Here is a 230686-nt window from a genome sequence, read left to right on the forward strand (position 1 = left end):
CCCTTTCCAATATTTTTAACAAAATCCAACTTACCCACGTAGATGTTTATATTAACGGGCATAGCGGTACGCCAATATTCCGGATCGCGTACCAATACGCCATTCGGAAAAAAAGTCTGATAATCATAAGCTATATCCGATCGGTTACGGAATGCTGTCCAGTCGAGATCCAAGGTTAATTTACCACCGAGGGTATCGACCTTCAGTTCGTTGTTAAAGTTTATCGAATAGCGATTAAATGGCGTCTTACTATCGGTAATTGTATTCAACACCGAATCTACCGATCCTACTTGTGGCCCTATTTGGGTATGGCTTCGATTGACAGACTGCTCATCATCATTATCCCCAGAAAACTGCAATAACATCGTATTTCTCTCCGAGGTACGTTGTTCAATCCCGACTTTATAATTATGTGTTTTATTGGTTTCTACCAAGCTCGCCTCTTGATCAAATACCCTTGTCAACTCCTCGGAAGAGATGGTACGCATCAGATCCAAATCAAACTGACGTTTATTACGGGTAAAGCCATAGTTCGCGAAAAGGGTGGTGTTATTCTTCTTGTAGTTTAACGTCAAGGAAGAGTTCCCGCGAAAATGTTGGCCTTGTGCCGCACTGGCTAGCACTGTTCCGTTAAAACCTTCTAACCGGTTCTTTTTTAACGTGATGTTGATTGTCCCGACAGAACCTTCAGCATCATCCTTTGCGCTTCGACCCGTCGTTACCTCAATACTTTTTATTTGATCACCGTTCATGGATTTCAAAAAGGTAGCAAGCTGTTCGCCGCTCATAAAGGTCTGCCGCCCATCGATGGTCACGTTCACCCCTTGCTGCCCCATGAGCTGCAGGTTTTCATCTTTATCCACGCTAACACCTGGCGCGCGTTGCAACACTTCCAAAGCATTGTTGCCCGCCGCTAACGTCGAGTTCTCCACGTTTAGAATAAGTTTTCCATCCCGTTGTTGCACCAAAGGTACCCGTCCTTCGACGGCGACGGCATCTATGGTGTGCGCTTGAGCGATCAATTGTATATCATCCATGACGCGTGTATTGTCATCTGTTTGGAACACGGCTGACTTGAATTCCTGAAAACCCACGGATGTAGCTTGCAGCACAAACTCGCCTTTCGGCACGTTGTTAATTTGGTAGCTCCCTTGCTCGTCCGTAATGCCTGTTTTTATGACGGCGCCCGCCTTTGCCGTGAGCAGATAAATCGAGACATTCGCCAACGGTAGTTTTTCGGGCGAAACAACCTTTCCTTTTAAGGTTCCTTTCGGCAGTTGCTGTGCCTGAAGGGAGAGCGCGGCGCACAAGAAAAGGTTAATCAGTAACATTAAGTAAGTATAGTTTTTTTTCATAAGTCGATCAATACCTTGCTTAGCTGCCTGTTGCACGTACAGCTAAGCAAGGTGGTAAGTAATGGAATAGTTCGTTTGAAGCCAGCTCTATTTGTCCGCTTTCTTCTCTTTTATTTTCACGCTTTTGTCTTTCACTTCAATCGTAACATTAGAACCATCGATGGTGATAATGGAATCTTTCTTACTGTCGGTCACATCTGAAGACGATTCCATTTGCACATCTGCAATTTCCTCATCGCTATCGTCGTCATCATCATCGTCATCTTTGGGTGCTTCCTGTGCACAAACCAACCCTGTTGGGGACATAGTCCATTCGGTATATTTCTGATGATCCTGATCAGCATAGTTATTTAGACACTCCCAATAGGATACGCCACGAAGCTTATTGCCCATCTCGCGATCCAGTATCACTTTTGCTCCACGGGGCAAGTACACCGTTACCCCGACATATTGGTCTCTATCCAATGCATTCTTCCGCAATAGGAAATGGCTCGGGAACAAGGTGGTTTCTCCGTCTTGCACCGCTTCATATACAATATTTTTGGCCCGTTCAGCCGCCAACTGGTAAGTTTTTCCTTTGGCCGAATAGTTATATTGTATATAGGGCTGTGCCAATGAATCAATACTTTCAAAAGTAATACCGATATCATCGTGCAAGTAGTTTCGTAAATCTTGCCCATCGATCTGAATATTAAATTTCGATCGTAAAGAGTCTTTTTCGCTAGCATCCAAAATCCGTATGTCCTTTTCGGTAAAATGATACACTTTTCGCGCTGTTATATTGCGTTGCACATTGATCGTACTTTGCTCGCGAAAGTCTTGTGCAGCATACACACAATAGTAAATGACGCCAACGATAGATACGATCCATGCGGCGAACATTGTCAGTGACAAATAATTATTAATTTTATCTGTTTTAAAGAGTACTCTTACCAACCAGAGAAAAAGCGCTAAAAACGGGATGGTCATGGCCATAAAACCGAAAGACAAGGCTATTACCGCATCGTCGGTCGATAAGACGGCGAGTGGCGGAAACAAGATCGGGTTTTCAAGACCAAAGAGGTTCATCATGTTGAAGACATAGAAGATAAAAAGACCTAAAATATTCAATCCCGTAAAGATCAACATCAGCCATGCAATCATCTTCCCGATAATGCCCAAACATCCGCCCAAGGCGTTTCCTGCCGTGCGCGCACCACGACTAATATGCTCTCCAGCTCCGGCAAATTCGGAAGAGAACGTTTTTACTTCTTCATCAAAGGATTTTTTAAAGTTCTGCAAATTGGGCACTTCGCCGCGCATAGACATCTTATCGGCACGCGTTTCTGCTACGGGCATCACCATCCAAAGAATGATGTACACCAAGAATCCAGATCCGCCAATCAACACAAAAAGCACCAACAGCACACGTAGCCAACGTGGTTCCATACCAAAGTAATGAGCCAAACCGCTACACACACCACCCAATACCTTGTCGTCCGGATCGCGCATAAGCTTACGCCCCGTTTGACGAGGATCTTTATGAAGCGGTGGTTGCTCGTCATTTTGCCCTTCACCAGCCTCTTCGCTCTGCTCAAAGTCACTTACACGTCCCATACGCGTAATAACCTGCTGCACATCTTCCAAGTTGATGACCTCCTTACGTCCCGTTTGGATACGTTCGTTGAACATTTCGGCAATTCGGTTTTCGATATCTTCTAAAATTTCCTTGCTCTCAGCACTATTACCAAAATGCTTCTTGATATCGATCATATAGGATCGGAGCATCTCGTACGCATCTTCCTCGATGTGAAAAACGATGCTGTTTATGTTTATGATGATTGTCTTATTCATGACCTTGTTTAATAGTTAAGATTAGTATTGTGGTTAATTTCTGCCTTGCAATGACGTTTCCACGGCAAACAAAAGCTCTTTCCAAGTAACATCCAGTTTGGTCAGCACAGCGCGACCTTCGCTCGTGATTTCGTAATATTTCCGCGGAGGACCTGATGTGGACTCTTGCCAATTATAACTCAACAGCCCATTATTTTTCAACCTCGTCAAGAGCGGGTACAATGTTCCTTCGACGACCAGCAACTGTGCCCTTTTAAGTTCCCCGATAATATCTGATGCATAGATCTCCCCTCGGGAAATTATAGAAAGGATACAGTATTCCAGTATCCCCTTCCGCATTTGGGTTTGTGTATTTTCCGCTATCATAACAATACAAAGATATATGCTTTATATTGTACTATGCAATACATAGTACTATAAAAAACAGAAATTTACCATAACATGCTAAAAATCAACTATTAAATTTTATAATCTTTTAAAGAAAAAATGTAAAACGATGGTTTTCAATGAATTTTCATCGTGAATATTTGAAAGTTGCATAATAAACACGACTTTTATAGGTAATGCTGAGATTCTTATACAACTACTCCTTATCCATCATTTGGGGAATATTAATGTTGCTCTTGATGGGGCTTCCTTCAGATGACCTGCCCAACACCAACTATTTTGAGGGTTTTGACAAGCTGGCGCATTGCGGCTTTTTTTTCGTTTTTACCGTACTACTGCTGCGAGGGTTTATCTTGCAGTGGAAAGGTAGAGGCTCGAAAATAAAAACATTCATCGTCGTCCTGTTTGTTACCAGTTTCTTGGCCTTCGGAACGGAAGCTATTCAGCTGTATTTTTCTTTTGGGCGCATGGCGGATTGGTGGGATATTTTTGCAGATTACATGGGCATTGGCATGGCCTTGATGGCATATCTGCTGCTGCACCAAAGAAAGCAAGGTTATTAAGCCTATGAAGAAAAGATTTATTTTTTTTATCGCACTTTTCGTACTCTTAGGCTTAACAAGCTTACAATCCTGTGCTGTTTTCAAGAAAGACTGCGGTTGTCCTTCTGCTTTGGGCGGCAAGCAGCGCTAGCCAATGCTATGCTATGGCGAGCACCGCGATGCAGACGCGACAGCCTTGTTCAGCGAGGGCACGCGCGGCTGAAGCAATGGTTGCAGCGGTGGTGAGCACATCATCTACCAAAAGAATGTTTTTACCGGCCAACGCTTGCGCATCTAAGCACGCGAACACATGTTCTACATTTTCATAACGATCCATTCTGCTCATGGTGGTCTGACTGGGGCTATTTACCAATCGAACCAAACGCGTCGTATCTATATCCAGCTTCAGTACTTCTGCAAGCCCCTGCGCGATATACTCGCTTTGGTTGTACCCACGAGCTTTCTTTTTTTTATGATGGAGAGGTACCGGCACAATAAGATCCAATTGACGAAAAAAAGGAGATATCAGCAGTTGTTGCCCAAACTGTCGGCCTAGATAGATCCCTATGTCAAAAGCTTTTCCATACTTTAACTTGTGGATCATGGTCTGTACTAGGGAGGATTTTGAGAAGGACAAAAAGGCTGCTCCCATTTCGATAGGCGCTTTAAACTGTAAACGTCGCATTACTTCATTGTCCAAGAAAAGATAGTGGTCGTTGATAGGCAAGTGATACTGGCAGTAGCTGCACAACAGTTCTTCCTGATTTAGCAGTACATTCTCGCAGGATGCGCATAGCGGAGGAAACAAGATAGCGATGAAGCTATCCCAGTAGCGTTTGACTTGCATAGGCCCAACATTGGTATATGCAAATGTACTTTATTTTTTAATTCGCTACCAAATCGCTATCTTTTTCTTTGATAGCCAATTGTCCACAGGCCGCATCAATATCTTTGCCTCGGCTACGACGAACATTCGTAATCACCCCTTGACCACGCAGGTAGTCTGCAAATTGATCGATCTTATCTGCTTCTGCATTGACGAAGTCGGCAAGTGCAATAGGATTGTATTCGATGATATTGACCTTGCAGGGAACATGCTTACAGAATTTGGCCAATTCTTTAGCATCCTGCAACTCGTCGTTAAAGTTATGAAAAACAATATATTCGAAGGTTACCGGATTCTTGGTCTTAGCATAATAATATTTAAGCGCTTCGGCCAATGCCTGCAATGAGTTTTGTTCATTGATCGGCATAATCTCATTCCGCTTTTGGTCATTTGCAGCATGTAGCGAAAGTGCCAAATTGAATCGCACTTCATCGTCGCCCAGCTTCTTGATCATCTTCGCAATTCCTGCCGTAGACACCGTTATTCGCTTAGCCGCCATATTTAATCCATCGGGCGCGGTGATCCGCTCCACAGATTTCATCATGCCGCTATAGTTCAAGAGCGGCTCGCCCATGCCCATGTAAACGATATTGGTTAAAGGCTGTTGATACTTTTCTTCGGCTTGCTTAGCAATCAATACCACTTGATCGTAGATCTCGTCGGCCTGAAGATTCCGCTTTCGATCCATATAGCCTGTGGCACAGAACTTACAGGTTAGGCTACATCCAACCTGCGAACTCACACATGCTGTCATACGATCCGGTGTAGGGATCAACACGCCCTCGATCACGTTGCCGTCATAGAGGGTGAAGCTACTCTTTATGGTTTTGTCGGCACTGATTTGTGATTGCCTAACGTTTACCGCGCGAATCACGAAGTTGGCTTTCAAAGTCTCCCGTAAAGGTTTGCTGAGGTTACTCATTTGATCAAAGTCGGTACATGATTTCACCCACAACCACTCATAAATTTGTTTGGCACGAAACCCTTGCTCACCCATTGCGGTGAGCTTGTCTTTCAAATCCGACAAACTTAAACTTCTGATATCGATCAATTTACTCTGCTTTTCCACGATGCAAAGATAGGCAAAAAATAATGAAGGCCATATGTGCTTTAGGTAGTCCTTTTGTAATAAAGTGACAAATTGAGATTGAATTACGGCTTCCCCAAACTGGCGGAAGCCGTAATACGTTATTTTTTTCTTCTTTTATAGCTTCGCCAAGCGAACAGAACCACCGTTGCCAACAGGATAAAGGGCCATAAACGTAGCACAAAAAGAAATACCTCTCCGATGAACAACCAACCGTCTGCGAAAGCCTCTTTCAACTGTATCCAAAAATTTTGACTACCAATCGGCAGATTCGCTTGGTATTCAAACAGCTGAATACTCAAACTGCTGTAAGCAATCTGATCTTTCAGGCTACGCATAACAGACTCCTGGCTATCGATTTCTTCTTGCAATTGGCGAATTTGTTCTTGGATTTCCAGCAGATCCTTGACGCTTTTTGCTTGGCTCACCATCTGCTGGTAACGTTCTAGATAGGCTCTTTTGCTTTTCAATCTAGATTCCGAGTCAAAATATTGCAGCGAGACATCCTCACTCCGCAATGATCGCTCGGTAAGCTTATCGCCACCCTTTTCGATATCCTTTAGGAATTGGTCAAGATGTGTTGCTGGAATACGCGCAATCAAGGAATAATTGCTGTAGCTGCCAGAGCTTGACAAGGTCTCTTGTTCGTAGTAACCGCCATAACGCTTTAACAAGGCATCCATGGCCTGCTTACTTTTGCCGATCGCTTTCGATTCCACCGCGATATTGCCACTGCGTATAATCTTCTTGTTTTGGGAAGTTGTTGTGGTTAAAGGCGACTTGGGGTCGACAGCAGCTTGCACATTGGCTAACGCATGCATTTCTGCCTGCGGAGCGGGTTCTTCCATCACGTCCAACGAGATAGCTTGCTCTTCTACCGCCTTAGCGGTAGTCGCAACCTCTGCTTTGTTACAGCCTGCGAAGAGGCTAAAAGCAAGAAATAGAGAAAAACAATATCCTTTCATAACATCTGTTTTTTGTTAGGTAGGATGCATTGTTTTCCTCTATTCCATAAATGGTCTCAAATTTTATTCTGCCTTTTTCAACGCTTCTTTGACTTTCGGAATGATTTGCGTGCCATACAGCTCAATGGACTTCATCATATCTGTATGGTCTGGGCTACCCACATCCATGTGTGCAGAAAACCGCGTCAGGCCGAACATTTCGATGGTATGTAGGATCTGTTCAACAGCCTGATTAACATCTCCAACGATAAGATGTCCGTGAATAGAACGTCCGAAATCGTATTGCGAACGCTGATAGGGGGGCCAACCACGGGAAGCGCCGATGCGATTCATCTGCCCTGCATAGATGGGATAATATTTATCAGCTACAGTCTTTGCGTTTTCGCCGAAAAATGCGTGCATATGTACCCCGACCTGAAAATCTTTCATATCATGGCCATTGTCTACCCAAGCTTGCTGGTACATTTCAAAGAGCGGCTTAAAGTTCTCTGGTGCACCACCAATGATGGCAAACATCACGGGCAATCCGAGACGAGCGGCACGAATAACCGAGGAGGTTGTTCCACCAACAGCCACCCAAATCGGCAACGAGTTGTTGACTGGACGTGGAAAAATCTGTTGGTTAATTAACGGTTTTCTAAACTTTCCTGACCATGTAATGGTATCTTGCTTATTCAAGCGCGTCAAAAGCTCCAATTTTTCGTCGAACAGATCGGCATAGTCCTTCAAGTCGTAGCCGAACAGTGGGAACGATTCAATGAAAGAACCACGGCCGGCCATCAATTCCGCCCGACCATTTGACAAGAGGTCAACGGTTGCGAAATCCTGAAAAAGCTTTACCGGATCTGCAGAGCTTAATACGGACACCGCGCTGCCCAACTTGATATTTTTGGTGATTGTTGCCGCTGCCGCGAGAATTATTTCTGGTGAAGCTACCGCGTAGTCTTCCCGGTGGTGTTCACCGATTCCGAAGAAATCGACGCCGACTTCATCCATCAATTTTACTTCTGCGACGATCTGCTGCATCCGTTCTGCAGCGGGTTGTATCTTTCCTGTTGTGGGATCGATTTGTACGTCCCCGAACATGCCTATTCCTAATTCAATCATGTTTTTCTTCCTTTCTTATACAAAAGTAAGTTCATTTTATGTGGGGCACATTGACCTACATCAAGAAATACCTATCCGTGGATATACTCTTTGGTGCCGTAACTCTGAATCAATTCCCCTTCGAAGGTCAACCATTCCTGCCATCGCTTGTCGACGTCTACATCCACCGAATATTTACGGGCGAAGTTGAGGAAAGTTGTATAATGGTTGGCTTCAGAGACCATCAAGTCGTGGTAAAAAGTCGCTAGGGCTTCATCTTTAATATTTTTGGAGAGCACCCGAAAACGTTCGCAGCTACGTGCCTCGATCATGGCAGCAAACAGCAGTCTGTCGATAAAAGCTTGGTTGCGGGAACCATCCTTCTTCGCGAATTTAAGTAAGCGTCCCACATAGTCGTCTTTACGTTCTCGGCCTAGGCTGTACCCCCTTTCCTTGATGATGTCAATCACCATCTGGAAATGTTGCATCTCCTCAATGGCGATAGCAGTGAGCTCGTGCACCAAGTCTTCATATTCTGGATTCTGCGTAATCAGCATGATGGCGTTGGAAGCCGCCTTTTGCTCACACCAAGCGTGGTCGGTCAATATTTCGTGGAGATTTGACTCTGCAATGTTTGCCCAGCGGGGATCTGTCAATAATTTTAAACCTAGCATATCAGTCGCGTATCATTTGGATCAAAGATACGAAAAATAAGCCTGTGCCATTTATTCATCGGCACAGGCTGTTTAGATTTTCTAGCCAAAAAAAGCTTCCGTATCAAAGCCATAGCTTTTGAGTACGTCGGCAGGCACACCATTCCACACACCCGGTCGATTTCCGGCGTAGCCAATGTCTTTGACGCCTATTTCGCTGGTAAAAAAGCCCGATGACGTCAGATTGCGCATCAATGAAAAGAAAGCCACACCTTGTTGCATTTCAGGCTTTGCCGTTTCCGGATACGCGATTTCGTCGATCAACGTGATCTGTTGTTCATTTTTGCATTTGATAAAGGCATTGCCAAAGCGCTTTTGGCATTGTACGTCGAGCCATTTCAGTCCGCCACGCATCGGAATTTTATTATCCGGCAGGTCTTTCACCATAAATTCGATAAAATCGGGCACGCCCGCTTCCGAAGCACTCCCCGAAGTTTCATCCTTCGGAATGATAATATCGGCAAGCACGGCTATCGTCGCCATCTCGTGATCGGTAAAAAATTTCTCTGCTTGGAGTTGCTTATTCCGTTCGTGCTCGAAATCCTGCACGCCCGGCAGCTTGTCCGCATCAGCTCCCGCTGCAACTTCCGTAGTTTTTTCTTGCTGGCAAGAACTGGCAGCCAATACGCCAGAACCCGCTGCTATAAGGCCCAGTGCCTTTAATGATTCTCTTCTGTTCATGATGTAGGGTTAGCCGTTTAACTTTTTCTTTTCTTCCAAGATATATTCTGCCGTACGCATGGATAGCGCTAAGATTGTCCATGTAAGGTTTTTATCACCTTGTTGCACAAATGGCCCTGCATCGACGACATATAGGTTTTTACAGTCGTGCGCTTGCCCCCATTTGTTGAGCACGGAAGATTTCGGATCGTTGCCCATACGTGTAGTACCGCCTTCGTGGATAATTTTACCAGGGGCTTCCAACCCGTACAAGGTATCGGCACCGGGAATATCGGAGGTGATGATCGCGCCCATTTCGTGCATGATCGATTGGAAGGTTTCTTGCATGTGTTTGGCTTGTGCCACTTCTTCATTCGCCCATTTATAATTGAATCGCAGTACAGGGATACCAAATTTATCTACACGCGAAGGGTCGATCTCGCAGTAATTATCTTTTCTTGCCAAAGCCGTTCCACGGCCGGCCATGCCGACGTTCGCGCCATAAAAGCGGCGATAGTCCTCTTTCAGGTCCTTACCATATCCGCCAGAGGCTTTCTTCTCGCCATTTTTTCCAGCAATCTTTCCATTGACACTCGGTACCCAATTGGTGAAACCGTAAGAAGGCATCCGCAGACCGCCACCATATTCAATATGGTATCCGCGTGGGAATGTAAGTTTGGAGTTGTCTTCCCACCATGGCGAGTAAATATGCACGCTACCAACACCGTCTTCGTTATAGCGTTTACGATCGAGCAACTGCGGAAGAAATCCAGAGAGACTTGCGCCGGTAGAATCGTGCAAATATCGACCTACAAGTCCACTGCTATTGCCCACACCTCCCGGATGTGCTTTGGATTTAGAATTGAGCATGATACGTGCACTTTCACACGCGCTAGCACCTAAAATTACCGTTTTGCCCTTTACAGCATATTCTTGCATATCTGTTGTGCTCACGTAGGAAACACCGATAGCAACTCCTTCATCGTTGGTCAATACTTCGCGCACCATAGCATTATCGATCACCTTAAGATTTCCGGTTTTCATAGCAGGCATCACCAAGCAGGAAGATGAAGAAAAATCGCCATACACCTTACAAGAACGACCACATTGACCACAATAAAAGCAGGTGCCACGACCTTTGATTTCTGGAGAAGCCTCCGTCAACACCGATCCACGGCCCGGTATGACCGGCACGCCCGCCTTTTTAGCGCCCTTAGCAATAAAAAGTTCATTTAAGCGCGGTTTTGGTGGTTTCATAAAAATCCCATCGGGTTCATTCCTAATCCCCTCCACTGTTCCATAGATTCCAATCATGCGATCCACGCGATCGTAAAAAGGTTTCACTTCGTCATAGGTTATTGGCCAAGCTTCGGTTTCGCCATCTGTAGGCTGGAAATCGTCGGGTCCCATGCGCAAGGATATGCGGCCCCAGTGGTTTGTTCGACCACCAAGCATGCGCGCGCGGAACCATTCAAATTCTGTTCCGGCAACAGTCGTATATGGCTCTCCCTCCAACTGCCAACCACCAAAGGCAGCATCAAAGTCACCAAATGGACGTGTGGTCGAGGCTCCTCTACGCGGCGATTCCCAAGGCCAGCGCAATTGCAACGCATCCTTTGCGGGATCAAAGAACGGTCCTGCTTCCAACATCAATACCTTAAGCCCCGCGTGGGCCAAGATATAGCCTGCCATGCCGCCGCCCGCACCCGAGCCTACCACAATGGCATCATACACTTCTGCATTTTCTTTTATTTGATAATCGGTCATAATCTCTTCTCAATGATTAAACGATAACGGTTTAAATGGCGCGTAATAGTTGACACTAATACCATTTAGCTGGCTAAATATAGAAAAAACATTTTAAGCATCAGGTATTTGAACGCGTATCTTTTTTGATACCCTTAGGAAATATGCGCTGTTTTTCATCTAACTAATCAGGTTTAAAAAAACGAGATCAGGGAACAACTACATGAAGAAACTACGGGATTGAAGTCCGAAACGCACAGCTTATTTCTGTTTTTCGAGTTTATTTTTGGTCTCGATCCACAAGGACATATATTTACTGCTGTTCAGCTGTTGGCTATGCAAAATTTCGCCTATAAAATTAGCTTGCCTGTGGCTAAACAAGTTTTCCTTCGTTGTTGCTAGGCATTCGAAAAAGCGAGGTAAGAACTTCGATCGATCATAATTGACGCGAAGTAATTCGCCACCCATCATTTGTGCCTGTTGCCAAAGCGCTTCATCGCGATATAGCAGTGCAGCCTTTTCGACAAAATCGTCCCTATCATCGGTGATAAATCCATTCCAGCGATTGTCCTGCGTCATCGACTCGGCCGCCACTGTGCTACTTACCGTTGGCGTCCCCGTTTGCATGGCATCCACAATTTTACCTTTGGCGCCTGCCCCAAAAGCAATGGGCGCTAGCAGCACGCGGTACCTTTCCATTGTCTGCCTTGCATCTGCCGCACGATCTTTAACCAAAAAACGATCTTTAGGTTGATGCAACTGATACACCTTTTCACTGGCGTAAGCGCCGTAGATATGCATTTCTGCCTCCGGAACCTTTTGCTTCAGCAGAGGCCAAACCTCCTTTTTCAATATTTGCACGGTATGCCAATTCGGCTCGTGCAGGAAATTGCCGATGAAAATAAAGTCTTTACGCGTTGTAAAAGAGGGCCAACCTTCGTTCTTCAGCCCAGCAAATACGTGTTCTAGAAATGGCAAATAAAAGAGCAATGCCTTCGGGATATTGAATTTTTCCTGTAAAAGGATCATTTCCTCTTTGGAGATAATCAAGGAAAGGTCGCTACGGAGGATGGATGCTATTTCTCGCTTGGCCGTATTATTATAAAGGTCTACAGCAAGTTTTCTTTTCGTTGCCTCCTGTCGTGCCGCACGCAAGAAATGCAAATCTTCGGTGTCAAGAACGGTCAATGCCTGTGGTGCAAATTGGCGCACACGCCATCCATATTGCTCTTCAATCATAAACCGATCAAAAACCACCACATCGGGCTTAAGGTCGGCAATAAAGACATCGAAGTTACTGTCATTCAGCCTAATTTCCACCTCCTCGATATCCATCTCGTGCAAAGGATGGCTATACGTGGTCTTGCCCGCTGCCGACGCAAACAGCAACCTATGCCCCGCTTCGGAAAAAAGCTCCAGCAGCTGCACGATACGTGTGCCCGCCGCCGATGATTTCGGTTCGGGCCACACCAAGCCAATAAACAATATCGTTTGCATGAAGCGAATATACGTATTTGACGTGGCTGGGACAACGGGGGCGATGTTCCCATTCTTTTTGCAAAAAATAGGGTGCACTAGCGTACACCCTATCCCATTATTTAAGTTGTATATAAAATTATCTTCTTCTGAAAACGATAGTTGTACGTATACTCCCTTCCGTATTGACGAGAGTCAAGCGAGTCACCGTTTGTATAATGCTTTCTTGAACTTCGTAGGTTCTGCCATCAAAAACCATTCTTTTGTTCGTTTCCAAGTTGTAGGGAAAAGATCGGGTTTGTCCTGCTCCGGCAAATACATAAGCAAAATTATCCGACTTAAACTCTAGATTCTCGCCTTCGCCTACCAGTGTTTCGCTCACATCGGCCTGCCCAGATACGCTAACGGTTCGCACCACATCAAACCATTTGTTTGCGCGAATAATATTTAGCGCTGTATCGCGCTCGATATTGTCTACCGTTTCCTCGCTACAAGAAAGTAACGCGAAAGAAACTAGTCCAAAAATCAAAAACATCCAACTTCTGGATAACGACATAAATCCTCTCATAAATCTATATTTAATTGTCTATGTATCGCTAACCAAGTATAGTGCCAAAATTTATTTTACCCTAACAATAGCCTTCCCGACTATTTTTAAAAAAAATGCCAAAAATTTTTGAATTACGATATTTTCGTATATCTTTGATTCGTTCAGACTTAACGATATGAAAGCTAAAACAAGTATTAAACTAACCCTGATAGGCCTCCTACTAACAGCCAGCGCGAGCGCGCAAGAGTCACAAAAAGCCATTGCCAAGGTGCATTACATCTTCACCCATGTGAACGACAGCACCCAACGCGAGAAGTTTCTACGAGACGAGGTCGTCACCTACCTCGGCTCAGCAGGCAGCTATTACACGAGCTATTCCAAAACAAGAGCAAGCGAAGATGTAGAGAAACAAATGAAAGATCCTGCATTTGACGGAAACCTCACCATCACGCGAAACACATCAGCAATACCAGAGTCATATTTGTTCGAGGGAGAGAAACTCTCGGAAATTGTTACCGTTGCTGGAGACAACTTTGTGCTAGAGGAAGAGTCTCCCGCGCTCGATTGGAGCATCGGTGAGGAAACCAAAACAATTGGTGGCTATAATTGTCAACAAGCAACAGCAACTTTCAAGGGTCGAGCGTACAACGCGTGGTTTACGAGCGAGCTCCCATTTTCTGCAGGCCCTTGGAAACTTCGTGGCTTGCCGGGGCTAATATTGGAAGTCAGCGATGCAAAAAAAGAAGTCCAATGGACGTATTCCGGTTTTGACAAACTAGAGAACAGCGCGATAGCCATTGCAGCCCCAGAAAATGCAAAGCAAACAAACCGAAAGGAAATTAATAAATTACAAGAAGCCTTTAAAGCAAACCCACAGGCCTACATGGAGGCGAAAGGTAGGATCATCACTTCGGGTGTTCCTGCTTCTTCTGCGGGGGGCAGCGCTAGGGCTACCATTTCGGTGCAAGGAACGAATGCTGCTGGAGGCGGAGGCTCGGCGCCAGCCATGGATGCCAGCCGCATCAAGTCCGTCAATATCAAGAACGCAGACAACTACTCGCCATCACGAACTACAAATAATCCAATCGAATTAATTCCATAGACTGTTGCGCTTCTATCTAATCTTTATCTGGACGTTCTGCTGTGCAATCTGTTTTGCACAACAGGGCACCATTTCTGGACGGCTCATCGACGGAAAAACAGGTCGTGCTATCCCCTCGGCAAGCATCAGCATCAAATCTGCAGACAAGAAGATTGTCGCTTTTAAGAGCACGGATGCCCAAGGCGCTTTTCATATTCCTTTTTCGAGAGATCGTGCTATCCATACCTTGGAGGTGAACCATTTAGGTTATAAAAAATACAGTATTCCATTACAAGATATTGCAGCGAACTTTGTGATAAGCTTAGAAGAGCAAGCGATCATATTGGAAGATGTGGAGGTAAAGAGCAAGCCAATGATTCGCCGATTGGGCGATACGTTGGCCTATGATGTGGGGCAGTTTGCGCAAGAAGAGGATCGAAGTATAGGCGATGTTATCAAAAGGCTCCCGGGTATGGAAGTATCCGAATCAGGTCGTATAAAATATCAGGGAAAGGAGATTTCAAATTTCTACATCGATGGCGATGACCTTTTAGATGATCGCTATGCCTTGGGTACACGCACCATTCCGCATAGAATGGTGAAGGACATACAGGTACTCAATAATCACGAGCACCTCAAGGTGCTCAAAAACAAACGATTTACCGATCAGGTAGCCCTCAACTTGGTGATCAAAGACGACGCGAAGCTGAAGCTTACCGCAGAAGCGAAAATTGGCGTAGGGCTTCCCAAACAATACGACAGCGAGCTGAACAGCATATTGTTCAACAAGAAATATAAAATGCTGAACGTATTAAATGGCAACAACAGTGGCATTGACCTGAGTAACGAGCTGATCGGTTACAGTCGGGACAACACGCTGGCACGTCTGGGAACGATGCCAATCAACAATTTGCTATCTTTAGGCACAGTGGGCGCGCCTCCTTTGGCCAAGCAACACTATTTCTTTAACAATAGTGGCGCCATCAATACCAATAACCTCTTAAATCTCAAGCGGAATTGGCAGTTGAAATCCAATATACAAGCACTCTATAACCGGAGTCACCAAAACTTTAGCGGACAAAGCGATTTTATAACAGCAACAGAAACCGTTTCCTTTTACGAAACACAGCAAAGCGAATTGGAGGAGTTTCTTGCAGCCATCCGCCTGTCGGCTAATAAAAATGTAGATAAGAAATATATCAGCAACGCCTTGTCCTTGGAGTATGAAAAAGAAAACGACTGGGCCTCCATACGCAGCAATGAGCAGGGAATCGGCGTCAACCGCCAGCACAAGATCCGCGGATTATCCAACCAACTGGAATATGTGCCAGCATTAGCAAATGGAAAAGTCATACAACTAAACTGGTTTCTCAATTACGGATCAAAACCACAATCCATGTATTTGCAGCCCGGAATATTCCCTCATATACTGCATAACGGCCAAGCTTATCAGGAAACGATTCAGCGCTTGGATGTCCCCAACTTCTTCACGCGGATTTCCTCTGGATACCGCTTACCTAAAGGGAAGATCAGCCAATATTATGGGTTCAACGTCAGCCTAGAAAACCAACAGCTGAGTTCAAGCATCGAGATCGACCAAGCGGGCCTTATCAGTCTGGCGGCGCTCGACTCCAGCATCAACAACATGAACTGGCAACGGGGGCAATATATGGGCAACGCCGAATATGGATGGAAAAACAAACGCCTAGAGACCTCGCTTTTGCTTCCTTTCGGATTCCAGCGCACCTCCTACGAGGACGCCAATTATGAGCTCGATGAAGCGCAAAACCGCTGGCTTTTTATGCCACACTTTCGCTTGAAATACCGTGCTTGGCGTGAGGACGAGCTGGACTTTAGCTACAATTTCTCGAACAATTTCGGAAATATCCAAGATGTGTATCGCGGTGTCATTATCCGCAACTACCGTTCGCTATCGCAAAACACCGCAGAAATCAATGAAAGCAACACACATACCCTCGCCTTCAACTATCGACTAAACCGAACATTCGACATGTTATTTTCCAACATCGGTTTAAATTATAGCAGACAACAACGGGAAGCCATGTTGTCTCAGGTCATCAGTAATGACATCTCCCAAACTATTTTACTTCCCATGCCCAACAATGTGCATACGATTAGCGCACAGTTGGGGGCCGACAAGTATGTAATGCCCTTGAAGGGAACCGTCAAACTGAAGACGAACTGGGCCTACACAGAGTTTCAGCAACTTTTTAATGGCTCGTTGCTTCCCTTCCAGAATGTAAGCTATGGCTTGGATCCGCAAATGACCATCAAGCTATGGAAACGCATTGACTTTGCTTATCAGGGGAGTTTGCAATGGTCGGTATCGAAGCAGCGTGATTTCCCAGGTTTTGAAAACAGCATCTTTTCTGCTACGCAGCACATCAGCATTCCTTTTTATCCATTTAAGGGAGCTCATGTCCGTATCAGTGGAAGGCACCTCTACACGCGTCAATCTGTCCAACGCGACCTCAATTACTTCTTTGTGGATGCCTTTGCACGCTACCGTATCTTGAAGTGGAAGACGGATGTCGAGCTACAACTGAGCAATTTGGGCAATATCAAGACTTTCCAAACCTACAGTATATCATCGAACCAACAGTCGCAAAACAACTATGAGTTGCGCGGACGAATGGCTATTCTAAAGGTTATTTTTGCGCTATAACGCTTGGTTTATTCTTCGGTTGCTGCTACAGCTATCTTATAGCAAGAAGGAATGCGGCGATTATGAATAGGCCGCATTCCTTCTTGATCTGCTTTAATCCCACCCAGGATTTTGTTCCAAAACGGTCGGATTTTTTGCTATCTCATCGGTTGGCAAAGGCCATAAATAATCCTTCCTAGGATCGAACCTACGCAACGTTGAAGGTTGTAGTATGATGTAATTCCTTTCATTTACATTGGTGGAAGCAGACCAGCGCAACGTCGGACTGCTGGTATATTCATTAAAGAAATAACTTCCAAGTATGGTCTTTGGCAGTTCTATTTCCGCCGTTTTCCAGCGGATAAGATCCCAATAGCGGAATCCTTCAAAGGCCAATTCAACGTGCCGCTCACGTCGGATCTCGGTCAGCATATCCAATCCGTTTTCATTAACAAAGGTATTTGTCAAAGCCGGCATGTTCGCAAAATTAGGGTTGGTTGTTGTGCCGATATTAACTTGAGGAAGACGAGCTCGCAGCAGATTAATGGAGCGGTTTAGTTCTATATCCGTGATGGAACCATTTAGTTCAAATATAGCCTCGGCATAGTTCAGCAGGACCTCCGCATAGCGCAAAACGGGGCGGTCAATAAAAGATGCTTGGATATTCCAAAATTCCTTGTTCGCATATTTCCTTAGCCCAAAGCCGGTGCCTTGTGTAGAGGGATTGGGGATGGTATAGTTTCCACTTGTGATAAATTCATCGCCGCGTTTGAAAATGGTAAAGGCCATACGAGGATCCTTTTTATTAAAGTAGGAAGCGTGTGTTGTAGTTGCATCGGGCTCTTGATATAAAGGAGACTGTGTTATCGGCAACCCATCGGCCATTAGATAACTTTCCACGAAATTTTGCGTTGGCAAAACGGTATTCCCCTCCAAATAACGTTGTACCGGAGTACTGGAAATACTATTCTCACGGTTAACACCATACACACGAACAATGATATTTTCCCGGTTACTTCTACCCTCACCCGCCTGTTGAAAAAGGTTAAAATAAGCATCGTTAAGCCTTTCGCCCTGTACGCCTGTACGTTCTTGGCTAAAAAGACTGTGTGCGCCCGAAGATATCACCGCTTCCGCGGCTTCCTTGGCTAAGGTCAAATGTCTGCTGTAGTCTCCATAACCGTGGTATTTTGCCCTCGTCCCTTCGAAGAGTGCCACACGTGATTTAAAAGCCATTGCAGCGGTATTCGAAATACGTCCATACTCGCCTGAGGAGACCAACTGATCCGGAGTACGAAGCGATTGAATAGCAAAATCCAAGTCTTCATAGATCAACTGCAACACCTCATCTCTACTGGCTCTTCCCGCATATATTTCCGGATCGTTTACTTCCAGCGGCCTCGTAATCAAGGGAACACCGCCATATGCGCGTAATTTCTCGAAATAATACATCGCTCGGAAAAACCGAGCCTCGCCAACGTACCAATTTACTTGTTGCTCGTTTGCACCGTTTGCCAAAACGAGCGGAGCATTGGCAATAAGATTGTTCGCTTGGTATATCCGGTAATAGTTGTATACCGTGTCTGTTGTGGGCGCAACACGAGAGCCATCGCTGATGGTATTTCCGTTCAACCCTGGGTAAGCGTCTGTTGACCAAGTATCTTCGGCAACCTCGTTAGCGGTTAGTCCTGGAAGCGTCGTGTAAAAGTAATTAGCCGCTAGTCGAAGATCCGCAGTTGTATTCCAGAAGTTATCGTCACTAATGGTCGTTTCTGGTGTAAGATCAACATCACAAGAAACAAACAGGCCAAAAAAAAGTAGGCTAAATAAGGTATAATTTAATAATATCTTCATAACAGGTAGGAATTAAAAATCTAGGTTTAAGCCGAAAGAGATCGTCGTAGAAAAAGGATAAGGGGATATCGAATTTGCCTCTGGACGCATTTCGGGATCGATAATACCCTTGAATACGCCGAGACTAGACACGGTCAACAGGTCCTCACCAGACGCGTAAAACCGAACTCTGGAGAATGGCAGGGCTGGGATACGTTCTTTCCGAAGGGTGTAACCAAGCTGAATATTCTTCAGCCGCGCATAGGCTCCATTTAGAAACCATTTGTCGGAGTTTTGGAAATTCTGGTTTCCCGACAGGAATGGTCGTGGGAAAGCGGCATTGGTATTCTCTGGTGTCCAATAGTCCATTTGGAAACTCATCGGCAAATAGTAGGAAAACAAAGCCGGTTGGATCAATTCGTTGCTAGGCTTAAATTTTCTTTTTGCAATACCTTGCACAAAAACACTAAAGTCAAAATCTTTATAGTTTAGATTCAGATTGAAGCCGTATTGATATCTCGGGTTAATATCGCCTAAGTATACTAGATCACCGGTATCTCCTAGTCGGTTTCCACCAGGACTAATCTCGCCGTCGCCGTCCAAATCCACATAACGCACATCACCCAAGCCGGGTACACCTGCGACATTAAGTATACGCTGGTAACTCGGAGCTTGTTGCAGATCCGCTTCTGTCTGAAAATATCCGTCTGTTTTATATCCCCAGATTGAATTCAACGCGTAGCCTTCCACCAATCCATTGACTCCAGAATTAATGACATCGTTAGCACCGCCATATCGGATCAATCGGTTTTGGTTATCTGCAATATTAGCGGATACACGGTAATTGAAGTCTTCGCCAATTTTGTCACTATACGTCAACGCCGCCTCCCATCCCCAAGTTTTCAATCGGCCTTCGTTGGATTTTGGAATGTTTACGCCTACGGTCTCCGGTAGACTTACCGTGACCAACATATTATTGTTGTATTTATTGTAGTACTCGAAAGCTCCAGTTAATTTCCTGTTGAACATGCCGAAATCAAGACCTATGTTTCGCGTTTCCACGGTTTCCCAAGTAAGACTTGGCGCCGTCAACCGAGCACGATACACATAGGCTTGGCGTGTATCGTTTAAAACCACGTTTGTATTGGACGCGAGCTGATCGATAAAATCGTAGTAGCCTATGCCTATCTGCGACCCGACTTTCCCCCAAGATAATCTAGGTTTAAGCTCCGTGATAATTGATGAAAGTCCGGAGAACCAATTTTCGGAAGCTATGTTCCAGCCAGCAGAAAATGAAGGAAACACCTTCATCCGATTTCCACGCGTCAATTGGGAGCTTTCATCGCCACGGATAGTAGCTTCAAAGAGATATTTGCCGTCAAAATTATAGTTAAAGCGTCCGAAGTAGGATTGCATTTTAGACTCTTCAGCAAACTGCAAATTGGATTTATTCGCTGGATTTGCCGTGAAATTTAAACTTGGACTATCGTTCACATATAGATTGCTGGTCGTCGCATTGACTCTATTGTAGTAGTAATGTATGAACTGGTATCCACCCATTAAATGAAAAGTATGCTTGTCAGCCAACGTGTAGTCATAATCTGCAATAGCCTGAAAATTCTGCCGCAAAGTGTTATGGTTTGTAACACTGTAGTTGTTAGGGTTATTGAGTTGACTTGCCGAAGAGGCTTCTGGCCCAGAATAGAAAGTTACTGTACGCCTGAAGTTTCTATTTTCATAAATCAAGTTCTCTCTCCCGTAGATCGCCTTCAATTCAAAGCCCTTGATTACGTTATTCAAGGTTGCAGTAACCGTATTCATGTAGTTGCTCTTTCGATCACGATTGAAACCTCCATCTTCCAAAAGCGCATAGCCGTATGCTGACGACGAACCGCTCCTATAGTATGTACCGTCTTCGTTAAAAATCGGAAAACGCATGCGCGAGGAGAAGAATTGCCTCAACAAAGAGTTCCCACCTCCTTCGATACCCCATCCTCCGTCTTGAGGGTTGTCGGTTGCTTCATTAATGTAGGAGCTCGCCAAATCGACTTTAAAATACTTATTTACCTGGGCGGAGATATTCGCTCGCGCGTTCCACCTAGAGAAACGATCGTCGCCTACTTTAAACATCCCGGCTTGACTCATGTTTCCGACGGACGTCAAATAACTGATGTTATCGCTGCCGCCAGAAATCTGTAGGTTGTTGTTATAAAGCCCGTAAGCATCTCTCACGACCTGATCGATAAGATTTTCTTGGTTATAGGTGCGCCAAAGACCGTTATCACCCAGCACAAAAGTTGGCCCATTCACGGCATAAAGTAAATCTTCCTCATTGTATTCTGGCGCTAAACCAGCATTGGCACGGGCCAGATTCATGTAGTTCATCTCATCAATGAGCGAGAGCCTCTCGGGAATATTCCCCGGCCGCTGTGAAGCTACATTGCTTAAAACGGCAATTCTTGCCGGTCCTTTTTGTCCCTTTTTAGTTGTTACCAACAGTACGCCCCCGGCAGACTGGGCACCATAAATTGCTGTCGCACCGCCATCCTTTAACACCGAGATATTCTCAATATCATTCGGGTTTAAAGCTGTAAAGGTAGACGTGGCACTTACCACGCCGTCGATGACAATGAGCGGATCCACATTACCGTTGGCCGAAGTTGCCCCACGTACCTGTATGCCGAGACCTTGTGCGCCTGGACGTCCTGAACTCCGGGTGACGACCAATCCTGGAGAAGCACCCTGCAACATATTAGCAACGGTGGGTGAGGGTCTGTTTTGCAGGACTTCTTTGTCAATCTGTGAAACCGCGCTTGTCAAATTAGACTTTTTCTGTGTTCCAAAGCCTACCACGACAACTTCTTCCAAAGTCCCGTCTGCATTTTCTAAGATGATATGTGTTGCCTGAGAACTACTCACATCTTGCGTGAGGTAGCCCACACTTGTAACAGTCAGCGAGGCCGCTTGACCGGAGACGAGGAGCGAAAAGCTCCCTCCACGATCCGTGGTCGTCGCATTTTTAGTCCCTTTTTCTGTAATGGTCGCCCCAACTATTGGAGAACCATCCTTTCCAACAACCTTTCCTGTAACGGTATGCTGATTACTTGGAACGTGTTTCTCAGTCGGCGCAGGTATCAGGTTCGCCGCCAAACTGCCCTTCAAGTAAAAAAATAAAATCGGAAATAGCAGCGCCATTTTAAAACGCGGCCAACATGATTTTGATGTTGCGTAAATTCGGTTCATTCTTGTCTGATTAGTATTATAGCTTTAAGGCAATGCTAGAAACTACAGCAGAACAAAAAAAAAAATAACCGAAATCAATCGTTTGCATCAGTCACGAAAACGTTGTATAAACCTAGAATCTATTTATCATTGAAATCTGGCTTTGTGGAAGGAAGGTCGAGCGGGAAGATTGGCTAATGAACGGTCACAAATGTTCGGGGGTTACACACAGCATTGGCATTTCCATATTGCTCTGGAGAGACTCTATATTTATTAAAAGTGTAAGAACAACGAGATTGGAAAGAGCAATTTTCTAGGAGGATTCCCTCCCAGAAAATATGATGCCTCCAAAAATGATTGAAACGACTAAGGTGAAGTCAAATTGATGTCAATCTCATAACTTCCTGCCTTATAAAAAGCAAAGAGATAGCCGAAGTAAGATGAAGTCCCTCCTATTGGGGACGTTCCTCCCACCCCACCTGCATAATGCAAGATATGTCTTGATCCTGTTAAAGGAAAAGGGAAGCTATTCACATCTATAGTAGCGGAGGTTCCATCCGCCGAAAAAGCAAAATTTTCTGCCATATATTGCGGAATATCTAAAAACGAATTGGACACATATCCCAAGTTATTTATCGGGTAAAAAATCATATCAGATACACGAAGCGGAGTTTCATTATTAAAGTACCTAAAGGTTATTCGATTTCCATCCCCAGTGCGACGTACCACATATGCAGCTGACGTAAATCCCAATCGATAGGGCGACTGCTGCAAAGAGACTCCCGAACTCGCTTGCAAAGTAAGTACCAAGGCCGAATCGATTCGGATTTCTCGGCTTGAATTTTTAACAAGGATATCGACCGTATACCTACCTAAAGGAGTTCTTGCTGTATCCGCTTCGGTGTAGAAAATCAATTGTCCATTGAGCGGATTAATATCGAGGACAGGACGAGCAACAATACGCCGTTTGCGGTTTATCTCATCCAAAGATTGCTCTCCACCAGTGAATACACTATCCCAAAGCGAAACCTCAACTTCATAATTAAATTTGGACATCGCGTCGTTACCGTTTTCATCGCGTATTGCCGCGATTGAAGCGTGAATTGGTAAAGATGAGCCATCTGTGTTGAGCACTGGACCTCGCCACCTTGCTCCACCAACGGGAATTACAGCCTGCCGAGTGTCGTATTGTGCACCGTCGCTTAAAAAACCTGAGGTGTCCATTTTTGAACAAGCAACACAAAGAAAAAATGCGTATAAGATCCCTAAATATTTCAGTTTTAAAATCATAATTTCTATGCTTAATTAGGGTTAAAATTATAGGAGCCTGCAAAGTTCACGTTCGATCGTAAAACATGTAGCCTGGCGTTCCTTGTTATTAAGTTATGGGTTTGCATCTCTGCTCTAAGGTCAGCTGTAAGGTTTGGATAATTTGCTCGTAGCTTTACATACTGTATATAAAGCGCTCCTATCCCCCTTACAAATCCATCTTCTCCTTGACTTTCGAGCCCTCGCAGAAAATCTCCTCGAAGCCCATCTATAAAAATAGCTTCACCATTAGCATTTTGAACGGTCTGTCTGCTCCTTTGGTACGAATCCTGCAACTCGATATCCGTCTGTGGAAAAACCCACATGTTTAAAAAAAGTTGAAGGGTATCAAGAGGGATGTTAGCCAATGTCCTTGGTGGGTCTAAGGCCTCCGTAAATCCAGGGAATGATTTTTGAAAGTGCCTAATACTCAGATTTTTTGCCGCAAAAAAAGTTATGCCCGACTGATTGATTAATGCTTGGCTGTTTGTCAGATCGATAATCCTTAACAAGGAATCAAAATCACCCCGATCTTGATTTTTTAAAGATAAAAAGTCGTACAACAAAAGGTTTTTTTCAGCTTCTGATTGAGCGGCCAAGCCGCCATCCAGGTAATATTCGTCCTGTTTTGAGCAGCTTACGATAGTAACCCATGCCACAACCAGCCCGATCGTGAAGCACGTAATTCTATAAATTGTTTTCATAAGATTTCTTTCATTTTTTATTACTAAAACCATATGGGATAATTCTCGATTAGATTATTGCTCCTCGCGAGGACATTTGGATGTATGGGAAGAGACCAACTGAAATTTTCGTACCAATCCGTCGTGGTAATGCTTGGATGATAGCGAGGCATCTGCCTTGTGCGAACTAAATCGAAAAAGAAATGCCCTTCGCCGATGAGTTCGACCCTTCGCTCCAGTAAGATCGTATCCCGGATATTGCCATCGCCCGCATATATTGGCCTCATGGCCCGCATGCGTACTTTATTCAGTTCCATTGCCGCTTCGGAATTTCGGTTTAACTCTGCCAATGATTCCGCTCGCAACAAGATAATATCAGGTAGTCGTGTAATGATAATATTTGACTCGTTTATGTTTTGGGATAAGGTATCTGCGGAGCCTCCCTGCAGTGTACGGTACTTTCCTAAAAATGGGATATCGCTGTTCCAGGTGCTTTCAATGTACCATACCCCACGGCGAATATCCCGCTGTCCAGTCGGGAAAAGTTGCGTTTTGATAGCCGGCCGCGGTATCAACAGATAGTTTTCAGAGCCTCCGCCTCCATCACTTACATCCCTATACCAAGGCCGTCCCAAAAAGTGTTGATAGAACTGGTTGATTCTCAATTCCGCTTGATCGGAGCTAAAATTTAGTTCAAAAATCCCTTCCCTTGATTTCCCAACAAAGACGCTAATCAAAGAAGCAGAATCCGTTACCATTTGATATTGACCGTTGTCAATCACCTCACTGCACAACTGCTCTGCTTCCTCATAGCGATGTAGCCAAGCCAAGACATGTGCTTTGATCGCCTGCGCAGATCCACGGGTTGCACGGACGGCGCGGTCACCTGTAGCATATTCAACGGCCAAATTAGAGATAGCATAATCTAAATCGTCTATAATCTGTTCAAATATTTGCTGTTGACTCGTTCTGGCTATGGCATCTTGCTGAATACCTTGCAATTGCAAAGGCACATCCCCAAACATCCTCGCCAAAGTAAAATAGGTTAAGGCCCTGATAAATGCGGCCTCGCCGGTATAACGTTCAAATTCTCCGGTACCATATCCCGATATCGTACCCGCCATTTCCAGTATCAAATTGGCCTGAGCAATCACCCGGTAAAAGTCCGTCCAGTCCGTGCCCCCTCCCAATAGTTCGGTACGTGAGTTATTTTGTACCAACGAATATGGGCGGACATTATTTGAGGTTGCGAGCTGATAAATTCCGGAACGGGCTTCGCCGAACATAAACAATTTGTTCGGCAATGCGGTACGCAGCAAATCGTATGCTCCCGCAACGCCTTGGTTGACGTCCATTGGCGTCTGCCAGGCGTTCCCCGCTACGGGTGTCTGTATGATGGGCTGGTCAAGAATACTCGTGCAATTAGCCATAAACAGTGCGGCTAAAGAAATCGCTACGTAACGACATAATTTTAATACTTTCATACCTCTTTTTTCTAAAGTTCAAAACTCAAACCGAAATTAAATCTACGCGGTAAAGGATAGCCGTTTCCTTGATCTATCCCAAAAAAATCAACATTCTCAGGATCCATCCCACTGTATTTGCTTAGGTGGAATAAGTTGTCTACAGCGATGTAAGCCGTTAATCTTCTACCGCCAAACTTATCCAAAAAAGGCTGAGGAAATTCATATCCGAAGCGAAGTGTACGTAAGCGTATAAAGCTTCCATCTTCCAAGAACAGCGAACTTGGCACAGCATAGTTACCTACAAAATCGTAACTTGTAAGTTTCGATCTCCAAGCATTTAGTGTGGGATAACGAGCATTGGTATTATCCGGCGTCCAAATATCCAAGCCGGCAAGATCAGGGAAGTTATCTTGGAAGAATGGATAGTTCACATTCCCCCCTCCGGCCCAACTGGCATCTTGCATTCGGTTGGCCAAAGCACGGTTGTATACTTTTCCTCCAAAAGAATAGACAAACAACGCATCCAACTGAATGGCCGAGTTTCCCGCCATCTGCCACCGAAATGTTTGATTTAGGCTACCGGTTAGTTTAGGATTAGGGTCTCCCATATAAACCAAATCAGCACTATTTTCTCGAAGATCGATCTGATAGTCTCCATTCTGATCCTTCAACCAAATATCACCGCCACGGTACCTACCGCCAAAAAACAATGGGTTTACGTTAGTTCCGGTATAAGGATTAACCGGCACATCAGCATCTGTCGGATAGACGCCTAAATACTCAAAGAGATAAAATCCATTCAATGGTCGGCCAACCATCAAGTAAGGAGCCGGGGATCCTCCACCGGATCGCTGCATACTTCTCCCTAAATCCGGCAACCTTAAGACTTTGTTATTATTTCTTGAGGCCATGAAGGTGATATTGTATTGAAATTTTTTGTCCATAGGAAAGACATAAGCCGTAGCTGAAAATTCGACCCCGGTATTTTCAATAGCACCGCCGTTGATATAAATTCCGCGATAACCTGATGTGCTTGACAAGGGCTGCTCAAACAGATAATCTTCATTAGACCGATAGTAGTAATCTACCGTGCTGGTAACGCGTCCGTTGAAAAGATCCAGGTCCAGTCCTACTCCGTAAGAGGTCGAAGATTCCCAACCCAAATTGGGTAAGGGTATACCGTTTCCCCCTCCATAATTAGGAGCAACAATGGGTAAGCCGTTATATGTCCCTGTTGTATTGTAGCGGCCAAATGCAAGATAATTGTCCTCATACTGCTGACCTACGCGCCCCCAACTTCCTCTTAGCTTACCGAGATATAGCCAGTCCCCCATAGTCTTTTTAACAAAAGATTCCTCTGAGAATAGCCAAGCTGCAGATAAAGAGGGGAAATACCCCCAACGATTATCCCTACCAAACTTGGACGAACCATCTGCACGCCATGTTGCATTCAGCACATATTTACTTTTAAAATCATAGACAAGTCTTCCATAATAGCTCAACAGACCATACGTGAAATTATCCGTTCCCAAACGGATATTGGCTTGAGGGTAGCCTCGAATTACCTGCTGGTTATCCGACGGGCCACCTGTACCACTCCCTAAGATGCTGTTGGTCTCATTGGTATTAATGGTGTTCCCTACGACGACATTAAATGTATGTACTCCTCCAAACGTTTGATTATACCGAATCATGCTTTCGCTCATCAGGGTCAATGCTTCTGATGAAAAATAGCTTGCAGAAGGGCGCATATCATTGTTGATACTGGATGGATTGAAGATGTTCTGTCTTCCAAAAGAGTAGATTGCCGATCCACGAGTACTTAAATTAAGAAAGGGCAATACGTCATAAGCCATCTCTATGCGGGAGATGATCTGTCTATTGAGATTGGTATTTACCGATCTTCCAAAAGCATCGACATACTCCTGAAACAAACCATCGCTTGGAGCTGGATTAAGCGATGAGGTAAATTGATTGCCAATGGTAGCCTGATTGAATTCGCCGCCCCGTCGCCGACTTGCGTCTGTTTGATTTATATTTGCACTGGCCACAATGTTAAACTTCTTTACAGGAATAAACTGCCCATAATAGCTCAATCCATATCGCTTGAACCCTGAGCCTAAAATGATTCCGCCTTCATCATAATAGGTTGCGCCTACCCGATAATTTGCATTTTCGGTTCCTCCCCGAATGCCCAAATTGACATCTTTAAATGTCGCATTACGAATGAATTGACGCTGCCAATCTGTGGAATTGTTGTAAAATGGGTTCAAGCTATCTGTTAATTCAATTGGCATATCAGGAAGCTGCTCACCTCCAAAGTCACGCACATTGATATACTCTTGCCACAGTGCTATTTTCGCATTTCTCTCTGCATTTCCACCTAGCGTTGGCCGTAAAGCAGGAAAATAGGAGGTTCCATACATGGTATTTAGCGATACGATCGGTTTCCCGATATTTCCGCGCTTTGTCTTGATCAAAATGACACCGTTTGCACCGCGAGAACCATAAATGGCCGTAGAAGCGGCATCCTTCAGGATGTCAATCGACTCCACGTCATACGGATTTATACCCGCCAATATGCTCGTCAACTGTTGTGTGGGATCCGATGGATTAAAATTGTCCTGCTCCATAGGCACACCGTCAATCACAAATAAGGGCATGCTTATCACATTGGAATTAGCCTCTCGAGACATTGCTGCAAGACCGCGTACCTGAATATTGCTAGCACCGCCCGGCATACCACTGTTGTTCTGTACCAATACTCCCGGAGCCAGACCTTGAAGCAAACTTTCTATTGTCGCTCCGGGTCTATTTTGAATCTGAGTCCCTTTTACGCTTGAAATCGAACTGGTTACCAAGCGCCTGGACTGCTCTCCATATCCCACAGAAACCACCTCGACCTCCTCTATCAATCCCATTTCCGCAATCAATGTAATGTTGACTGTCGCTTCTGTTTTCAAAATACGCTCCTGTCGTACATATCCAATATTTGTAAAAACGAGTGTATCTCCGGGGCTCGCCATGATACGATAAGCTCCGTCTCTTCCCGAAGCAACTTGTATTCCCCTTTGTTTTACTTGAACAGAAACACCTTGTAGGCTCTTCCCGTCATTATCCGTAATCTTCCCAGAAACAAAACTTTGCTGGGTTTGTTGTACAGCTTTTGTACGGCGAACAATTATCGCCTTATTTTGGATCAAACATTCCAAATCCGTTTCACGAAAAAGGAGCTCTAACACTGCATCCAGTGGTCGATTACTTACATGTAGAGTCATGGGTTTGATATCCATAATATCCCGATCCTCATAAACGAAAGAAAAACCTGTTTGCTGTGTTATCGCCAACATTATCTGCTTCAAAGAGGTATTGGAAATACTTAGACTTATACGTTGCGCATTGGCAATAGCAACAGACCCCATTATGAAGAGTAGATAGAACAAGCCAATCAGCCTCACTGAGCCCCTGACCCTTCTATTGGTAAAACTACGTATGCCAACATATCGTTTTCGTGTAATTTTCATTAATAGTTGATAGTTTTTACAATACAGATTGCTACAGGACCTGTTCCTCGAAGGATACATAATTAGGTCGCCCTGTGCTCGGTATTGTTTTGGTTATAAACTCGGTTAGTTAATTTTCTGTAGATCGAAACTTCTCTAGTAGTTAGCAACATAACGAGAGTTATTCCTCGATCAACAGTATACATAATTTCATTTTAGTATTAATCTATAGTACTTACCCTCCTTTCTTCAATTTTGAATTTAATCCCTGTTTTCCATTCGATAGCCTGCAGGACAGATGATAGTTTTGCATCGCGTCGAACCATGGCTGAGAGGCGCACATCTTTAAAAGCGCCCATGTCGACTTCGACATCATACCAGCGTGATATCTGTCTCCCAAACTCCAACAGCGTTTGGTTATCCACAAAATAGACCCCCGATTTCCACGAAGAGACCTCCACGCTATTGACCTGCTTAACCATTACATGTGAATCAGCGGTAATTATCGCCTGTTGCCCAGGCGATAGTTTCGTCTGTTTACATGATGGACATGGGCTTATATTAATCTGCCCACTATTGAGTGTAATGTAATATCGTCCGTCATCCGCGTAACTATTCACGTTGAAGCTCGTTCCCAAAACTTCGACACGTTGCCGTCCTACTTGCACTACGAAAGGTTTTGTCGGGTCTTTAGAAACATCAAGAAACAGTTCTCCTTGCACCGTTACTAAGCGTTCATTATCCTCGAATTTCGACGGATAAGATATCGATGAGGAGGCATTGAGCCACACACGTGTGCCATCCGGAAGCTGCGCCTGATAATGAGCCGCTTTTGCTGTCTCAAGTGTTAGTTGTTGTATATCTTTTAGGGTCAGTAGCTCCTCTCCGTCCTCATAGTGAATAGCCTCGTCTCCTGAGGCAATTCCATTTTCATGAGCCGACAAAACAATGGTTTTACCTTCCGATGTGCGGAGGACAGCTTTATTGGATGGGGGCATGACATCATCCCCGTAGGGAGATGAAACAGGTATGGACACGAGCTCTTTAGGACGATCATTGGTATAGCGATACACTGCGAGCCCTAAAAAAGCAAATAGGCAGACGGTTGCTGCAACTGCAAGCAACCGTTTAGGGCTATACGTTTTCTTCATCTGTTGATGTAGCGTATCGTTCACCTGCATCAAACGTGTAAGCTGCAGAGCAGACAAGTGATCACACTCATTTTCAACCCGTTCCAATTCTACAGCGATAAGCGTCCTTAACTCCGATTCATCTGCGGAATCGAAGGCACAGAATAGCTCTTGCAGCTCGCATGCGCTACAATTCTTATCGAGAAATTTGCAAAAAAGCACATGTAGTCGTTGTTCGCTTTCCATATCGGCCATTTATTCCAATATGCTTCAGCGACAATAACACACTACTCTGAAAGAAAATATTTTTAAATTTTAGTCAAGCATCAGCAAGGCGATCAACTTCACGAGTGTCCGTCCTTGGGATTTGGATACATATTCCTTGACGAAGGCCGTCGCTTTCACCAAATGGTTACTAACGGTGGAACTAGAGATTTCCAACATTTTAGCCGCTTCCTCGTAGCGAAGCCCTTTTATTCGACACAGCTCAAAGACCTTGCGTCGTTTTTCGGGCAAGAGCGCTACCGCCTCTTTTAAGAGCGCCAAACTTTCTTTTAGTATCATGTTTTCTTCAGTATGCAGGTAGCCTTCTTCGAAAATTTGTGCAATATGTTGCTGTAGCTTGGCTGTACGAGCCAACTTACGGTAATATTGGTAAACACAGTTTTCTGCAACTTTGTAAATCCAACCTCTAAAACATTGATCCGGATTTATACGATGACGGTTATCCCAAAGAATGATGAATGTTTCCTGCAGCAACTCTATTGACAAATCCTCCGATCCGGTGAGTCGAAGTAGACGACCATAGATACGCGGGCTATAGTGATTATAGAGGCTGTCGAAGGCACGTCTATTATCGTCCTTCAGCTTTCGTAGCAGTTGCTCTTCTTGTTCTATGGGATGTATTTGTTTCATGATCCGACGGAATCAAATTTATAAAACAAAAATTAAAAAAAACAAAAACAGAAAAACGAAAATGTAGAGAAAAGCACAACGCACCGGATAGTTTTAACTGAAACCAGCAATTGCGCCCCAAAGGGTATTCAAATTAGGAGGTACCCCCTTAAGTTATTATACAGATTAAAGCCCAAGTTAAAGGGGCTTTAATCTGTGTTTTCTCAAACTGTCAAAGTCAGTGCGATCAAATCTTAACAGAACCACGAAACCCTCGGGCTCCGTAATAGGAATCGGCACCGTTATGGTAGGTGAATACCTGATCATAACGGCGATCACAGAAAATAGCGCCGCCATGTTTCCTAATTTCTGGGGGCGTCGCAACCCAACTGGAGGTCTTCAGATCAAAATTTCCAAGTTGTTGAAGCTGTCTATATTCCTCCTCCGTCAAGATGTCTATACCAATCTCCTGCGCCATGTCTAGTGCACAGTTTTCCGGCTTATTGGCTTTTCTAGCGTCTAGCGCTTTTCGGTCGTAGCAAATACTACGGCGTCCTTTGGGGCTTTCGGGCGAGCAGTCGTAGAAAATAAATGCGCCGCTCACCGAGTCGAACGCAACAACATCGGGCTCACCTTCGGTACGCTCCATTTCGGACAAGATGGCGAGTTTTTCTGGGTGCTGCTCCAGTCGCTGCTTAACATCTTCCCACTGAAGATCTGGGTGCCGCAACATATTTTTATGGAAGCGATCGGCCAAAACGGTTAAAAGCTCAGCTGTTTCTTTTGGATCAAGCTCTACATTACTATTTTTCATATTGCCCTGTTTTACATACTGTAATGGAAGTTATTCTATTTATAATGGCGCTGTTGATCAGCATAACAAAAGTAATTATTATCCTCTTATTTTCGAACAGCCAAAACTTCCTAATTGTTTACCAATTCTTGCCTTTCATTTGTAGTGTCAACAAAACAGCTCATGATTATACAAAAATTAAATTTTACCCTACTCATCATCACTTTTATGACCGTTTACGCCAACGCGCAGATCAGCCCTCCAGGACTTGGCGACGGCCGTACGACATCCTGGTTTGCCATAGGGGCAAGGCAAGATTTAAACCGTGAAAAAACTTGGCAATCCATGAGCTATTTAGGATTCGGCAGGAAGAGCAACCCTGATAACACGAATCTACTTTTCAAACCTGCGATCTCGGTGCTCAACCAAGAGTTTTACCATCCTTTCCGAAAACATTGGCAAACGTCCTTCGCGCTGAGCTATCGACGGCAGCAGGAATACGAGGAAACCTATTCCTTTGCTACGAAGGAACCTTCCTTACAGCAGGAGTTCCGTATGTACGCAAGGCTCTCCCGATCCATCAAGATAAAGCGATTTACGTTGACGCCCACCATACGGCAGGAAATTAGACGTTTTTTTCAGCCTAATTTCGGCAACACGACGGAACCCCTACAACTCCGTTCTCGTTTGCGCATGCAGTTGTCGACAACTATTGATGCGGAAAAGGAGCACAAGCTCATACTGAGTTCTGAGCAGCTATTTTCGATTAAACAAGCTAACGATAGCAAGGAATGGTCGAGCTTCAGCTACAACGAAAGCCGATTTATGTTATACTACAGCTATTCCCCAAAAGATGCAAACCTGATTTTTGATGTAGGATATATGCACAATCTTATCGGTCAACATGCGCCATCTAGCGTACATTATCTCGCCTTCGATGTGGTCTTGAAAAACCCCTTTCATACTTTTAAGGAGCATGGTGCACCATAAAGAATAAGAAAAAAAACAGGCGCTAGTTTGACCATAAATCGTTAATTTCACAGTTGATAATTCATCAAATTTAGTAAAAATTGCATGCATATCCGTGTTAAGTTATTTACAAAAACGAAGAATCTAGCATTTCTGTGGGCTATGCTTTTATTAATCACATCTTGTGGCGCCCCGGTGCGACGTCACGAAGGCCTTCTATTGGATTCTCCACATGTGGAACCAAATCGACCGGACAGTGTCCTTTTCAGCAATAACCGGATACGCATTTCCAAAATAGATTCCGCGAGCTATTTCCAAGGTAGGGAGACACGCACGCAACCTCAAGATAGCCTTCCTTACCTAGAAAATTTGGACGAGGTGAAGCGACGTTTAATGGGGCGTGTCATCTTCGGCGCATCGAGCTACCTCAACGGACTAAGTAGCGTCGATACCGCAGTCGATGGGGCAAGCCTTTATCTCGTACGTTTTGCTAATGGCGACTCGCTGACGTTCCGCGAAAAACCTGAGTTTACGGAGATTGGCTTCGTTCGTTATTATCCAACCGAGGATGTTCTTGTTTTTGAAGGAGGCCACTCTTCCGACTATGCCGTGGATCTCCGAAATGGCTTGGTTGGCCCAGAACTTGTCGGCAACCCTAGTTACATCGTCCAATCGCCAAGTGCGAAATTTCGGCTGAACGGATGGTTTCCGGGGCAGGAATGCTCGAGCTACTTCATTCAGCGAAAGACCAAAACCGGCTATCAAAAATACGAGGACATCCCCCTTCACCTTACGGAGGAAAATTTTGACCTATGTACGATTGTCGATAGCAGATGGGCTTCCGACAGCACGCTGTTCTTTCGAAATACCTATTTCGATGGGTTTAAGGATCAGCGATCCGGCTTTTTCAAATTACTCATTCTTGACAACGAAGAGCATTCACAGTAGCTCTCCTTCTCAGCTAAGGCCGAGCTCGCAGCCCAACCAAACGCAAGTCTCCAAGGTTTTGGCGAGCCGACCTATCCCTTTGGCCGGAACTCGATAAAACTACACTAAGCGGGAGCGATGAAGTTTGCATACCACTGTCCGGATGACTTCACGATACGTTTTTGCGTTTCGAAATCGACGTGTACCAATCCAAATCTGGGGTAGTAACCCTCCGCCCATTCGAAGTTATCCAAGAATGTCCAAACAAAGTACCCACGGACATCCACCCCCTCTTGCTTTGCGCGAAGCACCTGCCTCAAGGCATCCTGTAGATACTGGCGCCTTTGCACATCGTCCACCTTGCCGTCCACAACCTGATCGGTAAAAGCCGCGCCATTTTCCGTGATGATCAACGGCGGAATATTAGAATAGGCACTATATTTCTGCAAAATATGGTAAATGGACTCCGGATACACCTCCCAGTTCATTGCCGTCATGGCTACTTTCCGCTCTTTGGCGCTTACAATTTTCGCCTGCAAGAAAGGAACGAACAAGGCATAGCGTATAATCTCCCGGGTATAATTTTGTAATCCTATGAAATCCATATCAAACTTGAGATCGGCCTCATCATGTTGTTTGATATGTTTTTCGATCCGTCGCAGCACCTTGATCTCACTTGTCGGATAGCCCATTCCCAAGAGTGGCTCAATAAAAAGCCTATTCAGTAAGACATCCGCTTTTCTAGCGGCAATGATATCGCGTTCACGATTGCTGAAAGGTTCGACATGTGAACAGGAGAAGGTTGTTCCCACCATACTATCCTGCTGTAGGGATTTAATAATACGTGCTCCATGCGCCTGCGACAGAGCCGCATGATGCGCCACGGCCAAAAAGTTATCCAAGCCCTTTTTACCAGGTGCATGAACACCGAAGAAGTAGCCCGCTGCGCTAAATACCGTAGGCTCATTAAGCACCATCCAATGCTTGACACGATCGCCAAAATATTTGACGCAAAGACCTACATAGTCTCCAAACCAGTCTTTGACCGCTCTATTCACCCAGCCTCCGCGCAACTCGAGAGCATGTGGTAAATCCCAATGGTAGAGCGTGAGCCAAGGTTGAATACCGAGCTCCAATGCAAGATCAATAAGACGATTATAGAAATCGACACCTTCCTGATTGATGGTTCCTGTACCTAATGGCATGATTCGGCTCCAGGATATGGAAAAGCGGTAATGCCGAATATGCATCCGATGCATTAATCGAAGGTCTTCAATATAACGGTTGTAGAAATCACAGGCGATATCTCCCGTATGATTTTGGAATATTTTATTCTTTTTCTGCACGAACACATCCCATATAGAAAGCCCTTTACCATCGTGCTCATGAGCTCCTTCTATTTGATAGGCAGCCGTAGAAACGCCCCAGACAAATGTATTGCCAAAGGCTTCCTTAGTTAAATGCATGAATCGTTTTGGATTTATTGATTCGTATCTTTAACAAGAATCCGTATTTCACATTCCCCATCTATCTATTACGCAGGCTTGATTTTTTGAGACCTAAGCGGAGAATAAAAAGAGGAAAACTGGTTTAAAAACAAACGGAAAACAATGCGCTGGAAGAAGTACGTTATCTTTTTCATCATCTATATTGTTTTACTGAACCATACTTAATTTACACTTACCAAGTTACGCATAAAAAACATAAACACCACATAAACAAAACATTAAGTTTGTATTAACAAGAGTCTTACTTAAAACTGTCCTAATCAAGTTCAACCGCCACCTACTGGGCGCTATTCTTATCGAGCCGATAATAGCGCCGATTTTTGCTTTACATGTAAGTCTTCTTCATCCAATACATACACCTGATAGCTATCTCCATGTGGATAAACCCGAATGACTACATGTCCTTGCATGGACTGATAACCTTTTTGAAACCATGGTCCATAAGTAGCAACGGTCTCTGGATGCATATTCGTCGCATAGATCAATCGTTCTCCGATATTTCCCAACGTCTTTAGGCGATAATAAACCTCCTGTCCTGGTTGGTCAGAACTGTAGACCTGCTGCACGACGACCCGAGGGTTTAGTGTACCCAGTAACGTGGCATTGTTAGCATCACGATTTCCATGATGATCAAGCACCATGGCATCCACCTCACCCACTACAGCGGCAATCGGCGATTCCACATCAAACCAATTCGGCAACAGCCCGTCTTGGAGCCCCGTATTGTCAGCTCCATTGTAATAATCAAAGCGCCCATACGAGATTTTAAATGCCATACTCAGGGGATTCTCATTATATTTCCCTTTGTAATAAGCAAGCATATCTTCGGCGGAGAAGAGCGTATCGACCTTTTGTGTTTTTGGATTCCAAATCGATGCATTGTTCTTGACATTTAGCATATGGAAGGAAGGATACTGCTCAGGTGCTATCTTTAAACGAATTTGATCGTGCTGTCCTACTACCAGCTGCTCTACCCGAAGTTCTTTTGAAGCACGCATATAATCTGCAAAATATTCATCGCCGGATAGAATCTTCGAGAGATCCGCGGGAAAATCATATTTGGGATAATCTCTATCAATCAGCGTGCCGACAGGGAGCTTCGCCAACAGTTCCGGCACCGCCCCATAATGGTCGCTGTGGAAATGACTGACAATCAAATAATCGAGCGTGTCGGATGAACGAATACCGACGTTCATTTTTTCGATATACCAAGTAATCCGTTCTGCCACCGACATCGTTTGGTCCGGAAGGGAAGAGGTAGCTTTCAATGGAAAATTAGTCCGCTCAAATTGTTCCTTATCTACCGTCCCTGCATCCAGCAGCACGGTAGTTCCATCAGGTAACTTTAACCATGTACTGTTGCCCTCTCCCGTATTGATATGATGAATATCCAAAAATCCTGGGGACCACATGGGTAAGGTATCTTGTACATCGACAGCCGAAAGACTTGTTTGCTGCAGAGGTTCTGCAGTATGCAGTTCAAGTCCAATCCATAGACACAGTGTCAATAAAAGTGATTTCATACGGCTAGTTTATATTATCTCGCTTGCTTTTTAAGTAATCGATCAGGAGTTCAGGTCGATCCGTCTGAATGATATTGACCCCATTATTGAGGTACCAATCGTATATCCGACTGTTTTCCAATGCTAAATCATCTTGGTGACCAGCGTTATGCTTTGGCCACAAGGAATTTACCCAAACTTGATAGCCCGCGCTGCGCAACATCTTAAAGTCGATCATGTTGGACTCATCGTCCCCTACCGTAAATTCAAAACCAAACGGCTTAGCTGCTGCGGTGAAGTTGGCAATCTCCTGTACACCTTCTCCCCTTTCAAGATGAATAATCGGCATATAATGAATAGAATCTAACATGGCTCCAAGATCGTCACGCACCTTTTCATAAGGCGCCGCTCCTTTAAACAGTACCTCGTCCAACATGTTTCGGCTCTTTAACATCGGATACACCAGCTGTATATAGTCATACCCTTTATCAAGGTTGAGCAAGGTCTTCCCTTTTGTCAGTTCTAGAATGTCCTCTAGCCGAGGGATAGACATTTGTGTTGCAATCCCCAAACCATCTCGTAATCGAAAATGCTGAAGCTCCTCCCAAGTGTAGTCGGCGGCTCTTCCTTTCCCCGTTGTCGTTCGGTCAATCAATTTATCGTGCATCAACACCAATACACTGTCTTTTGTCATTGCTAAATCGATCTCCACCATATCTATCCCTTTTACTATGGCCAATTTAACCGCCCAAACAGAATTCTCTGGCGCATTACGCCAATCGCCGCGATGGGCCACCACCATAACCTGATTCGATTTTTTGAAGGCGGTCAAGGAGGAGATTGGCCTTCCATAATTTGCAGAAATTTGTCCTTTACAGGCGATGGCAATTAATAATCCAGTAAGTAGAGAAAATAGTCGATAGTTCATTTAAAAAAGGTTTAGATATAAAAAATGAGGGGCACAAGCGATATGGCCTGTGCCCACTTTATTTGTGTTAATTATAGCCTGTATTTTGCAAGGTAGCCGGATCTGCATTGATCTGACTTTGCGGAATGGGTTGCACCAAATGGTTTGCATTGATCCGAATATTCTGGAAGCCTGGTGTTCGTGAAAAATAAGCATTCATCACTTCAATAGCTCGATCTGTACGAATAAGGTCAAACCAACGGTGTCCCTCACCAACAAACTCTAGTCTTCGCTCCAAAGATATCGCCTCACGCAAGGTCGATTGGTCTGTAGTATTCGTTGGACTGGTCAACCCAGCTCGAAAGCGCACCTGATCCAATAATTCCGCAACGCGTGCAGGATTTCTATTTGGCGCTTCGTTATAGCACTCAGCCAACATAAGCAACACGTCAGGATAACGCAATACAGCCACATTACTGCCACCGTCCACTGGATCATTTGACGTCTGCCTGAATTTACGGGTGAAAACCACGCCATTGTTCCTCAGCCCAACATAGGCTTGTCGGCGTAGATCTTGCTGGCTATACAGTTCGTACATTTCGCGGGTAGGTAGGTTGTGTCCTTTGGCACCGCCAACCGACCCCGAGGGACTGAAGAGCTGAAATGCGAGACTGCCCTCGGTGTTTCCGTTTACACCGGAAGCAAACTGCACGCTAAAGATCATCTCTTGGTTATTCTTATTGCTTGGGTCAAACACGTCCTCCGGATCGGGAAGCAAGCGGTATCCCAACGACAGCACTTGATTCAGCACAACGATGGCTTCATCATACTGCCGGAGTGTGAGCAACACCTTCCCCTGCAGGGCTAACGCGGCACCAAGAGTCGCGCGTGCTTGTCGATCTGCATTTGGAGGGAGCAGGGCAACACTCTCCGCCAAATCGGAAAGAATTTGCCTATACACCTCTGCACGAGGTGTACGCCCTTGGCCGAAATATTCATTGACATTGGTCGTTTCATTGATGACCAGCGGCACATCGCCAAACACCCGAACCAAATTAAAATAGGAAAGTGCCCGAAGAAAAAGCATCTCCCCTCGGCGATGATTTTTTATCGTCTCATCCATCATAACGGGCTCGATGCGGTTAAGAATGACATTACACTGCTGGATACCTCGATAGGTATGTGTCCAAGCGCTATTTACCACGGTATTGAGCGCAATAGTGCTGAAAAGATCCAGTTGTCCGTAGTTCCCTCCATCGTTTGCAGGCACCTCACTATACGTATTGTCCGACGGTATTTCACCGAGAACAATAAGACCACTCCCATATTGACCTTGCCGCTGCAAAAGACCATAAGCGCCATTTACACCCGCATTTATCTGCGACTCATTGTTATAAAAATTTGTCACCGTTCGCTGTGTAACGGGCACTAGGTCAAGAACATTTTCCGAGCAGGCAGCAAGTAGGCAGGGCAATATCAACATCATTACCCATCTGCCAACATATTTATTTTTCATCGTCTTATGCATTAAGTATTTCATTTATAAATCCGAATTAGAGGGTCAAGTTCAACCCAACCAAAAATGTACGTGCAACGGGATAATTTGAGTTATCATACCCTTGTGTAAGGGGATTATCGGTAGACGCATCGACACTAAATCCTTTGTAAGGTGTTATCGTAAACAGGTTATTTGCCGAAGCATACAATTGTAGACGCGATAGACCAATCATCCGTGCCGCTTTTTCAGCTAGAGAATAAGACAGTCGAACATCCCTCAAGCGCAGATAGTTTGCGTTATCGAAGAAGACATTCGAAGCTCTTGTTTCACGACGGTTGTTGGAGAAATTACCAAGATTCGGAGTGGCATACGTTCCGTTGGGATTGTTGACCGGATGATAGCGATTATCAAAATAATCCTGTGATGGCACGGCAAAACCTTCGCCTACGGAGATAACGGTGGAAAGTACACGACTATAAATCTTCTTTCCGGCTTCCCCTTGCAAGGTAAAGCTCAGATCAAATTGCTTGTACTTAAAGTTATGGGTAGTTCCGTATAGCAAGGTAGGCGCTCCAGTTCCAAAAGTGGTCTTATCCTGCGCATCAATAACACCATCACCATTGAGATCTGCGATAATGTAGTCGCCCACTAGGGTTCCGGCCATGGCAGGCCCTTCGTTAATCTCCGCTTGCGATTTGTAAATGCCGGTTACTTGGTAGCCATACATCTGCGCGATAGGTCCACCTACACGCGTTAATGCAAAATTATTGGTCCCCGTAATGATTTGGGTTTGTCCGTCACCCAAAGCCAGCACCTTGTTTCGGTTTGTGGAAAGATTCGCTGCTGGCTTCCAGCTAACGGCTCCGAGTAATATAGGTTTGTTTGTTCCCAGTTGCAACTCAAATCCCCAGTTTCGCACACGTCCTATATTTTGCAAGGAGCTGGTGTATCCCGACTGCCTTGGTACCGGAACCGAAAGGAGTAGATCATTCGTATTGGTTACATAGTAGTCTGCTGAAATATTTAGGAGGTTATTCACGACATACATGTCAACCCCGACATTGGTCGACTCGGCCACTTCCCACGAAAGGTTAGGATTTGGCGCCGTCCCCAAGCCTACACCTCCTGCAAGCGCGTCGTTTCCGTCTAGATAATTCTCAATGGACAAGAGTGGATGAGCGCCATATTGCGGAATCTGGTTATTTCCCGTCTTTCCCCAGCTGGCGCGAAACTTCGCATATTGAATGATCTTGTTATCGGTATTAAAAAAAGATTCCTCGCTCAGCGTCCAACCGGCGGATACCGCGGGGAAAACACTCCATTTTGTATTAGCTCCAAAACGGGAGGACCCATCCCGCCTGATGGATCCAGAAATCAAGTAACGGTTGTCGTAGTTGTAGTTGATACGACCGAAATAAGACAGCATGGTCCATTCCGTCTGCGGTTGCAAAACCTGAAAGCTCGTTCCGCCCATCACATTTCGTAATTGGTCGTCTTGAAAGTTAAACGCATTAATTGCCGTTGTGCTCAAGTACTCATATTGGTAGGAATGTCCTGCTATAGCCTCCAAATTATTCACGCCAAATGTTTGCACGTACGAAAGGATATTCTCCGTCAAAAAATTCTTTCTCAAGATCGTTCCACTCGACGCTCGAGTGGCATCAGGAGCAGCTTGTCGATAGGTTCCAACAGTCGATGGATCGAACATGCGGCTACTGATCGCCGAATAGTCTCCGCCCAACGAAGTTTTAAACGTCAATCCCTTTAAAAGATCAACCGACAAATAGGTGTTTCCAAACAACTTGAACTCATCTCTCGTATTATCGATCATCTGTATCATCGCTAAGGGGTTTTCTCCCAAGGCTCCATCTGTGGGCGTATTCTCACGAATCTGCTGCGAGATATTTAAATCACCTGCGGCATCATAAGGCGCAAAGAAAGGATAGCTGATCATGGCGATTGCCAGCGGATCGGTTTCCCATGACCCGTTGTTGTTGAACAAGTTTCGCTTATTGTAGGAAGGATTGGCCGTTAAGCCAAATTTAAACCGCTTCGAGAAATTACTACGGAGGTTGAAGTTCGTCGAATAGCGTTCATAGTCTGATCCGATAATTATTCCGTCCTGTTTAAAGTAATTACCAATGACAGCATAGTTTGTTTTTTGATCTCCTCCCATGACCGTTAAAGTATGGCTTGTCATGGGAGCTGTGCGGAAGATTTCATTCAACCAATTTGTATTGGTCAATCCGGGCTCTCCTGCGAGATATGGAGCGAGGTAGCCTGGGATCAATTCCCGTAACGAAGCTCCTCTGCTACGGCGCGTCTCTGTATCGTCCGATTCGCTACGATTCACGGGATCTCTAGAGACATAGCCTGTATTCCGAGACTCATACATAAACTGCGCCATATCATACGCATCTACAAATTTTACCGCATCAGCACGTTGTTGATATCCCAAAAAAGAGTTTAAACTTACGGTCAGTTTATCGCTACTGCCTTGCTTTGTCTCCACCATGATAACACCGTTCGCACCGCGAGAACCATAAATAGCTGTCGAGGCTGCATCTTTCAAAAATTCGATAGATTTTATAGTATTAGGATCGATCGCGTTTAGCCCCGTTCCTTCGGTCATCGGAAACCCATCAATAACGACCAAGGGGTCCGTTCCAGCAGTCAATGTTCCGGTGCCGCGCAACTTTATTTTACTGTTCACACCTGGCATAGCTGAGCTTTGCACGACCTGAACGCCCGCAGCCCGCCCCGAAATAGCCTCCGCCATTGTGCCTCCAGCATAGGCGGTAACATCCTCCGAGCGTAAAGACGAAATCGCCCCGGTGACGCTAGATTTTCGCTGCGTTCCGTATCCCACAACGACGACATCATTCAATAGATTCATCTCCTCCTGCAGGGTGATCTCCATAAGGGAAGTACTAGAGGCAAAGGCTCTCTCTTGGCTTACAAAGCCTAAAAAACGGATATCTATCAGGCCGCTTGGCTTGGAAGTCTTCAATGTAAACTCTCCGGCGTTTCCGGTTCGAGTTGCCGAATTTCCCTGCTGTTCAACGATCGTAACGCCTGCTAATGGTTTTCCATTAGCATCGCTTACCGTACCAGAAATCGTTTGCTGTCTCGTATTGCTTGCGGCCAATACTTGCACGGACACGCTCCGATTGCCCGTTTTAAAGCGGAGCGGCAACTGTTCGCTGAGGTAATCTAGCACCTGTTGAAGCGTTTGATTTCTTAGGTTAATGCGCTCTATATATAGTGAGGCGATTTGTTGTTCCGAAACGATAAACGAGTACGCTGATTGCTTCGTTATATCGTTAAGTATCACCGACAATTTCGTTTTGTTCTGATATGTCAGTGTAATCGGTTTTTGGTTTAATTCTTGAACAAAAGAAATTTTAGATAAGTGTTTTGCCTGTACACTATTATTGGCCAAGTACAGGCAAAGAAGACCTATCATACAATAATTTTTCATACATTTGAAAAGTTAAATTATTAATAGTAAGAGTCGCTAACATTTCGCAGATGTTGCACTCTAAAATTTTTCAGAGAGCGTCACACTATGTGATGCTTTCTTTTTGCGCCTATTTCCGATGTTCTATTTCATATCGCTGTTCTTTTACTTTGTTAATAGTCAGTCCAAACGGAAACGCCAATTCTTCGAGTGACTGTTGCGCCGTGCTGTAATAAAAAGTTCCGCTTATTTTAGGTATCTCCGAAAGAGGAGAGAGCTTGTTCACGACCTCTATCTGGTAAAGGGTTTGTATCTGTTCTATGGCCTCGGTCAACGGCGTATTATCAAAGGTGAGATGTAGATCCATCCGAGAAGCTTTATTCTCACGAACTTCATTTCTATCCGTCCGACTGTCGAATACCCAAAGATCTCCCGGCTTTAGTAGGCTCCCCTCCGCTCCTGTCTTCCCCACGCGCACTTTCCCTTCGTAAAGAGCAACTTGCTGGGTCAATAATTCCTTTCGTGCCGTCACTTTAAAGATTGTTCCCAAAACCTTAGTTTCTACTTTTCCGGACTCCACAATAAAACCACGGCCAGTATGTTTGATATTAAAAACAGCTTCGCCAGAGAGCATGACTCGACGACTATCTCGATTGCTGAACGATTTCGGGTACTGTAGTGAACTATGGTCACTCAAGATCACGGTACTACTATCCGGTAACAAGATCGTCTTTGATGCGTTGCCTGCGGTCACGATCAATAGATCCGAGCTGGATATGTTGTTTTTTGACTGGTACAGCCACATAGCAAGTCCAAGGGCAATGAACAATGTAATGCTGGCAGCAACAAGCCTACTCCAACGTAGTCCTCGTGTTTTCGTCGCTCGATTTATCCCTCTCCACATGTTCTTTTTTTGAGCCTCTGTCGGGTTCCTATTCGTCGATTGATCTGCATCCCACAAATGATGTAGATTGTCATCATCGTATTGATCAATGTTTTTGTTCGCCATCTGCTATTTACAAATTATGTCACGACAATGCCTTAAAAACGACTGTCTACTGTAAATACGTTTGCCGAATTCAAACTACCACTTGTAGGGCAATTTAATTTGGTTATTTAACAATTTATTAATATTGGAAAAGGAAAAAGTGATTTGAGCCAACTAGCCTTTATAAGACCTGGCCTGTTCACGGAGAAATTCTGTTGCACGGTTGAGATGGTTCCCAACGGCACTGATCGATATGTTGAGGTATTGCGCGATTTCCTGGTAGGATAGTCCTTCGTGATGGTACAATGTAAAAACTTCTCGGCGTCGTGCAGGCAGCCGTTCTACGCACTGGCTCAATAATTTTCTGCGTTCAGCTAAGAGGTAAGAGGAGTCTTGGTCTTCATCTTCTTCTGCCAGCGGCAGATTCTCCTCGTCTAACCGTTCTTCACGTTGTTTTCGGTGCCAGTTGGAAATCTGTTGCTTACTTGTGTTAAACAACAGCGCATCCATTTTGGTCTCATCGTCGATTTTACCTCTTGTTTTCCAGATATGAATAAAAATATTCTGTACAATATCGTCGGCTTGATCATCATCTGCAAATCGCGCAACAAATCGATATACTTTTTTATGGTACGATTCAAATAACTGCTTAAATGCCTGATGGTCGCCCCGCTTAATGCGAGCCAATAACAACTCCATAAACGACAATATTTTTCCACCAAAGTTAATTAGCCCTTTGGAACATTTGGTTAACTGGTACACAAATTAATAAAAATTTAACAGTGAACATAGATATTGTTTCTCCATTATCGTAAAGCTTATAGAAATCAGGTTGAGATCTGCGTTTACTTTTGCCAGCGCGAGCGAGATTTTGCTTCATCAGTTCGATATCAAAAAAATTAAACAATCGATTGCTTTCATGTTGCGTCGCGAAATAACAGAAAAGTGTCTTAATTTGGATGCTTAAAGCTTGAATTTTAGTCTTACCAAAAGAAAAATGAACCTATCCGCTTTTAACTACAGAAGGACGATTGGATTAATATTCCAAAACCGAAATGCACTACAGCAGCAAAATACCGCTAAGAAAAATAACTTAGCCCCCCAAGTACATCTATCTCCTCTTACGGTGCCTGATGAATCCAGTAATTTTGATTTATTATGCACCAAAAACAATCGACTCTCTGTAACGATCATATTAAAATCCCTATCCAAACTATTTTTTTTCAGCGCTATATTTTGCTTTACCCAAGCTTGGGCGCAGTCTACGAAACCCCAACAGATCTATGTTGCTTCAACCGGAAAGGATAGCCAATCCGGCACCTCTTCCCGTCCTTTTGCTAGCCCACAAGCGGCACTGAAGCAGGTCACTAAGTTGAAAAAAGACGGCTACAAAGGCGCCGTTGAACTCATCCTTCGTGAAGGAACCTACTATTTAGACGAGGCGCTGTTGATTACGCCCGCCGAATCCGGTAGCGAAAATGCACCACTGACAATTAAGGCCGCAAAGGGTCACCGTGTGACGCTCAGCGGCGCTGTGCCGTTGCACTTGAAATGGGTACATCAGCAATCAGGTATCTGGAAAGCGTCAACTCCCAAGGGCCTTGTTTTTCAGGAACTGTACACGAATGGAAAACGGCTACACAGGGCGAGGTATCCTAATTATGACGCCACAGTACTTCCCTTTCAGGGCTATGCTGCCGATGCCTTAAGTACAGCGCGCGTACAACGCTGGAAAGATCCGACGACCGCTTATGTCCATGCGTTACATATCGGTCGTTGGGGAGGTTTCCACTACCGCATCAGCGGTAGGGATCAAGATGGTCAGCTCACCTTTTCGGGAGGCGAACAAAACAATAGGCCGAGTAAGATGCACGAGACCTACCGCTATGTGGAAAATATAGTTGAAGAGCTCGATGTGGCCAACGAATGGTTCTTGGACGAAAAGACCAACACGCTCTATTACTACCCCGAGAAAGGTATCGACCCGAACAACGAACAGTTCGAAGCGCCACTGCTAGAAAATATCATCACGATACAAGGGAGCTTAACACAACCTGCGCACAACATTCGCCTTGAGGGAATACGCTTTACCCATACCGCCCCAACATTTATGAAGACGGCCGAGCCGCTGTTGCGAAGTGATTGGACAATCTATCGGCAGGGAGCGGTAAAAATCGAAGGCGCAGAACGCTGCGAAGTAACAGGTTCCGACTTTGTGGATCTAGGTGGAAACGCAATCTTCATCAGCAATTACAACCGTGATATTCTGATTGCCAACAATCTCATCGAACGATTGGGCGCTGGAGCCATCAACTTTGTCGGTAGCCCCGAGGCTGTACGTTCTCCCGCTTTTCGTTATGAAAAATCTGTCCCAATTACAGCGATGGATACCCTCATCGGCCCTAAATCGGATAATTTTCCAAAAGACTGTGAAGCCAGCAACAACCTCATTCGCGACATCGGCTTGATCGAAAAACAGGTTGCGGGTGTCCAGATCTCCATGGCCTCCGCTATCCGTGTGCTACACAACAGCATCTACCGTGTGCCACGTGCTGGTATCAACATTGGCGATGGCACTTGGGGCGGTCACGATATTGCCTACAACGATGTCTTCCAAACCGTCCTCGAGACGAGTGACCATGGCGCTTTTAACTCCTGGGGGAGAGATCGATTTTGGCAGGCCAACCGCGGGGAAATGAACAAGGTCACGGCGCAACATCCAACCTGGGTTTTGCTGGATGCCGTACAGCCCACACAGATCCGCAATAACAGGTTTCAGTGTGATCATGGCTGGGACATTGACCTAGATGACGGATCAACGAACTACCAAATTTACAACAATCTTTGTCTCAGTGGCGGACTAAAACTTCGAGAAGGGTTCTATCGTACGGTGTACAACAATATCATGATCAATAACGGTTTCCATCCGCACGTATGGTTCAAAGACAGCCACGATGTATTTAGAAACAATGTGGTGATGCGTAGCCATGCTGATATTCAAGTAAAATTTTGGGGCGACACCGTGGATTATAACTACTACGCATCGACGGATGACTTGGCAAAAGATCAGAAAAAAGGAATAGATGCACATAGCGAGGTCATTGATATGCAGTTTAAAGATGCCGCAAAAGGCGATTTTCAGCTAGTAGGAAATCTTCCCAAAGGATTTAAAAATTTCGATATGAATTCTTTTGGCGTAGAGCATCCTCGCCTTAAGAAATTAGCAGAAACGGCACCTATCCCCACGCTTTCCACACAAAATGCCTCCACTCAAACCTCGGTCTTATCTTGGAAAGGGGCACAATTTAAATCGATAGCATCCTTGGGCGAGCAATCTGCGGCAGGTCTCCCAAGCATGGCGGGCGCACTAGTGGCACAGCTGGAAGAAAACAGTCCGCTCTATCTTAGTGGCCTACGTGCGAGCGACGTTATAGTGGAATGTCAGCATGAGACAATCGACAACAGCGCAGATCTCGAACGTATCGTTAAGCGAGATAAATTCAGAGATCAATTAACCGTAGTTATTTACAGAAATCAAAGTAAGCAAACCTTACTTTTGAAACTATAAGCATGTTATGGCGACTTGTCCTGCGATTTAAATTGCAGCGGCGGCTATTCGAAGAATAGCTTGCACAACATGCCTAAAAAAGCAAATGGCCAACAGTAGACATGCTACCGTTGGCCATTTCTTTAACAAAAATCGCTATTTGTATCTGCACTTCATTACTGCACCCACCAAGGTTTACTGCGGATGTTGTCGTTTCCGCTAAACTGGGTTTGTATAGCCGCGGAAACATTTGCACCATTAATATTGTATTCCTCCTGTGGATACATCCAGCGATAGGCCGTTTGTACGTTGGCAGATTTGCGCAAGGCAGGATATCCGGTCCGTAGATGATCGAAATAAGCAGAATAGCCTCCCTGATGGAAGGAACGCAAATATTTCTGCATCATGATTCGCGCAATCTTTTCTTCGTTGCTAGGCACAGCGTCCAAGCGTACGCTCGTCTGTTGCAGATAAGCATCAACCTTAGCCGCTCCCACGAAACTGGACAGCCCTTTTGCATAGGTCTCGTAGAATTTAAAAGCCGAACGAACACCTTCATTGTACACCGCATTAGCATCACCACTTATCCAACCACGCACGATCGCTTCTGCCAAGATAAACTGCTGCTCGGCATGGCTGATCAATTGTAACGGCTCTGTGGTAGCATCTTGTGTATACCTTTCAAGCACTTTTGAGAGCTTGCCGCGTACCGCTTTAGCATTTACCTGTGCATACGGGGCAATAGGATCTCCTCCTTCGTAAGCCGCAAAATTGTCTAAAGCCAGCCCCTGTTCTTCTGCCTCGCGCGTGCGCGTTGCCAGCATGAACAAGCGTGGATCTTGATGGTCCTGTAATCTTTTGATAAACGTAGAGTCCATATACATCCCCGAGCCGTAGCCGCTGGAGTTAAACTCCGGGTATCGGTTTCCATCTTGGTTCAAAAACTGCAGTTGTGCATCATCGTTTTCACCTATAAGTGGTTCGTTTTGGTAGATCGACGCGAATTGGCTTTTGATATTGAGGCTCGCATCGTTTTCTTTCATCGACAATGTCATCAACACCTTCAAGCGAAAGGCGTTCACCGCTTTGACCCATTGCGCAGCTTGCTCTCCATAGATGATATCCCCTTTGATAATTCCTCCTTCTTGCTCCTGCAGGATATCGTTAGCCTCTTCGAGTTCCTTCAAAATTCCCACAAAAACATCTTTCTGGCTGTCATACTTTGGTGTGTAAACCTGCGACGTTTCCCCTTGCAAGGCTTCCGAATACGGGATATCTCCGAAAGTTAGGGTCAGGTTGTAAAAGTAATAGGCCCGGAAGAACTTTGCCAACGCCAAATAGGTAGGATCTGCCACACGGACAGCTTCCTCCTCCATTTTGATCACATTGCGCAACTGGCTGTAGGGATCAAAACTTCCCCTTTGCCAATTATAGATTTGGTTAGCGTTCTCGCCATCAGTCTGCACAATCATCTTTAAAGTATACAGGGGCGAGGTACCACGCCAAGCACGAAAAGCGTCCCACTCCACCTTAGGAAGCAGAGCCTGCGGATGCGCGCTGGCAGCAGAATTTGGGTTTTCGTTGATATCGGTTAGCTTTTGGCAAGAGAATAGCGCCGAAACGGCCGCAGTAGCCAAAAAAAACTTTGTTATTTTTTGTGTCATTTTCATCTTCATTCTTTTCTAAAATAGCTGGTTGGCCTTGTTAAAACTTAAAATTCAAGGATACACCAAGGTATCGCGTCGACGGGTCCTGTAAGTTCGCGTCGTTACCAATACCAAAATCAGGATCAACATAAGGGACGTTTTTCCACATCAATAAATTATATCCAAACACCGAAGCATCAAGACCACTAAGGGCTTTGGACTTAATAATTTTGTTGACGTCGTAGCTTACTGCCAAACGTCTTAGCTTAACGAAAGAGCGATCGAACACATTAGCAAACAGTTCGCTTTCCTCTTCGGTGACCCGCGCTTGGTAAGGGTAATTTTGGCTCCACGACTGCCAGCTTACCGTGCCGGTAAATGGCGAGTAGGTACGCGTATCGGAAGTAACATTCCCATTGGTGTCACGGATCAACTCACCACCGGTCACGATAACCCCCGTAGGCTGATAGGCATTCTGTCCCGTTTCATATTCCTGATCCCTGTAAAGCGTTGACGACGGATGTTTACCGCCCCACCACATCTTCTCGATGGTCTGCGAGTTCATCACACCGCCGATCGATCCATCGATATCCAAATTGATGGTAAAGTCCTTAACCTTGAAGGTATTCATAAAACCAAATTGCCAATCGGGATTGAAATGCCCCAACATGGTGGGATAAGGATCGCGGATAGGCATGCCCGTATTTTGGTTAAGAATTAAATCGCCATTGGCAGACTTCTGCCAAGTCGTTGCATAGTAGGCATCAGCACGATCACCAACCTTCCGATTTTCCAGTACATTCACGCCCGGATAAATGCTTTCGATCTTACGTACCGAAGTGCTCCAGTTCACGGTTGTATTCCAAGCAAAATTATCCTGCTTAATGATTCCTGCCGTTAGCATCACTTCGAAACCTTGTGTGCGGTTTTTAAATCCGTTTACCTTGCGCGAGTTGAATCCCGATGCCTGCGAGGCTGGCACGTTCAAGATGGTGTTGTCATCAATAATGTTATAATAGGTCAAATCAAGCGACAAACGATTTTTGAAGAAACCGAAAGCTGTACCGAGCTCGTAAGATTGTGTGTTTTGCGGCATGATGCTCGCATTGGCCAATACGCTAGGGTATACTACAGAAGGTGTGGTTCCGTAATTGAAATCCTTTTCGTAGAATGCCTGTAGGCTATAAGGCGTCAAATCATCGGAAGCAGAAGCCCATGAACCATAAACCTTCCAGTAATCCACCTGTGATGCAATCTTGAAATAATCCGAAAGGATAGAGCTCACCGATACCGAAGGGTAACTATATGAACGATTGCTTTCCGGAAGCGTAGACGACCAGTCGTTACGTAACGAAAAGTTCATATAAGTAGACCGGAATACGTCTAAGTTTAAGGAAGCGTAGGCACTACGGATTACCTTCTCCCGAATGTAGCTATTCGATTTATCATCTCCAGAGATCAATGTTTTGATAGGCCCTTGGCTATTTCCGATGTTATAGATGAAAGGGGCAACTAAACCATCGGTGGAAATAAATGCGTTACGGATATCTCGTTTAAAAGTCGAACCACCGGCATTTAATGTCAAGCCAAAATTTTCGGAAAACTGCTCTGTATAGGTCGCCAACACATCGGCATCAAAGTTCACCTGCTTGTTGTCCCAAGTCTTGTAATCCCCGTTTCGGGAGTCGCCATAGTTCATATAAGATTTAGGCACCTGCATATCTTCAAACAAGGTCTTTTGTCTGGCTGAGACGCGTCCCTGCACCATGAATTTGGAAGAAACCTTCCAGTTGAGGGTACTCTGTCCGTGTAACACATCAAGGTCGTGCATTTGGTTCAGCTCGTTTGCTGCAAAGTAAGGGTTATTGTACCAAGCGTAATTGTAGTTTGCTTGACGGAACCCCTCTTGCCCCGGTATGTAGTAATGCTCAGACAATTCTTTTCCGTTCACATCATTTCCCATCCACAGTAAAATGGTGTACATGTGGTTTTTTGGCCCGTAGCCATAGCGCGGATAGTTAGGCGATTTCACCTTGTTGTACGACAAATTGAGATCAAACTGCAAGTTGGGGGTGAAGCGATAGGAGGAGTTGATATTTGCGCCACCCGTTGTCAGCTGTGAATTGGGCACCTGACCTTTCTGAAAAGCATATTTCCCAGAAGCGAAGATGCTTAGCTTATCGTTCTTGTAAGCTATTGTCGCGTTGTTTTCCGTCACGAATCCTGTACCTAGGAAGTCTCGCAAGTTGTCATGTGCTACCCAATCGATCGGCACCCGCTCATAGCGCGACTTATCATCATACATTGTTCCACTGACATCTCCCCACCAAGGAATGACTTCACCTGTCTGCTTATCGCGGATGGGGCTATTCCATTGCGGCACTTGAATACCGCTGTTCAATTTCGGTCCCCAAGCCATATCACCATCGGAGATACCACCATCGGCTCCGTCCCAAAACTCATACTTGCCATTGGATCCACTACCATATTCCATTTGGGATTCCGGAAAAACCGTAAAACCAGCTGAAAACATGTTGGTGCTCCCGACGGTAAATTGCAACTTATCGGCTTTTGCCTGCTTTGTAGTGATTAAGATCGCTCCTTCTTTACCACGCGCTCCATATAGAGAGGAAGCGGTTACCCCCTTCAGGACGTTAATATTTTCAATATTTTGACTCGGTATATCGTAGAAGTTTGTTTCTACAGGAATACCATCCACTACGATCAAAAGGTTGGTTTTTCCGCGCAGGTTAAACGATGGTGCTTGAAAGATCCCTGTGGGGTTGTTGACGATCAAACCGGCCACTTGTCCCGTCAACGCGTTACCGATGTTCATGGTCTTCGACTGTTGCAATACTTCCGTATTGACCTCCTGCGTAGCATAGCCGACTTTCTTCTTCTGCTTTTTGATACCTATCGCGGTAACAACCACTTCTTCAATAGCCGATTCCTCCTTGGTCAATTCAATCGTCAAGCTGTTGCCATTGTAGCTTTGCTGCTGCACCTTATAGCCCATCGCCTTGATTTCCAAAACATCCCCTCGCTGCGCTTCGATAACAAATTTACCGTTGAAGTCGCTAGAGGTCATCTGCTGGGTACGCAGGTTTGTGATCGTCGCACCAAGCAAAGCTTCTCCGCTCTCGCTGGTAATCTGTCCACTTGCTGCTCCCTGCGCGCCAACGGAAATTGCGGCAGAGGCCTCATCAGTGTTTGGCTTTGGAGTTGACCAGGCCCCATGTATGGACAACGCCATAGAGAGGCCTAAAGCAATCGCCAATTTTGTCATTGGCTTTGCTGACCGGAAGTTTAATTCATTCATTTCTTTTTCGTGGAATTAATAATCGATCTATGTTTTAGATCGATGCAAAGCAAGAAAAATGCTGTTAAGCCACTGTTATCGAAAAAAGAAATATCAAAGAAAAAAGAAGGGGTTGTTTTAAATGATTATTAAGGCAATTATCCGCTTGACAATGAACTTAAGCTGTTCATGTGCCTCTGTTCGCCTATCCGTTACTGTTCTCGGGGAACGACCCCACTATATTCTTCAACGCTAAAAATCGAAATATTAGACAGGAAATCATCATATACCAGCATTTTCAACTTTTCGGACACAAGTGCATAGGTCTTATACGATTTGCCTTGATATGCCCATTTCAGCCGAACTACTTTTAAGGTCCTATCTGCGGCATAGGCTTTTACAATTTCCCGCTTTCTATCGTTGTAGCGCTTGCACAGATTCTCATATCCCGTCAAGCGATCGATCATGAAGTTGTGATCAACCGTTCGATCGTCCAGTGTGATAATACCGACATCGTCCGCTGCTATGTATTTATCCATAAATTTTCTAACAGATTTTCGCGTGGCTTTGAAGTTCAGCAAAACCAATCCATTCTTATGCAGTATCTGATCGTAACCTCCTTGCTCTTTAGCATAGCGCAAAACCTCTTGCCAAGAAGAAAACTGGGGCACTTCAGCCGTATCTCGCCTTTGCGTTTCCACGAAGGCATGTGCTTTCCCGTTCGCATGAACGGCATCGCTTACGTTTGTAAAAAAAGCGCCCAGCAGACAGACATAAAGGATAACGTGTTTTCTCATCATTAATAGATTAAATATCAGATGCAATATACCTATAACATCGTTATTCTTAGAGGGGGGAAACCGCCAATATAGAGGGGTAAACTCAAACAGCTGAATATTTTTCCACTTGGCGAAGATTTCATAGATTCGATTCTGCTAGTCTTTCAAGATCGCTATTTCAAACATCGTATCCCAATTTTTTCCAGTTACAAAGAAGGTTCCGGATTCTTTATTATAGGCAATTCCATTAAGCACGTCAAGGTCTATATGCTGCCCTACTTGCTCACTCAATGCAGAAAGATCAATTAAGGCCTCCACAGTTCCCGTTTTCGGGTCGATAACCGCGATGACATCTTCCTCAAAAAAATTAGCATAAATCTTCCCGTCAACCCATTCCATCTCGTTGGCTTTTGGAATAGTTCGCTCATTGGTGGCCACATTGATATATCCTTTTTTCGTAAAATCCTTTGGATCCACCTGATAAATCGTCTCTGATCCATCAGACATATATAGTGTTTTGCCATCATTGGTTAGCCCCCAGCCTTCCATTGCTTGAAAATAAGGCAAACTATCGATTTTCTTCAAGCTTTGTGCATCGTAAACGTAGGCGAGATTGTTTGTATAGGTCAGCTGATAAATCTTACCCTGCAACACGGTGGCTCCTTCCCCAAAAATAGCGTCTGGCAGTTCTACTTTTATGATTGGCAGCCCTGTGTTAGGATTCACTAGCCGAATACTCGATTTTCCCTGCTTACCACTTCTGCCCATTCCATTTCCAGTACTCTCCATGAGGTTACCTCGATAGAACTCTAAGCCCTGTGTGTATGCACTTTTATCATGGGGATACTTCTTGACTATGCGGTAACGCCACAATGCCGGTTTCAACGCAGGTAAAAAATCAAAAGCCAAAGATTGTTCCTCTCTGTCTGCGCCGTTGTACAAGATCGCACGAACCACCTGCTTTCCAAAACGTTCATTCGTAAGGGTATGCTTAACGGCTGTATTGGCCTTTACCACACTCAGTTTATTGTCTCCCAAGAAATAGGCAATGGAATCGACCGTCCCGGAAAGGCTATCCAATAACAGTACCAGCTCTTCGCCGGGCACATACCTGCTTTTGATTCCTTGAAATTTTATACCCTGCGTCAAAGCCGGCGATCGATCATTTTCTTTATTTCGATCTTTCTCTTCGTTGCCACAGGCCATAAAAACGATTAATACCGTCAAAACAGCAGCGATTAGCTGCAGATATTTTGTTTTTTCGAATGATTTCACACTATAAATGTATCCATATTATTTGAATTTTCACCCATTAGGAAACAATCTATGGCAAAGGAGCTTCTTCCTTAACTTCGCGGATCAATACAACACCAAACCGACCAGCATTTCCATAAATTGCTGTGGCACCTGGATCGTCCAGCTTGGTCAGTTCATAGCGTTTACCGTCTACTCCCAACTGCTCAAATTCATCAACTGAAATTACTTTACCATCGCGTATATACAACGGAAGCTCTACTTCTGCAAACTGTCCGTTCTTCTTACGATATGTTTTCCCGGTAACCATATGGCCAACGGCCACATAGTTTCCATCAGGCAGTTCATCGTGGAATTTCTTTTCCCAAGACGACACATTGATAAGCTTTTCCGTTAGCTTTTCATAGCGAGCAAGGGTCTCCCTATCTTCCGCAGTCATGTTATGCAAAAAAGCGACAATCTCGTGCTGCGTTTCCCTTAGCGTATACCGTATCCTAAATGGTTTACAATCGATGCAATTGGGTTTGTGAGATGAAATGCGTAATATCCCCACCTCGTTAATCATAGCGCGGTAAGCCTTTGCAACCTCTGCTGATAAGGAATAACTACGACGGAGTACGTCTACTTTTTCGTTTCCTGTACCTGCTACGAATTTCCCCAGTTGAAAATGAATATGCAACTGACCATCGGCAAAGGAAAGATTACCTATTTCAATTTTGGTAATCGAATCTTTGGTTTCCGCCAGTAAGGAGCTGCTTACTGGAAGAAATAAGAGCAGCAGAAAAATTTGTCGTATGTTCATATCGTAGCGCTTCAGATACCGCTAAGATAATCTTATCCGTTCTTTTTGATAACTTTTATTTCTTCGTTTGCATATTTAAATCATTTCCCGCTTTGATCACTGCTTCATTCACGGCCTTTATTTTTTCCAGCCGCATCTTTTCCACCTTTCTGTCGTAGGTCAATAGGCCATTGACCTCGTGCTCCACGTCAGTGGTCTGCGTGTAGATCGCAACGCTAAGCCCCTTGTATCGCACAAGCTGTTCCACAAAGTCCATCAGGAAAACGTAGCGATCGGTTAATGCGTCGATGGTTGGTTCGTAAGCGTAAGCATTGTTTTCCACCGGCCACATATGCCCGCGAACGAATAGCCCCACACCACCAAATTCCCCCAAGGATGCTGCGCGCTTATCATCCGGCTCGGAAGCTCCTTTTGGGCCTACATAGATATGTGTATCCACAAAGTCACCATTTCCGGGGTCTCCATAGGCTTTCTGATACGAAGGATTATTGTTGAATCCTGAGTTTCCGTTAACCAATCTCGAGGGATCATACTTCTTCGTCCATGCGGTAATATTCTTCACATCGAAGGCACCCCAATTTTCGTTAAATGGCACCCATGCAATAATCGACGGTGCATTGTAATGCTGGTCAATAAGCTCTTTATACTCTTCACGAAATGCCGTTCTGTATCGCGTTGTATCTTCATCTGGATACCATAGGCAGGGCATATCCTGCCAAACCAACAGCCCCATTTTATCTGCCCAATAGTAGAACCTTTGCGGCTCGGTCTTCATATGCTTTCGGATAAGGTTGTATCCCGCTCTTTTCGTGTATTCGATATCAGACTTCAAAGCTTCTTCCGTTGGCGCCGTTAGGATGCCATCCGGCCAATATCCCTGATCCAAAAGGCCTACTTGCATCACAAATTCCCCGTTCAACAATGGGCGCACCACATCATTCACTTTACCAAGTCGTACATCTCGCATCCCAAAGTAGCTCTTCACTTCATCAACAGCATTTCCTGCACGGTCGAGTAGTGTTAACGTTAAGTCGTACAAAAAGGGGTCGTTCGGCGACCAAAGGCGTGGATTTTCGATGGGTATGAAAAATGTTTCTCCCGATTTCGCTTTTATGGTTGGCAGCGCTTTCGATCCGCTGTAGGCCACCGCCGAGACTGTCGCCTTGTCCGATGTTTCAACAGTCACTTGCAGGCGCTTGCCATCAACATCGGGCAATAGCTTAATCCGTTGAACGTATGTTTTGCTGACCGGCTCGAGCCACACCGTTTGCCATATCCCAGAAGAGAAGGTATAATCACCCCGGGGGCCATTCTTTCCGGAAGGATAACGACCATCATTACTGTCGTGGGCTGCAACAACCAAGTTATTCTTACCCGGTTTTAGAAATTTGGTGATATTCAACGCAAAGGCATCATAGCCGCCAGCGTGCGTTCCCGCTTTCTGCCCATTGACGAATATCGTCGCATCGTGATCTACCGCTTCAAAATGCAGGATAATATCCTTGTCCTTCCAATCTTTTGCAATTTCAAATGTCCTCCGATACCACATATTGATTTCTTGCTTACGCTGAATGCCCGAGAGGAAAGATTCGGGACAGTAGGGCACTAAAATAGGCTCGAATTTTCCTTCAAAAGCAGCTTCTTTTTCGGGATTCAGCGCGTTCGGCGCATCTTTTCCGCCTATGTAATCCCATTTTCCGTTTAAGCATTGCCAATTCTCGCGCGACAGCTGTGGTCTCGGGTACTCGGCCAAGGGAACTTCCGCTTGGGAGGCGGCTTCGGTCCATGGCGTCGACAATAGTGGCTCCTGCGCCCAAACTTGGCTAACGAATAGGAAAAATACGGCAACGATCAGTAGTTGTTCTCTTGTTCTCATGGTTTACTGGTTGATGTAACTATGGTGAATATACGCAACTAAATTGTTTTATCACAATCATCAGTATTCAAAAACGAGAACTTAACCTTAGACCTTTTATAGCATTCCCCTGAGCCGTTAAGCGAATAGTCCAACCACAACCATTCGCCTTCCCAATGGAAGCCAGGTAGTCTTTCCCTTATAAACCACAATCTTAACAGGCCCGTGTTCACCGAATCACTTCGCATGCAGAACGGTGAATAGGACTTGCTTAAAATACAACGAATAGGGAACTTGTTAATTCTTTGTTAAATCGTTATAGCAAGTATTGCAAACTGTAAAAATAGCCTTACCTTTGTGTATTCATAATTAGGTTTATAATTGGTTAGTTAGTTAAAAATCCTAGAGCTCCCCGCTTTAGGATTTTTTTATTTGGTAACTACACGAAGTCCACAGTCCTGTTACCTGTTCGGACATCTGTTATTCAATTCAAAATAAGATCTTTATGTAATGGAGCATCCAGCACTATGCATGGCAGTCTCGCTATTTAGCCACATACCGACCAATAGTTTTATGTTTTAGCGATTCAATATGTAATACGCGATCCCCGGCAAACCATCGATTTTCTATCTTCCGCACCTTCGCCAACGCGCTGTCGGCTACAAAAATAGTATCTCCTTGGAGTCTCAAGCTGGGCTGCTCAAAATCAAGCATATCTCCTATGGAGAAGCCTTCGCTATATTTCCAAAATCGCGTGTCAGCAACCTTGTCGTCACTGCTTGAGCACGCACAGCAAAGAAAAATTAGCAGGGCTTTTTGTAAGCATAAACGCATAATGTTGATCCACATTTGTTTACTTATTTACAGATTTTATCAAAAATTACGGTAGAGGAATTGATTGCTACATTTCCATTGATGAATCGTCCACACCACATCATAGGCTCCCGCACCGTCCCCATTACTCATGTATAGGAACAAGTGATCATCCGTGCCTACGGCCAATCCAAAGGTGGAAAGATCCGTATTGGGCATCAGAAGATTCACGATGCTCTGCGCAGGAAAGCGATAACTTTCCGAGCCATCTCTTAAAGTTATGGATTTTATTTCATTCATATTGCTATAAACGTAGCCATCAATACCCCAAGGTTCCTGCTTGTCGATCTTCTCGATAGCACCCGCTGCATTTCGCGTGTATAGATGAGCAGCAACCAAAAATTCACCATAAACAATTTCAATTTCTCTATCGCTGGAAGGATCGCTGCATATCAACAGGCCACGAGCAGGATCATGCCGCCGGGCCCATTGCGGTAGATCAACGAGTAATTTAATCCGGCTGCCATGCATCATTCCTTCTTTCGTTTTATGGATAAATTTTTCAAAGCCGGATCGCCGCAGGCTGTAGTCTGGATAATCAATCCAAGACCATTCCTGCCAACCATCATCATCAACCGGCCCCCGCAGGGCAAATACTTGGTTGCTATGAACCCGGTCAACCACCGTTCTATTTTTACCCAACCTCACATTACTGAAACCGTCCTGATCCGCTATAATTGCGAATGGACTGTATTGTGCTTCTGCACAGTAAGCGCCGAGAAGAACAATACAGAAAATTAGCCCTACCTTTTGTATCATAGCGATCATATGGAATTCACCACAAAGTCTTAACACGGAAACCACCAGTGTATGTAATAAAGATATCCGCCTTTTAGGTACAAGCGTACTTGCCCATCCGATTCCCCATTTGGCGCCTCCGCTAAGTGGATCACCAACAGCTCTCCTTCGCCGTCCACGTTCAACAGCTGTGCTTGGCTTGCCGCAAAGGGGAACATCTCTCGAAGATCCGCTAATGTGGTTTCGCCAGAAAGCTGCCGATCGCCATATTGTATAAAGTCAGCCTTCGTCAACCGAAATTCATCAACGGCCACCTTATCTTGACTTCGTTCAAACCGAGAACCATTTTTATAGAGGTAAGCGTCATCAGCATGTTTGCTGCCATCTTCCTCTTCGAAAATATAACTGCAAGGCTGCAAATCCATCAAAAGATTTACACTATCTGCTTTTCCAAAAACTGCTTGAAATGCATCATAGGTAAAAAACCGTTTGAGTTTTCCATTGAACAACGCAGCATCGGTATTAAAAATTTCGGTCTCCGCATCCTCCTGCGCATGAACTACCGCGGTAAAGCAAAGAAGCAACAACGCAATAAGGAGTATATATTTTTTTGTCATATGGATAAGTGTTGGCGTAATTCATGCATACTTTTCTTGGACACATCTAAGTCAAGTGACTGTACTATCCCTCCGCTATTCCTGCTGATCGTTAATCTGCTGTACACTCTTCGGTGCAGGGAAAACAATGGTCGCTCTTTGAAAGGTAGGGTATATTCTTCTATCGCAAATTTATAGGCATCCCGTGGATAAACTTCCTTCCCAATACGCACCTGTAGCGCATTGATCTTACAGAGGTTGTTTCGGTAGCCAGCAATGATCAGAATAGGCAATACAATAAAGCCAAAAAGGCTGAAAACACCAAATCCGGTCACCTGATTGGTATTATTTATTATTCCAATGAGATTGGAGAGCGATGCAAAAGCTACAATGGGAAGCAAAATACTGTAAAATAGTAGCGTCTTATACGAAAGGCAGATTTTATATTCCATAATCATTTAAGGCTTGATGATTGCATTATTTCAAAAATTTGCAGGATCTCCTTGATCATCCTAATCGAATAGCTCTGTTGCGCAAGATCGTTTGCAACCTGTTCTGTCAGCAGCATTTGTGAATGAGATATGCGAGGTTGTCGACCAGTATTTTACAGGATAGGGACTCCGGAATTTTCCCCCGGATGTCCCTCACCCGAAACGTGAACACTATTAACATAAACCTTACTATTGCTTAATCGGAAGTGATTGTGCTTTTGCCGTCTTGCGGCTTCCGCATGCTTAGCAACATCACTTCCCAAGCCTACTCTTCTGTTGCCTGCAGCCCTACCCGTTTAAAATACTCTTGCTGCACCTGTAGCGACTTGTCTGCCTGCGCAGTAAGCATGATGTTTTTGAGGTTGATTTCTTCCCTGATTTTACTCTTTTCCAAGCTATCGGTCGCCTCCACATAGCGCACAAACAGCGGTCCATATTGGTCTTTTACGATCAGCATATATTCGCCAACCTGTTCGTGAAAGTTCTGTGCCTCTTCACTGGGCTGCAGCTCTTCCAACAGCGCTTTCATCTCCGCACCATAACTGGCTATGCGTTGTGCCTTCTTGAAACGCGCTTCGTAATCGAATTTATCCGAGTTACTTCCATCAAAAGCTCCGCCTTGAAGCTCCTGATAACGTTCATCAACAACATTCATCGTCTTCAGGAAAAGATCGGCCGTTTTCTCATTATAGGCATATTCCTTTCCTCCACTACAGGCTTGCAACAGCAGGACACAAATGGAGAGTACAACTAGTTTTTTCATCAGTTTCTACTTTTAACTAGGTGAAGGAACACAATTTTAGGCAAAGGGACATCATTCCTTTACAATGTGCTGGACATACATTTATGATTCGCCAAAGGCAGGCATTCTTTTTTTAAGTTAACGGTTCTTCCCAGTATATGAAATGCTTAGGCATAAGTAAGCGGAATATGCAACACCACCTGCTTGCCTCCGTCAGGACGATCGGTGCTGCTGATCATGGCTTTTTTTCCGAGTAGGTTGATGCGTTCTTGGCTTATCGCGCCAGACAAGGATTTATGCGGATGTGTGCTCGAAACGGGCTCTGTTTTTCCACTATCGCTAATGCGTACAACGAGGAGATCCTGCTCCTGAAAACTAAAATCGATCTCGATTTTCCCATTGCCACTATCCAAGTCAATACCATGGAGAATGGCATTCTCCACGTAGGGCTGTATCAGCATAGGCGGTAACAGCACCGCCGTTAAATCTTGGCCATAGGGCTTTTCTATGGTATACAGAAAAGCATCCTCACAGCGCATCTGTTGTAAGGATAAATAGTTTTCCAAGGTGTCGATTTCCTCGCTCAGCGGCACCAGATGTTCGCGACTAAGCTCTAAGCTACTGCGCAGCAACCTACTAAATCTGTTGAGATATTTTATGGCCTGTTCTTTTTTGTCCAAGCGCACAAAACTCTGCACAGCAGCGAGGGTATTGAAGATAAAGTGAGGCTCCATTTGCGTGCGCAACAGCTGTTGTTGCAACATCATCTGTTGTTTCTCTTGGCGTAAACGTCGCTGTCGGAAGCCATAGTACAAGAAGAAAATAGATAATGCCAAGATCACGGCAAACAACAGAACGATAGCCAGCCAGAGACGGTTTTGCTGCAGCTGCAGCTTATTGATCTTGATGCTCTCATTAAGCGTTTGGATAGAGCGATCTTTGGTTTGCAGCTGGTAGAGTGCGTTCATCTCCGCGATGGCCTGCGTGTTTTCCGTTTGGTATATTCCTTTTTGGAGCTCGGCCACCAGCCGCAGCAGCCTGATTGCTTCGTTCGGCCTGCCCGTCAGCTGCTCGTATGCAGCCACATTATGGTAGTAAATTAGCATATTGTCTGCATGGATAACGTCCGCGTTGTCTTTGAGCAGCGCCTGCGCCCTAGCGATACAGGCTCGGGCCTTATCGGCCTGCCTACGTTCCACATAAACTGCCGCGATATTGCAGTAGTCTACAAACAAATTATTGAGCTGCACATTCGTCGGGTCACCTAATTCGGCCAGCGCTTCATCCAGCTTGGCCTTTTCGACTTGGTAATGCAAAACGGAATCCGCTTGGTCCTTCAACTCGAAGTATTGTATTTTGGCATCATACAGATAGCTTGTATTATAGCGTCCGGGGTAGGTGCTATGCAAAGCCTCCAACTTAGTTAAATAGTTTGCGATACTATCTACGGGTCGTTGTCGGACATAGAGCACCTGAATCATCTGCACCAACACACGCTGTTTATTGATATGTCCTTCCGGCAGCGAATCCGACAACAACAGTGCAGCACGATTCATCTTTTCACAAAGATCGTATTGAAACATATTGTGGTTGCTCTGTGCTGCCGACAGCAGGAACACCGATCGTGCCTCGGGCGAAAGCCCTGTCGAAGAGTCAGACAACACGATGGCAGCGGCCTTGTTGTAATAGTATCCTGCTTCGTTAGCTTTGGCCGCTTGGTTTCGGATATTCCCCATACCATTGTAAACAAGCGCTTTCAGCCGCATATTCCCGGTAGTCGGCTCAATCAAATCGACAGCCTGTTCAATAATAATACGGGCCGAGTCATTACCTTCCATGGCATATAGGCGTGCCATACGATATTTGGCATCCACAAGTAATACGGTGTCGTTCTTTACCGCGGGTAGGTCATGGTAGTACTTCCATTGAGCAAGCAAGCTGTCGCGGTTTTCTGGCGACACATCGACCTTGTCTAGCACTTTCATTTCTTGAGCAAGCTTATCGCGTTCGCTCGTATTAATTACCGCCTTTTTGCAGGCCTGCAGGCCCATTATACCGCAGAAAACAGCGATGAAGAGACTTCTTTTCATTTGTTGGGAAAGAGCAGATTGAGGATCGAGTTTTTTCTTCGCGTGGAAATCGGAATTTCTTCATTATTTTTTAGGATGATGTATTCCGATCGGCTGACACCCGATACATATTTCTTATTCACCAAATACGATTGATGGGTACGCAGGAAATGCGGTGCAGGCAACAATTCTTCGTAATATTTAAGTGGTTTTGAGATCAGCTGTTGGGATCCGTCGTTCAGGAAAAAGAAGGTGTAGGGCCCATCCCCTTTGCAATACACAATATCATCAACAGCGACGATCCTCGAATTATTGAGGGTATTCAACACGATATGCTCAGGCAATGTACCCTGATCCATGGACTGCTGCGTTAGTGCCAACTGCTGCATCCATTGCGGATTGTTTTCACTTTTACGACGGTAACGGCCGAGCGCCTCATTCAGCTCACTTTGGTCTATGGGTTTCAGTAGGTAGTCCAAAGCACCAAACTTGATGGCCTTGATCGCAAAATGATTATAGGCTGTGATAAAGATAATATGCTGTGGAATAGGCTCCAGTTTGGCGAGCAGATCGAATGCCGTACCATCCCGCAGCTGTATATCCATCAAGATCACATCGGGTACCTTCTCCGTTATCAGCTTGCGTGCAGTGCGCACGGTATCGGCCCAACCAATTAGCTCCACATCGCTCTCCTGTTCCACCAAATAGGTGATTTCCCGCCGCACGGCCGGCTCGTCTTCTATGATTGCCAAGGTCATCATTGTTGCTTTTTGCGTTTATTGTAAAGATAACATAATACACGCTTTTTAGATATGCTTTATTTACAATCCGCGACCAGCATTTATGAATTGTCGACTGTACCCCTATCCGAGTCTATAGCCTTGTTAAACGCTAAGTCAATGAAGCTCCTCTATTTTATTCACCAAACTGTCCGACAGTGAACAGCGACACGTCCGATAATGAACAAACAGCAAAAGGGACATAAGACACAAACAACTATAATACAATCTATTAACTTTTTTGGCAAAAGCCTTGCCTATTTCTTGGCATGTAGAACAAGAAGCTTTTCATGAAGTCCAGAAATCATCAAACTGTTTACCGAAAAGATACTGGTATTCACCGAGAAAGAAAGACCGCTGGTCTAATTGATCTGTCAGCGAACATCGAAGGTTCCTACTTTTGAGACATCAAACAAGCAATTAAAAAATTAAAAACATACAACACCCACAACCATGAAAAAGACATTAACAAGCATCGCCACAGCACTGATCATGATCAGTTCATTTTGCTCCTTTGCCGCAGACAAGAACAACCCGCTTCGAAATTTGGAATCTGCCAAGATCATTACCACCTACCTCGAAGCTACCACACTCGGCAGCATAGACCTGAACAAATACCTTTTTGCTGACGATTTCCAATATCGCAACAGCGTAAACAAGGATAGCTACAACAAAAAGCAATACCTCGAATTCTTAAAAGCACATAAAGGCGTGACATTCAACTGCAAAACCAGCTATGAAATTCTGGACCAAAGTGGTAAAGCATGCGTCGCCAAAGCAACCATGGTATTTAAACACTTTACACGCGTAGATTACATCACGCTTAACCAAGATAAAGACGGTTGGAAGGTTAGTAAGGTCGTCACCACCTATCCGTAGACAATTTGCACCCTATACTTCAGCCTAAAATAAAAAACATGCAACCTAAATGATTGCATGTTTTTTTACACTGTAGCTAAAAGCAACTATGTCAAGGCCGAGAGGCAATAGTCCATTCGGTTTTTAGTACCCGATTCCCTTCCTTCCTGAAGGTCTTCCCAGCATCTTGACTGATAGATGCGCTCTCCGGACCAGCGTTTTGCCGATCCCCAAATGCAAAGCCATAGCAGCCTTGCTGGGTAGCCGAGTGCAGCACGACAACATATTGCTTGCCCGCCTTAACGTTTATATGCGGAGACAGCGTAAAAGGCTTTGCAGACCAACCGATATCAGCGGCGGCAATGCTAAGAGTTTGCAGCGCCTTATCACCTGCAGGTTGCCCTTCTTCGCTCTCATAGAAACTGAGCAGTAAATCTTCCGTCGGATATCCACTTTTCAGTGTGGTGATAACGAAACTATGCAGCTCACCGCTGGCGTTCGCTGTAAAGGACTGCGCCCGTTGTATGCTATTGCCAATATCACAAAATGCTCGAAACTCGCTTTCTTCGGATTCTACCGGTTCTTCCGTAGGCTGATGTCTTTCACGCGTCATACTAAAAGAAGTGATACAGTGCAAAGGTTCGATCGCGCCGTCCGCATCAAACGTTAGCGGAGCCCAAAAAAAGTTAGCCAAGGCCTCGTTCTTTGCCGCGTTATTCCAAAGGTCGCTTCCATATAAAAACACAGTTTCGTTATCGACTTGGAGGGCCGTCACAAAAGAAGGTTGTCCACCGCAAGAATTGTCGCTGATCTGTATACCCTCGGACCAAGGGCCGAGAGGCGATTTTGCCGTTTTATAGGAAGTTCCTGTGCCAGCACAATAGCCACAGTTAGGATCGGAGTAAGTGAGGTAATAGATCCCTTTTCGCTTAAACAAGGCGGGCGCTTCGGTGCGGCCGCTCGTCACTAAGTCCGAAACGCGCCCGGTGCCCGAGAGGTAGTCTTCGGTTAATTCCTCAATAACGATAGCTCCATCTCTGCGCCAATCGGTAATAGCCAAGTAGCAGCGTCCATCTTCATCCACGAAAAGGTCATGGTCGCCATTGTTCAAGCCGGCAGCGGGCTGGGATGCATTGACAGCGATTTTAGGCTCCGCCACTTCCACAAAGGGACCTGTCGGGCTCTCCGATGTAAAGACACGATATCCGGATACATTGTCATATACATTGATCCACAACACATATCGGCTTGTATTTGTATTGAACACCACATGAGGGCGAAAGCATCCATAGGTTTTCCCGTCGCAACGGTTCTGCCATAATTCGTTCTGCGCATCAAACAAGAAGCCCTCATCGGTCCAATTCACCATATCTGTCGACGAGTACGACTTAAATCCACAAAATGGAGCTGTTTTGTTATTCCACTCAAAACCACAATCATAGCTCGTGCCATAGAGGTAGTATTTACCTTCAAAATAGGTCACTTCACCATCATGAGCATCCACCGCCCTACCGAGCTCATCAAATTTCGTCAGTTGATCACCAGATCGACTAAAGTTCTTGATCGTCTGTGCATAGACGATCCCATGCATCAGCAATAGCAAAATTATCCAGGCTTTTTTCATCTTTCCGTACATCATTCAGCTAGCATGTCGTTGCCAGCAGTAGAACGCTCTAAAAATACGTCATACCCCGCTACGCAAGATGGTACCTTTTGACAAAAAGCTTATACAATATGATACGCCATTTTCTTGCCGATCAGCCCCTCTTGTAGGTCCAGCTATATCCGAATCGCAAAAATAGCAAGCCAACGAACCCAAAGGTCAACTGCAGATAGTTGGTTTCTCGGAGCATAATCATCTGCACGGCAATCCATCCAACAAGAACAATTCCCTGCAGCAGAAGCGCAGGATTAGCCAACGGCTTTTTACAAACAAGAAGTAATACTGTGGCAAGGCTTAAAAGGCCATTGCCGCAGAACAGGATTATTCCCGGGATCAAAAAATTGTCGAACGGACTGAACCGCAACATTGTCGTGTCCATTCCCAAGGAGCTTCCATCCGGATACCGCATAAAGCCATACCCCGCCAGCAACGCACCTGTAGCATTCACCGTCAGCAAAATAATGATCAAGACTCGTTGCCAGTTGACGTTCCTATATTTATTCATCCATTAAAAACTGATTACTTAACAGATTGGTCTTCCGGGCTTGCTACGGCGTCCCATTTCTTAAAAATAAGGGCAGCCATATCCAAATCTAGCGCATCCATCTCGACCAGTTTAAGCGTTTTCACCATCTGCAGTGTACCGTTTTTATATTTTAAAAAATGGGCTGTCTTTAGATGCGATTGATAAGCAGCTTCGTCTTTGTAAATCTCCAATATTCGAAGCTGTGTGGAATCTGTTTGCTGGAACATGGGAAAGATCGCTATCACTCCTTTTTCCAATCGCAGGGAGGCTTCCGCTTCTTCCTGAAGGAGAGCCTTGTATTCCACTAGGTGCTCTGGAAAAAGGGTAATCTCGGCTATACGCACTTTAACACCTGTTTCTTGAGCGCTACTGTTGTGGGTCAAGCACAGCACACACAGCAGGGCAAACAAAAGGCGAAGCAACCATGTCGAGGTTAATAAATCCTGCGTAGTTTCTTTTAGCATATGATCTTGGTATTTCGCTGTATGGCCTAGTCTCTTATCCGAGGAGCTATGCCATTCAGCATGAAGAAGCAATTTAACAATTTATTCTCTAATGGAAAAATATTTTCCTCATCGACTCATCGAGAGCCATTGCCTTAAAAACGGATAGCGTTAAACAAGCCAGCCATAAAGGTGTCGTAATACGTTTTGGAAAAAAATGACACCGACGCGCTATTTGTCTTATGGCAAATACTTTCCTTACAGGTTGTTCCATATTTGTGCCATACATAAGAAAAAGAATATGAAAACAGTATTGATAACAGGGGCTTCTTCGGGAATCGGAAAAGCCACGGCTCCTCCATCGCATCCCACTGTCCTACTTAGCGTCCTATCTCGGCATCACCCAGTCCTCGTTAAGTCGTATACGAAAGAACATCCGTTAAGTGAATGGCAGCTTAGCATGTCAAAATTAAGGGCTATGGATATTTTGGCACTAGTGCGTACCGAAGAAATGCAACATATTTGTTAACAAACCGTTAATTAGCGATCCGTAGATTAGTTTGGCACAGCATTTGAAAGTATGCTAGTATTCATAATTTAGGTTAATAATTGGTTAGTTAGTAAAAATCCTGAAGCTCCCCGCTTCAGGATTTTTTTATTTATGAACACTATACGACGCTGAGCTGCCTTAGTTGGCAGGATTGGCCACGATCATTTGCACCTGTACCCAACCACCTGCATCGATCTTCAATCCTTTTTTGAAAGAATCCGCATTTCCTTTCGGGTCAAATTCATAGAGGTTAGCTTCTCCGCCATCGATACACAAAGCTGTGTAGTATTTACCTTGGTATACCAGTGGAGCACGCACCATGGCGACAGGGCTCAATGGCGTATTCATCAACGTAACTTTCTTATTAGCAAGATCAAGCTTCACCACCTGTCCTACATTTTTTAGTCTGTCCCTGACCGAGGTCATCATAGACTCATATTGTACCGTAGCAAAGGCAATGTTATCGCCCACATGGGTGATCCCCATAAGGCAAGCCTCTTTGTCTAACTGGCTAGACACATCGAAAAAGTAGCTTTCGTCAAATTTTGATTCGCCTTTTTTTATGCGTACGATTCCAGATTTGCCTCCAAGGCCTGTCCAAAACTTCCCTGCACTAGCCACAAAATAGTGGTTACCATCTTTGTCGGTATCTACAGATGAAAGGTAATCATACCCGATACCCGCTTTGGTAGCATTGCTTTGAATCACCTGCATATTATTCATCGCCGGATAATCATACACTAGTGCGGTTACACCTGTTGGGGCATACGCTTTTGTCTGGCTGTTGTAGAAATAACCGCCTAGGATAAACTTGCCGTTGTCCACATAACCTCGCCCTACGTAAAAACCTTGTCCGGGATCTGCCGCGTCGTAAGGAACTTTAAGTTCGCCTTTTGCTACCACTTTAAATGAAGGAATTTCGATACGCGCCCAACCTGCGGTTCCTTTGTTATCGTCTACGGAGCCCAACACAAGCAAGGTATTGTCATCCACAATATTCAATGATTGAAAATAATTGGGCACAACGCCGTCGGTCAAGATAGAGCCATTTAACGTAATCTGTCCGTCCTTACTCAATGCATACTGGTTGAATTTTTTTTCGGTGAGGTTCATCATATAGATATATCCACCGTGCTGTATGTAACGTGACCCCTCTGCTTCAAATCCTTTCCCCAAGAAGGATAAGGTTCCTTCGGTAAGTGATTTTGTACTCCCAAGATACTGTGGCCCTTCCAACCAAGTCGCTACGGTAAAGTGCTGTCCCTCTTCGATGGGTCTTTCTTCGTTTTTGTTGCTATTGCAGGCGGTATTTAAGATCAACGCTGCGCCAACAAGGCCTAAAACGACTGCCGCTCGGCGCATTTTGGTTTGCATGTTTTTAAAAGTATTCATTCTAGTTCTTATTTTGGATTTATATGATATTGTAATTTGACACTTAAAAATCGACCCGGCTTTTGCAACATGAAGTTGTCATAGACTTGCCTATCCAAGATGTTTTGACAGTCCAACGCTACGGTCAACGGGTTGCTCACCCGATAGGAAATCCCCATGTCCTGCACAAATTGCGTAGGGATCATATTTTTTTGGTCGGGGCTTCCCAAGGCAGGCCAAAACAACGCATACTCGTGTACATAATGCGTGCTCAGGTAAAAGCTAGCCCGTTCGGCAGGCAGCCAACCTCCAGTAGACTTCAGGCGCAGGTAGGCATTAGCCAAATGTACAGGCATGTTTTTCATTCGCGCGTTGTAGGGCGCCAGCGAGTTTTCACGTTGTCTGTTACGCACATCCTGCAAGGTATAGTTGACAGCGAGCTGCAGGAGGCTTCCCCAATTATAATTCGCGTTAATTTCGAATCCCTTGGCTTGAATGCGGCTCAGGTTTTCGTATCGTGCCGTCCCGAGGTGGTCGGCTTCGCCGAGCCAAATCAGATCCCTTGTATCTCGGAAAAAGAGCGCCGTAACGAGCTGCAACTTTTGTGTCGCGCCCAATGGCCAGTCCCAGTGGCTGGATAGATTGGCGTTGTAACTTTTTTCAGGCTTCAGTCCGGGCGCGTTGAGCAAGGTTGTGCCATCACCAAATAACTCCGTTCCTTCGGGGATACGGATGCTGCGCTCGGCAGACGCCTTGAGCATCCAAGATTCGTTTACGGTATATTTCCCCGCATAACCCATGCCCCAGTCCAGACCATTTTCACGCAACGGTATCAGCTGCTTTTGCGCGTTACCTTGATAGCTGTATGCAAAGCTTTCCGCATCATAATAAAATCCTTTGGCGCTAACGATATGCGTAAACGAACCGTGGTCCCGTTCATAGGATAGTCCGATATAATTTTTGTTCAATTGTTGCGGCTCCCGGAGTGGTATGGTCCACTCTGCCTCATTCAAATCGTCCTTTCCACGCCGGCCGAGCCATTGTCCGTTCCAAGCCAAACGTAGCCGACTCTGTTCGTTAAGACGTAAGGTGGAATAAGCGCGCCACAAGTGAATACGATCATAGAAGTGGTAAATAGATTTACGCGAATAAATACTACTGAGTTCACCCTGCACCGCACTGGGTAGCGCTTCACCCGCCCAGTTGAATCGGTTGGAGCTGGTATCGGTTGTGGTAGCATCCACATTGCTATACATTCCGAACACATCCACATCCAATTTTCCATGCCACATATTGGCCTTGCTGTACTGCAGCGTAGGCATGATGCCCCGCTCTTCGTAACGTGCCCTACCATACACATAGGCCATGGTACGGCCATGCTGTATGCCGCGCTCCAATCCAGATACATTCACTCCAAACAGTAATTTGTCTGCCCAGTTGCGCTGCGTCCATCCCAGCTCCACTTTGCCAAGATAAGACGTATAGTCATCGTTGAAGCGCTTTGCGCGGAATCCTTCGATAGGACGGCCAAATTCATCGGGGATCTCCACGCCTGGCCCCCATACTTCATAATTATTCTTCGATTGGTTGTAGAAAAAATTCCCTTGCAGCACGAATCCGTTCTTTGTCTGTGCCCGGCCGGAAACACTTGCGCGATGTGTCCCGAAGGATCCCAATGCGTAACTGAGGTTGAGGTAGGGCTCCACCTCTGTCCGGCTAACGATATTGATGGCGCCTCCTAATGCATCGCCTCCCAGCGCAATAGGCACCACCCCTTTGTAAATGTCCACCCTATCAATCACATTGACAGGAAAGTTATTAATGAAAAAAGCGCCTCCCATATAATCCATCGGGATGCCATCAAGAAAAAATTTGATACCGCGGCCAGAAATACCATGGATGGATACCGCCGTTTCAGAACCAAAACCTCCACTTTCGCGCACCCGCAGACCGGGAGCTTGATCCAGCAGCCTGTTGAAGTTGACATTCTGCGCTGCATATTCGCCCGCATCAATCGCATCTACAGCGAAAGGCTGCTTTAAGAGCATCGCTCGATTAAGCTTACGTTGAACCTCCACTTCTTGGAGATGATGACGCCTAACCGATGTCGTGTCGATCGCCTCTTTTTGCGTATCCTGCGCCTTCAAAGTCGCCGGTATCAACATAACAAGAGCCCATGCACTCATCATGAGAGGCTTTAACATATACTTGAAAATCGGAATATCAATTGCTTTCGTGAGGAGCATTACAGCGTAAAATATTTTTGTATTTCTGTTTTAACACCAATAGGCAACCCATCCTGCAGCTCGCGACTAGTCGCAGCTATCAAACCACAATTTTCATCGATGAGTGCCTTGTAGCTTTCTCCGGGAGGCAGGGAAACAAGATCGTTCCAGTTTTTGTCTTTACAGCTGAGGTCAGGCGACGCTATATGTACCGTTGCGGCCATAGCGGGATCATTATTTGTAATAGAAACAGCACCGTCGAAATCTATCTTCTCCAGCTGGCCCCACATATTGCTGTACACACGGCACTGGCTCTGTGCGCCCAGCTCAATCTTTAGGTCGCCATGGTAAAACGTTTCCGTATGTATCCCCTGTGTATTATCCAATGTTGCCACGCGCTGAAAAAGCGGAGCATCATTGGCCAAAGGCCAGAGCAAAATGGGTAAGAGAACTGCTGCTGCATACTTCACCCAAGCTTTATTATAAGACAGTAAACGCATACTTTGCTTTGCCTTCGTATGCGCTTGTATGTTTTGCCATATCTCTGCTTCCAACATATCTTCGCGATTCGGCGTAAGCTTAATCGTATCAGGAATCCCCAATTCCTCCTCGCCACGCAACCATGCTTCTACTGCAGCACGTTCCTGCGCCGAGCAGGCATTTTGATGATATCGCGTCAACAGCTGTGCATCTATCTTATCCATGTCTTTTGACCTCTTTAGCTAGATAGTTGTCAAATACATCGAATACCCTAGATGGAACTAGGATTTTTTACATAAAATTTTTTGCTTTCTCTCGTAAGTAGGTTAGCGCACGTGTTATGTTGGCTTCCACAGCCTTAACAGAAATGCCGAGCTGCGCAGCAATGACTTTATTGGGAAGGCCATCCTGTCGGCTCAATACGAATACCTCCCGGCAACGCGGATGCAGCTCTGCTATGGCGCGGCTCATGATAGCATCCGCTTCCTTTCCATCGAGGTACTCATTTAAACAGAAAAGTTCTTCTTCCGACTCATCGATGGGATCGACCTGCTTTCGAGCAAGTCGACGATAATGCTCAAAGATCTTCAGGCGAAGGGCGCCGCTGAGGTAAGCGCCCCATGATGTCTCGATGTGGATATGCGCGCGGCGCTCCCAAAGCTGGCGAAAAAGCTCTTGGATCAGTTCTTTAGCCAACTCCTCATCATTGCTCAATTTCAATGCTTGATAAAACAAAGCTTTCCAATGTGCTTGGTAGGCCTCCGTAAATTCTTTTTCGTTAATGGGCACCGCTGTCTCCTATTTTGGTCAACATGACGGTGACAAATATAATATTTAATTAGATTGATTTTAAATAATATGTTTGAAGAAGACATTCCAACACTCAACCAATAACTATATTATCGCTGATCGAGCTCTCGTTCATTTAGGGTTTTCGCTTTCTCTTGCCCCGGTTGATGTAGATCAATAGTCCCGTTATCGGCAAGGAGGCTGCAATAAGGCTTGCGAAGAAAGCTGCCAATTTGCCTGTTAGACCAGCGATACTACCCATGTGGATATAGTAATTTAGCCGTCTAAGTTTCTCCCCATTGCTCATGTCAGCAAAAAGTTCTTGCCCCAATAGCTTGCCCGTATAGCTGTCGTAACTATAGTAATCGGTTCGTGCATAGTTGGCTCCCCGCATGGTTTGCACGGCGATATAAAGTGGCGCAGCGGCTGACATCGGACGATGCACTTCCAAGGCATTGATTCGATGAGCAGCTTGAAGATGTGTTGCAAATAGACTATCCATCACAAGTTGACGACGTTGCTCCTGCAATAGCACGGTCTCATAACCCGTCGTATCCGATCGATATTCCCGCTCTGTATACGCAATCGTCTTCCCTCCGTTTGCCAACCATTGCAGCGACTGATCTACCCATGCAAAAGACCATACCAAGCCTGTAATAGCGATGAAAATTGCTACCCATGACATGTAAAAGCCAAGCACATTATGCAGGTCGTAGGTTAACCTTTTTCCAGAGGCGTTCCATTTGATGCGAAAACGTTGCTTGTACCCTTTTCGGTTTGCTGGTTTCCACAACAGCAAGCCCGTGATCATTAACAGCACAAAGATAGCCGTTGCATAACCCACGATGGAAGCTCCTACCTCGCCCATGGCTAAGTGCATATGTAGATCAAGCACGATAGCAAAAAAAGAATGTGGGTAGTCGAATGCCCCGATAGACTGCCCCGTTTGGGGATGAAGTGGCGTGGCGTGATATTGACCCGCTCTATCCAGCGACCAAACGGTGCTCAGCAGTTCATCCTGCAAATAGGTGATGGAATAAGCCCGTTTGATTTCTCTGCCTGCAAGTAGCGAATCCGTATTTGAGAACAGCTTTGACGGAGGCGCAATCGATGCTCCATCCCTCGCAACGGACCTATAGGTACCATAATTACAGAACCGTGAAATCTCCTCCTCAAATACCAGCAAGCAGCCGGTTACAGCCACCACAAACACCACCACACCCGATATCAGTCCTAACAGGAGATGTAGCACGCGGATGGTTTTTCTTTTCATAGCAGCTCGGTTTTACACTTTTAACGCGTAAAAATGCAAAAAAGTAAGGAAAAAACAAGCTTACCGAAAGTGAACTAGTGGTCAGCCCATTCCTGTTTGTCATGCGCTGACAGGCATTTTAATTTCCACTGACAATAAAGAACAATCGGCTCCGTTTCGACAGAATTTTGCAACATACTTGTTAACAAAAGGCAAAATAACCGTTTCGAAAACTTTTGGCACAGGATTTGAATACATGTTAGTATTCATAATTTAGGTTAATAATTGGTTAGTTAGTAAAAATCCTGAAGCTCCCCGCTTCAGGATTTTTTTATTCATATCCCACTGACACACTTAACCGCACACGCACAAAGCCAAACAGTAATAATGGTAGCATAAGTGGTAAAACGGGCACCGATTCCCAACTTTTTATGCCGGAACTTTGTTGTGAAAGAAAGGATTCCGTCGACCGCTAGCGCTATTGCCCTCCCTTCATTGAGGCTACCGCATCGTCAAGAGCCTTTCCCTGTAAAAACAATGGATAAGAAATTGATCATGGAAAAGAGAACACTAGGAAAAAACGGACTGCAAGTATCTGCTTTAGGCTTGGGCTGTATGGGGCTCAGTTTCGGATACGGTCCTGCCACAGATAAAAACGATGCGATCGATTTGATTCAAAAAGCAGTCGACTCGGGTATCACATTTTTCGACACAGCAGAATGCTATGGTCCATTTACCAACGAAGCGTTGCTGGGCGAAGCGCTACTGCCCGTTCGCAACGAAGTTGTTATCGCAAGCAAGTTTGGCTTTGAAGATGGCGACTCCAAGAAGGGTTTGGACAGCCGCCCAGAAAGAATAAAAATTGTGGTGGAGCAATCGCTGCAGCGGTTGCGGACAGATCGTATTGATCTTTTCTACCAACATCGCACCGACCCGAACGTGCCGATTGAAGAAGTAGCGGGAACCATAGGCGAGTTGATTCGCGAAGGGAAGATCTTGCACTGGGGACTTTCTGAAGCGGGGACGGAAACCATTCGTCGTGCACATGCCGAGCAGCCGCTAGCCGCACTGCAGAGCGAGTACTCCCTATTTTATCGCGAGCCCGAAACGTCTATCATCCCTCTTTTGGAGGAGCTAGGCATCGGATTTGTGCCCTTTAGCCCTTTGGGCAAAGGCTTCCTGACCGGCGCAATCAATGACAAAACTAACTTCGATGCTACAGATTTCAGAAACATCGTACCGCGATTTTCCGAAGAAAACCGTAAAGCAAACCAAGCCTTAGTGACCTATCTACAGCAAATCGCCGCTGAGAAAGAGGCTTCGCCCGCGCAGGTTGCTTTAGCTTGGCTCTTGGCCCAAAAGCCTTGGATAGTGCCCATTCCCGGAACGACAAAACAGCATCGCCTAGCGGAGAACATCGGCGCCCTTGACCTCAGCCTATCGCCGCAAGAGCTGCAGCAGATTGAAAAGGCCGCCGCCGCTATCCCCATTCATGGGGCTCGCTATCCCGAAGCATTACAAAACAGAGTAGGAAAGTAAATCATCGAACATGAGGAAGATCCGCAATGTATCCCTTATCAGCATCGGCTGCATGCTGGTAGCAGCGCTGTCACTACAGGCGCAGCACAAGAACAAGCCTTTGCACATTGCCCAGCAGGGCAGCTTTGCCGTGGGCGGCACTATGCTACGCGAAGCTGGCGACTTTGACTTGGCACAGCCTCTAGAAGCAAGCGGACAAACGTACCACGGCGACCATGCTTACGTTTTCTATCAAGTGCCTGCCAAAGCACGCAGCTACCCCTTGGTATTTCTACACGGCGCTGGTCAATCCAAAAAAACCTGGGAGAGCACACCCGATGGACGAGAAGGTTTTCAAAACATCTTTCTCCGTCGCCGCTTTCCCATCTATCTGCTCGACCAGCCACGGCGCGGCGAAGCGGGGAAAGGCATGGTGGAGAGTAGCATAAAGCCTACTGCCGACGAACAGTTTTGGTTCACCCAATTCCGCATCGGCAACTATCCAGACTATTTCCCCCATGTACAGTTCCCTAGAGATAGTGCCTCGCTTGTGCAGTTCTACAGACAAATGACACCCAACACCGGCAGCTTCGATGCGCAAGTCGTCACCGCTTCCGTTTCCAGCCTGTTCGATAAAATCGGTACCGGCATCTTGGTTACACATTCCCAAGGAGGAGGTCCGGGTTGGCTTACAGCGATTGCGAACAGCAAAGTGCGGGCCGTGGTCGCTTACGAGCCCTATAGCGGATTTGTGTTTCCCGAAGGCGAAGTACCGGCAGCTATTGCCTCGTCAGGCCTTTTCGGCGCGCTGCGTGGCACAGCTATCCCCTTGGCCGACTTTATGAAGCTGACAAAAATTCCTATCGTGATCTACTATGGCGATAATATCGCCAAAGAACCAACCACCGTATGGAATAAAGACCATTGGCGTTCCGGTCTAGAAATGGCCCAACAATGGGCCGCCCTGCTCAACAAGTATGGCGGTGATGCACAGGTCATCCACCTGCCCGAGGCGGGCATTTTAGGGAATACACACTTTCCTTTTTCCGACCTCAACAACGTGCAGGTTGCCGACGAATTGTCCCGTTGGCTTAAGCAAAAAGGCTTGGATAAGTAATCGTGGTAGCCATACCCGTAATCCATATACCCTTGAAAAGAAAATGTTTAGGGACATTTGTATAGTATGATGACAAGGATAAAAAAGACAACAATGGAACAACTAAAATACATTATAGTAGCCCTTTTTATGGCGAGTGGCATGATCGCCTCGGCGCAGGACAAATCCAAAAATACATGGGGACTGGTATATGGTGACGCTATTACAAAAAATAGCAAGGGCCAAGTGCAGATACACCCTGTGCATTATGAATTAAATGGCATCCGCATTGCGGCCAATGTGTACACCCCCGCTAATTACGATCCGACCAAACATTACCCCGCTATAGTAGTTGCACATCCCAACGGGGGCGTGAAGGAACAGACTGCCGGCCTGTATGCCCAACGGTTGGCAGCGGCCGGATATATTACCATCGCTGCCGATGCAGCCTATCAGGGCGCTAGTGCTGGCACACCTCGCCATACCGACAAACCACAATTCCGTACGGAAGACATCCATGGAATGGCTGACTACATTACGCAATATGCCGGAGTTGATGTGCATCGTGTAGCTGCACTGGGTATTTGCGGTGGAGGCGGCTACACCCTAAAGGCCGCCCAATCGGATAAACGCTTTGCTGCCGTGGCAACGTTAAGCATGTTCAATTCGGGCGAAGTGAGACGCAATGGTTTTCAAAATTCCCAATTAAATACCATCCAAGAGCGCTTGCAGCAGGCCACTGAAGCCCGTGCACAGGAGGCCGCCGCCGGGGAGATTAAATATGCAGGCGTAGCAAGCATCAGCGACGAAGAAATTGCCAACACATCGACCGATCTGTATCGCGAGGGCTTCACCTACTATTACCGATCTCATGCTCACCCCAACTCGACCTTCCTCTATACCACAAGCAGCCTCTTGGATTTGATGACTTGGGATGCAACCAGCGGAATCGAGCTACTTAACCAACCGCTTTTGATGATCGCAGGCGATCGAGCCGACACCAAATATATGAGCGACGAGGCTTTCGAAAAGGCGATCAACAGCAAAACAAAAGAGCTATTTCTATTAAAGGGTGCTACCCATATCGACACCTATTGGAAGCCCGTTTATGTCGATCAGGCTGTGCAGAAGCTCGTGGATTTCTTTGGCAGTAATTTGAAGGGACAAGATTCTAATCATCAATAGATCACTGTATGAACAACAAAAAGCTATCCCTTTTATGGATTATCCTCTTTAGTACCTTCACTTCCGCGCTTCAAGCTCAGCATGCTGCGAATGGGCACAATTTACTCAGCGCCAAACAGAAAAGCCTGATTGCCATTGCTGCTGTTGCGGCCAAAGGCGATCTTCCGAAACTAGCGGCGGCGTTACATTCCGCATTGGATGCTGGGCTCAGCATCAACGAAGGCAAGGAAGCGCTTGTACATCTCTACGCCTATGCGGGCTTTCCACGCAGCATCCGGGGTCTACAGACGTTTATGCATGTCTTGGACGAACGAAAGGAGAAGGGTATCCGCGATAGCGTCGGTGCAACAGCTTCGCCCATCGACCAAAAGGAAGACAAGTATCACCGCGGTAAGCGGGTGCTCGAAGAGCTAACTGGCGCAGCGGAGAACGGCCGTTCGGTAGGCTACGGTGCATTCGCTCCGGCTATCGATGTGTTTCTCAAGGAACACCTCTTTGCCGATATCTTCGAGCGGGATGTCTTGAGCTACGCCGAGCGGGAGTTGGTCACCGTATCTGTACTAAGCAGCCTCGGCGGACTAGAACCCATGTTAGCATCGCATTTAAAGATCTGTTTCAATGTGGGGCTTAACGCGGAACAGCTACAGCAATTTGTTGAAGAGATCCGTAACAACATCGGCGAACAAGAAGCGGATGCAGCTCGACAGGTACTGGATGTTATTCTCGCAGAGCAGATGCCATCCCAATAGATACATTTAATATATTACAGATGAAAACTTATCCCAACAGCATAAGCCTTTTCGGACTCAGCCTCTTTATAGTTACGGCTTGTCAGCTAGACAGCCCGTCGCAAGCAGATGTCGAACACAAGAGTGCGCAGCATAGCTTTCCTCGAGGAGAAAAGGTTACCAACAACAATTTCACAGGCGAAGTATGGCTCAACTACCTCGTCGAAACAGATAGCGTCCACAACGTCAATATCGGCGCAGTGACATTCGCTCCCGGAGCACGAACCAATTGGCATTACCATCAGGGCGGACAGATACTGTTGGTCACCGAAGGTCGGGGGCTCTACCAAGAAAAGGGCAAACCCATTACGGTTATTGAAAAAGGCGCTGTCGTTAAATGTCCTCCAGATATTGAGCATTGGCATGGCGCTACGGCAAGCGACTCCATGACCCACGTTGCCATCGGCACCAATACCAACGTTGGCGGCGCCATATGGCTGGCACCCGTCACGGATGAAGAATATCGCCAACACGAATTGTAAACTCGCCCTGACGGATTGTAAACGAAAGACCTGGATCATCTTTATATTCTTGATATTTAACCCAGTAATACAGCGATATGCGGTGTATTCCCGGGGAGATATATGTACGAAGTACGATCTTGCGGCAAGCGGAAATTGCTGCAGGTCGTACTCCGTCAACAACACAAAAAAAAGCAAGATTATGATACAGCTACTAAAACAATCACGCTTGGCGGCCTTCGGAACGGCTGTTGCGCTATGCTTTTCCTGCAATAGCGAGTCGATGGATCTCGCAAAGTCCTTGGCCTCTAGCTACGACTACCACGACAAGGAAGTGACGTTAACTGGAGAATTTGATTCGCCTTTCTTTATGTTCCGTTCGCAAAATTCGACCACCATACCCATGGCCTTTGCCGTGAAGTCACATGCATTCAGTTCAGAGAAAATCAGCGTTTCCAATGTAATTCTTCCTATGGGAGCCGATAAAAATAGCGTCGTCTTGGAAATGGCTCCGGATCAGAAGCAATACGCCCTCAAAGATTTCAACATCTATGATGAAAATGGCGAAAAATACAATTTAGATACCCACCCATCCTTCAAGATCAGCGGAAAAGTGCATTACAGTGAAATGGATAAACCTGAGGCAGAGCGCAGTGCCGATAACTTTGCCTACGAAATCAAGGATGTACATATTGTAAAAGATTAAGTAACAAGCATACAAAATTAAAGAAAACGCTTATGACCATTCAACTAGGTGATGCTTCGGCATTTGGATACGTTATTTTGGCTATTGCCGTTATCATGGCCGTAGGAATTTATTTCTCCTACCGCAAATCGGGATTCCTGAAGTGGAAATATGTGCTGGCGGTGATTATTATGCTCGTCGTCGGGGTAAAGTGGCTGATCGAAAATTAAGTCTTCCTGATTGCTCATATTAAGCTTTTGGTAATACTTCATGCTATCTCCACTTATTTAGAGATCGGTTTCCATTTTCCTTTTTTGAAGTACATGTTATTAAATTTCGTGGAATAAAACACTAAATAATAACCCCATGCACTTCGATATGTTGTTGGGTTGCCAGCCATAATGTGTGAGGTGGGCTGATCCATCTGAACGATAAGCCGCTCAGAATCGTATGGCTTTGTCGTTGTAATTGTTCCTTTGAAAATTTTGCTAATCTTTTTTTCCTCCGTCACATACAGATAAATGGAGTCGTTTTTCCTGATTTCAAACCTAAAATGATTGTATTGCCAGTCGGCCTGTAGACCAGGAAAATAGTCTCGGTCAATGATGTACTCCCCGTAATAGTCCTCTTTCTTCAGTTGCGTTTTAGCCGTCAGCCACTGTACGCTCAACGATAGTAGCACGATACCGAGTACGCCAAGCCACATAAACCCAATCAATCGGCCAACTATTTCCTTTCTCACCAATAGCCAGATCACCGCGAGGATTGCGGTCAAGGGCAAGAGGATAAAAGCGAAAAATAAATTAAACCCGAATCCCATTTTATTGTTTCTTATTAACGTTGAGCTTTTCTCGTATACACCTGTTTATAAATGATTTTCACAATCTATAAGCCCGCCAAAACCTCGGTCTGTTCGATTAATCGTTTAATAATACTCGTTGTAGAATCGCCACTAAATTCACTGATAGACTGCCCCATCCAAATATTTACGAATTCCGACAGTTTGTTCGAGCGGGCTACTTTCCTCAATTCGGCTGTTAGTTTGTTTTGATAGGGGTAGGGCAAAATAAGCCCGCTGGCTTCGCTCTCGTCGACAAATATATTTTTTATGCCCCGCGCAAAGCGTCCAGAAAAGCTTTTCGTTAGCACAATATCGGACTCCTTGGCTCTTCTCGATCTATCTTTTTCAAAATCATGCAGCGCACTTTCTGCCGAGCCCAATAATAAGCTCCCTATTTGAAATCCGTTTGCCCCCAGCGCACGAGCGGCCAATAGGGTCTTTGCATTATAAATACCTCCGGCATAGAGAAGAGGTACTTGTACAGCTTCGCTTACCTGTGCCAATAAGGACAGTCCGCCAATCGCTGGAATATCCTCCGTCGCAAACGTTCCACGATGCCCACCGGCTTCAATCCCTTGCACACAGATTATATCAATATCTGCTTGCGCTAATAGTTCCGCCTCTTTTACCGAGGTGCAGGTACCAATTAAAACGGTGCCCTTACTTTTTAAGCGCGCGATACTTTGCGGATCAAGGTTTCCAAATGTGAAGCTCACAATTTTACAGTTCTCGTCCATAATCGCTTCGATTTGCTCCGCATAATTATGCATGGCCAAGTCATCGATCGCGGGAAGCTTCACAGCCAAATTGTATCGTTGGGCAAGCTGCTCCATCCATGCCGTCGCTTCGGCGTAGTCTGTTCGCAAACGGTCATCTATTGCTGGAATATGATGTACAAAAAGATTCACCGCAAATGGCCGCTGTGTAAGCATTCGCGTCTTGTGGATTGCGTCTCTGCATTGATCCGCATGGAGGTCCGCCAGCGCCAACGAGCCTAAGCACCCAGCAGTGCCGGCCGCAGCAACCATTTCGGGCGTAGTAACACCAAACATTGGTGCCTGTACAATCGGGAAGTCGATACCCAATAGGCGGGTGATATCATTTGTCCATTTCATCGTTGATGCTTGGTTTTCAATGTGTCTGTCCAATGTTCTAATTTTGCCTTTTTACCGTACGTTGTTGTCGATATGTGTGTTAGCAAAGCCAATAGTGTCAAGGCGGCCGAAACACCCGAAACTACAAATATTTTCCTCCGCATGGCCGATCGTTTCTTTGTGAGCCACAGCAGTAAAAATGCTACTACAGGATAAGCCCACAGCCCTAGGATTACAATTTGAAATGCCATATTTAATACTTTCTAGAAATTCGTCGAAGCCCTAGTTCTTTGATGGTACGATGTTGTAAAAGCACTATCACTGCTTTGAAAATCCCAGGGTTTCGGATTCTTTTGCATAGTTTACTCGTCGAAATTAAGCTGTTCTCTCATTTCCTTATTAAATCGAAACTGTTCCTCCGCTGAGATAGGCTTCTTTGAAATTTTGTTTATTTCCTTACCTTCCTTACTCCACAAATAAGGATAAAAGGTAAAAACAGTATCACTATCCAACCGCGAAATATCGGCTCGCCATGTTTTCCACCTGTAGCCGCTGTAAAACTCGTCTAAATTGCTGTTAAAGCAGAACTGCAAAAATCCGGTGTAAGTAAGATCTAACGGCTCAAACTCCAAATTATCGGGTGAAAAATAATAAATCTTACCTAAATCATCGCCAAGTGCACCGCCATTTAAGAGGAAGAAGCCGCCAATGACGTCATCAGCAATCAATAAAAATGAGGGCGTCTCTCCAAATTCGCGAAATGATTTCCCCTTATTCCATTCAGGCAGCGTTCGATTGAGCCTGTCGCTTCCTGAGCCAAGTATCCTAATCCAACCATCATCTACGACAACGCCACCAGTCTTATATACAATAGCCCCCATCGGAGACTTCGTTGTAACCTGTGTTCTATACAGCGATTCTTTTGCTCGGTCTACATTGGCATCCAAAATTTCGACTTTATTTTTTGCAGATTTAAGAAGATCTTCAACAACAGTCCACCCCTCCTCTCCTCCGTTAAGTAGTTCTTCGACAGGTTGAATTTTACGCTGTGCGAACAATGCTAGGCTTGAAAAAACAAACATAGCTGTCATAAATAATCGCGATATTCTTGTTCTCATATTGGTTTTGGGTGAATTGCCAATTACGTCAGAATAGCTCCCTGCTAAAGCCGGCGACATATCTAACGGAAACGGGTTAAATAAACGGAACGATATTGTTTCCATCGTTGGCAATCAGGTATAATAATCTATATCATCAAATATATACATAATCCGACGAAGCCCAATACGCTTCCCGAAAGAATACTTTGTTTTCTTTCTTTTATTGCGCCGATACAGAGAAGCTCCCTTCCCAACCTACATATCGCTTTAAACTGTTCAAGAGCGAACAGCCAACTGTCCGTTATCGTACAAGGAGCCATTTAGACAAAATATTCAACAAGCTAACAAACAGCTGATTATCATTTTTGGCAAAGGCGTTGCATATTGTTTATCAGCAACAGTCTCGACGGATAGCGGCAAAAAAGACAAGGTCATTACAGTAAAATGTTCACCGAGTAAAATGCCACGTTCACCGAGAAACAAAGGGGTTCGGTCTAATTGTTATTCGATAAACAGCTGCACCGTTCTACCTTTGAAGTATCAAATAAGAAAAAACAATTAAAAAATAAAATAGTAAAAAAACACAGCCATGAAAAAGACATTAGCAACCATCGCCACCGCCGTCATCATGATCAGTTCATTCGCTTCATTCGCCGCGGAAAAAACCAATCCATTAAAAGATGCTGCATCAGCAAAGATCATCAGCACCTATTTGGAGAGCAGCACCATCGGTAGCGTCGAGCTGAATAAGTACCTTTTCGCCGAGGATTTCCAGTACAGCAACAGCGCCAACAATGATACATTCAATAAGAAAGAATATACTGCATTTTTGAAAGCCCACAAAGGCGTCAACTACGACTGCAAAACCAGCTACGAAATTTTGGACGAGAGCGGACAAGCCTGTATCGCTAAAGCAACCATGGTCTTCGAAAACTTTACCCGTGTAGACTATATCACCCTTAACCAAGAGCAAGATGGCTGGAAGGTTAGCAAGGTAGTAACTACATACAAATAATAGCCTTATAGATTTTTGTTTCAATATCGCCATGTCGCGAGACATTGCATTGTTTAGTTTAGTTAATAAAGTCTGCAGCCATGCAGACTTTGTTTTTTTATGTCGACAACATCTTGATCGGCTGTCTCCATGCCTTTTGAAACTTACGCTTTTAAAATTAATCCTGATTTTTGCATTTACAGATCTAAACACGGATATTGACAAGCATGATGCAGCCTGAAAATCGGAGACGCCCACCCTACACCCACTATCCCCTCCTAGCCGATGAGCGTGTCAGCCTTCGGGAAATTGTAAATGAAGATTTGCATGCCCTTATGGAAATCAGCTATTACGACGGGCAGCAGGCACAAAACGTTCTCGAAGCAGAGCAGATGCTCGATCGCATCCGTTTAGATTATCAACGGGGCGACTCCCTACATTGGGCAATCGTCGACACGAATAGCGGAAAGATTGTAGGCACCTGTGGTTACTACCGCGGCTTTGCCAACAACGCCGGGGAATTGGGCTGTATCTTGTTGGCGCCATACCGAGGACAAGGCTATATGTCGGCCGCGCTGTCTTTAGCGATAGCCTTTGGCCAGCAAAATATGGCGTTGGAACGTATATGGGCCGCTACCGACCGCAGCAATGCTGCTGCCCAGGCACTACTCGCGCGCCTTCACTTCGTGCAAGGAAAATCGATGGGCAGCGAGGATGAACTCCTGTACGAATATTGGGGCTGAGCACCCAAACCTTAATCCATACTTAATATAGAGTTAATATGTGAACCTATACATTTGTAGCGTTTTAAACGTTTTAGCAAGCACCTAAGCCTAACAAAACGTCTGTCACAAGCGCATACAAATGACTATTATCCAGCGATTAAAAAGCGATGATCAAACGGCATTGAAAGAAATCTTTGAGCAATTTGGCGAAGAGGTTTACGCTGTCGCATTTCGCTTTCTCAGAGATCGTTATGATGCAGAAGATGTTGTGCAATCTGTATTCTTGAAACTTTGGAATGCAAGAGCTTCCATGGATGAGTTGGGAGCCGTATGGTCCTTACTCTATGTCATTACCAAACGTTTGGCGTTAAACAAGCTCCGTGATCGCATGGCCAAGCCCATGAATGAGCAGCTCGCAGAAACCTTAGAAATAGTCCATGATATAGCGGCGGATTCCCGCGTACTATCCCGTGAAATTGCCGATATTGAGGCCGTAGTGATCGATCGGCTACCCAAGCAACAGCGCATGATTTACTTGCTCCGCAGAGACGAAGGTCTATCTTACAAAGAGATTTCCGAGAAACTCAACATTTCGCCCAACACGGTACGCAACCATGTGGTGGAATGCCTAAAAGCCTTTCGCAAAGGCTTCCGTAAATACGGTTACCACTTCCTTTTATTTTTTTCGTTTTTTAACTAGTCCTACCACCGAAAGCTCGTGTTCTGCATATAGATGAGCACGAGAAAAAAGGATACACAGCGCTTTACAGATTTGTTACAAAAGCAAATCGATAATCGGATTACTGAAGATGAGTTGCTGGAGCTGCATTACCTCTTGGAGCTTTTGGACGAGCACGCACAGCAGCAGGGGCTAGATCAGGTAAACATTAGCCGAATCGGCGAAGAAAATTGGCCCCAAGAACGCCAACAACATGTTTACGGACAGATCGCGGAAGCTATCCAAGTTGATCAAAAATCTGCAGATCAAGATGCGATAGCAATTCCGGTAAAGAGCAAAACACCATGGCTTCGTCGAGCATCCCTTGCGGCCAGCATAGTGATCATGTTCGCTCTTTCTTTTTTTGCTTGGAATTCTTGGATACGCCCGAATGGCACAACGCTCAACGACCAAATTGCTACAGAAGCAGAACAAGACATCTATTTACAAGAAAACAATACCTCTTCCCTGCGCTTACCAAATGGACGGCAGATTGCGCTGGACAGCAATGACCATAGTGCTTTAGCCGCATCCGGATTGGCGACACTTCGCGATGAGCAGGGCAATCTCTATTATCGGGCACAGCACGCTAAAGAAAACGAATCGGGAGCGGCTGATTATTTTACCTTCACCAGCGCCAAAGGTCGCACCACACGGCTGGTGCTCAGTGATGGCACAGAAGTGACGCTCAACAGCGCATCATCTATTCGCTATCCTCGCGCTTTCAGCGGCACAGCGCGCGAAGTGCAATTGCTAGATGGCGAAGCTTTCTTTGACGTTACCCATGATGCCTCACACCCATTTTTGGTAAAAGCGAAAGAAAACATCATCAAGGTGCTCGGCACGTCCTTCAATGTTTCCGCCTATGCGGATGACGAAGAAGTCACCACCACCCTGCTGGATGGCGCAGTGCATTTTTCCAACGGTTTCCACAGCCTGCTGTTACAACCCGGCGAACAGGTTACCGCCTGGAAAAACCAAAAGAAACTGTTCAAAAAACAAGTCGATGTTCTGGAATACACTTTGTGGCGCGATGGCTTCTTTATGTTTGATGACCAGTCCGTCTCGTCTATACTAACCACCGTTAAGCGCTGGTATGATATCGATGAAGTGTCTTTTTTAGACACCCCATCCGACAAATTTTCCGGCACATTCAAACGTACAAAGTCGCTGAAGCAACTTCTAAAGAACATGCAAAAGATTGGACATTTTAATTATGAAATCACAGGAAGGAGGATTATCATCATGAATTAACCGTAGGACCTAAGCGCATCCATACGGGATCAAAAAAATAGACCAAGAACGCTGGAACCGTTCTTGGCCAAAAGATATTGGTCCTATCAAATAACAGCCGCGAAAGCTAATTATTAACAGAACAACATGTTATCAAATGTATAAAAAAATAAGCAAATCCTATTGCCTTTTGGGGCAGTACCCTAAACTGTTTTGGCGAACGATGAAATTAACAGCCATTCTTGTTGCCCTTTTTTCCCTACAAGGCCTCGCTGCCGTGCATGGGCAACGCCTATCCCTACATGTAAACGGCAAGTCGGTAAAGACCGTCCTCTACGAAATTCAACGTAAAACTGGTTACGACTTTCTATACAGCAGCAAAACACTTGATCATACCAAGCCGGTAACCTTGCACATGGACAATGCAGCGCTGCAGCAGGTACTGGATGCCTGCATGGCTGGCCAGCCTTTAGCCTACGAGATTAATGATGGCACCGTTTTTATCAAGCGAAAATCGCCAAGTGAGCGCAGCGCCGTATCGCAGCAGCGAACCGTACTTGGGGAAGTAAAAAGTGCCACGGGCGAACTGCTTCCAGGAGTAACCATTGTGGCCGACGGATCAACAAAGCGCAGTACAACAACGGATATGCAGGGAAAATTTTCCCTCGTACTAGATGCGAACAGCAAATTTCTAACGGTAAGCAACATTGGCTACCACAGCCAACGCATTAGCCTAGGCAACGATGGTGTGCTGAGCATTATCCTCGAAGAAGAAGTGGGCGAGCTGGATGAGGTCGTCGTTGTGGGATACGGCGAGCTAAAGAAAAAAGAGATTACCTCCGCCATCTCCTCGGTAAAAGCAAAAGATTTTAACCCCGGATCGGCACGCTCTCCGATGGAGCTGATCCAAGGTAAGGTTGCCGGATTGAATATTACTCGTGAACAGGGCAACAACCCCAACTCTGGGGCATCTATACAGTTGCGTGGCGTAACCTCCATCAGTGGCGACAAATCACCCTTGATCGTTATCGACGGTATTCCGGGCGGAAACCTTGATCTGCTGCAGCAGGATGATATCGAATCTTTCGACGTTCTGAAAGACGGTTCGGCAGCAGCGATTTATGGAACGCGCGCCAATGCAGGTGTCATCTTGATCACCACCAAGAAAGGACGTGCCGGAGAACCAACCTTCAACTACAGCACCTATGTGCAAAAAGACTTTGTCAATAAAAGACCCGACCTGCTTTCCGCTTCGGAGTACCGCAATATCATCGCGACCACGCCCAACACAAAAGCGCAGGATTTAGGTGCTGATACGGATATGTACAACGCCCTGATCAACACCGGCAATGCCAGCCATTACCACAACCTTTCTGCCTCTGGCGGTACCGACAAGGCAAACTACCGCGCCGCACTATTCTACAACGACCTACAAGGAATAGCAAAAGAAAATAGTCGCGAGCAAGTTGGCGGACGCCTCAACATCAACCAGAAAGGCCTTCAGGGAAAGCTGGAGTTGCAAGTAAACATGGTCGCCAATTTCAACAAGGCAAACCTATTGGGCGGCAGTGCCGGCGACTTTGAGCAAGCCGTGAAGTGGAACCCTACCGCGCCGATCTATAAAGAGGATGGCACTTTCTACGAAATGCAGGAAAACTACAATCCTATCGGCAAATATGCCAATCAACTGAACCAGCGCGATCAGCAAACCTTCTCGGGAGATGCGCGCTTGACGGCACATCTGACGGATTACCTCTCTGCAGCGATGTTTGGATCCTACCTGCGTGACAACTGGAACAACCGCGCTTATCGCTCGATGAACGACTGGGGACAGCGCGTAGGGACGAGCTGGAATGGCTTAGGCTTTGCCTCAAAAGGCAACGAATTAAACTGGAGCAAGACTTTCGAGCCTACCTTAAACTTCAAGAAAACCTTCGCCGAGCAGCACAGCGTAAGTGCCGTTGCAGGTTACAGCTACCAGTACAACACCCGCGAAACCTTCGGCGCCGAAAACAACGGCTTTACAACCGATGGTTTTCTAGACTGGAACTTGGGTGCCGGTTCGGCAATCAACGATACCCGCTTGCCTCGTCCGGGCGTCCGGAGTTTTAAAGACGATAATACGCTGATAGCCGTTTTCGGTCGTGTAAACTATTCCTTCGCTGATAAGTATTTTGTGCAGGCTATCCTACGCCGTGAAGGATCTTCCCGCTTTGGTATCAATAACAAATGGGGTAATTTCCCTGCGGCATCCATCGGATGGAACATCGCACAGGAAGATTTTATGCAAGATGTGGGTCTTATCAACGACCTGAAATTCCGCATGGGCTTTGGCGTAACAGGTAACCAAGGTGTGGGTAATTACCAATCGCTTACAACGCTGTCCACGGGTGGTGTGTACCCACAAGAAGGCGTTTATTACCAAACGTATGGTCCTTCCAGAAACGTCAATCCTGACCTTCGCTGGGAGCGCAAGGAAGAATGGAACATGGGTCTTGATTTCAGTGTGCTGGACAGCCGGATCTCGGGAAGCTTGGATGTCTATCGCCGCGATACCAAAGATCTACTTTACCAGTATGCTGTGCAGCAACCTTCTTTCGTGCACACCAACCTGTGGTACAATGTGGGCACCATTCGCAACAGCGGCGTAGAACTGACACTCAACGCTTTCCCGGTGCGCAATGATCACTTCCAATGGGAAGTCAATCTAACGGCCAATTCGCAGTTCAACAAGCTGACGCAACTGTCGAGCGAAACGTTCAAAGTATCATTCATCTCCCTTGCAGATATTCCTAACCCCGGCGCTATGGGACCGGCCATTCGTTTGGAAGAAGGCGGCACGGTAGGTAATTTTTACGGAAAACGTTTTGCACAATTTAGCGAAGATGGCCAATGGATGTTTTACAAGGCCGACGGATCGATCGTTCCTTCGGGAGAGGTTACGGAGCAGGACTGGACCATTCTCGGAAACGGTATGCCCAAATACGTACTTGGTCTTAACCAACGCTTTTCTTACAAAGGTTTTGACCTCAGCATGTTGATCCGTGGAAAATTTGGCTTTGATATCCTGAATCTTCCAGAAGTATTCTACGGAAATACACAATATCTGCCTAACAACATCTACAACAGCGCCCTTTCGCGCCACAACGCCCTGAATGCAGCACCGATGTATTCGGATTATTACATCGAGCGCGGCGACTTCGTTCGTCTGGACAATATGACCTTGGCCTATACCTTCAATCTGAAGAGTGCCTACCTCAAAAATCTGCGCACCTATGTTTCTGGACGTAACCTGTTTACCATTACAGGCTACAGCGGGCTGGATCCAGAAATTCGGGACACCGGACTAGATCCAGGGGTTGATGCCCGCGGCTTCTACCCACGCACGCAGTCATGGACCGTCGGTCTTAATATTGGATTTTAACGGAGAAATAACATCATGAAAAATATAGTTTTTAAAGGAATAACATGTTTGATGCTCGGCTTAACGGCATCATGTACCGATCTGAATGAGACCGTTTACTCAGATCTATATAAGGATAATTTCTACAGCAACAAGCGGGAGGTTTTACAAGCAGCACAACGCCCTTTTACGCATATGCAATCGTGGATCGCGCCGATTCGCGGGGATGGCTACTACTACCACGCCGAAATGTCATCGGATCAAGTTGCTTGGCCACAAAAAGGTAGACACGCCTATGATAATGGCGACCATATGCGTCAGCACTACCATACGTGGGTAGATACCGAAGGCCGCCTGCGCAACGCTTGGCAAGGCATGTGGACTGGCGTTGGCTATTGCAACGCTGCTATAGGTGATATCGAGGTACTCGATCCGGCAAAGCTTGGCATGCCCAAAGAAGAGCTTGATGCGATTCTGGCCGAGCTCCATGTTTTGCGCGCCTTCCATTACATGAAACTGATGGATCTTTGGGGAAATATACCCATTGTGACCCAAGTAGGCGTTCCTATGAATCCTCCTACCCGTCCGCGTGCAGAGGTCTTCCAGTTCATTCGCCAAGAACTGGAAACCTATGTTCCCCAATTACTTCCTTACACGCAAAACCTCGTTGGCCGCGTGGCGCAAACGGGAGGTTACGCCATGCTTGCGGATCTGTACCTCAACGCAGAGAAGTGGACAGGAACCCAGATGTGGGACGAGTGTATTGCCGCTTGTAATAAAATTATGAACGGAGAAGCCGGTGGCCTTGGTGGCACACCAAAGCTTGCGGGAGATTTGCTAGAAACATTCGCCAACACCAACCGCAGTGCACCAGAAGCCTTGTTTCAATATGCATACAGCCAAAAGGGAGGCTTCGTTTGGGATTGGATCCCTTTGATGGGTTTTAGCAATGTAAGCGAGGCCTTAGGTGTAAACTATGCGGGCAACAATGGCTATGTTGTCATCCCGACCATGTTTGACTCCTATGCCGATAATGATCTCCGCAAGAGCACTTGGTTTCTCTTTGGCCCACAATATAAATTGGGTACCACGCAGCCTATCTTGGGTACGGAGGAGTATAACGGCAAACCGTTGATCTACGTAAATAGCATCCGCAGAGAAAGTCAAGGAGACATAACGAGCGCCGGTAAAATGGCCGAAGGCGAAGAAAATAGTGGGGCACGTTTTCACAAATATAAAACGGGCCTGACGGCCGATGCCAACTATCGCGAAAACCATTTCATGATCTACCGACTAACCGAGATCTATTTCTACAAAGCGGAAGCGCTTATGCGCAAAAACGGAGGAGCAGCAACAAGCGAAGCTGTAGAGCTCATCAATGCGTCGCGTGTACGCGCATTTCGGCCTGAAGACTGGAACGCTGCACGGTACACGACTGCCAGCCTGACTTTGGACGAGCTGTTGGCGGAGAAGGGGCGTGAGTTTATCTTTGAAGGCAAACGCCGCACGGATATTATCCGTTTTGGTCGATTTATCAATGGTTCCTGGTGGGATCATACCCCGACCAACGATGCCCAAAAGGAAATATATCCTATTCCATACACGCAATTGGCCAACAACCCTAACCTTATTCAAAACCCAGGTTACTAAGTGCTGCCAAAATAAGTTCCTTGGCAAACAACAACTTGCCAAAGACATATAAAAAAGAAGGCTGCCTCCATTTGTTTGGAGACAGCCTTTTTTCTTTGCGAACTCAACAAATCATTCCCGCTCATAGACAGCCAGCTTCACCGGCCCCAATAAGCCGGCACTATGCAGCTTGCTATTCGCATTATAGGGGTTGACGATGGTCCATCGCTTTTGCGCCGATGGCGCTAGCTGCTGATCACCAATGAGGCTGTTTACCCATGTGTTGGTCACCTTAATGCTTAGCTCGTTCTTTCCTTCGCGACAATAGTCGCTAATATCAATTTCATAAGGGTTGGTCCACACATTACCCACCAATTTATCGTTCACGGAAACGCTGGCTACCACGCCAACTTGCCCGAGCTGCAACACGATTCGCTTGTTCAACTGCGCAGATAAATCGGGCAGCGCTATACGATAAACGGCACTCCCCGAAAAGTACTTCACTTCGGCATCCGAGCTCGTAGACCAGTCCGAAAGGTCGTTAAATGTCTTCTTAAAGGAAACCGAATCTGGGCTGGTAAAGGTCAAGTCCCAACTTCCCTCAATCGGAATCGTGAGCGCTGCGGCGGGAAAATTTGCTTTAGCAAGCGTGGCCGCTGGCGCTGCTGTCTCCTGGTCGCGGAACACAACAAAGGCACTTCCTTGGGCGCTGAGCTCCATCGGCACTGTAGTCGTTTCCCCATTATCACTGTAGTCGGGCAAGGCGCGGATCTCACCAGAAACCGCATCCCATAGTGCCGGCCCTTTTCCACTGATACGGAAAGAAGGGCTAAAAGTGATTGGCTGTCCGCTCTGGTTAGTCAAGAAATAAATATCACCGTCCGATAAGGTCCTATGCAGGTAGTGCACAGCAGCATCGTCTTGTAGCTGCACATCGGGACGCAGCTTAAGCAGGGCAAAGGCCTCTTCCAGCGACATGCCTTCCAGCAACAATCCTTTTCCGTAAGCATGGCTTTTCACCGACTTTCCATCTATATTTCCCCACATCTTATCGGCCAGCTCTTGCACCACTTGATCAGCCCTCCCAAAATCCTGCAAACTGGGCGACCTTTTAGGTCTTGGCCCCAACACAACGCCGCCAGCCTCTACCAGTGCGGCAATTTTTTGCAGCAATGCAGGGCGCATGGTCTCCAGCGGAGGGAGCACCAATATCTTATACGAAACCCCATCGGGAAGCGTAAAACGACCATCTTTTAGGGTCATGCGCGACAGGATCACTTCGGCATTCATGTAATCAAAGTCGTAGCCTTTGGGTAGGGATGGTTGTTGCACGCCTGTCATTTTCGGTGCATCTTCGCCGATAAAATAAGCTACATCAGCCACATACTTGCCTTGTTGCAGCATATAATTGCTACGTTTTAGGTAGGCCAAAAAACCATCCATCTCATAAAACCAAGTGTTTAAGCGGTTAAAGTCGTTTCCAAACCAAGCATTTACGCCCGGCAGCTTGTCGGCATAGGGCTGATGGATGTACACGTGTAGCAGGCTGTTGTTGATTCCTTCCGCAAAGAAGCGATCGCCACGCTCCTTGAACATGGCGGGATAGCGTCCAAAAATATTGCCCGCCGCGGTAAAAGATTCCGCAGAAACCTTATTTTTCCCATAGATATGGGCTGCGGAGGATGCCGCGCGATTCTCGATATCACCCAACTCCCCTTCGCTCCAAAACTCACCGCCCACTTCATCCGACTGTCCTCCATATTGCAGGAACTCGCCCGGGAAGCCCCAATGTCCATAGTTCTCCAGCCAAGTCGTTAGCCCATGTTTATGACTGATCTTACGAAAACCACCAACAAATTCATACGCCACTTGATCGGCCACAAAACGCCGCATATCCCATAAAAAACGATCGGATTCATCTTGACTGCCCACGACAAAACCATAGTAGGCTGGCAGGTAAGGTTTGGGATCGTAGCCGAAGGCCTCTTGAAATTTTTGCTCAAAATCATCCGTCCAGTTCTGTCCGCCGGTTTCATAGCTATCCTGCACCACCACCTTAAAAGACTTTCTATCTTGTTCCGGCACGCGGCGAAATATCTCGCCCACAAAAGCATCAAAATGCGCTTGCACATGCTCTTCGCTCATCTTATCGATCTCCAAGCCTTGGCCTCCGCCCACGGCTGGCGCATTGAATGCGCCCGTAGGCAGCATGCCAGTTTGCATAATAATCCATTCACCAGCCGGCACCTCCCAATCCAAAATACCTTCGTTGGATACCATATCCGTTAGGTTTTTTACCGAGGCGGGATCGACGGCATGTGCGGGGTCATCGCTTTCCGCTTGACGCTCCCACATGTAGTGATGCCAAAAAGGAAGCGGCGTAGGGTGCATCTTGGCAAATACCTTCTCTTCGGTATGCTCCACTTTAGGTGTGGTCGTCAGTTCTACTTCGGCAATTCCAGCCTCGCCCTGCACCTGGTCGACGAGCAAACGAAATTTCCTTCCTTCGGCAGCGGCAAACGAAACAGTGGCGGGCGCAAAAGGATCGAAGCCTACGTTCACGGCTGGATTTGTTCGATCGACGCGGAACGTCTTGATTTCGACAAACTGCCCATCACGTTCCACCTCTAGTCGCACCTGAAAGGCCGCAGCCTGATGAGCGGGGTGAATGGTAAGGCTGCGCGCAGTAAAAGGCCTATCCATTGTAAACAGTAGCTCCGACGGCTTATCTTTTAACAGACGAATACCCTGCCTATGCTGCTTATCCAGCAAGCTCGTCAAATCACCTTCTAGGTTTCCACTTATGCTGGGTTTGCTGTTGGCGAGGGAAAGATGATAGTCTTTTGGTACTTGAAAGGCCAAGACATTCGTCCGCTGCAGATTCGCGGGATAATGCCCCACTTTGCCGGTGAAGCGCACGCCGCCTTTCACCAAGGTATCTGCAGCATACAGGTAGCGCATTGCTTGGTTTTCCTTTACCCAAGGTCCTCCAGACTGGCTCCAACCGGGCCCATTGAACATGCCAATGTCGATCCCCAGCTCGGTCGCAGTTTTCAAGGCCGTATGCACCGCATCCCACCACGCATCGCTAAAAATATTGACTTTGCCCCATTTTTCTTTTGGGATATCATCGAGACCTATATTCCCGATAAATGCACGGTTGATTCCTACTTTCTTCATCGCATGGAGATCCTTCACCAGCCCCTCCTTGGAAATATTGTCGGAGATCCAATACCAGTAAACACTCGTTTGGATGCTATCGGGCGCATTCGAAAAGGTGGATGCCCTCGTGGCCCAATCGTTCGTCAGTTTATGGGACGAGCCGCAGGAAAAAAACAAAAAGCAAAACAAGAACGCTATCGGTCTCATGTATATCAGGTTTAAATACATTATTTTAGCAATCATCAAGGTATATCGCCTCGTTACGTGCCGCAAAACAGGTCGTTGACTAGGCACAGGTCATCCAAAACATCAAATCTAACAAAAACCTGCACGGAATTACTTGTCTGAATTGATATTAAAATTGTATTTTTTGATCTTATTGCATTGAGGTATTGGGTTGCAGACAGCAGCTCCCTTCGAAAGATAGGCTTATATATTGCGCTTCAGGTTGGCCTTTAATTTTTCTAAAAATTAAACCGCAAATTCGATTAGGCTCACTGGTATTTTTGGTAGGCAGCGGCCGAAGTCGATACGGCGAACATCTAAGTAGCAGCGCGGAGACTACTGGCAATAGAGGAGATCGCCGGTATGAAATTTTCCGATGAGCTCCTTGCTGTATTTAGCATCGATGATGTAGAGCAAGCCTTTGTAGTGCGGTCGCTTTTCGCCTCCTTCCAATGTCTTGTTTTCCTTGTCGATAATGATATTCATCGTACTTTTTTCATCATCAAATAGCGGCACATATTTAATCAGTTTATCGTCTAAGGTCCAGGTGTACACGTCGAAAGGTTGCATAAACTCGCCCTCCGTCTTTACGGCCGGCCCATACTGTTTGTTTAATGCCTGGATAAATTGTTCGCTTTCTTGCTCCTCAACCTCCCCTGCAAGACCGTTCACCAACATAATTTCGCCGTTCAGCGTTGTCGCGATGTTCAGGCTATTGCATATCAACTTTCCGAAGCTGGCCAATTCGTCGGTACTGCGGTAGTGAAACTGCCGATACTCTATCCAAATGGGCTTCCGATCTTCCGAAAATTCATCGTCATAGACTGTAAATTTCTGCAAGGACATGTTCTTGACGTTGAACACATCGGGATAGGTTTCATCCTTGGTATTTTCGGGCAGCAGTGTCGCGATTTTGGTATCAAAATCGAAGTTATCCAGCTTCAACACTTCCTTTGTTAAGGGCTTAGTCTGTCCGCGACAGGCACTGATAATCGCCAACAAAGCCAGTAAGGGCAGTAAATTTCTACGTTTAAATATGATCATGGTTACTATTACATCTACTATCAAGCATTCGCTTCGGGGAACTGCCCATCAAGAGGCCTCTCGCTTGTATAAACAATTTTTCGGTAGCTAGGTTTTTCTGCGGATCAAATACAGGTGTTTCCCGTCGGGCGCATAGAGTGCAAAGCCCAAGGGCGATTGGTAAAAGTGCATGTTGAGGTGCTGCACCCCCGATCGCGGTTCCAGCACTTGGTACACACGAGTTTGGTAGCTGTCGTGGCGCTCCTTCTCCACTACCAAGTGAGGCATACGAAAGCGGAAGCTGCTATCCGCAATTGTAGTTTTAAAAAAGCCTGTTCCGCGCCAGCCAACCACTGCTGTACCTCCTGCACCACCACCGATAATGTGGAAGTATTTTATTTTCTCCTGCGGATGAACATGCTCCAACGTGACATCCGCAGGCAGATAGGGCTCGGGTTCGCCACTGCGATACAACTCCTGCTCATAGCGCACGGCACTTTCTGCATCAGTCTCAGATTGGTACTCTCGATGTCTCTTCCACAACACATGCCAGCGATCATCGATACAGTAGTAGCAGGCCGAGCTGAAGGTTCCTTCTTGCACGTAGGTGCGCACAACGTAGTATTGGCTATTTTCTTTCGCCTCCTGTAGCGCCGCCTCCAGTTCTGCTGCCGGCATCGCAAAATCTGCGTTGTGCACCTGCACCGGCTGTCGCGTGGTATCGCCGTTCAATGGCCAGGTGCGAAAGTGGGCATCCTCCTCCTTTGTGGACAACAAAAAACCATCGACTAACACCGTCCAATAGCCATTATAGCTTACATAGAGCGAGTCGACAAGCTGTCCTTCCTTATCGATCTTATAGTAGCGAGTATCACCTTTGGTATCTTCATCTCGTTGGGCGTCGCAGTCGATAATTAACTGCTCGTTGACCGACTGATACACACGGATAGGATTAGGAGATGCCGATGGGTTCACTTCGGCAACACAGACCTGAGTCACCGAAAAGCCATCCAGTTGGTAAGCGGTATCAATTGGCGGATACATGGCATAAGCCGCGGGCTCGGCCTCTTCGTTGCGTTCATAAATTCCCGTATCCTTGCTTTTGACATACCAAAAGGCAGCTAAGGCAACACATCCAATCAATAAAAGATAAAGTATTTTTTTCATTTGCAGTTTTAGCTGTTAAGCATCCCTCGGGATGCCTTTTCGAACCGCGATGCTGTCATGCGGCCTATTGCAAACATAAGTAAAATATGCTTCCACATATAAGAATACAAGTCTATTACGTATATTCGCGGAAGCCGACGAAAGCCACCTTGAGCCGCTAGTCGAAGATCCATTAACGTAGATATGAATTGTACACACTGCACCAACGAGGTTAACCAAAACTACTGCCCGAGCTGTGGACGGGCTTTAAAACTGAAACGCATTAATGGTCATTACATTGTTCATGAAATTGAGCATATCCTGCATTTCGAGAAAGGTATCTTATACACCATCCGCGAATTGCTGACACGCCCTGGAAAAAACATCCGGCAGTTTATTACCGATGACCGCAGTAGGCTGGTGAAGCCGGTAATCTTCATTATCATCTCTTCGCTGATCTATTCGCTGATCAATGGTTTCTTTCATATCGAGGATACCTACATGAAGTATGACGGTGCGGCAGACAGCAGCATGGTGTCTATCTTCGCATGGATACAAAGCCATTATGGGTATGCTAATATCATTATGGGCACCTTTATCGCGCTATGTTTAAAGATGTTCTTCCGGAAATATCCTTACAATTTTTTCGAAATCCTTATCCTGCTTTGTTTTGTGATGGGTGTCGGGATGTTGATATTCGCTCTTTTCGCACTTATTCAGGGTATTCTACATTACGAGCTTATGGGACCTGCCGGCGTGTTGGGCATCATCTACTGTACTTGGTCTATCGGCCAGTTTTTTGATGCGCGGAAGCCGTCAAGCTATATCAAGGCATTGGCCGCTTATCTCTTGGGCGCCCTTTTGTTTATGTTCGCGGCCATTATCCTAGGTATCACAATTGATGCTTTCATCAAGCATTAGTAAAGGGGTATTTTAGCCAAAAGCATTCCTTATACAGCACATGGACATTGTCAACGCATTATACCAGCACATCGAGCGTGAGCATCTTTGGGAGAAAAGTATCTCATTACGACGAGATGCTTTTCTCAGCGTGGCAGGAGTTGTAGAGACCAACCTATTTTATATTTGTTCGGGCAGTTTGAAGATCTCTGTTATTGATGAGCGCGACGAACATATCATACGGTTTGGCTACCGAGACAATTTCATCATGGCTCTAGACAGCTTTATCTCCGAAAAACCATCAGAATTCTATATCCAAGCCATCAAAAAAACGGAGCTGAAAATAATATCAAAACAAAATTACCTCCGTTTTATTCATGCAGACGACGAACGAAAAACACTTTGGGACATCGCCTTACAACAGCTTCTTTTACAACAGCTAGACCGAGAGATCGATCTTTTAACCATATCCCCCAAAGAAAGATATCTCCGCGTTTTGAGACGGAGCCCGCAATTGTTTCAGGAAATTCCCAACAAATATATTGCATCCTATTTAAGAATGTCTCCAGAAACACTTTCTAGATTGAAAAAGTATTGATCTCCGTCAATGTTTACGGATGCTAAAGAACAGATATTTGTAAGCAAATAGATGTTATGGATACACAAGAGTTAATCAATGAACTTTCCGAACTGACGCTGAGCAACATGAAAGAAGCTCAAGAATTTCTAGCACTATCTAAGGAGAAGCTAAATCGCCAACCTAGTAGCGGCAGCTGGAGTGTGCTAGCTTGTATTGAACATTTGAATCGATATGGTGATTTTTATATCCCCGAAATCAAAAGTAGATTGGAAAAGTCGCGTACAAAACCCTCCGAAACGTTTCAACCGGGATTGTTGGGCAATTATTTTGCGAAAAGTATGCTGCCGAAAGAAAAATTGAACACAATGAGAACTTTTCAAGCAATGAATCCGTTGGATAGCTTACTCGACAAGCAAGTTTTAGATCGATTTATAGTACAGCAGAGGGAGATCTTGATGCTACTTGACAAAGCAAGAGCGGTAGATCTCGCGAAGATAAAAACATCGATTTCCATATCGAAATGGATAAAACTTCGGCTGGGAGATACTTTTCGGGTTGTTGTATACCACAATCTGCGGCATATTGTACAAGCAAAAAAAGCACTAACCTTGATCTCGCCTAGTTAGGCAATAGGCCACGATCACTGCATCTTATCGTTTTTCGCTACATCATGCACGAAGAGGTATTTCTTCCTATGAAGATGCGACACCTACATCCATCACGTTCATTCCTGCACGTGAAGATGCAACACTTTCATCCATCAAGTCCATTTCTTCACGTGAAGATGCGACACTTTCATCCATCAAGTTCATTTCTTCACGTGAAGATGCAACACTTTCATCCATCAAGTTCATTTCTTCATGTGAAGATGTGACACATTCATCCGTCAAGTTCATTTTTTCACGTGAAGATGCAACACATTCATCCATCAAGTTCATTTCTTCACGTGAAGATGTGACACATTCATCCGTCAAGTTCATTTTTTCACGTGAAGATGCAACACATTCATCCATCAAGTTCATTTCTTCATGTGAAGATGCGATACTTTCACCCGCCGATGTCACGTTGATATCCCTCAAAATGGAAGTTTCCTTTGCCGGAGAGCCGACAATCTTTGTGACATGGGTGCTAGACTAGAGATCTCGAGCATACCCTCAATTTAAGGAGCTTCTAAATTCCAGGGGAGTCATGTCGGTTTTTTTACGGAAAAGCTTGTTGAAGGACTGCGGATATTCGAAGCCCAGTTTGTAGGCAATCTCGGCGACGGAAAAGTCGCCAGCAAGGAGATATTCCTTGGCCTTGTCGATCACCTTTTCATGGATGTGCTGCTGGGCATTAAGACCTGTGTATGCGCGCAGCATATCACTGAGGTAATGGGTAGATAGGTTGAGTTGCTGCGCGATATATTCCACCGATGGCAGTCCCTTCTGCAGCGCTTCTTCTTCATCAAAATACTGGTTAAGCAAGGTCTCTAGATCGCTCAGCAAATCGTTGTTCTTTGTTTTACGGGTGATAAACTGCCGCTCGTAAAAGCGGTTGCTATAATGCAACAGCTCCGCAATTTTCGAGAGCATAATAGGCTGTGTGTGTCGGTCTATATGTTCGTATTCCGCTTCGATTTTCTTGAGAATATCAAGGATACCCGCCTCCTCTTTTTCCGAAAGGTGCAAAGCCTCGTTCACCGCATAGGAGAAAAAGCCATAATTCCGAATGTCCTGCGCCAGCGTATCGCCCGCCAGAAAATCGGGATGCAGCAGCAGCATCCATCCCTCACCGCATTCCTGCACAAATTGGCGGGTCGTCTCAATATCGAACGATTGGATCTGCTTGGGCGAAAAGTAGTTCATCACCCCCTTATCAAAATCATAGCTCTGTCGCCCGTAGCGCACCTTGGCCTGTATATTTTTCTTGATAGGGATGCTGTAAAAATCTACCGTAAACTGCTCCCATATGCTATTCTCCTGCAGCTGCATATGGGTCACATCGATGATGCTCATCAGCGGATGTAATGGCTCGCGGAGCCCCAGCAGGCGATGAAATTCGGATATAGAGCGGATGATGTGCATAACCTTATTAAAATATAAATGTACAAAAAATGGCAACTACAGCCCTCCTGCAGTTGCCTTTACTTTTTTTACTGACCGACAAAAAGCTTACCAACCTCGTTGTGGTTGGCCTCGCGGCCGATTTCCTGCAAACGATTAAAAAACGCCTGCGCATCCTGCCCTGCAACGTAGCGCAGTTGGCTCTTATCATCTGTTGCAGCTTCGTAAACAACTTCCGCAATTTGCTCTGCTGTGGAAGCCGTCTTCATCATCTCTTCAAAGCTAGCCCACAGCTTCCCCTCGATTGATGCATAGTCCGGATGACTGTTCATATCGATGGATCTGCCGGCAAAGTCGGTAAAGATACCACCTGGTGCCACCGTTTTTATACCGATGTTGAAGGTTGACAACTCAAAGGCCATGCTCTCTGTCCATCCTTCGAGCGCCCATTTGGTAGCGTGGTAGGACGAGCCTAAGGGAAAGCCGATCAAGCCGCCAATGGAAGTCGTCGTGATAAATAGGCCGCCCTGCCGCTCGCGGAAATGTGGAATAAAAGCCTTCGTCACGCGGATCACGCCCAACAAGTTGGTATCGATCTGCCGCTGCAACCGCTCATCGCTAACAGACTCTAGGCTGCCCATCAGGCCATAGCCGGCATTGTTAAACACGACGTCGACAGGCTGCGATTCCGTTACCTGCTGCACCACATCGTTAATCTGCTGCGGATTGGTGACATCCAACGCCCATAGCGTGACGTTCTCTAACAGGTTCAGCTCCGTTTCTTTTTCGGGGTTGCGCATGGTAGCAATTACGTTCCAGCCGCGACTTTGAAATAGCTTCGCGGTGCTCTTGCCTAATCCGGTAGAAGCACCGGTAATAAAAATTGTCTTTTGCATATTGTCTCCTTTTAACATTTGGATACCACAAAGTTCCGTTAGCAGCAGTTGGATGATGTTTCCAAAATGGATCATGTTGTGTTCAAAATGCGGAAGTAGCGTCATCCATCATTTTACCAAACCGCAAGAGGCAACAAACAGCTTCGGCATTGATTCAGTTGTCGCCTATTTTTACTAACTTGGAATCTATGCGCCAGCTTTTATTTTTCCTATTACTTTCGCTTGCTGCCCCTAGCTTTTCGCAGCAGGCATCTATCATGAACCAAGGCGGTAGCCAAGAGAAAAACTACTATACCGAACTGCAATACAAAAACGTGCGCGACAAGATTATTGTCGAGGCGCGCATAGGCCAACGCAATTGTCGTTTTATTGTGGATACCGGAGCGCCAACAACCATTACTGCTTCGCTGCATCAAGAGCTAGGCCTAGCCATTATGGACCGTATTCCTATACAGGATGCCAACGGCGGTATCGATAGTTTGATGGTTAGCAAAATTCCTGCGATAGCCTTGGGCGGTGTCTCTTTTTTGGATATCCCCACGCTGGTGGCTCATGATTCCTTTCTTTTCGATTGTCTGCAGGTAGACGGTTTTATCGGCAGCAACCTCCTGCGCCAATCTATTGTGCGCTTACTGCCCAAGACATCGCAACTTATCTTAACAGACCAGCTGCAGCGTCTTTCGTTGGATAAAAAGCAGGCCATCCCCATGCAACTTAATAAAGTACAAAGCTCCCCTTACATCAGCGTTCGAGCGAAAGGAAAGAAGTCTGCAAGTATCACGTTGCTGTTCGACCTCGGCATGGAAGGCTTGTTTGACCTTGCCTTAAGACATTATACCATGCTTGAGCAGGAAAAGATCTTTACCGATATCACGCAAACACTGGGCAGTGGCAGCTTGGGCCTACACGGTCGTGGCAAGGATACCCTACAGTACAGGTTGACCCTTCCACAACTACTAATCAGCAAGGCGACATTAAGCAATGTCTCGGTGCAGACCACCCCTGCCGACAATTCTAGAATCGGCGCCGGACTGCTCGCCTACGGATCGGTCACGCTTGACTACAGGCATCAGCAATTTTACTTTGAGCCCTTTAAGCCCATCCATGTCCTCGCCAACGAGCACTTCCCCATAGCTGTCACCTTGCAGGATAGTAAGTTGGTGATTGCGTCCGTTTGGCAAGAAGGTTTACGCGACAAACTTCAGGTCGATGATCAAGTGCTGTCCATCGACGATATAGATTACAGCAACGTAGATCCCTGTAGCTTCTTTGTTAATAAGAAGGTGTTTGCCGATAAGCAGCAGGCGTTAGTCACCGTCAAGAAAGCAGATGGAAGTATACAGGCGGTTGCTGTGTGCAAGGAGTAGCTCGCGGCTATTTTTGGGATTCGGGAATTCTTCCTACGTTTAACCTGCGATCTATTTTATTTTATCCGCTATTTTGCTGCGCTCGTAAAAATCCGTTCCCGATTTAATGTTCAATATCTCGTCGATGGCTTTCCTTTTGTCAGCAGCTTCTTCGTAGCAAGATTTGCATATCAAATATCCGGCCCAGTATAATGCATTTCTAGGTCGCAGGGGTTCATTCTCCCGATGCCAGCTCGCATACACATCCTTATGCATTTCCTTCTCGAAATCTTTCCATATGCTGGCGGCCCGTCCTTGGAAAGCTGCGTAGTCCCCGTCCGTGCTGCCCGTGAAAAGTTCGGCTAAAAATTCTGCAGCGCCCTCCCTTAAGGCATAGCTCAGCAGGTTATTTTCGCGGCGCATTCCTTTTTGATTAAAGTGAATCATTTCGTGAAAAACCGTCACCGGAATATGGTCAAAATCGAGCACCCATTTTTGCAAATCTTTGTTCCAGTTCGTCGAGTTTTCCGGAGTCTTACTGAGCAGCTCTACCCCAATGATTAACCCATTTTTGGAAATTGTTCCATTGGAATTCAACCTTCCTACCACGAAATATATATCGCCAAACTGGGCCTTCGGGTAGACTTGCTTAAATTTTTTAAAATTGTTCACAATAGTATCCCGAAAAAGGTGGACCTGCTTTAAGTCTTCTTCTATAGAAGCGTAAAATCCCTTTCCTTGCTCGACTGTAGCCACAAACTGCTTCCTGTCCTTAATCTTGTATCTGTAGAAATCCCGCAGACCTTTCGTCCCGCGAGCGAAGTAATTCTTTGAAAATAACGCCTCAATATCTTGACTGTTTTCATCCATTTGATGAAAAGCAGTGTAGAAATTTTCAATATCCGTGCTAATGATCTTGAAATCCTGCCTTTGCTGTCCAAAAGCATATAAACAAAACAGGAACAGAAAGGATAAAAGGGTTAAACGCATCGTTAGGTATATGTTTACCAAGTGTACGCAATAATTTCGTTTATTAGGGCAATGTAACTCCACTTTTTCCGGTCGGGATGTACTAGAAATCTGCACAAAGTAGGTATATGCAAAATTAGATACATCGCATTCCTAACGTACAATTGCTAGCTACCCTGGCAGCAGTTTGCCACTATTTTGATGCTGAATAGCTATTTTTTGAACAGATCCGGCTATCTTCCCGCAGGTATTAAGCGTATCTTTCTCCCGTTTAATTCGTATCCCATGCAAGATAATTCCCTTGGTGCTGTTTCGACCTCTAAAAAGCATTTTGTCACATTAGATGGCCTACGCGGTGTTGCGGCCCTAGGCGTGGTTCTTTTCCACTTTATGGAAATTGCTGCGCCCGACTATCGCGACAGCTTTATTCCGCACAGCTACCTCGCGGTCGATTTCTTTTTTTGCCTGTCGGGCTTTGTCATTGCCTATGCCTACGATGGCCGCCTGCCGCAGATGGGGAGGTGGACCTTCCTAAAGCGTCGCCTCATTAGGCTGCATCCGCTGGTGCTTATAGGGGCTATCATCGGCTTACTGGCCTTTATCTTCGATCCATTCAACGATCTGATCAAATCCTTTAGTCCTCTGCAGGTGCTGCTTTTGTTTTTGAGCGCTTGCTTTCTCATTCCCTACCCCATTGTTCCGCAACGCTATAACAACCTTTTTCATTTGAATCCCCCTACTTGGTCACTTTTTTGGGAGTATATCGCCAATATTATTTATGCTTTATATCTCGTACGAGCGCCTAAAAAGGTATTGTGGCTATTGCTCGGCATCTCGGCCCTGCTGCTCTGCTGGGAATCCTACCGATCGGGCTACTTGGCCGTGGGCTTTGGCGGCGACAATTTTTGGGCAGGTGGTATACGGCTGTCTTTTTCCTTTACCGCAGGTCTTCTGCTCTTCCGTTATGCCCCTTTCTTTCGAGTGCCGCTGGTTCCATTTTGGCTGTTAGCCATTGCCTTGGCTCTGGTATTTTTTATTCCCTATTCCGAAATCATCAGCCCTATAGTTGATCCTATCCTTGTTATTTTCTACTTTCCATTGCTGATTGCGCTCAGTGCTGCGCAAGGACAAGCTGGCCACGCCAGCCAAAAGTTCTGCCGCTGGCTGGGCGACATCTCTTATCCGCTCTATGTACTGCACTATCCTTTTATTTGGATTTTTATGAGTTACGTGGAACATGAAAAACCGACTCCCAATGAAATGGGCATGCTCATCGGCTTGGGCATGCTGCTGCTTCCCCTCCTTTCGCATGTCGTTTTACGCTGGCTGGATGAACCGATTAGGCACTGGCTAAGTCGGCAGGGGTCTGCTCGTAAGGTGAGGTAAGTTGTTGAGCTTTCAAGCAGGATGTTTGTGATTTTGGTCGTCGCTTCTATCAAATTAAATCCCTTCCAACACCTTTCGTATCCAAGCTACGGCCTTGTTTATTGGTTCACGATTGCTGGTGAAGGCCGTATTATGCCCGAGTTCCGGAAACAAATAGTAGGTATAAGGCTTTTTCAATGCGATGTGTTTCTCGAGCTGTTCGATGGACAAGCCTACAGGAGCCTGCACATCCTTCCCTCCGAAGATCCATAGGCCGGGAGTGGAAAGCTGCTGCAGGATAGCATTGGGATCTGTATCCACGAATGCATACCTATCTGGGTCGTTCGCAATATGCATGCGGACTTCAGCTTCAGTATGATTGGCCCAAAAATTAGGCTTACCTTCCGTAAAGAACTGAAACCGCAACTGCTCCAATGCCGTAACCAGCGCACCGCTAAAGATCACCATAAAATTAACCTTCGGGTTCTCCTTGGCGGCTATTGGAATAATCCAGCCCGCTTGGCTTCCGCCGATGAGCCCCAATTTTAGATGCTGCTGACCCAAATAAGCAGACAGATGGTTGATGGCCGCGCTGGCATCATCTGCCAATAGCTGTAAATTTGCCGAATCCACATTGTTGGTTCCCACTTCTGGCCCTGCATATATGCCCTCAGACTCCCCCACGCCGCGCTTGTCATAGGTGAGTACACAAAAGCCTTCGCTGGCCAAGGTCTTTGCAAAATCGACCATTCTTTTTTCCTTTCCCGATCCATGCACAATAACCAAGGCCGCCTGTGGCTTCGGCGGCGAATAGATGCTCCCCGACAGCTTGACGTTGTGGCTCAAAAAATGCGTATGCTCCGAGGTATAGGACACTTCCTGTGCGAAAAGCTTACAAGACAGTAAGGCACAAACGAAAATAGGGACTAGCTTATGTAGTGAAAACATACTGTACGTGTTTTTAATTGAACCGCTGGCGGCATAGCCAAAGGGCGTGCATGCGGTTAAACATCAGGGGCGAATTTAGCACGAAATTACGATCCCTAAAGGAAAACTAGGTGAAGACAGGGATACGCTCGGCAGATGTAGGAATTGGCTAGGTAAATAGCTTTGGATAGCTATCTGTCATTGCTTTTTTGATGAACAGCAGTCAGCCGAGCCGAACGAATATATTTTTTATCTATTTATAGAATTATTCTTTTGTAACCTGCATGATTGATAACTTTGTGCTATGCATAAATTTTTCCTACTGTTGTGCGCCACCTTGTTGGCGCAGGTACCGCATGCCCAAGAGGCTCAACTCGGCCAGCAGCGCGAGATCGCCCTGTACAAAGCCGTGGTGAAGTGCGCGCGCGAAACTGTAACCGGCATATTGCAACAGGTAACGCCCGAGGCAGTGACCATTCAGACCTACGACGGTTCAAGAACGATTCCATCTACATCCATAAAATCGGTCAAAGTGAAGTTTGACAAGAAGAAAAACGTACCGATCTTTCGGAATCTTGCGCAGGGAGGATTAGACGCCATCGTGGATCCCGCCTATACTTCGAGTAGGCAAAATTTAAACCTGAACCCCTACGGCCAGCCAATGATCGATGAAGATGGCGAAGAAGATACGCCCTTGGCAGACCGCATACTGCTCGGCGGCGCTATGATTGCTGGAGCCGTTTTGGGAAATGAGGTTGCCAAAATAATTCCAGCCGCAACTATTGAGACCTTCCGCATTCGCTATTCCAAAGAGCGCTACCAAGGCTTATATAAAGAGCTTTCCATGTATTCTGTTTTTCTACAATCCTCCGCCGATTATGAACAGATTCTGAAAGAGAAGCTCAAACGCGCCATGGAGGCCAATAAGCTGCAGATTTGATCGGCAGTATGCTTGCCTGTCCTTAAAGAGTTTTATGATGAACTCTAAATAGCGCTAATTCGTCTTAAATCTCTCGAAGGATTGCCAATATTTGTCCTTATACAAATCGTACTCGACCCGCAGCTGATCTGAATAGGCCTTCGTTTGCTCGTGCAACACTTTCGATGGCTTTCTAAAATCTTTGCAAGCGAAGTAAATTTCCCTCATGTTGTCGGCCGTTTGCCTACCGATATTTAAATAACCATCCACGTCTTTCAACTTTAGCATTAGCTCATCCTCAAATTTGTTGAGTAGTTCATACGCCTCATTGTCGGGCAAGCCGTTGCTCTGACTACCATCATACGGAATTCTTACCTCCAAAATCCAGGGATGTGATGCTTTACCATCCCATTCCAGTAGTGTAGCATCAACAATTGCAAAGAGTGGTAAACCATTATTTAACTCTGCTGTTAAACTGGAGTAGTTATCATTTGTCGTATCATAACGCAGTTCTTCATACTTCTCCACAAACTCCTTCTGGCGCCAGATCAGAAAGTCTTTAAGTTTTGCTATCGGGACAAGTTCTTTCTCCGCATCAGCTCTGCTAATAACTTTTATACTATCTATGTTTTCGAGACAGCCTAGTTCGCCCAAATAATTATCTATGAAAATGTAGGCCCCTTTTATGATCTGTTCTTCATTTTCCTCGGTCAACTCGTCGTGGATAATCGAAATATCAATTTCGTCAGGATAATCAGGATAGTCATTTGAATAAAAGAAAAGATTAGCATCATGAAATTGGTATCCTCCCATATTTATGCCCACATCTTTAATGTCCTCCGCAGGTTTAAGTGCGGTGAACCTCCAACCTTCGATCTTTGGTGCTTGCGCCACAATCTCCTCGATGAAAACAATGTTTTTCGTGCAACCATCAGCGGTCAATATGAGTTCGGCGGTAGCTTGGTCATACATCCCGGTCACGAAAAATAAATCCTCGTGTAACTCTTCAAGTTTTGGCGAAAGCTTGTCAAAAAAGTCACTTTCAATGTTATCGCCATTTTGCACAACATGAAAAAATGTCTTTTCATTGTTTTGAAACCAATCCCAAAAATCGGCGTAACTTATTTCTGATCCTTCATTTTCACTTGACATTCCTTTCGATATATTCATGCTGTAATTCAAAAAAATTGATTCACAGCAATAATACTTATTTCCGTTAAGATAATGAAATAGGAATAATGGCCCCGTTTGCTTTTGCGTGTGGCATGTCTATTACGACATTTACGTTCCACAATTGTTCGCTCCTGAACATCCGTCTGTCCGTTATCGTACAGCTTAAATTTGAACATAAAACCCTAAACATCTACATATCTTATACTTACAGTTTTTGGCAGCGCTGTTGCATCTCTTATTACAGATGGACATGCCAACAAAAGGAAAGCATCTTTGCCGGGTAAAGGTTTCACCGAACAAAGTCCTGCATTTACCGAGAAACAGCCGTGATCCATCTAATAGATATACAGGAGCGAGCTTTATCGCCGTACTTTTGGGATATCAAATAGGAAATAATAACATAAAAATATTAAAAGACATTAAAAACACAGCACCATGAAAAAGACATTAACAACCATCGCAACAGCCATCATTATGATCAGCACATGCTCTTCATTCGCCGCAGAGAAAACAAATCCTTTGAAAGATGTAGCATCCGCTAAAATCATTACCACCTACTTGGAAGCAACCACTTTGGGCAGCGTAGAATTGAACAACTTCCTTTTTGCAGCCGATTTCCAGTATAGCAACAGCGCCAACAAGGATACATTCAACAAACGCGAATACACCGATTTCTTGAAAGCACACAAAGGGGTAAACTTTGATTGCAAAACGAGCTACGAGATCTTAGATCAGACAGGAAAGGCCTGCATGGCTAAAGCAACAATGGTATTCGACAACTTTACGCGCGTAGACTACATCACGTTGAGCCAAGAGCAGGACGGCTGGAAAGTGAGCAAAGTGGTTACGACCTACAAATAATAGCCTTATAGATTTTTGCTTCCATATCGCCTTGTCGCGAGACATCGCATTGTTTAGTTTAGTGTAGTTAATGAAGTCTGCAACCTTGCAGACTTTATTTTTTGGGTATTTCCCATTTTTCTACAATTCCGCGATTCTTTGCTCTACATATAAACTGGGCGCTTGCTACATCTATTGACCTCTCAGTCTTTACAATTCTTTGATCCAGACCCGAAGAATTGCTCATAACATAAGCTCATCACTCAAACCTATACGAGCTTACGCGGAATAAATTCATATGTAGTAGAAAATTCCTTATATTAATGGCAGTGCAGGCTTCATATGAAAAGATTATACCGCTTCATAAACATACTATTTCTATTGTCGATAATCCTCTATCTCTGGGACGTTTTCTATATAGATCATCCTGTTAATAACATTTCCTTTTCGAATAAATTAGGAGATAACGAGCACATCGACTTTGGCAGCTATGGACTGATTTATCAACATTATCAGCTGGATACTTTCGAAAATCGCTATAATCTAAAAAAAGAATTGATGGGATGCTTATTGGATACGACGATTATATTTAAACAGGAAGGCTTGTTAACCATCCGATTTTTAGTCAATAAAGCTGGTGAGGCAGATCGCTTTCGCCCTACATTTATCGATGCAAAATACCGAGAGCTGAATCGTACAGAAGACGAGCAGGCGATACACAGGGTTATTGCCTGTTTAAAATCAAAAAAGCATTGGCAAAAAGGAACAGTACAGGGGAAACCAAGAAAATACCATACCTATATGAACATACGCATTGAAAACGGCAGAATTAATGATTTCTTTTAGAACAGTAGTAAAAATCTTTCTTGTTGGGCTGCAAATTGTTGTGATCAGCTCGTCGTTAGCGTATTTTATATACCATTATTTTGCTGGATCTTATTCCCATAGATTTCATTATGCAGAGTTAAGGCAAGGATCCCTAAAATCAGATTTCATTTTCTCCATATTGGGCATGCAATATCCCAACAATGCGGATGTGTTGCATGAACGATCCGTAGCTTTTAATAAACGGGGTATGTATGCGCGGGGATTCCAATTACTTGATTCAGCTGTACATATTGATCCAGCGTCACACCTTGGCTACAGAGGCTGGATAAAGCTTCATATGCTACGCGACTACAAGGGGGCTTTACGCGACTTCCTTCGACAAGACGCTTTAACAGCAGACCATGTCGATTATCCAATGAGCGAAAATATTCATTTCTTGAAAGCAATATGTTACGACAAATTGGGCGATCATGAGACTGCTTTAACTTGTTTTGATACCGCGCGAACTTCTTCTATGGACGGATTTGTTGACTATAAAATCGATCTATATAAAGCCATTGTACTTTTTCAGAACAACCGCGAAACGAACGCTGCAGCAATCTTTCGGCAAGTACTAGAGCAATACCCGAAATGTAGCGAAGCTTATTATTACTTAGCAAGAATTTACAAGCACAGTAATCGAAAAGACGAGGCCGCCACATGCGCTAGTCTAGCTCGAGCCTACTACCTGCAGGGCTATAAACTTAAAAATGCGTACAACGAAATGCCTTATGAAATTTATCTTGAAGACATCAACTTACTTAATTGCCAGATAACGTCAACGCAGGTTTCTACAAACGGAAACGCAGACCGAAATTGATATAACCTGGATCAAAGGCCTCGGCTTGGAAATAGAACTTACTTTTGAATCCGATATAAGGTTCAAATCTTCTTACCGTAAACTGAACACCAGCTTGTCCATTGAAAGCAATTTCGTTGCCGGCACCATTCGTCAGGTATTCGTAAGCAGTTCCAGCACCAACATAAATCAATGGATTTCTTTTAAAGAGGAATAGATTGTAGATATAATCTGCACCGACAAAACCAATATTTGCATTGCTAAATCCCGCCTGCAATTGAAGTGCCTGACGGTTGGTAAGGTCGTATTTTCCCTGTACTCCATAATATAGATCGTAGCTGGGCGACTCTAACTGAAAATCTGATACGACACCTAAAGATATCTTCCGCTCCTGTGCTTTTACAGACCAGCAAAAGAAGAATAAGAAAAACAACACAAAATGCTTAAAAAAATGCATGGTACTTGATTAATTGATGGTCACTTTGTCACCAGTCGCAAATTTATAAACTAATCCAAATGACAGAAACTTTAACACAATATTTTTCAATACAAACCGAAATAACAATGTCGATTCGGTTTTTTATTTTATAAAGGAACATTCGTAGCTTTGCAGAACAGCCTATGCTAAGTTTAAGAAATTTTATCGACGTCTATTTTTTTCGGCCACTCAAAAACTTTTTTAGTAGGCTACTTAGGAAAGGTTCTTCCTCAACGAAATCTTGCACTGTATATAGGAAAGATGGCAATCTATACGTCGTCACGACATTTAAGACAGACACGGGACTTCTACTCGAAAACCTCCCAATATATAGGCTTCAGGAAGATGATGCTGTACTTTTTGATAAGCTTATTAGAGAATCGTTGGAAATAAGCAATAGGATTGTACGCGTCCCCAACCGAGAGGAGACAGCCGCTACGCAGAAATTACTTTTGAAAAATTTGCAAGAACGATCTTTTAAGAGTCTTTACACAAAAGCCAAGGCTTGTGGTATTTTTATTGCGAAGACCGAAATCACGGTTTACCCTTACATTACGGATAATCCTAAACGTGGGATGAGGGAGATTGCGGATCGAAGGGCTCGCTTTGAGGAAGATGAGAATGGACTAAACCTCGCTATTGCATATTTAAGGGAATGTCTTTTTGATCATCGCGATTAACAAGATCGCACAAACATGCGATACGGGTTGGTTCGCCAACACCTCAAGCAGCATATTCTCTTTTTTGTTACCTTATTGTTTTATACAGGCGACAATTCAAAATCGACAACGACTGTTATTATGAGCTATTGCATGTGGTTCGTGCAGCATAAATGAGCCATTTACTCAAAAACCATATCAAGACTGCGGAACTTCACCCATTCATCTCGCTTTTCACTGCTATCGCTGATAGCGATAACCGTCAGCTTATTTTCTTTGCTGGTTAGGTTTTCTTTATAAATCAGGTAATATGTGCTGTGCTTGTCCCGGTCTACGACCTTTGTCAGTTCTTGGATAATATGATCTGTTTCCTGTTCTCCATTTTCATCTAAAAAGATCGGACGATCCTTCGTACTTTCTATTTTTTTATCGAATGTCTTCTCCCCTAGCGTAGTACTGTAGGCGCTGTATAGTGCTTTGCATTGTGGATTATTTTGCACCTCCAGTTCGTAACAGAAAGCTTCACCCGTAGTTTTCATGTAATAAACAACAAGGCTTTCTATTTCGCCTATTTCCAACGACTTAAAGGTAAACGTATTGCTGTTGTCAAAGGCGAACTCTTCGTAATCCATGTTTATGTTGTATGTAGCATTGCTGTTATCATCTTTTGTCATGCGGAAGCTTTTCAGCAGCGTATCCAGCTGTTGATTTAATGCGATTTTATCAACCTGAATAGATTCTTTCTGTTGAATTTCTGATGTGGTATGCACCGCTTCTTGGCTAGTCGTGGAAGACTGTGAATTACGCTCTTGACAGGAAAAGAAAAGCACATAGATCGGCAGGAAAAGCATATGGATTAGGGTTGTATTTTTTGTGTTCATGAATGTATCTGGATTATATGGATGTGCTCGATTAGTGACGGTTTTATGCTCCCCTTTTCCAAGGATTGACCGCTTAAAAAGCTTACTGTGCTTAACAAGAGGCTGAACAATATGCCGATTTTTTTTCTCATGTTTATGCTTTATCAAATGTACGGCCTAATCTTTTAAACCTCGCTGCTGTTTATGATTTGGTATAACCGATTTACGATTCGCAGTTGACTCGACCGCTCCCGGCGTCAACAACAAAGATAAGATCAAGCAAGGTATAAATAAATCCAAGTCATCAGACATTGTTTTTAAAGTATCTGATCTTACGGATGGTTTGGACTGCGTGTAAGCTAAAGCATCTTATACCTCGTCCATTGCTTCGCTTGGTATGTACAAGGCATTTGACCTTATGGACAAATTCGCTTGCATACCCGATGAGTTGGCCTATAGATCGGCCAATATGGCGTTACTCCACGCCAAGTCTTCGTCCCCCCTCCACACATCGTCTTTAAAGTCGGATGGTGTATCCGAGCCTAGCGTTGATGTATCCGACTAGTAATGGAAGTTCATCCGACAGTAAGATACTCTTTATTTTACGTCAGATACTCTTCATTTTCCGTCAGACAAAGACATTTTACGGTAGGATACTTACACTTTCCCGTCAGATGCTCTATGTTTTACATCAGATAAGGAGACTTTTCCGTCAGATACTGTATATGTTGCGTCAGCTATACCATATTTACCGTCAGACGGACATCCGCATCCATAGGTTGCTATACATTTTAGGTAGGATAAAGCATCTATTACGTCAGATTGTTTAAAAGACTTGTCGGAAATGGCGACTATCTTTTGTTCCAGCATTCTATTATCCATTCCCGCCAGAGGGATTTTTGCTGATTGTGCTGCTGAAATCCATGTAAAGTAATCGGCTCTTGACGTATCGCTACAAATTTAAACCACCCGAAACGGATTGTAATCGAATTCTTATTTTACAAAAAAGCGCGCTAATATTGTAGGGAACAATCTGTAAGGATGAGAAAGATAGTCGTTTACACCCTGTTGGTATTTATATTGGTCAGCATTATATTCACGCTGTGGTTCATCTGGGTATTTGGCCCAAGCAGACATATCGGTATCGCGACGCTGCGCAATATTGTTATTGATCGGGCGATCCTGATCAGTATCCCCGTGTCCCTTGCTTATTTTGCTATCCACACGTTGATCATTAAAGTCAAGAACAAATGGCTTTTGACGCTGCTGACGATCATGATTTTAGCACTTCTATATGCTGTTGTCGCCTATTTCTATCTGTTCCATATTATTATCGTCAGCCTCTTGCAAGATCCGTTTGTCGACTGACAAACAACCGATTTCTATACAGTAGCAGTACCACAATCTAGATAAAATCATCCACTCAACAACGTAAAGCTAGGCATATGCGCATTATATATCTAATCGTGTTAAGCACAGCACTGCTCGCCCTCTCTTGCCAACAGGCGACAAACAGCAATCCTGCTAAAATAAGTACGACAGCGCAACAAGCTGTTTTGGATACGCTAAGCAAAAATATGAAAGCCACTATCACTGATCTCAGCGAAGCCAAACGGCTACCAACCAATAAATTTCTCCTCAAAAGCTATTACCCGCTGTCAGCTCAAGAGCTTGAGGCCCTGCAAATAGCGGAACAGCAAGAGGGTAGCTTCGCCTCCGATGTTGCCGATCAGATCCGTTGCCGCTTGCTTAGCGCCGACCTTAAAAATGAAAAAAATGACGAGGTGAAATTGGAGAACGTGGAACTAAACCCACTGTACCTACAGCGCTTTGGCTTGTGGGACTACGATAATATGTTGTGCCAAAATGTGGGTATCTCGATGGCTACGACATCTGCCTTTTCAACACTCAAGGGGTCTATAGGACTCGAGCTGCACTGGGGCGAACAGGCGAAGAAACAGATCGACATTTCGGTAGCTATAAGCATTGAAGATAACTTGGTTGATTAAGGTTTTCGATATGGCCCATCAATTGCGTTTTACGGCTGCAGTTGAAAAGTGCTCATCATCTTACGATAGTCAAAACCATCCATCCAAGAGATCTTCCATTTATCGCCTTCCTTCACCGCCTTGGTTGCGACGTTGAGGTCGTTGCCCATGTTCCATTGATAGGCATAGGAAGCCCCATCCGGCTTTACATCCCCAATGCGGAGCTGATCTTGGTAATCGTCGGGTCGATCTTGGCAGTTGCACCAGGGACTAACTCCCGTTCCAAATGGAGGCAGTTCACCTTCGTTCCAAACCAGCTTGTTCTCCAGCATCTTTTGGTTGATCTGCTTAGCTATTTGATTATAATTATCGATGAAGCTTGCCGAAAATAATTGTGTCGCTCGAAGTTCGTCCAATCTTTCTTTATGCTTTTCCATATCAAGCTGCCTGTAGCTGCTGTCGCCGTTTTTCGGATCAACAGGAACGAAATCACTCCCTATTTGCTCCTCTTCGGCCCATTGTACCATGCGCTTTGTAAGCTGCAACAACGCCATACTATCTGCAGAAGCGGTATCAACATTCTTGGAGCTGTCGGCCAGCTGAGATTCCGTGCTTGTTTTTTTATTTGAGCCAACAGAGGTGCAGGATGCTGCAATAAAGAGCAACATTGTAAATAGCATGATGCCCCTACGCAAAGCGCATATGTTACGGTATGTTTTCATATAGTGTTCTTCTGAAATCCCCTTGCTTCTTAGTTTCCTATGTAGATCCGCTAATGTCATGTTAATCAAGTGTTACCTGAGCAACTAGTAGGAGAACAATCTCTTCTCCATCTTTTCCTATCAATGTACCTTGAACATTCACAGCGTAATATTGCTGAAGTGGTTTAAACGTGTCTTTCTCATATATTGGTCTAAGTGCTATTAGGTCACTTTTCAATCTGTTCCATTTTATCGGTTTTGTCAATTCGACTAATAGTCTTTTTCCACCACGGTCAGACAAAATTTTCCCAAATAGGTTTTCATCCCAACCCCGAGGTTCGCTTACCATTATTCTAACTGTTTGTCCTTGTAAACCCATTATTATGGTGATGCCTTCCCGCTATCTGTAGTAATAAAACCAATTGCCTTCGTAATTATGGTCGAAATTCTCCTTGCTGTCGAGATTAATGTTGAATTCCTCACGTTTGAAATAACCGAACTCATTATATGCTCCCAAAAGGTCAAAATACTTGTCAGCCCATAATTTTCTTACATCACTATGCTCAAATTGTTTGACCTGAAGATCGGTATAGAGAAAAAACGTTACTTGCGAAAAACACTTCGATATTTCCCAAAGATCTTTTTCGTTAAGTTCTTTTTTTAGTTGCATGATCTTGTCTTTGGAAACTTTCTCATTCGCTTCGATTTTCGCTACTGGCTCGAATGCACTATAACAAACCCAAATATTGTCTACTTTGTACTTTTTTTTCTCCCTCAGTGCTTCCCTAAACCTGTCTGCTATAGCTTTCTGCTTTTCCTTGTCGAAATTGCCAAGTCTGTCTTTTTTTTTGAAAATTTGTTCCTCGTGTTCGAATTCAAAGCAGATATTCAATCGTGGCCGCTTTCCATCATCCATCATATCGTAAATGATATTGATGGGCTTAACACCAAATGTTTGATCTATAAAGTTCGCAAGATTGATGAAGTCCGGATTCATCGTTGCCTCGCCAAGCATTATCCGCTTGGTCGCTTTATATTCTTTGTCGGATTGCATAATCATCTTTTCAGAATCATCTTATAATGGCACATCAAATCTAAGGTTCGGGAAGCGACAATTTTCATCGCCTATCAGCCCAAGTCGAACAGTCCAAATTTACAAAAATTTATAGATCGAAACCATCTATTTCGCTTGCGACAGGCCGATACATATCGCGTTTTCGCCGTAGCCTTTTAATGTAAGGTTACACAGGGTGTCACGCTGTATTATTTTTCTATATAATTTTTGTTTGCTAATTTTTTTAGTATATTTACATCGTATTTGTTGCTGTTCGCTTCAGCACCTAGTATTTACAACTTGGGCTATCTCATCATGGGATAGCCTTTTTGGTTTCCCGTTGTAGGCTTCCCCTTTCCACGGACAAAGTTCGGCAGATCGACTTACCGTATGAAAGTAATATTTTCGCAACGGCTGTAGTCTTTTTTTGATAAAACGGTATATTTGCTTGCTTTTCATGGTAAAATCATCAAATTCCTACAAATTGATGACCTGCGCATGCAGCAAGATGGAAAATAGATGTGATGCAAAATAACGATTACGGTATATTGTCGGACGAGGTGTTAATGGACTTGATACGCCACGATGACCAACAGGCATTTGCAATGCTTTACCAGCGTTACAGTGGTGCCTTGTATGCGCATGCTTACAATTTTATCCATGATCGGGAAGAGTCCAAAGACGTATTGCAAAAGGTCTTCGCTAAAATTTGGGACATCAGAAACCAACTGCCACTGCATATTAATATTTCCGCCTATCTATACCAAACCGTTAAACATGCACTTATAAACCATATTGCGCGCAGTAAAGTTGCTGATCGTTATGTGGAGAGCCTCAGCAGTTTTGCTAGTAGTTATGTTGCCGACACCGACCACAGCATTCGCGAAAAGCAGCTGCAGCAAATCATTGCGCAGGAGATCGCGCAGTTGCCACCCAAAATGCGAACAATTTTTGAGTTGAGCCGGATAGATTACTTGACGCATCGACAGATTGCAGAGAAGCTCGGCATTAGTGAAAAGACGGTCAAGAACCAGATCAGCAATGCGCTGAAATTATTACGAGCGAAACTCCCTGAACTGCTTTTTCTCTTAGCCTTCTTCCCTCCAAAAAATTAAGCCTAGTTTGCGAAAAGCCCCATTGTTAACAACATATTAAAAAATAATTATTTTTTTTCTAGGACCACTGTCCCACTTAACTGTCTACCTATATAACGAACAATATGAAGAGCCACTTTAACATAGATTCCGAGATCCTGCAGCGCTATGCAAATGGAGACTGCTCGCCCGAGGAGGAAGCCCTTATTGACGCTTGGTTCGTTGATTACAAATCCAAATTGCCTAAACTCGAACTGGACGAAGCGACTGTGGAAGCAGATTTGGCAGACGTATGGGGACGGTTCGAGCTGCAAGATGATCGTAAAATACAGAGACTGCCGTCTTGGAAAAAATGGCTCCCGATAGCAGCTTCGTTGTTAATCGTTGGAACTGCAGCCTACTATTTTTCATTCGATCGGGTTGAACAACGTACAAACAAGGTAGTTTCAGAAGCCCACGTGAGCACTACCATGCCCGAACCGATCCGCATAAAAGATTCAAAGGTTGATGTTCCTGCAGCAGAAAACGGTGCGGTACTGATTTTATCTTCCGGAGAGAAAGTATATCTGAACAATTTGGGGCAAGCAGAAAGCCGCAGCGATCATCAGGTTGATATCGATCTGAGCAGCGGCGAGCAGATCAGTTATAAAGCCGGCGAAACAGCTAATCAGCAGGGGAGCTCAGCGACCAATACCATCATTGTTCCGCCCGGGAGCGTATACAAGATATTATTGGCAGACGGCACGAAAGTCTCCCTCAACGCGGATAGCAAGCTTACCTTTCCGATTGCTTTTCAGGGATCAAAAAGGGAGGTCTTCTTAGAAGGCGAAGCCTATTTTGAAGTCACTAAAAGAACGTCGCCAAGCTCCATCGGTGGGGAACATCAAGCATTTGTGGTACACGCCGGTTCGGCAGCAGTGAACGTACTAGGCACAAAATTCAATGTAAAAGCCTACCGCAACGATAAGAAACATAGCTTCACGCTAGAAGAAGGCTCGATTGCGCTATCTGTTCCGACAAGCCCTGCTCCTCTACTGCTTAAACCGGGACAGCAGGCCTTGCAAGTGGATAAGCAGCTTGATATTAAAGAGGTGGATATTGATAAGGAACTTGCTTGGAAATCTGGAGACTTTTATTTCGACGGAGAAACGATTCAGGAAATAATGAGTCAGATCAGCCGCTGGTATGCCATCGATATACACTACATGGGCCCTATGGGCGATCAACGGTACATCAGTAACATTTCGCGCCGCAAAAGCTTAAAAGAAGTTTTGGAAATCTTGGAAACAACAACCAATCTAAAATTCAGCATACAACAAAATGATAGGGAAAGGAGGCTGATGGTTATACCGTAAACACATTTTTACCTTATTAACGTGTTTTCGGAAAGAAACTAGGAGCGCAGCCACGCCCCTAGTTAAGGATTTTCGAACACAGCATCTTGGATCAAGATAATTATGAATTACATGAGCCCTACGGAAATCAGCAGGAAAGCTCATGTTCAAAAATCAGCAAAACAAATGTACCATTATTTTTTAGCTAAAGAAAAGCTGAAGGATCGTTCAGTACCTCCGAACACCCGCTTCTTTTCGAACTTACTAATCAGATTAATCATGCGATTTCAACTACTATGCATCGTATGGCTCGGGTTCTTCCTGCAGTCTGCTTCTGCTCTTCACGGACAGAACAGGATTGACCTCCACGTAGAAAATGCAAACCTTGAACAAATCTTGCAACAAGTGCGCAAGCAAAGCGGATACGATTATGTCATCCGTCCGGAACAACTAAAAAAATTCAGTCCACGTAGCCTAAACCTATCGGCAATAGAGCTGGAGACCATTTTACAACTCTGCTTTCAAGGGCAACCATTAGGTTTCATCTTGAAAAATAACACCATCATTGTGACCGATGACCAGCAGGAGCGAACCCTGAGCGGAATCGTCACGGACAGCAAGCAACGTCCCCTTGCTGGTGCCACTGTGCGCATAAAAGGCACTAGCCTGCAAACAAAATCAGATAGCAAAGGTGTATTCTCTCTAGAAGGTGTACCTCAAAAAGCTGTTTTGGAAATCCGTTATCTGGGCTATGAGGTACGTCAGATCGACCTGAGCGGCACGCCAGCAAGCGAGCTGGGCCCGATCTTTATCCTGAAGGAGCAAACTGCCGCCCTCGAAGAGGTTACGGTAATGGCCAATACCGGTTATCAAAAACTTGATCCTAGTAAAGCAACGGGATCCTTGGTAGTGATCGATGAGAAGAAAATTCAGGAAAGTCCTGCATTGAGCTTGATGCAACGATTGGAAGGGCAAGTACCGGGATTGCAGGTTAACATGAAAGACAACAGACTGTCTGTACGCTCGCCTAACAACTTCTCGGCAGGAAGCTATGACAGGCAGCAATTCAGTTCACCATTGATCGTTATCGACGGGTTTCCTGCTATGCAACAACAATTGACGAACAATCCAACCGGTAACAACCGCCTTTCCGCAACAAGCCAGAGCCCGAGCATCTTAAACAACTTTAACCCAGATGACATCGCGAGCATTACGGTGTTGAAAGATGCAGCAGCAGCCTCTATCTGGGGCTCCCGTGCAGCCAACGGGGTAATCGTGATCGAAACAAAATCAGGACGTGGTGGACGCAACAGCATAAACTTCTCTTCTACATTCGGTATCACGGCTCCGGCCAACCTGAACAGACTACAACGGATGAATGCCCGTGAGTACATCGAATTTGAGCAAGAACTATTCGACAACAATTTCTATGCAGATCCTTCATCGGCTTGGCGCTATGCAAATGTGAGTGAAGCCTTGACCACGATGTTCCGCGCAAAACGCAACGAGATTAGCTTGGCCGAACGCGACGCCATACTCGCCGAGATGGGCACGCGCAACAACAGCGATCAAATACGCGATAACCTCTTGCAAACCGCGCAAACGCAACAGTACAATCTTTCGTTTAACGGCGCCGTAAATGGTGCGCAGTACTACGCGTCTGCTGTCTATAACAAAGACCGTCCAATCTATAGAAATAACGAGGCTAATAATCTGGCCTTAACGTTCAATATCAACAACAGCTATTTTAATAACAAAGTTAAAGTAGGTTTGGGCCTTAATCATACTATCCAAAAAAGTACGGTAAACGATGGCGCTAAAACAGGACTAGGAACCAGCAACCTTGGCCTTACACCTTACGATATGCTGCGTGACGAAAATGGCAACTCCATAGATCGCTATTACTTTTTCACGCCACAGGTAGCGCGTGAGCGCTTTGAGAGTCAAGGTTATCTCCCGTGGAGCTACAACCATATGGACGAGCTGCAATACAACGATGATCGTTACGATAACAACATGACACGTATTATCGGTAACATCCGCTACTCTCCGCTGAGCTGGCTAAATGCGACACTTTCGGGAACGTACCAACGGGGAACCTTAAACATGGAAAGTCTACGCGACAAAGAGGGGTATTTCATGCGCTCCCTGATCAACGAGGGTACGACGATACAAAATGGCAGATTAACATATGGGATCCCGATGGGCGGACGGTTTATTACCTCAAACTCTAAGACAGACGAGTACGCTGTTCGCTTTCAGTTGGATGCCAACAAAACATGGAACGAGATACATAAATTAGATGTTTTTGCGGGAAGCGAAATCCGGCAAACCTATAATATGGGCTACCTGCAGACTCGGCTAGGGTTTGACAAAGATACCTACCAGTCCACAGCAGTCAACCCCATAGGTTCCTACACGACCATTTATGGCTCAAACAAAAATTATGCGATACAAGATAATCCGATCAACATCACTCGCCAGCGTTACCTCAGCTACTATGCGAACGCAGGATATACCCTAATGAACAAGTACTACCTGACAGGAAGTATGCGCTTTGACGACGCAACGATTATTGGTATTGAGCGCGCCAAGCGAGCGAAGCCTTTTTGGTCGACAGGTCTACGTTGGGACCTACACAAGGAGGCATTCCTCGAAAATTTGAACCTGATCAACACCTTATCCCTTCGCTCAAGTATTGGAACAGGAGGTTCGGTTCCGGTTGGAGGTACATCTTTTACATTATACAGTCCTTCCATAAACGACTCCTACACACAACTACCGAACGGCTCTATTACCCTTCCGGCAAATCAAATGTTGGGCTGGGAAACAACACGTACATTCAACATCGGCATGGACCTCGACCTGTTCAGCAACCGGCTTTCGGCAAATGTAGATTACTACAGCAAACGCTCTTATGGCATTGTCGCACCTGTTCCGTACAATGCAACGTATGGCTGGACGACCTTGCAGTTTAATACGAGCAATATGAAAAGTAGCGGTGTGGATATACAGCTTGCTGGCGATATCGTTCGAAAAGGTGACTGGAACTGGAACAGTAGCATTAACCTATCTTACAGCACGAATGAGGTTACAGATAGCCGCTTCGAAAACCTATCCAACACACCAGGTAGAACATCCGTACCTCTTGAGGGATACCCTATCGATCAGCTATTTGCCTACCGATGGGCCGGGCTGGATGGAAAAGGTCGCTCGCAGGTGCAAGATCTTCAGGGAAATATTGTAGATGCTGACGGATCGACGTTCACCTTTACTCCCGACGACCTAGTGTACATGGGCCGCGCGACAGCACCATACTTCGGTGGTTGGACAAATGCGCTGCGCTACAAAAATCTGACCTTGACCGCGCGGGTAACGATGAACTTCGGACATAAAGTCCGCGGCACTGATGTAAACTCTACACAATACCCAAACAACACGGCTGGATTTAGTGGGTTTCTATCGAACAGCAAAACCTTGACAAACCGCTGGCGCCAACCGGGTGACGAGACCTTTACTGATATCCCCGGTGTTGTCAACACCAATTTCAACAGTATAGATCGCTATGTATTTTCAGACATCAATGTGTTTGATGCAAGCCACATCCGTTTACAACAACTTTCCCTTGATTACAGGTTCCCGGCATCGATGCTTCATGACTACCGGACGTTCAAGTCTCTGTCAATAGGTTTCGCAGCGACGAACTTAGGTCTTCTATGGAAGAAAACAGACCGCGATATTGATCCAGAATATATGTTCAATGGCGACTACAACAGCATGCCGCCTGTACCTACCTATATGTTCCGTTTGAGTGTTGGATTTTAATGTATTCGTATCATGAAAAAAACTTTTAAAACAATAAGTTTACTTGCCCTAGTCCTCCTTACCGGTAGCTGCAGGGAATATGTGGAAATCGATCTGGTTGGCCTAAGTGAGCTAAAATACACTGACGATTACCAAAACATGCTCAACAATAGCCTACAGGTCGAGCAATCCTTTTACTATCCCGTCTTGGCCAGCGATGACATCGGCTCTACGGATGATGTATACCTAAACCGTCTGTACACCGCCGATGCGAACGCATACACGTGGAAAGCAGATATCGCAGGAGACAATGCCGAAGATCAGGACTGGGCGAGATTGTACAACCAAAACTACAAGTTCAACTTGATCGCTTCGGAAGTGTTGCAGAGTGAGAATGGCACAGCCGACAAGAAGAGAAATATACTTGCTCAGGCCAAAGTACATCGCGCACTTAACTACTTCTATCTGGTGAACATCTATGCCAAGCAATACGATGCCGCTACTGCAACGACAGATATGGGTGTTCCCTTGTTGACAAGCCCAGATCTTTTTGCCTCATTAGAGCGCGCTTCCGTACAGGCCGTATACGATCAGATCATATCCGATTTGACGAGTGCCATCGCTGATCTACCTGTGAAAGCAAACTACAACATTCTGGCCTCACAAACTGCAGCGAAGGGCATTCTAGCAAGGGTTTACTTGCAGATGGGCAATTACCAAGAGGCTGCACGCTATGCGGAGGAGACACTCGCCAATCAAAGCGGGCTCGTGAACCTCAATAATTACATTGCGGCTCCAAATACTTATCCCTATGTGCTGAACGATCCGGAGGAGATTTTTATAAAGACCTTAGGTATAGCCGCTCCAACACTCTCCCTTAATCCCGAGTTGCTGGCCCTCTTCGAGCCGGGCGATCTTCGCAAAGAACTCTTCACGGCCGATGGATCAGCCTTTGGCTCGTGGCAGGCTTTCGCAGGTACGGGTTACTGGAAACACCGCATCATGTTATTGAATCAGAAAGTCACCAACGGCCCTAACGTGCCGGAGATGATGCTGATCAAAGCAGAAGCTTTGGTGCGCGGCGGCAGCTATGCCCAAGCCCTGCCCATCCTAGATCAATTGCGGGAACAGCGCTTTCGTCCACAGGATTTTAACAGTTTAACCGCGACAAGCCAGCAGGCCGCTTTACAGCTGGTCATCAATGAACGCCGGAAAGAGCTTATGGCAAAAGGTTTACGTTGGTTTGATCAAAAGCGTCTGGCCAAGGAAGGATTGGTGGCTACACAGACAAGGGTATTAAAAGGAGAGACCTTTACACTTGAGCCCGGCAGTAATCGCTATGTTTTGCCTATTGCTAGCAAATACATCGTACTCAATCCAGAGATCGTGCAAAATCCAAGATAATATAGCAAATAGTAGCTTTTGGAAGGGCAACCCGAATGATACGGGTTGTTCTTCTGAAGGCTCATTGAACAGCATCTTTTGGTGCTGTATAGGATATTCTTTACGTAAAATTTAAGACCTATGTCCATAAACGACAATACGCCTATCGTACAGGTAGTAGACCTCTCGCACAAATACAACCTACAATGGGCTGTACGCGAGATCAACTTTGAGGTACAGAAAAATGGGATCTATGGCCTCCTGGGTGCCAATGGTGCCGGAAAATCGACCACCATGAACATCATGTGCGGCGTGCTTAACCAATCGCACGGCAAAGTACTGATCCGCGGGATTGATATGGCACAAAACCCCGTTGCTGCAAAAAAGCACATTGGTTTTCTGCCCCAGCACCCGCCCTTATTGCCTGAGCTAACCGTGGAAGAATACCTTATCCATACGGCTAACCTACGCCTTATGCCGGCAGAAAGCATTCCGGCGGCACTAGACAAGGTGCTCGCTAAATGCAATATTACCCATTTTCGCAAGCGTCTACTCAAAAACCTGTCCGGCGGATACCAACAACGTGTAGGTATTGCACAGGCCATCATCCACGAGCCTGATTTCGTTGTACTGGATGAACCGACCAATGGCTTAGATCCCAACCAGATCTTGGATGTACGTCATCTCATCCGCGAAATCGCCAAAGAAAGAACTGTTGTGCTCTCTACCCACATCCTACAGGAAGTACAGGCATTATGCGACCATATTTGGATGATCCATGAAGGACGTATGGTTTTCTCGGGCTCTATGGAGGAGTTTGACAGCCAAGTAGCGCCCAATAGCGTAATGGTGAGCATGATTTCGCCTCCCTCGATCGAGCTGTTGCAAAGCCTTCCCGGTGTGCTCGACGTCGAGCCTATTGGCCATATCAAATTCCGCATACGCTCGGCCAACGTACAAGAGCTTACCCAGCTTCTTGTGGAAAGCAGCGTACAAGAGAAATGGAACCTGATCGAAATTTTTTCGGAGAAGAGCTCGCTCGAAACTGTATTCTCCGAAATGACCAAAAGAAAGCGTAAAGCGTAACGATTATTTAAGCACATGAAAACAACACTCAAAATAGCCAAAACAGAGCTGCAAGTACTTTTTTACTCGCCTGTCGCTTGGCTCATCCTGATGATATTCACCTTTCAGATAGGTTTTTTGTTCACACAAAACTTTGAAGGCATGATCCGCGTGCAATCGATGAAAATAGATCTGGTCAATGCCACACAGAGTTTATTTTCATCGGCCTGGGGCGGTATCTATCCCAAAGTACAGAGCTACCTGTACCTTTACATGCCCTTGCTGACCATGAGTATCATGAGTCGCGAATACAGCAGTGGATCCATCAAGCTGCTCTACTCCTCGCCCATCACTAATAGCCAGATCATATTGGGCAAGTATATCGCCTTGTTGCTCTTTGGTTTGACGCTGACGCTTACGGTAGCCATATTTGCGCTGTTCACCATGTCGACACTGATCAATACAGACATCGCACCGTTATTGACTGGTGTCTTGGGGCTCTTTCTCTTGCTCTCTGCTTACAGCGCGGTGGGGTTATTTATGTCTTCACTAACCAGCTATAACATTGTGGCAGCCATTGGTACACTCTGTGTATTTGCCTTGATGAATTTTGGCCGTGGCCTTTGGCAGGACATTCCTTTTGTGCGCGAGATTACCTATTGGCTGGCTATAAATGGCCGCGTAGACACCTTTATCGCTGGGCTGATAACCTCGGAAGATTTCTTCTATTTTATTCTGGTCGATGTGCTGTTTATTGCCTTCACCATCTTCCGCTTGCAGGCGGTGCGCAAGAAGCAATCTGGGTTGCAGCACCTTATGCGTTTTGGTGGTGTGACGCTGCTTGTTTTTTTGGCTGGCTATATCAGTACGCTCCCTGCCCTTAAGGGATATTATGATAGCACCTATCAGAAAAGGAATACATTAACGGCCAGTAGTCAGGCCATTATGGCTAAATTGGATGGCGATTTTACGATAACCACCTATGTCAACATGCTGGAGGGCAATAACTTTATTGGCCTGCCCGCAGCCTACAAAGGTGACGTTGCTTCCTTTGAAAAATACATCCGTTTTAAACCGGAAACCAAAATGCGCTACGTGTATTACTACCACGATGCGGAAAACCCCATCCTTGATCGGCAGTTTCCAAACCTGAATACCGAGCAACGTCTGGATACGCTGAAAAAATTCAACAAATGGGATTTTGATATTGTGCCTTACAGTGCCATTCAGGATGAGGTTGACCTTTCAGACGAGGATTTCCGTTTTGTTCGCGTGCTGGAACGCGAGAACGGGCGCAAGACTTTCCTTCGGGTGTTCAACGATATGGTGCGTGTACCGACAGAGTCGGAAATCAGCGCGGCCATCAAACGATTGGTCATTGACCAGCTACCCGTCGTTGGTTTTGTGAGCGGACACGGCGAACGCGACAGCAAATCATCACAGGATCGCGACTATAAGACTATCACGCAGGAAAAAACCTTCCGCTACTCCATGGTCAACCAGGGTTTTGACTTCAAAGAGATTGACCTCACGAAGGATATTCCAGCAGATATTAATATTTTGGTTGTTGCCAACCCGCGTAAAAACTACAGCGAAAGTGAGCTGCAGATCCTGCACCGTTATGTAGAAAAAGGGGGGAACATGCTGCTTACCGGCGAGCCGGAACAAGCCGCCATCTTTAATGAAATAGCACGTCCGCTCGGCGTAACGCTGGAAGAAGGGGTGTTGGTAAAACAGCAGGAAGCCCTGCAGCCCGATTTGTTGACCTTGCAGCCTACTGCCGCAGGAGCCGACTTTTCGTTTTACCTCAAGCCCTTGATCTCCCGCCAAGAGGTGATCACCATGCCAGGCGCTGGTGGGTTAGTAGTCACTAAAGATAGCCCTTTTAAGGCAACGGCATTATTTGCGAGCGACAGCAGCGGCACGTGGAACGAACTGCAACAGGGCAATTTCATTGATGCCAAGCCGGCATTTGATCCGGAGCTGGGCGAAAAACAAGGGGCAAGACCTACCGTGCTGGCGCTCTCGCGAACATTGGGCAAAAAAGAGCAGAAAATTTTGGTGACTGGTGACGCCGACTGGATCAGCAACAGCGAACTGTTTATTCAGCGCAACCAGGTTAATGCCGTCAACTTTTCGCTGGTGAGCGCAGCCTTTTCTTGGCTTAGCGACGGGGAAGTGCCGGTGGATATGCGCCTGAAAGACCCTATCGATAAAACGCTGCGCATTGGCGAATCCAGCTGGACTTATTTTTCCATCTTATTTAAGATCATCATCCCGCTGGGCATGCTGGCCATTGGCTTGATTATCTGGATCAGAAGAAGGGGGCGTTAACCATGAGCTTGATAATCGATAAACAGACTGCCGACGATCTGGCCATTTTTGGCCAGCGTGGCAAGGAATCCGTCTTCGGCCTATTCAACAAAACAGCTACTGCAGGCGGTGCCACATTATTAGAAGAATGGTTTACTTATCCGCTTTCCAAGGGCAGCCAGATCGAAGAACGGGCGCAGACCATTGGGCATTTTATTGCGCACCCCGCCGTATTTCCTTTTGAGACCAGCCTCTTCGACCAAGCGTTATTTTATCTGGACATGGCCGATGAAAGAAGCCGTCTGCACCAAGGCAAACAGACCTTAAAGGAAAAAATGCAGGCCCTGCTTGGTGCAGATGATGCATACAATAAGGTGATTGCGGGCCTTGTGGCCTGCAGTGCTATCCTGCACGGTTGGAGAAATTTTCTCGAGCAATCCCAGACACAAGCAGCAGGTACGCTGGGTAGACAATTAAAAGATTTCGCCCGTCGATTGGAAGGCAGCGCGCTGGAAAGCATACCGCTATTGGATGAAAAAAAGAAGATAGACCGGCAGCAGGTTATCCTGTTGGACAATATTCTTCGTTTTGAAGAGAAGGATTTGTTTCAGGGCATGCTACGTGATATTTATACGCTTGATGTCTATATGGCGGCCGCAAGCGTTGCGCGTGAGCGCAATTTTGCCCTACCCAAGATCATCGTCGATGGCAGCGATACGCTACGCTACGAAGCTGTCTTTCACCCCTTGGTACCGCAGGCAAAGGGCAATAGCCTTTCTATGGATCGTCAACATAATATTACTTTTTTGACTGGCGCCAACATGGCCGGAAAATCGACTTTTATGAAGTCTTTGGGCATTGCGCTGTTCTTGGCTCACCTCGGGTTTCCTGTCCCGGCCAAAAGCCTAGAATTTTCGCCACGCGAAGCTATCTATACGTCCATCAACCTGCCCGACAACATCCAAATGGGCTACAGCCATTTTTATGCGGAGGTGCTTCGGGTCAAAAAGGTGGCGCAGCAGCTGGCTGAGGGGAAAAAGCTCTTTGTGATCTTCGATGAGATGTTTCGCGGAACAAATGTGAAAGATGCCTATGAGGGTACGGTGGCCGTTGTTGCCAAACTATACCAGCATCCGGGCTGCCAATTCGTGATTTCCACACACATTCTAGAAGCTGGTGAAGCGCTGCAGCACAGCCATCCCGACATCCGTTACGTTTTCTTGCCTACGATCCTGAAAAATGGTATCCCCCACTACACCTACCTCTTGCAGGAAGGCATCACGGCAGACCGACACGGCATGGTCATCATCCAAAACGAAGGTATTCTCGACCTATTAATCTCTAAAGAATCAAAACGCGTATGAGCTTCTTAACGGACAAACAGACACTGAAAGATCTCCATATACTGGGAAAATACCGACGTGATTCTATTTTCTCGGTTTTTAACTGTACCCAGACCTTCGGAGGCGAGCACCTATTGGAGAGAATGTTTCAACAGCCGTTGACCGGCCTAGCGGATATCAACAAGCGTAGCGATCTGGTTGCTTTCTTCAGGCGACAGGAGCAACAGCTCATCATCGATCTGGAGGATCTAGACCTCGCGCAAAACTTCATCAGCGGCGATGCTGGCGGCAGCATGCTACAGAGCGGTCTTTACATTTCCCGCAATTGGCTGTGGCAAAAACTTGGGCTTCCTGAAAACCAGACTCACTTTCAACGTGCCATCCGCGCGGTGGTCCGTTTGCTTGCTCAGCTCCGCGCTTACATCCAGAGCCTCGGAATCGAGCAGCATCAGCCATTGCTTGGCGACACCCCTTTAGCAAACCTTTGGATACTGGAAAGCAAAGAGCTGCACGCACTCGAAGAACAGCTCGCGCAGCACGCAGAAAATCTACCCTTTGCACTGGCCGTTCGCGGTGACTACCTGCTGCGCTACAGGTGGTCCGACGCTTTGCGTGATGCATTTTCGATGATCTACTTCATCGACACGTTTCAGTCCATCGCCCAAGTGGCCAATGCGCGGGGTTTCATCCGCGCCGAAGCTCGGCCTGCTGAAGAGCAGACCTTGCTTTTCAGTAATCTATACCACCCCACGGTGCCCAATGCCGTCGGCAATGATATTGCCTACAGCAAAGACAGCAACCTGATCTTTCTAACCGGCGCCAATATGGCCGGAAAGTCTACCTATATGAAGAGCCTGGGCATTGCCATCTATTTGGCACATATGGGCTTTCCTGTTCCCGCCGCACAGATGCAGTTTTCCATCAAGGAAGGTCTCTTTACGTCGATCAATGTTGAGGATGATATCAGCCTGGGTCATAGCCACTACTATGCCGAGGTGCTACGCGTGAAGACCGTAGCAGAGGCCGTTGCACAGGGAAAACAGTTGCTGGTGATCTTTGACGAGCTCTTTAAGGGTACCAACGTGAAGGATGCTTTTGAAGCCACCTTTGCCGTTACCGCAGCTTTCCAAAAGCATACTTCCTGCCAATACCTGATCTCTACACATATCGTGGAGGTGGGCGAGCAGTTGAAAACGGTAGCTCCGCAGGTGCAGTTCCTGAAAATGCCAACCATTATGCGTGGGCAGATACCGACCTACACCTACCGTGCCGAGCCGGGCATCAGTGCGGACAAGCACGGTATGGTGCTTATCCATAAAGAAAACGTACTCGAATTACTAGAAAAAAGCAGATCAAAATTTTAAAGCATGTACTTTAGACCCTTATTTTTAACAACACTGGCGCTATGGACCATGACCGCACAACCGGCGCTGTCCAACAACGTAGCGGAAACGTTTCAATCGCAGCCGCAGAACGGTGATGAAATTCCTTTAAACCCCCATGTAAAGGTGGGCAAGCTACCGAACGGATTCCAATATTTTATCCTGCGCAATGCCGAACCAAAAGAGCGCGTATTGCTTTACCTGGCCAACAAAGTTGGTTCCATACAGGAAACCGATAAGCAGCAGGGACTAGCCCATTTCTTGGAACACATGAATTTTAACGGCACAACACATTTCCCAAAAAATGCACTGGTCGATTACCTCCAAAAGTCGGGCATACGCTTTGGTGCCGACCTGAATGCCTACACGGGCTTTGAGGAAACGGTGTATCAGCTTCCCCTCCCGACCCAAGATCCCGAGCTGCTCAAACAGGGCATGCTTATTATGCGCGATTGGGCAGATGGTGCGCTACTGGAAGACGAGGAGATCGATCAGGAGCGTGGTGTCATACTCGAAGAGAAAAGACAGCGCGGCGGACTATCCCACCGCATGCAAGAAAAAACGTTCCCCTTGCTGACCAACCAGTCGCGCTACGCTTATCGTATGCCAATCGGTACTGAAGAGGTATTGAAAAACTTCAAGTACGCCGAAATCCGGAAGTTTCACAAAGACTGGTACCGCCCGGAGCTTCAGGCATTAATCGTTGTCGGCGACATCGATCCTGCGAAAATCGAGCAGGAAATCATCGCGCAGTTTTCGACCTTGAAGAATCCGAAAAACGCACCGAAATCGAAAAAATATAACATCCCTTTAAGCGGCAAAAACCAGTTTTTGGCATTTACCGATGAAGAGGTGACGCAGACCTCGCTCCAGATCCTGTACAAGCAGCAGGCAAAAAAGACCGAACGTTTAGCGGATTACAAAACTTCACTGGCCAAGAGCCTTTTTATCCAGCTGACCAATACACGTTTGGGCGAGCAAACACGTGAGGCGAAAACACCTTTCCTTGCTTCCTCGTTGAGCAATGGTGCGCTGCTCGCTAACCTCGAAACCAACGGCATACAGATCATGCCGAAGCCAGACAGCCTACAGTCCAGCATCCGTGCCGTTTACGCTACGTTAAAACAAATAACGGAATATGGCTTTACGAATACGGAGTTGGAACGCATCAAGGCAGACTATCGAACCATGCTGCAGCAGGGCCTTAAAGAATACGACAAGACACCGTCTAAAGCTTTTATGGACGAGATCTTGGCGCATTATATCAAAAATGAACCCGCTCCATCCTTTGAATTTCTACAACCTGTATTATTGAAGGCGGTCAATGAAATCACGTTGCAGGATCTGATGGCTTACCAAGCAGATTTTCAGGCGACCAGCAACCGCGACATGATACTGGTATACCCTCAGGCCAGCAAGGAGGTGCCACAGGAAGAAACGATCAACGCTTGGCTGAGCGAAGCCCTGCAACAGCCGGTTGCTCCCTACAAAGAGGAGATTGCAGAAACCGCGCTGCTTTCTTCTTTACCACAACCGGGCACGATTGTGAGCGAGAGCAAGGACGAAAAGGTCGGTACAGAGACGCTTGTGCTCAGCAATGGCGCAAAGGTTATCTTGAAGCCCACGACACTAAAAAACAATGAAATTCAGATCACCTCCTTCAGCCCCGGAGGTTATTCGCTTTACCCGTCGGCAGACTACCAATCGGCCGTCAATGCAACAAGCATCGTGGTCAACAGCGGTTTAGGGCCATTTAGCTCGTTACAGTTGTCGCGCTACCTCAACGGCAAAAATGCATCGGCAAGCCCGTTTATTAATGAAATCGGCGAGGGCATCAAAGCATATGGTAGCAAAGAGGACTTAAAAACCACCTTCGAGCTTATCTATGGTTATTTCACCGCAACACGACTGGATAAATCATTTAACGAAGCAAACTTGGAGAAATCCAAGATAGCACTTAAAAACAGGCATCTGCAAGCGAATGCTGTATTTACCGATAGCATCGCAACCCTGCTTTACGGCAACGATCCACGAAAAACTGGGCCTACAGCCGCGAAGATCGATCAGATAGACCTGGCACGTTCACTAGAAATTTTTCAGGATCGCTTTGCTGACGCATCCGATTTCACCTTTGTCATTGTGGGAAATATCGATCGTGAGCAACTAGATCCGCTACTTACCCAATACTTGGCTACACTTCCAAGCATTGGAAGGAAAGAGAAATTTGCAGATAACGGCGTTTACCCATCAGAAAAAGCAATAATTGCGTCGATCCACAAAGGGCATGAAGACAAGTCTACTGTCGCGATGGCCTATTTAAGCGCCTACCCAGACTACAGCGAGTACAATAACCTCTTGATGGATGCGCTGTCGAGCTGCCTTACTATCAAGCTAACGGAACGCCTTCGCGAAAAAGAAGGAGGTATCTACTCCATCAGCGTATCGCCATCGCTGGCCAAGAATCCACGCAAACGCTTCGGCATGAATATTTCATTCACGACCTCGCCCGAGCTGGTCGAGAAGTTGACGAACGCCACGCTGGAAGAAATTGACTTGATCGTTAAAAATGGCCCGAGCCAAGAGGATCTGGACAAGTATATCGCCGAGAAAGTGCTCAGCAGCGATCAACAGCTGGAGCATAACGAGTTCTGGTTATCCTACCTGCTTAGCAGTTCGGTCGACGGTTTAGAACCTGCGCGAATCTTTAAGGAGAAAGAGTTGATCAAAGCTATCAAAAAAGAAGAGATACAGTCTCTTGCCAAGAAATACCTAAGTAAAGAGCATTTCTTTCAATTTGTGCTTTACCCTGAAAAATAAAAATTAGGTTTTTGTTTCAATATCCGACATGTCGTGAGACATTTCATTGTTTAGTTTAGTTGCAGCCTGCCTCGTGCAGGCTGCTTTTTTGTATGTTTCTTTATGAAATATACCATCGTGTTTCCATCAATCCATGATTTCTGTTAAAAAATGCTAAATCCATCGTTGACGATCTCTTTGGCATATGATTTGAATGTTTACAAGTATTCATAATTTAGGTTAATAATTGGTTAGTTAGTAAAAATCCTGAAGCTCCCCGCTTCAGGATTTTTTTATGTTATAAAGGTTTGTGTACTGAAACATGCAAAACGTATCTACAAACACTAACCTTTAAAAACTTGCTTTGCTAAAACCTTGTCCGCCACATTAATCCCTTGATAAAAGGCTTCTTCGAAAATCGAGATACCGCTTAAATCACTGTGTGCAAAAAATATTTTTTCTTCTATGGGTTCAGCTAGGTGTTGTTTACTCGACGAGTTCAGAAATCCGGGAACCGGACAGATCATGCCGTGACCATGCCTGTAAATTTCCATAGATTGCACCTCTTCAGCAATTCCATAATGCGCAATAGAGAGATCATTCAATATAAATTGTTTCCACTGCTCATCTGTCCATTCAAAAAGTTGCGCACGACTTTTCTTGACATCTCCATCGTCCATACTATGATAGTAGGAAATTACAAATGGACTACTAAATTGCGCTAAGCTTTGCTGTTGTGCATAAACATAACCCAATCCCTTAGCGCCGTGAATCACATTATCCCATGCCAATGGTACACCATCTGCAAAAGGAAATTTATTTAAAACCAGGGTAGCAACAACCCACGGTACGTACGTAAAATCTTTAGTCAGTTTAGAACGTTCCGGTATCAAATATTGGTTAACAAATTGTGGACAACAGCTGATTACGAAATCGGCTGTTATTAACGAAGAACTATTTGATATTTCGTCGTAAACTAACACCTCAACACGATCGTCTTCAATGGATATTTTATAGGCCAGTTGTTCCGTCAAGACCTTCCCTTTAGATTTAGCTGTCAAATGACTTGTTAACCTTGCATTCCCTTCTTGCCAAGTCAATACATTATCGTAGTCGTCTATTAAATCGTGTTTACGTGCGGCAAAATAGTGTATTCCCGCGAATGCAGAAATATGTTTTGCACCTAGACCGTAATCGTCACGACAACAGTAATTCACGTAATTAAATAAGTATTCGCCACGATAACCTTCTTTCAGCATCCAGTCATGCATCGTGTACTGATCTAAGCTTGTCAATTCGTGTTGTTGAGAAGCGTGTGCAAGTGGTATATCAAAAACAAATTTATTGTCTTTACCTTTCTGACTTTGAAAATTGGTCATCTGCTTTAAGAACCTGGAAAACTCCTCGGTTTCGGCCTCTTCTAAGCCATAGCGAGGAATAAGCCCTTCTTGCCAAGTATTACGCAGAAATAGCCGTACTTGCGGTGCGAAAGAAAGTTGCTCCGGATCGAAAATTGGGTTGTCCTTCGCATCCCGTCCAATAATAATTTCACATTCTTCCAAAAAACGAATCAATGCCGTATTGGATCTGTTTGGAACAGGAAGATAATGCGCACCTAGGGGATATTTAGAAAATTCATTTTGATCACTTTTTGCATTTCCTCCGACCTTTTTTTCCATATCAATTAATAGAAAATCATGTAGACCTCCATTAGTCAATTGATAGGCCGCCGACAATCCGGACACTCCACCACCGAGAATAAGGATTGGTGTTTTTAACGTCTTCGAAGGTTTAGGGAAATCCGGAAATCTTAGACGATGACCAAGAACATGATGCGTTCCTGTAAGCTTTAAAAAGAGCTTGTTACCAGCCGATTTGCATGAAGATAAGAATCTAGAACCAACCGCAATGAAAATTGATAAGCTTAAGAATTTTCGTCGTGAAATATTAAATTTTGCTCCACTCTTCATCAAAATAACGAACTAAAATTTGGTTGTCTAACCGATTAATTTCAACCTCACGGTTAATCATATCTTTCGGGAAATCGATCAGCTTGGAAAAATTGTAATCATAAAACCTTAGATCGGCTACACGTTGGTTTGTACGATTAAAATTCACTTTCATATCAGGCGAAAAAATACAGAATCCCCATTCTCCGAAAGATGGTACATAGGCATGATAAGCACTAATATTGGGATAAACGGAAGCGATGGTTTCATGAATACACCAATACGATTTTGGCGCAAAATAAGGAGACGTCGTTTGTACAGATATGATACATTGAGGCTTCATAAGAGGCCGTAAACTTCTGTAAAAACTATTCGTATACAGTTTCCCAAGACTATAATTAGATGGATCAGGAAAGTCTATAATCATAACGTCAAATTGTTCCTGAGCTTCTTTTGCCCAAATAAAAGCATCTTGATTAACGACCGTAACGCGCGGGTCGTTTAAGGCATTTTTGTTATAGCTTCGCAGAATTTCATTCGTTTGAAAAAGTTTAGTCATACCTTCGTCGAGATCGACAAGAACGACTGATTCAACGGATTCATATTTCAGTATTTCCCGAACGGCTAAACCATCACCACCTCCTAGCACGAGTATTTTTTTTGGAGATTTGGACACAGACATCGCTGGATGTACCAGTACTTCATGGTACCGATATTCATCTTTGGTACTAAACTGTAAATTATTGTTTAGGAACAACTGATAATCGCCCATCGCTTCCGTTAAAACTATCCGTTGGTAGGGTGTAGAATGCTTGTAAATCACATTACTGCTATACAATTTACTTTCCGAGAATTTCAATAATTCATCAGAAAAATAAAAGGTCGTAGCAATAATAGCCAAGCAGGTCAACGATTTAATTTGCAGCTGTAATGGCTTTTTAAGCTGTTTTGAGAAATAGAATGACAACAGTACTCCTACAATGATATTGATTATCCCGAACAATAAAGAAGTTCCCATTACGCCTAACTTAGGAATAAGCACTATTGGGAAAAGAACCGAAGCAATCAAAGCACCGATATAGTCAAAAGCAAAGACATTAGACACAAGGTCTCGAAAATTCACGCGATCGCGAAGGATATTCATGAGCAATGGAATCTCCATTCCGCACAAACATCCGGTCAGAAACACGAATAAATAAAGTACAAATTGAAAATGTTCTACCTCTTGAAATAACAAAAATAGGACAACCGAACTTGTACCGCCGATCAACCCAATGAGCAACTCAATATCAATAAAACGATCGAACAGGTTCTTCGTGATAAACTTCGCCAGATAAGAACCTACGCCCATTGAGAAAAGATAGGTGCCGATTACAAAGGAAAACTGCTTTACAGAATCCCCTAAAAGATAACTCGCTAAGGCTCCGGCAACCAATTCATAGATTAATCCGCAAGTAGCAATAATAAACACCGCGATAAGCAGAAAAATTGCCAGATTTTTCTTTCTAACCATGAATAGCGGCAGCAATTATAATGGATATCCCAATAATAAAAGCAGCAAAAACAACTGCTAATGCGACATTCTTATTTTTTACAATCTCTTGCCAAGAATTTTCTGGTGTGAGTCTTTCCAAAATCCAATAAGCGAGTAAAAGTACGGCTATGCCAATCAGTGAATAAATAACTGAGGCCGCGATTCCTTTATAAAAAAAATCATAATTCATAGATGTTCTCCTTTCTTATTATTTATGACCTGTTCCGTAATCATTATAAGTTCTTCTATAATAATGCATACGAGATCCGGTGTATGTATGATCTTCTAATGCGCTGACTTTCGTACTTGTACTACATGTACCAGCATATCTGACAAAAAAATGTATCGTGTATTGGATAGCGAAAAGTAAAATAAGCACCGCCAAAAGCTTTTTAAACTTCAATACATCCATGTAAGTCGGCACTTGTTCTGTTAGTAAAGCGGAAGAAGAATTCATAGCGAAGAATTTTCTTCGATACAAAAGAATCGTCCCTATTAGTGCGATATAGATAAAAAGCAACGGAAAATAACTTATGCCTCCATAGATAACTTTATAATCTTCTTCTAACGCTATTGTAGTATTTACCTGTCTTGCCGAAGAGGTAGAAAAAATAAAGTGATAATTTCCTGGTGGGACTTTGCAAAAATCAGCCGTTATGCCTGCGGCATAATTGATATCGTTAGGTAGATGTCTGATTTCTTTCGTCTGGTAAACTTCATTTGTTTTTTCGTCGACTAATTTGACAGCTAACAGAAGCCCCTCTCGATTGGATTCGGAGATTCCGATAAAATCCAGTTGTTGTAATTCTTGGGACTCCAAAGCAAATGATTCGCCGATAAATTCGTTATTCGGCGTAGTACCTATGAATTTTTGATCAAAAGTAAATTCGTAGGATTTTAAAAATGGCTGATTGAGTATGTAGAACGAAGCTCCTAAGGCTAGCACCATACATAATGAAATCACAAACAATCGTTTTGAGACGATGGATTTCCGTTCTACATAACGATGATATTGATTAAAAAAACTGTAATAACGTTTTTCATCCCAATAAGTCCCCTGATAACACTCTTCACGATCTTCTATATATTCTCTGGAAATCAGCTTATTTTCGTCGTTGTTTTTAATGTACGTTAACGTAGTGGATTCTTTTTCTAAATCCTCAAAAACAAAGCCTTCAGCATAAGAAACATGTTGACTGTCAGAATAAGTCATTTCATAAGTTCCTTTTTTGTAACGACAGTTATTGTCGGAAGTGAACGTCAATTCGTGGCGCGGAACTTCTTTCAGCACACAAGCGTAATCACTACCATCGCTAAAGTAAACCGTTCTTTTTGTATGTGTCAACCCTACGTATTCATTGGAATACTCTTGAAACTTATTAAAGCGCTGTATTTTCGTGATAATTGTAAATTGACTACGGTCATAGGAAATATGTTCACCAATTGTAGCCCAAAGAACATGCTCTGGTTTGTTGAAAGTTTTAACAAAAACCCAATTTTCAGGATTGTCTCCTTTAAAATAACTGTGACAGTTGACACAGATAAAACCAAGGTAATCCGTTATTGTAAAATTGAAGACATGTTTGTGCTGACATTTTGGACAAATGATATTCATATCCTATCGATTTACAGTGATTTCCTTAACAACTTTCGATTGAAAATATGCTTTAAACACTTGGCTCAGGCCTTCAACCTTCTCCGTATTATCTCTTAAGTAATTGCAGAGATAAATATCCAAAGTTAACTGTTTAAATTCAGGCCAGGTATGAATACAGATATGGGATTCCATCAAACAAATGGCGACTGTAAATCCGCCACCATCGAAAGTATGCGTTGATAGCCCAACGATATTTAACTTGTTCTTTTCAATTTCTACGGTGGCCGTTGCAAGAAAGTCGTCTATATTTTTTAAAAGACTTTCTTCATCAACTTGTAATGTGAGCAATTTATGTGTGCCGGGATTGTACTGCGCAGTCATTGAGTTAATCAATTGGATTTCCTTCAAATATAGTAAATCATTTAGTTTCAAAAAACCGATTTAATTCCGGCGGGATTTTCTTCTCACAGTCTGACAAAATGTTTGACAAGATGATTATGCAACAAATGAAATAACGATGATAGCGACATTGATCAACTATGTACTGCAATTTGGACAGCTTAATGCGCAGCAAATTGACTATATCAGTGACAAGGCGAAGATAGTGCACCTCCAGAAAGAAGACTATTTTTCCAAAGCTGGAAAGACTGCACGAAAAGTAGGCTTTATTGTCGACGGAGTCATGCGTGTTTGTTATTATGACAATCAAGGTGCAGAAATCACGATGTATTATGGAAGAACATAATTTTGTAGTCGATTTAGACAGCTTCGATAACAACATCCCTTCCTCGGCTTATGTACAGGCGATCACGGATTGCACACTCATCATATTTACAAGAAAAGATTGGGAAGACCTCACGAATACCATTATCGGATGGGAAAGTATCGTGCACAAGATCGTCAAAAAATCCGTGATCCAAAAATTAGACGGAAGGAGTCCACTGGTTTCCGAAGACGCTACTACGCGCTATTTTGCCTTTATGGAAAAATATCCGCAGCTCCTCCATCGCATCCCACGGTCCTACTTAGCGTCCTATCTCGGCATTACCCAATCCTCGTTAAGCCGTATACGAAAGAACATCAGTTAAGTGAATGGCAGCTTAGCTTATCCAAATCAAGGGCTATGAATATTTTGAAACTAGTGAGTGTCGAAGAAATCCAACATATTTGTTAACGAACCGTTAATTAGCGACCCAAAAATTACTTTGCAACGGAATTTGAAAACATAGTAGTATTCATAATTTAGGTTAGTAAAGATCCTGAAGCCTCCCGCTTCAGGATTTTTTGTTCATACGCCATTAAGGCAGTACAGTACATGGCAAAGATCGTCCATAGTTCCTAGCGCGTTGTGATTTCCGCCATCGACAAAGCAAAGCGGAACCCGTCATTTATGCCTCCATATCTTCTACTTGTCCAATGGCGAACATCTTATTGTTCGTTATCGAACAGCTAAATGAATACGCAAAAACATAATAAACTCATAATCTATTACTTACCATTTTTGGCAAAGCGGTTGCATCCGTCTTTACAGATAGCAAGCGGCGAATAGTGTGGTTAAGCCCATCGGTAAAGATTTCACCGATCAAAGCTCCACATTTACCGAGAAACAGCCGCAATCCATCTAATAGATATTCAATAGAAAGTATTAGCGCTGTACTTTTGAGGTATCAAATAGGAAATAACAACATTAAAATATTAAAAGACATTAAAAAAACACTACCATGAAAAAGACATTAACAACCATCGCAGCAGCCATCATCATGATCAGCTCATTCTCTTCTTTCGCAGCAGAGAAAAACAATCCGTTAAAGAACGTAGAATCGACAAAGATTATCAATACCTACTTGGAAGCAACCACGCTTGGCAGTATCGAATTAAATAAATTCCTTTTTGCTGATGATTTCCAGTACAGCAACAGTGCAAACAATGACACATTCAACAAGCGCGAATACACCGCTTTCTTAAAAGCACACAAAGGCGTAAACTTTGACTGTAAGACAAGCTATGAAATCTTGGATCAAAGTGGAAAGGCTTGCATGGCAAAAGCAACGATGGTTTTTGAGAAATTTACGCGTGTAGATTACATCACCTTGAGTCAGGATCAGGATGGTTGGAAAGTAAGCAAGGTTGTGACTACTTACCCTTAATAGCATAAAGATTTTTGTTTCAATACCGCCATGTCGCGAGACATTGCATTGTTTAGTTTAGTTATAAAGTCTGCAGCCTTGCAGACTTTGTTGTTTTTTAAAGACATGTACTTTTTATCGGAGTTCAGGTAGCTCGGCTGGCTACTTTTCATATAACGAATCCTATTGCTATTACCTAAAACATCAAAGCGATTACACATCGCGTACTACCAATTTTTATACAATTACCCGAGAATTGTACGCGCGAATCCAATCGAGAGTTCTTACTTGGCATTTGCAGGAAATTCACCGCATTAGCGGCCTTAGGATACAACATCTAGCAGTTATGCCATAATACCTATTGAGGTGGAGGCCAAACAGAAACACGAAAGGCTATCGAAATAGCCGCGAACACAAACATGTTAAAACACTTAAAATCAATGGGTAACGGCTATTTTCAAAAAAAGTTTTGTTAAAATTCAATTGTTACAGAAACTTCATAGACTATGAAAAATTTAACAATTTGTATTTTTATCGGATCGCCACATAATCTTTGTTTTTGACATCGTTATCCCATAAAATAAAAAAACGACACACTTAGTAGGCTTTTTTATAAAAAATAATTATTCTTTTTTTTATATATAGCTTTATTGTGGCGGAACCGAAAAGCCAATCTTAATCTCTCCAGATTAAGAATAAACAACAGAGTAGGACCATTGTAAATTTTTTTAATATGAAAAGGACACTAAGTTTGACCATCCAAGAGGTAGAGAACCGAAACATGCCGACCTTTTTAAGTGAAACAGCACTTTCAGTCGCAAGATGTACCTCGACTTGTACGACATGTACCTGTTCTTGCTGTTGCAACAATGGAGACCAACAAGAGATGGTATCTGCCCTCTAACTGGATTTAATAGCTTTGGGGCTATTGATCCCCAAAGCTATTTCAAATCCGATGCATTTTACTAACCTTTTTTATTTTGCACATATGAGCACGAAGAGCATCTCGTTAAAAAACCTGAGTATCTATAAAAATGCGGAACGCACTTACATCGGCCGAGGCGATGGCTACCTTTCCGTACTGGAAGGGGAAGACGTATTCTTGGTGAATGACATCTTTTCGGCATTGTTGGACAACGACAAAAAGCTGACCTATCAAGAACTACAGCAGTCTATCGTGGAGAAACATACCGTTGACGACAGCTTTTTTGATGACATCATCAACTGGCTGACCTCAAATGGAATACTGATACTAGAAGATGACAACGCGAGCTCGCCAGAGGCACAACAGCTCAACTTAGCCATCATAGGCCTGCCCGACGATGAAACGGAGATCCTATTGCAGAAGCTGCAAGAGGCAATGGGCGAGGAGGTGAAAATAGCCGCACAGCACCTAGATGGATTAGCCAACGCTGAAAACAGTGCCGCTTTGCTATTTACACCAATCCTGGACAAGTCCATCAGCAACTGGGCACAACAACTTTACGAAAGCAACATTCCGCATATCTATTTAGATTTTTCACCCTATACAGTCACCCTAGGACCAGCGGTCATTCCCTCCATCAAAACGCCTTGCCTGAAATGCTTTGCCCGCCGCAGGATTGCAAATACGGCAGATCCCAAAAACTACATGAAACTGATCCGGCTGGATAACGAGGTGTTGACCAAGACCTCGTTTTTGGATAGCAATTTCCATCGCACCTTGCTGGAATGGCTTGCCGGTGAATTGCTACGCTTGATAGCTTCCAAATGGACCTCTGCCGGCATTGTTGCCAAATCTAAATCCATCAACTTTGCCACAGACGAGTTTGAAACGGCCAAGATCATTAAAACCGTAAATTGTGAGGTGTGCAACCCTCACTTGGTTTTCAGGGCATTAAACGGGTAGCACATGAGGACACATAACGCCAACCGCGAGGTTACGAAATACCTATCAGGCTCATTTGCCGGGTTTCTATCGGGAAACATCTACTTTATTCCGAACAGGCTTTTCATGCCCAAAGAGCTACACCATACAGCCTGCGAAGGCCGCAACTTGCAGTATGTGGGCGCACAGCTGGACAGCTTGTCTGGCGGCTCCATTTCTTTTGATAAGAAATCGGCTATCCTATCCACCTTCGGCGAGTTTATCGAGCGCTATAGTGCCTCGTTCCAGAGTGAGCATAGCCACAAACTGCACCGAGGCATCAGCTACCGCGAGCTCGAGAAAACGGAAAATGTGGTCGATGTCAAGTACCTGAGGCATTACCAAGAAACACAGTTCGGGCAGGCTAATTTTCCATTTGCACGGTTAGAACCCGATGATCCGATCGACTGGGTAAAGGGGCATTGCCTTTTGCACAACGAAAGCTTCTATTATCCAGCAGAGCTCGTATTTCTACCTTACAAGCTCAGCGGGAGCAAGCATTATTGGGCACAAACTTCGACAGGTCTATCGGCACATATCACGGCCGACTTGGCTATGGCCGGCGGCTACCTGGAGTGCGAGGAGCGCAATGCCTTCAGCCAGTGGTGGTATCGCCAAGATAAGATCGACTTCATCAAATACGACGCGCAAACGGTACTCAGCGAGTGCCCCTCGGAACAGATCCGCATCCTGTTTGCCAATGATCGTGTCAAGCTTGATGTGTATGACCTTGGCGAGTTTTCCAATGTGGAAACGGTAGTCTGTTTTTTGCAGTTCGAGTACAAGAACCATCCCTATATATCCATCGGCTGCTCCTCACGGTTTTCCAAAGAAGAGGCCATCACAAAGGCTTGCTTGGAGGCCTATCAGGGGATTGATTTTGCGATACTCTTGTGCAACAAAGAGGGCTGGATAGATGACGCCAAGGATGATTTCTCCAAATTAGATGAGTTTGATAAGCATTTTGCCTACTATAATAAGTTTTTGGACATCCGACAGCACGTACCGATCTATTTGGATCTGCTGCACAACAGCTCTGGATACCGCAACAGGCTTGTCCATTTCCCGGGCAAGGTCAGCCACTTCGACCGAGCAGAAATACAGCAGAAGGCCACAAACATCAACTATTTACTGACCTTTGATGTGGCGACATCCGATGCTCGGCATTGCGGCTACCATGTGTATAGGGTCGTGGTTCCAGGGTTTCACCTGCTGACAGGGAATTACAACACCCCATTTTTAGGTTTCTTCGAGGAAAACGAAGAGCTATTCACCCATTTTCCTCACCCTTTTCCATAATCTGCCATGATCTTTACGAACAACCTATTTAACGACTACATCTCGAGCTGCACGCGCGACTTTATCGAGACATCCAAACTGCAGGTCTACGACGTGCAAGATTATGCGATGCATATCTCGGGCATTATGTCCAGCGACTACTACATGAAGGAGATCTTCAACTCCACCTTGGAGCTGGGCAATGTAAAAACAGTGGCACTGCCAGCATATGAATCATCAGAAGCGCTACGCATTTGGCACAAGATAAACAAAGCAAGGAGGTGCATACGGCATTTCTCGGCCACCGAGCAACTGAACTTGCACGAGCTGTCATCGCTATTGCAGAACACTTTATTCATCAGCCGCGTCGATGCACATGGTAACGATGTCAAACACCGAAACATCCCCTCGCCGGGAGGCCTCTATCCCATCGACCTCTACTACCTGAACCTAAAGGCTATCGACGGGCTGGAGGTGGGCGCCTATTACTATGATCTACACCAAGGCAGCCTCAAAAAGGTATCGGATGAGACCATTGATGCGGCATTCCGCGAAAAAGTGTTTGATGCATTCTCCGTGACGGAGGGTGTGCCCACAGATATCGATTTCTTCAACGCCAGCGGCGTGGTCATTCTGGGTGGCACATTGAACCGCACGGCTTTCAAATATTTGGACCGAGGCATCAAATGGGTGTTCACCGAGGCGGGCTCCCTGATGAACAATATACAGCTTGTCGCCACGGCACAGGGAGGTGTGGGCACCTGCCCCTGCGCGGGCTTTATCGATGATGCCATCGCCGAGATCATCAATTTCAGGTCTATTGATCAAGTACCCATTATCAGCATAGTCGTGGGCAAACCCGTTAAGTAGTCATGTTATGAATCTGAGCTTAAACACCGAATATCTGTTGATTGGCGATATCGATCGTCAGGAAGTCGTGGTGCTGAAACACAAGCGTACGCATCGGGTCTTCCGCATGAGCAGCATGGAATACCGCATCATCGAACTTTATGCCAAGGGATATTCCAAGCAAAAGATCATCGCAACATTTGAGGCCGACTATGAGATCAGTATGGAGGTGCTGGATGCCATTATCAACTCGGCAACGACCCATTCCTTTGTTGTTGCGCGCGGCGGTTACGAACAGTTTCCCAAGTATAAGATACAACGTAACTTTATCTCGCTGTTGAACTACGGTATCTTTCTGGCCTTAAAACGCCTAAAGTTAAATCCAAACCGGATCAAGCTGGACACTGGCGGGAGTTTCAATTTGGCAAAGATCATCAAGTGGACACCGCGGCCCGTTCCCGCGCCCCTGTATCGCGCAGGTTCTCTAGCGCTTTTGGGGCTGCTGCTTTTTACGCTGCTATTCTTCGTCCTTTTTCGCGCGCAGTCCCTAGACTTCGCTCTTGTTTTTTACAACCTCAGCCACATCGGTTTTTTAACGATGCTGCTGATCGCCTTCCCTATTTCGCTGGTCATTTCGTTTTTTCACGAGCTCGCGCACTACATCGTCTACAAACGAAACGGCGGCACGCAGCACGAGCTGGGCCTAGGGCTGCTCTACGGATTTATACCAATCTTCTATACGGCGACGGAGGATATGGTTATTTGGCATAATAAATGGACGAAGATCAAGGTAGCCTTAGCGGGCCTAGCATCTGACCTATTTTTTCTGTGCCTGGGCCTGAGCCTATATGCATTGATAAGCTCGCCTTGGATCGCTGGCATTTGTTCATTTATTTTCCTGAATTTGGTGGTCAAGATTATTTACAACTGTAATCCGTTTTCACCCGGATCTGACATGTACTTTGTGTTTCTCGACTTGTTCAACCTAGATATCTCCTTTACCAATGCGCACGAGCAGGTAAAAGCGTTACGCAAGAACAAGCACACGAAGATACATTGGGGAAGCCTGGCCTATGCATTGGCCTGCTACCTTAGTATTACGGTATACCTGTTGTCTTTTTTATTGATTTTGTCTTTCCCGATTTGGATTAATTTTTTCATTTAATATGGATACACAAAACCTAATCTTTCAGTTGAAAAATGTTGACCTTAAGATCGAGGGCACCTTCATTCTAAACGACATCAACTTGGATGTCCAGAAAAATGAGCGTGTGTTTATCCTGGGCAATAACGGATCGGGAAAGTCCTCCTTGATCGAAGTTTTTTTGGATAATATCAAAGCCAGCGGCCAGATCCTGCGTCGCATGCCGGCAAAGCGCCACATAGGTTTGCTTTTCGATCAGGTTCCTTTCTCGCCACTCTATAAGGTCAAGGAAGTCGTACACCTATATGGACTGCTTTTCCATCTGGAACAAAATGCCTATCAACCGATCTTGGAACGATTGAACCTTCCGGCTATTATGCACAAAAAGATCGGCAAGCTCTCTACGGGCGAGCGCAAGCGGCTTGGCCTCTTTGCGGCCCTTTTCCACCATCCACAATTGCTGGTGCTGGACGAGCCGCTGAGCGGCATAGATCCCAATAGCGTGCAGCAGATCAATGAATTGATCTTTGCGCATCCACGCACGGTGATCATCGCCTCGCACGATTGGGAGAGTGCCGTCAAGTATGCCGATAAAATTGTTTTCCTGCATCAAGGAACGATCCTTGGCGGCGGCGCACGAAGCCCCACAGAATGGCTGTCTGAGGACTTCATCCCCTTTAACGAGAAGGTGGTGATTCAGGCCGACAGCGGCTTGTCGCTGGATGAGCTCAGGCGCCTTGCTCCGCTGACATTCGGCTACGAAAACCAATATGTGCTTTTCGGCTTTAATGCATCGCTGCTCGACTTTCTCTCTACGGCAAAGATCACCTACTCGAGGGCGCAGAAATCATTACATGATATTTACTACTACTTAATGACTAAACATGAATTGGAAGGCATTACTCTATAACACCTACTTGGATAGCTTGGCTTTTTTCCGCGTAAAAATAGCCCTGTTTTTTTCGTTTCTTTTTCCGTTGATGCTGTTTGTGATATTCTGCACCATCTGGGGCCGTGCAAACAGTGCATACATCGAGTTTCTTCTTCCGGGGATGATCGTGCTGATGTCCATCAGTGAAGGGCTATTTTCCGTCGGCCCCGTGATCAAAGATTACTATGCCTCGGGCATGATCAAACTGATCAAATTTCTCCCGGTCGATATCGCCCTATTTTTTATCTCGTTCATCTGCAGCCGCTTGGTATTCTTCTTGCTGTCGGTGTTGCTGCTGCTCATCACGGCCAAGGTATTTTTTGACTACAGCGCCGTAGCGATATACCCACGGCTGTTGGCCGGCAGTATTTTGAGCTTGGTTACCTTTTCGTTATTGGGGCTGTGCATATCCTTTTTAAGCAAGAAAGACAACAGCCGTACCCTGTCGAATATCGTGTATTTCATCCTCATTTTTATCGGCAACCTCTTCTACGCAACGGGCATACAAAGTGGTGTGTTCCGCTTCTTTCAGGATTTCTTGCCAACCAACCATCTGGTCGCTTTCATGCGCTCGGAAAACTTCAACCTGCTTGTCGTCTTCGCGTGGATCGTCGTACTGGCCATTGCTTTCCGCTTGCTGTTCCATAAAATAAGATACAGTCGGTCATGAGAAAAGTATTAGCATGCACAGCTCTTTTTTTGGCTTTAATGGCCGGTTGCCACGACTCGACATTGACGAACAGCACCTTTGTGGGGCAAGACACGGACAGCCTATTCTTCCATACTGAAGATGAAATCGAGCAGGCCTTTTCCAGCAGTTTTGCCTTGGGCAATATGGACACCCTTGTGCGCCTCGAGAAGAGGCTGCAAGCCTTTGACGGCCCGCTCGCGGCCTACTGGCGGGGCTATATCGCGTATTTGCAGGGAATATACCTGTTTACCGAAAACAAGCGCGACTCCTCTTCGCTGTATATCGAGCAAGGCATTGAAGTGCTCAAAAGCCAAGAGCTATCCTCCGAAAGCAGCGCCCTGTTGGGCATGCTATACAACTTCTCGGTGCAGTTTAGCAGCAACGTCATGATCCCCGTAATCAGCCACAAGGCCGACAGCTATTTCCAGCAATCACTAGCGCTGGATTCCAACAACCTGCGGTGCTACTTGGGCATGGCCAACAAGGACTACTACACGCCCGAGAAATTCGGGGGAAAGAAAAATGTGAACGACCTGTTGCAGAAGGCCCTAACAAAGCCGGACCGGCTAGACGAGGATGCGCGGCTGCCCAGCTGGGGGCGCGAGCAGGCGTACGAGCTGTTGATCCGGCATAATTTTGAATCGGGAAAAGTGGCCGCTGCCAAAACATATTACAAAGAGGCCGTTGAGCTGTTCCCGATGAATTATCAATTAATCCGTTTATCCTCATTATTTTTAGAATGAAAAAGAAACTGATCCCTCACCTGCTGAAAATAAGCGGGATGTTTATTGTGGCTTTGCTCTTGGTTATACCTGCACGGGCGCAAACTGGTCAAGGTGTCCTAAATGGCATCGAAAAGAAAATAGATGATGCCTTTAGCCAAGCATTCGTGACAAAGAAGCCCGATCAGCTGGAGAGCATAACGAAACTTTTGAAAGAACAGAAAAAATCGGCCCTGACAGACTATTGGCTGGCCTATGCCTACTACCTGAACAGCCTTTACTATGATAGCATAGGCGATGCCGATGAGGCCGAGTCGACGCTTTCCACCGGCATTGAGCTACTGAAATCGGGCAGCCAATCGTCCGAAAGCTATGCGCTGATGGGCACCATGCAAAACTATTCCATCAAGTTTATGAATATGCTATCGGCCAATAAGGCGGCGGAGGAAGCCACGCGTAACCTGTCCAAATCCATCAGCCTGGAGCCAAAAAACTTGCGGGGCTATTTGGGCTTGGGCCTTCAAGATTATTACACCCCCCCAGAATTTGGCGGCGCCACAAAAACGGAGGGTCTGCTGAAAAAAGCGCTGAGTATGCCCGATCAGCCGACAAAGAACCCAACGATGCCCTCTTGGGGTCGCAATGAAGCCTATATCACGCTGATCAGTTATTACATCAAAAAGAAAGATCTGGAAAAAGCAAAACAATATTATAAAGAAGCGTCAGCCAAATATCCGAATGATTATAGATTGCTCTCTCTATCTAAGAATCTTTTGTAGTCTGCTCATAAGCCTTTCCCCCCTCCTTACGCTGGGACAGCAGGCTTTTGAGGGGTTGGTCGTCGATGCGAACAAGAATCCGCTTTCCTATGTCTCGGTCAGCGTTGTTGCCCATGATTCGATGAGCACCCTGACCGATAGCGCGGGCTATTTTTCGATAACAGGGCTGCCCTCCGCTACCGAAGTAGAGGTATTATTCTCTCTGTTGGGTTATCAGTCCAAACAGGCTATTCTGCGCATGGGTAGCAAAGAAAGCCATATGCTGCTTGGCGAGTCGCAGACTTTACAGACCGTGGAGGTGTGGCGCTCGGTGAAAGATCTCACGTCGATCAATCTTGGCAAGCTGGATATATATACCAATCCCATTGCTGGGGCAGATGCACTCAACGCCCTGCAGATTTATGCCTACTCAAGCAATGTAGACGAAACGGCGAACCCCTCTTTTCGGGGGAGCGAGGCGGACCGCTCGCGGGTGTTTATCAACAGCGTACCCATCAACAGCCCGGTACGAAACTCCCAGATAAACGGTGTGGGCAATTTCAGTATCTTCAACACGGAGCTCATCCAGTCTATCGATGTCTTTCCGGGCAACCCGCCCTTGATCTACGGGAACACGGGCGCCGGTTTAATCGACATCAAAACATCCGAGTCGGTGAAAAACAGCACCCAGCTTAGCCTCTCCATCGCCAGTGTGGGTGCATTGATCAACCGCAACCTGTCTAAAGATGCCTTTACCCAGATCTATGCCAACCACCAATTTGATGGGCCGCTCCTGAAATTGAACAGCAAGGGCCTAGGCTTTCTCAAATCGTTCCGAACGACGGATGTCGGGTGGAATAGCAACTGGAAGGTCTCGGAGGCCGACAGGCTCAATTTTTATGCTTACTACATTGATGAATATGCCGAGCTGACATCGACAATAAATTTCAGCAATGGGCTGAACCAATCGGGAAAAAGGCGGGGCTTCTTTATCATGAACTACCAAAAGTCACTGTCAGACAAGCTGAACCTTGCCCTGAACAGCAGCTATGATATGGGCAAGAGCCGCATTGACTTCCTGCAGATCGATGTCGCCTCGACCTCCAGCACCCTGTTCAACTCCCTGTTGCTGAATTACCAAAAGGAAGGGCTGAATATCACGACCGGGCTGGAATACAACCTGCAGCAAAGCAGTATGCAGGGTGTGGGGCCTAGATTTTACTACAGCAATCACGATAGCTCGCAAACGCAAAGTGTGCAGGGCGACTTTGGCCAGCACATCCTCGAATCTTTCTTGCACGGCACATACAGCAGCAATAGGCTGACCTACAGCTTGGGGCTGCGCAAAAACGTGCCCTTGCAGCACGATGCCAACGGCATAAAGGGCTCGGACAGTTACTTTAGCTTTCAATCGTATATCAAATGGAAGATCAGTGCCATCCAAAACCTGATCTTCTCTGCCGGAAGATACCATAACTACACCGAGCCGAATGTCATGTACCAACGGCAGGCTCTCAATCAGACCGATCAGCTGGCGGTGGATTATGTGCTGAAACGAAAGAGCACTTCTTTTAATGCTTCGCTGTATGCAAAGCGTGAGCAGGGTATGTCCAACACCAGCTACGAGTTTTTGGAAAGCATGGCTTCACAACGAGAGATCATCGGCTTGGAGCTTTCCGTCCAGCAGAATTTTTGGAAGTACTTTCGCTTGCTTTCCTCCTTCAGCTTGATGGATGCTTCTTTCGATATCGAGGGCACACGCTACAATACGTCTAACAACATTCCCTATTTTTTCAAAAATGCATTGACCTTCAGCAAAAATAGGTTCAACATTTCATTGACTGCGCTCAACAGACCCGGCACACGGTATACCAGGGTAGTCGACGGCAACTACATCCCGGAAGCGCGGGCCTACGAACCGATCTACGAGCAGCAACTGAATGGCTCGCAACTTGGGGCCTACCATCGCTTGGATCTCAACATCAGCAAGCTGATTCCCATTAAAAACAATCTGCTGACACTTTACTTCAACGTCAACAACCTCTTGGGCGCTAAAAACCAACGCAACTTGATCTACACACCTGACTTCTCCGGATCTTCCTTTGAACATTTCAATGGCAACGTCATATTCCTTGGGGCCAACATAACTCTTTATTAGGTAAAACACTTTGCAAAAGCGCTTTACGGATGGCACAATGTGATCTCCCAGCTCCCCTTAAACCCGATCCTCTGGATGAATAGATTTTGATTTCGAGATTCCAATGTTTTCTGCTATTACCATTATATCTAAAAGACATAATTTGAGAGGGCTTATCAAACACCTTTTAAAACGAAGGGATAAGAAAACCGTATACCGAGCTAAAAATGACCAATTCGACAATGAGCCTTTTAGGCAATAACATTGAGCTTCTGACGATATTCTGCTAGGCCCGATTTTAGGAACTTTGTGATTATAAAAATTTCATTATATGATTATAGTAATGACAGGCGGCACGAGTGGGATTGGCGCCGAAGCTTTAAACAAAATTCGTGAAAATGAAGACAACACGGTCTTTGTTGGTGCAAGGCATGGAAACAGGACCTTGCAAAATGGTGCAAGGGCACTAACGTTAGATCTGTCTTCCTTAGAAAGTGTCAGGGCATTCGCGGAAAATATCCAGCAAAGCATTCAGCCGCACAAAATAGATCTATTGATCCTAAACGCGGGCGTGCAAGCAGGTAACAATAGCGAAGTTAATGCCGATGGCATTAATTTAACGTTCGCCATAAACCACTTATCACACTACCTGCTAATACGTTTACTCTTACCTTATATCGCCAAGGATGGTAGGATTTTGATTACGACCAGCGATGCTCATGATGCCCAAATTATTCCATTTGGACCAAAAACTATGGACATTCATAAACTGGCATTTCCCGATGAGAGTAGTCCAAAAGGAATGGCATTCTACGCAGCTACTAAACTATGCAATATATTGACTGCGGATACGCTACATCATAGCGTGCTAAGTCATGCTAACATACAAGTTATTGCTTACAATCCTGGTTTAACGGGTGACACGGGGCTGATGGGAAAGCAAACGGGGCTGCTGAAGATCGCTGTAAAAGTAGTCAGACCAATATTTCGATTTTTAAGCCTATTTAACCCTATGTTTTATATGAACACCGCGAAAAAATCTGGTGAAATTCTAGCTGGCTTAGCCTTGGGGAATATAAAATTGCCAAAGGGAAGCATGTATGCTTCTGTAGTTCGGGGAAAAGTCACATTCCCAAGCCCAGCAGTACTGGTAAAAGACGAAAATTTAAAAAGAGATTTATGGACGAAAAGCGCTAAAATGGTAAATTTATCAGCAGAAACAGTCTTATAAACATGTCCAATCTTTTTACCTCCGCCATTGTGTATTCATTGGATACAGCTACGCAAACAGAGTACGACAACATCCTCACGGAGCATGTGATGTTATTCCAACTTTCTGGTGAAATGACATTTGAAACGTCGGAACAGAAGATCGTGGCTCAGCCCGGACAAATTTATCTTGTTAGAAAACATCAATTTGTTAAAGCCACCAAAAAACCCATGGGTGGGCAAGCCTACCATGCGTACCTATTCATTTTAAAGGACGATGTGCTTCGTCAGTATGCCTTAGAAAAAGGCATCACGGTCCCTCAGCGATCAGCGTTTGATTCGAAACACTTTCTACTTTCCAAAAGTTTGATATTTGACTCCTTGATCTCATCTTTCTCCTTCCATGCTCGATCCACACTAGAGGTTGACCATCCCCTATCGGCACTCAAGGTTCGGGAAGCTATAGAGATACTGCTCCTGACAAACCCACAGCTGGAAAACTTTCTCTTTGATTTTTCTGAACCGTTTAAAATAGATCTTGAAAAGTTTATGCTGGCAAATTATAAGTTTAATGTGGGCATGGAACATTTCGCGACCCTCACCGGAAGAAGCTTGGCCACCTTTAAGCGAGATTTTCTAAAGGTATTTGGCGAAACTCCGGGACGGTGGCTGCATCACGCTCGATTGAAAGAGGCTCATTACCAAATTCAGAAACATAATAAAAAGCCCTCAGAAATATTTTTGGAAGTTGGGTTTGAAAGTTTCGCTCACTTTTCAAATGCATTCAAAGCTAAATACGGATACACACCTAAGTCTATTGCGCCATCGGTGTAATACCTCCGTCACATGGTGCACATGGCAACTCCGATTAAACATATAGATCGCTGTTAAGCACTTTATGTTAATTTTGAAACCGCTTAAAAATACACTGGTCGCTCAAAAAACGAAGGTGTTATTATGCTTTTTTTATCTTTGATCTGTCATTTGCCGCTCTTCCTAGCTGCAAATACATTGACATGGTGGAATTGTAACCTCCTCCCAAAAAAACAGCTAGATTATTTATGCTTTGGATAGGTTCGCGCAATGTAATATCCCGATTGCGGTTTGCATGGGCAAAAAAAAGCGACTCTTTTGAATCGCTTTTTCTGTAGCCCGTAGGGGAATCCTATCGTCGGACTTTTAATCTCTTTATCAGTCTTTTACAAATTTTAAAAATCAATTACGCCACAGTTGACGCGCTGATTTGACATACATTTAGCTGCAAGTGCTTGTCATTACTAATATAGCAAAAATTAGCAGATAAAATAATTCGGTTTCGATATTGATATACTTGAATATCTTGGCAATACAAATTTGCAGTGGTTACAAGATATTCATCAGCCTGATTATGCCAATTTGTACCATAAAAAGACGATGGCCGACTGTATATTATTTTTTTCTTTTGCTAAAAAGTAGTTAGCTAACTATATTGATTTAGGTAAAACATTTTCTTATCTTTACTAATCGTGTTACGATAAGACCCAATTTTTAGGTCTTATTGTAACACAAAAGGTAATATGGCAGACAGCGTTTGTATATCAGAACATCTTACTAAGCCCCAACTGGAGTTCTTGAAGTTGTTGGACGACTATGAAATTCAGTTATTCAAATTCTCCGAAATTGAGCTGTTGCTAAAACAAAAGTTTGATAACTTAAGTGAAGTCTTAGAAAATCTGGTTGATAAAGAGCTTCTTGTACCGATCGAGAAAGGCAAATTTTGTAGACAAAGTTTAGGGATGAATATGTCATAGGAACGTTAATCGTAGAGAAAAGTGCCGTAGCATATTAGTCGGCGCTAAATTTACATGGGTTGACGGAACAATTTTCCAATACCGTTTTTATTCAGAAGACTTACAGCTAATATAAAAACGGGAATCATACATAATGGTAATATCAGACATAGAGAGTTGATTAACTGAAATTATTCTAGCCAAAACGATGAGATCTCAAACATACATAAATATTCAACATCAATTAAACATTAAACTATTCACCTCCTTTACAATAAGTTTCTGCCATAATTTGAAATTCTCATCAGAGGGGATTATAATAACGTGACAATGTTTATCGTCAAGTGCGTTTTGGCTCCTATGATAAAACTGCCCTTTGAGCGCCTCGCCATCGCCTGGATATATCAACGCAACTTTTTTAGCCTGAAAATATTCGTGATAAATATACATTTGTCTTAAATCATCTGGAGAAGGGCTATATCCGTTCAAATTTTTCCATTTGGTGTCTAAAACGACCACACTGTTAGTCGTCCTATCAACCAAAACGATATCAGGTCTCATTGCAGAACTCGTATTATTAGATCTCCAAAACTTCTTAGTGATCTGCCCACTCACTTGGTATGTCGGTAGGTGCTTTTGTAAAACGCGTAAAACGAACTGCTCCCATAAAACATTCATATCGAACAATAGCGCTAGCACATTCTTACGACCTTTACTAAAGTCAGGATGGTAATTTAGCAGAAGCAATTCGGCGATTTCCATAGCGCGCTGATATACGATAGTTTTTCTATTGTAGGTTATCCTAGAAAAAGTGAAGCTATTGATCTTAATTCCTCGCTGTTCTGGAAAATTCAACAAAAGATTCCCAATTTTAGAAGCTAATAAATTATTCCTATTCACACGTGATAGCAATTGCAATGCGGCATATAGGATCTGATGCAGCTCATGATCTACCGAATATTTGGTCGTTTCGATATAGAATCGCTCTTGGTGAACGAGGTTTTTCTGCAGATGCTTAGAGAAAGACAATTTACCTTTCAGCGCCGTCGCATTCTTTTCTTCGCGGAGGTACTTCTTGACCAAACCGTGATGAAGCAGGGATTCTAATTCAACGATATAAAGCTCGAAATAAAGATCTAAAACCGAGTTGTGTTGCAGTTTAAGATTGGATGAACCACTATCTTTCACCGGGAATCCCCAAACCGTACGAATCATGTTGATCAACAAACCTTGCCACTTTTGTTGATCGTTTTCATTTTCTTTTTTATCAGCTTTCGGCAAGACCTCTATCAAGACATCCCCGACCTGTAGTACACCCACGTATTCACAAAATTGAACTCCGTGACGAATCAATTTGAAAAAAGGCGTGTAAACACCGTGAAAAGCCACTAGCGCATCATGCAAAGACTGTTCGTCTGAATCACCCAGTTTAAAAACAAGCTTTTGATGCTCGAATACTACTATATGTCGAGTACCGTTTTTAAGCATTTCCCATCAATAATTCAATGGCTTTACCAAAATCAATCTTGCTATTGGTTTGATTGCGATAATCTATGATTCGGTAAATGGGTTTATTAGCGAAATCTTCTTTATAGTCATATTCGAAATCCGCAAAAATATTGCTTTTGCTCTCCTCTATTTCTACAAAACCTTTGCCCAATACTAGTCCGATCTTACCGTAGTCGCCAAAGAAATATTCTTGTAGCAATGGAATGATATTTTTGTAGAACGAGTCTATCACACTTTCTTCATCTTTACCTAGAAAATAGGCATGACCAATACAATGATCGCGATCAATCAGTAGTTCAATACGCTTATTGATCGTTTCTAAGATCGAGGATGCTGGATAACCAAATACCATTTGCTGCATTTGGGACAACTGATAGTTAGGCATCATCTCTTCAAAAACAAATCGTCTCCGCAGCGCACTATCCAATGCTTCTACCGAACGATCTGCTGTGTTCATCGTACCGATAATGTACAAGTTAGAAGGAACGGAAAACTTTTCCTTACTGTAGGGCAGCGTTACCTCCAGCTGCTCGGGCATACCCGCGCGCTTAGAATCCTCGATCAGTGTAATCAATTCCCCAAAGATGGCGGATACATTCCCGCGGTTGATTTCGTCAATAATGAGTACATGCGGTAATAATTCTGCCTTGTTCTCTTTACTAATTGGAGCTTTTGATTTGACTAGATTACTTACATAATTCAACACCGACCAATACGCCGAACTATTCGATCCGCCAATGACAGCCCTAAACTCCTTATCAATATTATTAATGGTCGAAAGATCTTTAATGGCATCGTACAACTTACGTAATCTATTGTATGAAATCGTATACCCTTTCTCCCTACCTTGCTTAGGTTTAAGTTTGAGATTACCATTACTTGTAATATTTACGATGTCGATCGTTTTTGAATCAGTCAAAAGTGGCAATTCGATAAAGCTATTCGCAGACAATTTTTCTTGGGTCAATTGAATAAGATCTCCCCAAGCATCTTCAAAACCGTAGGCCTGCAACTGATTATCAACGATAGCAACATTCTTTCTAGCGGATCTTACCACCTCTTTAAAAATCCCATCTTTAAGCCTATAAACTACCGACTCATTTCCCTCGCTATCCTCTTGCAGATCGGGCTTAATCCCTTCCACAAAATCTTCGTAACTCATCGATTGGTGAAAAGTAGTAAAGACAATTTGCCCCGCTTCCACCAATTGCTGGTATTCTTCCTTTACAAAAGATCGATCTTGTTTTAAATTAAAATTCGGATTCGCGATTGAAATTGCTTTGTTTATTGTGTGGTAAGTCTTTCCTGTACCCGGAGGGCCGTATAATATTTGGTTAAGTGAGCGATCCACCATATCAGTATATTGATTTTCTAAATTATTCGTGCTGACCTCAATTTGTACTTCATCAGTTTCGAGAGCTTGCCAGAACTGATCCCCAAATTCAAAATAATCTTGATCCGCAGGCTTTGTACTCAGAATTTGCCTCTGTAATTGATAGAAAGTATCCTTATTATCAACATTGAGATTCAACTGTTGACTAATATCTACAAGCTTCTGTTTCTTAAAAATGTTAAGTAACTTAAAATCACTATATATGAAAGCCAATTTCCATTTTAGAGTATCGCTCAATTGTATGCCATCAATATCTTCAAATCGGTGCGCTATAGCCGCTTCGACTATCGTTACCAACATAACTCTTATATTATCGAACACCTCTTCTCTTGATTCGCCGTATTTAGCGTACCAAGCATACTCCGCATCACTGCGGCGTCCATCGCTCACATAGTTCTTATGCTTTTGATCCTTTTCGTAAATGCCAAACTTGAAAGAGGAACCGCCCCAAATACTTCCTAGTTTATCGACCTTAGCCTCTAACCAATAACAAAAGGAATTTTTCTGGCGATTGCTGTACTCCTGCAAAGTCATGTTTTTGATGCGCTCCAGCGGCCATTCGTACTTAAAGTCTTCAATCAATTGATATCTTGGATCAGCCATATATTATGTTCGCGTGTTTCTAAATAGAATGTTTTTTTGTTTTTCCAATCTTGTAACAAGATTGGAATCCTTCACAGTTAAATTACAATTTGCTAAATTCAATCGTCGTATTTCATGAATTTACCAGTACCATATGAGTTTATTATTAGAAGACCTTCCTCGCCATAGCCAGCATAGCCATAATAACCTATGAATTTTACAAAATAATCAGTACCGTTAATTTCATACAAGTCACCAGGACCATCGGTGATAGAAACTTCATACCTTCCAGCTTTAATTTCATCCTCTACGAAAATAAAATCAATGTCTTCGCCATCCTCATTTAAAGTTCCCGAGTCCAGCTCAACCTTAGAGTAAACTTGATCAATAGAATGCTCTTCTATCGATTCTGTTTTGTCAATTTTGAATGATGTAAATAACATCATAATTACCGCCAAATATCTCATTACCTATTCTTCTTAAAATTCTCTGCTTGTTCTAACACATTCTTATATACATCATCCTGAGTAATCGGGGGATAACCATATTGATGGAGTTTAACAATGATATCCATTTTCAACTGAGCCTTAATGTCATCCCGATCCGACCAGTCTGGATATCTAGCCGTACTATCTACAATAGCTTTAATTTCTTTAGCTAGTTCAAGCATTTTATCAGAATCGAACTCAAAACCATACTGCTTACAAATCATATCAAGGATGTCGTAGAATGCCTTTTCTTCATAATCAATACCCAAGTCTTGAAAGGAGTCCATTTCGGAACGTAGCTTAATGATAAGATCCAACATCTGTTCGGCTGTATCAAACTGAATACCTTCATAATCCAAAATATCGCCCTCGCTCCGCTCATTGTATCTATTGATGATGCTCTGCAAACGACCCGAAAAATCCTGTCCTTTTACCTTGTTGACCTTCTTAAAATCTTGTATAGTTTGCTTTAGCAACCGCTCTAATATCTTGATTTTGGTATTAGGCAGATCCAGATCGGATATTTTTTCGATAAACTTATCATTGAACAAATCAATCGCATTAGCTTTGTTGTCATCCAACTTGAATATCTCCTCCACCCCTTCTGAGATGATCGCCTCTTCCATTAACGCGGCCACCTTCTCATTCATCTGAGCGGTATCTGGTGCATCACCTTTGGTCAGCTTGACCACAATAGATTTAATAGCAAAATAGAAATGGATTTCATCCACCTCTGTAGGGGTAAACAGCTCCGATCCGCTGACTAAATTATATGCCGATTTCAATTTTTTAGTCACATTCACAAAGAAGTTTTCAGAATCCTCCGTATTCAAAACTAACTCCGAAGCCCTATTCAGACAATTTAATCTCGCAACAGGTAGACCTGTGTAATAATCGGATGTGTCAAACTGGTGAAAGAACTGACGTAATAGGTCAATTTGATCTCTGACGATAATCTCCGCTTTTGTGATATCTTCAAAATCATCATCCGCAGTTTGATTGTTGAATAATCCCAAAGCATGATTGAGGTTCTTCTTTATACCGATATAATCAACTACTAACCCACGATCTTTCCCTGGATACTTGCGATTGACACGGGAGATAGTTTGTATTAAATTATGCGTTTGCAAAGGCTTATCGATATAAATGGTATCCAAAAAAGGAACATCAAAACCAGTCAACCACATATCGACCACAATAGCAATCTTAAAGTTTGACTTGATTTGCTTGAACTGGCGATCTAATTCAGATTTATCTTCTTTTCCTAAGATATTCCATAACCTCTCGTCATCATCTTTATTCCGCGTCATGACCATCTTGACACGTTCAATCGGCTTAATTTCTATCTGTTCCCTTTCAGTCAATCCTTCAGCCAACATCACCTCCCCCCACTGCGGACGTAACTTTAAAATTTCTATATATAGCTTGTAAGCGATGGTTCTCGAGGTACAGACAAACATCACTTTGCCCGCAACCGTGGCATTCTCCTTCAAACGATTTTCATAATGGGTTATAAAATCATTCGCTATAGCGCTCAAGCGATCACTATCACCCAACACCACATCCATTTTAGCAATCGACTTTTGACTGGCCTCCACGTGATATTCCGAAGCGCCCTCACGCATGACGTTCTCATAATATTGTTCGATCTCCTGAACTTTATTATAATCCAAATTGACCTTAGCTGCTCTCCCTTCATAGACTAACCGGACGGTGATCTCATCATTAACCGATTCGAACATCGTATATTGATCGATGACATCACCAAATACTTCCAAAGTTTTGTCTATCGGTGTTCCAGTAAACCCTACATACGTTGCATTTGGCAACGAATCATGTAAGTATTTCGCAAAACCATAGGATTTAGTGACCCCTTTAACCTCATCGATTTTTACCTTGAGGTCTAAATTGACTTGCGAGCGATGTGCTTCGTCCGATATACAAATGATATTGCTTCGGTCGGATAGTATTTGATCGTCTTCAGCAAACTTCTGAACCGTGGTTAGAAAAACACCACCACTTTCTCTACCTTTCAACCGCGCACGCAAATCCTGTCTTGAGGTGATGTTGATGACATTTTCATCCCCAATAAAATCTTTGGCATTTGTAAAATCGCGAGACAACTGATCATCCAAATCAGTACGGTCTGAAATGATAATGATCGTGGGACTAGCAAAATCAGTCGAGCGCATCAGCAACCGAGACAAGTACAACATGGTAAAACTTTTACCACAACCCGTGGCTCCAAAATACGTCCCCCCTTTTCCATCACCATGAGGTTTACGGTGTGCTAGAATATTTTCATACAGTTTATTCGCGGCATAATATTGAGGATAACGAGTTAATATTTTGACTTCGTGCTTTGAGGTATCTGGAAACAGTACGAAGTGATGAATAATATCGAGCAGCCTATTATGATTCAGCATACCATGCACAATAGATGTGGTGGTTTCTATACCCGTTAAGGCTTTCTTCTCATCGCCAGTGATCTTGTTCCATCCATAAAAGAATTCGTAGGACGAAAATACTGTACCTGCTTTATTATTCACACCATCGCTGATCACACAGAAGACATTATACTTCATCAGCTCAGGAATATCTCTGCGATATCGAATGGTCAATTGCTTATAAGCATCGTGAATCGTGATCTCCTCTTCGATCGTGGTCTTAAACTCAAACACAACAACAGGTATGCCGTTGATATATAAGATCAAATCAGGGATACGCAATTCAGTCCCTTGAATTTCCAACTGATTGACGATCTTAAAAAAATTATTAGAAACATTGTCGACATCAACATAGCGAATATGTAAATCTTTCTTTGCAGGATTATTACGTTTGAAGATCAATCCATCCGATAGCAATTTGCAGATATATTTATTCGATTCGTATAAGTTAGAAGCGGACTGAAAAGCTATTTCGTTGACTAGGTTTTCTAATTCTATTTCTTCTAAGTCAGAATAACGAGTTATCAGATGGTTTCGCAAATCTTCCATGAGTAACACCTCCTGATTAGAAGTTCTATTTATAGTGGCACCGCTAACGTATCGGTAACGTTCTGATGTAAGAAGGTGTATAAATGATTGCTCTAGCTGTAATTCGGTATATTTCATAATTTAGTTATGAGCTACTATATTCTTCAAGAATTTGATGATAGGAACGTTATTTACGTCTTCCTTTTCCAAATTTGGGTGCAAAACATTCTTCCAATAAAGGTTAGCATTATAGGGTTTACCATCATTCACTAAGTAATCTTGCGGGTATCTCAAATTTTGAGAAATATCACCACACTGATGCGCTGGTTCAAACGTTGGAATATTTACTTGAAATAAACCACACGAATAACTTTCCTTTTCTTGATCTAATTTAAATTGCTGATAAATTGATTTTTGAATCCCGGTTTCAAAAGGAATAAAACCGTAGATATCTCGCGCCATAATTTCTGCAGCATCTGAATCGCATATTACGTGATATTTAATGTTGAATCGAGAAAATATTTTTTGAAAAAAAGGAATATTATTGACAGTCCCGCAGTTTACGACAAAAATATCCTTCGACGTCTGTACTTCATTTAGATATCCTCTTAGGATAATTTCTTCCGTCGGTCCCTCAATCAAAATCACCTCATCGGCATAAAAAGATTCACATATAAACGGATTGAATCTCAAAACCTCATTCATTTCCTGTTTAAGTTCGTCCTTAGTTCTTATATCTTTCGATTCTTTCAAGAATTCGTCATTTATTTGAAATAGACGTGTGCCTTCAGAAGTTTTGATCATCCTAACAAGTGAAGATTTTTCTTTCGTGATATCGATCATCTGTGGAGAATGAGAGGCACACAACACTTGGTACGGGGTATCAGACTCACTGACTTTATATATTAAACTACGAAGCTGCTTCATTAATTTAGGGTGCAAAAACAACTCAGGTTCTTCAAACAAAACAATATAGTCCTTCCTATTTTCAAGTCTTTCGAATTCCTCTGCAACATCTTTAAGTAACAGTAATGAAAAAATAGCAGACCTGACAGCCCCGTGCCCTATACGATCGTGATTGGTAGGTATATTAACATCTCTTTCTCCCATGTTGTTATGTTCAAAATGTATAGAGAAGCTTTTGCCAATGGAGTTTTCAGTCCATTTAGACTTGTCCTTTTCAGTTAACTCTATTTTAGTATTAGGGAATAAAGATTGGAAGTACTTATTCACTTCGTCTTTATAAGACTGTATTGACACAGGATTGTACAGCTTATTTTGCAATTCCTGAATTTTAGCTTGCGCTTCCTTTAATTCCTGCCTTTCTTTGTCTTCAAGATGAGCAGTAGCTTTCTGCTTAAGAATCTCATTAATTATCGCTTCTGCCTCTGCTTCAGTTGGCATGGCCTTTATAAAAATTGGGGTAGGTAAAGCGGCTTGGAATACGGTATCTAAGCCTATACCACCATAATTCTTCGCGACCCATCCATTATCTTGATAATCCCAGGTAAAATTCTCAGCTTTTTCAAAGGTTATTTTCGCGCCAGCTTTAGGTTTTAAAGAACGCTTGATCTTTAGCATGTTTTCGGGATTGAGCCACTTTCGCAACCCCTCTCTTTTGTTCGCAATGGAATCTTTCTGAAAATCATAATCATCTAATTGAACCACAAGTTCGAACTCAATAACATGTTCAGAATTCATCCTGTAAATATCTTCGACCGTAGGAGCGGAATTCTTGTAAAAAAACTCGTAAGCTTTCAAAAAACTAGATTTACCCGCGTTATTTTGCCCTAATAAAAAGATCGTATTGGATTTATTGAATTCAACAGTGTTATTATCGATACCGCCACCAATACCTCGAAAGTTGTTTACTCCAAATGAGATTATTTTCATATTTTGATTTTTAATAATTGGTTTTCACTCACTTCTCCAACGTTGCCAAACGCGACAACAATAAGCTTTGTAGTTGCTTAAGTTTTTGGTTTATTTGTGTGTAATTGTATATCTGCTTTAATAAAACCGCTGTTTGCTTATCGTAATTTATAATAACGTTTGACGTTGGTAGAAGAATTTCCAAAAATCTCTGATTTAAAATGCTTAAATAGCTTCTAGTCGATTGCTCTGAAAATGCTGCGAACTGATTCTGAAATTCTTGTGATTTAAAAACACTATAGAGAAATGATGACCGCATTTTATGTTTATCTTTTATACGATAGTAAGTTATTTGTGGAGTTAATACTACTTTCTCATGGTTTGTAAAGAGCATTACGGTTTTACCTATTGTTGCCTTATGTGTTATAAGAACGTCATTATCTTTAGCAAATCCAATTCTCAACTTTCGAGCTTGATCATTGGAAATAAAATTACAGTTTGTTAAATCTGCACAATATTTCTTTACATTGTTTACCATAACAAATGGAACACCTTTATGTACAAAATCAGAAGACTTAGGATGTATTTCACCGTGATTACCATCTTGATTTTTGAAAATATAATCATTGTCAATCAAATGCTGTAGTTTTACTATCCCCCACCCCTCGGGAATCTCCTTCCCAAGCTCATCATTCCAAACCATTTTACCGCCGGAAGATTTATAAAGTTTTCCCGCTTCATTAGAAAACTCAAAATCTACAAACCAGTGTTTGTATATAGCCTGTGCTGTAGCCTCCAATTTTTCGCAGATCTGCTCGTTGACTTTTATTTTGTTAGCTATAGTCTCGTATTGTGCTACAATCTGTCGCTGTTCTTCGATGCTAGGAATCTTTACTTCAATCGACTTCAACGCATCTAAATGAAGTCCGCCCCTAACGTCAGCATCTGTATAGAACCAACATTGCCTGTCAAATTCTTTACGTCTAAACCATAACATCAAATATTCTGGCAAAACATCAGAAGATGTGACTTCAAAAACATCGTAAGCTGGAGAAACAATAAAGTCATAACCGAAAGTTGACATAGAAATAGGCAATCTTTTATCACGCCCTACGTGCATTCTATTACAGGCAAATTGGTATTTCTTTACAACTTTATATTTCTTTAAATCAACACCAATAATATTTGCCACGGATGGCATAAAGAATTTATCAATATTAATCCCAAATAATACCGTGGCATTTCCATCAGTATTTTTGTTACTGATAAATTTGACCATATCACCCAATCTTTTATAACTCATATCCTAAAGTTTTAAAAACATTGGAAACCTCTCCTTTCAACTTGCTTTCTTGTTGAAAGAGATCTTTCAGTTCGGCCTGTAAGCTTTGCATCTGTTCATCATAATCCAGACTTTCATCACGGTTGACGAATTCAATATATTTACTCGGCACCAAAGAATAATCTTTCTTACGCATTTCTTCCAAACTGGCACTGTAAGAATATTCAGGGATATCCTGATACGTTTCCCGCCAGTTTTGCTGTTGCCAGTTGTGATAATGGATAGCAATGTCAGTAATCTCTTCTTCACCAAACTGAATAAATTTCTTTTCAAACGGCTCACCTTTCTGACGCAAATCCATGAACAAAACTTTACCTTTTCGGTTACGATAATTTTTTATACCGTCGTTCACTTCAACTATTCTTTCGGATTTATTTCGGTTCAAAATCCATATCGTCACTGAAATATCGGTTGAATAAAACATAGATTGAGGCAAAATTAAAATAGCTTCCACCAAATCATTTTCGATAATCTGCTTCCGGATTTTATATTCCTCACCACCACCGCTCAAAGCACCGTTCGCCAAAATAAATCCGGCAACGCCATTCTGAGAAAGCTTTGAGATCATATTCAGAATCCATGCATAATTCGCGTTTGACTTCGGTGGTACTTCGTAGCCCGCCCAGCGAGGATCATTCATCAATTCATTCTCAGCGCGCCAATCTTTTAAGTTAAAAGGAGGATTAGCCATAATATAGTCTGCTTTCAGATCCTTGTGTTGATCATCACTAAATGTATCGGCTGCTTTCATGCCCATATTCGACGAAATACCACGAATCGCGAGATTCATCTTAGCCAATTTGAAAGTCGTATTCGTGAGCTCCTGCCCATAGATAGAAATATCTTTTTTATTTCCTTTATGGTTTTCTATGAATTTTAAGGATTGTACAAACATACCACCTGAACCACAGGAAGGGTCATAAATCTTACCTTTGTAAGGCTCGATCATTTCTGCTATCAAATTCACAATAGTCTTGGGCGTGTAGAATTCACCCTTTCCTTTACCTTCTGCGATAGCAAACTTGGAAAGAAAATACTCGTACACGCGTCCTACGATATCATGAGATTCGTCTTTCAGTGTATCGATATTATTGATCGTATCTAACAATGCCGAGAACTTCGACTGATCTAATCCCAATCGGGAGAAATAATTGTCAGGCAATGCACCTTCTAACGATTTATTAGTTCGCTCGATAGTTTTTAGTGCCGAATCGATTTTTAAAGTGATGTCTTCTTGTTTGGCCTGCTCCATAACATACGTCCACCGAGATTCTTCAGGTAAATAAAATACATTTTCCGCTTGATAGAATTCTGGAATTTCCAAGAAGGCATCTTTCCCTTCATGCCGCAGTTCTTCTCTACGCTTTAGAAACTTGTCGTTAGCAAATTTTAAAAATATTAGACTCAAAACAACATGCTTATATTCAGAAGGTTCAACAGAGCCTCGTAGTTTATTCGCGGAATCCCAAAGAATTTCTTCAGTAGATTTAGTCTGGACTTTTTTAGCCATTTCTAATTTTCATTTTTTTTAAAGCTAATAAACCACACTCGATAAAATTGCATAATTCATTTTGCAAGGAGCACAGTTAATAGGTGCCTAAAATTACAGAAAAAAAAGCGTTTACTGTACGGAAAACCGTAATAGAGTATAAAGAAGCTGGATGCTGAAAATTCCCATGTAACTAAATATTAGCTGGAGCAAGGTGTTAAGTCATTCGGTAGTGTACAGGAGGGGTTTGCTATGCTACAACTAAAGGAAGTTATAAAAAGTATCTCTCGAGGTAGTGGTATAGAGCAAGCGGAAGTTGGGCAGTAGCCCTACTTTCTGTCCCTATGCGCTGCAAACGGGCTTTTTAGTATCCTCCGGGGATACTACACTAGTCATACAATGATATAACGGCTTATTACCGTATACTCGTGGCTATACTTACAAATTAATGAGGTGCCATTAATCCGTCAAGTTATTTTGCCTATTAACAAGGCTGCTTACTAGAATTCAGTATAGAGGGTAAGGTAGGCAGATTATTGTAGATGTTTTAAAGTAGCAAAGGATTGTTGTCATAAGCATTAGAAACACCAATCTATTTTTTGCTGAAAATAGGCTACAAACTAAATATTGTTTAAAATTTTAGATGCATTAAATCCGATAGGAAAGCGTCTACAAGCCGTCCATTATTTTTTGAACACTTATTTCCAGTGCATCGCAAACCTCCAGTAACGTTGCCAAGTTGTAGTCCTCCCTTGCATTCTCCATTTTGCTAATCTTTGCTGCATTCACTGTTTCGCATCTAGCTGCGAGTTCTTCTTGAGATAGCCCTGATTCTTTTCTTGCCACCCTTATGTTTTTGCCGATTTTCACAAAATTATCTCTATACTTTTCTTTCATGCAGAAAAAGTCCACATTAAATTGAAAATAAAACTTGTCGAATTCGACAAGTTTTATTTTTTTTTATATCTTTGCTTATGAATAAACAGTAATTAACAATACTCGCGAGAGATCGCATTATATTAAGTTAAACGAGCCTCACAACCGAAATCTGGTAAATTTTATGGCATGTGAGAGCGAGTGAAGCGCCAAAGTCCTACCTTTGTAGGATAGGGCTTGCGCCCACTTGTCTTGTACATGTCAGCTTCTCTTCGGAGAAGTATAGCCTAAAGTCAGATTTTTTTGATTATTAAGCGGGCCCCACCAGAGCCTCGGTTGTACTAAGATGCGGGTTGCAAGCCCATCTTTATTGGAAAATCTTTCCAAGATTCAAGGCTTATAAAAAAGAGTGAGCCATGAAAGAAAAAAAACAACTTTACAAGAATCTCATTAAAGCGCCAGAATAGCTTGGGCACCGATTTTCTATGCTCTTTTGTAAGCTCAAACTAACCCTTGCATAGAAAAACCTAATCCTTCTTTCTCATCCACTAAGACCTAAAAATAATGCGAAAATTACGCACAGGGGAATGCTATGCTCTTTTGGCAAGCAGCGAAAACCCTTTATATAACGATATACAGATTACAAATAACAGGACATCCGGAATCTTATGCTGTATCCTGATCGGCCTTACATTTTTGTTGTTTACCGCGCTAGCTTCCGCCCAGAGTACCGGATCCAAAAAAAGGGGAAATGGGCAACTAGCCGGTTTGCAGCTCAAGATCGGCGATACCGTACCTGAGCAGTTTTATTCGGAAACACTGCAGATTATAGATAGCACCGGTGCGACCACATCGGCCGCAATTGCAGAATGGCGCAATAAGCGTCTTGTCATTATTGACTTTTTTGGCAGCACCTGCGGCCCTTGTATCGCCTGGCTAAAAAAAATGGATAGCCTAGAAATTGATTCCCGCGCGGTTATTATTCCCGTCACTTCAGAAAGCGCAGAGAAAACCCAGCATTTTTTGTTTAGGCATAGCCTAAAGACTTTCGGCGTCTACGGAGATTCTACGATTAGAGGATATTTCCCCCATATCTTCCTACCGCATCAAGTGTGGATTCTCGATGGAAAGGTGGCCGCGATAAGCAATGGCAGCAAGACCGATCCGCAAAGCATAAAGGCTGCATTGGACGATGGTAAGCTGAACTTTCAGACAAAAACAGACATTAACGTGGATCTGGCTAAGCACTTGGCCAGTAATCCACTTATCAAATTTGATGATAAGCTAATTAGCAGCTTCAACATCACTAGCCGAATTGAAGGGTTGAACGGGCGAGGCTATTTTCAGCAGGAAGGCAAAAGTATATTCTACTATTTTAATGGCACCATCAACGGTATTGTCCAAGAGCTTGCAGGCATTCCTTTTAACCAGATCAGCATAGCGAAGGACGCTAGCACTCGACTGCTTTCTCCTTCATCTTCCGATCGCTACTGCCTGCAAGCGATTAGGCAAGGTAAACTCGCTAGGGATTCTCTTGGTAAATTACTTCTGCCTGAGTTTGCTACACAGATGGACTTAATAATCTCCCATGAGCAGCGGAATGTTCCGGTCTTTACGATCACTGGCGCAAGCGAGGTGACGAATACGCAGGAAAGCGACCGTATACCGATCCGCCTGCTTATGGATGAACTGAATTATTATGCGAGTTGGGCACCCGGCAGGCCAATCTATGTGTGTGATAATCCGGAACTGTGGATCGATGGTAGTCTTTTGGATCGTCCGAAGATACGACAGTTGCGCAGCGATCCAGGGAAACTCAGCAAGGAACTTGAAAAGATGGGCCTAAAAGTTAACAGCGATACGCGCACTGTGCGCTTTCTGGAAATAAGTGAAAGGGGGGCTTCATAATGAGAGTTAATTACATGATGTTTCTTTTGGTTCTAAGCTTCGGGGCTGCCTTTAGTAGCCTGCGGGCGCAAGAAACTGGGGTCACAATTATCTTGCTAGATTCCATCTCCGGTAAGCCCTTATCCGGCGTATCGATAAGTTTTAGCGAGGCGGCGAAAAACAGATTGACTGACATAGAAGGAGTTGCTAGGTTGATAGGCCAGCCAAGCGACACCTTAGCTATATCGCTAATTGGTTACCGCGCTAAGCGTCTGGTCTATGAGCAGCTTAGCGAGCCGTACAGGATATTACTTTCTCCGCTAAACAACATGCTGGAGGATGTACAGGTCGTTAGCACGGGCTACAGCCGGGCAAACAGCCGCGATAATGTCGGGGCAGCCGATGTGATCGGACAGAACAAACTCGATCGTTCCGTCTCACGCGATATTCTCTCACGCATAGAGAACAACTCACCTGGGCTGCTTTTTAATCATGGCCAGGCCGCAGAAACCGACCGCTTCCTCGTGCGTGGGCGAAGTTCCATTTCCGCTGACGCGCGGCCACTAATAGTACTGGATAACTTTCCCTATGAAGGGGATCTAGAGAACATAAACCCCAATGACATTGAAAGCGTCACGGTGCTCAAGGATGCATCGGCAGCATCGATATGGGGAGCTAGAGCCGCAAATGGCGTGATCGTGCTGACCAGCAAGAAGGGAAACAGGGAAAAGACCAGCGTTGAGCTCCGTAGCTATCTTTCGGTACGTGACCGGCCAGACCTGTATAAAATTTCCCAGATATCCTCAAGCGATCTCATCGATCTGACCAAGGAACTTTATGAGCGTGGGCTTTTTGATGGCGCAAGTTCGGGAAGCCTATATGGCCAGACCAATGCTATTCCCAAAGCTGCCGAGATCCTGATTGCAGGGGATCCTGACAGCGAGGCTCAGCTTGATGCGCTGCGCGGCAACGATGTCCGGAGCGACATCTCGCGATACCTTTATCGTACAGAAGTTCTCCAGCAGTACAACGTAAACCTGCGTGGGCTTCAGGGTAAAGCTGATTACTTTATTTCGGCAGGTTACGATAAGGGACAGCACGAGCTTGTAGGTGCAGGTGAAAACCGGCTCAATCTGCGCTCAAACATCGGTTATACCATCAGTGAAAAGCTCCGGATCGATCTGACCACACTTTACACGCGCAATATTTCCGAAAACGGTCATAACCGCGGAATGGAAATTGGCGCTTTCGGCAAGAGCATCTTTTCCTACCAGCCCTATGACAGGCTAATTGATGATGCAGGTAATCCGGCAGCTATCTATCCGGCACTAAGAAAAGGTTACGTTGATACGATCGGCAGCGGCCGTCTGCTAGACTGGACTTACCGACCGCTTGAAGAAATCGATCGTGAACAGCATACCACCGACCGCCAAAATCTGCTCTACGCGGTGGGATTGAACTACCGGATCCTTGATTTTTTAACGCTGGACCTAAAATATCAGTACGAAAACCAGAACAGTAGGCTTTCGGCGCTCTATACTGCTGATTCCTATTACGCCCGTCACCAGATCAACCAGTATTCACAACTCGGGGCAGATGGCAGCATCAAGCGCATTGTGCCACTGGGCGCGATATACCATAATGAGGAAAATCGGACAACAGCACATCAGGGACGCGGACAGCTAAATCTCGATAAACGTTTTGCAGACCATCACTTGTCAGGGTTTGCCGGTTATGAGATCCGGCACAAGCAGGCGCGGCGAAACCGATATGCTCCCTATTACGGATATAATCCGGAGTACAGTACGGTGGTTTCAGCACTGGATTTTCTGACCTACTATCCGCTTCTGCAGAGCGGATCGCAGCGGCGCATTGAAAACTCACAGTCCCTTTCTTCGGGAACGGACAACTTCGTATCGGCCTACGGAAGCCTGAACTACAGCTACGCAGGAAGGTACTTTGTGGAGAGCAGCATGCGCAGGGACGAGGCCAACCTTTTCGGGGTAAACACCAACCAAAAGGGAACCCCGCTCTGGTCTATAGGTGGGGCCTGGGAGATCAGCAAAGAGTCTTTTTACAAGAGCACCCTACTTCCCTATCTCAAGGCGCGCCTTACCTACGGGGTCAACGGGAACATCTCTCGCGCTACCTCGGCCTATACCACGATGCTGATGCTCAGCGGCGTGAGCCATCCGAACCTAGCGGGACAGATCAACAACCCTCCGAATGTAGACCTGCGCTGGGAGCAGGTCAAAATGGTCAACTTTGGACTGGAATTCGCGAGTAAGGGACAGCACCTTTGGGGACGCGTGGACATATACAATAAAAACTCTGATGATCTGCTTGCGCTTATCCCAACGGATGCTACCTATGGGTTCTCTTCGGTATATGCCAACTCGGCAGAAATGAACACCAAGGGGATCGACCTGCAGCTAAACGGGCAGGCAAACATCGGCAGGGTGAACTGGCAGGCGAACCTCAATTACTCCCACAACAGGAACCGCGTGACACGATACCTAATGCCCAGGGCATCTACAGGCAACGTCTACGTCACGGCAGGTGCGATCAGCCCATTGGTCGATCATCCCCTATATTCTGTTTTTAGCTACCGGTGGGGCGGTCTTAATTTCCAGACCGGACAGCCGCAAGGCTATGTAGAGGACGCAATATCAGACGATTATTCCGCTATATACGGTTCTGCGCTGGAAGATATGCAGTTTCATGGCTCGCTGCAGCCCACCCACTTTGGAAACCTGCTCAACTCTTTTTCCTACAAGGCCGTATCGCTGTCCTTTAACATCAGTTACCGCTTTGGGGGCTTCTTCCGCAACCCTTCGCTTTACCAAAGCGGATTGATCTATGGTCTGGGTGGACACGGCGATTACGCCAGACGCTGGCAGCAGCCAGGCGATGAGCTTTCTACGCACGTACCGGCTTTCGACTACACGCAGAACGCTAATCGCGACTTTTTCTACCAAAATGCGGAGGTACATGTTATGAAAAGCGATGTCATCCGGCTGGAGGATATCAACGTTTCCTACCGATTCGCGCTTACTCGCCGAAAGAACAGTCCCAGCATGACCTTGATATTTAACGCAGCACAGCTTTCCATGCTCTGGGCCGCGGCACCCGGTGGGATAGATCCCTATTTTGTAAACAGCGCTATTACCCGTCCGCGGTTTTCTCTCGGCGCAAACCTAAGCTTTTAGAAATGAAGAATTATTATATACTTTTTATGGCGATCGCCGTCCTTTCCTGCTCCAAGGAGGCCTTTTTGGAAAAGAAGCCGGACGACTCGCTGGTGATACCGCTAACACTAGCAGACTATCAGGCCATTCTCGACAATGATATGGTGATGAACGGCAAGGGATCGACCGGCTCGGGGGCTGTACCAATCATTGGGGAGATGGGTGCAGACAACTATTTTGTACGAGACGTAGACTTCCCGAACTTTCCACAGCAACAACAGAACGTCTACATCTGGAACACACAGGTCTACGACGGATCTCAACTTTTGGACTGGGATTATCCCTACCGCATCGTGTTTTATTCCAACATAGTACTGGAAGGGCTTGGACAGCTGCAGATAAACACCGCGGATCAAACCGCGTACAACCTTGCCTATGGAAGCGCGCACTTCTTCCGCGCGCATTCCTTCTACCATTTGGCGCAGGTATTTGCTCCCCATTATGACGCCCAGCAAGCAGAGGCGCTGACCGGAATACCGATCCGTCTGGGAACGAGCTTTGATGAAAAGATCGAAAGGGCTAGCTTAGCACAAACCTACAGGCAGATCATCAGCGATCTGGAAACCTCGGTGCTGCACCTGCCCGGTGCTTCCGGCCGCATCAAGACACGGCCCAGTAAGCAGGCGGCTTATGGTCTACTTTCCAGGGTCTATTTAACGATGGGCGCATACCAGCAGGCCAAATTATATGCGGACTCCTGTTTGGCCCTCAGCAGCGGGCTATTGGATTATGGGGAACTCAATGCAGCATTGCGAAATCCTTTTCCCCAGCCCGAGGTAAACCCTGAGGTCTTGTTTTCTTGCAAGATGACCGATATTGTCAGCGGACCGCTGTGGACTACAAGGGAGCGTACCGATAGCATGTTGTATGCCTCTTACCAAGACGCTGACCTGAGAAAAACCGTCTTCTTTCGTACGGTTGTCGGAGGGATGAGCTTTAAGGGAAGCTACGAAAATAACTCTTTTCTTTTTGCTGGTATTGCTACGGACGAGATACTGCTAAACCGTGCGGAATGCCATGCAAGGATGGGCATGGTTGAGGAAGCTATGGAAGACTTACACTATTTGCTGGAGCACCGTTACCAGGCTGGATCTCTTGATATGGAACGATTTTCGGGCACTTTGCCGCAAGCTGAAGCATTGGAAATTATACTTGAAGAGCGAAGGAAAGAGCTGCTGCATCGTGGCCTACGCTGGACTGACCTGCGTAGACTGAATGCCGAGGGAGCAGAAGTAACCTTGCGGCGACAGATCGGTTCGCAAACCTATACGCTAGCGCCGGGCGATCCGCGCTGGGTATGGCCTATACCCGATTACGTTTTAAGCTTCAATCCTGACATGATACAGAACGATAGGTAGACGTAAAAAAGCCGGATCCCATTTCTGGATCCGGCTTTCCTGTTGATGAAAACGTCACTTACTCTGCTCTGAACAAGGTTTGCTGAGATGGCGTGTTATCGTTAATCAGGTTTGGATCCGCCTGCATCGATGTAAATCCCTTGGCACAGACCACCTCATCGCCTTCGCATGGGTTTGTTGGAGCGGTGCCTTCTCTATCATAAGAGTACACGCCTGTATCTGGATTTCTAGAATACCAGTGCAAGTCAGTCTGTGCACTTTTCTTTTCGCCGAAAGACATTAGTGTCGCGCTTCCAGCAGTTACCGCCAAGGCTACCAGCGGTAAGATCATTTTTAAAATTTTACTTTTCATGTTAATTCATGTTTTAAATTAAGAATCTGTTTACGTTCGTCTTTTGGCCGACAAGCCCTAGGCGAGAGCCCATCCCGGACTCCGGCTTCGCTGTTTTTTCCTTTTCCTTTCTGATAATGAATTTTTCAAAAAAACATGCCCCTATCACATCTTCACCGCGCAGCGATCTTTATTTTCTACTGCTAAGTTCGTTTGAAAACAGGTGCTGCAGTGAGACCATGTTGCGCAAAAACACGACAGCTTTGCACAATAAGCCTTGCAGCGCGAGGATTACAGATGAGAATTGGAGGATCAATAGGATTGGGGGATACTAAAGGGCAGGTTTCGACCTGTCTATGCTTTTGAACGTTTTAGCTGGAAACTTCGAGGTGGCATGCCGGTAAACAGCTTGAAGGTTCGCTGAAAGGAGCGGATCTCGCCAAACCCGCAACGGATACTGACCTCCTTGATCGGGAACCCGCGCAACAATAGCTTTTTGGCCTGCTGGATAACCCTTTCGTTTTTATAATGCCGTATTGTCCGTTTATATACCGATCTGAATATTCGGTCTAGATGCTTTGATGAGTAAGGCACTTGGTCGTAGACCTTCGCAAGATCAAAACCTGCCCCTTGCTGTTTTACCCCTTCCCTTACTCGCGACTGGGCGAGCATGCAATAATGCGCTGCGCTTCCGGGAACAAAATTACCCTTGAGCTTACGTTTAGAAAGCTTGAGCAGGCGAGCGAGTTGCCTTATGATATCAACCTGTCTGTCCAGTGGCCTTTTATTTAAGCCTCGGCATAATCTACGGATCAAAATTTCTGTCATCTCTCCCGCGTAAAAATGCTGGCTTACAGCTGTAGTGGACGCATTATTCGTCTTCAGATCAAGTAGTGGTTTTAAAAAAATAAAGTCTTTGGTGGCATGCTCGTCGAACAACCGAGCGAGAAAGTAAAAGCTAAAGATACGCCAGCGTCCTTGTGGTAAAGTGACCTTGTAACTACCCGAGGGCAGGTAAGCGTAGATCCCCCGACGGGCTTCAAGAGCGAAGACTTTTTTTTCTTCGCGCATGAGCAGCATCCTCCCGGTAGATTGTAGTAGGTATATTCCATGCACGTCCCCCATGGATGTTTGCGCAGAAAGTTTAATTGGCCGGTTGGTTTGAATTTCAAGGTAGGAGATAAATCCCAATTTACCTTTGAATTCTTGTTCGATACTGGTTCCTACATCTGATCTGCGGTAAATAACGCTACCTATGCCCAGGGAAAGCGCAGGACAAAGGTCTCCCCTTGCAGCCTTTGACAAGGGCTGTCCAAAAAAAGATCCGGTATCCAGGTATGCACTTTTTCGCATATTATTTCCACTAAGCATTGCGCCTTTTTGCGCTTAATTTGGTTGGACATTCTCCTTGGATAAGATCCGATCTTCAAAATGTAAAAGCAACTTTTTCACGTTAAGTACCGTTTTGTATACGTTTGATTCCATTTTCTATGCAAAACACCGTTATCTGCCACAGCATTTTGGGCTAAAAATCGGTATTGGAACCCAAAATTTTTATCGATTTACAATATCATTCTGCGTAAAATCTCCTTGCCAGCACGAGTTGTTCACAAGTGAGGTTTCACACCAATCTTTTAGCAAGATGTCCACAACTAATTAAAGGAATCGCGACTTAACATCCAAGCAGTGGGATAGTTAACGATATAGAGGTGTAATCGGTCGTTTTCGCGGTGTAGATGACAAATAACGCCCCTAAAATAGGCCGAAAACGAAGGTACGAAAACAGCTCTTTTCGACGGATTTCGTCATATTTTATCCTCATCGGTGCAAAGTTTCAAATAAGTAGCATCGGTTTTACTGCTAAATTTTTGCATTAGGCGTCTTATAAAAAAGCACTATCCGAAATTCTCCAGTTGAACAACTTCGTTTTATCGTATCAACGAATCTAGGCGGTAGACTAAGAATGTTAAAAGTTGTAAAATATTAAAGTCACTTATTTAATGGCATATTATTTGGTTGTATGTTAGTATTCATAATTTAGGTTAATAATTGGTTAGTTAGTAAAAAATCCTGAAGCTCCCCGCTTCAGGATTTTTTTGTTAACATTCATATCCGCTTTTGACCAATGACTAATTGACGCTCAGTGCTCATGACATAAAGTCTTATAACTAACGAGTATTAAAAGGCATAATAACTCAATTAGTTTTTAACGAAGCATCTAAATCGAAACTCGCTATAGATGAATGACGGAACTATAAAAGAATGTCATTTGCAGTCCGATGATCGATACAATACTTTTTTGCGATTCTAAGATATAGTGAAGTCAATACTGCAGGAAAAAAGACGCTAACCATAAAAAAGGGTATTTACCCCTTAATATTGTTTTATAAAAGTATTGTCTTTATATTTGATGGGTAAATACTTTCAAAGTGAAAAATATAGACGTAGACAAACTTCTTCATGATATTTTTGCCGATCAAGTATCTTTAGATCTAAAATCCCGCTTTGAGGAAAAGATTGAAGAATATGGCGTAACAAAAACTAAAGCATTAAAACTCCTTAATGTAGACAAAGACGTTTTTGAAGACATTATAAGCGGTACTGCAAAGCAACCAAATCTGATTCATATCGTCAAGATCGCTGAGTTTCTAGAGATCAATGTTGATGATTTTATTCAATTGGTGCTCAAGAACCAAAATGCAGAGAATATAGCTTCAATAGATCGCGCGCAAAAAGTTAGATTTCTCATGAAGAATTTCGATGTCAAAGCCTTAACAAAATTGGGTTTCTTTATTAATAGCGATGACATCGATGAACTGGTAAATCGTGTATTACACTACTTCGGCTATGATTCTATTCGTCAGTTTGAGGTAGAGCTAGTTACACCATTATATAGCAAATCGAAGCGCCAATTTTCGGATAAAATGAAAGACTTTTGGGTCAAATCAGCTTATCAAACATTTCGGAAAGTAAGCAACCCAAACGATTACGACCGCGAACGCCTTAAAGACGTTTTGGTCAAAATCAAACCGTATTCGCAAGATGAGAAGAATGGTCTTTATACTGTATGCCGTGCTTTATATAATGTAGGAGTGACTGTTATCTTTCAAAACTATTTGCCGACGACGCATGTGCGTGGAGCTACATTCATCGTAAATGACAAGCCGTGTATAGTTTTGACAGATTATCTGAAGCGTTATCCGACCGTTTGGTTTACCCTTTTACACGAACTACACCACGTTTTGTTTGATTTTGACGCAATAAAAACTAATCAATATCATCTTTCAGATGATCAGGATCTATTTCTGATCGAGGAGAAAGCTAATACGTTCGCGCGGGAATACTTCATGCCTAGATCTCATTTCGAATATATCAAGTCTTATATCAAGAATGACTATATGGTCGAACGTTTTGCTAAGGAGAACGAGGTGCATAAATCTATTGTGTATTCATTCTATACTTGGTATCAAAAAGAACTTTATGATAAAAGCTTTCATGCGGCATTTAACAAGTATTATCCGAGTTGTAAGGTTGCAGTGTCTAAACTTAACCCCATTACTTGGGACGAAGCTAGTGTGCATGAAACCAGTGAGAAGATTAAAGCAGTATTCGAAATCAATTAATAAATCCAATATATGATGGAAGAAAATAACAATAAAAAGACCCAGCAAGAGTCTGAAGTTAGTAAGGAAGATCTAGAGCGATTAGAGCTTCTTCACCGCACGCATGAGAAAAAAGGCAAACAACTTACCATAGACGGAGAGTCTGGTAGTTTAAGGGAGATTGACGAACTACGGGGACTTATAGGTAACCAATTGGATAATCCTGAAGAGAAATATGAAATCTATTATGGTGGAATCCGTAAGTTACTTATGGATCATCTTCCCAAAGGAAAGGACTACAAACAAATGCGCGATATTATCTATGACGAGAAAAACATCTTCCTGAATATCGGTAAGCGTAAAAGCGATGGTGGTGGCGTCAGAGGATCAGATGGACGAATGGCTTTCCAACCGGTTATGAAGGATATCTTGGACGTCGTGATTATGTGGGTCGGGGGCTCACAGAATCCTTTCGACCTCTACAGGGATTTATATCTGCTTAATGAAAAACATGGATATCCCCATGAGCAATATGACGATTCAACAAGAGGTATGGCAAATGCCATGCTAAAGTTGGCTGAGGATGATGAGATTACAGAATAATAAATACTTTTAACAAAAGATAAAATACTATGAGAAGTTAACTGTCGGAAAATTAGAGGCGATATTAAATTACAAAAACTCAGGAAGATCCTACCCAACCTGAGTCTTTATCTTTTTACATTATCGTCAAATCAATCGGCTAGGACTGAAATGAGGATTAGGTAATATGTTACATTTAAAACGGTGCAAAGGTATGGTTTGTTTCAAGCAGTACCAAAAATAATCCCAATTCCTCTTTTCCCGATTGATTTCATAGTCGCTCACTGGCGAATAGTGTGATTACATGGTGTTTTCATAGCTAATCAACTGTGTCTACTTTTATTGATTGAATATTTAATGAGACAATTGATTAAGAATGGTAACAAGAGATTATTTTGTTCAGCAGACAATACGCTTAGCTGAACTGGGAGAAGGGAATGGCTACGTATCATCGGTAGACCTTTTGAAACTGATAAAGGACGAGGAAGTTAAGAACTACGTCGTAAATAAATATGATTTAGCAGAACCAGTAGAGATAGAACTACCGAAAATAGATTTGTTAACTGCTATTGTTGCTAGATATGTTAATCGCTTTGAGACACAACGTTTTAAAGTTACTGAAGACAACGTTACTACCTCTTTCTCGGATAACGAAGAAAAGGATATGGAGTTTACATTGAAAAATGGAACATTGGATGAATTTGACGTTGATGAACTAAATGCCATAGCACTATATGATTCTATACGTTTGTTTTATGATAACAGAAAATTAAGTCAATACATCACCTTTTTAAAAAAGGAAGTTCGAGACAAGACACTTTTAGAAGCTGTAAATCAGTCTTGGGAGGACAGGTTTGCGCAAGGTAAAGCTATTCCCAATAAAAAGATTTTCCGTCTTCTTTACGATAAGCTAGAAGAGCAGCATTACGTGAAGGCAATAAATTCTGATAAATTCCGTGAATATGGAGTAGGAGAGACGTTTGCTGTAGCATTTTTAGAATTAGCAAAGCTTGCTAAGCAGAACGTTAATACTTTTTTTGTAAGCTCATTCGCAATCAGTGAATCTAAAATAGAGATTATCTTAAGAAGTTCTCTCGAAAAGCATATTCCAGCATTGGGCGTTGTATATCCTTCCATTACCATTCGCAACGATGATCAGGGTAATTCTTCATTTGGTCTATATAGCTCATTAGAATTCAAACTAACAAATATTGACCGTGATGGAAACGTACATCTTTTCCCCAACAAGAAAGAAGAGAATATCACAACGGACAAAGCATATACGCACACCGTAACCACCGAAACGTTTGTCGATAGTTACGTTCAAATAGAAGATTTCTTTGCAGACGTAGAGAATTTTGAGGATAACTTCTACTTTATGAAAAGTGCGGCAGATCCAGATCAATTAAGAGCGAAAATTGCGGAAAAGATTCTTGGTCCACGAAGTCCGTTTAAGGGTATTGGGAAGTTGACAGATCTGTTTACCCGAGAAACCTCTTCTCATGTAGATAATTTGGCCGCTCTTTTGAAGTTATGTGGCCGTGCGGAAATGATTGATATGAATTTCGATCTCAAGTTTCAGCTAAGATATATAATATCTAACGTGTTATTGTATGGCAAAAACGGTATTGACTGATCATGATTATTAAGTAGTAGCCTATAAAGTTTCGCTCAACTAACAGATTGATTATAAACAATTAACACCTAGCCTTCCCTAATTCATATACTTAGTATATTGCAGTATGTGAATTGGGGAAGCTGATTTATATTAAATCACATAAGCAAAGTATAGGTAAACTACAAGATACATGAGCTACTAAGCACTCTACAAACTGTTGAACAGCTTTACAAACCAACAGAAGGAAATAGCACCACAGCGTTCTGACAATTTTACATATAGAAAAGGTACCTAAACTAACACAGCACTTTTTTTGATATTCAGTACCACATACGATAAAAATATATACTTTCACCAGATAGTTTGATGGACGAGATACAGATCTTCTAAGGTCATAACCGAAACTTTAAACATCCCCTATAGAGGATATTGAACCATTTTGAGAAAAAAGTGCTGTGATACTTTTTCAAAATCCTTTAACGTCAAGATAAAGGATTTCAGAAGTCGATACCAAAGTGTGGGGTTATAAGTCACTATTTCTTCAGATTAACCAAATTACCTGCTCCGCTCCTAGGCTTTGACTATGTACTTTAAGGGCGACGGGCAATATTTATAAGAATAATTAGCGCTGAATTTGGCATTTTATCTCTCAAAATGATGACCAAATGCGTCATTGGTGCTTCATTATCTTCCTTTTGTTCAAAGATGAACATCTTTTTGTCCGCTATCGAACAGCTAAAATAACGCCCGAAAACATAATAACCTCACGATCCACCACTTACGCTTTTTGGCAAAGCTGTTGCATCCTTCATTACAGATGGCAAGCGGCCAGTAGTGTGATTAAGCTCTTCGGTAAATATTTCACCGACCAAAGCTCCGCATTTACCGAGAAACAGCTGCAACCCATCTAATAGGTATTCATCAGCAGGCATCAGCGCTGTACTTTTGAGGTATCAAATAGGAAATAATAACATTAAAATATTAAAAGACATTAAAAATAGCACTACCATGAAAAAGACATTAACAACCATCGCAGCAGCCATCATCATGATCAGCTCATTCTCTTCTTTCGCAGCGGAGAAAACCAACCCGTTAAAGAATGTAGAATCAGCAAAGGTTATAGGTACCTATCTGGAAGCAACTACGCTTGGCAGCATCGAACTGAACAAGTTCCTTTTTGCAGATGATTTCCAGTACAGCAACAGTGCGAACGATGGCACATTCAATAAGCGAGAATACACCGCTTTCTTGAAAGCACACAAAGGCGTAAACTTTGACTGTAAGACTAGCTATGAGATCTTGGATCAAAGTGGAAAGGCTTGTATGGCAAAAGCAACGATGGTATTTGAGAAGTTTACGCGTGTAGATTACATCACCTTGAGCCAGGATCAGGATGGTTGGAAAGTGAGCAAGGTTGTGACTACTTATCCATAATAGCATAAAGATTTTTGTTTCAATACCGCCATGTCGAGAGACATTGCATTGTTTAGTTTAGTTATAAAGTCTGCAGCCTTGCAGACTTTGTTGTTTTAGCCATTTACTTCTTTAGTGGAAATATGATATAAACAGGCTTTTATCTGTGCGAACCGCTGTTCGGCAGCTTTGGAAAAAATTTTTATAGATAGCGGTGTAGAGTGAGGATTTAATTGGCATGCTTATGTACATTTAGCCCCCTTTAATACGAATGGGCCCTTTGATATGATCGATGTCGACAGGCTCTCCCTTTTGTGTGATCAGAACTTTCCCCTGCTTCTGCAATGCAATCGCTACTTCAACGATTTCTTGCATATGCGCACGCCAATCCTTGGGAAAAAGCTCTCTTGCTATCTCAGACGGACAGAACGTTTTTTCGCAACCACGCGCCTTGGCAGTTGATAAGATACTTGCGATTATTTTATCATCTTTCATAATAGCTGAAACGCAAAAGGACATGTGGAAGTTTTTACTAGATCGCTTTAGATTTCGTTTCTAGGTATGGCGGCATAATATATGAGGTCCTCATTTGTTTGCTACATCACGCTCAAATGTGAATCCTTCTTTGTATTCCCATGGCCCGCCTCTATATATCCACAGATCCATACCGATTGCCTGAGCGGTGAAGGGCATGAAGCTTTCACTGAGCTCTTTAAATAATTCTTTTGAGGCAGCGGGCGCAACTTTATTCTGCACAGTTATATGCGGCATAAATCGCTGCTTATCCTGTGGAATCAGATCCTTGGCAAACGCATCACCTAACTTATGGTGGAGATGCTGTAAAATACCGCTCTCGATTTGGAAAGCTACTCCAGCTCCCAAATGCCGAAGACCGTTAACCTGCATGTCGAAAGGTTCTTCGATGATCTCACCTAACACGGCAAAAGTGTGCGCGTTGTCCGGCAACTTATGAAATAATGTAAGATGGGCTTTTAAATAGTTCCGCTCGACTGGAAAGTGCTTTTTGCGAAGTTCATCAAAAAAGGCTTGGCTCTCCTCATCTAGTCGAAGCGTCAATATATAGGTTATGCTGTCTTGCTTCTCTTGCATCGCTCTGAACAATATTTAACTTCATCCCAACTCTTCTCCCATTTTTTACGCCAGGTAAATGGTCTTCCACAGGCGGCGCAAATCTTCTGCGGTAGATCTGGCTTTTTAACCCCTTTCATCTTTCCATTGCTTTTTCATCGCAGCATATCGCGCACTGGCCTCGGCCTGCTTCCATCGTTTATAAAACACGTCTGCAGCAGCGGCCTTTTCCAAATCACCGGTGCCGCGTTCCAGTAGCGCATAATCCTGTTCCCTATCGTACTTTTTCCCTCCCTTGTAGTTCGCATAGCGCCTTGCGCGCGTATAGCCCATCTGCAAATATTTGCGAGCCATGTCCGCACCTACAAAATCATCTGCTTTTAGATAGTCCTCGAACATCGCGAAGATCTTAGCACTACTTTCTTCGGCAATGGCTTCGGTCTTGAAGCGCCAGTGCTGGCCAATTTCTGATTTGTAGGGCTCACAGATCAGCACTCCCTGCTCCCCCTTACCCACACGGTATTTCCATGGGCTCGCTCGATAATCAATATCGGGCTTCCATGGATAGTGCTTTTTATCGAAGTTCAGGTAGCTCGGCTGTCTGCTTTTCATGTAACTAATCCTATTGCTATTACCTATAAGACCCAGTTTATGTAGAAAGGGTTTGGCAAGAGCTATGGTATTTTTATAGAGGTCTTTGTTCGCCAGATAAATAACTGTTTGCAATATCAACATTAACAAGCTTTTAGTAAATTTGGATATGCCATCCACTTACTTCAACTGCAGAAAAGCTTTTGATTTCCGGCCACACCCTTATCAGGTCGGAACGTTTTTGGGATCTAGACGAGGCTATGAGGATAACCTATTCCTTGTTAAGATCTACGAAATCCAAGCTGCGCAATTCGCATCATTTTATGATTTTCACTTTACCTATGCGCGTGAAAACAAAGTCTCCGACAAGGACTTTTTTAAATACATCTGGGATATTGTAGCTGTACGCATCGCACACCTCAAACGCCGAGATCCTTTTTCATCTTACCGGGAGCAGAACCAAAAACGACTTCATCAACTAACGCTTTTCCAGACCTTCCTCCGCGAAATGGATAAATGGAATCTTCGACCGATCGAAGAGTTACTGGAACAAAAAGAACTGCTTATTACCCAGCAACAAGAGCAGATTGTCGAACTTCAATCAAAGCTCCGTGTACTGCAGGAATATGACGTGGCGGTCAAAGCTATGGTACAAGATGATCACTTGCCTACCTTTATTGATCTGATCCAGCAGATGAGAAGCCTTCAGCTACCTAATGGAAGAAACCTATTAAGGAGCGATCACGAAAGTCCCTATTACAAAATGCTGGCAAAGTATTTCAGTTATGAGGGTAAAGATATTCCAGTCGACACGCTTCGGAACTACTTCGGCAAAAAGGCACGCGAGGATAGCCGCAAAGGGGTCGCTATTCCGCAAGACAAGAAAATATTCCACATCGTGCTGCGCGAGGATATCACAAAATAGCTCGTGCGGCTTCTGTACATGACCAACGCACCGCGATGGTCATTCATTTTGGATCCATATGCCGCATTTTTGTGTTGGAATCCTGCCCGCTGAAAGCTTGCTGACCGGGCGGTCAAAAACACAACTTATGGAGATACATGTACTATCAAATGAAGAGCTGTTAAAGTTCAAGCGCGAACTGCTCGAAGAAATCAAAACTCTGCTAGAAGACCGGCCGACTGAACGGCAGTCGCAGTGGCTACGTAGCGCACAGGTGAGAAAGATGTTGGGTATCTCGCCGGGAACATTGCAGAACCTACGTGTTAACGGCATACTTCCGTATCGCAAGATCGGCGGTAGTATGTTTTACAACGCTGCTGACATCCAGCGCATGATGAAAGGGGGAAAAGTTAATGGATAATACCGTCTTATTTCCACAGCATCCCTCTACGCCATTCTTTAAGCGCGTGGCGCAGGACAAAAGGTTACGACCGTCGCATGTTGCCTTACTATCAGCCTTATTTCAGCATAGCGATTATCCAAGTTCCGCTACATTCAGGGCAAGTAGACGAAAGCTAATGTATTTTTCACGGATACGCTCTATCTCGACCTACCACACTTGCCTGAAGCATCTCATAGCATATGGCTACTTACAATATGAGCCTTCGTGGCATCCCAAGCATGCAAGCGAGTTTCGCTTTATAACCATACAAGAGGAGGATTATGCCTAAAGCTGATGAAAATAATAAATCAGTTCGCTTTACCGCTGCCTCTGATGAGCGCCTAACCAACCTCTCTTTAAAATTGGGACGCACCAAACGTCAGCTCGTTATCGAAATGGTGGATTACTTCTACAAAAGCAAAAAAGATCCGGCAGACCTGAATGATGAGGTATTGAAAAAAGAACTCTCGCGCGGCATCAATCGAATAATCTCTTTCTTTAGGATCCAAGAAACGGAATTTCACATCCCCATCCTCTCCATCACCGGAGAAATCGCAAATGCCACCCAATCAATACAGGAAGGGATCAAAAAGTTATTGGATCAACAGATTGGGATAAATACGACCGTTTCTCAAAACCTGGCCCGCCAAAAAGTAATCGAAGATTTATTGGAAAAGGTACTTATGGGATTCTTGGGCAAGGAGAAGCTAAAATCAGCTTTCCGAAAAATCTTGGAGGACTACATTGCCCAGAGGGAAACGATTGGCTGGGCGAGCTCATCTACGAAGAAAGATGAGCTGGTAAAACAGGTGCGTGCGGCTGTGGATAAACTGTAAACAACATTCTATGTTCATAAACATTACCGATTCGCAAACCGGCGACAATAAGGGGAGCGCCGCCGCGTTGGTTCAGTATCTGGAAAAAGAGAATAAAGATCGGCATAGGAAGGATCAAGAGTTGTGGTTCAATGGGCAGCAGCGCGATGTCTTACCGCAGCTTGTACGCGTTGCAATAGACCAAAATATTGCAAAGCTTTCCAATAATGACAGCAAGTTCTTTCTGATCAACATCAGTCCCAGCCAAAAGGAACTTGATCATCTGATTTCAAAATACGGAAAAGATGCAGCGGGTGACGTATTAAAAGAATTTGGCGTGAAGATGATGGATGAATACGCCCACAATTTTAAACGGCCGGGCGTAATGGATAACCGTGATCTCCTTTGGTTCGGAAAGCTCGAACAGCATAGATACTACAAGCATAGCGACAAAGAGGTGAAAAGCGGTGAGCGAAAGATCGGCGAGAAAAAGGAGGGCAATCAAATGCATCTGCAGATCATCGTTAGCCGGAAAGACATCACAAACCGCATCAAGTTAAGTCCGTTGAATAACTCTAGGGGAAGCAATGTATCCCACTCTGCTAAACTGGGCCAATTTGACCGAAGGGCTTTTAAGGAATCTGGGGAGTTTGTTTTTGATCGTATGTTTGATTTTCAGCGTAACCTTAAAGATACGATGCATTATGCCAGTACCATGCGTAAGGGTACTATTCAGGATAAAACTACACTTTACAGCTTAGCCAACCTTTTGACAAATACCGACCACTTGCTGGCAAAAAGTGAATTTCTTAGAACAAGCAGTCTCAATAACGATACATCGCTTGGGATAGTAAACACTATAGCGGAGGCTCTAGATGTAATGCCTGGCATCAGCGCTGGCGGGCCATCGCAATCGGATATGTCCGAGGAAGAAAAAAGAAGACGTAAACGACGCAGAAAGCTATGATAGGATGGTTGAAACGAGTTTACGTGTTAACGTTTTGCGATTTTTATAACATGTTATGAGCTTCATGTTACAATTCATCGATTTCCTTAACATGAGCTCCAGTCGTTGATTGCGTTTTAAATGGCTGGTATTAAAAGTACAGCATCTTGGTTGGCTTATAGGATTATCTACATAAAGGGCTGCCAACTAATAGATTTTTCGAAAGAAGTTTAGGCAAAAACCACATAACTAAAACACTTTAAAACAATGATTTACAATAGATACTTAGAGGGTTACCGACATTGATGTCGGTAACCCCTCTATTATAAGAAAAACTGTGTGCAAAGATATCAGAGCTTATCGGACTTACAAATGCGTTATTTAATGCAATAGACAACCTAATTATGCGATGAGCCGAATAAATATTTTATTCGGCTCATATATTCGTTATATTTGAGCCGATTAATTAAAATAATCGGCTCATGGCGTACAATTGGCAACTAGCGGGCTGGCCCGAATTCACTTATGATGTGGCTCAAATTCAAACGACCATTCTTGCGTTTGCGCAGGAGACTGGGGAAATGAATGGCCTTATACAGGGATTGCCCGAAGAGCTTAAGCAGGAAACCATTCTCCAGCTTATGCTTTCAGAAGCGATCAAGACATCTGAAATTGAGGGGGAATACATCAGCCGAGAGGATGTCATGTCTTCCATCCGCAATAACTTAGGACTAAATGATATTCCGGTCAATGTTCGAGATCGACAGGCCTCGGGTGTCGCGCAACTCATGGTGCAAGTGCGAGAAACTTTCCAAGAACCTTTGTCACTGGACATGCTTAAATCCTGGCATCAGTTGCTATTTGCTCATCAGAGTAGCATTACGTCAGGAGATTGGCGCCACGGTAGTGCACCCATGCAGGTAGTTTCAGGAGCATACGGCCGAGAAGTCGTTCATTATGAAGCTCCTCCTTCGGATCGGATGCTGCAGGAAATGGAAGCTTTTGAGGGCTGGTATAATTCGACATCTTTCTCTTTGGAAGGCCCGATAGCGGAAGCGATATTGAAGTCAGCAATCGCACACCTCTATTTCGAATCTATCCATCCTTTTGAAGACGGCAATGGAAGGATCGGCCGTGCAATAGCAGAGAAATCCTTGTCCCAATCGCTTAATCGTCCGGTGATGTTAAGTCTATCCAAAACTATTGAAGCAAATAAGCAGGCCTATTATAATGCATTGAAGCAAGCACAGCGCGCCCTAGATATCACCGAATGGATTGCATACTTTGCACAGGTAATTTTGGACGCGCAGCGTGATGCAAAAGCGATGGTATTGTTCAAGCTAAAGAAAGCTAAGTTTTATGATCATTATAAAAACCAGCTTGATGAGCGGCAGACGAAGGTCATTGGTAGGATGCTTAGCGAGGGGCCTGCTGGTTTTGAAGGTGGAATGACGGCAAAAAAATATATGAGCATTACGAAGGTTTCCAAAGCAACTGCCACGCGTGACTTACAGCACCTGCATGCTATAGGCGCATTGATCGCAGCGGGCGGCGGACGGTCTGTTAGGTATGAGCTGAATCTCAGATAAATTTCCTTTACCCTATTCGTCCTGTATAGTCATTACGATAACTCAACGTAGTTAAATCCACATCGATAGCCTGCGTAAGCCAAGGTCTTAAGAGTAATATTGTGGAAAGTCACTTTGCTAAAGAAGGGAATGTCTATCTTTTGCTTTCTACCAATAATAGAAACAAAATGGTATAATCCTTCGGCAAATAGGGTGCTTTCAGAGCACTGCCTTTGTCACTTTGTCTACCTTTTTTAGTCCCCCGGTCTTAAAAATCTCTGCCGGATTTTTTATATCCAGCTTAATAAGATATATAGTTGGTTTTATTGCTGACATATGCTTAGATTGATTATTTTAAGACAGTCCCACTGCATTAGGGTAGTTTCTAAATGCATTTCCAAAAGTTTCAGTAGCCACGTGGTTGCTGAACTTATATTCTTCGTTAACACCCGTGGCCGTTCTTAATTTGATATGCCCATACTGCACAACAGGGATTTGGTAATTGCCTTTAAATCTTTTGTCCCTGCTGCCGTTTTTATTTACTTTGGCCCAAGTCCTATCGATCACCGTTGCATCTGCCGGCACAGACTGTGTTTCCGTAAATCTCACAGCGCTTTGCTGAAAATCGAGTTCGTTCAATACGATCAATGCGAAATTATTCGATTTACTATACATCACCACAAAACTTGGATAGATGTAAAGATCTGCACCATTCGCGTTCTGAAAATAAAGAGCTTGAATATTTGATCGAAATTCGGGAATGGATTTCATTCTAAAATGTACCATTGTCCGCTGGACAACTGTACTCGCCGAAGATCTTGTTACGGCTCGATCTTCGTAATGGGACTTTGTAATATCCCAAATTTTTCGACACTTCGTCAAATTAATAAAGGCGGTGACAAGCGCATCGTATTTTTGCTTTTGTTCCACACCAAAATCAATATCAAATTTTACATAAGAGGCCTCCATCTGTTCTTTAGTTTGCCGGATAGCCTCTCGCCGGGTAATCATATTGTCGCTTATACGCTTCAGAATATCCTTCTTGATCAGTCCATAAAGCAGCACGTAGCTCATAACCTGCTTTGCCCTAGTAACCGTCAAGGAAAATTTGATTTTGGAGAGATCCCTAGCCAGAGACAGACGCTGCTCCCTAGCCAACAGGATAGCTTCTTTTATACCATGCATTCCTTGACTCGTTATCTCATGGATGTCCGCACTGTAGATATTTTCACTTCTATTTCCCATTGGCACAGTAGGAAGAGGTAGAGTGGGATCTACTGAATTTGGTGTATTACTTCCAGATATACGTTGCCTATTGTATATTCCCAGTCCAGGTATACCTGTATTCAAATGTACGCCCGAACTTCCGACGTTAATATTTGCGCCTCTTACACCAATAGATGTGGAGACACCGCTTCTACTAAAATTTAAGTGAACACAGGGAATAACCTTTATCCGTCGTCTAAAAACCCACGCCATACATCTATGTTTTAATTTTTTTTTAAATAATCTGATCAAAATAAACAGTTAAAAACCATCGATTTTTACGGCTTTCCGTATCTAGCGCTATTCTCCAACAGCCAATTGCATACGATATCTACCGCTGTTTTTAACATATGGATTCTAGGTAGAAATTTTTTCCTTTACTTGCTTATCAGGAAAGAGGATCGATACTAGAACTGATAAAATCAGAATACCACCGACTATCCCCATAGAAACCGGTGAAAAGATATGGTACCATGGCGAGATGATCATCTTGAGTCCGATAAACGTCAGTATGACAGAAAGACCATAGGGCAATTTGCTGAACATATGAATGAAATTGGAAAGTAGAAAGTAAAGTGACCGAAGCCCAAGTATGGCAAATATATTGGATGTGTAGAGAATAAATGGATCTTTGGAAATCGCAAAAATGGCGGGGATAGAGTCTACTGCAAACAAGACATCTGTGAATTCGATCACCGCCACAACCACTAAAAGTGGTGTAGCAAGTTTCATCCCGTTTTGGATCGTAAAGAACTTTCCTTGATCGTAGTTGTCTGAAACCTTCCAGAATTTTTTTACTAACCGTGCGCCAGCTGTTTTACTAAAATCTTCGTCTTCCTCTTCTTCTCCGCTTCCCCAAGATTTAATACCCGCAAACACGATGAAATAAACCAAAGGCAGTTAACACAATATTGATATTCCATGGCAAAACTGAAATTCCAAAATAGGTCAATATTGGGTTTAGATACGTCAGATTGATAAGCCCGACACCCGCAAAAATAAAGATAGCCCGGAAGATCAATGCACCCAAAAGACCCCAGAACAGATAATGCAGTCGCTGAGAGCTTCTTCAAAACATTAAAATCAGAACAGATATATGGTAACAAACTGGTATCCAGGGGACAAATGAGAATGGATCTGTTCGAATATATAGAAATCTGGTACAATAGAGATCGTTGTCATTCTACACTGGGAAATCGCACAATCGAACAGTTTAATAACAAACAACAAGATCTTAAAAAACTGCTTAACTGAGACTGCCGAGTTTATTTGCAAGTCCAATTTCTTACTGGAAAAATCGATCCTTTAAATCTCGTATAGTAATCGGTTTAAAATTATTGGGCATGGACGGATACAAACTTCTAAAATATCTTCTAGCTTGTTCCTTTAAATTTGGATCGAAGACATAAAAATAATTATCATGGATTTCATTTATACCGGACTGTCGGAGATGTTTGCAAGAAAATTTCTTTTTATCTCTCAATGCTTTAGCCCGGAGATTTTTCATGCTTTTATAATTGAATCTGAATTCGATAAATACTGCTATATCTTTTCCGTCGGGATCTTTTGTCATGAGCATAGAATCCATTGACTTGTTATTCGTTCGATTTTCCGATCTAGCAACTTTACTTTCTACACAATCCATATCTAGTACAATTACGTCTGGATCAAAACAACAATCTTTTTGAGGACACCCTTCTTTAAGAATTAGTGCGTTCAGATTTGTTAGGCATTCTTTAAAGCCTATCAAAATACCATGTCTAATGGTTGATAACTTAGAATATCTCACTTCAAATTCCGTATTTCTCTATTCGATCTAAAGCGATATTGAATGATTTAAATATTGGGTCTATTTCATTATTTAAATCCCTATACGTATAGCTCACGCCATTTCTCTCCGCTAAATAGAAATTTACGTCCGATAGCGTTTTTTCTTTCTCGGATATATATCGAATAGCACTAATAAAATCTGGGTTATGAGTTGCAATGAAAAATTTTGCTCCAATATACTTATTTATAAGAACTATAATTCTAGCATACTCAACTATCCACTGAGGATGTAAGTTTGACTCAGGCTCGTCAAATATCAATAATGTCTTGCTATCTATATACCCTAATTTTAGAAGCATTTGTAGGATACTAAAAGATTTTATACCTGTAGCGCAATCCAAAAGATCAAATACCTTACCGTCCTCTAATCTACTAAAAGAAAAATTCATTGACGCTATAATATCGTCATCATATTTTACATCTCCTTTCAATATTTCTTTCTTTATAATATTTGTTATGTAGTCATTTGCATTTACATACTTATTGCTACTTAACATAGCATTTAGATCGTTCCAATGCGGATTGTCATCGCTATACTCACCCAACATCATAGGTGTATCAATATAAATAGTATTTTGTATGCTGTAAGGTATTGATAATTTATTATCCCTGAGAGATAGCAATGTCTGATCGATCTCTAAAACATCGAGTTTCTTTGGAAGTTCATCGGTATGAAATATTTTTTCCAGCTCATTTTTTAACAGAAAAGTATTTCTTGATCTAAGAAGCTTGAAAGAACTATCAAATATCTCAGAAACTTTAACCTTTAACTTTTCGATAGGTAGACGATTGTCATGATCGACAGAAACGTCAATTCCGAGTATATCATTTGCTACAAACAACAATCGTCGATATTGCATTTTGTTTGCCTCCCCCCCATCTAAATTAAAGAGTAGATGCACACGATCTAATTGATAAAGTAAATTTTGCAAAGTATCTTGCGATGGTACAGAATTTATTAACCGATCATTCAGGTTATCCAAATCATTCATCAGTTCCTTTCTTAATCCTCGATCAGCGCTACGAAGATCTCGGACAGCAATATCCATGAATCTAATAACGCCATTAAGTCTTTCTTTTAGGTTCTCCGCGACGAGCAGATTATAAGAGGAGCTAATTTTAAATATGTAGTATAATATTTTCGATAGTGTGCTTTTTCCGCAACCATTCTCACCAGTGACAACAGTTATACCATTTATTCCAATATCAGCACGTTGGATTGCTCTGTAATTATGAACAGCAATTTTTATATTCGATTCTTTAGTCATAAATTCACTCATAGCAATATACAAAATACTTCTAACAAATGTAACATAAAAATATTAGAAGGGCATAAATGTGCAACAATGTTTATTACCAACTGGATTACCTCTGTAAAACCATCAGCACTATCACCGTATTTTAGCAAATTTTGCGTAGATCCCTCTTTTTGCTGAGAGATCACTATCCCCTCTTCAACTTCCGCTCAAGCTTGGACATATCCTGCGCGACTCGGCTGTCTAGCAACTTTGCATAATGTTGTGTGGTTTTAATATCCGTATGCCCCAACATTTTTGAGACGGTCTCAATAGGCACGTTATTAGCAAGCGTCACAGTAGTCGCAAATGTATGCCGTGACATGTGGAATGTTAACGCTTTATGGATCCCACACAATTGAGCGATCTCTTTGAGGTAAGCGTTGGCCTTTTGGTTACTCGGAACCGGTAGAACAACGTTTTTCGATGAGCAAGGAGGATATTCTCTATACAAGTTTATTAATTCCATTGCTTTTTTAAGCAGAGGTATATTCGAAGTAGTTTCTGTTTTTTCACGACTAGTCAAAATCCAGAGTTTTCCATCTACCCCTTCCCCGATCTCCTGCGGCGTAAGCTTTTTTACATCCGCGTAGGACAGGCCAGTGTAACAACAAAATATAAACACATCACGGACATGTGCTAGCCGTTGTTCAGTTAACTCCTTCTCCTCTAATCTGCGGAGCTCCTCTTTTGTTAGAAAGTCTTTCGGAGTTGCCTTCGCTTTGTTCTTATAAAATGTAAACGGGTCATCTTTGATCCAGCGATGAGCTATGCATATGCGTATAACCTTACGAAAATGTTTGATATACTTTGCTGCAGAAACTTCCGAACAACCTAAGTCTGCTCGCAGAAAGAATTCATACCCTACTACAAATGAATGATCAATGTTGTTAACCTCAATATCCCTACGCTTGAGCCCCTGTTCCAAATAGCTGCGCAGGTGAGAAATGGATGTATTATACCCCTTAAGCGTGTTGGGTTTGAAACCACGGCCCAGCAAAGCTTTTACCTGCGCATTATGCTCGGCGAACACCTCCAGTAACTTTTTACGCTCAATGTCTTTCCCTAGGAATTTCAATTTCATGATTTCTGCAGTAACAGTTGTTTCGTTCCTAACGAATGTGTGATGTATTTCCGCAACTTTATGTGCAACGGTATCGAGATAGGAATTGATGGAACGGGCATCTTCTTTAGATCCGTTTACACGGTTTGCATGCGAGTCCCAACGGGAAGGATCACACTGACGACCAACCGAAATTTCTTTCTGCTGGCAATCCACGGTAATTCGCAGGTAGATGGGCTTTGGACCGTTTTTGTAATTTTTTGGCTTCTTAAGGAAGAAGGACAGGGAATAGTTTGTACTCATGATACATCATTAAAAAGTTAAACAAAATTAGCCATGCAACTAAAATCTGTCAAGACGTCTAAATCCGAAACATGTTCGATACCAGAAACTTAAGTCCGCATATCGCGTCAGTACTTCCCAAACAATGACGCCCCAAATGACGCGCTTTTTCTTTGGGAATTTTTGAAAAAACCGATTCTCCGTAAAAACACAAAAGCCTGCAAACAACACGTTTGCAGGCTTTTGTAAGTTTTGACTTCAAGTCTGGTAGCCCGTAGGGGAATCGAACCCCTGTTTCAAGAATGAAAATCTTGCGTCCTAACCCCTAGACGAACGGGCCATTTGCTTTTGGTGATGCAAATATAAGGGCTCTTTCCGTATCTCCAAAATAATTTTTCAGCCTATTTTATAATAGGCTGAAATTGAAAAGATTATTTTTTAGATAAGATCAAAACCAATATCCCGACGGAAATATTTACGCTCGAAAAAGATCCTTCCGGCATCTGCGGTGGCCTGTTGCAGGGCATCGAACAGATTATCTTGAAGCGTCGTTACCGCCAACACGCGACCACCCGCCGTTACCACCTTGCCATCTACCTCTTTCGTTCCCGCATGGAAAACGATGGAGTTCTCGACATTCTCGATATTCGTAATCTCCTTGCCCGATTCGTAGTCGCCCGGATAGCCACCCGACACCAACACCACCGTCACCGCGGTTTGCGGGCTTACCGTATAGGAACGTTGATCCAAGTTGCCTTGCGCTACACCTTCCAGCAGATCTACTAAATCTGACTCAATACGTGGCAATACCGACTCCGTTTCCGGATCGCCCATGCGCACATTATACTCAATTACAAAAGGCTCGCCATCCACATTCATCAAGCCAATAAAGATAAAGCCCTTGTAAGGGATGTTATCTTTCTTCAGGCCATCTACCGTAGGTTTGATAATGCGCTCTTCCACCTTGCTCAAGAAAGCCTCATCAGCAAATGGAACCGGCGAAATAGAACCCATACCGCCCGTGTTAAGGCCGGTATCCCCCTCGCCAATGCGTTTATAATCTTTTGCCGATGGCAATACCTTATACGACGTACCATCGGTCAATACGAACACCGACAATTCGATACCTTTCAAAAATTCTTCGATGACCACCACCGACGAAGCAGCACCAAATTTAGCATCCGCAATCATCGCCGTTAGCTCCGCTTTTGCATCGTCCAACGTTTCGCAGATCAATACCCCCTTGCCCGCTGCAAGGCCATCCGCCTTCAGCACGATCGGCAACTGCTGCGTCTCGAGGTATGCAAGTCCTTCCTCCAGATTAGACTGATCAAACGAACGATAAGCTGCCGTAGGCACACCGTGACGTTGCATAAACTCTTTGGAGAAATCTTTGGATCCCTCCAACTGGGCTCCTTCCTGCTGTGGCCCGATAACGGGAATATGTTTTAGATCCTCGCGACCTAAGAAGAAGTCGTGAATACCTTTTACCAAAGGCTCCTCTGGCCCTACCAGCACCATATTGACGTTGTTGGCCAGCGCAAAAGCGCCAATTCCTTCGAAATCCGTCACCTTGAGGTCTATATTTTGGCCATACTGACCCGTGCCAGCATTGCCTGGAGCGATAAACAATTGGTTTAAGCGAGGACTTTTCGATAATTTATATGCAAAGGCAGATTCTCTTCCGCCTGAACCGATAATTAAAATGTTCATATCGACAAAGATACCGATGAAAATCAATAATCTACAAAAATTAATTGGGTGTACGTATTTTTTCGTAAATTGAGTAAATTTTTGACCATTATGATTTGGAAAACACTTCCGCTCCTTGCCCTCTTTATGCTCATTTTCAACGGCTCTAGGGCACAAGATATACAAGGACTATTAACGAAGATTAATGCCTATCATGATTCCAGACCGATTGAAAAAATACACTTACACCTTGACAAAACCACCTACACGGCCGGCGAAACAATCTGGTTTAAGGCCTATGAAGTCGTTGGCGTCGAAAATCTATTATCCAATTTAAGTAAGATTATATATGTCGACCTGATCGACCCCAAGGATCGCACCATATCGGCGCTAAAGATTCCCTTGACTAGCGGGCTGGGCGTGGGCGACATCAGTCTGGTAGACACCCTGATTGAGGGAACATATCGCTTGCGTGCCTACAGCAACTGGATGCGCAACGACAGCAGCAGCTACTTCTTCAACCAGAATATAGAGATCAGCAATGGTCGTCTCGACAATGTGCTTACCAAATCGGGGCTGCAAGGCGAGAATTACAGCATTGTGCTGCAAGACCTCAACCAAAAGCCCTTGGCCGATGCCACCGTACGCTACCAGATCAGTTTGGGCGACAAAAGCCTGAAGCGCGGCCGGGTGAACAGCGATGCGGAGGGAAAGATACAGATCCCCTTTCGGGAAGAATATGGCAATGCCAAGCTCGCCATCAACTTTGACAACAAAGAACAAGCGCCCATTCAAAAAATATTCAAGCTGCCCCCCGCACAGCAGCAGGGCAACAGCGTACAGTTCTTCCCCGAAGGAGGAAACCTTTTGGTAGGCACCATCAACAAGCTGGCGGTTAAAGCCCTTCGGCCAAACGGATTGGGTATCGCGGCAACGACCTATGTTATTACCTCGACCGGCGACACCGCGGCCATCGTGAAAACCAATGCTTTGGGCATGGGTGCTTCGCCCCTCTTTGTAAACGCGAACGAAAGCTTACGTGCCCTCACCCTCTTCGATGACGGCACCCAGACCGAAAGCGAGCTGCCCGAGATAAAAAAATCGGGACTCAACATACAGGTCAACAACGGCAACAAAGCGAAACTCTTTGCACAGATCAACCTCAGCAGCGATAAGCAGGACAACAGTGATATTTACTTTATGCTGCAGCACAACGGCCGTGTATACTATGTATCCAAGCAGGCGGCCTCCAAAAACGAACTGATCTTCTCGGTGGCCAAGGCGGAACTTCCCGCAGGAATCCTCACCATCAGCATCCTGAACAGTCGCTTCGAACCACTTATCGAACGCCCCGTGTTTATTGCGAAGGAAGAAGAATCCCTTCCCCTATCGACCACGCTCAGCAGCAACAGCGCCAAACCCCGAACCCAAGTGTCGGTAGCCCTGCAAGCCGGCAACGCCGCAGATACGACACGCTATGCCGCACTCTCGGCCGCGGTGGTTAACATCAGCAAAGCAAAATTTGATTCGGCCAATGCCGGCAATATCCTATCCAATCTTTTTCTCGCTGCCGACATCAAAGGCCATATCGAAAACCCAAGCTTTTACTTCACCGACGAAAGTAGATTGGCCGATTTGGACAACCTATTGCTTACGCAAGCCTGGCGCAAGCTCGACTGGACCGCCAACCTCGATGGTAGCAGCGGCCCCGCCTTTCCTGCCGAGCAAAGCATCAGCATTAGCGGACAGGCACGCAAGCTGGGACGTAAAGCACCTGCGTCTGGCGCCAAGATAACGCTCGTATCGACCCAAAATTTTATGGCCTTTATCGATACCCTCGCTACTGAAGAAGGAAATTTTGTGTTTGACGAGCTCGCCTTTGCAGACAGCGCAAAGTTCTTGATCACCGCAAAAGACGAAAAAGGTAAAAACAATATTGATATCATCTTAACGCCCAACACCATACCAACCATCGGCCTCAACAAGAACGAGCCCACGGTTAAGAATGATGTTAATAGCCTCTTGCTGGACGAACTACTGCAAAGCAAAAAGTATTTCGCCGGCTTGGAGTCGCAGGGACTGATGGAAAAGAGTATTGCCATTGAGGAAGTGGTGGTAACCGCCACCCGACCGCGGCATAAAGCCTCGGAGAGCTCGGCCAACCTCAATGGTCCCGGCAATGCCGACCAGGTGATCTCCGCCGAAGAGCTTGAGACATGCCCGACACTGGACATGTGCCTCAACGGGCGGTTAATGGGTGTCATTTTTCAAAATGGCGTGCCCTATAACACGCGCAGTATGGCCGGCGGCGGCGGTGCCATGCAGATTGTTTTGGACGGGATGTACATCGAGGGTGATCAGTTATCCATGATCAGCCCTATGGATGTACAAAGCGTGGAAGTGCTGCGCAACATAAACTATACGGCCATTTATGGCTCTTATGGTGCCAATGGGCTCATCATCATCACCACCAAGACAGGCAAGGATGCTTTCCGTAATTACACGCCTAAAGGAATCATTACCCTACAACCCAAAGGCTACCACCTGAACAAAACCTTCTACAAGCCCGTTTACGAGGCCGGTTCCGAGACGGCACTAAACCAAGATTTGCGCACAACCATACACTGGGAGCCAAACATCATTGCCGACAAAGAAGGCAAAGCAACTTTTGATTTCTACATCGCGGATGAAGCCGGGCAATACCTGATCACCATTGAGGGCATCGATTTCGCCGGACGCATGGTACACAAGATACTCCGTCTCGAGGTCAACCCTTAATGATAGAAAATGGGGAGCGACGCTCCCCATTTTTATTACCTATCGCACCATCGTCTGCTCTTCGGCATCCAACTTGGCAATCATGTAGCGCTTGATAGATGCCCGTTGCACGGCATCCAACACATCGACAACATTCTTGGTCACGGCCTCTTCACTAGGCTTAATAAGCACAATTAGATCCTGTCCTCCCGTTGCCTGCTTGACCTGCTCCTGCACCTGAAGGAGCAATTGGCCCAGTCCCAGCTTGCCATAGCCCACTTTCTGCGGAGCAGATTTCGGTGTCTCGGACGCTCCCCTATAGTAAATCAACTCGTTGTTGGCTGCCAACAGGAGATTTAGCGTGCGGTCTTCACTCAAGAGAATGGGCGAGCTTAGCGGTCCCGTCTTGTCGGGCATGGCCACATCTAAACTATTGGGCGTTTGTAGTGAAGTGGTCAACATAAAAAAGGTGATCAACAGAAAGGCTAAATCGACCATAGCTGTTAAATCAACCTTCGGCATGGGCCTGTTGCGGATACTTCTACGCCCTTTTTTTCCACCGTTGCTGTTGCTGTTTGTCAATTCTGCCATAATCGTGTATTTAAAAGTAAAACATGGGTTAATTAAATTCTTGATGATTTTTTCCGTATTTTTCCATAAACTTAGGATAACAAGATTATGGGGGAATTCATCAAAACACAAACAACTGATCATATTGCCTACATCGGACTTGACCGCGGAAAGTCAAACGCCATGCACCTGGAGATGCTGCAAGAACTACTGACAGAGCTACGCACAGCCAGTGACAACCCCGCCATTGAAGCCCTTGTTCTGCATGGCAAGGAAGGATTTTTCTCCTCGGGCCTCGACCTGATTACGCTGTACGAATATGATGAGTCTACGATGCTGCAATTCTGGGAAACCTTCATGTCGCTGATCCACACCTTGGCCGCTATCCCCAAGCCGGTGGTAGCCTCCATTACAGGGCATAGCCCTGCGGGCGGATGTGTGCTGGCGCTCTGCTGCGACTACCGCATCATGGCAGAAGGCGAATACGTCATCGGGCTGAACGAGGTGCCGGTGGGCATTATCGTGCCCTCGAGCATCTTTGCGCTATACAGCTTTTGGATTGGGCAGCCCGAAGCCTACCGCAACCTACTGGAAGGTAAGCTCCTTACGCCCACTGCGGCACGGGAGATAGGCTTAGTAGACGAGCTGGTGCCTGCGGCCCGTATACAAACGGCTGCTACCCGCAAAGCCAAAAGCTGGACGCAGTTTGATCGCGCCGCCTGGGGAGCAACCAAGGTTAACCTGAGGCAAGAGCTGCTGCGAAATATGCAGGAAAACAAAACAGAAGCCATCCAACAGGTGTTAGCACAGTGGTGGCGACCAACAACACGCCAGATTTTGAAGACAATAATCGATAATCTCACTAAAAACAAGGGGTAAATATGGTTCAAGGTGCACTAAAGGCCGACGCGCTGCTCGGCAAGACCGTTGTTGTAACCGGCGGAGGAACAGGACTGGGCAAGGCCATGTCACACTATTTTTCGGAATTGGGCGCTCAGGTGCTGATCACAAGCCGGAAGCTGGACGTGCTGGAACAAACGGCACACGAGATACAAGCCGCCACGGGCAACAAGGTTCTTCCAGTTGCCTGCGATGTGCGCGATGTGGAGCAGGTGGAAGCGCTCTTGGCACGTGCTGAAGAAGCTTTCGGCCAAGTAGACCTCTTGGTGAACAACGCTGCGGGAAACTTTATATCGCCCACAGAACGCCTCTCGGCGAATGCCTTCTCTACCGTGATCGATATTGTGCTGAAAGGCACCGTCAACTGCACGCTGACCTTCGGAAAAAACTGGATTGCCAAAAAGCAAAAAGCTTCCGTTCTGAATATTGTGACTACCTATGCCTTCACCGGCTCGGGCTATGTGGTGCCGTCAGCAATCGCCAAAGCTGGTGTATTAGCCCTGACCCGATCGTTGGCCGTGGAGTGGGGCAAATATGGCATTCGGAACAACGCCATCGCCCCGGGACCATTCCCCACAAAAGGTGCTTGGGATAGGCTGCTGCCCGGCGACCTACTCGAAAAATTCGACTTCAAGAACCGCGTGCCGCTGAAACGCGTGGGCGAACACCAGGAGCTGGCCAATTTGGCCGCCTTTTTGCTATCTGACTTTGCCGGATTTATCAACGGCGAGGTGGTGACCATTGATGGCGGCGAATGGCTGCAGGGCGCCGGCGAATTCAACAATATGGAAGCCATCCCTCCCGAGATGTGGGATATGATTGCAGAAACTATTCGAAAAAACAATAAATCATGAGAAACTTAATGCTGGCCTTCTGCTGCGCGGCGATGTTGTTATCATCCTGTAACCGCACACAAAAGAAGACAGAAGAAACAAAAGACTCCATTGCCGACAGCGTGCAGCAGGCAAATTCGCAAGCAATCAGCGAGGTGATTACCCGCTTTGCTCGAGCCTACATGAGTCAAGACAACCAAAAGGCCAATGCGTTGATCCATCCCGATCTCGGCCTCTACATCATCTACCGCCCGGGCGCCATGGATACCTACCAACATGTGGACAGCATAGACTTCCAAAAACCCGTGCCGGAACACTTTCCATACACCAGCTTCGAAAACGATTATGTACTGACGTTCGGTGAGATACCTACCTACGATTGTGGCGGCGAAAAATGGGACAAGCTGGGCTTCTTCTGCGACACAACGCGACAAGCCCATCAGCTTTCCGAAATTGCGGCCTTCAAACAGGAGTTCAAAGAGATCGATGAAGCCGCCGTGGCAGAGATCAAGAACCTCGAAAAAGACACCTATCGCGTGGTGCTTACACATGCCGAAAACCTGATTTTTCACGTGAAAAAATACCAAGGTACTTGGTATGTATTTGTGCTAGACAGGGCCTACGGCTGGTGCGACGCCTAAACCTTGCCCACGGAAAATGATTTTGCACATAATACACCGTAAATTAACGGTGTCCCCTATTATTGATTCAAAAGAAACCCCTATATTTAGACAAAAAAAACAGCTATCTATAATGAATACTATTGACCAAGCCACAAACAATCGCATACAACAATGGTTAACCGCTGAATATGACGCAGAAACCGTTGGACAGGTTCAAAAACTTGTGGACAATAAAGAAGAAACAGAATTAATCGACTCTTTTTACAAAGATTTGGAGTTCGGTACAGGCGGTCTGCGCGGCATTATGGGCGTAGGTTCCAACCGGATGAATAAATACACCATCGGCAAAGCTACACAAGGCTTGGCAAATTACCTGAAAAAGCAGTTTCCCGAGCAGCAGATCAAGGTTGCCGTCTCTTATGATAGCCGCAATAACTCCCAAAAATTTGGCCACTTGGTGGCCAATGTCTTTTCGGCAAACGGTATTCAGGTATACCTTTTTCAGGAATTACGCCCTACCCCCATGCTTTCCTTTGCTGTGCGCCATTTCGGTTGCCAGGGCGGCGTGATGCTAACGGCATCCCACAACCCCAAAGAATACAATGGCTACAAAGCCTATTGGAACGATGGCGGACAGCTGGTAGCGCCGCATGATGAAAACGTGATTACGGAAGTAAACGCCATACAGTCGGTCAGCGAGATCAAGTTTGACCGCATCGAAGCTAACATTACCTTGGTCGGCGAAGAATTCGATCAATACTATATTGACGCCAATAAAAAGCTCAGCATCCATCCGGATGCTGTGGCTGCACAAAAGGATCTTAAAATTGTGTTTTCTTCCATCCACGGAACGGGCATCACCATTGTTCCGAAAATGCTGGAAGCTTGGGGATTTACCAACATTCATTTGGTAGAGGAACAGGCTACGCCAGATGGTAATTTCCCAACGGTGATCTACCCGAATCCGGAGGAAGAGGAAGCGATGTCCATGGCCAAGAAAAAAGGTGAAGAGCTAGATGCCGACGTGGTCATGGCCACCGACCCCGATGCCGACCGTGTAGGCCTTGCCGTGAAAAACCATAAAGGGGAAATACAGCTGCTTAACGGAAACCAAATAGGAAGTCTCTTGATATATTACGTCCTGAGCTCTAAAAAAGAAAACGGTAGCTTAAAGGACAACGACTTTATCGTGAAAACGATCGTTACCTCGAACCTGATGAGCGATATCGGCAATAGCTTCTCCGTCAAATACTACGAAACCTTGACAGGCTTCAAATTTATCGGCGAGGTGATCACCCGTGTTGAAGGACAAGAGAACTACTTGGTAGGCGGCGAGGAAAGCTATGGCTTCCTAGTGGGCGACTTGGTGCGCGATAAAGATGCTGTTAACTCTTGCGCTTTCATCGCTGAAATGACGGCTTACTTCAAAAACCAGGGTAAATCGTTATTCGACGTACTTTTGGAGATCTATGAAACATACGGATTCTACCAAGAGAAGCTGATTTCCCTAACGAAAAAAGGAAAGGCTGGAGCCGACGAGATTAAACAGATGATGGCAGACCTACGTGCCAATGCGCCACAATCACTTGGTGGTATCGCCGTAAAGGAAATTCGCGACTATGCAAACAGCGTGTCAACGGTTCTTGCCGGCAACACACAAACGGCAATCGACCTTCCAAAGTCGGACGTATTGCAATTTATCACGGTGGATGGCGATGTGATCTCGGCGAGACCTTCTGGAACCGAGCCTAAAATCAAATTCTACTGCTCGGTAAAAGAGAATTTAGACAACCGAGGGCAGTACGAGGACGTTGCTGTGAAGCTGGAAGAAAAGGTCAAGAATATTATGGCAGACATCGTAAAGAACTAAGCATGGAGAAGTGGACATTACTCGACTCCAAATACATCATCCAACGACCTTGGGCGACCTTGCGTGTCGACAAATTGCAGATGCCCAATGGAAACGTCAAAGATGAATACTATGTACTGGAGTATCCTACTTGGGTGAATATGGTGGGCATCACCGAGGCGGATGAAGTGCTTTTTGTACGACAGTATAGACACGGGTCGGGACAAATTATGGTGGAGCTTCCCGCAGGCGTAGTGGAGGCGGGCGAAGCACCCGAATTGGCGGCACGACGGGAGCTGCTCGAAGAAACGGGATATGCCTTCGACTCCATCGAAAAGATATGCGAACTTTACGCGAACCCGGCAACCAGCGGCAACATTACCCATACCTACCTGCTCAAAGGTGGGCGAAAGGTGCAGGAACAAGAGCTGGACGCGTCCGAAGATATCGAGGTGGTGCATATGTCCATCCCCGAGGCACGGCAGTTTTTGTTCGACAACAAGATCGGTCAGGCTCTACATACCTCCGCTTTATTCTACACATTTCAAAAATTAGGTTTGCTTTAGGCAAACCTAATTTTATTTCCTAAAAGGGGCTGCCGCCCGAATAATCCACATGATTTTTGTACCTTTGCGCCATGGCAAGAGAAATCTTTGAGACAAAACGAAAAGCACTAAAAATTAATCTTAACCCAGACATCTACGGCACCTTTGCCGAGATTGGCGCCGGCCAAGAAGTAGCTCGAAACTTCTTCGAAGCAGGAGCCGCATCGGGCACGATTGCCAAGACCATGTCGGCCTACGATATGGCCTTCAGCGACGCCATCTACGGCGTAGAAGAGTCCGGTCGTTATGTCAGCCGCACCCGCCTGAACAAGATGCTCCACCACGAGTTCAACCTCCTTACCGAGCGTCTACACGGGGAGAAATATTGCTCCAAGAAGTTTTTCGCCTTTGCCGACACCGTTACCACCCTTAATTTCACCAAGACAAACGAACCTCACGGATGGATCGGCGTGCGCTTTCAGCACGAGGTGGGCGGCCCTGTCAATGACATCGTGATACACGTGCGCCTGTTAGATAGCGACTCGCGGTTACAATCAAAAGTGTTGGGCATCTTGGGTGTGAACCTTATTTTCGCGGCCTACTATTATGCTGAGCATCCGCAAACAATGATTGAATCGCTGGTGGACAATCTTTCCGTAGGCTCAGTAGAAATCGATTTGGTGAAAGTTTCGGGCCCTGTATTCGAACAGGCCAATGAGCGCCTGCTGAATCTATACCTGATAGCCAAGGGTTTTGCCAAAGCAGCAATATTCCGTCCGGATGCCAAGGCAGCACAAATCAAAGATTACTTATACAAGAAAAATATCATTATCCTGCGCACCAAGTATCGGCAGAAGTCAAACCCCAACTTTGACTTGTTCAACTTGGCTGTGGAGCAGTTTAAAAAGAACACGGGAGCAACGCCAGAAGACACCGTGGTGCTGATCGAGGTATTGATGGGTAATGTGCTTGATGAAGATAGCTCCATCACGGATGAGGATTTGAAATACTTTGCCGAGCGAGCAGAATACCTCTCCTCGACAGGCAACAATATTATGGTGTCCAATTTCCACCGTAACAACCACTTGGCCGAATTTGTAAAATCTTTCAAGCCCAAGCATGTCGGTATTGCAACCAACGTAGCCAACCTGAAAAATATCTTTAACACGCATCAGTACAACAAGGAAGAGTATACCAACGAACTGCTGTCCTACATTTCGGGCATGTTCAGCAAGGATGTGAAGCTCTATGCCTACCCTTACCTCGACAAAAAAACTAACGAGATTGTCACTACGAAAAATATGCCCGTCGCAGATGAAGCGCATCACCTTTTCGACTTCTTGATCCAAAATAAATACATCGTCGATATCGAAAACTACGATGAGAAATTTGTAAAAACGGTCTAATCACCGTTTTTACAAATCTATCTCTTCCCTCCACCTTCACATCACCTCGTCACTTCCATCACCGTATCACTTCCTCACCACACCACTACATTTAACTTATCACTTCCACATCACTTCGTCACCACATCACCTTATCACCTCGTCACTTCCTCACCACATTTCCACCAATATTTCAACTGGGATGGTTTTTGTACTACATCTATTGTACATTTGAGAAAAGTAAACGGTTTAACACAATGAAACGGATATATTATGGAATCCCTGCGCTACTGTTTATCGTAGCCTCCTGTGGCGGCGGCAAGTATGCGGCTACCGAGAAGATCTATGCGGAAAAGGCAAAGGGTTTTGCCGAACAATACAAACAGTCACCGGTGGCGGGGCAGCTCGATAAGGTATTATCGACCAATAAGGAATGGATAGCCTCGACTAACTTCGGCACACGCAAGCCCAATTATGTGATGATACATCACACCGCACAAGATTCACTGGCACAGACCGTAAAAACCTTTCACAACGAAAAAGTAGGCGTCAGCTCGCACTACGTTATCGGTCGTGATGGCAAGATCGTGCAGATGGTAAACGATCTTTATCGTGGACACCATGCTGGCGCAGGCCGATGGGGAAACGACACCGACCTCAATTCTTCTTCCATAGGTATCGAACTGGACAACAACGGTCTCACCGACCCTTGGCCAGACGCGCAGATTGCCGCGCTGCTAAGCCTCCTGCAGTATCTTAAAGACAGCTATAAGATTCCGCAGGCCAATTTCATTGGGCATATGGATTATGCGCCGACCCGTAAAAACGATCCTTCCCGATTTCCTTGGAAAAAACTGGCCGATCGCGGCTTCGGCTTTTGGTACAACGAGGTATTGGAAGAACCGCCGCTAAACTTCGATCCCAAGTTGGCCCTGCGCATCATTGGATACGACGTAAAAAACGTCGATGCTGCTATCAAGGCCTTTAAGATACATTACATCCAACGGGATACCAACACCGCAACACTGACTCCGCAAGATCTCAAGATCTTATATGCAATCTTTAAGAAATACCTATAGCCTACAAGCTAAAAACGCCCGCTGTGTGGATACACAGCGGGCGTTTCTGCATAAAAGGATAACCGTTTTAGTTACGCCTCTGCATATTCTTCGATAGAAGGGCAAGAACAGATCAAGGTTCTATCCCCTTGCGAATCGTTTACCCGGCCTACTGAAGGCCAAAACTTATTTACCTTCAAGTAAGGTAACGGATATGCCGCCGTCTGTCTGCTATATGGTCTGTTCCACTCGTCGCCAGTAACCACTTCCGCAGTATGTGGCGCGTGCTTCAATACATTTTCCTTTTGATCCACGTCACCCGCTTCTACTGCAGCAATCTCGGCACGGATAGCGATCAAAGCATCACAGAAGCGGTCAAGCTCGGCTTTAGATTCCGACTCGGTAGGCTCTACCATCAAGGTGCCCGCCACAGGGAAAGATACCGTTGGTGCATGGAAACCGTAGTCCATCAATCGCTTCGCGATATCAGCCACTTCAACGCCTACATGTTTAAATCCGCGGCAGTCCAAGATCATCTCGTGTGCACAACGACCGTTTGCGCCCGCATATAATACCGAGTAGTGACCTTCCAAACGCGCTTTGATATAGTTTGCATTCAAGATAGCCGTCTTCGTTGCAGCAGTCAAACCATCCGAGCCCATCATCGCGATGTAGGCGTAAGATATTGTTAAGATCGATGCTGATCCGAAAGGAGCCGCAGAAACTGCAGAGATACCTTCCTCACCTGATACGGCAACAACCTCATGATTCGGTAAAAATGGCACCAGATGCTCCACCACACCGATAGGGCCCATACCCGGACCACCACCACCATGTGGAATACAGAACGTTTTATGCAAGTTCAGGTGACAAACGTCGGCACCGATGAAGCCCGGGCTAGTTAAACCAACCTGCGCATTCATATTAGCACCATCCATATACACCTGTCCGCCATGCTCGTGGATGATCGCACAGATTTCAATGATAGATTCTTCGAACACACCGTGCGTTGATGGATAAGTAACCATTAGGGAGTTCAAATTTGCCGCATGCTCTTCCGCGCGCGCGCGCAGGTCTGCCACATCGATATTTCCAAATTCATCACATTTTACCACCACCACTTTCAAGCCAGCCATAGAAGCTGAAGCAGGATTAGTGCCGTGTGCCGAAGCAGGGATCAAACAGATATTACGATGGCCTTCGCCGCGACTCTCGTGGTACGCACGGATCACCATAAGCCCAGCGTATTCACCCTGTGCGCCGGAGTTGGGCTGGAAAGACATTTTCGCAAAACCAGTAATCTCAGAAAGCCAATCGTTCAACTCGTTGATAAGCTGCATATAGCCCGATGTTTGATCGGCTGGAGCGAATGGATGTAAACCACCAAAATGAGCCCAAGTTAAGGGAACCATCTCGGTTGTCGCATTTAGCTTCATGGTACAAGATCCCAATGGAATCATGGAATGACACAACGAAAGATCCTTGGATTCCAAGGTTTTGATATAACGCAACATCTCGCTCTCGGAGCGGTAACTGTTAAAGATTGGGTGAGTCAAGTAAGCAGATGTACGAACCAACTCTTCTGGGATAGACGGAGACAATGCTTCGACCATTCCTGCGAGGTCAATATCATTCACACTCTTTGCCTTAATCTTAGCAAAGACCTTAACGATAGTTTGAATATCTTCGAAGGTCGTTGTTTCATCGATAGAGATACCGACAACACCCTCGTGATAGAAAAAGTTCAATTCATTGTTCAAGGCTTCGCCTTTTAGCGCGCCAACTTGGTCACCCACGACAACGCGCAATGTATCAAAATATGACGAATTTGTTTGCTCGTAGCCCAGCTCTTGCAATGCCTTATCCAATAGTTTTGCTAAGTCATTGACGCGGCTTGCGATATTTTTGATCCCTTCGGCACCATGATACACCGCATAGAAAGAAGCCATAATGGCCAATAGCGCCTGTGCCGTACAGATATTGGATGAAGCTTTATCGCGACGAATATGCTGCTCACGCGTTTGCAAAGCCATACGCAAAGCGTAGTTGCCATTCGCATCCGACGTTACGCCGATAATACGACCAGGAATATTACGTTTGTAAGCATCTTTTGTAGCAAAGAATGCTGCATGAGGACCACCAAAGCCCATCGGCACACCAAAACGTTGTGAGTTGCCCACAACCACGTCAGCACCCCACTCGCCTGGAGGCGTCAACAAGGCCAAGGAAAGCAAATCAGCAGCCACACAAACCGTAATATTTTGCGCATGTGCAGCAGCGGTGAATGATGCATATTCAGCAAGCGTACCGTCCGCCGCTGGGTATTGGATGAATACCGCGAAAACATCATTTGCCAAGTTTGCCTCTTCGATATCCGCTACGCGGATCTCTACGCCAAAAGGAGTGGCACGTGTCTGCAACACATCCAATGTTTGTGGAAAAACATTTGGCGTAACCAAGAATACGTTGGCTTCTTTGTTTTTGCGCGCACTGTACAACATAAACATGGCCTCGGCCGCCGCTGTAGCCTCATCCAAAAGGGAGGCATTCACAATTTCCAAACCCGTAAGGTCTGAGACCGCTGTTTGGAAATTTAACAAAGCCTGTAGGCGCCCTTGAGCGATCTCCGCTTGGTAAGGCGTATATTGTGTATACCATCCTGGATTTTCCAATACGTTACGCTGGATAACCCCTGGGACGGTCACATCATAGTACCCCTGCCCGATGTAGGATTTAAATACTTTGTTTTTATCTGCAAGCTGTTTTACTTTGGCTAAGTAGGCTTTCTCACTCAGGGCCTCGGGTAAGGCTAGGGCTTTTTTCAGTCTAATTTGGCTGGGAACGGTCTGCTCGATAAGTTCATCTACCGATTGCACGCCTAGGAAGGCTAACATTTCTTGCGCCTCTTCTGCCCGCGGGCCGTTATGGCGATCCTGAAATTTTTCTTGATAAAATACGTTGCTCATTTTTGCGCTTAACTTTTTCATTTGCATCGTCCTATGCCCATCCAAACAGGCCTGTAGAAAGACACTTTTTCATATACGTTTTGAGAGTGCAAAAATACGATTTTAATTGCGAATAAATAGGGGGCCTTTTCATTTCTTAACGGTAAAAAAACGACAATCGATTGCGCTGGCCTAAAAGCCAACAAACAACTGATTATGAAGACCTAAATCCCTTTACTTTGTAACAAATTGATGCGCTTCTCCGCTATAGCTCCGTTAAGAATGTGATAAAGTCCTGTATCCCTTTCTCTTTATTGTCGAAACCGATACTTTGCTCGATTAAGCGTGTACCATCATCGATGGTCAAGATGTAATCTACACCATCGCGGCAGCGTGCACACTCCTTGTACTCGCGATCGAACAGGTCAAGCTCCTGTAGATACCTGCCCAGCCTGTTGAAACGATCCTGATCAGTTTGTTTGACGGTGTTTACGGAACTCTTGTTACAGGTATTTCCACGTAGATCTCTACGCGTCTGCTTGCTGTTCATCACAATGGTCTTTTCCGTGCCGCACCAGCCCGAGGCAACAACGAGTTTTACTTCAAGCCCTTCAGCAGGTTCCATTACCGCATCTTTAGAACAAGCGCTAAAAACTAGGCCTATAAACACGAAAAAGAGTTGTATTTTTTTCATAATCTAAATATTTATCCCTTGTTTATTAATCGAAAAAAATAAGATCTTCGCTACAGTTGGCCATCAAAATAAATAAGTAACTTTATTGCATATTTGCGACCTATAGATGTTTTATGTTGAAGCTTTCCGTACGAAACGAAACCAGTCCCTTGCGCGCCGTAATCTTAGGTGCAGCGCATAGTAACGGCCCTACGCCAAAAGCAGAAGAGGCCTACGACCCAAAATCACTGGAACACATCTTGGCGGGCACCTATCCGAAAGAATCGGACATGTGCGCGGAGATGGCCTATTTTGAAGATGTGCTGAAGAGGCATGGTGTAGCGGTATACCGACCAGAGGTAATCCCTGATCTCAATCAAATATTTTCACGCGATATCGGCTTCGTCATCGACGATTACCTTATCAAAGCCAATATCCTCCCGGATCGTGCGGGAGAGTGGCAGGCCATTGCCCAAATTGTGAGCCAAATCGATCCCACAAAATGCATAACGCCGCCTGAAGAGGTACATATCGAAGGTGGCGATGTGCTGCTATGGAACGACTTTATCTTTGTTGGAACCTACAAAGGAGCCGACTACGCCGACATCAACACCGCTCGAACCAACATGCACGGTGTGCGATTTCTACAGGAACAATTTCCGCACAAGACTGTCAGGGAGTTTGATTTGGTCAAGTCGATGACCAATGCCCGCAAAAACGCGCTGCACTTGGATTGTTGTTTCCAACCCGTGGGTCAAAACAAAGCAATTATCCATGAGGCTGGCTTCAGAAATCCCGACGATTACCGCTATCTACGGGATCTATTTGGTGCAGAAAACCTTTTCCATATCGATGCCGAGGAGATGTACCAAATGTGCAGCAACGTATTTTCCATTTCGCCCGAGGTAATCGTTAGCGAAGAACGTTTCGGACGCCTGAACACCTGGCTACGCAAACAGCGTTTTACCGTTGAAGAAATTCCATATCATGAGATCGGCAAGCAAGAAGGATTGCTGCGCTGCTCTACACTACCCCTTTATCGCGATTAAGAGCATGACGACACAAACCACCGATACGCTCCTCTTGGTGCGCCCTTATCACTTCCGAAAAAACGAACAAACAGCGGTGAACAACTACTTTCAAGAAGAAGTGGTTGGAGAAGATGTTACGCAACGCGCCCAGCAGGAGTTTGACAGCTTCGCGCAGCGCTTGGCGGACCACCATATCAACACCTTGATCATGCAGGATGACGGCCGCTATGACACGCCGGACAGCATATTTCCGAACAACTGTATCTCTTTCCATAAACGCACGGCGGTGCTCTATCCCATGTTTGCGGAAAATAGACGGCGAGAACGGCAACTGCACTACCTGCAGGCGCTAGGCGGATGGGGTTTGCACTTTGATGATATCATTGATTACACGCAGCATGAGCAGGAAAATCGTTTCTTGGAAGGCACTGGCTGTCTTATACTCGATCGCATCCATCGCGTAGCCTATTGCTCACTCTCGCCGCGGGCGGATGCCGGCATTGCGCACCAATTTTGCCTAGACTTGGGTTACGACCCTTTCATCTTTGAAGCCAGCCAAACGGTCGATGGCGAACGAAAGCCCATTTACCACAGCAACGTGATGATGGCCATCGGGACCAGCTTTGCCGTGGTATGTCTGGAGAGCATAGACAATCGCTACCTTCGGGAGGAAATGGTTCAGCGGCTTGAGGATGGAGGAAGGCAGATCATTGCCATCACAGAACAGCAGATGCAGCATTTTGCAGGAAATATTCTAGAGGTGAAATCGGTCACCGGAAAACCACATATTGTCATGAGTAGTCAAGCCTACGAGCACTTTACCGAAGCACAGATTCAGCAACTACAGGCTTTCGGAGAAATAATCCATGCGCCCCTAGATACCATCGAAACGGCCGGAGGAGGAAGCGCACGCTGTATGCTAGCGGAAGTGTTCTACTAGCTAACGATCGTTCAGCAACTCGCGGCGCACGCGACTGAGGCTTTCGGGGGTGATGCCCAAATAAGAAGCCACCATCCATTGCGGAACACGCAGCAGCATGCCCGGATACATCTCCATAAAGGAAAGATAGCGTTCTTTCGCCGTCATCGCCAACAGGGAATTGATCCGCTTTTGCTGAATATAGATGTTGCGCTGTAAAGAGTTTTCCAAAAAGCAAGCAAAAGCATTGCTCCAGAGCGAAGCCTTTTCCATAAACTCGGGCTGAATGAAGACAATCGTGGAATACTCTATCGCCTTGATGTAATAGTCGGAAGCCTTATTAAAATATTGGCTTGCTCGGTCGGATATGATCCAATCTTCGGGAGCAAACTGTAGAATATGTTCGCCTCCTTTTTCATCCAACGAGAAAGACTGCAGCAAGCCCTGTTCCACAAAGAAGGCGTAGTGACTAAGCTCGCCCGCGCGCAGCAAAAACGTATTGTGCGGAACGGTGCGGAATGAAAAATAGGGCTGTAGCTGCTCGAATTGCTCGGCTGTAAGACCGCCCTTCTCGCTGTAGTATTTGTAAAATCTACTATCAACCAAATTATAAGCTGCCTTATCCACTAGTATACGATCGTAAATTTAAAATCTAAGGGATTAAAATGCTTCTCAAGCTCTTGGATAAGCTCTTCGCCATGCTTGATATACAAGGCTGCGAAGTTCTCGGAACGCTCCTGAAGGCCACCATTTGGGAAAAGCTTATCCTTGACGCGTTCAATCTGTAAGAGGGCATCATCGTAATTATGCTTATCGGCCTTGAGCAATTTCTTCTCCAAGCTGTTAATGGCCTTTTTGAGTCGTGCTTTGACCGCTTCGGTGCTGGCACCTAAGCTTGGGTCTATCTTATGCGTGCGTAGCTTTATCTTGCCGAAGATGGCGTTGAGCTCCATCCACTCGTCGCGCAAATTGAGCCGGTGTTTCGTATGTCGGCGTACATATTCATTTTTCAGCGCATCCGTAGACTTAAAAATACTCTTGAAAGTCAGATCCAATCGATAAATCTTGCCCGTTACACTATCATCCGTAATCATAGCCGAATTGCGAGGTATCAAAATCGGAAAGGGTACATCATACTGATTGAAGTTAGCACGTAACTGCAGCCAATAGACAATTTCTGCGCCACCGCCTATGTAGGCCAAGTTGGGGAGGATAATCTCCTCATACAACGGACGCATCACCACGTTGGGACTGAACCGTTCTGGATACTGCTCGATCTCTGCTTTCATCTCCTGAGCAGTGAAGTACAGTTGCTGGTGGAGCACCTCAAAACGACCATCTTCAGTGCGCACAATACGCTCCCGAAACTCGTCTGTTAGGTAAAAAAAGTTAATATCTCGTGCATGCACCTGCGTTTGAAAGCCCAGCTCTGTTAGCCTCTTGGAACTGTTATCGATTGCCTTCACGCTTTTTTCTTCGAGCACATCCTGCAGGATATACGGGATAAACGGCTCTTTAAGTGCTTTTCGATCGGCATCGATAATAACGAGTCCCTCCTGCTTGAAAAACGCATTGACCATATCGCGCGTAGCATCTGCTAACGAGCGATTTTGCAGGTAAGCCTGCTCAACAATAGCCTTCAGCCGATCTGCATTGGGTGAAATGCCGAAGGTATTGCAATATTGTTTTACCGTATCGGCAATGGTCGACGTAGACATGCGACCCGTCCCTGAAACAGCGGGCACATCCCAAGAAATCTTCTTGCCAAAAACACGCGTGTTATTGATCTCGGCAAAATCATGATCCTCCGTGGCCATCCAATAGACGGGCACGAAATTGTACTCAGGAAAAGCTTTCTTGAGATCCTTGGCCAAACGAATGGCCGAGACAATCTTGAAAATGAAATAAAGTGGTCCCGTAAAAATATTGAGCTGATGGCCTGTGGTTACGGTAAATGTGTTGGGTTCCTTTAGCAGCGCAATATGCTCGGCCACGCGTGGACTGTCTGCCAGCGTGGGTCCATACTGCTCTTCCAACTGGGAAACCAACAGCGACCGGTGCTGGAATCCCTGCTTGCGCTCGATTTGCGCCCGAAAGCCCTCTAAGTCGGGACGTTCGCCATAAAATGGCTGCAGCCGCTCGTCGTTTGCCAAATAGGCCAACAACGTCTTGGAAAAACTACCAGTATCGCTATAATCGATATATGTTGCTTTCATTAATCTCTTCTACGGTGTTATGTCTCGGGTCACATTCCCCCCAGCACAGCACACGGATGTTGCTCTGCTTGTCAGGATCCTTCATTTTTGGGTTATCGCCCTTAACAGCAGGTTAAATTACATATTTTTAGTAAAAGGTCTTCTATACCGTTCGATTTTATTGTTTATTTGACAATAGCTTTATAGAACGTTTTATTCGAGACCCAGCTGCTGCCTATATTGCTGGCATCAAGACCGAATAATTGTGTCGAAACCAAGCATTATCCCAACATAACAGCATAAAAAAAGCACGGATAAAATACCCGTGCTTCATATAAAAATGCTTTTTCGTTATTTAACAATCGTTCCGTAAAGATCAAAGTCTTCGGCGCGATCGATCGTTACTTGTACAAAGTCGCCGATGCGGGCGTAGTTATCCTTGGCATTTAACACCACTTCGTTATCCACTTCCGGCGAATCGTATTCGGTGCGTCCGATAAAATAATCGCCGTCCACACGGTCGATCAACACTTTATAGGTTTGACCAACTTTATCTTGATTCTTTTCGAAAGAAATGCCCTGTTGTACCTCCATAATCTCTTCTACGCGAGCTTCTTTCACCCCTTCTGGCACATCGTCAACCAAATCATAAGCATGGGTTTTTTCCTCATGTGAGTAAGTGAAACAGCCCAGACGATCGAATCGCGTTTCCTCTACCCATTCCAACATCTCCTGATAATCCCGCTCGGTTTCGCCGGGGTAACCACAGATTAGTGTAGTACGCAAGGCTATATCAGGAACCTTATCACGGATTTGGTTGACCAAATCGACCTGCTTTTGCTTGGTGGTTCCGCGGCGCATAGATTTCAACATACTGTCACTGATATGCTGTAAGGGCATATCGAGGTAATTGCAGATATTAGAACGCTCGTTCATCGCATCCAGTATATCCATAGGGAAACCCGATGGATAAGCATATTGCAAACGAATCCACTCGATACCATCGACATCAGAAAGGTGGCGCATCAGGTCGGAAAGGTTACGTTTGCCGTAAATATCCAAGCCGTAGTAAGTTAGATCCTGCGCAATAAGAATTAATTCCTTCGTGCCGTTGGCCGCCAAGAATTTAGCCTCCTTCACCAAATCTTCGATCGATTTGGAGACGTGTTTACCGCGCATCAACGGAATAGCACAGAATGAACAAGGACGGTTACAGCCCTCGGCAATTTTAAAATACGAAAAATGTGATGGCGTAGTCAATAAACGCTCGCCAAGCAGTTCATGGCGATAATCAGCACCGATAGTCGATAACAACTCCGGAAGGTCGTTGGTACCGAAAAAGGCATCTATGTTCGGAATCTCGGCCTGCAATTCGGGCTTGTACCGCTCCGAAAGGCAACCCGTAACGATAACCTTGTTTACCTTACCTTGATCTTTCAACTCAGAATAGTGCAGGATAGTATCGATAGATTCCTGTTTGGCATTATCGATAAAACCGCAGGTATTGATCACGACGATATCATTTGCACGGATGTTGCTAGCCTCGTGCACGACCTCCATTTGGTTGCCCTTCAGCTGGCCCATCAATACTTCCGAGTCATGAATATTTTTGGAGCAACCCAATGTGACGACATTCACCCGCGGTTTGCTAACCGGGGAAGCTGTCTTTGCATATTTTGTTTTCATCTTCTTCTCTTCATCGCGAAGGTAGAACGTGTAGCCACATCTTCTCCTCGCTATTGCTTACCGAACCTTGACCCTCACGGCCATAGGTTATATATACTATCTCAGAAAGGCTGTCCTACTTAAACAGGCTTTCCACAAAATCCTTTTTGTTGAACAGCTGTAGGTCACCTATTTTCTCGCCTACACCGATATATTTAACTGGAATCTTGAATTGATCCGATATACCGATCACGACACCACCTTTGGCAGTACCATCCAACTTCGTCAAGGCCAAGGCATTGACATCCGTTGCCTGCGTAAACTGCGTAGCCTGCTCGATTGCATTTTGCCCTGTTGAGGCATCCAGCACCAACAGAATCTCGTGGGGAGCATCCGGCACAACCTTCTGCATCACATTTTTAATTTTGGTAAGCTCGTTCATCAAGCCTACTTTATTGTGGAGGCGACCTGCCGTATCGATAATAGCCACATCATCACCGTTGGAAACGGCTGACTTCACCGTATCAAAGGCCACAGACGCCGGGTCAGAGCCCATTGGCTGCGCCACAACGCGAACACCTACCCGCTCACCCCAAAGTTGTATTTGGTCTACCGCAGCCGCCCGGAACGTATCCGCAGCTCCTAGCACCACTTTGTTGCCCGCCTCTTTTAGCTGGTGCGCCAACTTACCAATCGTTGTCGTTTTGCCCACACCATTCACCCCAACAACCATAATGACATAAGGCTTGTGATCGCCATATTCAAAGGTTTCGAAATCATTACTGTTATTTTCAGCCAGTAGATCCTGAATCTCTTCCTTCAAGAGTTTGTTTAGATCATCCGTACCCACATATTTATCCCGAGCGACGCGCTGTTGGATACGATCAACGATCTTCAAGGTGGTTGTCACGCCAACATCGGACATCACCAATACTTCTTCCAGGTTATCCAGCACCTCGTCGTCGACGGTAGATTTACCGACAACAGCCTTGGTAATCTTGGAGAGAAAACCTTCTTTGGTTTTTTCCAGACCCTTATCGAGCGCCACTTGTGCCTCTTCTGTTTCCTGCTTTTTCTTAAAGAAATCGAATAATCCCATAATGTCCTGTATGTATGGTTATGCCTTGCTTACAACCTGCCAAATATAGTCAAAATCAGCTATACAAAAAAAGCCCTTTCGGCGTATACCAAAACGGCTTCTTTTATTTTTTAAGCGATAATCTTAAAAAAGGGATTGTCCCTGCGTTGCTTACTTAGTAGCTGCTGCTACGACATCTTTCACTTTGTCGTTGTGCACCATACTCTCTTTGAAAGTATAAGCTCCAGTTTTTGCAGATTTAGCGGTAAGAACAACTTTAGTAAACTCTTTACCACCACCTTTTTGTAACGATGCAACTGCTTTCTTTGCCATTGTCTTTTATTTTTAGTCGAGCCGAAGCTCAAACGGTTAATTACTTAATTTCTTTGTGAACAGTTGTTTTTCTAAGCACAGGGTTGAATTTTTTCAACTCTAAACGCTCAGTTGTGTTCTTTTTGTTCTTTGTGGTGATATAACGAGACATGCCCGGAAGACCACTTTCCTTGTGCTCAGTACATTCTAAGATTACCTGTACTCTATTTCCCTTTTTAGCCATTGTTTTACGTTGTTTAATCCGCGATCAGACGGATAGATTTCATGAATATTTTGATAACAGGCGGTAATGATTAAATAGATCCTTTTTGGATAAATTTGTTGATTACTGCTGTAATACCGTTTTTGTTGATAGTCTTGATTGCTGATGTGGATACTTTCAACGTAATCCAACGATCTTCTTCTGGAATGTAGAAACGTTTAGTCTGTAAATTCGGGTAAAATTTACGCTTAGTCTTAACGTTAGAGTGCGAAACGTTATTTCCTTTTAATGCCGCCTTGCCTGTTAAATCACAAATTCTTGACATGATATTTGATTTTTAATGTTATCTGTTGTCCTTTTACTCTTTTCACAAAGAGTTTGCAAATATCAATATTTCTTTTGTGAATTGCAAGCAAGGGAAAGAATAATTTTTAAAATTTAGGAAACACCTTGCTGAGAGTAGCAAAAATACTGTTTTTTCCTCCCCGTCACAGCGACCAACCGCACAAATAGTTTTCCACAATTCACATCGGCGAACGCCGAATCTTTCCCGCGACCTTCGTATCTTTGTGCTTTCACGATCGATAGATGCTCCATAAAACGAAAGGAATAGCCTTAAAGACAACCAACTACTCGGAAAGTAGTATCGTAGCCCATGTGTTTACGGAAGCTTTCGGTATGCAATCCTATCTGATCAACGGAGCAAAAAAGCCGAAAGCCAAGATTGCCGCCAACCTATTCCAGCCTTTGCACCCTTTGGACATGGTGGTATACCATAAAGACAGTGGCGGGCTACAGCGCATCAAAGAAGTGCATCAGCTTCCCGTGTTGCGCGAAATCCCCTTCGATCTGACCAAAAGATCGCTAGCCCTATTCATCGATGAAATTCTGTACAAGGTCTTGCGTCAACAATCCCCTGACCCTTACCTTTTTCACTTTATACAACAAGCTGTCCTCTGGATGGACAGCAGCCAAAGTAGTCTCGCAAATTTCCATTTACTTTTTTTAATTAAACTCAGTCGTTTTTTAGGCTTCCTCCCATCACACCACGCTTATAAAAGCTTCCCCTACTTCGACCTTTTGGATGGTGTTTTCTGCAACAGCTTGCCTGCCCACAGCCATATTCTACAAGAACCTCATACATCCCTCTTCGAACGGCTGCTAAAAACAGGTTTTGAGGAAACCCAGCAGATCAAAATGCCCAAAGAAGAACGTAAATATCTTTTGGAAAAAACATTGGAATTCTACAAGCTGCATACAGAAAACTTCGGAAGCGTGCATTCCCTAGATATTTTAGAAGAAGTTTTTCAATAAAAATTTAGTTTCGCAAACTTTTGGCACGCTATTTCGTTGAAATACCGAAGTAACGCAATTATTTTTTTACACATAACTAAAATAAAATTTACCTATGGAGTGGTTTTTAAAAACTGTCAAAGAAAACTACGCGAACTTTGAAGGTCGGGCGAGAAGGAAAGAGTTTTGGACGTTCGTATTATTTGTTTTCCTAATCTCAGTGGCGTTGAACATCGTCGCCGTGATTCTATCTTTTATTAGCGGTGCGCTAGCCGGAATTGTTTATTTTGTCGCTGGTATTGTATCGCTTGGTCTTTTGATCCCAAACTTGGCCGTGGGGGTGCGCCGCCTGCATGACACGAGCAACCCGACTTGGTACATCGTGCTTGCGTTCATTCCTCTGGTAAACCTGTATTTCCTGTACCTGATGATCAAGGAAGGCGATGTGGGTCCAAACGAATTCGGTCCTGATCCAAAAGCTGAAGGAGGGGATACTTTCAATAATTTCCCACCAACACCAAACAATCCGTTCACGAACACGAACCCATAAAATAAAAAAGCCAGATTCTAAGAATCTGGCTTTTTCACAATAAATATATTTGAAATCTATTTTAGATAAGCTTTACATTTACCGCATTAAGACCTTTACGGCCTTGCTCGATTTCGAATGATACGTGATCATTCTCACGAACTTTGTCTACTAAACCTGAAACGTGAACAAAGATCTCGCTCTCGCCAGAGTTAGGAATGATGAAACCGAAACCTTTGGTCTCATTAAAGAATTTTACTACGCCTTCTTGCATTTTAATTTTATTTTGTATTAAAACTAAAGGTATAAATTATTTTTCAATGTGCCTTTATTTCTTCTAAAATTTTAAACGAAAACATTTTTTCCTCGTCAAACAAAGCGTATACATTTTTGTATGAAGTATAAAACAAAGAACATGAAAAAATTTGCAGGTCTATTATTAGCGGTTTGTATCGCCACATGCGCCGCCGCGCAAACAAGCAACTATGAATTCAGTAGAAAAGTGTCTACACGCGGCTATGCCGAAAGAGAAGTAACACCAGACATCGTCTATTTGTCCATTTCTCTGCGTGAGTATCTTGTCGATGGAAACAGTAAAAAGAAAGTAGATATTGAAACACTGGAAAAGCAACTGCACGATGCGGCTCTTTCCATCGGTGTGAAGAAAGAAGATTTCACCATCCAAAATATCTATAGTTACAACACCGAAACCAAGAAAAAGGGCAATTCCGAGCTGCTGCAGGCCAAACAATACCGGTTGAAGATCACCAATCTCAACGGCTTGAACAGCATGATGGATAAAGTAGATGCTAAAGGGGTACAGAGCACATCCATCAGTGGATATGACCACTCGCAAAAACGCCAAATTGAGAAGGAACTCAAAGTTGCTGCCGTACAAGATGCGCGCGCCAATGCGGAGATTATTGCCACGGCAACAGGAGACAAGATTGGGAAAGTATTGGGTATCAACGACAACAGTTCTTTCGGATGGAACGATATTATGCCTACTCCCCGGGCTTACAGCATGGCTAGAGTGCAGATGGAAGCCGCGGATGGCGCCGGCATAGAGCAAGACCTCGACATCAGCGTACGCCCCATCAAGCTTACCTGCAACATAGACGGTGTCTTCGAGCTATTATAATAAAACCATACCAATGGATGCACTTGAAAAAAGTCGATTGGATAACGAATTCAGGTGGGTGGAGCGAGTCTCCACCCTTATGGATAGTAAGTTTAGCATCGGTGGTTTTCGATTCGGCCTAGACCCGATCTTAGGTCTATTCCCAATCGTAGGTCAAGGCATCAGCTTTGCGACGGCACTGTTGCTGGTGCTGATCATGTACCGCCACGGTGTAAGCTCCAAAGTCGCGACGAAAATGTTACTAAATGTGATCGTCGACGCCGGCATCGGTGCCATCCCCCTGCTGGGAAACGTATTTGATTTCTTCTTCAAAGCCAATAAAAAGAATATTAAGCTGCTTAAAGCCTATCATTATGACGGCAAACACCAAGGCAGCGCAAAAAAACTGCTTGCCTTTATTTTTGTATCACTTTTACTCCTATGTGTGTTCATGTTCTATGTGCTTTGGCTCCTTGGCGAGTGGGTAATCGGTTTATTTTGATTCCATCACTTTGCTCAAGTAAAATCGTATTTTTGTAGCGATATGAGCAAAACGAGAATCTTTGCCCTGAGCATCATTGCATTGATGCTGGCGGCATTCTTTACCAACCCCAGTCAAGAACAGCACGAGGCCACGATTCGTGCCAAGGCCATTGATCTACTTAAGCAACATGCCGGTACAAAAAATAGCAGTGTCGTCGATTTTGGCGTCCAACTCTTCGGTAATACGCTGATCGATCAGTTTATGAAAAACCACATCTCGGTTAAAAACTACTACCTTTTTTCGGTGACTAAAGTTCGATGGGAACAGGAAGAGCAAATCCTCGGTGTTGGCGCATTTAAGACGGTGTGGCTAAGTCCGAAAATAGACGAGAAAGCATCAGAAATCGTGGATATGATCAAAGCGAAATAAATGCTGGACATTCTTTACCAAGACGAGGATCTTATTGCGGTAAACAAGCCTCATGGCTTGCTCGTACACCGTTCCTCCATCGCAGCAGATACCTCAGAATTTGCATTGCAGATCTTGCGCAACCAGATCCAAAAGACCGTTTACCCCGCGCATCGGCTCGACCGAAAAACGGGAGGTGTACTACTCTTTTCTCTAAACAAGGAAATGGATGCCCTCACGCAGCAGCTCTTTGCCAATAAAGTCATGCAAAAAAGCTATCTCGCTGTGGTTCGAGGGTTTACCGAAGACCAAGGCACGATAGATTATGCTTTGCGCAAAGAGAACGGCGCGCTGCAAGATGCCGTTACGCATTTTAAAACACTGTCTCGAACAGAGATCGACCTCCCCTTGGGCAAATTTACCACCTCCCGCTACTCGCTGGTAGAAGCCAATCCAGAAACTGGGCGAATGCACCAGATCCGTAAGCATTTCGCTCATATCTTTCATCCCATTCTGGCCGACCGTCCACACGGATGTAACAAACAGAATAAACTGTGGAAAGACAGATTTGATATGGATACCATGATGTTGCATGCCCAAACCCTGCAATTCCTTCATCCGAGAACAAACGCTCCCATACACATACAAGCACCTCTGCAACCGGAGTTTCTACGTGTGCTAAACCTCTTAAATATAGCGATATGAAAGAACTAGCCCTTGAAGTGCTACTTACCATACAAGGTATTGCCGCCGCGTCTGGTCTTGTTTATCAAGATAAACGCATCAGCATCGTGTCGGATAACAGTATGCTTCTGTATAATTATGATATCAACGAACAAAAGCTTTCTAAAAAGACGCTGATCTGGAGCGATATTGCTGAAAATGTACCCAAAAAGGACAAAGCAGACTTTGAGGCTATCACAACGATAGATGGTATGTTCTATATCTTCGGATCAGGATCTGGCGCAGGCAGAAACAGCCTCATCATCTATGATCCCAAGCGGGATAGTAAGGATAGCATAGATTTAAAGCCTGTCTATCAAGAGCTGATGCAGCAGTTCGATGTTTCCGAAAAAGACTTTAACATCGAAGGCGCACTAGCCTTGGGCAGTGAATTATGGTTGTTCAATCGAGGAAATGGCCCGAGCAAAAAAAATGCGGTATTCATTCTAGAGAAAGGCACCTTCCGCCCGAAAGACTATTTTGCCGTTGAGCTGCCGCCTTTACAAGGCGTAGAAACAGGTTTTACAGATGCCACACTTGTGAATGGCAACATGTACTTCACTGCAGCCGCAGAAGACAGCAATTCCAGCTACCACGATGGCGAAATTAAAGGAACTCTAATCGGTCGCCTCAACCCAAAAACACGCCGAGTGGAGTACACCCAAATACTGTCGGAAAAACATAAGTTTGAAGGGCTAAGCTTATTCGAAAAAAATAAGCGTAGCCTAACGTTTCTGCTGTGTGAAGACGAGGATACCGCCGTCGCCGCATCCAAGGTTTACAAAGTCAAGATTCCACGATAAATCGATTGCGTAAAATGCAAACTAAACGTAATTATCCGGCAGAAATGGTGTTTTTTATCTATTTTTGAAAAAAATGAATTTATCAGATTGCTATGATTAAAAACACTGCGCTCTCCGAGCACCACGCCAAGCTTGGAGCTAAAATGGTGCCTTTTGCAGGCTTCAACATGCCTGTTCAATATTCAGGAATAAACGATGAACACCAAACCGTTCGCACGGGTGTTGGTGTTTTCGACGTTAGCCATATGGGTGAGTTTATCCTGAAAGGGGAGAAAGCGATCGATCTAATTCAGAAAATATCATCCAATGATGTGTCTAAGTTGTATGACGGAAAAGTGCAGTATGCTTATATCCCGAACGAAACCGGCGGCATCGTGGACGATTTCCTGACCTACCGCATCGACGAACATACATACTTTTTGGTGGTCAATGCCTCTAACATCGAAAAAGACTGGAACTGGATCAGCAAATACAACACCGAAGGTGTGGAGATGAAAAACATTTCAGACCAAACGGCTCTATTTGCTGTGCAAGGACCAAAAGCTGCCGAAGCGCTACAGTCGTTAACCGAAATCGAGTTGGCGCCAATGGCGTATTACACCTTCGAGAAAGGAACCTTTGCCGGCGTCGCGAATGTTTTGATATCAGCAACAGGCTACACCGGTGCTGGTGGTTTCGAGATCTATGTAGCCAATGAAGATGCACATAAGGTTTGGGATGCTATTTTTGAAGCAGGAGCGGCATATGGTATTAAACCAATAGGATTGGGTGCGCGTGATACCCTTCGTTTGGAGATGGGATTTTGCCTATACGGAAATGATATCGATGACAGCACCTCTCCGCTTTCGGCGGGTTTGGGCTGGGTAACGAAATTTACCAAGGATTTTGTGAACAGTGCCAACTTGAAAGCAGAGAAAGAACGCGGTGTAGCACAGAAATTGGTTGGTTTTGAGATGATCGACCGTGGTATTCCACGTCACGATTATGAGATCGTCGATGCCGAAGGCAAGAAAATCGGTCGGGTGACTTCAGGAACGCAATCGCCTACCTTGAAAAAATCGATAGGACTTGGCTATGTAGATAGCGCATTTGCGAAAGAAGGCACTGAAATTTTTGTCAGTATCCGCAATCAGCCAATCAAAGCGGTAGTTCGCAAACCACCATTCGTAAAATAATAAAGGGATAAAATAACGAGGAGCTATTATTTAGCTCCTTTTTTTTTGCTCTTCTCCGCTAACGCGTCTTCGGCTTTTTTAGCGGCATTCTTCTTGACAATTTTCAACAAAACCACTTTCAGGTACACCAAAACTACCAGCACAGCAATCGAAACAAACAGAAAAAGGTGGTTTCCTGACTGGAAGGACATAATCCCGCTATATACCAAAAAGGCGATGGCGAAATTGAGAACGACGTTTAAAATGAAAAATTTTGTCATGGATATTATTTACCTGTAGAGACCACTACCTTCTCCCGGATAAAGAAAAAATAGACGATCCCAGCTATGATATTGCCAAAGATGATAAAAATAATTAACAACAGACGCTCGGTGTTCGATAATTTCCTGGAGAGCATCAGCTCCCGAAGAACCAGTACGGTCCACAGCAAAGATAGCAGCAGAGCTATACTGACCAGTATATCCGCAAAGGAAAAGTGCAGCAACTTCATCACAATAGCCAAGAAATAAAATCCCAGACTGAAATAAAATGCCTGCTTGGTTTGATGAGCTAAATTCCGCATGGGGTAAAAATACGGAAATCATCCTAAAAATAGCGCTGCCCGCTCATGGTTCTGTAAGAAACAGAGCGGGCAGCGTTATCGTTATACTTTCGATCACAAAAAATCGACTTATGGAAAGATGCCCAATTCTTCGTAGGACACACCGATTTTGTTTATCGCACAGATGAATGCCGCCGTACGCAGATCGCCCGCTCCCTCCAAAGACTGGTAAATATCCCTGATCTCCCGGTAGGATCCTATCATCGTATCTTCGAGTCCCGAGTGTACCAAGTCTATCTCGTCAGGCCCACGAAGGATGGTCTTCCGTTCAAGATCTGACACCCGTTTGCCAGTCATCGACTCAATAATATCGATAAGCTCTTTGTACATATCGTCGCTGAACCGTTTCTCTAAGCGTCCGTAACGCACACGGCTCAAATTCTTCAACCACTCAAAATAGGATACCGTCACCCCGCCGGCGTTCAAGTACACATCTGGGATGACCAACACACCACGCTCAGCCAAAATCTCATCCGCTTCGGAGGTCAATGGGCCGTTAGCAGCCTCTCCCACGATCTTTGCTTGTATACGACCGGCATTTTCTTTATGGATCACACTTTCCAAGGCGGCGGGGATCAAAATATCACAAGCCTGCTCCAAGCCTTCTGCAGGATCAGAGAAGTTCACCGCCCCCGGAAAGTTTAAGATCCCGCCCGTACTTTGACGATGCGCCTGCACGGCATTCAGATCTAGACCGTCCTCGTTATAGATCGCTCCATCATACTCGATCAGACCGACAAGCTTGGCGCCAGCCTCCTGGAAATATTTTGCCGTATGGTAACCTACATTGCCCAAGCCCTGAACGATCACTCGTTTGCCAGCGATACCTGTACTCAGGCCTAGCTTTGCCATATCCTCTTCAAAAGAGCAGGCTTCGCGCACACCAAAGAAAACACCGAGGCCCGTTGCTTCTGTACGTCCGCGCACACCGCCTTGCGAAATAGGCTTTCCCGTTACGCAGGCCTGCGCATTGATCTCTCCCGGGTTGAGGGATGAATAGGTATCCATAATCCAGCTCATTTCGCGTGCTCCAGTCCCGTAATCTGGCGCTGGAACGTCTATTGCCGGCCCAATAAAGTTCTTTTTGCAAAGTTCCGAGGTGTAACGTCGGGTAATTTTCTCCAGCTCAAACACCGAATACTTCTTCGAGTCGATCTTGATACCGCCCTTGCCCCCACCAAAAGGCACATTTACAATCGCACACTTGTAGGTCATCAATGCTGCCAAGGCCATAACCTCTTCTTGATCCACCTCCATACTAAAGCGAATCCCCCCTTTACAAGGTAATTTGTGATGGGAATGTTGAACCCTATAGGCTTCTATAACTTCAATTTTCTCGCCTATTCTTACGGGAAATTTTACGCGTAGAATGGAATTGCACGCTTTGATTTGATCTAGGATCCCTTTGTCGAATCGCGTTAATTTAGCCGCCTTATCAAAATTGCGCTGTACACTTTCAAAAAAGGTATTGTTTGCTGTCGCCATAACATCGCTGTTTATGTGTTTATGTTTGGTTTTTTAACGAAATAAATTTAAGAAACTTTGTGCTGGATCTGGCCGTCTTTGGCCCGAGCATAAAACATTTACCTTTTTTACGTTTGAAACGCCGTTTTGTTTTGGAACAAGTAAAAAAAGCGCTAAAATGCAATGACTTTAGTGAGGAATATTGCTTTTCATTAAAACGAAAAAGGAAGCCTTTTGGCTTCCTCTGCTAAACTTTATAGATCATGACTAATATACGTCAAGCTCAGGATCAATTTCTTCTTTCCAAGCTAAGATACCACCTTTCAGGTTGGCCAAGTTGTCAAAACCCTGTTGCTCTAAAAGCATGACCGCTTGGGCACTGCGCTTACCACTTCTACATTGGATGATAACCGGCTTGTCCCGATCAATCTTATCGGCTTCGATAACAATGCCAGCCAAGGGGATATTTACCCCGTTTAGGTTCGATACTTCATATTCGAAGGGTTCGCGGACATCTATCAATTGAAATTCGTCATTGCGATCCAGCATGTCTTTCAATTCTTGGACTGTAACTTCTTTCATATTTTTTTATACTTTTATCCAAATATACTATTTTTAAAAATAGGGAGTTCGCTTTCTGCATGATTGCCAAATAAAAATTACAGAACGTTTAAAAACAACAGATGATCGGAAAATTTCGTCAATATACACTCTTGGTATCCCTAATGGGTGCTTCTTTTTTGCCTTCGGCAAACGCACAGGTTGCCGACTACACCGATGTACAACGTATTGTCGAAACCTTGGCCGCCGATGACATGCGTGGACGGGCTTCTTTAAGTGCGGATATTGCACGCGCAGCAGACTTCATCGCTTCGGAATTCCGACAGGCAGGTCTTAAGCCCTATGCCGAGGAAAACTACCGACAGAGCTTCATGGTGACGAAGGTAATCAATGGCAAGCAAACCGTTCAAGTGAATGGAAATGCGCTACAAGAAGACGACTTTATTGTGCTCAATAATGCGAGCAGCCTCTCTTGGGACAAGCAATCGAAGGTGGAGAACATCGAGATCAAAGCGGGAGAGGATTTTTCTCAGCGATTTAGAACAATCGTACGCGAAAATCCCAATAATGCTATCGTATGGGTAGATCCTTCATTTGCACCTATGCTTGCTCGATTTAAGAAGATTTTCAACCGAGAGAATGTAGTGCCCAAACAAGAAAAAACAGATGACGGACCAAGCAAGGTTTTTCTATTAAAAAGCGGGGCCGTGCAAAGCTTTCAGATCGCAGCGACGACGACAAGACAGGATTTTCCGTTGTTTAATGTCGCCGCCGTTATCCCCGGAAAATCGAAAGCGGACGAATTCGTCATCTTCTCGGGACACTATGACCACATTGGCATCTTGGATGCCGTAGGACAAGATTCCATTGCCAATGGCGCCGATGACGACGCCTCCGGAACAACAGCCATGATTGCGCTAGCTAAATATTTCAAGAAAGCAGATATCAATGAACGTACACTGATCTTTGTCGCCTTTACAGCAGAAGAAATTGGTATGTTCGGTTCCAAATACTTCTCCAATAAGATCGATGCAGATAAGGTTGTAGCGATGGTCAATATCGAGATGATAGGTAAAGATTCAAAGTTCGGCCCTAACAGTCTTTATGTGACGGGCTATGATAATTCCAATTTGGCAAAACTGATGCAGGAAAATGTAAAAGGAACAGCCTTCACCTTTCATCCAGATCCTTATCCGCAACAAAACCTGTTCTATCGTAGCGACAATGCGGTGCTCGCAGCGCTGGGCGTGCCCGCACACACTTTTTCGACCTCGCAGATTGACAATGATAGCTATTACCACACCGTAAAGGACGAAGTGGAAACACTGGATGTCAACAATATAAAAGCGAGCATTGAAGGAATTGCCAAAGGCGTAGAGGGAATTGTCAAGGGATTGCAGACACCCACACGTGTAGAGAAACTACAATAAAAAAAGCAGGTTAAACCTGCTTTTTTTATTAAGAACTACAAAACAGATTTCTGCATGACGTAGTCGTCCAAGATAAAATGATAATAAGGGATATCGACTTCCTCAACAACCTCAAAATCCTGTTTGATATAAAAGTAATAGGCCTTGTTGTTACGGTTAACATTGAGCTCTAAGGTGTGAAGCTCTGTTCGCTTTGCTTCTTCTAGTGCAAAATCAAGTAGAACCTTTCCGTATCCCCGGCCTTGGGCTTCCGGCAGGAGATATATTTTTTCTATCCGCAAGATAGCCGGCAGCTTTCTTTTAAGTCCGATAAACCCGACAGGATTACCATCTTCTAGCGCAAGAAAAAACATACAACCTTCATGCATAGCCTCCAATAAGCCTTCCGGGCTATACATTTTATCCAGCATAAATGCTATTTGATCAGATAACAATACGCCGGCGTATCCAGCGCGCCAACTGCGCTGTGCGAGGTCTTCTATAACCGCGCGATCCTTTTCACCGGCTTCTACGATCTCCATTAGAGGCGCTCTCCCACGGCAACAAATTCATCCGTATTAAATCCAAGATAAAAAAAACCTTCCTGCTCTGTTTCGAACACGTTTTCGGTTACTTTCCGCAAACCAACGAGTGATTTAAGTTGCGTTTCATCTACATAAATACGCTCGCCTTTTGCTTTCCACTTTTCGAACGATTGTCGCACAAATACGATCCGCTTTCCTGCCACAAACACAACGATGTTGATCGCCGATGCATAATGGCTGAAATTAGCCGAAAGGCTATCACAAGCTACATTTACGGCCTTGTATTGCTGTTCGATAAGGTATTCTAGGGCTTCGTCCAAGGCCTGTTGCTTAAGCGCGACACGCTTGATTTGCTCTTGGTCGTATTGGGTATCCTGTTTCGTAAGAACCACGTCCACCTTGATTCCTTGAGCGAGCAAAAAGTCGATATGATAGTCGTCAGTCAGTATCGTTGGACTCCATTCCAACAGTTGGCCTAAGTTTTCGCTGTCCAGCGCATCCGCGGAAAGTATGATCAATGCTGGCTCTTGATTTTCTCTAACAATATGGTGCGAGGACATTGGTACTGCAATCTAATTTATGGATGATAGTGTGCGCTCCATGCACGATTATGCGCCGAGCTGCTTGAGCGTCATGTAGGCCATGAGGCCAATACTTGTTTTCAGGGCTTTTTCATCGATGTCGAAGGTTGGTGTATGCACGGCGGAGGTAATGCCCGCCGCTTTATTACCAGTTCCTAAGCGATAGAAACAAGCGTTAATTTCTTGAGAGTAGTAAGAGAAATCTTCTGCTGCAGGCCATACGTCGAGCTCCACAACATTGTCCGCTCCAAGATATTCCACCGCATATGCTCTGGATGATTCGGTTATCTGTGCTTCATTGATTAAAAATGGATAGCCTTTGCGCACTTCAAAATCGCAGGTAGCCCCCATGCTTTCCGCAATGCCGACAGCCATCTTCACCATGCGTTCATGCGCATCTGCACGCCAACGCTCATCAAAAGTACGAAAAGTACCTTCGAGATATACTGAATCGGGAATCACATTGGTAGCACCATTACCCACTATCTTACCCCAAGAGAGCACCGTTGGCGTTCTGGGGTCAGCGTTTCGGCTAACAATCTGCTGTAATGCCGTTATGATCTGCGCAGTGATAGCTATTGGATCTATATTTTGGTGTGGATGCGCGCCATGCCCTCCACGCCCCGTGACGGTCATGAAAAGCTCATCGCAGGAGGCCATGTATTTGCCAGCGCGAAAGCCCACTTTACCCGCGTCGATCGGTGGCATAACATGCTGACCGATGATCCCTACAGGAGTAGGGTTTTGCAATACACCCTCTTTAATCATTAGGGATGCACCACCGGGAAGACGCTCCTCTCCTGGTTGAAAAATAAGCTTTACAGTACCGCCAAAATCCGCTTTCAGCGATTGCAAAATAGCCGCAACACCAAGCAGGGATGAGGTGTGTACATCATGCCCGCAGGCATGCATTACGCCACTATTTTGCGATCCATAACTACGCCCTTCCACTTCTTGAATGGGCAAGGCATCCATATCTGCACGTAGCGCTAATACTTTTCCTGTGGGCTTGTCGCCATGAATCAGCGCCACAACACCTGTGCCGGCCATGCTCTCATAGGGAATCCCTAGATCGTCCAACTTTTGCTTCACAAAAGCTGCTGTTTGGTATTCTTCAAACGAAAGCTCCGGAAATTTATGCAGATGCCTTCTGATACTGACCGTCTCCTCGAAGAAAACCTCCGCAAGTTGCTGTATTTTATCTTTCAACATCGTGAATCCCTTTCTATTATTCGTAAGCCCAAATATCTTCTGTAAACACAAATACGTTGCTGTACTGCGAGCGTAACACGCGCATGAAATTGGTTGCATCTGCACGACTACGGAAATCGCCGACCTTAACGCGGTAGTTCGGTTCGTCGTAGTTTACGTAGCTTCCAATGTCTTTATACGCATTCTGGAAGCGAGACTGCACCGCATAGGCCTCGTTTCTGCTTGAACCTGAAAAGATCTGCACCCGAAATCCTCTCACCTTAACGCGTTTAGCGTTCTTTTTATCCACCACCTTAGAGCCAAGGCTTACCATGCGTGCAGTAGTAGGATTGATACCATGTTCTGCTCGGAACTCTTGCAGAAGGCCGATGAGCGAATCTTTTTGCACTTCGACAACGCCGGTTTGGGCTTTCCCTACCTGAGATAGTCCGATAAACACAAAACCTAGTATCAATCCTTTGTATAACATCTTTATTCTAAATTTTATTAACTGTTTTTTCCGTGACAGTTTTTGTATTTCAAGCCAGATCCACAAGGACACTCGTCATTACGACCTACTGTTTGCTCTTTGCGAATGGGCTGCGTGATTTGTTGCTCACGCGTGTCTTGATCTTCTTCAGAAACACCTGTTGGAGACGCCAATTCTGCCTTCGTCGCCTTCACCTGTGCGGGCTGTGCAGGAACAGGACGTGCTGCCTGAATATGCTGAGGTTGCTGCTGTTGACCCGGGATCTCTCCTTTGAACAGGAAGCTTACAATTTCTTTATTCATGGATGCCAACATGCTCTTGAACAGGTTATAGGCTTCCATTTTGTAGATGATGATCGGATCTTTCTGCTCGTAGACGGCATTCTGTACAGATTGCTTCAAGTCGTCCATCTCGCGCAAATGTTCTTTCCAAGCTTCGTCGATCAATGCGAGTACGATACCTTTTTCAAAAGATTTGAAAACCTCTTTACCTTGAGATTCTACCGCTTTATGCAGATTAGTCGCAACTTGTATGCCACGAATACCATCGCTAAATGGCACAACCACATTCTCAATCATCGCTCCGCGCTCGGCCAATACATTCGTTAATACCGGCAAAGTTTGCTCGGCAATATGCAGAGCCTTTTGGTGGTACTGCTCAATGATCTGCTGGAATAATTTATCCGTTAAATTAACGGCATTCGTTTGTGCGAACTCCTCGGCAGATACCTCGGGGTTGATGGCAAATAAGCGAATAACCTCAATTTGGAAATCCTCGTAGCTTCCGCCCTCTTTAGCCTCAATCACCACGTCTTCCACCACATCAAAGATGGTGTTGTTCAAATCTACGTCCAAGCGTTCGCCGAAAAGGGCGTTTTTACGCTTCGTGTAGATTACCGTACGCTGTGAGTTCATGACGTCATCATACTCTAACAAGCGTTTACGGATACCGAAGTTGTTTTCCTCTACTTTACGTTGCGCTCTTTCAATCGATTTAGTCAGCATGCTGTGCTGCATCACCTCGCCTTCTTCCACACCCATTTTAACCATGATGTTGGAAATACGCTCCGAAGCAAATAGACGCATCAAGTTGTCCTCCAATGAAACGAAGAACTGTGATGAACCTGGGTCTCCCTGACGACCTGCACGACCACGTAACTGACGGTCTACACGACGTGATTCGTGACGCTCGGTACCGATGATCGCCAAACCGCCGGCGTTGATTACGTCAGCAGTCAACTTAATATCCGTACCACGACCAGCCATGTTGGTGGCGATGGTAACCTGTCCCGGACGACCAGCCTCCGCAACGATATCAGCCTCTTTTTGGTGAAGCTTCGCATTCAGCACGTTGTGCTTGATACCACGCAGCTTCAACATCCGACTCAACAATTCGGAAATTTCGACGGACGTCGTACCGACCAATACTGGTCTACCCTCTTCGGTCAATCGTTGTATCTCCTGCGCTACGGCATTGTATTTTTCTCGTGCTGTGCGGTATATAAAATCCTGACGGTCGTCACGTTGGATCGAACGGTTCGTTGGAATTTCTACCACATCAAGCTTGTATATTTCCCAAAGCTCGCCCGCTTCCGTAGATGCCGTACCGGTCATCCCGGAAAGCTTATGGTACATCCGGAAGTAGTTCTGCAGGGTAATGGTTGCATAGGTTTGTGTAGCATCCTCCACTTTCACGTTCTCTTTGGCCTCAATTGCTTGGTGCAAGCCATCCGAGTAACGACGGCCCTCCATTATACGGCCGGTTTGCTCATCAACGATCTTGACTTTTCCTTCATCAACGATATACTGATCGTCGATTTCGAATAGCGTGTATGCTTTCAGCAACTGGTTGATGGAGTGGATACGCTCTGATTTAATAGAGTAATCGCGTAACAATTCTTCCTTCTGCTGTGCTTTTTCCTCTAATGGAAGATCCGATTTTTCGATATCGGCAATCTCAGAACCTACATCAGGTAAAATGAAGAATGATGGATCTTCACCTGAGGCAGTAATCAATTCGATTCCTTTCTCGGTTAACTCCACCTGATTATTTTTCTCATCGATCACGAAGAACAATTCCGCATCCACCTTAGGCATGTTACGATTTTGCTCTTGCATATAGTATGCCTCTACTTTCTGCAACAACTGCCGGTGGTTGCTCTCAGAAAGGAACTTAATCAACGCTTTATTTTTTGGTAACCCGCGGTATGCACGCAATAGGGACATACCTCCGCCTTCTACTTCGCTGTTACCAGCAGCAATAGATTTTTTGGCATCATTGAACACCGTATTGATATATGCCTTTTGTGCGTTAACCAAACGTTCGATACGTGGTTTAAGCTGATAGAACTCATGTTGGTCACCACGCGGAATTGGTCCGGAGATAATAAGTGGCGTACGTGCATCGTCAATCAAAACAGAGTCGACCTCATCAATCATGGCAAAATGCAATTTGCGCTGCACCATGGCGTCTGGAGTTTGTGTCATATTGTCGCGCAAGTAGTCAAAACCAAACTCGTTGTTCGTTCCGTAAACGATGTCAGAAAGATATGCTTTTCTACGTTGCGGCGAGTTCGGCTGATGCTTGTCGATACAATCGACGCTCAATCCGTGAAATTCGAACAAAGGTCCGTTCCACTCAGAGTC

Annotated in this window: 199 protein-coding genes, 1 tRNA gene and 1 pseudogene (2 of these 201 only partly in view); 89 read left to right on the forward strand and 112 right to left on the reverse strand. The window is 44.7% G+C overall.

Annotation, left to right across the window (positions count from 1 at the left end; translation table 11 throughout):
• From SCB77_RS10550 to SCB77_RS10560, 3 genes are all read right to left on the reverse strand, one after another.
• A protein-coding gene (locus tag SCB77_RS10550) for a TonB-dependent receptor (protein ID WP_320186399.1) crosses the window boundary here: on the reverse strand, positions 1–1331 show its 5' portion. The gene continues 1075 nt to the left of window position 1, outside the view; 1331 of the gene's 2406 nt are visible here — the first part of the coding sequence; the start codon lies at positions 1329–1331; the stop codon falls past the left edge of the window.
• A 111-nt stretch (positions 1332–1442) separates the two neighbouring features.
• On the reverse strand, positions 1443–3188 hold the full coding sequence (locus SCB77_RS10555) for a PspC domain-containing protein (protein ID WP_320186400.1): 1746 nt from the start codon (positions 3186–3188) through the stop codon (positions 1443–1445).
• 33 nt (positions 3189–3221) lie between these two features.
• The gene (locus SCB77_RS10560; protein WP_320186401.1) at positions 3222–3554 is read right to left on the reverse strand and encodes a PadR family transcriptional regulator; all 333 of its coding nucleotides are present in this window, start codon (positions 3552–3554) and stop codon (positions 3222–3224) included.
• A 197-nt stretch (positions 3555–3751) separates the two neighbouring features.
• On the opposite strand from SCB77_RS10560, the gene SCB77_RS10565 reads away from it, so the two are divergent.
• Positions 3752–4138 (forward strand): VanZ family protein, encoded by a 387-nt coding sequence (locus tag SCB77_RS10565; RefSeq protein ID WP_320186402.1) that lies wholly within the window; start codon positions 3752–3754, stop codon positions 4136–4138.
• 136 nt (positions 4139–4274) lie between these two features.
• On the opposite strand, the gene SCB77_RS10570 is transcribed toward SCB77_RS10565, so the two are convergent.
• The 9 genes from SCB77_RS10570 to SCB77_RS10610 all read right to left on the reverse strand — a co-directional run bounded on the left by SCB77_RS10570 (position 4275) and on the right by SCB77_RS10610 (position 13304).
• The gene (locus SCB77_RS10570; RefSeq protein ID WP_320186403.1) at positions 4275–4964 is read right to left on the reverse strand and encodes a ComF family protein; all 690 of its coding nucleotides are present in this window, start codon (positions 4962–4964) and stop codon (positions 4275–4277) included.
• Positions 4965–5001: 37 nt separating this feature from the next.
• Complete coding sequence (gene rlmN / locus SCB77_RS10575; protein WP_320186404.1) at positions 5002–6072, reverse strand: 23S rRNA (adenine(2503)-C(2))-methyltransferase RlmN; 1071 nt, start codon at positions 6070–6072, stop codon at positions 5002–5004.
• Between the two features lie 119 nt (positions 6073–6191).
• The gene (locus SCB77_RS10580; protein WP_320186405.1) at positions 6192–7055 is read right to left on the reverse strand and encodes a DUF4349 domain-containing protein; all 864 of its coding nucleotides are present in this window, start codon (positions 7053–7055) and stop codon (positions 6192–6194) included.
• Between the two features lie 63 nt (positions 7056–7118).
• Positions 7119–8162 (reverse strand): LLM class flavin-dependent oxidoreductase, encoded by a 1044-nt coding sequence (locus SCB77_RS10585; RefSeq protein ID WP_320186406.1) that lies wholly within the window; start codon positions 8160–8162, stop codon positions 7119–7121.
• A 71-nt stretch (positions 8163–8233) separates the two neighbouring features.
• On the reverse strand, positions 8234–8815 hold the full coding sequence (miaE, locus tag SCB77_RS10590; protein ID WP_320186407.1) for a tRNA-(ms[2]io[6]A)-hydroxylase: 582 nt from the start codon (positions 8813–8815) through the stop codon (positions 8234–8236).
• An 81-nt stretch (positions 8816–8896) separates the two neighbouring features.
• Positions 8897–9535: a gluconate 2-dehydrogenase subunit 3 family protein gene (locus tag SCB77_RS10595; protein ID WP_320186408.1), complete on the reverse strand. Its 639-nt coding sequence runs from the start codon at positions 9533–9535 to the stop codon at positions 8897–8899.
• Between the two features lie 9 nt (positions 9536–9544).
• Positions 9545–11281 (reverse strand): GMC family oxidoreductase, encoded by a 1737-nt coding sequence (locus tag SCB77_RS10600; protein WP_320186409.1) that lies wholly within the window; start codon positions 11279–11281, stop codon positions 9545–9547.
• A gap of 240 nt (positions 11282–11521) precedes the next feature.
• Positions 11522–12757, reverse strand: coding sequence for a glycosyltransferase (locus SCB77_RS10605; RefSeq protein ID WP_320186410.1), 1236 nt, complete (start codon positions 12755–12757; stop codon positions 11522–11524).
• A 118-nt stretch (positions 12758–12875) separates the two neighbouring features.
• Positions 12876–13304 carry a hypothetical protein gene (locus SCB77_RS10610; protein ID WP_320186411.1) on the reverse strand — a complete coding sequence of 143 codons (429 nt, stop codon included), beginning with the start codon at positions 13302–13304 and terminating at the stop codon, positions 12876–12878.
• A 157-nt stretch (positions 13305–13461) separates the two neighbouring features.
• On the opposite strand from SCB77_RS10610, the gene SCB77_RS10615 reads away from it, so the two are divergent.
• Both SCB77_RS10615 and SCB77_RS10620 read left to right on the forward strand, forming a co-directional pair.
• Positions 13462–14388: a GLPGLI family protein gene (locus tag SCB77_RS10615; RefSeq protein WP_320186412.1), complete on the forward strand. Its 927-nt coding sequence runs from the start codon at positions 13462–13464 to the stop codon at positions 14386–14388.
• A 4-nt stretch (positions 14389–14392) separates the two neighbouring features.
• The gene (locus tag SCB77_RS10620; protein WP_320186413.1) at positions 14393–17053 is read left to right on the forward strand and encodes a carboxypeptidase-like regulatory domain-containing protein; all 2661 of its coding nucleotides are present in this window, start codon (positions 14393–14395) and stop codon (positions 17051–17053) included.
• A gap of 93 nt (positions 17054–17146) precedes the next feature.
• Here the strand turns inward: SCB77_RS10620 and SCB77_RS10625 are convergent, their stop codons facing one another.
• The 9 genes from SCB77_RS10625 to SCB77_RS10665 all read right to left on the reverse strand — a co-directional run bounded on the left by SCB77_RS10625 (position 17147) and on the right by SCB77_RS10665 (position 31885).
• Entirely contained in the window at positions 17147–18886 is a 1740-nt protein-coding gene (locus SCB77_RS10625) for a RagB/SusD family nutrient uptake outer membrane protein (protein ID WP_320186414.1), read from the reverse strand.
• A gap of 12 nt (positions 18887–18898) precedes the next feature.
• A complete protein-coding gene (locus tag SCB77_RS10630) occupies positions 18899–22060 on the reverse strand; it encodes a SusC/RagA family TonB-linked outer membrane protein (RefSeq protein ID WP_320186415.1) in 3162 nt (1053 codons plus the stop codon).
• A 393-nt stretch (positions 22061–22453) separates the two neighbouring features.
• Positions 22454–23377: a DUF5007 domain-containing protein gene (locus SCB77_RS10635; RefSeq protein ID WP_320186416.1), complete on the reverse strand. Its 924-nt coding sequence runs from the start codon at positions 23375–23377 to the stop codon at positions 22454–22456.
• Positions 23378–23388: 11 nt separating this feature from the next.
• Positions 23389–24099, reverse strand: coding sequence for a hypothetical protein (locus SCB77_RS10640; protein WP_320186417.1), 711 nt, complete (start codon positions 24097–24099; stop codon positions 23389–23391).
• A 23-nt stretch (positions 24100–24122) separates the two neighbouring features.
• Entirely contained in the window at positions 24123–25562 is a 1440-nt protein-coding gene (locus SCB77_RS10645) for a RagB/SusD family nutrient uptake outer membrane protein (RefSeq protein ID WP_320186418.1), read from the reverse strand.
• Positions 25563–25573: 11 nt separating this feature from the next.
• Positions 25574–29068 (reverse strand): SusC/RagA family TonB-linked outer membrane protein, encoded by a 3495-nt coding sequence (locus tag SCB77_RS10650; protein ID WP_320186419.1) that lies wholly within the window; start codon positions 29066–29068, stop codon positions 25574–25576.
• 200 nt (positions 29069–29268) lie between these two features.
• Positions 29269–30423, reverse strand: coding sequence for a FecR family protein (locus SCB77_RS10655; RefSeq protein ID WP_320186420.1), 1155 nt, complete (start codon positions 30421–30423; stop codon positions 29269–29271).
• 69 nt (positions 30424–30492) lie between these two features.
• Positions 30493–31092 (reverse strand): RNA polymerase sigma factor, encoded by a 600-nt coding sequence (locus tag SCB77_RS10660; RefSeq protein WP_320186421.1) that lies wholly within the window; start codon positions 31090–31092, stop codon positions 30493–30495.
• A 226-nt stretch (positions 31093–31318) separates the two neighbouring features.
• Positions 31319–31885: a DUF4256 domain-containing protein gene (locus SCB77_RS10665; RefSeq protein WP_320186422.1), complete on the reverse strand. Its 567-nt coding sequence runs from the start codon at positions 31883–31885 to the stop codon at positions 31319–31321.
• A gap of 162 nt (positions 31886–32047) precedes the next feature.
• Here SCB77_RS10665 and SCB77_RS10670 point away from each other — a divergent pair, with 162 nt between their 5' ends.
• Both SCB77_RS10670 and SCB77_RS10675 read left to right on the forward strand, forming a co-directional pair.
• Positions 32048–32854, forward strand: a complete 807-nt coding sequence (locus tag SCB77_RS10670) for a DUF2490 domain-containing protein (RefSeq protein WP_320186423.1) — start codon at positions 32048–32050, stop codon at positions 32852–32854.
• A gap of 141 nt (positions 32855–32995) precedes the next feature.
• Positions 32996–33781 carry a hypothetical protein gene (locus SCB77_RS10675; protein ID WP_320186424.1) on the forward strand — a complete coding sequence of 262 codons (786 nt, stop codon included), beginning with the start codon at positions 32996–32998 and terminating at the stop codon, positions 33779–33781.
• 104 nt (positions 33782–33885) lie between these two features.
• Here the strand turns inward: SCB77_RS10675 and SCB77_RS10680 are convergent, their stop codons facing one another.
• The 7 genes from SCB77_RS10680 to SCB77_RS10710 form a co-directional block, all read right to left on the reverse strand.
• Positions 33886–35226 (reverse strand): GH1 family beta-glucosidase, encoded by a 1341-nt coding sequence (locus tag SCB77_RS10680; RefSeq protein WP_320186425.1) that lies wholly within the window; start codon positions 35224–35226, stop codon positions 33886–33888.
• A gap of 335 nt (positions 35227–35561) precedes the next feature.
• Complete coding sequence (locus SCB77_RS10685; protein ID WP_320186426.1) at positions 35562–36791, reverse strand: ComEC/Rec2 family competence protein; 1230 nt, start codon at positions 36789–36791, stop codon at positions 35562–35564.
• Between the two features lie 4 nt (positions 36792–36795).
• Positions 36796–37698, reverse strand: a complete 903-nt coding sequence (locus tag SCB77_RS10690) for a glycerophosphodiester phosphodiesterase family protein (RefSeq protein WP_320186427.1) — start codon at positions 37696–37698, stop codon at positions 36796–36798.
• A 67-nt stretch (positions 37699–37765) separates the two neighbouring features.
• Positions 37766–39193: a RagB/SusD family nutrient uptake outer membrane protein gene (locus SCB77_RS10695; RefSeq protein WP_320186428.1), complete on the reverse strand. Its 1428-nt coding sequence runs from the start codon at positions 39191–39193 to the stop codon at positions 37766–37768.
• 37 nt (positions 39194–39230) lie between these two features.
• The gene (locus SCB77_RS10700; RefSeq protein WP_320186429.1) at positions 39231–42656 is read right to left on the reverse strand and encodes a SusC/RagA family TonB-linked outer membrane protein; all 3426 of its coding nucleotides are present in this window, start codon (positions 42654–42656) and stop codon (positions 39231–39233) included.
• 109 nt (positions 42657–42765) lie between these two features.
• Positions 42766–43644, reverse strand: coding sequence for a FecR family protein (locus SCB77_RS10705; RefSeq protein ID WP_320186430.1), 879 nt, complete (start codon positions 43642–43644; stop codon positions 42766–42768).
• 153 nt (positions 43645–43797) lie between these two features.
• Entirely contained in the window at positions 43798–44322 is a 525-nt protein-coding gene (locus tag SCB77_RS10710) for an RNA polymerase sigma factor (RefSeq protein ID WP_320186431.1), read from the reverse strand.
• 298 nt (positions 44323–44620) lie between these two features.
• On the opposite strand from SCB77_RS10710, the gene SCB77_RS10715 reads away from it, so the two are divergent.
• Positions 44621–47191, forward strand: coding sequence for a PDZ domain-containing protein (locus SCB77_RS10715; protein ID WP_320186432.1), 2571 nt, complete (start codon positions 44621–44623; stop codon positions 47189–47191).
• Positions 47192–47346: 155 nt separating this feature from the next.
• Here SCB77_RS10715 and SCB77_RS10720 read toward each other — a convergent pair whose 3' ends face one another.
• From SCB77_RS10720 to SCB77_RS10780, 13 genes are all read right to left on the reverse strand, one after another.
• Positions 47347–48840 (reverse strand): SusD/RagB family nutrient-binding outer membrane lipoprotein, encoded by a 1494-nt coding sequence (locus tag SCB77_RS10720; protein ID WP_320186433.1) that lies wholly within the window; start codon positions 48838–48840, stop codon positions 47347–47349.
• 34 nt (positions 48841–48874) lie between these two features.
• Positions 48875–52135 (reverse strand): SusC/RagA family TonB-linked outer membrane protein, encoded by a 3261-nt coding sequence (locus tag SCB77_RS10725; RefSeq protein WP_320186434.1) that lies wholly within the window; start codon positions 52133–52135, stop codon positions 48875–48877.
• A gap of 191 nt (positions 52136–52326) precedes the next feature.
• Complete coding sequence (locus tag SCB77_RS10730; RefSeq protein WP_320186435.1) at positions 52327–52914, reverse strand: hypothetical protein; 588 nt, start codon at positions 52912–52914, stop codon at positions 52327–52329.
• Positions 52915–53049: 135 nt separating this feature from the next.
• On the reverse strand, positions 53050–54168 hold the full coding sequence (locus SCB77_RS10735; RefSeq protein ID WP_320186436.1) for a glutaminyl-peptide cyclotransferase: 1119 nt from the start codon (positions 54166–54168) through the stop codon (positions 53050–53052).
• 49 nt (positions 54169–54217) lie between these two features.
• The gene (locus tag SCB77_RS10740) at positions 54218–54949 is read right to left on the reverse strand and encodes a hypothetical protein (RefSeq protein ID WP_320186437.1); all 732 of its coding nucleotides are present in this window, start codon (positions 54947–54949) and stop codon (positions 54218–54220) included.
• Between the two features lie 55 nt (positions 54950–55004).
• Positions 55005–56825, reverse strand: a complete 1821-nt coding sequence (locus tag SCB77_RS10745; protein WP_320186438.1) for a glycoside hydrolase family 2 protein — start codon at positions 56823–56825, stop codon at positions 55005–55007.
• A gap of 522 nt (positions 56826–57347) precedes the next feature.
• Positions 57348–57653, reverse strand: coding sequence for a hypothetical protein (locus tag SCB77_RS10750; RefSeq protein WP_320186439.1), 306 nt, complete (start codon positions 57651–57653; stop codon positions 57348–57350).
• A gap of 24 nt (positions 57654–57677) precedes the next feature.
• On the reverse strand, positions 57678–58436 hold the full coding sequence (locus tag SCB77_RS10755) for a hypothetical protein (protein WP_320186440.1): 759 nt from the start codon (positions 58434–58436) through the stop codon (positions 57678–57680).
• 29 nt (positions 58437–58465) lie between these two features.
• Complete coding sequence (locus SCB77_RS10760; protein WP_320186441.1) at positions 58466–59032, reverse strand: hypothetical protein; 567 nt, start codon at positions 59030–59032, stop codon at positions 58466–58468.
• A complete protein-coding gene (locus SCB77_RS10765) occupies positions 59029–59463 on the reverse strand; it encodes a hypothetical protein (RefSeq protein ID WP_320186442.1) in 435 nt (144 codons plus the stop codon). The genes SCB77_RS10760 and SCB77_RS10765 overlap by 4 nt, the downstream gene beginning before the upstream one ends.
• A gap of 304 nt (positions 59464–59767) precedes the next feature.
• Positions 59768–60265, reverse strand: coding sequence for a hypothetical protein (locus SCB77_RS10770; RefSeq protein ID WP_320186443.1), 498 nt, complete (start codon positions 60263–60265; stop codon positions 59768–59770).
• Between the two features lie 146 nt (positions 60266–60411).
• Positions 60412–62334, reverse strand: a complete 1923-nt coding sequence (locus SCB77_RS10775; RefSeq protein ID WP_320186444.1) for a histidine kinase — start codon at positions 62332–62334, stop codon at positions 60412–60414.
• Positions 62331–63074, reverse strand: a complete 744-nt coding sequence (locus SCB77_RS10780) for a LytR/AlgR family response regulator transcription factor (protein ID WP_320186445.1) — start codon at positions 63072–63074, stop codon at positions 62331–62333. Before SCB77_RS10780 ends, SCB77_RS10775 begins: the two co-directional genes overlap by 4 nt.
• Positions 63075–63545: 471 nt before the next feature.
• On the opposite strand from SCB77_RS10780, the gene SCB77_RS10785 reads away from it, so the two are divergent.
• The gene (locus SCB77_RS10785; protein ID WP_320186446.1) at positions 63546–63971 is read left to right on the forward strand and encodes a nuclear transport factor 2 family protein; all 426 of its coding nucleotides are present in this window, start codon (positions 63546–63548) and stop codon (positions 63969–63971) included.
• A 91-nt stretch (positions 63972–64062) separates the two neighbouring features.
• On the opposite strand, the gene SCB77_RS10790 is transcribed toward SCB77_RS10785, so the two are convergent.
• The 3 genes from SCB77_RS10790 to SCB77_RS10800 all read right to left on the reverse strand — a co-directional run bounded on the left by SCB77_RS10790 (position 64063) and on the right by SCB77_RS10800 (position 66603).
• The gene (locus SCB77_RS10790) at positions 64063–65574 is read right to left on the reverse strand and encodes a family 43 glycosylhydrolase (RefSeq protein ID WP_320186447.1); all 1512 of its coding nucleotides are present in this window, start codon (positions 65572–65574) and stop codon (positions 64063–64065) included.
• A gap of 133 nt (positions 65575–65707) precedes the next feature.
• Positions 65708–66118 carry a hypothetical protein gene (locus SCB77_RS10795; RefSeq protein WP_320186448.1) on the reverse strand — a complete coding sequence of 137 codons (411 nt, stop codon included), beginning with the start codon at positions 66116–66118 and terminating at the stop codon, positions 65708–65710.
• 14 nt (positions 66119–66132) lie between these two features.
• Positions 66133–66603 carry a putative quinol monooxygenase gene (locus SCB77_RS10800; protein WP_320186449.1) on the reverse strand — a complete coding sequence of 157 codons (471 nt, stop codon included), beginning with the start codon at positions 66601–66603 and terminating at the stop codon, positions 66133–66135.
• Between the two features lie 326 nt (positions 66604–66929).
• On the opposite strand from SCB77_RS10800, the pseudogene SCB77_RS10805 reads away from it, so the two are divergent.
• Positions 66930–67025 (forward strand): annotated as a pseudogene (locus SCB77_RS10805) (Crp/Fnr family transcriptional regulator); the annotation flags it as partial.
• 245 nt (positions 67026–67270) lie between these two features.
• Here the strand turns inward: SCB77_RS10805 and SCB77_RS10810 are convergent.
• From SCB77_RS10810 to SCB77_RS10830, 5 genes are all read right to left on the reverse strand, one after another.
• Positions 67271–68506, reverse strand: a complete 1236-nt coding sequence (locus SCB77_RS10810; protein WP_320186450.1) for a DUF4374 domain-containing protein — start codon at positions 68504–68506, stop codon at positions 67271–67273.
• 26 nt (positions 68507–68532) lie between these two features.
• A complete protein-coding gene (locus tag SCB77_RS10815; RefSeq protein WP_320186451.1) occupies positions 68533–70692 on the reverse strand; it encodes a TonB-dependent receptor in 2160 nt (719 codons plus the stop codon).
• Between the two features lie 56 nt (positions 70693–70748).
• A complete protein-coding gene (locus SCB77_RS10820; RefSeq protein ID WP_320186452.1) occupies positions 70749–71432 on the reverse strand; it encodes a hypothetical protein in 684 nt (227 codons plus the stop codon).
• Between the two features lie 67 nt (positions 71433–71499).
• Positions 71500–71997 carry a sigma-70 family RNA polymerase sigma factor gene (locus SCB77_RS10825; protein ID WP_320186453.1) on the reverse strand — a complete coding sequence of 166 codons (498 nt, stop codon included), beginning with the start codon at positions 71995–71997 and terminating at the stop codon, positions 71500–71502.
• Positions 71998–72133: 136 nt separating this feature from the next.
• Positions 72134–73270, reverse strand: coding sequence for a PepSY-associated TM helix domain-containing protein (locus SCB77_RS10830; RefSeq protein WP_320186454.1), 1137 nt, complete (start codon positions 73268–73270; stop codon positions 72134–72136).
• A gap of 534 nt (positions 73271–73804) precedes the next feature.
• Between SCB77_RS10830 and SCB77_RS10835 the strand changes: the two genes are divergently transcribed.
• The 7 genes from SCB77_RS10835 (at position 73805) to SCB77_RS10865 (ending at position 79212) form a co-directional block, all read left to right on the forward strand.
• Entirely contained in the window at positions 73805–74788 is a 984-nt protein-coding gene (locus SCB77_RS10835; RefSeq protein ID WP_320186455.1) for an aldo/keto reductase, read from the forward strand.
• Between the two features lie 10 nt (positions 74789–74798).
• Positions 74799–75884, forward strand: a complete 1086-nt coding sequence (locus SCB77_RS10840; protein WP_320186456.1) for an alpha/beta hydrolase — start codon at positions 74799–74801, stop codon at positions 75882–75884.
• Positions 75885–75977: 93 nt separating this feature from the next.
• Positions 75978–77048, forward strand: coding sequence for an alpha/beta hydrolase (locus SCB77_RS10845; protein WP_320186457.1), 1071 nt, complete (start codon positions 75978–75980; stop codon positions 77046–77048).
• A gap of 8 nt (positions 77049–77056) precedes the next feature.
• The gene (locus tag SCB77_RS10850) at positions 77057–77797 is read left to right on the forward strand and encodes a carboxymuconolactone decarboxylase family protein (protein WP_320186458.1); all 741 of its coding nucleotides are present in this window, start codon (positions 77057–77059) and stop codon (positions 77795–77797) included.
• Positions 77798–77817: 20 nt separating this feature from the next.
• Positions 77818–78318 carry a cupin domain-containing protein gene (locus SCB77_RS10855; protein ID WP_320186459.1) on the forward strand — a complete coding sequence of 167 codons (501 nt, stop codon included), beginning with the start codon at positions 77818–77820 and terminating at the stop codon, positions 78316–78318.
• Between the two features lie 181 nt (positions 78319–78499).
• Positions 78500–79003 (forward strand): hypothetical protein, encoded by a 504-nt coding sequence (locus tag SCB77_RS10860; protein WP_320186460.1) that lies wholly within the window; start codon positions 78500–78502, stop codon positions 79001–79003.
• Between the two features lie 32 nt (positions 79004–79035).
• Entirely contained in the window at positions 79036–79212 is a 177-nt protein-coding gene (locus tag SCB77_RS10865; protein WP_320186461.1) for a hypothetical protein, read from the forward strand.
• Between the two features lie 53 nt (positions 79213–79265).
• On the opposite strand, the gene SCB77_RS10870 is transcribed toward SCB77_RS10865, so the two are convergent.
• The 3 genes from SCB77_RS10870 to SCB77_RS10880 all read right to left on the reverse strand — a co-directional run bounded on the left by SCB77_RS10870 (position 79266) and on the right by SCB77_RS10880 (position 82035).
• A complete protein-coding gene (locus SCB77_RS10870) occupies positions 79266–79802 on the reverse strand; it encodes a hypothetical protein (RefSeq protein ID WP_320186462.1) in 537 nt (178 codons plus the stop codon).
• Positions 79803–79867: 65 nt separating this feature from the next.
• Positions 79868–80971 carry an NAD(P)H-dependent flavin oxidoreductase gene (locus tag SCB77_RS10875; protein WP_320186463.1) on the reverse strand — a complete coding sequence of 368 codons (1104 nt, stop codon included), beginning with the start codon at positions 80969–80971 and terminating at the stop codon, positions 79868–79870.
• Positions 80972–81279: 308 nt separating this feature from the next.
• Positions 81280–82035, reverse strand: coding sequence for a DUF2625 domain-containing protein (locus SCB77_RS10880; protein ID WP_320186464.1), 756 nt, complete (start codon positions 82033–82035; stop codon positions 81280–81282).
• A gap of 571 nt (positions 82036–82606) precedes the next feature.
• Here SCB77_RS10880 and SCB77_RS10885 point away from each other — a divergent pair.
• The 6 genes from SCB77_RS10885 (at position 82607) to SCB77_RS10910 (ending at position 90740) form a co-directional block, all read left to right on the forward strand.
• A complete protein-coding gene (locus SCB77_RS10885; protein ID WP_320186465.1) occupies positions 82607–83032 on the forward strand; it encodes a nuclear transport factor 2 family protein in 426 nt (141 codons plus the stop codon).
• A 206-nt stretch (positions 83033–83238) separates the two neighbouring features.
• Positions 83239–83754 carry a GNAT family N-acetyltransferase gene (locus SCB77_RS10890; RefSeq protein ID WP_320186466.1) on the forward strand — a complete coding sequence of 172 codons (516 nt, stop codon included), beginning with the start codon at positions 83239–83241 and terminating at the stop codon, positions 83752–83754.
• 121 nt (positions 83755–83875) lie between these two features.
• Positions 83876–84436 carry an RNA polymerase sigma factor gene (locus SCB77_RS10895; RefSeq protein ID WP_320186467.1) on the forward strand — a complete coding sequence of 187 codons (561 nt, stop codon included), beginning with the start codon at positions 83876–83878 and terminating at the stop codon, positions 84434–84436.
• A 33-nt stretch (positions 84437–84469) separates the two neighbouring features.
• Positions 84470–85708 (forward strand): FecR family protein, encoded by a 1239-nt coding sequence (locus SCB77_RS10900; RefSeq protein ID WP_320186468.1) that lies wholly within the window; start codon positions 84470–84472, stop codon positions 85706–85708.
• A gap of 202 nt (positions 85709–85910) precedes the next feature.
• Positions 85911–89111, forward strand: coding sequence for a SusC/RagA family TonB-linked outer membrane protein (locus SCB77_RS10905; protein ID WP_320186469.1), 3201 nt, complete (start codon positions 85911–85913; stop codon positions 89109–89111).
• Between the two features lie 15 nt (positions 89112–89126).
• Positions 89127–90740: a RagB/SusD family nutrient uptake outer membrane protein gene (locus tag SCB77_RS10910; RefSeq protein WP_320186470.1), complete on the forward strand. Its 1614-nt coding sequence runs from the start codon at positions 89127–89129 to the stop codon at positions 90738–90740.
• A 111-nt stretch (positions 90741–90851) separates the two neighbouring features.
• Here SCB77_RS10910 and SCB77_RS10915 read toward each other — a convergent pair whose 3' ends face one another.
• From SCB77_RS10915 to SCB77_RS10925, 3 genes are all read right to left on the reverse strand, one after another.
• Entirely contained in the window at positions 90852–94088 is a 3237-nt protein-coding gene (locus SCB77_RS10915) for a glycosyl hydrolase (protein ID WP_320186471.1), read from the reverse strand.
• Positions 94089–94442: 354 nt separating this feature from the next.
• On the reverse strand, positions 94443–95150 hold the full coding sequence (locus tag SCB77_RS10920) for a hypothetical protein (protein ID WP_320186472.1): 708 nt from the start codon (positions 95148–95150) through the stop codon (positions 94443–94445).
• Between the two features lie 87 nt (positions 95151–95237).
• Positions 95238–96296 carry a hypothetical protein gene (locus tag SCB77_RS10925; RefSeq protein WP_320186473.1) on the reverse strand — a complete coding sequence of 353 codons (1059 nt, stop codon included), beginning with the start codon at positions 96294–96296 and terminating at the stop codon, positions 95238–95240.
• Between the two features lie 183 nt (positions 96297–96479).
• On the opposite strand from SCB77_RS10925, the gene SCB77_RS10930 reads away from it, so the two are divergent.
• From SCB77_RS10930 to SCB77_RS10940, 3 genes are read left to right on the forward strand one after another with little or no spacing between them, the layout of a single operon-like run.
• Positions 96480–97196, forward strand: coding sequence for a DUF3667 domain-containing protein (locus SCB77_RS10930; protein WP_320186474.1), 717 nt, complete (start codon positions 96480–96482; stop codon positions 97194–97196).
• 40 nt (positions 97197–97236) lie between these two features.
• Entirely contained in the window at positions 97237–97773 is a 537-nt protein-coding gene (locus SCB77_RS10935; RefSeq protein ID WP_320186475.1) for a Crp/Fnr family transcriptional regulator, read from the forward strand.
• A 56-nt stretch (positions 97774–97829) separates the two neighbouring features.
• On the forward strand, positions 97830–98381 hold the full coding sequence (locus SCB77_RS10940) for a DinB family protein (protein ID WP_320186476.1): 552 nt from the start codon (positions 97830–97832) through the stop codon (positions 98379–98381).
• Between the two features lie 66 nt (positions 98382–98447).
• Here SCB77_RS10940 and SCB77_RS10945 read toward each other — a convergent pair whose 3' ends face one another.
• The 3 genes from SCB77_RS10945 to SCB77_RS10955 all read right to left on the reverse strand — a co-directional run bounded on the left by SCB77_RS10945 (position 98448) and on the right by SCB77_RS10955 (position 100696).
• Positions 98448–98834, reverse strand: a complete 387-nt coding sequence (locus tag SCB77_RS10945) for a hypothetical protein (protein WP_320186477.1) — start codon at positions 98832–98834, stop codon at positions 98448–98450.
• 75 nt (positions 98835–98909) lie between these two features.
• Entirely contained in the window at positions 98910–99821 is a 912-nt protein-coding gene (locus SCB77_RS10950) for a helix-turn-helix domain-containing protein (protein ID WP_320186478.1), read from the reverse strand.
• 68 nt (positions 99822–99889) lie between these two features.
• Positions 99890–100696, reverse strand: a complete 807-nt coding sequence (locus SCB77_RS10955; protein WP_320186479.1) for an SDR family oxidoreductase — start codon at positions 100694–100696, stop codon at positions 99890–99892.
• Between the two features lie 188 nt (positions 100697–100884).
• Between SCB77_RS10955 and SCB77_RS10960 the strand changes: the two genes are divergently transcribed.
• Complete coding sequence (locus tag SCB77_RS10960) at positions 100885–102063, forward strand: retropepsin-like aspartic protease (RefSeq protein WP_320186480.1); 1179 nt, start codon at positions 100885–100887, stop codon at positions 102061–102063.
• Between the two features lie 51 nt (positions 102064–102114).
• Here SCB77_RS10960 and SCB77_RS10965 read toward each other — a convergent pair whose 3' ends face one another.
• Entirely contained in the window at positions 102115–103032 is a 918-nt protein-coding gene (locus SCB77_RS10965; protein WP_320186481.1) for a gliding motility protein GldB-related protein, read from the reverse strand.
• Positions 103033–103296: 264 nt separating this feature from the next.
• On the opposite strand from SCB77_RS10965, the gene SCB77_RS10970 reads away from it, so the two are divergent.
• Positions 103297–104397, forward strand: a complete 1101-nt coding sequence (locus tag SCB77_RS10970) for an acyltransferase family protein (protein WP_320186482.1) — start codon at positions 103297–103299, stop codon at positions 104395–104397.
• A 54-nt stretch (positions 104398–104451) separates the two neighbouring features.
• Here the strand turns inward: SCB77_RS10970 and SCB77_RS10975 are convergent, their stop codons facing one another.
• The gene (locus SCB77_RS10975; RefSeq protein WP_320186483.1) at positions 104452–105324 is read right to left on the reverse strand and encodes an alpha/beta hydrolase family protein; all 873 of its coding nucleotides are present in this window, start codon (positions 105322–105324) and stop codon (positions 104452–104454) included.
• Positions 105325–105607: 283 nt separating this feature from the next.
• Here SCB77_RS10975 and SCB77_RS10980 point away from each other — a divergent pair, with 283 nt between their 5' ends.
• Positions 105608–106243: a hypothetical protein gene (locus SCB77_RS10980; RefSeq protein WP_320186484.1), complete on the forward strand. Its 636-nt coding sequence runs from the start codon at positions 105608–105610 to the stop codon at positions 106241–106243.
• A 54-nt stretch (positions 106244–106297) separates the two neighbouring features.
• Here the strand turns inward: SCB77_RS10980 and SCB77_RS10985 are convergent, their stop codons facing one another.
• A complete protein-coding gene (locus SCB77_RS10985; RefSeq protein WP_320186485.1) occupies positions 106298–107392 on the reverse strand; it encodes a DUF695 domain-containing protein in 1095 nt (364 codons plus the stop codon).
• 438 nt (positions 107393–107830) lie between these two features.
• On the opposite strand from SCB77_RS10985, the gene SCB77_RS10990 reads away from it, so the two are divergent.
• The 3 genes from SCB77_RS10990 to SCB77_RS11000 all read left to right on the forward strand — a co-directional run bounded on the left by SCB77_RS10990 (position 107831) and on the right by SCB77_RS11000 (position 109922).
• Positions 107831–108256, forward strand: a complete 426-nt coding sequence (locus SCB77_RS10990) for a nuclear transport factor 2 family protein (RefSeq protein ID WP_320186486.1) — start codon at positions 107831–107833, stop codon at positions 108254–108256.
• Positions 108257–108577: 321 nt separating this feature from the next.
• Positions 108578–109081, forward strand: coding sequence for a hypothetical protein (locus SCB77_RS10995; RefSeq protein ID WP_320186487.1), 504 nt, complete (start codon positions 108578–108580; stop codon positions 109079–109081).
• Entirely contained in the window at positions 109068–109922 is an 855-nt protein-coding gene (locus SCB77_RS11000) for a tetratricopeptide repeat protein (RefSeq protein ID WP_320186488.1), read from the forward strand. Before SCB77_RS10995 ends, SCB77_RS11000 begins: the two co-directional genes overlap by 14 nt.
• Here the strand turns inward: SCB77_RS11000 and SCB77_RS11005 are convergent.
• Positions 109894–110358, reverse strand: a complete 465-nt coding sequence (locus SCB77_RS11005) for a hypothetical protein (protein ID WP_320186489.1) — start codon at positions 110356–110358, stop codon at positions 109894–109896. The genes SCB77_RS11000 and SCB77_RS11005 overlap by 29 nt on opposite strands.
• A 164-nt stretch (positions 110359–110522) precedes the next feature.
• Here SCB77_RS11005 and SCB77_RS11010 point away from each other — a divergent pair, with 164 nt between their 5' ends.
• The gene (locus tag SCB77_RS11010) at positions 110523–111059 is read left to right on the forward strand and encodes a hypothetical protein (RefSeq protein ID WP_320186490.1); all 537 of its coding nucleotides are present in this window, start codon (positions 110523–110525) and stop codon (positions 111057–111059) included.
• Positions 111060–111220: 161 nt separating this feature from the next.
• Here SCB77_RS11010 and SCB77_RS11015 read toward each other — a convergent pair whose 3' ends face one another.
• Positions 111221–111919: a hypothetical protein gene (locus SCB77_RS11015; RefSeq protein ID WP_320186491.1), complete on the reverse strand. Its 699-nt coding sequence runs from the start codon at positions 111917–111919 to the stop codon at positions 111221–111223.
• A 376-nt stretch (positions 111920–112295) separates the two neighbouring features.
• On the opposite strand from SCB77_RS11015, the gene SCB77_RS11020 reads away from it, so the two are divergent.
• From SCB77_RS11020 to SCB77_RS11030, 3 genes are all read left to right on the forward strand, one after another.
• Positions 112296–112463, forward strand: coding sequence for a hypothetical protein (locus tag SCB77_RS11020; RefSeq protein ID WP_320186492.1), 168 nt, complete (start codon positions 112296–112298; stop codon positions 112461–112463).
• A gap of 476 nt (positions 112464–112939) precedes the next feature.
• Positions 112940–113266 carry a hypothetical protein gene (locus SCB77_RS11025; protein ID WP_320186493.1) on the forward strand — a complete coding sequence of 109 codons (327 nt, stop codon included), beginning with the start codon at positions 112940–112942 and terminating at the stop codon, positions 113264–113266.
• 77 nt (positions 113267–113343) lie between these two features.
• Positions 113344–113907, forward strand: coding sequence for a hypothetical protein (locus SCB77_RS11030; protein ID WP_320186494.1), 564 nt, complete (start codon positions 113344–113346; stop codon positions 113905–113907).
• 29 nt (positions 113908–113936) lie between these two features.
• Here SCB77_RS11030 and SCB77_RS11035 read toward each other — a convergent pair whose 3' ends face one another.
• From SCB77_RS11035 to SCB77_RS11045, 3 genes are all read right to left on the reverse strand, one after another.
• Positions 113937–114608 (reverse strand): hypothetical protein, encoded by a 672-nt coding sequence (locus tag SCB77_RS11035; protein ID WP_320186495.1) that lies wholly within the window; start codon positions 114606–114608, stop codon positions 113937–113939.
• Between the two features lie 61 nt (positions 114609–114669).
• Positions 114670–114966: a hypothetical protein gene (locus SCB77_RS11040; protein ID WP_320186496.1), complete on the reverse strand. Its 297-nt coding sequence runs from the start codon at positions 114964–114966 to the stop codon at positions 114670–114672.
• Positions 114967–114987: 21 nt separating this feature from the next.
• On the reverse strand, positions 114988–115647 hold the full coding sequence (locus SCB77_RS11045; protein ID WP_320186497.1) for a hypothetical protein: 660 nt from the start codon (positions 115645–115647) through the stop codon (positions 114988–114990).
• A gap of 518 nt (positions 115648–116165) precedes the next feature.
• On the opposite strand from SCB77_RS11045, the gene SCB77_RS11050 reads away from it, so the two are divergent.
• The 9 genes from SCB77_RS11050 (at position 116166) to SCB77_RS11090 (ending at position 132176) form a co-directional block, all read left to right on the forward strand.
• Complete coding sequence (locus SCB77_RS11050) at positions 116166–116756, forward strand: RNA polymerase sigma factor (protein ID WP_320186498.1); 591 nt, start codon at positions 116166–116168, stop codon at positions 116754–116756.
• 104 nt (positions 116757–116860) lie between these two features.
• Entirely contained in the window at positions 116861–118090 is a 1230-nt protein-coding gene (locus SCB77_RS11055) for a FecR family protein (protein ID WP_320186499.1), read from the forward strand.
• Between the two features lie 258 nt (positions 118091–118348).
• Entirely contained in the window at positions 118349–121894 is a 3546-nt protein-coding gene (locus tag SCB77_RS11060; protein WP_320186500.1) for a SusC/RagA family TonB-linked outer membrane protein, read from the forward strand.
• 12 nt (positions 121895–121906) lie between these two features.
• Entirely contained in the window at positions 121907–123277 is a 1371-nt protein-coding gene (locus tag SCB77_RS11065) for a RagB/SusD family nutrient uptake outer membrane protein (protein ID WP_320186501.1), read from the forward strand.
• 120 nt (positions 123278–123397) lie between these two features.
• Entirely contained in the window at positions 123398–124342 is a 945-nt protein-coding gene (locus SCB77_RS11070) for an ABC transporter ATP-binding protein (RefSeq protein WP_133639980.1), read from the forward strand.
• A 15-nt stretch (positions 124343–124357) separates the two neighbouring features.
• Positions 124358–126655 carry a Gldg family protein gene (locus tag SCB77_RS11075; RefSeq protein WP_320186502.1) on the forward strand — a complete coding sequence of 766 codons (2298 nt, stop codon included), beginning with the start codon at positions 124358–124360 and terminating at the stop codon, positions 126653–126655.
• 2 nt (positions 126656–126657) lie between these two features.
• Positions 126658–127998 (forward strand): MutS-related protein, encoded by a 1341-nt coding sequence (locus SCB77_RS11080; protein ID WP_320186503.1) that lies wholly within the window; start codon positions 126658–126660, stop codon positions 127996–127998.
• Entirely contained in the window at positions 127995–129341 is a 1347-nt protein-coding gene (locus SCB77_RS11085; RefSeq protein WP_320186504.1) for a MutS-related protein, read from the forward strand. The genes SCB77_RS11080 and SCB77_RS11085 overlap by 4 nt, the downstream gene beginning before the upstream one ends.
• Positions 129342–129344: 3 nt before the next feature.
• The gene (locus SCB77_RS11090; protein ID WP_320186505.1) at positions 129345–132176 is read left to right on the forward strand and encodes a M16 family metallopeptidase; all 2832 of its coding nucleotides are present in this window, start codon (positions 129345–129347) and stop codon (positions 132174–132176) included.
• Between the two features lie 323 nt (positions 132177–132499).
• Here the strand turns inward: SCB77_RS11090 and SCB77_RS11095 are convergent, their stop codons facing one another.
• From SCB77_RS11095 to SCB77_RS11115, 5 genes are read right to left on the reverse strand one after another with little or no spacing between them, the layout of a single operon-like run.
• Positions 132500–134125, reverse strand: coding sequence for an FAD-dependent oxidoreductase (locus SCB77_RS11095; RefSeq protein ID WP_320186506.1), 1626 nt, complete (start codon positions 134123–134125; stop codon positions 132500–132502).
• Positions 134103–135617, reverse strand: coding sequence for a polyamine aminopropyltransferase (locus SCB77_RS11100; protein ID WP_320186507.1), 1515 nt, complete (start codon positions 135615–135617; stop codon positions 134103–134105). The genes SCB77_RS11095 and SCB77_RS11100 overlap by 23 nt, the downstream gene beginning before the upstream one ends.
• The gene (locus SCB77_RS11105) at positions 135610–135828 is read right to left on the reverse strand and encodes a DUF350 domain-containing protein (RefSeq protein ID WP_320186508.1); all 219 of its coding nucleotides are present in this window, start codon (positions 135826–135828) and stop codon (positions 135610–135612) included. Before SCB77_RS11105 ends, SCB77_RS11100 begins: the two co-directional genes overlap by 8 nt.
• 18 nt (positions 135829–135846) lie before the next feature.
• Positions 135847–137253, reverse strand: a complete 1407-nt coding sequence (locus tag SCB77_RS11110; protein WP_320186509.1) for a hypothetical protein — start codon at positions 137251–137253, stop codon at positions 135847–135849.
• 3 nt (positions 137254–137256) lie between these two features.
• Entirely contained in the window at positions 137257–137667 is a 411-nt protein-coding gene (locus tag SCB77_RS11115) for an S-adenosylmethionine decarboxylase family protein (RefSeq protein ID WP_320186510.1), read from the reverse strand.
• 85 nt (positions 137668–137752) lie between these two features.
• On the opposite strand from SCB77_RS11115, the gene SCB77_RS11120 reads away from it, so the two are divergent.
• From SCB77_RS11120 to SCB77_RS11185, 14 genes are all read left to right on the forward strand, one after another.
• Positions 137753–137980 carry a cyclic nucleotide-binding domain-containing protein gene (locus tag SCB77_RS11120; RefSeq protein ID WP_320186511.1) on the forward strand — a complete coding sequence of 76 codons (228 nt, stop codon included), beginning with the start codon at positions 137753–137755 and terminating at the stop codon, positions 137978–137980.
• Entirely contained in the window at positions 137967–138323 is a 357-nt protein-coding gene (locus SCB77_RS11125) for a Crp/Fnr family transcriptional regulator (protein WP_320186512.1), read from the forward strand. Before SCB77_RS11120 ends, SCB77_RS11125 begins: the two co-directional genes overlap by 14 nt.
• Positions 138324–138956: 633 nt before the next feature.
• The gene (locus SCB77_RS11130; RefSeq protein ID WP_320186513.1) at positions 138957–139382 is read left to right on the forward strand and encodes a nuclear transport factor 2 family protein; all 426 of its coding nucleotides are present in this window, start codon (positions 138957–138959) and stop codon (positions 139380–139382) included.
• A gap of 967 nt (positions 139383–140349) precedes the next feature.
• Positions 140350–141249 carry a hypothetical protein gene (locus SCB77_RS11135; protein ID WP_320186514.1) on the forward strand — a complete coding sequence of 300 codons (900 nt, stop codon included), beginning with the start codon at positions 140350–140352 and terminating at the stop codon, positions 141247–141249.
• Between the two features lie 105 nt (positions 141250–141354).
• Positions 141355–142566 carry a YcaO-like family protein gene (locus SCB77_RS11140; RefSeq protein WP_380936673.1) on the forward strand — a complete coding sequence of 404 codons (1212 nt, stop codon included), beginning with the start codon at positions 141355–141357 and terminating at the stop codon, positions 142564–142566.
• Positions 142567–142572: 6 nt separating this feature from the next.
• Positions 142573–143415: a SagB family peptide dehydrogenase gene (locus SCB77_RS11145; RefSeq protein ID WP_320186516.1), complete on the forward strand. Its 843-nt coding sequence runs from the start codon at positions 142573–142575 to the stop codon at positions 143413–143415.
• A 7-nt stretch (positions 143416–143422) separates the two neighbouring features.
• Positions 143423–144559, forward strand: coding sequence for a zinc metalloprotease (locus SCB77_RS11150; RefSeq protein ID WP_320186517.1), 1137 nt, complete (start codon positions 143423–143425; stop codon positions 144557–144559).
• A gap of 1 nt (position 144560) precedes the next feature.
• Complete coding sequence (locus SCB77_RS11155) at positions 144561–145448, forward strand: ABC transporter ATP-binding protein (protein WP_320186518.1); 888 nt, start codon at positions 144561–144563, stop codon at positions 145446–145448.
• Positions 145423–146139, forward strand: coding sequence for an ABC transporter permease (locus SCB77_RS11160; RefSeq protein ID WP_320186519.1), 717 nt, complete (start codon positions 145423–145425; stop codon positions 146137–146139). Before SCB77_RS11155 ends, SCB77_RS11160 begins: the two co-directional genes overlap by 26 nt.
• Positions 146136–146903: a hypothetical protein gene (locus SCB77_RS11165; RefSeq protein ID WP_320186520.1), complete on the forward strand. Its 768-nt coding sequence runs from the start codon at positions 146136–146138 to the stop codon at positions 146901–146903. Before SCB77_RS11160 ends, SCB77_RS11165 begins: the two co-directional genes overlap by 4 nt.
• On the forward strand, positions 146900–147661 hold the full coding sequence (locus SCB77_RS11170) for a hypothetical protein (RefSeq protein ID WP_320186521.1): 762 nt from the start codon (positions 146900–146902) through the stop codon (positions 147659–147661). Before SCB77_RS11165 ends, SCB77_RS11170 begins: the two co-directional genes overlap by 4 nt.
• Positions 147621–149798 carry a TonB-dependent receptor gene (locus tag SCB77_RS11175; RefSeq protein WP_320186522.1) on the forward strand — a complete coding sequence of 726 codons (2178 nt, stop codon included), beginning with the start codon at positions 147621–147623 and terminating at the stop codon, positions 149796–149798. The genes SCB77_RS11170 and SCB77_RS11175 overlap by 41 nt, the downstream gene beginning before the upstream one ends.
• A gap of 310 nt (positions 149799–150108) precedes the next feature.
• Complete coding sequence (locus tag SCB77_RS11180; protein ID WP_320186523.1) at positions 150109–151008, forward strand: SDR family NAD(P)-dependent oxidoreductase; 900 nt, start codon at positions 150109–150111, stop codon at positions 151006–151008.
• A 2-nt stretch (positions 151009–151010) separates the two neighbouring features.
• Positions 151011–151820: a helix-turn-helix domain-containing protein gene (locus SCB77_RS11185; protein WP_320186524.1), complete on the forward strand. Its 810-nt coding sequence runs from the start codon at positions 151011–151013 to the stop codon at positions 151818–151820.
• Positions 151821–152995: 1175 nt separating this feature from the next.
• On the opposite strand, the gene SCB77_RS11190 is transcribed toward SCB77_RS11185, so the two are convergent.
• From SCB77_RS11190 to SCB77_RS11225, 8 genes are all read right to left on the reverse strand, one after another.
• A complete protein-coding gene (locus tag SCB77_RS11190) occupies positions 152996–154243 on the reverse strand; it encodes an McrC family protein (RefSeq protein ID WP_320186525.1) in 1248 nt (415 codons plus the stop codon).
• Positions 154236–156260, reverse strand: coding sequence for an McrB family protein (locus tag SCB77_RS11195; protein WP_320186526.1), 2025 nt, complete (start codon positions 156258–156260; stop codon positions 154236–154238). The genes SCB77_RS11190 and SCB77_RS11195 overlap by 8 nt, the downstream gene beginning before the upstream one ends.
• A 98-nt stretch (positions 156261–156358) precedes the next feature.
• On the reverse strand, positions 156359–156706 hold the full coding sequence (locus tag SCB77_RS11200) for a hypothetical protein (protein ID WP_320186527.1): 348 nt from the start codon (positions 156704–156706) through the stop codon (positions 156359–156361).
• Positions 156706–159840: a type I restriction endonuclease subunit R gene (locus SCB77_RS11205; RefSeq protein WP_320186528.1), complete on the reverse strand. Its 3135-nt coding sequence runs from the start codon at positions 159838–159840 to the stop codon at positions 156706–156708. The genes SCB77_RS11200 and SCB77_RS11205 overlap by 1 nt, the downstream gene beginning before the upstream one ends.
• Before the next feature lie 3 nt (positions 159841–159843).
• The gene (locus SCB77_RS11210) at positions 159844–161595 is read right to left on the reverse strand and encodes an ATP-dependent nuclease (RefSeq protein ID WP_320186529.1); all 1752 of its coding nucleotides are present in this window, start codon (positions 161593–161595) and stop codon (positions 159844–159846) included.
• A gap of 28 nt (positions 161596–161623) precedes the next feature.
• Positions 161624–162877 carry a restriction endonuclease subunit S gene (locus tag SCB77_RS11215; protein ID WP_320186530.1) on the reverse strand — a complete coding sequence of 418 codons (1254 nt, stop codon included), beginning with the start codon at positions 162875–162877 and terminating at the stop codon, positions 161624–161626.
• The gene (locus SCB77_RS11220) at positions 162867–164426 is read right to left on the reverse strand and encodes a type I restriction-modification system subunit M (RefSeq protein WP_320186531.1); all 1560 of its coding nucleotides are present in this window, start codon (positions 164424–164426) and stop codon (positions 162867–162869) included. The genes SCB77_RS11215 and SCB77_RS11220 overlap by 11 nt, the downstream gene beginning before the upstream one ends.
• 648 nt (positions 164427–165074) lie before the next feature.
• Positions 165075–165302, reverse strand: a complete 228-nt coding sequence (locus tag SCB77_RS11225; RefSeq protein ID WP_320186532.1) for a helix-turn-helix domain-containing protein — start codon at positions 165300–165302, stop codon at positions 165075–165077.
• Between the two features lie 543 nt (positions 165303–165845).
• On the opposite strand from SCB77_RS11225, the gene SCB77_RS11230 reads away from it, so the two are divergent.
• The 3 genes from SCB77_RS11230 to SCB77_RS11240 are packed head-to-tail and all read left to right on the forward strand — an operon-like array spanning position 165846 to position 171774.
• Positions 165846–167189, forward strand: a complete 1344-nt coding sequence (locus SCB77_RS11230; RefSeq protein WP_320186533.1) for a TlpA family protein disulfide reductase — start codon at positions 165846–165848, stop codon at positions 167187–167189.
• On the forward strand, positions 167189–170377 hold the full coding sequence (locus SCB77_RS11235; protein WP_320186534.1) for a SusC/RagA family TonB-linked outer membrane protein: 3189 nt from the start codon (positions 167189–167191) through the stop codon (positions 170375–170377). The genes SCB77_RS11230 and SCB77_RS11235 overlap by 1 nt, the downstream gene beginning before the upstream one ends.
• Positions 170378–170379: 2 nt before the next feature.
• Positions 170380–171774 (forward strand): RagB/SusD family nutrient uptake outer membrane protein, encoded by a 1395-nt coding sequence (locus SCB77_RS11240; protein ID WP_320186535.1) that lies wholly within the window; start codon positions 170380–170382, stop codon positions 171772–171774.
• Between the two features lie 58 nt (positions 171775–171832).
• Here the strand turns inward: SCB77_RS11240 and SCB77_RS11245 are convergent, their stop codons facing one another.
• Both SCB77_RS11245 and SCB77_RS11250 read right to left on the reverse strand, forming a co-directional pair.
• Positions 171833–172126 (reverse strand): hypothetical protein, encoded by a 294-nt coding sequence (locus SCB77_RS11245; protein ID WP_320186536.1) that lies wholly within the window; start codon positions 172124–172126, stop codon positions 171833–171835.
• 333 nt (positions 172127–172459) lie between these two features.
• Entirely contained in the window at positions 172460–173458 is a 999-nt protein-coding gene (locus tag SCB77_RS11250) for a helix-turn-helix domain-containing protein (protein WP_320186537.1), read from the reverse strand.
• 1076 nt (positions 173459–174534) lie between these two features.
• Here SCB77_RS11250 and SCB77_RS11255 point away from each other — a divergent pair.
• The 4 genes from SCB77_RS11255 (at position 174535) to SCB77_RS11270 (ending at position 179341) form a co-directional block, all read left to right on the forward strand.
• On the forward strand, positions 174535–175728 hold the full coding sequence (locus SCB77_RS11255; protein WP_320186538.1) for an ImmA/IrrE family metallo-endopeptidase: 1194 nt from the start codon (positions 174535–174537) through the stop codon (positions 175726–175728).
• A 12-nt stretch (positions 175729–175740) separates the two neighbouring features.
• A complete protein-coding gene (locus SCB77_RS11260) occupies positions 175741–176310 on the forward strand; it encodes a hypothetical protein (RefSeq protein ID WP_320186539.1) in 570 nt (189 codons plus the stop codon).
• A 355-nt stretch (positions 176311–176665) separates the two neighbouring features.
• Positions 176666–177925: a hypothetical protein gene (locus SCB77_RS11265; RefSeq protein ID WP_320186540.1), complete on the forward strand. Its 1260-nt coding sequence runs from the start codon at positions 176666–176668 to the stop codon at positions 177923–177925.
• Between the two features lie 990 nt (positions 177926–178915).
• Complete coding sequence (locus tag SCB77_RS11270) at positions 178916–179341, forward strand: nuclear transport factor 2 family protein (RefSeq protein WP_320186541.1); 426 nt, start codon at positions 178916–178918, stop codon at positions 179339–179341.
• Between the two features lie 231 nt (positions 179342–179572).
• Here the strand turns inward: SCB77_RS11270 and SCB77_RS11275 are convergent, their stop codons facing one another.
• From SCB77_RS11275 to SCB77_RS11285, 4 genes are all read right to left on the reverse strand, one after another.
• Positions 179573–179815 (reverse strand): DUF3253 domain-containing protein, encoded by a 243-nt coding sequence (locus tag SCB77_RS11275; protein WP_320186542.1) that lies wholly within the window; start codon positions 179813–179815, stop codon positions 179573–179575.
• A 90-nt stretch (positions 179816–179905) separates the two neighbouring features.
• Positions 179906–180430, reverse strand: a complete 525-nt coding sequence (locus tag SCB77_RS11280) for a 2'-5' RNA ligase family protein (protein ID WP_320186543.1) — start codon at positions 180428–180430, stop codon at positions 179906–179908.
• Positions 180406–180549 (reverse strand): DUF2256 domain-containing protein, encoded by a 144-nt coding sequence (locus SCB77_RS23150; protein ID WP_380936599.1) that lies wholly within the window; start codon positions 180547–180549, stop codon positions 180406–180408. Before SCB77_RS23150 ends, SCB77_RS11280 begins: the two co-directional genes overlap by 25 nt.
• The gene (locus SCB77_RS11285) at positions 180536–181021 is read right to left on the reverse strand and encodes a DUF4385 domain-containing protein (protein WP_320186544.1); all 486 of its coding nucleotides are present in this window, start codon (positions 181019–181021) and stop codon (positions 180536–180538) included. The genes SCB77_RS23150 and SCB77_RS11285 overlap by 14 nt, the downstream gene beginning before the upstream one ends.
• Before the next feature lie 148 nt (positions 181022–181169).
• Between SCB77_RS11285 and SCB77_RS11290 the strand changes: the two genes are divergently transcribed.
• From SCB77_RS11290 to SCB77_RS11310, 5 genes are all read left to right on the forward strand, one after another.
• The gene (locus tag SCB77_RS11290; RefSeq protein ID WP_320186545.1) at positions 181170–181925 is read left to right on the forward strand and encodes a hypothetical protein; all 756 of its coding nucleotides are present in this window, start codon (positions 181170–181172) and stop codon (positions 181923–181925) included.
• A gap of 127 nt (positions 181926–182052) precedes the next feature.
• Complete coding sequence (locus SCB77_RS11295) at positions 182053–182325, forward strand: helix-turn-helix domain-containing protein (protein WP_320186546.1); 273 nt, start codon at positions 182053–182055, stop codon at positions 182323–182325.
• Between the two features lie 302 nt (positions 182326–182627).
• Positions 182628–183182, forward strand: coding sequence for a BfmA/BtgA family mobilization protein (locus SCB77_RS11300; RefSeq protein ID WP_320186547.1), 555 nt, complete (start codon positions 182628–182630; stop codon positions 183180–183182).
• Between the two features lie 10 nt (positions 183183–183192).
• Positions 183193–184128, forward strand: a complete 936-nt coding sequence (locus tag SCB77_RS11305) for a DUF5712 family protein (RefSeq protein WP_320186548.1) — start codon at positions 183193–183195, stop codon at positions 184126–184128.
• Between the two features lie 461 nt (positions 184129–184589).
• Entirely contained in the window at positions 184590–185696 is a 1107-nt protein-coding gene (locus tag SCB77_RS11310) for a Fic family protein (RefSeq protein WP_320186549.1), read from the forward strand.
• Between the two features lie 333 nt (positions 185697–186029).
• Here the strand turns inward: SCB77_RS11310 and SCB77_RS11315 are convergent, their stop codons facing one another.
• The 3 genes from SCB77_RS11315 to SCB77_RS23155 form a co-directional block, all read right to left on the reverse strand.
• The gene (locus SCB77_RS11315) at positions 186030–187154 is read right to left on the reverse strand and encodes a DUF4236 domain-containing protein (protein WP_320186550.1); all 1125 of its coding nucleotides are present in this window, start codon (positions 187152–187154) and stop codon (positions 186030–186032) included.
• A gap of 144 nt (positions 187155–187298) precedes the next feature.
• Positions 187299–187835 (reverse strand): TerC family protein, encoded by a 537-nt coding sequence (locus tag SCB77_RS11320; protein ID WP_320186551.1) that lies wholly within the window; start codon positions 187833–187835, stop codon positions 187299–187301.
• Positions 187804–187971: a hypothetical protein gene (locus SCB77_RS23155; RefSeq protein ID WP_380936603.1), complete on the reverse strand. Its 168-nt coding sequence runs from the start codon at positions 187969–187971 to the stop codon at positions 187804–187806. Before SCB77_RS23155 ends, SCB77_RS11320 begins: the two co-directional genes overlap by 32 nt.
• Between SCB77_RS23155 and SCB77_RS11325 the strand changes: the two genes are divergently transcribed.
• Positions 187962–188195: an IS3 family transposase gene (locus tag SCB77_RS11325; protein WP_380936605.1), complete on the forward strand. Its 234-nt coding sequence runs from the start codon at positions 187962–187964 to the stop codon at positions 188193–188195. The two genes, SCB77_RS23155 and SCB77_RS11325, sit on opposite strands and share 10 nt — an antisense overlap.
• 536 nt (positions 188196–188731) lie before the next feature.
• Here SCB77_RS11325 and SCB77_RS11330 read toward each other — a convergent pair.
• The 4 genes from SCB77_RS11330 to purD all read right to left on the reverse strand — a co-directional run bounded on the left by SCB77_RS11330 (position 188732) and on the right by purD (position 193124).
• Positions 188732–190051: an AAA family ATPase gene (locus tag SCB77_RS11330; protein ID WP_320186552.1), complete on the reverse strand. Its 1320-nt coding sequence runs from the start codon at positions 190049–190051 to the stop codon at positions 188732–188734.
• 163 nt (positions 190052–190214) lie between these two features.
• Positions 190215–191432, reverse strand: a complete 1218-nt coding sequence (locus SCB77_RS11335) for a site-specific integrase (RefSeq protein ID WP_320186553.1) — start codon at positions 191430–191432, stop codon at positions 190215–190217.
• Positions 191433–191676: 244 nt separating this feature from the next.
• A tRNA-Glu gene (locus SCB77_RS11340) sits at positions 191677–191751 on the reverse strand.
• Positions 191752–191849: 98 nt separating this feature from the next.
• Positions 191850–193124: a phosphoribosylamine--glycine ligase gene (purD, locus tag SCB77_RS11345; RefSeq protein ID WP_320186554.1), complete on the reverse strand. Its 1275-nt coding sequence runs from the start codon at positions 193122–193124 to the stop codon at positions 191850–191852.
• 90 nt (positions 193125–193214) lie between these two features.
• Between purD and SCB77_RS11350 the strand changes: the two genes are divergently transcribed.
• The gene (locus SCB77_RS11350; protein ID WP_320186555.1) at positions 193215–195881 is read left to right on the forward strand and encodes a TonB-dependent receptor plug domain-containing protein; all 2667 of its coding nucleotides are present in this window, start codon (positions 193215–193217) and stop codon (positions 195879–195881) included.
• Positions 195882–195920: 39 nt separating this feature from the next.
• On the opposite strand, the gene SCB77_RS11355 is transcribed toward SCB77_RS11350, so the two are convergent.
• Positions 195921–196451 carry an ExbD/TolR family protein gene (locus SCB77_RS11355; protein WP_320186556.1) on the reverse strand — a complete coding sequence of 177 codons (531 nt, stop codon included), beginning with the start codon at positions 196449–196451 and terminating at the stop codon, positions 195921–195923.
• A gap of 87 nt (positions 196452–196538) precedes the next feature.
• Here SCB77_RS11355 and SCB77_RS11360 point away from each other — a divergent pair, with 87 nt between their 5' ends.
• The 7 genes from SCB77_RS11360 to SCB77_RS11390 all read left to right on the forward strand — a co-directional run bounded on the left by SCB77_RS11360 (position 196539) and on the right by SCB77_RS11390 (position 203644).
• Entirely contained in the window at positions 196539–197309 is a 771-nt protein-coding gene (locus SCB77_RS11360; protein WP_320186557.1) for an enoyl-CoA hydratase/isomerase family protein, read from the forward strand.
• 2 nt (positions 197310–197311) lie between these two features.
• On the forward strand, positions 197312–198184 hold the full coding sequence (locus tag SCB77_RS11365; RefSeq protein WP_320186558.1) for an SDR family oxidoreductase: 873 nt from the start codon (positions 197312–197314) through the stop codon (positions 198182–198184).
• Complete coding sequence (locus SCB77_RS11370) at positions 198181–198804, forward strand: hypothetical protein (protein ID WP_320186559.1); 624 nt, start codon at positions 198181–198183, stop codon at positions 198802–198804. Before SCB77_RS11365 ends, SCB77_RS11370 begins: the two co-directional genes overlap by 4 nt.
• Positions 198805–198916: 112 nt before the next feature.
• On the forward strand, positions 198917–200656 hold the full coding sequence (locus SCB77_RS11375; protein WP_320186560.1) for a phospho-sugar mutase: 1740 nt from the start codon (positions 198917–198919) through the stop codon (positions 200654–200656).
• Positions 200657–200658: 2 nt separating this feature from the next.
• Positions 200659–201201, forward strand: a complete 543-nt coding sequence (locus SCB77_RS11380) for an NUDIX hydrolase (RefSeq protein ID WP_320186561.1) — start codon at positions 200659–200661, stop codon at positions 201199–201201.
• Between the two features lie 71 nt (positions 201202–201272).
• Positions 201273–202586, forward strand: coding sequence for a nicotinamide mononucleotide adenylyltransferase (locus SCB77_RS11385; protein ID WP_320186562.1), 1314 nt, complete (start codon positions 201273–201275; stop codon positions 202584–202586).
• A 236-nt stretch (positions 202587–202822) separates the two neighbouring features.
• On the forward strand, positions 202823–203644 hold the full coding sequence (locus SCB77_RS11390) for an N-acetylmuramoyl-L-alanine amidase (protein ID WP_320186563.1): 822 nt from the start codon (positions 202823–202825) through the stop codon (positions 203642–203644).
• Positions 203645–203715: 71 nt separating this feature from the next.
• On the opposite strand, the gene gcvP is transcribed toward SCB77_RS11390, so the two are convergent.
• Both gcvP and SCB77_RS11400 read right to left on the reverse strand, forming a co-directional pair.
• On the reverse strand, positions 203716–206589 hold the full coding sequence (gene gcvP / locus SCB77_RS11395; protein WP_320186616.1) for an aminomethyl-transferring glycine dehydrogenase: 2874 nt from the start codon (positions 206587–206589) through the stop codon (positions 203716–203718).
• Between the two features lie 244 nt (positions 206590–206833).
• Positions 206834–207262, reverse strand: coding sequence for a hypothetical protein (locus SCB77_RS11400; protein WP_320186564.1), 429 nt, complete (start codon positions 207260–207262; stop codon positions 206834–206836).
• A gap of 113 nt (positions 207263–207375) precedes the next feature.
• Here SCB77_RS11400 and SCB77_RS11405 point away from each other — a divergent pair, with 113 nt between their 5' ends.
• Both SCB77_RS11405 and ctlX read left to right on the forward strand, forming a co-directional pair.
• Entirely contained in the window at positions 207376–208290 is a 915-nt protein-coding gene (locus SCB77_RS11405) for a dimethylarginine dimethylaminohydrolase family protein (protein ID WP_320186565.1), read from the forward strand.
• Between the two features lie 4 nt (positions 208291–208294).
• Positions 208295–209212, forward strand: a complete 918-nt coding sequence (gene ctlX / locus SCB77_RS11410; RefSeq protein WP_320186566.1) for a citrulline utilization hydrolase CtlX — start codon at positions 208295–208297, stop codon at positions 209210–209212.
• Here the strand turns inward: ctlX and SCB77_RS11415 are convergent, their stop codons facing one another.
• From SCB77_RS11415 to rpmB, 7 genes are all read right to left on the reverse strand, one after another.
• Positions 209213–209818 carry a Crp/Fnr family transcriptional regulator gene (locus tag SCB77_RS11415; protein WP_320186567.1) on the reverse strand — a complete coding sequence of 202 codons (606 nt, stop codon included), beginning with the start codon at positions 209816–209818 and terminating at the stop codon, positions 209213–209215.
• Positions 209818–211407 (reverse strand): bacillithiol biosynthesis cysteine-adding enzyme BshC, encoded by a 1590-nt coding sequence (gene bshC, locus SCB77_RS11420; RefSeq protein WP_320186568.1) that lies wholly within the window; start codon positions 211405–211407, stop codon positions 209818–209820. Before bshC ends, SCB77_RS11415 begins: the two co-directional genes overlap by 1 nt.
• A 330-nt stretch (positions 211408–211737) precedes the next feature.
• Positions 211738–213072, reverse strand: coding sequence for a 30S ribosomal protein S12 methylthiotransferase RimO (gene rimO, locus SCB77_RS11425; protein ID WP_320186569.1), 1335 nt, complete (start codon positions 213070–213072; stop codon positions 211738–211740).
• Between the two features lie 115 nt (positions 213073–213187).
• A complete protein-coding gene (ftsY, locus tag SCB77_RS11430) occupies positions 213188–214150 on the reverse strand; it encodes a signal recognition particle-docking protein FtsY (RefSeq protein ID WP_320186570.1) in 963 nt (320 codons plus the stop codon).
• Positions 214151–214300: 150 nt separating this feature from the next.
• Positions 214301–214462, reverse strand: coding sequence for a DUF4295 domain-containing protein (locus SCB77_RS11435; protein WP_320186571.1), 162 nt, complete (start codon positions 214460–214462; stop codon positions 214301–214303).
• Between the two features lie 40 nt (positions 214463–214502).
• Positions 214503–214685, reverse strand: a complete 183-nt coding sequence (gene rpmG, locus SCB77_RS11440; RefSeq protein ID WP_228952841.1) for a 50S ribosomal protein L33 — start codon at positions 214683–214685, stop codon at positions 214503–214505.
• 70 nt (positions 214686–214755) lie between these two features.
• A complete protein-coding gene (rpmB, locus tag SCB77_RS11445) occupies positions 214756–214989 on the reverse strand; it encodes a 50S ribosomal protein L28 (protein WP_037497627.1) in 234 nt (77 codons plus the stop codon).
• 263 nt (positions 214990–215252) lie between these two features.
• Between rpmB and recO the strand changes: the two genes are divergently transcribed.
• A complete protein-coding gene (gene recO / locus SCB77_RS11450) occupies positions 215253–215978 on the forward strand; it encodes a DNA repair protein RecO (RefSeq protein WP_320186572.1) in 726 nt (241 codons plus the stop codon).
• Positions 215979–216072: 94 nt separating this feature from the next.
• Positions 216073–216507, forward strand: coding sequence for a DUF805 domain-containing protein (locus SCB77_RS11455; protein ID WP_320186573.1), 435 nt, complete (start codon positions 216073–216075; stop codon positions 216505–216507).
• A 61-nt stretch (positions 216508–216568) separates the two neighbouring features.
• Here the strand turns inward: SCB77_RS11455 and SCB77_RS11460 are convergent, their stop codons facing one another.
• Positions 216569–216760: a cold-shock protein gene (locus tag SCB77_RS11460; RefSeq protein ID WP_037497624.1), complete on the reverse strand. Its 192-nt coding sequence runs from the start codon at positions 216758–216760 to the stop codon at positions 216569–216571.
• Between the two features lie 141 nt (positions 216761–216901).
• On the opposite strand from SCB77_RS11460, the gene SCB77_RS11465 reads away from it, so the two are divergent.
• The 6 genes from SCB77_RS11465 (at position 216902) to gcvT (ending at position 221199) form a co-directional block, all read left to right on the forward strand.
• Positions 216902–217627: an SIMPL domain-containing protein gene (locus SCB77_RS11465; RefSeq protein WP_320186574.1), complete on the forward strand. Its 726-nt coding sequence runs from the start codon at positions 216902–216904 to the stop codon at positions 217625–217627.
• A 13-nt stretch (positions 217628–217640) separates the two neighbouring features.
• Positions 217641–218108, forward strand: a complete 468-nt coding sequence (locus SCB77_RS11470) for a DUF4112 domain-containing protein (protein WP_320186575.1) — start codon at positions 217641–217643, stop codon at positions 218106–218108.
• A 42-nt stretch (positions 218109–218150) separates the two neighbouring features.
• Positions 218151–218519, forward strand: a complete 369-nt coding sequence (locus SCB77_RS11475; RefSeq protein ID WP_320186576.1) for a DUF4359 domain-containing protein — start codon at positions 218151–218153, stop codon at positions 218517–218519.
• On the forward strand, positions 218520–219203 hold the full coding sequence (locus SCB77_RS11480; RefSeq protein WP_320186577.1) for a pseudouridine synthase: 684 nt from the start codon (positions 218520–218522) through the stop codon (positions 219201–219203). It abuts the gene before it with no gap.
• Complete coding sequence (locus tag SCB77_RS11485; RefSeq protein ID WP_320186578.1) at positions 219200–220024, forward strand: DUF6929 family protein; 825 nt, start codon at positions 219200–219202, stop codon at positions 220022–220024. Before SCB77_RS11480 ends, SCB77_RS11485 begins: the two co-directional genes overlap by 4 nt.
• Positions 220025–220119: 95 nt before the next feature.
• Complete coding sequence (gcvT, locus tag SCB77_RS11490) at positions 220120–221199, forward strand: glycine cleavage system aminomethyltransferase GcvT (protein ID WP_320186617.1); 1080 nt, start codon at positions 220120–220122, stop codon at positions 221197–221199.
• 26 nt (positions 221200–221225) lie between these two features.
• On the opposite strand, the gene SCB77_RS11495 is transcribed toward gcvT, so the two are convergent.
• The 4 genes from SCB77_RS11495 to SCB77_RS11510 all read right to left on the reverse strand — a co-directional run bounded on the left by SCB77_RS11495 (position 221226) and on the right by SCB77_RS11510 (position 223846).
• Complete coding sequence (locus tag SCB77_RS11495; RefSeq protein WP_320186579.1) at positions 221226–221459, reverse strand: DUF6358 family protein; 234 nt, start codon at positions 221457–221459, stop codon at positions 221226–221228.
• A 5-nt stretch (positions 221460–221464) separates the two neighbouring features.
• Complete coding sequence (locus SCB77_RS11500; RefSeq protein WP_320186580.1) at positions 221465–221761, reverse strand: hypothetical protein; 297 nt, start codon at positions 221759–221761, stop codon at positions 221465–221467.
• A 108-nt stretch (positions 221762–221869) separates the two neighbouring features.
• The gene (locus SCB77_RS11505; RefSeq protein WP_320186581.1) at positions 221870–223285 is read right to left on the reverse strand and encodes a Glu/Leu/Phe/Val family dehydrogenase; all 1416 of its coding nucleotides are present in this window, start codon (positions 223283–223285) and stop codon (positions 221870–221872) included.
• Positions 223286–223531: 246 nt separating this feature from the next.
• Positions 223532–223846, reverse strand: a complete 315-nt coding sequence (locus SCB77_RS11510) for a rhodanese-like domain-containing protein (RefSeq protein ID WP_320186582.1) — start codon at positions 223844–223846, stop codon at positions 223532–223534.
• 101 nt (positions 223847–223947) lie between these two features.
• Here SCB77_RS11510 and SCB77_RS11515 point away from each other — a divergent pair, with 101 nt between their 5' ends.
• Positions 223948–225255, forward strand: a complete 1308-nt coding sequence (locus SCB77_RS11515) for a M20/M25/M40 family metallo-hydrolase (protein WP_320186583.1) — start codon at positions 223948–223950, stop codon at positions 225253–225255.
• Between the two features lie 35 nt (positions 225256–225290).
• Here the strand turns inward: SCB77_RS11515 and SCB77_RS11520 are convergent, their stop codons facing one another.
• The 5 genes in view from SCB77_RS11520 to secA are tightly spaced (at most 48 nt apart) and all read right to left on the reverse strand, a layout consistent with a single transcriptional unit that may run on beyond the window.
• Positions 225291–225776: a GNAT family N-acetyltransferase gene (locus SCB77_RS11520; RefSeq protein WP_320186584.1), complete on the reverse strand. Its 486-nt coding sequence runs from the start codon at positions 225774–225776 to the stop codon at positions 225291–225293.
• Positions 225776–226339, reverse strand: coding sequence for a thiamine diphosphokinase (locus tag SCB77_RS11525; protein WP_320186585.1), 564 nt, complete (start codon positions 226337–226339; stop codon positions 225776–225778). Before SCB77_RS11525 ends, SCB77_RS11520 begins: the two co-directional genes overlap by 1 nt.
• 48 nt (positions 226340–226387) lie before the next feature.
• Entirely contained in the window at positions 226388–227572 is a 1185-nt protein-coding gene (locus SCB77_RS11530; RefSeq protein ID WP_320186586.1) for a M20 metallopeptidase family protein, read from the reverse strand.
• Positions 227573–227588: 16 nt separating this feature from the next.
• Complete coding sequence (locus SCB77_RS11535) at positions 227589–228041, reverse strand: SPOR domain-containing protein (RefSeq protein WP_320186587.1); 453 nt, start codon at positions 228039–228041, stop codon at positions 227589–227591.
• A gap of 17 nt (positions 228042–228058) precedes the next feature.
• Positions 228059–230686, reverse strand: partial view of a preprotein translocase subunit SecA gene (gene secA / locus SCB77_RS11540; protein WP_320186588.1) — the 3' portion only. 678 nt of this gene lie beyond the right edge of the window; the window shows 2628 of its 3306 coding nt (coding positions 679–3306); its start codon lies off the right edge, out of view; its stop codon occupies positions 228059–228061.

Source organism: Sphingobacterium bambusae (assembly GCF_033955345.1).
Taxonomy (GTDB): domain Bacteria; phylum Bacteroidota; class Bacteroidia; order Sphingobacteriales; family Sphingobacteriaceae; genus Sphingobacterium; species Sphingobacterium bambusae.

Coding starts and splice junctions, on each gene's coding strand:
- SCB77_RS10555 (WP_320186400.1), bottom strand. CDS start 3,188: ATGAATAAGACAATCATCATAAACATAAACAGCATCGTTTTTCACATC.
- SCB77_RS10560 (WP_320186401.1), bottom strand. CDS start 3,554: ATGATAGCGGAAAATACACAAACCCAAATGCGGAAGGGGATACTGGAA.
- SCB77_RS10565 (WP_320186402.1), top strand. CDS start 3,752: ATGCTGAGATTCTTATACAACTACTCCTTATCCATCATTTGGGGAATA.
- SCB77_RS10570 (WP_320186403.1), bottom strand. CDS start 4,964: ATGCAAGTCAAACGCTACTGGGATAGCTTCATCGCTATCTTGTTTCCT.
- SCB77_RS10580 (WP_320186405.1), bottom strand. CDS start 7,055: ATGAAAGGATATTGTTTTTCTCTATTTCTTGCTTTTAGCCTCTTCGCA.
- SCB77_RS10585 (WP_320186406.1), bottom strand. CDS start 8,162: ATGATTGAATTAGGAATAGGCATGTTCGGGGACGTACAAATCGATCCC.
- miaE (WP_320186407.1), bottom strand. CDS start 8,815: ATGCTAGGTTTAAAATTATTGACAGATCCCCGCTGGGCAAACATTGCA.
- SCB77_RS10595 (WP_320186408.1), bottom strand. CDS start 9,535: ATGAACAGAAGAGAATCATTAAAGGCACTGGGCCTTATAGCAGCGGGT.
- SCB77_RS10600 (WP_320186409.1), bottom strand. CDS start 11,281: ATGACCGATTATCAAATAAAAGAAAATGCAGAAGTGTATGATGCCATT.
- SCB77_RS10605 (WP_320186410.1), bottom strand. CDS start 12,757: ATGCAAACGATATTGTTTATTGGCTTGGTGTGGCCCGAACCGAAATCA.
- SCB77_RS10610 (WP_320186411.1), bottom strand. CDS start 13,304: ATGAGAGGATTTATGTCGTTATCCAGAAGTTGGATGTTTTTGATTTTT.
- SCB77_RS10615 (WP_320186412.1), top strand. CDS start 13,462: ATGAAAGCTAAAACAAGTATTAAACTAACCCTGATAGGCCTCCTACTA.
- SCB77_RS10625 (WP_320186414.1), bottom strand. CDS start 18,886: ATGAAGATATTATTAAATTATACCTTATTTAGCCTACTTTTTTTTGGC.
- SCB77_RS10630 (WP_320186415.1), bottom strand. CDS start 22,060: ATGGCGCTGCTATTTCCGATTTTATTTTTTTACTTGAAGGGCAGTTTG.
- SCB77_RS10635 (WP_320186416.1), bottom strand. CDS start 23,377: ATGATTTTAAAACTGAAATATTTAGGGATCTTATACGCATTTTTTCTT.
- SCB77_RS10640 (WP_320186417.1), bottom strand. CDS start 24,099: ATGAAAACAATTTATAGAATTACGTGCTTCACGATCGGGCTGGTTGTG.
- SCB77_RS10645 (WP_320186418.1), bottom strand. CDS start 25,562: ATGAAAGTATTAAAATTATGTCGTTACGTAGCGATTTCTTTAGCCGCA.
- SCB77_RS10650 (WP_320186419.1), bottom strand. CDS start 29,068: ATGAAAATTACACGAAAACGATATGTTGGCATACGTAGTTTTACCAAT.
- SCB77_RS10655 (WP_320186420.1), bottom strand. CDS start 30,423: ATGGAAAGCGAACAACGACTACATGTGCTTTTTTGCAAATTTCTCGAT.
- SCB77_RS10660 (WP_320186421.1), bottom strand. CDS start 31,092: ATGAAACAAATACATCCCATAGAACAAGAAGAGCAACTGCTACGAAAG.
- SCB77_RS10665 (WP_320186422.1), bottom strand. CDS start 31,885: ATGAAAAATAGTAATGTAGAGCTTGATCCAAAAGAAACAGCTGAGCTT.
- SCB77_RS10670 (WP_320186423.1), top strand. CDS start 32,048: ATGATTATACAAAAATTAAATTTTACCCTACTCATCATCACTTTTATG.
- SCB77_RS10675 (WP_320186424.1), top strand. CDS start 32,996: ATGCTTTTATTAATCACATCTTGTGGCGCCCCGGTGCGACGTCACGAA.
- SCB77_RS10680 (WP_320186425.1), bottom strand. CDS start 35,226: ATGCATTTAACTAAGGAAGCCTTTGGCAATACATTTGTCTGGGGCGTT.
- SCB77_RS10685 (WP_320186426.1), bottom strand. CDS start 36,791: ATGAAATCACTTTTATTGACACTGTGTCTATGGATTGGACTTGAACTG.
- SCB77_RS10690 (WP_320186427.1), bottom strand. CDS start 37,698: ATGAACTATCGACTATTTTCTCTACTTACTGGATTATTAATTGCCATC.
- SCB77_RS10695 (WP_320186428.1), bottom strand. CDS start 39,193: ATGAAAAATAAATATGTTGGCAGATGGGTAATGATGTTGATATTGCCC.
- SCB77_RS10700 (WP_320186429.1), bottom strand. CDS start 42,656: ATGAAAAATTATTGTATGATAGGTCTTCTTTGCCTGTACTTGGCCAAT.
- SCB77_RS10705 (WP_320186430.1), bottom strand. CDS start 43,644: ATGGCGAACAAAAACATTGATCAATACGATGATGACAATCTACATCAT.
- SCB77_RS10710 (WP_320186431.1), bottom strand. CDS start 44,322: ATGGAGTTGTTATTGGCTCGCATTAAGCGGGGCGACCATCAGGCATTT.
- SCB77_RS10715 (WP_320186432.1), top strand. CDS start 44,621: ATGAACCTATCCGCTTTTAACTACAGAAGGACGATTGGATTAATATTC.
- SCB77_RS10720 (WP_320186433.1), bottom strand. CDS start 48,840: ATGAAAATGACACAAAAAATAACAAAGTTTTTTTTGGCTACTGCGGCC.
- SCB77_RS10725 (WP_320186434.1), bottom strand. CDS start 52,135: ATGAATGAATTAAACTTCCGGTCAGCAAAGCCAATGACAAAATTGGCG.
- SCB77_RS10730 (WP_320186435.1), bottom strand. CDS start 52,914: ATGATGAGAAAACACGTTATCCTTTATGTCTGTCTGCTGGGCGCTTTT.
- SCB77_RS10740 (WP_320186437.1), bottom strand. CDS start 54,949: ATGAACATACGACAAATTTTTCTGCTGCTCTTATTTCTTCCAGTAAGC.
- SCB77_RS10745 (WP_320186438.1), bottom strand. CDS start 56,825: ATGAGAACAAGAGAACAACTACTGATCGTTGCCGTATTTTTCCTATTC.
- SCB77_RS10750 (WP_320186439.1), bottom strand. CDS start 57,653: ATGTGGATCAACATTATGCGTTTATGCTTACAAAAAGCCCTGCTAATT.
- SCB77_RS10755 (WP_320186440.1), bottom strand. CDS start 58,436: ATGATACAAAAGGTAGGGCTAATTTTCTGTATTGTTCTTCTCGGCGCT.
- SCB77_RS10760 (WP_320186441.1), bottom strand. CDS start 59,032: ATGACAAAAAAATATATACTCCTTATTGCGTTGTTGCTTCTTTGCTTT.
- SCB77_RS10765 (WP_320186442.1), bottom strand. CDS start 59,463: ATGGAATATAAAATCTGCCTTTCGTATAAGACGCTACTATTTTACAGT.
- SCB77_RS10770 (WP_320186443.1), bottom strand. CDS start 60,265: ATGAAAAAACTAGTTGTACTCTCCATTTGTGTCCTGCTGTTGCAAGCC.
- SCB77_RS10775 (WP_320186444.1), bottom strand. CDS start 62,334: ATGAAAAGAAGTCTCTTCATCGCTGTTTTCTGCGGTATAATGGGCCTG.
- SCB77_RS10780 (WP_320186445.1), bottom strand. CDS start 63,074: ATGATGACCTTGGCAATCATAGAAGACGAGCCGGCCGTGCGGCGGGAA.
- SCB77_RS10785 (WP_320186446.1), top strand. CDS start 63,546: ATGAAAAAGACATTAACAAGCATCGCCACAGCACTGATCATGATCAGT.
- SCB77_RS10790 (WP_320186447.1), bottom strand. CDS start 65,574: ATGAAAAAAGCCTGGATAATTTTGCTATTGCTGATGCATGGGATCGTC.
- SCB77_RS10795 (WP_320186448.1), bottom strand. CDS start 66,118: ATGAATAAATATAGGAACGTCAACTGGCAACGAGTCTTGATCATTATT.
- SCB77_RS10800 (WP_320186449.1), bottom strand. CDS start 66,603: ATGCTAAAAGAAACTACGCAGGATTTATTAACCTCGACATGGTTGCTT.
- SCB77_RS10810 (WP_320186450.1), bottom strand. CDS start 68,506: ATGCAAACCAAAATGCGCCGAGCGGCAGTCGTTTTAGGCCTTGTTGGC.
- SCB77_RS10815 (WP_320186451.1), bottom strand. CDS start 70,692: ATGATGAGTGCATGGGCTCTTGTTATGTTGATACCGGCGACTTTGAAG.
- SCB77_RS10820 (WP_320186452.1), bottom strand. CDS start 71,432: ATGGATAAGATAGATGCACAGCTGTTGACGCGATATCATCAAAATGCC.
- SCB77_RS10830 (WP_320186454.1), bottom strand. CDS start 73,270: ATGAAAAGAAAAACCATCCGCGTGCTACATCTCCTGTTAGGACTGATA.
- SCB77_RS10835 (WP_320186455.1), top strand. CDS start 73,805: ATGGAAAAGAGAACACTAGGAAAAAACGGACTGCAAGTATCTGCTTTA.
- SCB77_RS10840 (WP_320186456.1), top strand. CDS start 74,799: ATGAGGAAGATCCGCAATGTATCCCTTATCAGCATCGGCTGCATGCTG.
- SCB77_RS10845 (WP_320186457.1), top strand. CDS start 75,978: ATGGAACAACTAAAATACATTATAGTAGCCCTTTTTATGGCGAGTGGC.
- SCB77_RS10850 (WP_320186458.1), top strand. CDS start 77,057: ATGAACAACAAAAAGCTATCCCTTTTATGGATTATCCTCTTTAGTACC.
- SCB77_RS10855 (WP_320186459.1), top strand. CDS start 77,818: ATGAAAACTTATCCCAACAGCATAAGCCTTTTCGGACTCAGCCTCTTT.
- SCB77_RS10860 (WP_320186460.1), top strand. CDS start 78,500: ATGATACAGCTACTAAAACAATCACGCTTGGCGGCCTTCGGAACGGCT.
- SCB77_RS10865 (WP_320186461.1), top strand. CDS start 79,036: ATGACCATTCAACTAGGTGATGCTTCGGCATTTGGATACGTTATTTTG.
- SCB77_RS10870 (WP_320186462.1), bottom strand. CDS start 79,802: ATGGGATTCGGGTTTAATTTATTTTTCGCTTTTATCCTCTTGCCCTTG.
- SCB77_RS10880 (WP_320186464.1), bottom strand. CDS start 82,035: ATGAGAACAAGAATATCGCGATTATTTATGACAGCTATGTTTGTTTTT.
- SCB77_RS10885 (WP_320186465.1), top strand. CDS start 82,607: ATGAAAAAGACATTAGCAACCATCGCCACCGCCGTCATCATGATCAGT.
- SCB77_RS10890 (WP_320186466.1), top strand. CDS start 83,239: ATGATGCAGCCTGAAAATCGGAGACGCCCACCCTACACCCACTATCCC.
- SCB77_RS10895 (WP_320186467.1), top strand. CDS start 83,876: ATGACTATTATCCAGCGATTAAAAAGCGATGATCAAACGGCATTGAAA.
- SCB77_RS10900 (WP_320186468.1), top strand. CDS start 84,470: ATGAGCACGAGAAAAAAGGATACACAGCGCTTTACAGATTTGTTACAA.
- SCB77_RS10905 (WP_320186469.1), top strand. CDS start 85,911: ATGAAATTAACAGCCATTCTTGTTGCCCTTTTTTCCCTACAAGGCCTC.
- SCB77_RS10910 (WP_320186470.1), top strand. CDS start 89,127: ATGAAAAATATAGTTTTTAAAGGAATAACATGTTTGATGCTCGGCTTA.
- SCB77_RS10915 (WP_320186471.1), bottom strand. CDS start 94,088: ATGAGACCGATAGCGTTCTTGTTTTGCTTTTTGTTTTTTTCCTGCGGC.
- SCB77_RS10920 (WP_320186472.1), bottom strand. CDS start 95,150: ATGATCATATTTAAACGTAGAAATTTACTGCCCTTACTGGCTTTGTTG.
- SCB77_RS10925 (WP_320186473.1), bottom strand. CDS start 96,296: ATGAAAAAAATACTTTATCTTTTATTGATTGGATGTGTTGCCTTAGCT.
- SCB77_RS10930 (WP_320186474.1), top strand. CDS start 96,480: ATGAATTGTACACACTGCACCAACGAGGTTAACCAAAACTACTGCCCG.
- SCB77_RS10935 (WP_320186475.1), top strand. CDS start 97,237: ATGGACATTGTCAACGCATTATACCAGCACATCGAGCGTGAGCATCTT.
- SCB77_RS10940 (WP_320186476.1), top strand. CDS start 97,830: ATGGATACACAAGAGTTAATCAATGAACTTTCCGAACTGACGCTGAGC.
- SCB77_RS10950 (WP_320186478.1), bottom strand. CDS start 99,821: ATGCACATCATCCGCTCTATATCCGAATTTCATCGCCTGCTGGGGCTC.
- SCB77_RS10955 (WP_320186479.1), bottom strand. CDS start 100,696: ATGCAAAAGACAATTTTTATTACCGGTGCTTCTACCGGATTAGGCAAG.
- SCB77_RS10960 (WP_320186480.1), top strand. CDS start 100,885: ATGCGCCAGCTTTTATTTTTCCTATTACTTTCGCTTGCTGCCCCTAGC.
- SCB77_RS10965 (WP_320186481.1), bottom strand. CDS start 103,032: ATGCGTTTAACCCTTTTATCCTTTCTGTTCCTGTTTTGTTTATATGCT.
- SCB77_RS10970 (WP_320186482.1), top strand. CDS start 103,297: ATGCAAGATAATTCCCTTGGTGCTGTTTCGACCTCTAAAAAGCATTTT.
- SCB77_RS10975 (WP_320186483.1), bottom strand. CDS start 105,324: ATGTTTTCACTACATAAGCTAGTCCCTATTTTCGTTTGTGCCTTACTG.
- SCB77_RS10980 (WP_320186484.1), top strand. CDS start 105,608: ATGCATAAATTTTTCCTACTGTTGTGCGCCACCTTGTTGGCGCAGGTA.
- SCB77_RS10985 (WP_320186485.1), bottom strand. CDS start 107,392: ATGAATATATCGAAAGGAATGTCAAGTGAAAATGAAGGATCAGAAATA.
- SCB77_RS10990 (WP_320186486.1), top strand. CDS start 107,831: ATGAAAAAGACATTAACAACCATCGCAACAGCCATCATTATGATCAGC.
- SCB77_RS10995 (WP_320186487.1), top strand. CDS start 108,578: ATGAAAAGATTATACCGCTTCATAAACATACTATTTCTATTGTCGATA.
- SCB77_RS11000 (WP_320186488.1), top strand. CDS start 109,068: ATGATTTCTTTTAGAACAGTAGTAAAAATCTTTCTTGTTGGGCTGCAA.
- SCB77_RS11005 (WP_320186489.1), bottom strand. CDS start 110,358: ATGCATTTTTTTAAGCATTTTGTGTTGTTTTTCTTATTCTTCTTTTGC.
- SCB77_RS11010 (WP_320186490.1), top strand. CDS start 110,523: ATGCTAAGTTTAAGAAATTTTATCGACGTCTATTTTTTTCGGCCACTC.
- SCB77_RS11015 (WP_320186491.1), bottom strand. CDS start 111,919: ATGAACACAAAAAATACAACCCTAATCCATATGCTTTTCCTGCCGATC.
- SCB77_RS11020 (WP_320186492.1), top strand. CDS start 112,296: ATGTACAAGGCATTTGACCTTATGGACAAATTCGCTTGCATACCCGAT.
- SCB77_RS11025 (WP_320186493.1), top strand. CDS start 112,940: ATGAGAAAGATAGTCGTTTACACCCTGTTGGTATTTATATTGGTCAGC.
- SCB77_RS11030 (WP_320186494.1), top strand. CDS start 113,344: ATGCGCATTATATATCTAATCGTGTTAAGCACAGCACTGCTCGCCCTC.
- SCB77_RS11035 (WP_320186495.1), bottom strand. CDS start 114,608: ATGAAAACATACCGTAACATATGCGCTTTGCGTAGGGGCATCATGCTA.
- SCB77_RS11040 (WP_320186496.1), bottom strand. CDS start 114,966: ATGGGTTTACAAGGACAAACAGTTAGAATAATGGTAAGCGAACCTCGG.
- SCB77_RS11045 (WP_320186497.1), bottom strand. CDS start 115,647: ATGATTATGCAATCCGACAAAGAATATAAAGCGACCAAGCGGATAATG.
- SCB77_RS11050 (WP_320186498.1), top strand. CDS start 116,166: ATGCAAAATAACGATTACGGTATATTGTCGGACGAGGTGTTAATGGAC.
- SCB77_RS11055 (WP_320186499.1), top strand. CDS start 116,861: ATGAAGAGCCACTTTAACATAGATTCCGAGATCCTGCAGCGCTATGCA.
- SCB77_RS11060 (WP_320186500.1), top strand. CDS start 118,349: ATGCGATTTCAACTACTATGCATCGTATGGCTCGGGTTCTTCCTGCAG.
- SCB77_RS11065 (WP_320186501.1), top strand. CDS start 121,907: ATGAAAAAAACTTTTAAAACAATAAGTTTACTTGCCCTAGTCCTCCTT.
- SCB77_RS11070 (WP_133639980.1), top strand. CDS start 123,398: ATGTCCATAAACGACAATACGCCTATCGTACAGGTAGTAGACCTCTCG.
- SCB77_RS11075 (WP_320186502.1), top strand. CDS start 124,358: ATGAAAACAACACTCAAAATAGCCAAAACAGAGCTGCAAGTACTTTTT.
- SCB77_RS11080 (WP_320186503.1), top strand. CDS start 126,658: ATGAGCTTGATAATCGATAAACAGACTGCCGACGATCTGGCCATTTTT.
- SCB77_RS11085 (WP_320186504.1), top strand. CDS start 127,995: ATGAGCTTCTTAACGGACAAACAGACACTGAAAGATCTCCATATACTG.
- SCB77_RS11090 (WP_320186505.1), top strand. CDS start 129,345: ATGTACTTTAGACCCTTATTTTTAACAACACTGGCGCTATGGACCATG.
- SCB77_RS11095 (WP_320186506.1), bottom strand. CDS start 134,125: ATGAAGAGTGGAGCAAAATTTAATATTTCACGACGAAAATTCTTAAGC.
- SCB77_RS11100 (WP_320186507.1), bottom strand. CDS start 135,617: ATGGTTAGAAAGAAAAATCTGGCAATTTTTCTGCTTATCGCGGTGTTT.
- SCB77_RS11105 (WP_320186508.1), bottom strand. CDS start 135,828: ATGAATTATGATTTTTTTTATAAAGGAATCGCGGCCTCAGTTATTTAT.
- SCB77_RS11110 (WP_320186509.1), bottom strand. CDS start 137,253: ATGAATATCATTTGTCCAAAATGTCAGCACAAACATGTCTTCAATTTT.
- SCB77_RS11120 (WP_320186511.1), top strand. CDS start 137,753: ATGATAGCGACATTGATCAACTATGTACTGCAATTTGGACAGCTTAAT.
- SCB77_RS11125 (WP_320186512.1), top strand. CDS start 137,967: ATGGAAGAACATAATTTTGTAGTCGATTTAGACAGCTTCGATAACAAC.
- SCB77_RS11130 (WP_320186513.1), top strand. CDS start 138,957: ATGAAAAAGACATTAACAACCATCGCAGCAGCCATCATCATGATCAGC.
- SCB77_RS11135 (WP_320186514.1), top strand. CDS start 140,350: ATGAGCACGAAGAGCATCTCGTTAAAAAACCTGAGTATCTATAAAAAT.
- SCB77_RS11140 (WP_380936673.1), top strand. CDS start 141,355: ATGCCCAAAGAGCTACACCATACAGCCTGCGAAGGCCGCAACTTGCAG.
- SCB77_RS11145 (WP_320186516.1), top strand. CDS start 142,573: ATGATCTTTACGAACAACCTATTTAACGACTACATCTCGAGCTGCACG.
- SCB77_RS11150 (WP_320186517.1), top strand. CDS start 143,423: ATGAATCTGAGCTTAAACACCGAATATCTGTTGATTGGCGATATCGAT.
- SCB77_RS11155 (WP_320186518.1), top strand. CDS start 144,561: ATGGATACACAAAACCTAATCTTTCAGTTGAAAAATGTTGACCTTAAG.
- SCB77_RS11160 (WP_320186519.1), top strand. CDS start 145,423: ATGAATTGGAAGGCATTACTCTATAACACCTACTTGGATAGCTTGGCT.
- SCB77_RS11165 (WP_320186520.1), top strand. CDS start 146,136: ATGAGAAAAGTATTAGCATGCACAGCTCTTTTTTTGGCTTTAATGGCC.
- SCB77_RS11170 (WP_320186521.1), top strand. CDS start 146,900: ATGAAAAAGAAACTGATCCCTCACCTGCTGAAAATAAGCGGGATGTTT.
- SCB77_RS11175 (WP_320186522.1), top strand. CDS start 147,621: ATGATTATAGATTGCTCTCTCTATCTAAGAATCTTTTGTAGTCTGCTC.
- SCB77_RS11180 (WP_320186523.1), top strand. CDS start 150,109: ATGATTATAGTAATGACAGGCGGCACGAGTGGGATTGGCGCCGAAGCT.
- SCB77_RS11185 (WP_320186524.1), top strand. CDS start 151,011: ATGTCCAATCTTTTTACCTCCGCCATTGTGTATTCATTGGATACAGCT.
- SCB77_RS11190 (WP_320186525.1), bottom strand. CDS start 154,243: ATGCTTAAAAACGGTACTCGACATATAGTAGTATTCGAGCATCAAAAG.
- SCB77_RS11195 (WP_320186526.1), bottom strand. CDS start 156,260: ATGGCTGATCCAAGATATCAATTGATTGAAGACTTTAAGTACGAATGG.
- SCB77_RS11200 (WP_320186527.1), bottom strand. CDS start 156,706: ATGAGATATTTGGCGGTAATTATGATGTTATTTACATCATTCAAAATT.
- SCB77_RS11205 (WP_320186528.1), bottom strand. CDS start 159,840: ATGAAATATACCGAATTACAGCTAGAGCAATCATTTATACACCTTCTT.
- SCB77_RS11210 (WP_320186529.1), bottom strand. CDS start 161,595: ATGAAAATAATCTCATTTGGAGTAAACAACTTTCGAGGTATTGGTGGC.
- SCB77_RS11215 (WP_320186530.1), bottom strand. CDS start 162,877: ATGAGTTATAAAAGATTGGGTGATATGGTCAAATTTATCAGTAACAAA.
- SCB77_RS11220 (WP_320186531.1), bottom strand. CDS start 164,426: ATGGCTAAAAAAGTCCAGACTAAATCTACTGAAGAAATTCTTTGGGAT.
- SCB77_RS11225 (WP_320186532.1), bottom strand. CDS start 165,302: ATGAAAGAAAAGTATAGAGATAATTTTGTGAAAATCGGCAAAAACATA.
- SCB77_RS11230 (WP_320186533.1), top strand. CDS start 165,846: ATGCGAAAATTACGCACAGGGGAATGCTATGCTCTTTTGGCAAGCAGC.
- SCB77_RS11235 (WP_320186534.1), top strand. CDS start 167,189: ATGAGAGTTAATTACATGATGTTTCTTTTGGTTCTAAGCTTCGGGGCT.
- SCB77_RS11240 (WP_320186535.1), top strand. CDS start 170,380: ATGAAGAATTATTATATACTTTTTATGGCGATCGCCGTCCTTTCCTGC.
- SCB77_RS11245 (WP_320186536.1), bottom strand. CDS start 172,126: ATGAAAAGTAAAATTTTAAAAATGATCTTACCGCTGGTAGCCTTGGCG.
- SCB77_RS11250 (WP_320186537.1), bottom strand. CDS start 173,458: ATGCGAAAAAGTGCATACCTGGATACCGGATCTTTTTTTGGACAGCCC.
- SCB77_RS11260 (WP_320186539.1), top strand. CDS start 175,741: ATGATGGAAGAAAATAACAATAAAAAGACCCAGCAAGAGTCTGAAGTT.
- SCB77_RS11265 (WP_320186540.1), top strand. CDS start 176,666: ATGGTAACAAGAGATTATTTTGTTCAGCAGACAATACGCTTAGCTGAA.
- SCB77_RS11270 (WP_320186541.1), top strand. CDS start 178,916: ATGAAAAAGACATTAACAACCATCGCAGCAGCCATCATCATGATCAGC.
- SCB77_RS11275 (WP_320186542.1), bottom strand. CDS start 179,815: ATGAAAGATGATAAAATAATCGCAAGTATCTTATCAACTGCCAAGGCG.
- SCB77_RS11280 (WP_320186543.1), bottom strand. CDS start 180,430: ATGCAAGAGAAGCAAGACAGCATAACCTATATATTGACGCTTCGACTA.
- SCB77_RS23150 (WP_380936599.1), bottom strand. CDS start 180,549: ATGAAAGGGGTTAAAAAGCCAGATCTACCGCAGAAGATTTGCGCCGCC.
- SCB77_RS11285 (WP_320186544.1), bottom strand. CDS start 181,021: ATGAAAAGCAGACAGCCGAGCTACCTGAACTTCGATAAAAAGCACTAT.
- SCB77_RS11290 (WP_320186545.1), top strand. CDS start 181,170: ATGCCATCCACTTACTTCAACTGCAGAAAAGCTTTTGATTTCCGGCCA.
- SCB77_RS11295 (WP_320186546.1), top strand. CDS start 182,053: ATGGAGATACATGTACTATCAAATGAAGAGCTGTTAAAGTTCAAGCGC.
- SCB77_RS11300 (WP_320186547.1), top strand. CDS start 182,628: ATGCCTAAAGCTGATGAAAATAATAAATCAGTTCGCTTTACCGCTGCC.
- SCB77_RS11305 (WP_320186548.1), top strand. CDS start 183,193: ATGTTCATAAACATTACCGATTCGCAAACCGGCGACAATAAGGGGAGC.
- SCB77_RS11310 (WP_320186549.1), top strand. CDS start 184,590: ATGGCGTACAATTGGCAACTAGCGGGCTGGCCCGAATTCACTTATGAT.
- SCB77_RS11315 (WP_320186550.1), bottom strand. CDS start 187,154: ATGGCGTGGGTTTTTAGACGACGGATAAAGGTTATTCCCTGTGTTCAC.
- SCB77_RS11325 (WP_380936605.1), top strand. CDS start 187,962: ATGCACCCAAAAGACCCCAGAACAGATAATGCAGTCGCTGAGAGCTTC.
- SCB77_RS11330 (WP_320186552.1), bottom strand. CDS start 190,051: ATGAGTGAATTTATGACTAAAGAATCGAATATAAAAATTGCTGTTCAT.
- SCB77_RS11335 (WP_320186553.1), bottom strand. CDS start 191,432: ATGAGTACAAACTATTCCCTGTCCTTCTTCCTTAAGAAGCCAAAAAAT.
- purD (WP_320186554.1), bottom strand. CDS start 193,124: ATGAACATTTTAATTATCGGTTCAGGCGGAAGAGAATCTGCCTTTGCA.
- SCB77_RS11350 (WP_320186555.1), top strand. CDS start 193,215: ATGATTTGGAAAACACTTCCGCTCCTTGCCCTCTTTATGCTCATTTTC.
- SCB77_RS11355 (WP_320186556.1), bottom strand. CDS start 196,451: ATGGCAGAATTGACAAACAGCAACAGCAACGGTGGAAAAAAAGGGCGT.
- SCB77_RS11360 (WP_320186557.1), top strand. CDS start 196,539: ATGGGGGAATTCATCAAAACACAAACAACTGATCATATTGCCTACATC.
- SCB77_RS11365 (WP_320186558.1), top strand. CDS start 197,312: ATGGTTCAAGGTGCACTAAAGGCCGACGCGCTGCTCGGCAAGACCGTT.
- SCB77_RS11370 (WP_320186559.1), top strand. CDS start 198,181: ATGAGAAACTTAATGCTGGCCTTCTGCTGCGCGGCGATGTTGTTATCA.
- SCB77_RS11375 (WP_320186560.1), top strand. CDS start 198,917: ATGAATACTATTGACCAAGCCACAAACAATCGCATACAACAATGGTTA.
- SCB77_RS11380 (WP_320186561.1), top strand. CDS start 200,659: ATGGAGAAGTGGACATTACTCGACTCCAAATACATCATCCAACGACCT.
- SCB77_RS11385 (WP_320186562.1), top strand. CDS start 201,273: ATGGCAAGAGAAATCTTTGAGACAAAACGAAAAGCACTAAAAATTAAT.
- SCB77_RS11390 (WP_320186563.1), top strand. CDS start 202,823: ATGAAACGGATATATTATGGAATCCCTGCGCTACTGTTTATCGTAGCC.
- gcvP (WP_320186616.1), bottom strand. CDS start 206,589: ATGAGCAACGTATTTTATCAAGAAAAATTTCAGGATCGCCATAACGGC.
- SCB77_RS11400 (WP_320186564.1), bottom strand. CDS start 207,262: ATGAAAAAAATACAACTCTTTTTCGTGTTTATAGGCCTAGTTTTTAGC.
- SCB77_RS11405 (WP_320186565.1), top strand. CDS start 207,376: ATGTTGAAGCTTTCCGTACGAAACGAAACCAGTCCCTTGCGCGCCGTA.
- ctlX (WP_320186566.1), top strand. CDS start 208,295: ATGACGACACAAACCACCGATACGCTCCTCTTGGTGCGCCCTTATCAC.
- bshC (WP_320186568.1), bottom strand. CDS start 211,407: ATGAAAGCAACATATATCGATTATAGCGATACTGGTAGTTTTTCCAAG.
- rimO (WP_320186569.1), bottom strand. CDS start 213,072: ATGAAAACAAAATATGCAAAGACAGCTTCCCCGGTTAGCAAACCGCGG.
- ftsY (WP_320186570.1), bottom strand. CDS start 214,150: ATGGGATTATTCGATTTCTTTAAGAAAAAGCAGGAAACAGAAGAGGCA.
- SCB77_RS11435 (WP_320186571.1), bottom strand. CDS start 214,462: ATGGCAAAGAAAGCAGTTGCATCGTTACAAAAAGGTGGTGGTAAAGAG.
- rpmG (WP_228952841.1), bottom strand. CDS start 214,685: ATGGCTAAAAAGGGAAATAGAGTACAGGTAATCTTAGAATGTACTGAG.
- rpmB (WP_037497627.1), bottom strand. CDS start 214,989: ATGTCAAGAATTTGTGATTTAACAGGCAAGGCGGCATTAAAAGGAAAT.
- recO (WP_320186572.1), top strand. CDS start 215,253: ATGCTCCATAAAACGAAAGGAATAGCCTTAAAGACAACCAACTACTCG.
- SCB77_RS11455 (WP_320186573.1), top strand. CDS start 216,073: ATGGAGTGGTTTTTAAAAACTGTCAAAGAAAACTACGCGAACTTTGAA.
- SCB77_RS11460 (WP_037497624.1), bottom strand. CDS start 216,760: ATGCAAGAAGGCGTAGTAAAATTCTTTAATGAGACCAAAGGTTTCGGT.
- SCB77_RS11465 (WP_320186574.1), top strand. CDS start 216,902: ATGAAAAAATTTGCAGGTCTATTATTAGCGGTTTGTATCGCCACATGC.
- SCB77_RS11470 (WP_320186575.1), top strand. CDS start 217,641: ATGGATGCACTTGAAAAAAGTCGATTGGATAACGAATTCAGGTGGGTG.
- SCB77_RS11475 (WP_320186576.1), top strand. CDS start 218,151: ATGAGCAAAACGAGAATCTTTGCCCTGAGCATCATTGCATTGATGCTG.
- SCB77_RS11480 (WP_320186577.1), top strand. CDS start 218,520: ATGCTGGACATTCTTTACCAAGACGAGGATCTTATTGCGGTAAACAAG.
- SCB77_RS11485 (WP_320186578.1), top strand. CDS start 219,200: ATGAAAGAACTAGCCCTTGAAGTGCTACTTACCATACAAGGTATTGCC.
- SCB77_RS11495 (WP_320186579.1), bottom strand. CDS start 221,459: ATGACAAAATTTTTCATTTTAAACGTCGTTCTCAATTTCGCCATCGCC.
- SCB77_RS11500 (WP_320186580.1), bottom strand. CDS start 221,761: ATGCGGAATTTAGCTCATCAAACCAAGCAGGCATTTTATTTCAGTCTG.
- SCB77_RS11505 (WP_320186581.1), bottom strand. CDS start 223,285: ATGGCGACAGCAAACAATACCTTTTTTGAAAGTGTACAGCGCAATTTT.
- SCB77_RS11510 (WP_320186582.1), bottom strand. CDS start 223,846: ATGAAAGAAGTTACAGTCCAAGAATTGAAAGACATGCTGGATCGCAAT.
- SCB77_RS11515 (WP_320186583.1), top strand. CDS start 223,948: ATGATCGGAAAATTTCGTCAATATACACTCTTGGTATCCCTAATGGGT.
- SCB77_RS11520 (WP_320186584.1), bottom strand. CDS start 225,776: ATGGAGATCGTAGAAGCCGGTGAAAAGGATCGCGCGGTTATAGAAGAC.
- SCB77_RS11525 (WP_320186585.1), bottom strand. CDS start 226,339: ATGTCCTCGCACCATATTGTTAGAGAAAATCAAGAGCCAGCATTGATC.
- SCB77_RS11530 (WP_320186586.1), bottom strand. CDS start 227,572: ATGTTGAAAGATAAAATACAGCAACTTGCGGAGGTTTTCTTCGAGGAG.
- SCB77_RS11535 (WP_320186587.1), bottom strand. CDS start 228,041: ATGTTATACAAAGGATTGATACTAGGTTTTGTGTTTATCGGACTATCT.